Annotated in this window: 182 protein-coding genes, 4 tRNA genes and 3 pseudogenes (2 of these 189 only partly in view); 102 read left to right on the forward strand and 87 right to left on the reverse strand. The window is 41.2% G+C overall.

From position 1 onward, the window contains the following. Window positions 1-570: the 3' portion of a type II secretion system protein gene (locus C9J48_RS28330; protein WP_006229310.1), read on the forward strand. It extends 6 nt beyond the left edge of the window; 570 of the gene's 576 nt are visible here — the last part of the coding sequence; its start codon lies off the left edge, out of view; its stop codon occupies window positions 568-570. A gap of 92 nt (window positions 571-662) precedes the next feature. Here the strand turns inward: C9J48_RS28330 and C9J48_RS05150 are convergent, their stop codons facing one another. Together C9J48_RS05150 and C9J48_RS05155 are read right to left on the reverse strand one after the other, a co-directional pair. Further along, entirely contained in the window at window positions 663-2075 is a 1413-nt protein-coding gene (locus C9J48_RS05150; protein WP_242610797.1) for an LruC domain-containing protein, read from the reverse strand. Between the two features lie 71 nt (window positions 2076-2146). Then, window positions 2147-2524: a hypothetical protein gene (locus C9J48_RS05155; RefSeq protein ID WP_006229308.1), complete on the reverse strand. Its 378-nt coding sequence runs from the start codon at window positions 2522-2524 to the stop codon at window positions 2147-2149. Window positions 2525-2967: 443 nt separating this feature from the next. Between C9J48_RS05155 and C9J48_RS05160 the strand changes: the two genes are divergently transcribed. Continuing rightward, entirely contained in the window at window positions 2968-3207 is a 240-nt protein-coding gene (locus C9J48_RS05160) for a fimbrial protein (RefSeq protein WP_006229307.1), read from the forward strand. 146 nt (window positions 3208-3353) lie between these two features. Here the strand turns inward: C9J48_RS05160 and C9J48_RS05165 are convergent, their stop codons facing one another. The 9 genes from C9J48_RS05165 to C9J48_RS27825 form a co-directional block, all read right to left on the reverse strand. Beyond that, window positions 3354-4379 carry a fimbrial protein gene (locus C9J48_RS05165; RefSeq protein ID WP_006229306.1) on the reverse strand — a complete coding sequence of 342 codons (1026 nt, stop codon included), beginning with the start codon at window positions 4377-4379 and terminating at the stop codon, window positions 3354-3356. 4 nt (window positions 4380-4383) lie between these two features. Continuing rightward, entirely contained in the window at window positions 4384-5070 is a 687-nt protein-coding gene (locus C9J48_RS05170) for a fimbrial biogenesis chaperone (RefSeq protein WP_081450077.1), read from the reverse strand. Window positions 5071-5074: 4 nt separating this feature from the next. Further along, a complete protein-coding gene (locus C9J48_RS05175) occupies window positions 5075-7477 on the reverse strand; it encodes a fimbria/pilus outer membrane usher protein (RefSeq protein ID WP_006229304.1) in 2403 nt (800 codons plus the stop codon). An 11-nt stretch (window positions 7478-7488) separates the two neighbouring features. Next, window positions 7489-8058 (reverse strand): fimbrial protein, encoded by a 570-nt coding sequence (locus tag C9J48_RS05180; RefSeq protein ID WP_006229303.1) that lies wholly within the window; start codon window positions 8056-8058, stop codon window positions 7489-7491. A 47-nt stretch (window positions 8059-8105) separates the two neighbouring features. Continuing rightward, window positions 8106-8663, reverse strand: coding sequence for a fimbrial protein (locus C9J48_RS05185; RefSeq protein WP_006229302.1), 558 nt, complete (start codon window positions 8661-8663; stop codon window positions 8106-8108). A 479-nt stretch (window positions 8664-9142) separates the two neighbouring features. Next, window positions 9143-9649 carry a hypothetical protein gene (locus C9J48_RS05190; RefSeq protein WP_006229301.1) on the reverse strand — a complete coding sequence of 169 codons (507 nt, stop codon included), beginning with the start codon at window positions 9647-9649 and terminating at the stop codon, window positions 9143-9145. Beyond that, a complete protein-coding gene (locus C9J48_RS05195) occupies window positions 9643-10500 on the reverse strand; it encodes a winged helix-turn-helix domain-containing protein (protein ID WP_006229300.1) in 858 nt (285 codons plus the stop codon). The genes C9J48_RS05190 and C9J48_RS05195 overlap by 7 nt, the downstream gene beginning before the upstream one ends. 219 nt (window positions 10501-10719) lie before the next feature. Continuing rightward, the gene (astB, locus tag C9J48_RS05200) at window positions 10720-12054 is read right to left on the reverse strand and encodes an N-succinylarginine dihydrolase (RefSeq protein WP_006229299.1); all 1335 of its coding nucleotides are present in this window, start codon (window positions 12052-12054) and stop codon (window positions 10720-10722) included. Window positions 12055-12436: 382 nt separating this feature from the next. Then, window positions 12437-41974, reverse strand: a complete 29538-nt coding sequence (locus C9J48_RS27825) for a T1SS-143 repeat domain-containing protein (RefSeq protein WP_006229289.1) — start codon at window positions 41972-41974, stop codon at window positions 12437-12439. A gap of 566 nt (window positions 41975-42540) precedes the next feature. On the opposite strand from C9J48_RS27825, the gene C9J48_RS05295 reads away from it, so the two are divergent. From C9J48_RS05295 to C9J48_RS05320, 6 genes are read left to right on the forward strand one after another with little or no spacing between them, the layout of a single operon-like run. Further along, on the forward strand, window positions 42541-43935 hold the full coding sequence (locus C9J48_RS05295) for an HlyD family type I secretion periplasmic adaptor subunit (RefSeq protein WP_006229288.1): 1395 nt from the start codon (window positions 42541-42543) through the stop codon (window positions 43933-43935). Between the two features lie 5 nt (window positions 43936-43940). Then, window positions 43941-45254, forward strand: a complete 1314-nt coding sequence (locus C9J48_RS05300) for a TolC family outer membrane protein (RefSeq protein ID WP_006229287.1) — start codon at window positions 43941-43943, stop codon at window positions 45252-45254. Between the two features lie 17 nt (window positions 45255-45271). Next, complete coding sequence (locus C9J48_RS05305; protein WP_006229286.1) at window positions 45272-45862, forward strand: OmpA family protein; 591 nt, start codon at window positions 45272-45274, stop codon at window positions 45860-45862. Window positions 45863-45890: 28 nt separating this feature from the next. Continuing rightward, window positions 45891-46556, forward strand: coding sequence for a transglutaminase-like cysteine peptidase (locus C9J48_RS05310; RefSeq protein WP_036802615.1), 666 nt, complete (start codon window positions 45891-45893; stop codon window positions 46554-46556). A 5-nt stretch (window positions 46557-46561) separates the two neighbouring features. Continuing rightward, a complete protein-coding gene (locus tag C9J48_RS05315; RefSeq protein ID WP_036802613.1) occupies window positions 46562-48505 on the forward strand; it encodes a bifunctional diguanylate cyclase/phosphodiesterase in 1944 nt (647 codons plus the stop codon). Continuing rightward, complete coding sequence (locus tag C9J48_RS05320) at window positions 48502-50628, forward strand: type I secretion system permease/ATPase (protein WP_006229283.1); 2127 nt, start codon at window positions 48502-48504, stop codon at window positions 50626-50628. The genes C9J48_RS05315 and C9J48_RS05320 overlap by 4 nt, the downstream gene beginning before the upstream one ends. Before the next feature lie 176 nt (window positions 50629-50804). Here the strand turns inward: C9J48_RS05320 and C9J48_RS05325 are convergent, their stop codons facing one another. The 3 genes from C9J48_RS05325 to C9J48_RS05335 form a co-directional block, all read right to left on the reverse strand. Beyond that, window positions 50805-52748 (reverse strand): monovalent cation:proton antiporter-2 (CPA2) family protein, encoded by a 1944-nt coding sequence (locus C9J48_RS05325; RefSeq protein WP_006229282.1) that lies wholly within the window; start codon window positions 52746-52748, stop codon window positions 50805-50807. After that, entirely contained in the window at window positions 52745-53368 is a 624-nt protein-coding gene (locus tag C9J48_RS05330; RefSeq protein WP_006229281.1) for an NAD(P)H-dependent oxidoreductase, read from the reverse strand. Before C9J48_RS05330 ends, C9J48_RS05325 begins: the two co-directional genes overlap by 4 nt. 168 nt (window positions 53369-53536) lie before the next feature. After that, a complete protein-coding gene (locus C9J48_RS05335) occupies window positions 53537-53932 on the reverse strand; it encodes a hypothetical protein (RefSeq protein ID WP_006229280.1) in 396 nt (131 codons plus the stop codon). Between the two features lie 307 nt (window positions 53933-54239). Between C9J48_RS05335 and C9J48_RS05340 the strand changes: the two genes are divergently transcribed. Further along, window positions 54240-54875 carry a DUF1007 family protein gene (locus C9J48_RS05340; protein ID WP_036802940.1) on the forward strand — a complete coding sequence of 212 codons (636 nt, stop codon included), beginning with the start codon at window positions 54240-54242 and terminating at the stop codon, window positions 54873-54875. Window positions 54876-54879: 4 nt separating this feature from the next. Then, window positions 54880-56007 carry a nickel/cobalt transporter gene (locus C9J48_RS05345; protein WP_006229278.1) on the forward strand — a complete coding sequence of 376 codons (1128 nt, stop codon included), beginning with the start codon at window positions 54880-54882 and terminating at the stop codon, window positions 56005-56007. Between the two features lie 145 nt (window positions 56008-56152). Here the strand turns inward: C9J48_RS05345 and C9J48_RS05350 are convergent, their stop codons facing one another. The 4 genes from C9J48_RS05350 to C9J48_RS05365 form a co-directional block, all read right to left on the reverse strand. Continuing rightward, window positions 56153-57145, reverse strand: a complete 993-nt coding sequence (locus C9J48_RS05350) for a metal ABC transporter substrate-binding protein (RefSeq protein WP_006229277.1) — start codon at window positions 57143-57145, stop codon at window positions 56153-56155. Between the two features lie 16 nt (window positions 57146-57161). After that, window positions 57162-58028, reverse strand: coding sequence for a metal ABC transporter permease (locus C9J48_RS05355; protein WP_006229276.1), 867 nt, complete (start codon window positions 58026-58028; stop codon window positions 57162-57164). After that, window positions 58025-58861, reverse strand: a complete 837-nt coding sequence (locus tag C9J48_RS05360; protein WP_006229275.1) for a metal ABC transporter ATP-binding protein — start codon at window positions 58859-58861, stop codon at window positions 58025-58027. Before C9J48_RS05360 ends, C9J48_RS05355 begins: the two co-directional genes overlap by 4 nt. 391 nt (window positions 58862-59252) lie before the next feature. Next, window positions 59253-61604 carry a glycosyl hydrolase family 18 protein gene (locus C9J48_RS05365; protein WP_006229274.1) on the reverse strand — a complete coding sequence of 784 codons (2352 nt, stop codon included), beginning with the start codon at window positions 61602-61604 and terminating at the stop codon, window positions 59253-59255. Between the two features lie 591 nt (window positions 61605-62195). On the opposite strand from C9J48_RS05365, the gene C9J48_RS05370 reads away from it, so the two are divergent. Next, a complete protein-coding gene (locus C9J48_RS05370; RefSeq protein ID WP_006229273.1) occupies window positions 62196-63677 on the forward strand; it encodes an FMN-binding glutamate synthase family protein in 1482 nt (493 codons plus the stop codon). Window positions 63678-63779: 102 nt separating this feature from the next. On the opposite strand, the gene C9J48_RS05375 is transcribed toward C9J48_RS05370, so the two are convergent. Continuing rightward, window positions 63780-64031: a GlsB/YeaQ/YmgE family stress response membrane protein gene (locus C9J48_RS05375; protein WP_006229272.1), complete on the reverse strand. Its 252-nt coding sequence runs from the start codon at window positions 64029-64031 to the stop codon at window positions 63780-63782. A 194-nt stretch (window positions 64032-64225) separates the two neighbouring features. Here C9J48_RS05375 and C9J48_RS05380 point away from each other — a divergent pair, with 194 nt between their 5' ends. Beyond that, window positions 64226-64531 carry a hypothetical protein gene (locus C9J48_RS05380; RefSeq protein ID WP_006229271.1) on the forward strand — a complete coding sequence of 102 codons (306 nt, stop codon included), beginning with the start codon at window positions 64226-64228 and terminating at the stop codon, window positions 64529-64531. 66 nt (window positions 64532-64597) lie between these two features. Here C9J48_RS05380 and C9J48_RS05385 read toward each other — a convergent pair whose 3' ends face one another. After that, window positions 64598-67150 carry a response regulator gene (locus C9J48_RS05385; protein WP_006229270.1) on the reverse strand — a complete coding sequence of 851 codons (2553 nt, stop codon included), beginning with the start codon at window positions 67148-67150 and terminating at the stop codon, window positions 64598-64600. A 79-nt stretch (window positions 67151-67229) separates the two neighbouring features. Here C9J48_RS05385 and C9J48_RS05390 point away from each other — a divergent pair, with 79 nt between their 5' ends. The 4 genes from C9J48_RS05390 (at window position 67230) to C9J48_RS05410 (ending at window position 71229) form a co-directional block, all read left to right on the forward strand. Beyond that, complete coding sequence (locus C9J48_RS05390; RefSeq protein WP_006229269.1) at window positions 67230-67988, forward strand: substrate-binding periplasmic protein; 759 nt, start codon at window positions 67230-67232, stop codon at window positions 67986-67988. Window positions 67989-68392: 404 nt separating this feature from the next. Then, complete coding sequence (locus tag C9J48_RS05400) at window positions 68393-68971, forward strand: hypothetical protein (RefSeq protein ID WP_006229268.1); 579 nt, start codon at window positions 68393-68395, stop codon at window positions 68969-68971. A 973-nt stretch (window positions 68972-69944) separates the two neighbouring features. After that, window positions 69945-70388 (forward strand): SRPBCC family protein, encoded by a 444-nt coding sequence (locus C9J48_RS05405; protein ID WP_006229267.1) that lies wholly within the window; start codon window positions 69945-69947, stop codon window positions 70386-70388. 301 nt (window positions 70389-70689) lie between these two features. Continuing rightward, the gene (locus C9J48_RS05410; protein WP_006229266.1) at window positions 70690-71229 is read left to right on the forward strand and encodes a GNAT family N-acetyltransferase; all 540 of its coding nucleotides are present in this window, start codon (window positions 70690-70692) and stop codon (window positions 71227-71229) included. 65 nt (window positions 71230-71294) lie between these two features. Here the strand turns inward: C9J48_RS05410 and C9J48_RS05415 are convergent, their stop codons facing one another. Further along, on the reverse strand, window positions 71295-71786 hold the full coding sequence (locus C9J48_RS05415) for a GNAT family N-acetyltransferase (RefSeq protein ID WP_006229265.1): 492 nt from the start codon (window positions 71784-71786) through the stop codon (window positions 71295-71297). A gap of 232 nt (window positions 71787-72018) precedes the next feature. Here C9J48_RS05415 and lhgD point away from each other — a divergent pair, with 232 nt between their 5' ends. Both lhgD and C9J48_RS05425 read left to right on the forward strand, forming a co-directional pair. After that, the gene (gene lhgD / locus C9J48_RS05420) at window positions 72019-73212 is read left to right on the forward strand and encodes an L-2-hydroxyglutarate dehydrogenase (RefSeq protein ID WP_006229264.1); all 1194 of its coding nucleotides are present in this window, start codon (window positions 72019-72021) and stop codon (window positions 73210-73212) included. Window positions 73213-73697: 485 nt separating this feature from the next. Next, window positions 73698-74006 (forward strand): hypothetical protein, encoded by a 309-nt coding sequence (locus C9J48_RS05425; RefSeq protein WP_006229263.1) that lies wholly within the window; start codon window positions 73698-73700, stop codon window positions 74004-74006. A 120-nt stretch (window positions 74007-74126) separates the two neighbouring features. Here the strand turns inward: C9J48_RS05425 and C9J48_RS05430 are convergent, their stop codons facing one another. Beyond that, window positions 74127-74690 (reverse strand): hypothetical protein, encoded by a 564-nt coding sequence (locus C9J48_RS05430; RefSeq protein ID WP_036802610.1) that lies wholly within the window; start codon window positions 74688-74690, stop codon window positions 74127-74129. Between the two features lie 265 nt (window positions 74691-74955). Between C9J48_RS05430 and ovoA the strand changes: the two genes are divergently transcribed. The 6 genes from ovoA (at window position 74956) to C9J48_RS05460 (ending at window position 80660) form a co-directional block, all read left to right on the forward strand. Continuing rightward, window positions 74956-77070, forward strand: coding sequence for a 5-histidylcysteine sulfoxide synthase (gene ovoA, locus C9J48_RS05435; RefSeq protein WP_036802607.1), 2115 nt, complete (start codon window positions 74956-74958; stop codon window positions 77068-77070). 139 nt (window positions 77071-77209) lie between these two features. Beyond that, the gene (locus tag C9J48_RS05440; protein WP_006229260.1) at window positions 77210-77518 is read left to right on the forward strand and encodes a cysteine-rich CWC family protein; all 309 of its coding nucleotides are present in this window, start codon (window positions 77210-77212) and stop codon (window positions 77516-77518) included. Between the two features lie 236 nt (window positions 77519-77754). After that, entirely contained in the window at window positions 77755-77994 is a 240-nt protein-coding gene (locus tag C9J48_RS05445; RefSeq protein WP_006229259.1) for a hypothetical protein, read from the forward strand. 68 nt (window positions 77995-78062) lie between these two features. Continuing rightward, window positions 78063-78506: an META domain-containing protein gene (locus C9J48_RS05450; RefSeq protein WP_006229258.1), complete on the forward strand. Its 444-nt coding sequence runs from the start codon at window positions 78063-78065 to the stop codon at window positions 78504-78506. 211 nt (window positions 78507-78717) lie between these two features. Next, window positions 78718-79536 carry a mechanosensitive ion channel family protein gene (locus tag C9J48_RS05455; RefSeq protein WP_006229257.1) on the forward strand — a complete coding sequence of 273 codons (819 nt, stop codon included), beginning with the start codon at window positions 78718-78720 and terminating at the stop codon, window positions 79534-79536. 56 nt (window positions 79537-79592) lie between these two features. After that, the gene (locus C9J48_RS05460; RefSeq protein ID WP_006229256.1) at window positions 79593-80660 is read left to right on the forward strand and encodes a hypothetical protein; all 1068 of its coding nucleotides are present in this window, start codon (window positions 79593-79595) and stop codon (window positions 80658-80660) included. 123 nt (window positions 80661-80783) lie between these two features. Here C9J48_RS05460 and C9J48_RS05465 read toward each other — a convergent pair whose 3' ends face one another. Together C9J48_RS05465 and C9J48_RS05470 are read right to left on the reverse strand one after the other, a co-directional pair. Beyond that, window positions 80784-81113, reverse strand: coding sequence for a hypothetical protein (locus tag C9J48_RS05465; protein ID WP_006229255.1), 330 nt, complete (start codon window positions 81111-81113; stop codon window positions 80784-80786). Between the two features lie 393 nt (window positions 81114-81506). Further along, window positions 81507-82433, reverse strand: a complete 927-nt coding sequence (locus C9J48_RS05470; RefSeq protein WP_242610795.1) for a DMT family transporter — start codon at window positions 82431-82433, stop codon at window positions 81507-81509. A gap of 191 nt (window positions 82434-82624) precedes the next feature. On the opposite strand from C9J48_RS05470, the gene C9J48_RS05475 reads away from it, so the two are divergent. Next, window positions 82625-83524: an AraC family transcriptional regulator gene (locus tag C9J48_RS05475; RefSeq protein WP_006229253.1), complete on the forward strand. Its 900-nt coding sequence runs from the start codon at window positions 82625-82627 to the stop codon at window positions 83522-83524. 359 nt (window positions 83525-83883) lie between these two features. After that, on the forward strand, window positions 83884-84351 hold the full coding sequence (locus tag C9J48_RS05480) for a CreA family protein (protein WP_006229252.1): 468 nt from the start codon (window positions 83884-83886) through the stop codon (window positions 84349-84351). A 116-nt stretch (window positions 84352-84467) separates the two neighbouring features. Here C9J48_RS05480 and C9J48_RS05485 read toward each other — a convergent pair whose 3' ends face one another. Beyond that, a complete protein-coding gene (locus tag C9J48_RS05485; RefSeq protein WP_006229251.1) occupies window positions 84468-84932 on the reverse strand; it encodes a DMT family transporter in 465 nt (154 codons plus the stop codon). Then, complete coding sequence (locus C9J48_RS05490; RefSeq protein WP_006229250.1) at window positions 84929-85411, reverse strand: DMT family transporter; 483 nt, start codon at window positions 85409-85411, stop codon at window positions 84929-84931. The genes C9J48_RS05485 and C9J48_RS05490 overlap by 4 nt, the downstream gene beginning before the upstream one ends. Before the next feature lie 102 nt (window positions 85412-85513). On the opposite strand from C9J48_RS05490, the gene C9J48_RS05495 reads away from it, so the two are divergent. After that, on the forward strand, window positions 85514-86431 hold the full coding sequence (locus C9J48_RS05495; RefSeq protein ID WP_006229249.1) for a LysR family transcriptional regulator: 918 nt from the start codon (window positions 85514-85516) through the stop codon (window positions 86429-86431). A 262-nt stretch (window positions 86432-86693) separates the two neighbouring features. On the opposite strand, the gene C9J48_RS05500 is transcribed toward C9J48_RS05495, so the two are convergent. The 6 genes from C9J48_RS05500 to C9J48_RS05525 form a co-directional block, all read right to left on the reverse strand. After that, window positions 86694-87866 carry an ABC transporter permease gene (locus tag C9J48_RS05500; RefSeq protein ID WP_006229248.1) on the reverse strand — a complete coding sequence of 391 codons (1173 nt, stop codon included), beginning with the start codon at window positions 87864-87866 and terminating at the stop codon, window positions 86694-86696. Beyond that, entirely contained in the window at window positions 87863-89071 is a 1209-nt protein-coding gene (locus tag C9J48_RS05505; protein ID WP_006229247.1) for an ABC transporter permease, read from the reverse strand. Before C9J48_RS05505 ends, C9J48_RS05500 begins: the two co-directional genes overlap by 4 nt. A gap of 4 nt (window positions 89072-89075) precedes the next feature. Further along, window positions 89076-90053: an HlyD family secretion protein gene (locus C9J48_RS05510; protein WP_006229246.1), complete on the reverse strand. Its 978-nt coding sequence runs from the start codon at window positions 90051-90053 to the stop codon at window positions 89076-89078. Then, window positions 90050-91468 carry a TolC family protein gene (locus C9J48_RS05515; protein WP_006229245.1) on the reverse strand — a complete coding sequence of 473 codons (1419 nt, stop codon included), beginning with the start codon at window positions 91466-91468 and terminating at the stop codon, window positions 90050-90052. Before C9J48_RS05515 ends, C9J48_RS05510 begins: the two co-directional genes overlap by 4 nt. 324 nt (window positions 91469-91792) lie before the next feature. Beyond that, window positions 91793-92254: a TetR family transcriptional regulator gene (locus C9J48_RS05520; RefSeq protein ID WP_006229244.1), complete on the reverse strand. Its 462-nt coding sequence runs from the start codon at window positions 92252-92254 to the stop codon at window positions 91793-91795. Window positions 92255-92534: 280 nt separating this feature from the next. After that, complete coding sequence (locus C9J48_RS05525; protein ID WP_242610794.1) at window positions 92535-93236, reverse strand: L,D-transpeptidase family protein; 702 nt, start codon at window positions 93234-93236, stop codon at window positions 92535-92537. A gap of 343 nt (window positions 93237-93579) precedes the next feature. Here C9J48_RS05525 and C9J48_RS05530 point away from each other — a divergent pair, with 343 nt between their 5' ends. After that, complete coding sequence (locus tag C9J48_RS05530) at window positions 93580-95274, forward strand: AMP-binding protein (RefSeq protein WP_006229242.1); 1695 nt, start codon at window positions 93580-93582, stop codon at window positions 95272-95274. A gap of 117 nt (window positions 95275-95391) precedes the next feature. On the opposite strand, the gene C9J48_RS05535 is transcribed toward C9J48_RS05530, so the two are convergent. Then, window positions 95392-97035, reverse strand: coding sequence for a methyl-accepting chemotaxis protein (locus tag C9J48_RS05535; RefSeq protein ID WP_006229241.1), 1644 nt, complete (start codon window positions 97033-97035; stop codon window positions 95392-95394). Window positions 97036-97345: 310 nt separating this feature from the next. Here C9J48_RS05535 and C9J48_RS05540 point away from each other — a divergent pair, with 310 nt between their 5' ends. From C9J48_RS05540 to C9J48_RS27830, 7 genes are all read left to right on the forward strand, one after another. Next, window positions 97346-98902, forward strand: a complete 1557-nt coding sequence (locus C9J48_RS05540) for a methyl-accepting chemotaxis protein (protein ID WP_006229240.1) — start codon at window positions 97346-97348, stop codon at window positions 98900-98902. 201 nt (window positions 98903-99103) lie between these two features. Further along, window positions 99104-101029: a RecQ family ATP-dependent DNA helicase gene (locus tag C9J48_RS05545; RefSeq protein WP_006229239.1), complete on the forward strand. Its 1926-nt coding sequence runs from the start codon at window positions 99104-99106 to the stop codon at window positions 101027-101029. Window positions 101030-101254: 225 nt separating this feature from the next. Continuing rightward, window positions 101255-101605 carry a DUF3316 domain-containing protein gene (locus C9J48_RS05550; protein ID WP_006229238.1) on the forward strand — a complete coding sequence of 117 codons (351 nt, stop codon included), beginning with the start codon at window positions 101255-101257 and terminating at the stop codon, window positions 101603-101605. A gap of 391 nt (window positions 101606-101996) precedes the next feature. Then, window positions 101997-102926, forward strand: a complete 930-nt coding sequence (locus C9J48_RS05555) for a TAXI family TRAP transporter solute-binding subunit (protein ID WP_006229237.1) — start codon at window positions 101997-101999, stop codon at window positions 102924-102926. Window positions 102927-103228: 302 nt separating this feature from the next. Then, entirely contained in the window at window positions 103229-105127 is a 1899-nt protein-coding gene (locus C9J48_RS05565) for a TRAP transporter permease (protein ID WP_006229235.1), read from the forward strand. Between the two features lie 456 nt (window positions 105128-105583). Beyond that, window positions 105584-105883, forward strand: a complete 300-nt coding sequence (locus tag C9J48_RS05570; RefSeq protein WP_006229234.1) for a YfcZ/YiiS family protein — start codon at window positions 105584-105586, stop codon at window positions 105881-105883. Window positions 105884-106169: 286 nt separating this feature from the next. Continuing rightward, complete coding sequence (locus C9J48_RS27830) at window positions 106170-106334, forward strand: hypothetical protein (protein ID WP_006229233.1); 165 nt, start codon at window positions 106170-106172, stop codon at window positions 106332-106334. A gap of 59 nt (window positions 106335-106393) precedes the next feature. On the opposite strand, the gene bluB is transcribed toward C9J48_RS27830, so the two are convergent. The 6 genes from bluB to C9J48_RS05600 all read right to left on the reverse strand — a co-directional run bounded on the left by bluB (window position 106394) and on the right by C9J48_RS05600 (window position 112351). Beyond that, entirely contained in the window at window positions 106394-107041 is a 648-nt protein-coding gene (gene bluB, locus C9J48_RS05575) for a 5,6-dimethylbenzimidazole synthase (RefSeq protein ID WP_006229232.1), read from the reverse strand. Window positions 107042-107223: 182 nt separating this feature from the next. Next, complete coding sequence (locus C9J48_RS05580; protein ID WP_006229231.1) at window positions 107224-107466, reverse strand: hypothetical protein; 243 nt, start codon at window positions 107464-107466, stop codon at window positions 107224-107226. Between the two features lie 195 nt (window positions 107467-107661). Further along, window positions 107662-108561, reverse strand: coding sequence for a protein translocase subunit SecF (secF, locus tag C9J48_RS05585; RefSeq protein WP_006229230.1), 900 nt, complete (start codon window positions 108559-108561; stop codon window positions 107662-107664). Between the two features lie 4 nt (window positions 108562-108565). Continuing rightward, a complete protein-coding gene (gene secD / locus C9J48_RS05590; RefSeq protein WP_207383085.1) occupies window positions 108566-110389 on the reverse strand; it encodes a protein translocase subunit SecD in 1824 nt (607 codons plus the stop codon). A gap of 272 nt (window positions 110390-110661) precedes the next feature. Continuing rightward, window positions 110662-111279 (reverse strand): hypothetical protein, encoded by a 618-nt coding sequence (locus C9J48_RS05595; RefSeq protein ID WP_006229228.1) that lies wholly within the window; start codon window positions 111277-111279, stop codon window positions 110662-110664. A 187-nt stretch (window positions 111280-111466) separates the two neighbouring features. Beyond that, entirely contained in the window at window positions 111467-112351 is an 885-nt protein-coding gene (locus C9J48_RS05600; RefSeq protein ID WP_006229227.1) for a LysR family transcriptional regulator, read from the reverse strand. A gap of 117 nt (window positions 112352-112468) precedes the next feature. On the opposite strand from C9J48_RS05600, the gene C9J48_RS05605 reads away from it, so the two are divergent. From C9J48_RS05605 to C9J48_RS05625, 5 genes are all read left to right on the forward strand, one after another. After that, complete coding sequence (locus C9J48_RS05605; RefSeq protein WP_006229226.1) at window positions 112469-113434, forward strand: DMT family transporter; 966 nt, start codon at window positions 112469-112471, stop codon at window positions 113432-113434. A 24-nt stretch (window positions 113435-113458) separates the two neighbouring features. Further along, window positions 113459-113821: a nuclear transport factor 2 family protein gene (locus C9J48_RS05610; protein WP_006229225.1), complete on the forward strand. Its 363-nt coding sequence runs from the start codon at window positions 113459-113461 to the stop codon at window positions 113819-113821. Window positions 113822-113973: 152 nt separating this feature from the next. Continuing rightward, the gene (locus C9J48_RS05615; protein WP_006229224.1) at window positions 113974-114675 is read left to right on the forward strand and encodes a helix-turn-helix transcriptional regulator; all 702 of its coding nucleotides are present in this window, start codon (window positions 113974-113976) and stop codon (window positions 114673-114675) included. A 66-nt stretch (window positions 114676-114741) separates the two neighbouring features. Further along, window positions 114742-115110: a VOC family protein gene (locus C9J48_RS05620; protein WP_006229223.1), complete on the forward strand. Its 369-nt coding sequence runs from the start codon at window positions 114742-114744 to the stop codon at window positions 115108-115110. Window positions 115111-115491: 381 nt separating this feature from the next. Beyond that, entirely contained in the window at window positions 115492-116364 is an 873-nt protein-coding gene (locus tag C9J48_RS05625; protein ID WP_006229222.1) for an NAD(P)-dependent oxidoreductase, read from the forward strand. A 57-nt stretch (window positions 116365-116421) separates the two neighbouring features. Here C9J48_RS05625 and C9J48_RS05630 read toward each other — a convergent pair whose 3' ends face one another. The 4 genes from C9J48_RS05630 to ribA all read right to left on the reverse strand — a co-directional run bounded on the left by C9J48_RS05630 (window position 116422) and on the right by ribA (window position 120558). Continuing rightward, entirely contained in the window at window positions 116422-116778 is a 357-nt protein-coding gene (locus C9J48_RS05630) for a hypothetical protein (RefSeq protein WP_006229221.1), read from the reverse strand. Between the two features lie 116 nt (window positions 116779-116894). Continuing rightward, window positions 116895-118103 (reverse strand): NupC/NupG family nucleoside CNT transporter, encoded by a 1209-nt coding sequence (locus C9J48_RS05635; protein ID WP_006229220.1) that lies wholly within the window; start codon window positions 118101-118103, stop codon window positions 116895-116897. Between the two features lie 537 nt (window positions 118104-118640). Beyond that, window positions 118641-119150: a porin family protein gene (locus tag C9J48_RS05640; protein ID WP_006229218.1), complete on the reverse strand. Its 510-nt coding sequence runs from the start codon at window positions 119148-119150 to the stop codon at window positions 118641-118643. A 355-nt stretch (window positions 119151-119505) separates the two neighbouring features. Continuing rightward, window positions 119506-120558 (reverse strand): GTP cyclohydrolase II, encoded by a 1053-nt coding sequence (ribA, locus tag C9J48_RS05645; RefSeq protein WP_006229217.1) that lies wholly within the window; start codon window positions 120556-120558, stop codon window positions 119506-119508. A 225-nt stretch (window positions 120559-120783) separates the two neighbouring features. Here ribA and yjjG point away from each other — a divergent pair, with 225 nt between their 5' ends. The 3 genes from yjjG (at window position 120784) to brnQ (C9J48_RS05660) (ending at window position 124981) form a co-directional block, all read left to right on the forward strand. Then, window positions 120784-121467: a pyrimidine 5'-nucleotidase gene (gene yjjG, locus C9J48_RS05650; RefSeq protein ID WP_006229216.1), complete on the forward strand. Its 684-nt coding sequence runs from the start codon at window positions 120784-120786 to the stop codon at window positions 121465-121467. 423 nt (window positions 121468-121890) lie between these two features. Continuing rightward, entirely contained in the window at window positions 121891-123186 is a 1296-nt protein-coding gene (brnQ, locus tag C9J48_RS05655) for a branched-chain amino acid transport system II carrier protein (protein WP_081450075.1), read from the forward strand. Between the two features lie 478 nt (window positions 123187-123664). Next, window positions 123665-124981 (forward strand): branched-chain amino acid transport system II carrier protein, encoded by a 1317-nt coding sequence (gene brnQ, locus C9J48_RS05660; protein WP_006229213.1) that lies wholly within the window; start codon window positions 123665-123667, stop codon window positions 124979-124981. A 613-nt stretch (window positions 124982-125594) separates the two neighbouring features. On the opposite strand, the gene C9J48_RS05665 is transcribed toward brnQ (C9J48_RS05660), so the two are convergent. Further along, on the reverse strand, window positions 125595-125774 hold the full coding sequence (locus tag C9J48_RS05665; protein WP_006229212.1) for a restriction endonuclease subunit S domain-containing protein: 180 nt from the start codon (window positions 125772-125774) through the stop codon (window positions 125595-125597). A gap of 165 nt (window positions 125775-125939) precedes the next feature. Beyond that, window positions 125940-126245 carry a DUF6916 family protein gene (locus tag C9J48_RS05670; protein WP_006229211.1) on the reverse strand — a complete coding sequence of 102 codons (306 nt, stop codon included), beginning with the start codon at window positions 126243-126245 and terminating at the stop codon, window positions 125940-125942. Between the two features lie 286 nt (window positions 126246-126531). Here C9J48_RS05670 and C9J48_RS05675 point away from each other — a divergent pair, with 286 nt between their 5' ends. Then, window positions 126532-127680: a hypothetical protein gene (locus tag C9J48_RS05675; RefSeq protein ID WP_006229210.1), complete on the forward strand. Its 1149-nt coding sequence runs from the start codon at window positions 126532-126534 to the stop codon at window positions 127678-127680. 85 nt (window positions 127681-127765) lie between these two features. Here the strand turns inward: C9J48_RS05675 and C9J48_RS27835 are convergent, their stop codons facing one another. Then, window positions 127766-127927, reverse strand: coding sequence for a hypothetical protein (locus C9J48_RS27835; RefSeq protein WP_006229209.1), 162 nt, complete (start codon window positions 127925-127927; stop codon window positions 127766-127768). 313 nt (window positions 127928-128240) lie between these two features. After that, window positions 128241-129101: an HTH-type transcriptional regulator HdfR gene (gene hdfR / locus C9J48_RS05680; protein WP_006229208.1), complete on the reverse strand. Its 861-nt coding sequence runs from the start codon at window positions 129099-129101 to the stop codon at window positions 128241-128243. Window positions 129102-129266: 165 nt separating this feature from the next. Here hdfR and C9J48_RS05685 point away from each other — a divergent pair, with 165 nt between their 5' ends. The 10 genes from C9J48_RS05685 to C9J48_RS05730 all read left to right on the forward strand — a co-directional run bounded on the left by C9J48_RS05685 (window position 129267) and on the right by C9J48_RS05730 (window position 140617). Then, entirely contained in the window at window positions 129267-129614 is a 348-nt protein-coding gene (locus C9J48_RS05685; protein ID WP_006229207.1) for a MaoP family protein, read from the forward strand. Window positions 129615-129738: 124 nt separating this feature from the next. Then, on the forward strand, window positions 129739-130767 hold the full coding sequence (gene gshB, locus C9J48_RS05690) for a glutathione synthase (RefSeq protein WP_006229206.1): 1029 nt from the start codon (window positions 129739-129741) through the stop codon (window positions 130765-130767). Continuing rightward, complete coding sequence (locus C9J48_RS05695; RefSeq protein ID WP_006229205.1) at window positions 130751-132733, forward strand: flavohemoglobin expression-modulating QEGLA motif protein; 1983 nt, start codon at window positions 130751-130753, stop codon at window positions 132731-132733. The genes gshB and C9J48_RS05695 overlap by 17 nt, the downstream gene beginning before the upstream one ends. A 427-nt stretch (window positions 132734-133160) precedes the next feature. Further along, the gene (ectA, locus tag C9J48_RS05700; protein WP_006229204.1) at window positions 133161-133703 is read left to right on the forward strand and encodes a diaminobutyrate acetyltransferase; all 543 of its coding nucleotides are present in this window, start codon (window positions 133161-133163) and stop codon (window positions 133701-133703) included. A 23-nt stretch (window positions 133704-133726) separates the two neighbouring features. Continuing rightward, window positions 133727-134992, forward strand: a complete 1266-nt coding sequence (ectB, locus tag C9J48_RS05705; RefSeq protein WP_006229203.1) for a diaminobutyrate--2-oxoglutarate transaminase — start codon at window positions 133727-133729, stop codon at window positions 134990-134992. An 11-nt stretch (window positions 134993-135003) separates the two neighbouring features. Further along, complete coding sequence (locus C9J48_RS05710) at window positions 135004-135390, forward strand: ectoine synthase (RefSeq protein WP_006229202.1); 387 nt, start codon at window positions 135004-135006, stop codon at window positions 135388-135390. Between the two features lie 68 nt (window positions 135391-135458). Then, window positions 135459-136877 (forward strand): aspartate kinase, encoded by a 1419-nt coding sequence (locus tag C9J48_RS05715; RefSeq protein ID WP_006229201.1) that lies wholly within the window; start codon window positions 135459-135461, stop codon window positions 136875-136877. 587 nt (window positions 136878-137464) lie between these two features. After that, on the forward strand, window positions 137465-137833 hold the full coding sequence (locus C9J48_RS05720; protein ID WP_036802933.1) for a hypothetical protein: 369 nt from the start codon (window positions 137465-137467) through the stop codon (window positions 137831-137833). Window positions 137834-137901: 68 nt separating this feature from the next. Next, the gene (locus tag C9J48_RS05725; RefSeq protein ID WP_006229199.1) at window positions 137902-140037 is read left to right on the forward strand and encodes a protein-disulfide reductase DsbD family protein; all 2136 of its coding nucleotides are present in this window, start codon (window positions 137902-137904) and stop codon (window positions 140035-140037) included. A gap of 10 nt (window positions 140038-140047) precedes the next feature. Further along, a complete protein-coding gene (locus tag C9J48_RS05730; RefSeq protein ID WP_006229198.1) occupies window positions 140048-140617 on the forward strand; it encodes a protein disulfide oxidoreductase in 570 nt (189 codons plus the stop codon). A 130-nt stretch (window positions 140618-140747) separates the two neighbouring features. Here C9J48_RS05730 and C9J48_RS05735 read toward each other — a convergent pair whose 3' ends face one another. Then, window positions 140748-141266: an aminoacyl-tRNA deacylase gene (locus C9J48_RS05735; protein WP_006229197.1), complete on the reverse strand. Its 519-nt coding sequence runs from the start codon at window positions 141264-141266 to the stop codon at window positions 140748-140750. 174 nt (window positions 141267-141440) lie between these two features. Then, window positions 141441-141914, reverse strand: a complete 474-nt coding sequence (locus C9J48_RS05740) for an NlpC/P60 family protein (protein ID WP_006229196.1) — start codon at window positions 141912-141914, stop codon at window positions 141441-141443. Window positions 141915-142086: 172 nt separating this feature from the next. Between C9J48_RS05740 and C9J48_RS05745 the strand changes: the two genes are divergently transcribed. Both C9J48_RS05745 and C9J48_RS05750 read left to right on the forward strand, forming a co-directional pair. Continuing rightward, window positions 142087-142566 (forward strand): GNAT family N-acetyltransferase, encoded by a 480-nt coding sequence (locus C9J48_RS05745; protein WP_006229195.1) that lies wholly within the window; start codon window positions 142087-142089, stop codon window positions 142564-142566. Window positions 142567-143087: 521 nt separating this feature from the next. Further along, entirely contained in the window at window positions 143088-143789 is a 702-nt protein-coding gene (locus tag C9J48_RS05750) for a 1-acylglycerol-3-phosphate O-acyltransferase (RefSeq protein ID WP_373456038.1), read from the forward strand. 82 nt (window positions 143790-143871) lie between these two features. Here C9J48_RS05750 and C9J48_RS05755 read toward each other — a convergent pair whose 3' ends face one another. The 5 genes from C9J48_RS05755 to C9J48_RS05775 form a co-directional block, all read right to left on the reverse strand. Continuing rightward, complete coding sequence (locus C9J48_RS05755; protein WP_006229193.1) at window positions 143872-144726, reverse strand: alpha/beta hydrolase; 855 nt, start codon at window positions 144724-144726, stop codon at window positions 143872-143874. Window positions 144727-144799: 73 nt separating this feature from the next. After that, the gene (locus C9J48_RS05760; RefSeq protein ID WP_006229192.1) at window positions 144800-145393 is read right to left on the reverse strand and encodes a TetR/AcrR family transcriptional regulator; all 594 of its coding nucleotides are present in this window, start codon (window positions 145391-145393) and stop codon (window positions 144800-144802) included. A gap of 238 nt (window positions 145394-145631) precedes the next feature. Beyond that, on the reverse strand, window positions 145632-145982 hold the full coding sequence (locus tag C9J48_RS05765) for a hypothetical protein (RefSeq protein ID WP_006229191.1): 351 nt from the start codon (window positions 145980-145982) through the stop codon (window positions 145632-145634). 192 nt (window positions 145983-146174) lie between these two features. After that, window positions 146175-146423 (reverse strand): hypothetical protein, encoded by a 249-nt coding sequence (locus C9J48_RS05770; protein WP_006229190.1) that lies wholly within the window; start codon window positions 146421-146423, stop codon window positions 146175-146177. A 235-nt stretch (window positions 146424-146658) separates the two neighbouring features. After that, window positions 146659-147012 carry a DUF2750 domain-containing protein gene (locus tag C9J48_RS05775; protein ID WP_006229189.1) on the reverse strand — a complete coding sequence of 118 codons (354 nt, stop codon included), beginning with the start codon at window positions 147010-147012 and terminating at the stop codon, window positions 146659-146661. 373 nt (window positions 147013-147385) lie between these two features. Between C9J48_RS05775 and C9J48_RS05780 the strand changes: the two genes are divergently transcribed. From C9J48_RS05780 to C9J48_RS05790, 3 genes are all read left to right on the forward strand, one after another. Continuing rightward, complete coding sequence (locus tag C9J48_RS05780; RefSeq protein WP_006229188.1) at window positions 147386-147988, forward strand: class I SAM-dependent methyltransferase; 603 nt, start codon at window positions 147386-147388, stop codon at window positions 147986-147988. A 152-nt stretch (window positions 147989-148140) separates the two neighbouring features. Further along, window positions 148141-149043, forward strand: a complete 903-nt coding sequence (rarD, locus tag C9J48_RS05785; protein ID WP_006229187.1) for an EamA family transporter RarD — start codon at window positions 148141-148143, stop codon at window positions 149041-149043. 47 nt (window positions 149044-149090) lie between these two features. Beyond that, on the forward strand, window positions 149091-149441 hold the full coding sequence (locus tag C9J48_RS05790) for a nucleotide pyrophosphohydrolase (protein WP_006229186.1): 351 nt from the start codon (window positions 149091-149093) through the stop codon (window positions 149439-149441). Between the two features lie 153 nt (window positions 149442-149594). On the opposite strand, the gene C9J48_RS05795 is transcribed toward C9J48_RS05790, so the two are convergent. The 5 genes from C9J48_RS05795 to C9J48_RS05815 all read right to left on the reverse strand — a co-directional run bounded on the left by C9J48_RS05795 (window position 149595) and on the right by C9J48_RS05815 (window position 155413). Next, window positions 149595-150599 (reverse strand): HAD family hydrolase, encoded by a 1005-nt coding sequence (locus C9J48_RS05795; protein ID WP_006229185.1) that lies wholly within the window; start codon window positions 150597-150599, stop codon window positions 149595-149597. A 258-nt stretch (window positions 150600-150857) separates the two neighbouring features. Next, window positions 150858-152126 carry an anaerobic sulfatase maturase gene (locus tag C9J48_RS05800; RefSeq protein WP_006229184.1) on the reverse strand — a complete coding sequence of 423 codons (1269 nt, stop codon included), beginning with the start codon at window positions 152124-152126 and terminating at the stop codon, window positions 150858-150860. Between the two features lie 269 nt (window positions 152127-152395). Further along, the gene (locus C9J48_RS05805; RefSeq protein WP_006229183.1) at window positions 152396-153328 is read right to left on the reverse strand and encodes a hypothetical protein; all 933 of its coding nucleotides are present in this window, start codon (window positions 153326-153328) and stop codon (window positions 152396-152398) included. Between the two features lie 296 nt (window positions 153329-153624). After that, entirely contained in the window at window positions 153625-154218 is a 594-nt protein-coding gene (locus C9J48_RS05810) for a response regulator (protein ID WP_006229182.1), read from the reverse strand. Continuing rightward, complete coding sequence (locus C9J48_RS05815; RefSeq protein ID WP_006229181.1) at window positions 154211-155413, reverse strand: GAF domain-containing sensor histidine kinase; 1203 nt, start codon at window positions 155411-155413, stop codon at window positions 154211-154213. Before C9J48_RS05815 ends, C9J48_RS05810 begins: the two co-directional genes overlap by 8 nt. Before the next feature lie 328 nt (window positions 155414-155741). Here C9J48_RS05815 and C9J48_RS05820 point away from each other — a divergent pair, with 328 nt between their 5' ends. The 10 genes from C9J48_RS05820 (at window position 155742) to C9J48_RS05865 (ending at window position 168339) form a co-directional block, all read left to right on the forward strand. Continuing rightward, window positions 155742-157316: an arylsulfatase gene (locus tag C9J48_RS05820; protein WP_181320800.1), complete on the forward strand. Its 1575-nt coding sequence runs from the start codon at window positions 155742-155744 to the stop codon at window positions 157314-157316. A 248-nt stretch (window positions 157317-157564) separates the two neighbouring features. Beyond that, window positions 157565-158293, forward strand: a complete 729-nt coding sequence (locus C9J48_RS05825) for a formylglycine-generating enzyme family protein (RefSeq protein WP_373456039.1) — start codon at window positions 157565-157567, stop codon at window positions 158291-158293. A 150-nt stretch (window positions 158294-158443) separates the two neighbouring features. Continuing rightward, a complete protein-coding gene (locus C9J48_RS05830) occupies window positions 158444-159430 on the forward strand; it encodes an AAA family ATPase (protein ID WP_006229178.1) in 987 nt (328 codons plus the stop codon). A 3-nt stretch (window positions 159431-159433) separates the two neighbouring features. Further along, window positions 159434-160459, forward strand: coding sequence for a DUF58 domain-containing protein (locus C9J48_RS05835; protein ID WP_006229177.1), 1026 nt, complete (start codon window positions 159434-159436; stop codon window positions 160457-160459). After that, on the forward strand, window positions 160456-161079 hold the full coding sequence (locus C9J48_RS05840; protein WP_006229175.1) for a DUF4381 domain-containing protein: 624 nt from the start codon (window positions 160456-160458) through the stop codon (window positions 161077-161079). The genes C9J48_RS05835 and C9J48_RS05840 overlap by 4 nt, the downstream gene beginning before the upstream one ends. After that, entirely contained in the window at window positions 161072-162184 is a 1113-nt protein-coding gene (locus tag C9J48_RS05845; RefSeq protein WP_006229174.1) for a vWA domain-containing protein, read from the forward strand. The genes C9J48_RS05840 and C9J48_RS05845 overlap by 8 nt, the downstream gene beginning before the upstream one ends. Further along, window positions 162177-163871, forward strand: coding sequence for a vWA domain-containing protein (locus tag C9J48_RS05850; RefSeq protein WP_006229173.1), 1695 nt, complete (start codon window positions 162177-162179; stop codon window positions 163869-163871). The genes C9J48_RS05845 and C9J48_RS05850 overlap by 8 nt, the downstream gene beginning before the upstream one ends. Further along, complete coding sequence (locus tag C9J48_RS05855) at window positions 163868-165430, forward strand: BatD family protein (RefSeq protein WP_006229172.1); 1563 nt, start codon at window positions 163868-163870, stop codon at window positions 165428-165430. The genes C9J48_RS05850 and C9J48_RS05855 overlap by 4 nt, the downstream gene beginning before the upstream one ends. Continuing rightward, complete coding sequence (locus tag C9J48_RS05860; RefSeq protein ID WP_006229171.1) at window positions 165414-167795, forward strand: multiheme c-type cytochrome; 2382 nt, start codon at window positions 165414-165416, stop codon at window positions 167793-167795. The genes C9J48_RS05855 and C9J48_RS05860 overlap by 17 nt, the downstream gene beginning before the upstream one ends. A gap of 250 nt (window positions 167796-168045) precedes the next feature. Further along, window positions 168046-168339 (forward strand): hypothetical protein, encoded by a 294-nt coding sequence (locus tag C9J48_RS05865; RefSeq protein WP_107281068.1) that lies wholly within the window; start codon window positions 168046-168048, stop codon window positions 168337-168339. An 80-nt stretch (window positions 168340-168419) separates the two neighbouring features. Here C9J48_RS05865 and soxR read toward each other — a convergent pair whose 3' ends face one another. Continuing rightward, window positions 168420-168854 carry a redox-sensitive transcriptional activator SoxR gene (soxR, locus tag C9J48_RS05870; protein ID WP_006229169.1) on the reverse strand — a complete coding sequence of 145 codons (435 nt, stop codon included), beginning with the start codon at window positions 168852-168854 and terminating at the stop codon, window positions 168420-168422. A gap of 87 nt (window positions 168855-168941) precedes the next feature. Between soxR and C9J48_RS05875 the strand changes: the two genes are divergently transcribed. Further along, a complete protein-coding gene (locus C9J48_RS05875; protein WP_006229168.1) occupies window positions 168942-170141 on the forward strand; it encodes an MFS transporter in 1200 nt (399 codons plus the stop codon). 77 nt (window positions 170142-170218) lie between these two features. Here C9J48_RS05875 and C9J48_RS05880 read toward each other — a convergent pair whose 3' ends face one another. The 3 genes from C9J48_RS05880 to C9J48_RS05890 all read right to left on the reverse strand — a co-directional run bounded on the left by C9J48_RS05880 (window position 170219) and on the right by C9J48_RS05890 (window position 172310). After that, window positions 170219-170542 carry a hypothetical protein gene (locus C9J48_RS05880; protein ID WP_006229167.1) on the reverse strand — a complete coding sequence of 108 codons (324 nt, stop codon included), beginning with the start codon at window positions 170540-170542 and terminating at the stop codon, window positions 170219-170221. 16 nt (window positions 170543-170558) lie between these two features. Beyond that, the gene (locus C9J48_RS05885; RefSeq protein ID WP_006229166.1) at window positions 170559-170879 is read right to left on the reverse strand and encodes a hypothetical protein; all 321 of its coding nucleotides are present in this window, start codon (window positions 170877-170879) and stop codon (window positions 170559-170561) included. Window positions 170880-171074: 195 nt separating this feature from the next. Next, window positions 171075-172310 carry an OmpP1/FadL family transporter gene (locus C9J48_RS05890; protein WP_242610793.1) on the reverse strand — a complete coding sequence of 412 codons (1236 nt, stop codon included), beginning with the start codon at window positions 172308-172310 and terminating at the stop codon, window positions 171075-171077. 400 nt (window positions 172311-172710) lie between these two features. Here C9J48_RS05890 and C9J48_RS05895 point away from each other — a divergent pair, with 400 nt between their 5' ends. The 5 genes from C9J48_RS05895 to C9J48_RS05915 all read left to right on the forward strand — a co-directional run bounded on the left by C9J48_RS05895 (window position 172711) and on the right by C9J48_RS05915 (window position 175475). Further along, on the forward strand, window positions 172711-173787 hold the full coding sequence (locus C9J48_RS05895) for a permease (RefSeq protein WP_006229164.1): 1077 nt from the start codon (window positions 172711-172713) through the stop codon (window positions 173785-173787). A gap of 447 nt (window positions 173788-174234) precedes the next feature. Continuing rightward, window positions 174235-175023, forward strand: a complete 789-nt coding sequence (locus tag C9J48_RS05900) for a RecX family transcriptional regulator (protein ID WP_006229163.1) — start codon at window positions 174235-174237, stop codon at window positions 175021-175023. Window positions 175024-175180: 157 nt separating this feature from the next. Continuing rightward, window positions 175181-175271 (forward strand) — tRNA-Ser (locus C9J48_RS05905). A gap of 45 nt (window positions 175272-175316) precedes the next feature. Continuing rightward, a tRNA-Thr gene (locus C9J48_RS05910) sits at window positions 175317-175392 on the forward strand. Between the two features lie 8 nt (window positions 175393-175400). Continuing rightward, window positions 175401-175475 (forward strand) — tRNA-Gly (locus C9J48_RS05915). A 62-nt stretch (window positions 175476-175537) separates the two neighbouring features. On the opposite strand, the gene C9J48_RS05920 is transcribed toward C9J48_RS05915, so the two are convergent. Next, the gene (locus tag C9J48_RS05920) at window positions 175538-176962 is read right to left on the reverse strand and encodes a phosphatidylinositol-specific phospholipase C domain-containing protein (protein WP_006229162.1); all 1425 of its coding nucleotides are present in this window, start codon (window positions 176960-176962) and stop codon (window positions 175538-175540) included. Window positions 176963-177202: 240 nt separating this feature from the next. On the opposite strand from C9J48_RS05920, the gene C9J48_RS05925 reads away from it, so the two are divergent. From C9J48_RS05925 to C9J48_RS06010, 18 genes and pseudogenes are all read left to right on the forward strand, one after another. Next, on the forward strand, window positions 177203-178423 hold the full coding sequence (locus C9J48_RS05925; RefSeq protein ID WP_006229161.1) for an extracellular solute-binding protein: 1221 nt from the start codon (window positions 177203-177205) through the stop codon (window positions 178421-178423). A 105-nt stretch (window positions 178424-178528) separates the two neighbouring features. Continuing rightward, window positions 178529-179395 (forward strand): carbohydrate ABC transporter permease, encoded by an 867-nt coding sequence (locus C9J48_RS05930; RefSeq protein ID WP_006229159.1) that lies wholly within the window; start codon window positions 178529-178531, stop codon window positions 179393-179395. Continuing rightward, complete coding sequence (locus C9J48_RS05935) at window positions 179395-180207, forward strand: carbohydrate ABC transporter permease (RefSeq protein WP_006229158.1); 813 nt, start codon at window positions 179395-179397, stop codon at window positions 180205-180207. The genes C9J48_RS05930 and C9J48_RS05935 overlap by 1 nt, the downstream gene beginning before the upstream one ends. After that, entirely contained in the window at window positions 180207-181271 is a 1065-nt protein-coding gene (locus C9J48_RS05940) for an ABC transporter ATP-binding protein (RefSeq protein ID WP_006229157.1), read from the forward strand. Before C9J48_RS05935 ends, C9J48_RS05940 begins: the two co-directional genes overlap by 1 nt. Then, window positions 181261-182052, forward strand: a complete 792-nt coding sequence (locus C9J48_RS05945; protein ID WP_006229156.1) for an MBL fold metallo-hydrolase — start codon at window positions 181261-181263, stop codon at window positions 182050-182052. The genes C9J48_RS05940 and C9J48_RS05945 overlap by 11 nt, the downstream gene beginning before the upstream one ends. After that, the gene (locus C9J48_RS05950; RefSeq protein ID WP_006229155.1) at window positions 182042-182788 is read left to right on the forward strand and encodes an inositol monophosphatase family protein; all 747 of its coding nucleotides are present in this window, start codon (window positions 182042-182044) and stop codon (window positions 182786-182788) included. The genes C9J48_RS05945 and C9J48_RS05950 overlap by 11 nt, the downstream gene beginning before the upstream one ends. Window position 182789: 1 nt before the next feature. Next, on the forward strand, window positions 182790-183794 hold the full coding sequence (locus C9J48_RS05955; protein ID WP_242610792.1) for a LacI family DNA-binding transcriptional regulator: 1005 nt from the start codon (window positions 182790-182792) through the stop codon (window positions 183792-183794). A 358-nt stretch (window positions 183795-184152) separates the two neighbouring features. Further along, window positions 184153-185748 carry a cytochrome ubiquinol oxidase subunit I gene (locus tag C9J48_RS05960; protein WP_006229153.1) on the forward strand — a complete coding sequence of 532 codons (1596 nt, stop codon included), beginning with the start codon at window positions 184153-184155 and terminating at the stop codon, window positions 185746-185748. Then, window positions 185745-186881 carry a cytochrome d ubiquinol oxidase subunit II gene (cydB, locus tag C9J48_RS05965; RefSeq protein WP_006229152.1) on the forward strand — a complete coding sequence of 379 codons (1137 nt, stop codon included), beginning with the start codon at window positions 185745-185747 and terminating at the stop codon, window positions 186879-186881. The genes C9J48_RS05960 and cydB overlap by 4 nt, the downstream gene beginning before the upstream one ends. 13 nt (window positions 186882-186894) lie before the next feature. Next, window positions 186895-187005 carry a cytochrome bd-I oxidase subunit CydX gene (gene cydX, locus C9J48_RS05970; RefSeq protein ID WP_006229151.1) on the forward strand — a complete coding sequence of 37 codons (111 nt, stop codon included), beginning with the start codon at window positions 186895-186897 and terminating at the stop codon, window positions 187003-187005. Continuing rightward, window positions 186998-187291 carry a cyd operon YbgE family protein gene (locus C9J48_RS05975; protein WP_050764822.1) on the forward strand — a complete coding sequence of 98 codons (294 nt, stop codon included), beginning with the start codon at window positions 186998-187000 and terminating at the stop codon, window positions 187289-187291. The genes cydX and C9J48_RS05975 overlap by 8 nt, the downstream gene beginning before the upstream one ends. A 285-nt stretch (window positions 187292-187576) precedes the next feature. Further along, complete coding sequence (locus C9J48_RS05980; RefSeq protein WP_006229149.1) at window positions 187577-188533, forward strand: MBL fold metallo-hydrolase; 957 nt, start codon at window positions 187577-187579, stop codon at window positions 188531-188533. Then, on the forward strand, window positions 188523-188831 hold the full coding sequence (locus C9J48_RS05985; RefSeq protein ID WP_006229148.1) for a hypothetical protein: 309 nt from the start codon (window positions 188523-188525) through the stop codon (window positions 188829-188831). Before C9J48_RS05980 ends, C9J48_RS05985 begins: the two co-directional genes overlap by 11 nt. After that, window positions 188819-189661: an MbnB/TglH/ChrH family RiPP precursor modification enzyme gene (locus C9J48_RS05990; protein WP_006229147.1), complete on the forward strand. Its 843-nt coding sequence runs from the start codon at window positions 188819-188821 to the stop codon at window positions 189659-189661. The genes C9J48_RS05985 and C9J48_RS05990 overlap by 13 nt, the downstream gene beginning before the upstream one ends. A 6-nt stretch (window positions 189662-189667) precedes the next feature. Next, on the forward strand, window positions 189668-190453 hold the full coding sequence (locus C9J48_RS05995) for an HvfC/BufC family peptide modification chaperone (protein WP_006229146.1): 786 nt from the start codon (window positions 189668-189670) through the stop codon (window positions 190451-190453). Further along, window positions 190450-191034 carry an HvfX family Cu-binding RiPP maturation protein gene (locus C9J48_RS06000; protein ID WP_006229145.1) on the forward strand — a complete coding sequence of 195 codons (585 nt, stop codon included), beginning with the start codon at window positions 190450-190452 and terminating at the stop codon, window positions 191032-191034. Before C9J48_RS05995 ends, C9J48_RS06000 begins: the two co-directional genes overlap by 4 nt. A 255-nt stretch (window positions 191035-191289) precedes the next feature. Continuing rightward, complete coding sequence (locus tag C9J48_RS06005; RefSeq protein ID WP_050764845.1) at window positions 191290-193200, forward strand: PhoX family protein; 1911 nt, start codon at window positions 191290-191292, stop codon at window positions 193198-193200. 373 nt (window positions 193201-193573) lie between these two features. Then, a pseudogene (locus C9J48_RS06010) lies at window positions 193574-193675 on the forward strand (IS6 family transposase); the annotation flags it as partial. Window positions 193676-193705: 30 nt separating this feature from the next. Here the strand turns inward: C9J48_RS06010 and purU are convergent. The 6 genes from purU to C9J48_RS06040 form a co-directional block, all read right to left on the reverse strand. Beyond that, complete coding sequence (gene purU / locus C9J48_RS06015) at window positions 193706-194578, reverse strand: formyltetrahydrofolate deformylase (protein ID WP_006229143.1); 873 nt, start codon at window positions 194576-194578, stop codon at window positions 193706-193708. Between the two features lie 48 nt (window positions 194579-194626). After that, window positions 194627-195319 carry a DUF3108 domain-containing protein gene (locus tag C9J48_RS06020; protein WP_006229142.1) on the reverse strand — a complete coding sequence of 231 codons (693 nt, stop codon included), beginning with the start codon at window positions 195317-195319 and terminating at the stop codon, window positions 194627-194629. Between the two features lie 395 nt (window positions 195320-195714). Then, on the reverse strand, window positions 195715-196677 hold the full coding sequence (locus C9J48_RS06025; protein WP_006229141.1) for a LysR family transcriptional regulator: 963 nt from the start codon (window positions 196675-196677) through the stop codon (window positions 195715-195717). Window positions 196678-196822: 145 nt separating this feature from the next. Next, the gene (gene add / locus C9J48_RS06030; protein WP_036802913.1) at window positions 196823-197818 is read right to left on the reverse strand and encodes an adenosine deaminase; all 996 of its coding nucleotides are present in this window, start codon (window positions 197816-197818) and stop codon (window positions 196823-196825) included. A gap of 20 nt (window positions 197819-197838) precedes the next feature. Beyond that, a complete protein-coding gene (locus C9J48_RS06035) occupies window positions 197839-199035 on the reverse strand; it encodes a multidrug effflux MFS transporter (protein ID WP_006229138.1) in 1197 nt (398 codons plus the stop codon). A gap of 1290 nt (window positions 199036-200325) precedes the next feature. Continuing rightward, on the reverse strand, window positions 200326-200805 hold the full coding sequence (locus tag C9J48_RS06040) for a DUF6988 family protein (RefSeq protein WP_006229137.1): 480 nt from the start codon (window positions 200803-200805) through the stop codon (window positions 200326-200328). Window positions 200806-201042: 237 nt separating this feature from the next. Here C9J48_RS06040 and C9J48_RS06045 point away from each other — a divergent pair, with 237 nt between their 5' ends. Continuing rightward, window positions 201043-201429, forward strand: a complete 387-nt coding sequence (locus C9J48_RS06045) for a hypothetical protein (protein ID WP_006229135.1) — start codon at window positions 201043-201045, stop codon at window positions 201427-201429. 195 nt (window positions 201430-201624) lie between these two features. Here the strand turns inward: C9J48_RS06045 and C9J48_RS06050 are convergent. The 9 genes and pseudogenes from C9J48_RS06050 to C9J48_RS06085 form a co-directional block, all read right to left on the reverse strand. After that, a pseudogene (locus C9J48_RS06050) lies at window positions 201625-201858 on the reverse strand (site-specific integrase); the annotation flags it as partial. Between the two features lie 244 nt (window positions 201859-202102). Continuing rightward, window positions 202103-202564: a fasciclin domain-containing protein gene (locus tag C9J48_RS28395; RefSeq protein WP_373456040.1), complete on the reverse strand. Its 462-nt coding sequence runs from the start codon at window positions 202562-202564 to the stop codon at window positions 202103-202105. Between the two features lie 54 nt (window positions 202565-202618). Further along, window positions 202619-203059 (reverse strand): annotated as a pseudogene (locus tag C9J48_RS28400) (fasciclin domain-containing protein); the annotation flags it as partial. Window positions 203060-203343: 284 nt separating this feature from the next. Next, window positions 203344-204825 carry a glutathione synthase gene (locus C9J48_RS06060; protein WP_006229132.1) on the reverse strand — a complete coding sequence of 494 codons (1482 nt, stop codon included), beginning with the start codon at window positions 204823-204825 and terminating at the stop codon, window positions 203344-203346. Window positions 204826-204853: 28 nt separating this feature from the next. Further along, complete coding sequence (locus tag C9J48_RS06065; protein WP_006229131.1) at window positions 204854-206773, reverse strand: ABC transporter ATP-binding protein; 1920 nt, start codon at window positions 206771-206773, stop codon at window positions 204854-204856. Continuing rightward, complete coding sequence (locus tag C9J48_RS06070) at window positions 206766-208562, reverse strand: ABC transporter ATP-binding protein (protein ID WP_036802595.1); 1797 nt, start codon at window positions 208560-208562, stop codon at window positions 206766-206768. The genes C9J48_RS06065 and C9J48_RS06070 overlap by 8 nt, the downstream gene beginning before the upstream one ends. A gap of 2 nt (window positions 208563-208564) precedes the next feature. Beyond that, window positions 208565-210235, reverse strand: coding sequence for a glutamate--cysteine ligase (gene gshA / locus C9J48_RS06075; RefSeq protein WP_006229129.1), 1671 nt, complete (start codon window positions 210233-210235; stop codon window positions 208565-208567). 198 nt (window positions 210236-210433) lie between these two features. Beyond that, window positions 210434-210988, reverse strand: a complete 555-nt coding sequence (gene sigZ / locus C9J48_RS06080) for an RNA polymerase sigma factor SigZ (protein ID WP_006229128.1) — start codon at window positions 210986-210988, stop codon at window positions 210434-210436. Between the two features lie 422 nt (window positions 210989-211410). After that, window positions 211411-212055, reverse strand: a complete 645-nt coding sequence (locus C9J48_RS06085) for a TetR/AcrR family transcriptional regulator (RefSeq protein WP_006229126.1) — start codon at window positions 212053-212055, stop codon at window positions 211411-211413. A 475-nt stretch (window positions 212056-212530) separates the two neighbouring features. Between C9J48_RS06085 and C9J48_RS06090 the strand changes: the two genes are divergently transcribed. The 5 genes from C9J48_RS06090 (at window position 212531) to C9J48_RS06110 (ending at window position 219789) form a co-directional block, all read left to right on the forward strand. After that, complete coding sequence (locus tag C9J48_RS06090) at window positions 212531-213925, forward strand: NCS2 family permease (protein ID WP_081450074.1); 1395 nt, start codon at window positions 212531-212533, stop codon at window positions 213923-213925. A 14-nt stretch (window positions 213926-213939) separates the two neighbouring features. After that, window positions 213940-215715, forward strand: coding sequence for an adenine deaminase (adeD, locus tag C9J48_RS06095; protein ID WP_006229124.1), 1776 nt, complete (start codon window positions 213940-213942; stop codon window positions 215713-215715). A gap of 266 nt (window positions 215716-215981) precedes the next feature. Then, complete coding sequence (locus C9J48_RS06100) at window positions 215982-217079, forward strand: protein kinase family protein (protein ID WP_006229123.1); 1098 nt, start codon at window positions 215982-215984, stop codon at window positions 217077-217079. Between the two features lie 265 nt (window positions 217080-217344). After that, complete coding sequence (locus tag C9J48_RS06105) at window positions 217345-218652, forward strand: YjiH family protein (RefSeq protein WP_006229122.1); 1308 nt, start codon at window positions 217345-217347, stop codon at window positions 218650-218652. A 249-nt stretch (window positions 218653-218901) separates the two neighbouring features. Further along, window positions 218902-219789, forward strand: coding sequence for a homocysteine S-methyltransferase family protein (locus C9J48_RS06110; protein ID WP_006229121.1), 888 nt, complete (start codon window positions 218902-218904; stop codon window positions 219787-219789). A 55-nt stretch (window positions 219790-219844) separates the two neighbouring features. Here C9J48_RS06110 and C9J48_RS06115 read toward each other — a convergent pair whose 3' ends face one another. Further along, window positions 219845-221050, reverse strand: coding sequence for a C45 family autoproteolytic acyltransferase/hydrolase (locus tag C9J48_RS06115; RefSeq protein WP_006229120.1), 1206 nt, complete (start codon window positions 221048-221050; stop codon window positions 219845-219847). Between the two features lie 134 nt (window positions 221051-221184). Between C9J48_RS06115 and C9J48_RS06120 the strand changes: the two genes are divergently transcribed. Continuing rightward, window positions 221185-221595 carry a transcriptional regulator gene (locus tag C9J48_RS06120; protein ID WP_006229119.1) on the forward strand — a complete coding sequence of 137 codons (411 nt, stop codon included), beginning with the start codon at window positions 221185-221187 and terminating at the stop codon, window positions 221593-221595. On the opposite strand, the gene C9J48_RS06125 is transcribed toward C9J48_RS06120, so the two are convergent. Then, a complete protein-coding gene (locus C9J48_RS06125; protein WP_006229118.1) occupies window positions 221592-222449 on the reverse strand; it encodes an SDR family oxidoreductase in 858 nt (285 codons plus the stop codon). The genes C9J48_RS06120 and C9J48_RS06125 overlap by 4 nt on opposite strands. A 21-nt stretch (window positions 222450-222470) precedes the next feature. Next, the gene (locus tag C9J48_RS06130) at window positions 222471-223064 is read right to left on the reverse strand and encodes a hypothetical protein (RefSeq protein WP_006229117.1); all 594 of its coding nucleotides are present in this window, start codon (window positions 223062-223064) and stop codon (window positions 222471-222473) included. 145 nt (window positions 223065-223209) lie between these two features. Here C9J48_RS06130 and C9J48_RS06135 point away from each other — a divergent pair, with 145 nt between their 5' ends. Next, complete coding sequence (locus tag C9J48_RS06135) at window positions 223210-223767, forward strand: TetR/AcrR family transcriptional regulator (RefSeq protein WP_006229116.1); 558 nt, start codon at window positions 223210-223212, stop codon at window positions 223765-223767. Window positions 223768-223847: 80 nt separating this feature from the next. On the opposite strand, the gene selB is transcribed toward C9J48_RS06135, so the two are convergent. The 3 genes from selB to C9J48_RS06150 form a co-directional block, all read right to left on the reverse strand. Further along, complete coding sequence (selB, locus tag C9J48_RS06140) at window positions 223848-225668, reverse strand: selenocysteine-specific translation elongation factor (RefSeq protein ID WP_006229115.1); 1821 nt, start codon at window positions 225666-225668, stop codon at window positions 223848-223850. Further along, window positions 225665-227092: an L-seryl-tRNA(Sec) selenium transferase gene (gene selA, locus C9J48_RS06145; protein WP_006229114.1), complete on the reverse strand. Its 1428-nt coding sequence runs from the start codon at window positions 227090-227092 to the stop codon at window positions 225665-225667. The genes selB and selA overlap by 4 nt, the downstream gene beginning before the upstream one ends. A 332-nt stretch (window positions 227093-227424) precedes the next feature. Beyond that, a tRNA-Sec gene (locus C9J48_RS06150) sits at window positions 227425-227516 on the reverse strand. Window positions 227517-227862: 346 nt separating this feature from the next. Between C9J48_RS06150 and C9J48_RS06155 the strand changes: the two genes are divergently transcribed. Further along, complete coding sequence (locus C9J48_RS06155) at window positions 227863-228285, forward strand: GrdX family protein (RefSeq protein ID WP_006229112.1); 423 nt, start codon at window positions 227863-227865, stop codon at window positions 228283-228285. A 130-nt stretch (window positions 228286-228415) separates the two neighbouring features. Here C9J48_RS06155 and C9J48_RS06160 read toward each other — a convergent pair whose 3' ends face one another. Together C9J48_RS06160 and C9J48_RS06165 are read right to left on the reverse strand one after the other, a co-directional pair. Next, entirely contained in the window at window positions 228416-229714 is a 1299-nt protein-coding gene (locus C9J48_RS06160) for a glycine/betaine/sarcosine/D-proline family reductase selenoprotein B (RefSeq protein WP_081450073.1), read from the reverse strand. A 13-nt stretch (window positions 229715-229727) separates the two neighbouring features. Continuing rightward, on the reverse strand, window positions 229728-230686 hold the 3' portion of the coding sequence (locus C9J48_RS06165; protein ID WP_036802590.1) for a glycine/sarcosine/betaine reductase component B subunit. It continues 334 nt past the right edge of the window; 959 of the gene's 1293 nt are visible here — the last part of the coding sequence; its start codon lies off the right edge, out of view; its stop codon occupies window positions 229728-229730.

A 230686-nucleotide genomic window follows, 5' to 3' on the forward strand; every position in this document is an offset into this window, starting at 1 on the left:
AGTGCACACACAAATTTACCAACGGCTCAATCAGGTTTTACTCTGATCGAACTTGTGATCGCTATTATTTTAGTAGGCATATTAGCTGTAACAGCCTTACCGCGTTTTTTAGGTGTTAAACATGATGCATCAGCCGCAGTAATGAAAGGGATTGCAGCAGGCTTTAATACTGTTGTCGAACAAGTTAATTACTTCGCTATAGTGCAAGGTGTCGAGCACCAAAGAAATGTAAAAGTAGATGCTGGTGGAACACTCATTAATACCTACTTTGGAACACCACAGGAAATATGGGACAAAAACCTCGCCTCACTAATGAACAGCGATATTCATTATCAAGGTAATGGCTATTACCAACCAGATTCACTCACCACGCCTTGTAATGAAGGGACATTCTGTGTGGTCGACCAAACTCCTGCCTCTAATGTGCTAACAGGAAAAACTGGCTGGGGCATGTTCTTCTTTCCGCGCGGTAGAACGGTTAAAGACAACTGCTTGGCGTATTATATTTTCAGTGAAAACGGTGAGGAAATAACCTTTCGTGAAGTTTCAACCTTAACAGATGGGTGTTAGCGAGGTTAACTTTTAACGCAAGCAAAGCTTAGCACTGAATAATGGTAAGCTTTGCTCAGTCGTTATTATCCCAGAAAGAGATATTTAATCGGTTACCACTTCCAATGCCCCCGTCCTATCCCTTTCACCTTGCTACCTTGTGGTGCCAAGTACCACGATGAAAACGTATTGTCAGAGCTGGCAACATGATTAAGAAAATCGGTATAAGCTTCTCCTAAATCGGTATTCTCTAATGGTGGTTCCCAATCATCAGGAATGATAATAACGAACGGATATCCACTACTATCTTTAAATCCCGCTCCAGTTTCACTGTTATTGACGGAGATACCTAAGCGAGCAGGTTTGTTCGGCAGATGTATTTCATACCCTGAATTTTTAACATATAAATAAGGATCATACGGTGCGGTATCAAGCTGAGATACATCAATCAAGGCATCATAGTCCATTGAAATACTGAACTTGTGTCCTTGTACTAAGGCTTTATCTGTCAAGGTGTTCACCATTTCAGATCCCACTTGTATCATTAGAGTTTTCGAACTAATTAAGATTTTCTGGTCAAAATCATTCAGTTGCGTAATGGCTATCGGGTAGCCTTCTTCTTGTTCGGTAGAGCCCGGTTTAAACAAATTAAGTGTACCGCTACCACTTGTGCCATCAGGGTACGCAAGGTGAAGATACCAATCATGGTTATAGCTAGAGCCTCGCGCAATAATATAGCCATATATCAACATAGAAGTAACTTGGCCATTATTCATACCAAAACCAACACGATAGCCTATGACTAAATCATTGAAATCATAATCCCCTTTTACTGGATACAGATCTTCATACGCAGCCAAAAAGTACTCTGTTGAAGATGGGTAATACACCCACGCATCAATGGGGTTCAATACTTGCCCTTGTGTTATCACCAATGGCGCTTCTGCCTGCCCCGCTCCGAGCCCAGTTAAAACGGCATTATCTTCATCACTGATTAATGCCACATCTTCAAAGCCCCCAGAAAAATCATAGAACGCTTCTGGATCCCCCAATGAAATATTGGTATCTAATAATGTGACATTTAACGTAACAGCCGTAGCCAAACTTAAATCTTGACCGACGGTTATAATTAACACTTCATCAAATGAAGAGCCATTAACATCACTGTTAGCATTCGGTGTCACTCTTGAAGAACCAGTTTCACCTATAATAGTGTAATACCCCGTTCGTTCGGTAGTTCCCGTTTTAGCTAACATAGACCGCGTCGGCGTTGAAAAATCAGAGAACGTAGTTGTAACTCCTCCACTGACTACCGTAATAGAAGCGCTTTCTACCGCGACCCCTTGGCTCGAGGCTTTTTCTGTTCCGTTTGCAGCTTCATTAACATCAACAGCAAACACTAGTTTCCCACCATTATTGACACGAAAAGCTTCTAATTCTACCGCCGTAGGGTTCTTATTTTGTGTTTGTGCTCGAAACACATCAATCGTTCCGCTACCTTGTTTAATCGTGTCTTTCAATTTCACCGAAACACTTTCAGCAAGTGTATGAGTGGGAACAGTTAGTAACAATATCAGAGTAGTTAACAGTATTAATCTCATAATACAAAATCTCCACTTATAGACAGATCATTAGCAGAATCAGTAAAAATGTCATAAGCAACGATAGAGTCACTATTTGGTAAGACTAATTCAATAGAGAAAAGGGCATCTTTATTTATTCTTCCCAAATAAAAGACGTTTCCATCCGTGTCGTAAACTTTCAGATATACATTATTTCCCTCGAAATTAAATGATTGAGGATCTACACTAAACGGCTTATTTTCGAAATTAGAAAATTGAGCATTATCTGGGGCAAATTGCTCACTCAGTAATGAACTAGTTAGTTCTTCAGCCATATTCGTATTATTGTTATCGTCACCTCCTCCACATCCGACTATAAAAGATGCAATAACTAAAATATAAAAGTAGCGCATTATCCTTTACTCTTTTTTTTGATATTTGGAAGGGGACTATCCACATAGCATGCCAAAAAAAAACACTTAAATTACATAGAATTAAAAAAACACACTAGCCTTAATTATTGTTAATTTCAAATTGCAAAGCATTCTTCAACATATCATTAATACATGCATAAACTAGAAAAAGCAGTGACTTAATAATAAGAAAAAGTAAATAGTCTTTATAATAATAAGCTTCACACTTACGTCAGTAATAATTTCCGCCCCTCATTTTCGGTCAGTACTTTGGCAGTTAGAGCGTTTTATGACCTTCGTTTTTACAGCTCTAAGCTCACAGAATATCTTTATGAAGAATGAATACAAAAAAGTATTTTATTGATCACATATTTTATAAAATCTGACACCAATAAATAGAGAACCCTGTAGTATCAAGGGATAGTCAACGGAGGAGAGCTATTATGAAAATGATTATTCAAGCTTGTGCATTCTTTCTCATCCCATTTGCATCAATGGTTGAAGCGTCTTCAGGAGAGATTCGTTTCAGAGGTATGATTACAGAGCCTACATGTCAGGTCGATGCTAAATCTCAATCTTGCATTCAGGTAACAAATACAAAAATGGAAGTTAAAAAAGATATCAGCGTGGAAGAAGTGGTTCTTCACAGTGGTTTTACTAATCTGGTTGTGACACATCTATAACTGATATTGAAAGTAACGCTGTTTCTCAACATATTATCATTACAGTGCAACTTAACAAAAAAGGGCAAAATTACTGATACAGTAATCGCCCTTTTTTTGATCCTATCTTTTATCACTTACATTTTACTGCATAGCACAACAAACCATCATAAAACGTCGACAAATACGTTCACAGACCCCGAATAATCTCCAGGCATAGGTGAGCCCGAAATTGTTTTTACGGGATACGCCTTCGCATCAAAGTGACCGACACGGTGAGAGTCTAGAGGCACTTGATTGCCACTCTGATTTGGCTTAATCAATTTTCCGCTACGTTCAATCGCAATACCCACTTCACTATTAGATGAAGCATAAAATTCTGTCAGTGTTGAAGCTTTACCCATTAATGTAAGGTCCAAACTGCCATCGAAATTACAATCAAAGGTTAGGTTAACATCCCTTTTAGTATAACCATTTGGTACTGCGCCTTTGTTCATCTCGGCACTCGCGACAGTACCAAGGTCAACACTGATGTTTGAACCTTCACGAATAGTACACAAGGCTGGAGTTTTAACAGTAATATCAAGGTACGTTTCTGCAATAGGCGTCGTTGAGCTCACATTCTTCTTCAATGATGCATATAAGCTACTTACCTTCCCATTAAAGTGGGTTGCACCAATTACCGTTTTCTTAAAACGCAGATCGATCTTACCTTTTGCACCCGTATTTGCACTCGGATTATTCATCCATCCTTCAACACAGCGCTCATCGTAAGTGTTTTTCTTATCGTTAAATGGAACCGTATAATACTTATTTATTGTACCAATAAAATAATACGAGGCTATTGATAGCGACTCATTCAAATCAAAATACTGTATGTTAGCGCTGGTATATTTTGAAAGCGGAGATGTCGCTGTAAAATACGTAGTGGTATACCACGTAATATCATCTCGTGCACTGCGATCGTCCGAAACACAGCGGCACTTTCTCGGCACACGATCTGCGTTAGAACCAAACGTGAAGAAATTTTTAACAATACCACCCGGTTGATTGACAGAATCATCGACACCATCTTCATATTTCAGGTTGTAGACTGTTGTACCATTGATTGGTCCACACTCATGCAACTTCAAAGCAAACACATTACAACTGCCAAATATGAATAAAACATATAAAAGTTTGATTATGTTCATCGCCTTACTTCACACTCAGTGTCTGTTGTTTATACGCGCCAAAGTCATCTACATACGTAACTTTTACAGTATCACCTCGGACAAATTCCATATTATTCGCAATTTGAAATGCTTTCTTAGGCTGTACAACAGATAAGGCTTTATCTTTAAATTCAGTTTTTCCTTTCATCAGTGAACTAATAGCAAAGAAATACGGTGTTGGGTTGTTGATCTTCAATGTATTACCCACAACCATAACCGTTAACTGCGATTCAGCACCTTCACGTGCTTCAACTAAGTTAGCTGGTCGTGCAATTAACTTGATTTTGGTACGCATCGCAAACTGTAATTGATTTGCTTCTTCCAATGCTGGTGGCAGCTCTTGCACGTATAACCAAAATAGCGCTTCTCTGTCTATCGGTAGATTTGCAGACGTCTGCATAATGCGCAAATTTTGCTTACTGCTGCTTGCTAGCGTAAATAGCGATGGGGAAATCACAAAGCTATTATCTGGAATTGCATCGGCTTCCGATTCTAGCCATACCTGTCCACCATATTTTTTTTCATTATTATTTTTAATGACAAGATTTGCGCCTTTAGTACCTTCGGTATACACCACACGGGTAGCATTTAGGGTAAAGGCCGCTTGCGCATTTGAGACCAACAGAACTGAGCTCATTAAGAAAACAGCCATTATTACTAATCTATTCATTGTATTATTCACACTTTGTTGTACCAGTATTCATAATTTGAGTACTGGGTTGATTAATCGTAATCACGCCTTGGCACGTCGGGGTGCTGTATGCGATATCGAGCGGGAACTTACTTTGTTCGGTGGCGCTGAGTTCAACCATTACACTGCCATCAACCCCAATCACCGATTGTTTATCTTTGGTTGACACAATAGTACCCAACGGCAAGTACGTTCCCTTGGCGTCCATCATTTGTGTTACTACGCGAATCACCCTGCTCGCGTTGAAATCGACATAACTGATTACGCCACGTTCTGGCATTGTCGCAATGATCGATTTCTCTGTTTGAATATCTGTTGGCATAGACGCCGCATTTAGACTCAGCTCATTGGTTTCATAAGGCTGAATATTGGACACCAGCGCATAGCCATTTTTATTGGTTTCTTGACCGTTAACTTTGATGCCTTCACGTTCGCCGACTTTGGCAATGATGTAGCTATCTGAACGTTTAGCACCCGCAATAACGCCACCGTCAAAACCTACTAAAGTACCGCTTGCACTGGCACTGATCGTGCTGCCATTGCCGCTTGCATTGACACTTACATTCGTCTTATCTAATGAACCCGATAGAGAGGCTCTCGCATAGGCATCGGTATCTGGGCTCCACGATGCACCTACTGAATAAGAATACTCATCCACCACGCCGGATTGCCCGACCTCATATGACGTACTGTCAGATGTTGATGTTACTGAGGTGTACACGTTAGAGGCGCTCTTACCGTAATCAATTGGTACACTCATGGTCAGCATCACGGTATGGTCATCATTTTCCGTTTGGTAATCGGTATACGCCCCTGAAAGAGTGTAATTCACACGACCAATCGAGCTGCTGTACCCCACCGAGTAAGATGTACTCGCATTGCTTTTATTCCAGTATGTTTCATGGGCTAAATTCACATACACACTAGAATCAGCCACATCAAAATTTAAATTAGCGTCAATACGACTTTTACTGCGGGAAAGATCGACATCAGTGTTATAACTTGGCTCGCCGGTTTCACGATCATAATCACTGCTTACCGCCTCAGAAAAGGTACGGAAATTCTCTGATGAGAAACGATAACCTGCCAACTGTAGATCCATCGAACTCGACAGCTCTTTTGCATACAACAAGCGGAGACTGTGCCCTGAATGGTAATCATCATCCATTAAAGTGTTGGAATAACTGTAGTCCATGCTGACAGCACCCAATTCACCCATGGTGACCCCCCCCCCCGTTGCCATACCGTAATACGGATCGGAGATAGTCACTGCACCCATCAAAGTAATTTGATCAAAACCGTAACCATATTCACCATATAAGAAGCTATTCAACATCTTATTTTTACTGTCGCGATACTTACCCACAGTTAGTTCATATCGGTAGGTATCTTCTGTTAACAGCATTGGCAATTGCGTAATCGTATAGTTATAACGCTTTGATTGACCGTCTTCGCCAATGATTTCAAGGTCAACTTGGTTGTTACTTAAATATGGAAGGTCAGTAATCGAAAAATTGCCCGCTGCAACTTCCTTGGTGTATAGCAGATACTCACCTTGGTAAATATTCACCGTTGAATTCGTTTCTGCCGCGCCACGAATAACAGGCGTATAGTCTTGCTTATAACGCGGTAACATTTCACGATCTGAACGTAACGAAACACCGGTAAAGGGAATTGAATCTACCAAATAACCTTGAGTGATGGATTCCCCCACAACTGCTTCGCTTAAAGCGCTTGGTAGCGGTTTTGCGACATACGCTTGTTGGCGAACAAAATCATCATCCGTCACATCAGAAGATGCTACATTCGCGCGAAAACGCACATCATGATAGTTAGCTCCAATTTCTGCCGTCAGTGGCATTGCAAACTCATCATCACTATTTCGATTGTTATAACGAGCAGAAACTGAGTAATTCACAAAACCTGCAGTAATACCTTTATCCAACTGGCGCTGGTTAAATTCCAAATCTTCACGATTCATTAAATTGGCGTCAGGCACAAAGATATGAAGTGTCAATTCGTTCGCGTTGTAGTCAACCTGTGCACCCAGATCAGATAAGGTGTTTTCGCATGTCACATTCAATAGCGACAACTTTGCTTCTTGGGTCAAGTTTATCCCCAAGTTTTGCAGGATATCTACGGATAAACACAAACTCGGTTGCCCATCACTGTTTGGGGCAACATTAAAATTCTGATAGCCAATATAGCGTTTATTAACGTACACCCTGTAACTCTGGTTGCCCAAAGGTAGTTCACCATACGCATTCAGCAGCTTTGATATCTCCGTCTGCGTTTTCGCATCACCTTGTAGGAAATCAGTATTAAATTCGCTCGCTTGAGCTGCAATCGGTGCGAGCAACAGCAAAGGTATAATTTTACGAACCATTGTACCTCTCATCATAAATACAGGATTTGATAAACAGCTGTTGCCTCAACCTTTCCAGCTGTCACTGTCGGTGTCGTCGCATAAAAATTGGCTTTCAACGTAATGGCTTTTGTTGTGGCGTCAAAATTCGTATCTGCCGCTACCCACGACTGATTCAGAACGCGAGTACCATCATTCATCAAGACTTCTACACCCACTTTTGTCTCGTCAGTCGCATCCGACTGAATCACATTAGGGAAGTGCTCAACATTTCGAGCCTTTAAACTAATTTGTGCAGTTGTTGCTGGGCAATCAGCTGCATTAATGGGGGCCAAACTGAATGCGGTGTAATCGACATTCGCAGGTCCCGGAACTATGCTGCCCGGCGTGCCATGAATATTTGATTCTTTTGTGAAATCATTAATTGAAATAACACCTAAATTGATAATCTCTTTTTCTTCACCATTTACAAATATAACGGTGTCACAGGTAATTGTTCCTAATGCTCCTTTTATATAAATTGGCTTTTCATCAATAGCAGCTTCCGTAAAGGCACTAAATAATAAGCTTGTTAGCAAGCTAGAAATAAATACTATTTTCATAAAAAAGGAGCCCAGAGAGAATACTCTGGGCATTTCCAATATAAAGGTTAAAGGTAAGCGATTTGGTAACTTGCAACAGATGTAACAAGACCGGCTTTTGCTTCTTCAGCCGTTTTAAAGTAATTCGCAGATAAATTTACTGCTTTAGTTACTTTATCGAAATTAGTACCAGCATCAACATACCCTTTATTTAATAATGGTGTTTTATCATTAAACAATACTTGCACACCTACATTCGTTGTTGCTATTTCATCAGACGTAAGTACATCACTGAATCCCGTTACGGTTTGACCCGTTAGGCTTAATGCCGCTGTCGTTGCAGGGCAATCATCAGGATTTAAAGGCGCAATACCAAATGCAACAGGCGTTTCAGTTGATTCAGAGGCACCAGTACCAAAGTCACTAGTTGTAATTACTGGAAGCTCAACAAAAGCCACATCATTACCATCAACAATAATACCGGTATCACATGTTTGCGCTGTAATTGCCCCCGTAAAGTTCACCGTACCGCGCTGACCGTTACCCGCGGTTACTGACTCTGCATGCGCTACATTTGTTACAGACATTACTAAAAGAGCAGCAGCTGACAATACTTTCTTATTCATTTTAAACCCTATTAATTGGCACTTCTAAAAGCTCTTCTTTTTTATAACCAACGTAAATCGCCGTATTACTGAAGAGCATGTCAAATATCTGACAGGAAAGTTACCAATTGAAGTAGCCATCATCAACTGAAAAGAAAACATAATTAAATTGCCAGAAAACCCTTTATTCACTAACAGCTCACCGCCACCTAACGACAGTATAACGAACATGAAAATTGATATAAAAAAGATAAAACAACATAAAAAGAAAAACAAAACAACATACCAATCAATAAGTTATATCACTCAAAAATCAAACCCAATCGAACAAAACCACAAGCAACCATTTAGAGGTAGGATAAATAAGCGTGTTATTTTATAGACAACATGATGCCACCTTTTACATAGGGAATAGTTTTAACAAACAAAAAATCAATATATCAGGGTAAATATCAATTATTAGGGTATTAAAAAAGCAGCCATATGGCTGCTTTTTTAATTTAATGTCTGTCTAATCGTTTGTATAACTGTGCTTTGTCAAAAACCATGGGGTTGGTCAATAATAAGTACTTGTTCGTTTCATCTAAGAACATTTCTTGACTATAGCTTGCATTATTAAAAAACTTCATTTCGCTACGCAAATGCCAATATCCATCATCTCTTTCTATCGAATAGTCCAAATTTGAAAAATAAATACGGTTTTCTTTTACCTGATAATCAAACTTACAATACAACTCGAAAGTTTTAGTGCTTCCATCAAACATTTTGTATGTTATATCTACATCGCAGGTACCTGTATTCTTCTTAAATTGGTACTTTCTATTCTCAATATTACTTACAAACTCATCACTCCAATCATCCCCATACGGTATACGCGCTTTACTCGTATACCAGGCTGTATTTTCAATCGGATTTTTATTGTGATTAACCATAGAGAATATAGCGAATAATATTGACAGAACAAAGCTGACGCCAATAAGTACTTTGTATTTATTATTAACTACCATAGTAATCCTCGCCCTCGCATACTTTCTATTTTACTCAATGCATCGGCAAGCGAGCCATCTTTATTAAATATTCGAACAATAATATAGGTATCATTAAGATCGTTAATTGAAGCAAAAAATGTTTTATGTATGTGAAACACATCAACATACACTGTTTTATAGGTAATACTTTCTGGTGGAAGTGTTTGAACAGCATGGTAATACTGAGAAAACTTATCGATCACGTCTTTATATTGTCGTTTTGTTAAACTACCTCCACGAGATGAAAAGATAACTTTTACAAACTCACCATCCGGATTATTTATGTAAATAATATCTTTTTGATTTATCTCATAAGCATCATAGTCATTATTTTTAGATAAATACTGATAATATCCACCAATTACTAAGAAAATAATGGTGAGTATGAATAGTACGCTCCATAGGTAGCGACTGAATAAATACTGATAAACTGGCTGAGGGGCTTCTGCTATTTCAGACTCAGATAAAACGGGATTTTCTTTCGCCAGCTCTATCCGTATATATTGTACATCTTCAGGGCTGACTTCAAAAACATAGCCTTTTTTACGAATTGTTTTAATCAACTCCCCTTCATCAAACTGTCTAAAAATAGAGCGGAGCTTAGACATTACATTCAAAATGGATTGTTCGTTAAGCTCTTGCTCTTCCCAAACATGTTCAACAAGTGCATCTTTCGTCACAAGTTTCGATGCGTTATCAATCAGGTAAGACAGTACATCTGCCTCTTTAGGGCTTAAACTGAATGTCTTAATCTCGCCACTTGATCCACCGTTATGGACAAGGGTATTTTTGGTGGCATTAAACTGCCAGCAGAAAAATTGTATTTGCATTTATATCCACTCAGTTTACAAAAGCATGTAGCCAAGTAAGCACATACCGAATAGAAACGGTGTTGCGTTTATACCCAAGTTTATGGGAAACATTTGAAATGAGGTAGTTATAAACACTGAATTTAGTCGCCTTTCATTTTATTTATTGCCATAGAGCATAAAAAAAGCAGAAAGGTGATTCTTTCTGCTTCTTAATAATTAATCAGTCAATCCAAATGATTATCGTTGGAACGCGTAAACAGAGCCTAAATCTAAGATTTGAGTTAGCTCATCAAGTGCAGCACGAGATTCAACCACTAGCTGTGGATCAGCAAGGTCAGCATCAGTCATCGTGTCACGATAATGGCTATCTACCCACGAATTTAAACGATTGAACAGTATATCGTTCATAAACGTAGACTGATTGACGGCTTGAAGTTCTTGTTCATTCAGAACAACACGTAAACGTAAGCATGCCGGACCACCGCCATTTGCCATACTTTGCTTTAGGTCAAATATTTGTACTTTATCAATGCCTTGCTTAGCATTAATAATCGTTTGTACGTGCGCCCAAACTCGCTCATTATTTCGGCATTCTTCAGGCAAGACTAATACTGTTTCACCATTTGGCATTTCAAGTAATTGAGAGTTAAACAAGTAGCTAGTCACAGCATCTTCAATGGTTACTGCACTAGTTGGAACCTCTATAACTTTAAAGTTTCCTCCAACTTTGGCGGTTAACTCGTTATACACATCTTGTTGATTCAAAAAAGCTTGTTCATGGCAGAATAGAACGTTCTTGTTGCCCACTGCAATAACGTCATTATGAAACACACCTTGATCAATAACGTCTGGGTTTTGCTGCGCTATCACAACTTTATCACCATTTAATTGATGAAGACGCGCCACTGCTTCACATGCCTCAAAAGTATGACGAGCTGGATATTTTTTCGGGGCTGGGTATCGGCTATCAAAAGCATGACGACCATAAACAAAAAACTCGACACCTTGCTCATCATATTGATGACAAAAACGGGTATGGTTTGCAGCGCCTTCATCACCAAAGTGCTCTACAGCAGGTAACGCAGGATGATGAGAAAAGTGTTTTTTATCAGCAAAGGTTGCCTGAAGGATTCGTCCTGTTGTCTCATGTTCAATCGAGCGATGAAATTTATTTGTTAGATTAGCGGGGGTGAAATGTACTTTACCATCAGCGGTATCAGCTGAAGGAGACACTGTTGCCGCATTCGCCGTCCACATACTTGAAGCCGAACAACATGCAGCCAACACTTTAGGCGCTTGCTTAGCAGCTTGTTCAATAACATTCGCATCACTACCCATAAAACCAAGTCGACGTAGTGTGTGAACATCTGGACGCTCTTGAGGCGCTAAAATGCCCTGCACTAAGCCCATATCAGCCAGTGCTTTCATTTTCGCTAACCCTTGCTTGGCAGCTTGCTTAGGGTTGGATTGATTCGCCTGATTCTTTTCAGATGCGACATTACCGAAAGATAAGCCACTGTAGTTATGTGTAGGACCTACCAACCCATCAAAATTCGCTTCACGTGCTTTCATATACATTCCATGTTCTGATTACCGCTAAAAACATAGCACACAACATAACAAAGTATTTACATTTATGACAAGTACCAAACAAATTACTAGTTGGATCTATAGTAGTAGGTGACCTACTAGCAATTAGCATGTTTATTCAGCAGGAAACAAGGAATGCTGCTTTGTTTTATTCCCGAATGACAATACGGGCTTATATCTGAGGTTAAGCTCCCTATTATTAAAAGATTTATCGACGCATGCGTACTGGTCACAAATCAATCAGGTGACATGACTTATCTGGTAAGCACTCGCGAAATCACATAATTACCCACATTTATCTGATAGTTAAACCTAAAAAAGCCAACCGTCAATTGGTTGGCTTTTTTTCATTATGCGTGTTGGATCAAAGGTTAGGATCGACCTTAAATGCATCGTGGCTAAATAATTGATTCAGAATATCTGCCTGACTAACATCACCAAGGCTAGCAGAGTCAATATTTTCAAGAACGATACTCTGTGTATTCCCAGAGTCACTATTGGTAACAGATAAGTTAACTTTACCGTCGTTATCAAAGCTCGCGGTCAAATCACCAGAGGTGACATGTCCAAGTAGATCATCCATATCAAATTTATCATCACCACCATCTGACAATATTTGAGATAAATCGAGTTGGTCTTGATCCAATTTGAAATCAGTAATCACATCTTCATTGGACAATGTATCATCCCATGTGAACAAGTTATTACCTTCACCACCAGTCAAGAAGTCATTTCCTGCACCACCCGTTAAGACATCGTTACCATCAAAACCATAGAGGTTCTCACCACTATTATCCGCAACAAGGATATTATCCCCAGCATCGCCGAAGTTGTTAGCCACATCAAGCTGTCCGCTGTTAAGTAACGTGCCTAACTTATCTTCATCAGACATACCAGCAGGGTCATTCCCTAGCAAGGCTGCTTCCGATACACCATTAAGCACTATATTCTGAACTAAGCCGCCTTGGTCATCGTAAATTTCAAGAGTCGAATCCGTCCCATTGCCCGTCAGTTTTATAAGACTGGTCAAATTACTGAGTGACATCGAATCATACGCGCTAAAGGCATCTGTAAGGTCGATTTTATCGATACCTACTTCAAAATCCATAATGGTATCTGTCGCGACATTAGCCGCAGTACCAAAGTCACCGGCTTGCCACTTGAAGATATCTTCAACACCATCGCCAGTTCCACCTTGCTCCCCCCCCCACATAATATCCTCGCCAGCCCCGCCGACTAAGATGTCAGAAGCCACGCCACCAATTAAGATATCGTTACCATCACCACCCAATAATGTTGCTTCGGCACTACTATCAATCACCAAGTTTGCGGCATCAGAGCTAGATGAACCTCCAATCTGATTACCAGTATTGGCAAGATTATCGACCACAACATTGATATCGACAGTTGCTGATTCAGCTTTGCTGCCATCAGTTTCTTCTGATACGGCCACAACTTCTAGGTTGTTCTCACCTTCACCCAAACCAATAACATGCAAGTCAGCGAGATCCGCCTTTAATACCACCCAGACACCGCCGCCCATGTTGGTTCCAACAGGTTGGCCATTGCTATCCACCAGCTGCCCCGTGCCTAAATTACGCACTTCAATCGTCAGAATTTCTGATGCATCAGTGACAGCCGCCATCAATCCCAATAATGGAATCATGGTGTTCATTGAACCACGGATTGCAGCCGTCTGGATAAAGCTATTATCTAGAGATAATGTCGGCGCATCGGCTTTCGGGGTTACCGTTACAGGAACTTTACTGATTGCCGTGTCGTCAGTACCTGAGCCGACATTACCGCCGTCGTGGGTCGTCATAGTCAGTTCATCAGCACCACTGTAGTTGTCGTCACCGTCATAGGTAACACCGTTGTTCAGCAGTGCGTTGATATCATCCATTGAGCCTGTGACCATCACAGTATCAGTTCCCTGACCTGTCACAACAACACTGCTTCCCACAGGAGTATCAACACTCAAAATACCGTGCGCCACATTTAACGTGACAGACATAGAGCCCGTCGTGCCAGCTTCACCAAAATCGACATCACTGATCTGCATGCCTGCAATCACTGTACTGCCGTCTTCTTCCGCAGTCACAGCATTAGGTACTGTATTCACAGGCGCATCATTAACAGGGTTAACTGTGATCGTAATGCTGTCGCTGTCTGTCAATCCTTCTGCAGGACCAGTACCTGAGTTCGCCTGATCATTTGTTGTCATGGTCAGGGTATCGTCACCATTGAAGTTAGTATCACCCGTATATTCCACACCGCTCGCTAATAGCGCATTGATGTCATCAAGACTACCGGAGATAATTAAGGTATCAGATTCTTCACCCGTTACTAGTAGTCCCAATGCCGCCCAATCGAAGCTATCAGGAACATTTAAGGTTCCATCGCCAACATGCAGGGTCACCGTCATTTCACCATTAGCAGTTTCGTTAGCATCAACATCCACCACTTTCAGACTGTTAATTAGTAGAGGCACATCTTCATCAGCAGTTAAACTACTTGGAAGCACGTTAACAGGTGCATCATTTTCAGCTTCAACATCAATGTGAATAGTCTTATCAACCGCAATACTATCTATTGCTACAATACCGTTATCCACAGCGCGGATATCAACATTGATATTACCGTCCCAATTTACACTATTCGCATCACCTGGATGGAAAATCAACTTATCAAGATCTGAAGACTCAACAGTCACAACCCATACACCGCCACCCATATTAGTTGCGGTGCCCACTACACCATCCGGCAAAGCAATAGAACTAGATTCGGGAACATTTGTTAATGTAACTTGTAAACCTTCCGGCCCTTTTTCTGTCACAGTTGATGCTGAACCGTCATAACTATTTTTATCGTCAAAAGCTTCAACATTTAGGATTAAATCAATCCCTGCGGTATCGTTCTCTGTGCCTGATGCTTCAGTTTCAACGTCTGTATCCACACGATCAGCCACTGGTTGAACATCAATAGTAATACTGGTTGAGTTTTCCGCCACTTCCGTTAACGAATCTTCTTTACTGTAAACCACTACATTCAATTCAACTTCACCGCTGAAATCTTCAGGTGGAATCACTTTAATATTATCTAAATTGAAGGTTGTCTGGCCTGGTGGTAACGAAATACTCCACTCACCATTACTGTTGTTTACCGCACCTTCAATAATGAAGCCTTCAGGCACCCCCGTCAGCTTTATGGACAGGATTTGTTCAGAACCATCAATATCAACAATCGTTCCGCCAATACCAGCCAGTGATACACCGCCAGCATCTTCTTGACCAACGACCTTATCTGGACCCGTCCAGCTTACCGCATCGTTAACTGCTACAACCTCAAAATTCACATCGGTAGTGTAGGAGCCGGTATCCGTTGCTGAACCACCAGTTTGATCGAAGTTCGCCGTATCCGTAATATCAACTTTTACCCCCACACTGACTGAACCGCTAAAATCTTCCACAGGACGGAATTGAATATTGCCCAATTCACTTGCAGGTAGAGTAATTTCAGAGACTAATGAACCGTCAGCTGCAACAAAGAAACCTTTCGCCGAATCAACCGTCAGTGTTACTGACGTCACCGTTTCTAGACCTTCATTTAAAGAGGTGCTGCTATCTGCAAGCACCACACTCAAATCAAGCGTAATATCACCGTCTTCATACGCGACACCAGTGTAATCATGATCTGCGCTACCATCGGTGATCGGTTGCTTGTTACCGTCTAGTCCGTCAGTCTTCACAACGCTGATTTCAACTTCCGGCGTATGATCGCCCGTTTGTGAATTACCGGGAATGTCAACAACAGGGTTCACCTGCACAGGAATGGTGTCAGAGACTTCTTTGACATCACCACTCACTGTATCTGTCGTCACGTATTTAACGTCAAGCTCAAAATCACCGGCAAAGTCTTCAGGTAATTTAATACCAATAGCAGACAAATCAACATGACCTTCTGAGTCAACAGGCACTTTAAGTACATACTCACCCGTTTCATAGTTATATTCCGCGCCAGTTATAGACACACTATTAGGTAGCGTTGAAGCATCAATGACTAAGGTAAATACATCATTCTCATGATTTGAACCGGACGTACTAACGGAAACAAACGCATCTAACTGGTTACCAAAATCCAAGTAATTATCTTCGGTACCTGTAATGACAATATCGGGTTGCACATCAATATTTCCAGCCTCTTGATCGCCACCCGTTGTGCCGTTGAAGTCGAGTTCGATGACAGTATCAATGTCTTTACGAACACCGTTGCTCGAATCGCCTTCGTTGTTATCACCTAGATCGCGAATCTCAGCAGAAATATGAACGAAAACTGTAGAGGTCTGGTCAACTGTTGCAATAATTTGCAGATTACCCAGTTCAGATTGAGGTACCGTCCAGCTCCCATCACCATTATTAATGCCACCCATCACCAAGAACTGATCTAAGATGCTTTGATCGGTAATCGTATTACCGCTGGCATCCACCAAAGTAATGACTACTTTTTCAATAACTTCAGTACTGCTTAAATCATCTTCGATGAAACTTAAGCCATTGGTAAACGTCTGATCACCCGTTGTATTAATATTGATGTCGATAACACCATTCGCATCACTAGTAATCTTATTCGTCACATCACCGTTATTGCCCACAATCGCTAATTTGCCATCGTCTTCCACAACAGCATTAATATTGACATTGAGTGTGCCTTCTATGTTTTTAACATCAGTTGCCGCTGAATCGACATCCACTTCGGTGACTGTCACTTCCGCCTTCAATGTTAAATCAACATCAGAATCTTCAGGACCTTTCACGCGCAATGATTGTCCGCCAGATGTAATCTGAGCCACCTGAGCTGGCGTCAAGGTAATCTCCCCACCACCAGAAGAAATCAATGTGTTGCCTATGTACAAATCATAATCAGCAGGAAGATCTTTAATCACCAAGCCAGTGATTACTTCCTTGCTATCAGTAAGGTCTGGCTGCCAATTCAAGTTAACGTAGCTATCTTCGTTTCCGTTTGAGTTTTTGCTGTAATCCGTCGCATCAACAACTGGCTCAACATGGATAACCAAGTTACCGTCAAACGATTTACTGTCACCGTCATTCTCTGTCACGACCAATCGCACACCGAGATCAATATCAGCCGTACTGTTTAATGGTGGAGTTATTGTGATGCCATGCAATGTATCAAGATTCACTTCATATTTAGGGTTACCATTCGCATCCGTACCAACATAGACTAGCGATTGTTCATTACCGTTTGCATCAAAAATCTTAACGCCTTCCGGAATGTTCGAAATAACCAAGCTAAGTGTTTCTGAGTTATCTGTTGGCGCTAACGCGTGTTCGCCCGACATGACAGAGAAGTCAAAAACTGCAGAACTATCTTCATCAATCGTAGTTTCAAGACCAGTACGGCCATCGGTTAATTCTGTCCATGATGAATTGTTGAAATCAAAGTCCGGCTTATCAGCAACACCCGTTAAGTCAACTTCAATTGTTTGCTCACCAGTTACAAACTCATTCACCACATCTGTGGTTGTTGTGCCATCAGGATTAGTGACTGTTGCGGTATCTTTTATGACACCTTCAACTTTTATCGTGAAATCAATATTACTCTCTGGCGTTGGTTGTAACTGCAGCTTATCAATTTCATCATAAGCCACTTCGTATTTTCCATCGGCATCAGGTACTAATGCTTGTCCATCAAGGAACAATATAGCGCCTGTTGGTAAACCGGAAATGCGAACAAAGAGTTTTTCTGAACCATCAGCGTTGTCGTCTTGAGGTGTCAGGAAGATGTGATCTTTTAAGTCAATCCTAACATCTTCATCTGATTCAATACGCTTCACTTTCATGGTCGCATCATCAGCATCAGGATTGACATTGATGATGATTTCTTTATGAACAGAGTCAGCCGTATTTTGGTTGTCACGCTCTTCACTCTGCGCGTATACATCCAACTTAATGTCGCCACTGAAGTTATCCGCAGGGTCTACTTGTACAGAACCAATATCAGCTGCAGCAACTTTATAGATGCCAGAACCCGTAGGCGTTTCTACTAGGTTGTCACCAACTAACGTGCCTTCACCTTCTTTAATCGTAATGAAGTAATACAGATCTTCCGAGCTAGTATTAGAGCCATCGTCATCTTGCAGTACAGCTGTCAGATTCAGAACAACGTTACCCGTATCTTCTGTAACTGTATAGTGGTAGGTAGTATTGGCATCTTCCCAGGTTGGAATATCTGCTACACCATCGACATGCACAGTAAAGCTACCGTTCATACCTGGGTGCTTGCTGCTATCGGTATTGACGACTTCAGCACTCACATTGAAGTTCAAGTCACCATTAATGGTTGAGAAGTCTTCATCCGGCATAAAAGTTACGCCATTGAGAGAGAAAGTACCGTCACCATTATCGGTGAAGGCTGCTGACGGAAAGGTAATTGAACCATCGGCATTAGCCGTAATCACTACACCATTCCACATAAAGTCACCGTGCATATCACCGACAGGTGTTATGGTAACCGTACCGACAGATTCACCACGATCTGAATCACCGACATCGATATCCATGTTGATGGCAATACCGTGATAATTAGGATCAATGGTGTCTGAAGCACTGCCACTATCTTCTTGGCCCGTGCTGTTATGTGTGGTTAATGTGGCGTCTTGATCACTGATTTCTAACGTAATGACACCTGTATCAGTATCACCATCACCGTCCGTTACCTCAAAGCCAATCTCTTTGATGATATTCTCAATGTCATGGTCTAAATCATCATTAGCTACAAAATATGTTTTACCTTCGACGGTAATCAGCAACGTTCCCAGGACCTCATTGCCTTCTTTAACTTCGTATAAGTAGTAATCACCCGAAGTAGGTAAAGAATCCAGAGGGATACGAACGTTATCTACGATTAAGGCCGTGACTGTCGCATCATCCGCACCTTCACCAATAATCGTTAATACATCGGCGCTAGTGGTCGACAGCCCTTCTACTGTATTTAACGTAACATCTGTCGCGGTTGGCTCATCATCTTTAATCGTAACAGGTACATTAACTGTATTACTCTTATCACCATCTTGGTCAATCGCTTGTATCGGAAGAGTTATTATCAGTTCATCATCTGTTAGGCCACCCTCTTCGTGGTCAACATTACCTTTAAGAATAAACTCATATTTACCGCTATTACTCAGTTTAATGACAAAGATAGTCGTATTGCCAACCTTACCGAAGTAATTACCATTGTTACTATTGTAAGACAGAGTGATTTGCTGCCCATCCGACATTAGTACACCAGCGTTTTGCTGATTAAAGGTAGCAACATCAATAACGAAATCAGTAACTTCATCACTACCGCTATCGACAGTGATTTGCCCTTTCGCTTTTTCGTCTTTGCTTGATGGATCAGAGCCTTGATGGTTTTTATTATTGCCATTCAGGGCACTTTCATCGACAGAAATCGACTCAAAACCAGTAATCACAGGATCGGCACCATCGTTGATAGTCACATCGACTGAAATACCAGCAGCAAGTTTGTCACCGTCAGTATCTGCGACTTGGACTGGCACATCGATGGTAATCTTGTCACCATCAGTTGATACCATGCCATTTGCATTGCCACCTTGGTGATCAAGCGGTTGGTTTTGTATGATGGTAATAGTGATGTCTACATCATGACCATTCGCCGCTTGCACTGCGTCTACAACCACTGTCATCACGACAACACCGGCAGCAACACCCGTTAATGTACCCGTATTTGCGTTGTAGGTGAACGTAATTGGCTGATCACCCGCTGTTAATTCATTTTGTAGTTCAGTAATTAATGCATCAAGTGTATCGCTATCAATCTCAGCAGAATTAGGATCTAGACGATCGACGCCTGCAGGGACATTGATCGTAGTACTACCTGTTACAGGGTAAGGAGACTCACTACCTTCAGGTGTCAAATCACCTTCAGTGATAGTAATAGTACCCGTTTGGCCACCCCCAGCATTGGTGCCGTCATTGACCACGACATTGATATGACCCGGCGCACTGGTATCACCATCTTTATCATCTGCTAATACATCAAGAACAATGTTTTCATTATCACCTACTTTATCATCAACCTGATCAATCGGTTGTTTCTGATCAACCGTATAGTTACCGTCGATATCAACCGTGGCTTCCATGACCACCACATTCGGATCACTCACTAAAGTGACAATAATCGTGCTGCCATCTGCACTAACAGTATAAGTGGTTGCTTCACCATTACTGGTTAGGCCATTTAGCGAAGATTGCGTATCGTCAAAGTACACTTTAACAACATCGTCACTGCCAGTATCGACATCAATTTGACCTGTGCCGGAAACAACACCGTCATCCCCTTCTTCTAAGTTAACAGTGCTGTCTGCACCAAATTTCGGATCATCCCCATCAGTAATGGTGACATTCACATTCACTGGCTTTTCAAGATCATCGCCGTCAGAATCCGTCATCTGAACTGGAATATCGACAGTGATCGCGTCGTCACCCACATTCACATAAGTGCCCGAGCCATTGGTGTGATCCAGTGGACCACTTTGCTCAATGGCCATCGCTACGCTGACATCACCATTCGCTAGCTGCGTTGGCGTCAGTGTTATCTCTAAAATTTCTGCACTGCCAGCCTGTGTTATGCCCGTAATGGTAATCACACCATTGGCATCAACCGTTAGCGTAAACGTCAATGGCGCACCATTTGATGTCAGGCCATTCAACTCAGCTAAGAGGCCAGTTTGCACACCGGCTTCAACACGCATCGTATTTGAAACCAGATTGTCGTTCACGGCTTCAACCGTAAAGCTACCAGACCCTGTTGATGGGTACGCTTTACCGATAGCCGGATTTTCAAGATCACCTTCTACAACCGTTAGGTTTGCAGTAACATTTTCACCTGTCGCATCTTGACCATCTTTGATCGTAATGATGACTTGACCGCTATTACTGACATCACCGTCTTTATCTGTCGCAACGACATCCAAGGTCAGACCGATGTCATCTCCTTGTATGTTATCTTGATCAAGCGGTTCATCTTGCTTAACTGTATACGTGCCATCTTTATTCATGGTGATGGTTAGAACGGGAGCACCGTTATTGATGCCGCCATCAATCGTTACCGTGATTACATTTCCATTGACGATGTACGTTGTGGATTGACCGTTAGTGGTTAAGCCAACAAGTGACGCTTGTACCGCATCAAATTCCACCTTATCAATTGCATCACTGCCTATATCAAGGTCAATCGCACCTGATACCGTTTGGCTATTTTCGGTTTCTGTAATGGTTGTGCCACCATCAAGACCGAAGACAGGATCGGCACCATCTTGAATCGTAATATCCACTTTCGCGGCAGTATCTAAATCATCGCCATCAGTGTCTTTCGCTTGTACAGGCACGCTGATCGTAATGTCATCGCCATTGGTTTTGACGAAGCCATCGACATCTGTTGGATTGTTATGATCGAGTGGCAGATGCTGTTTGAACTCAACATTCACATTGATATCGTCACCCACTTGAGTGCCTAATAGTGTGATTGTTACTGCAACATCACCACCAGGGCTTGTGCTACCAACTAAAGTTGAGCCATCCGCACTGAGCAAGAAGACTAACTTCTCACCACCAGAGGTTAATTCTGATTCCAACTCGGTAATCAGTGCTGCTACTTGTACTGGATCTACGTTCACTGTTGTTGGATCGAGGCGATCTTCACCCGCCGTTACCATAAAGGAATCTGACGTTGTTTTAGGATAGGTCGTTCCGCCCGTTGAGGTTTCAAGATCCCCTTCAACTGCTGTCATTGTGTGGCTTTCACCGCCTGTCGCATCGCTACCGTCAGCCACTTCAATATTAATGGTACCGCTGGCGGTGTCACCATCATCATCTGTTACAGTCACTTTGATCGGCAAGTTCAGCAGGTTATTAATATCCTGATCCAACTCTCCGGTGATTTTCGCCGTGTAAGAACCATCGTTATTAATGGTGACTTCAAGTACAGTCTTGCCATCACTGTCTTTCAGCAGTAATTCGTTACCATTTACTTCAACTGTCGTAGCGTGCCCATTACTGGTGACACCATTAAAGCCAGATTGCATATTTGCATCATCAAATACGATAGATGCAATTGCATCACTGCCCGTATCAACAACAATACTGCTCGAGATAACTTGGCCTTCTTGCGTTTCTTCATTCAGAGAAATGCCAGAATCAACACCGAATGACGGCAATTGACCATCTTTGATCGTCACAATTACATTGGCAGTATCACCAAGATCATCACCATCAGTATCTTTACCTTGAATCGGTAAATTGATGGCAATACTGTCACCATCCATGCTAACAAGCCCAGTGCTATTTCCTGATTTATTGTGATCGAGTGGTTTACTTTGTACTACTTCAATAGCCACATTAACATTTTGCCCATCTTGCACTGCTGTTAACGTTATCGTGATGACTTCAACACCATTAACAGTACCCACTAAAACGCCATTAACATCGTTACTAAATTCAACCTTTTCACCAGCTGATGTTAACTCTGCTTCCAATTCAGTAATCAATGCAGCTATTTTATCTGGGGCGAAACCTACGGTTGAAACATCAAGATGGTCTTCACCACCTGTAATTGTAATTTCTGTATTGCCGCTTACTGGATAACCATCAGGGCTTAAATCTGGTTCTGTGATGTCAATTTCACCTAGCTCACCACTTGAATCATTACCATCGGATATAGTGATATTCATGGAACCATTCGTGGTATCACCGTCTTTATCAGTAGCCGTTACATTCAGAGTGATTTTTACTAAGTCACTAACGTCTTTTTGATCAACAGCTCCCATTACTTTGACTACATACGATCCATCTGTACTTATAGTCACCGTCATTACGGGATCATTGCTACTGTCGAATACTGTAATAGTACGACCAGAATCTGATACCACAAAAGTAGTTGCAGCACCGTTGCTAGTAATCCCCGTTAAACTCGGCTGAGAAGGTTGGAACACAATCGTATCAATAACGTCAGAACCAACATTCAGCGGGATTTGCCCAGAAATTAAATCATTTTTGTCTGATGTTTCATTAATAGTGACACCTAAGTCAGCATCAAATGATGGATCCTGACCATCCGCAATGTTAATGACCAACTGCCCGGTATTGCTTGTATCACCGTCATAGTCTGTAGCTGTTACATCCAGTTCAAGCTTGATGCTATCCCCGTTATTATTATCTTGTTCTAATGCTTCATCTTGCTTAACAGTATACGTACCATCTTTATTCATGGTGATGGTTAGAACTGGATCACCGCTATTTGTACCGCCGTTAATCGTTACTGTAATTACGTTACCATTCACAACATACGTTGTGGATTGACCGTTAGTGGTTAAGCCAACAAGTGACGCTTGTACCGCATCAAATTCCACCTTATCAATTGCATCACTGCCTATATCAAGGTCAATCGCACCTGATACCGTTTGGCTATTTTCGGTTTCTGTAATGGTTGTGCCACCATCAAGACCGAAGACAGGATCGGCACCATCTTGAATCGTAATATCCACTTTCGCGGCAGTATCTAAATCATCGCCATCAGTGTCTTTCGCTTGTACAGGCACACTGATCGTAATGTCATCGCCATTGGTTTTGACGAAGCCATCGGCATCTGTTGGATTATTATGATCGAGTGGCAGATGCTGTTTGAACTCAACATTCACATTGATATCGTCACCCACTTGAGTGCCTAATAGTGTGATTGTTACTGCAACATCACCACCAGGGCTTGTGCTACCAACTAAAGTCGAGCCATCCGCACTGAGCAAGAAGACTAACTTCTCACCACCAGAGGTTAATTCCAGCTCCAATTCAGTGATCAACGCTGCTACTTGTGCCGGGTCTACGCTCACTGTTGTTGGATCGAGGCGATCTTCACCCGCCGTTACCATAAAGGAATCTGACGTTGTTTTAGGATAGGTCGCTTCGCCCGTTGAGGTTTCAAGATCCCCTTCAACTGCAGTCATTGCGTGATCTTCGCCGCCTGTTGCATCACTGCCGTCAGCCACTTCAATATTAATGGTACCACTGGCGGTGTCACCATCATCATCTGTTACGGTCACTTTGATCGGCAAGTTCAGCAGGTTATTAATATCCTGATCCAACTCTCCGGTGATTTTCGCTGTGTAAGAACCATCGTTATTAATGGTAACTTCAAGTACAGTCTTGCCATCACTGTCTTTCAGCAGTAATACATTACCACTCACTTCAACTGTCGTGGCGTGTCCATTACTGGTGACACCATTAAAGCCAGATTGCATATTTGCATCATCAAATTCGATAGATGCAATCGCATCACTACCCGTATCAACAGCAATACTGCCAGAGATAACTAGGCCTTCTTGCGTTTCTTCGTTCAGAAAAATTCCAGTATCAACACCGAATGACGGCAATTGACCATCTTTAATTGTTACTGTCACAACCGCTGGGGTATCTAAGCTATCACCATCGGTGTCTTTACCTTGCAGAGGAACATCGATTGCAATGCTGTCACCATTTTCGCTGACATATCCCGTACTATTACCCGACGCGTTATGATCCAGAGGCAGAAGTTGATCGACTTTAACTGTCACACTGACATCCTGACCAGCTTGTACCGCAGTCACTGTTACGCTAACCGCAATAACACCATTTGGAAGCTTACCCACTAACACACCATTTTCGAGTGTGAATGCCAGTGTTTCACCTCCAGAAGTCAGTTCCGCTTCCAGTTCAGAAATTAACGCTGCTTGCTGTGTTGCATCAATCCCCACCGTCGTGACATCAAGGCGATCTTCACCCGCATTCAGCGTGATATCAGTCTCAGCCGACACTGGGTAGCCATTTGGACTTAAATCCGGCTCTGTAATTTCCACGCTAACAGTTTCACCACCACTGGCATTCGCACCATCGGTAATGCTGATGTTCATTGAACCTGAAGCACTATCACCGTCTTTATCTGTCGCTATGACACCCAAGTTCAAATCAGTCGACAAACTTGCTTCTTGATCAATAGGACCTGTCACTGTCACGGTATACTTGCCGTCTGTATCAACAGTGATCACCATGATTGGCTGAGCATTGCTATCAAATAATGTGATGGTGTTATCAACCACATCATAGGTCGTAGGATTACCGTTACTGGTAAGACTTTCAAGATCTGTTTGGGTCTCCGCAAAGACTAACGTTGCAATGGCATCTGAGCCCACATCCAGATTCAGTTGACCTTCTACAGCGACACCTTTATTCGATGTTTCATTAACAGTGGTGCCAGAGTCAGTATCAAATGATGGATCATCACCATCTTTAATAATGATGCCTACATTGGCAGGGCTCGTCAGATCATCGCCATCAGTATCAGTCGCCTGAACCGGTACCTTGATGTGTATTTCATCGTTTTCAGAAGTAATGTAACCCGCAGTATCACCAGTGTTTTTGTGATCCAATGGAACATTTTGCGTGATATCTACAGTCACCGTCAGATCTTGACCGTTCTGTGCCGCAGACAATTCAACCGTCAACGCAACTTGTCCATTTAACCTACCAACAATGTCGCCGTCAGCATTTAACGAGAAGGTTAATGTTTGTCCACCTGACGTTAATTCAGACGCCAACTCCAGCATTAAGGCACTGACTTGCGCAGGGTCAACTTCAACAGAATCAGGAACCAAGCGATCTTCACCGGCAGTTAATTCAAAATTACCTGACTTCGTTGCAGGATAAGAAGTATCTGTACCACCGACACCATTGCCGTCAGTATCAAGATCACCTTCGATCAGCTCAATCGTATCGGAATTACCGCCTGCTGCATCATCACCATCAGTGATCGTGATGTCCATTGAGCCGTTTGTTGTATCACCGTCTTTATCGGTTGCTGTGACACCTAAATCGACATTGATGCTATCGCTCGCACCGCTTTGATCAACTGGTCCAGTTACCGTGACTTTGTATGAACCATCGGTATCAATAGTTACTGTCATTACTGGCTTATGCGCGCTGTCAAAAACAGTCAGCGTATTGCCTGTTACGGTATACGTGGTTGGTAGCCCATTACTGTTAATGTCGACTAATTCAGGTTGGTCAGCTTGGAACACAAGGGTATCAATCGCATCTGAACCGACATTCAGTGGGATCTGACCACTAATCACATCGCCTTTTTGTGTGGTTTCATCAACGGTGACACCAGAGTCTGCACCGAACGATGGATTAGCACCATCGGTAATCGTGATATCCACATTGGCAGGCGTATCTAAATCATCACCATCGGTGTCAGTCGCTTGCACGGGTACATTGATGTGAATTTCATCATTGGCAGAGGTAATGTAGCCCGTTTCATCTGAGCCATTATGATCAAGCGGAACGTTTTGCGTAATTTTAACGCTCACCGTCAAGTCTTGACCGTTTTGCGCCGCTGACAGTTCGACCGTCAACGCCACTGTGTTGCCCAACATACCAACAATGTCACCGTCAGTATTTAGAGAGAAGGTTAATGCTTGTCCCGCAGACGTCAGCTCGCTCGCCAACTCGGTCATCAAGGCATTCACTTGTGCAGGATCAATAACAATCGAATCTGGGACTAGACGATCTTCACCCGCTTTGATAACAAACGAACCTGATTGCGAGGCTGGGTATGTCGTATCAGTATCACCCGAATTAACACCGTCACCAACCGTATCTAAGTCGCCTTCATTCAGCGTTAGCGCACCTTGGTCGTCACCCGCAGCATTGATGCCGTCAGTGATGATGATGTCCATCGCACCGTCAGTGGTGTCGCCATCTTTATCGGTGGCAGTCACGTTCAAATCAATATTGGTGGATTCGCTGTCACCTTGATCGATAGGTCCGGTCACCGTCACTTCGTATGAACCATCAGTGGCGATAGTCACCGTCATCACAGTATCGCCTGCACTGTCGAGAACCGTCAGGATATTCCCCACAACCGTGAACGTCGTCGCTTCACCATTACTGGTGATCCCTGTTAATCCAGGTTGAGCCGCTTGGAACACTATGGTATCAATCGCATCTGAGCCCACATCCAGTGGAATCTGACCGGAAATCGCATTACCTTTCTGCGTAGTTTCATCAATCGTCACGCCAGAGTCAGCACCGAACGATGGATTAGCACCGTCGGTGATCGTGATATCCACATTGGCAGGGATATCTAAATCATCACCGTCAGTATCAGTGGCCTGCACGGGTACATTGATGTGGATCTCATCATTGGCAGATGTCACATAGCCCGTACCGTTTATGCCATTATGATCCAGTGGGACATTTTGCGTGATGGTCACCGTGACTTTCACATCTTGACCTTGCTGTTCGCCCGACAAAGAAACGGTTACAGCCACAGTACCGTTCGGCAATGTACCGACTAGATTACCGTTACTATCCACTTCAAACGTCAGCGCCTCACCGCCTGAAGTCAGTTCATTTTGCAGCTCAGCGATCAAATCACTTTGTAATACTGGATCAACCTTTACTGAACTTGGAACAAGGCTGTCTTCACCCGCTTTGATAACGAATGAGCCTGATTGTGATGCGGGGTATGTGGTGTCGGTATCGTTCGGATTAACGCCGTCACCCGCCGTATCTAAATCGCCTTCGTTCAGCGTGAGCGCACCTTGGTCTCCACCTGCGGCATTGGTACCGTCAGTGATGGTGATATCCATCGAACCATCAGTGGTGTCGCCATCTTTATCAGTGGCAGTCACGTTCAAATCGATATTAGTCGATTCACTGTCACCTTGGTCTATTGGACCTGTAACCGTGACTTCATATGAACCATCTATCGCGATAGTCACTGTCATGACAGGAATATTGGCACTATCAACAACGGTAATTGTGTTGCCTGAAACAGTGAATGTCGTCACCTCACCGTTACTGGTGATCCCTGCTAATTCAGGTTGGTCAGCTTGGAACACAAGGGTATCAATCGCATCAGAGCCCACATTCAGTGGGATCTGACCGGAAATCACGTCACCTTTTTGCGTAGTTTCATCAATCGTCACACCCGAATCAGTACCAAAGGATGGATTAGCGCCGTCGGTAATAGTGATATCCACATTGGCAGGCGTATCTAAATCATCGCCATCGGTGTCTGTCGCTTGCACGGGCACATTGATGTGAATGTCATCATTGGCAGAGGTAATGTAGCCCGTTCCATTTGAACCATTATGATCCAGTGGGACATTTTGCGTGATGGTCACTGTGACTTTCACATCTTGACCTTGCTGCTCGCCTTGCAGTGATACGGTCACCGCAACAACGCCGCTTGGCAATGTACCAACCAGATTACCGTTATTATCCACTTCAAAGGTCAGCGTCTCACCGCCTGAAGTCAGTTCATTTTGCAGCTCGGTGATCAAATCACTTTGTAACGCTGGGTCGATTTTTACTGAGTCCGGAACGAGGCTATCTTCACCGGCTGTAATCACAAACGAACCCGACTGTGAGGCTGGGTAAGAAGTATCAGTGTCACCAGAGTTAACACCGTCACCCGCTGTATCTAAATCACCTTCGTTCAGCGTGAGCGCACCTTGGTCACCACCCGCAGCATTGATGCCGTCAGTGATAGTGATATCCATCGAGCCGTCAGTGGTGTCACCGTCTTTATCAGTGGCAGTCACGTTCAGGTCAATATTGGTGGATTCACTGTCACCTTGGTCAACAGGACCAGTGACGATCACTTCATACGATCCGTCAGTGGCAATGGTCACCGTCATCACGGTATCGCCTGCACTGTCGAGAACCGTTAGGGTATTACCCACAACCGTGAACGTCGTCGCTTCACCATTACTGGTGATCCCTGTTAATCCAGGTTGAGCCGCTTGGAACACTATAGTATCAATCGCATCTGAGCCCACATCCAGTGGAATCTGACCGGAAATCGCATTACCTTTCTGCGTAGTTTCATCAATCGTCACGCCAGAGTCAGCACCGAACGATGGATTAGCACCGTCGGTGATCGTGATATCTACATTGGCAGGGATATCTAAATCATCACCGTCAGTATCAGTGGCCTGCACGGGTACATTGATGTGGATCTCATCATTGGCAGATGTCACATAGCCCGTACCGTTTGTGCCATTATGATCCAGTGGGACATTTTGCGTGATGGTCACCGTGACTTTCACATCTTGACCTTGCTGCTCGCCTTGCAGTGATACGGTCACCGCCACAACGCCGCTTGGCAATGTACCAACCAGATTACCGCTCGCATCAACCTCAAACGTCAGCGTCTCACCACCTGAAGTCAGTTCATTTTGCAGTTCAGCGATCAAATCACTTTGTAATGCTGGGTCAACTTTTACTGAATCTGGAACAAGGCTGTCTTCACCCGCTTTGATAACAAACGAACCTGATTGCGAGGCTGGGTATGTCGTATCGGTATCACCCGAATTAACACCGTCACCAACCGTATCTAAGTCGCCTTCATTCAGCGTGAGCGCACCTTGGTCGTCGCCCGCAGCATTGATGCCGTCAGTGATAGTGATATCCATCGCACCGTCAGTGGTATCGCCATCTTTATCAGTGGCAGTGACGTTCAAGTCAATATTGGTCGATTCACTGTCACCTTGGTCAACAGGACCTGTTACGATCACTTCATACGATCCGTCAGTGGCAATGGTCACCGTCATCACGGTATCGCCTGCACTGTCGAGAACCGTCAGGGTATTCCCCACAACCGTGAACGTCGTCGCTTCACCATTACTGGTGATCCCTGTTAATCCAGGTTGAGCCGCTTGGAACACTATGGTATCAATCGCATCTGAGCCCACATCCAATGGGATCTGACCACTAATCACATCACCTTTTTGTGCTGTTTCATCAATCGTCACACCAGAGTCAGCACTAAATGATGGATTCGCACCGTCGGTGATGGTGATATCCACATTGGCAGGGGTATCTAAATCATCACCATCGGTGTCAGCCGCTTGCACGGGTACATTGATGTGAATCTCATCATTGGCAGAGGTAATGTAGCCCGTTCCATTTGTGCTGTTATGATCAAGCGGAACGTTTTGCGTAATTTTAACGCTCACCGTCAAGTCTTGACCGTTTTGCGCCGCTGACAGTTCGACCGTCAACGCCACTGTGTTGCCCAACATACCAACAATGTCACCGTCAGTATTTAGAGAGAAGGTTAATGCTTGTCCCGCAGACGTCAGCTCGCTCGCCAACTCGGTCATCAAGGCATTCACTTGTGCAGGATCAATAACAATCGAATCTGGCACTAAGCGGTCTTCGCCCGCTTTGATAACGAATGAGCCTGATTGCGATGCGGGGTATGTGGTATCGGTATCACCCGGATTAACACCGTCACCCGCCGTGTCTAAATCGCCTTCATTCAGCGTTAGCGCACCTTGGTCACCACCCGCGGCATTGGTACCGTCAGTGATGGTGATATCCATTAAACCATCAGTGGTGTCGCCGTCTTTATCGATGGCAGTCACGTTCAAATCAATATTGGTGGATTCGCTGTCACCTTGGTCAATTGGACCTGTTACGGTCACTTCATACGACCCATCAGTGGCGATGGTCACCGTCATCACAGGGTTATTGACACTATCAACAACAGTAATCGTGTTACCTGAAACGGTGAACGTCGTCGCTTCACCGTTACTAGTAATGCCCGTTAAGCCAGGTTGAGCCACTTGGAACACAAGGGTATCAATCGCATCAGAGCCCACATCCAGTGGGATCTGACCTTCAATCGCATTACCTTTCTGCGTAGTTTCATCAATCGTCACACCCGAATCAGCACCGAACGATGGATTAGCACCGTCGGTAATGGTGATATCTACATTGGCAGGGGTATCTAAATCATCGCCGTCAGTATCTGTTGCCTGCACGGGTACATTGATGTGAATGTCATCATTGGCGGAAGTAATGTAGCCTCCGCTGTCGCCGGTATTAGTATGATCCAGTGGGACATTTTGCGTAATAGTCACCGTGACTTTCACGTCTTGACCTTGCTGTTCGCCAGACAAGGTAACGGTTACAGCCACATCACCGTTCGGCAGTTTACCAACTAGGTTACCGTTACTATCCACTTCAAACGTCAGCGCCTCACCACCCGAGGTCAGTTCATTTTGCAGTTCAGTGATCAAATCACTCTGTAATGCTGGGTCAATTTTTACTGAACCCGAAACAAGGCTGTCTTCACCCGCCTTGATAACAAACGAACCTGATTGCGAGGCTGGGTATGTGGTATCGGTATCACCCGGATTAACACCGTCACCCATCGTGTCTAAATCACCTTCGTTCAGTGTTAGCGCACCTTGGTCACCACCTGCTGCATTGGTGCCGTCAGTGATAGTGATATCCATCGAACCGTCAGTGGTGTCGCCGTCTTTATCAGTAGCAGTAACGTTCAAATCGATATTGGTTGATTCACTGTTACCTTGATCGATTGGTCCTGTCACTTTCACGTCGTAAGAACCATCGGTAGCGATGGTCACCGTCATCACGGTATCGCCAGTACTGTCGAGAACCGTCAAGGTATTACCGACAACCGTGAAAGTCGTCGCTGCACCGTTACTGGTGATCCCTGCTAATCCCGGCTGGTCAGCTTGGAAAACGATGGTTGCGATTGCATCAGAGCCCACATCCAGTGGGATCTGACCGGAAATTACGTTGCCTTGTTGTGATGATTCATTGATCGTCACGCCTATATCTGTGCCGAATGCAGGATTGTCACCGTCTTTAAGAATAATGCCCACGGTGGCCGGTGTCGTCAGATCATCGCCATCAGTATCTGTCGCTTGAACCGGCACATTAATATGAAGTTCGTCGTTTTCAGAGCGAATGTAACCCGCCGTATCACCCGTGCTGTTGTGATCCAACGGCACGTTTTGCGCAATATCAACGCTCACCGTTAAATCTTGACCGTCTTGTACCGCAGACAGCTTAACCGTCAGCGCCACCTCGGTACCCAACATACCGACAATGTCACCAGCAGCATTCAACGAGAAGGTTAAGGCTTGTCCGCCTGAGGTCAGTTCAGCCGCAAGCTCTGTCATCAAGTCTGCCACTTGGGCTGGGTCCACTTGAACAGAGTCAGGGACTAAACGGTCTTCACCGGCAATTAACGAAAAATTACCCGATTGGGTGGCTGGATAAGAGGTATCGACGCCACCCGCCCCATTGCCGTCAGTGTCTAAATCACCTTCAGTCAATGTAATGGTGCCGTTATAGCTACCCGACGCGTCATCACCATCGGTGATGTTGATATCCATTGCACCGTCAGTGGTATCGCCGTCTTTATCAGTGGCAGTCACCTTCAAATCGATATTAGTCGATTCACTGTCACCTTGGTCGATTGGACCAGTCACTTTGACGTCGTACGAACCGTCAGTCGCGATGGTTACTGTCATCACTGGCTTGTTAGCACTGTCCAGTACCGTCAATGTATTACCGACAACCGTGAATGTCGTTGCCTGACCATTGCTGGTAATACCCACTAATCCCGGTTGATCAGATTGGAAAACAATCGTATCAATCGCATCTGAGCCCACATCCAGTGGGATCTGACCCGAAATCACCTCGCCTTTCTGCGTGGTTTCATCAATCGTGATACCCGAATCAGTTCCGAACGATGGATCCGCACCGTCGGTAATGGTGATATCTACATTGGCTGGTGTATCTAGACCATCGCCATCTGTGTCAGTCGCTTGCACGGGTACATTGATGTGGATCTCATCATTGGCAGAAGTAATGTAGCCCGTTCCTTCTGAGCCATTATGATCCAACGGTACATTTTGCGTGATCGTCACCGTAACGTTCACGTCTTGACCTTGCTGCTCACCAGATAAAGAAACGGTTACAGCAATAGTACCGTTTGGCAATGTACCAACTAGGTTACCGTTACTATCCACTTCAAACGTCAGTGCCTGATCACCTGAGGTCAGTTCATTTTGCAGTTCAGTGATCAAGTCACTTTGTAATGCTGGGTCAATTTTTACTGAACCCGAAACAAGGCTGTCTTCACCCGCCTTGATAACAAACGAACCTGATTGCGATACTGGGTATGTGGTGTCGGTATCGCTCGGATTAACACCGTCACCCGCCGTATCTAAATCACCTTCGTTCAATGTTAGCGCACCTTGATCACCACCCGCGGCATTGGTACCGTCAGTGATAGTGATATCCATCGAACCGTCAGTGGTATCACCATCTTTGTCAGTGGCAGTCACGTTTAAGTCGATATTTGTGGATTCACTGTTACCTTGGTCGATCGGGCCTGTGACCGTCACTTCGTACGAACCGTCAGTGGCGATGGTCACCATCATGACAGGGTTATTGGCACTATCAATCACCGTAATTGTGTTACCAGAAACACTGAATGTCGTCACCTCACCGTTACTGGTGATCCCCGCTAATCCTGGCTGGCTAGCTTGGAATTCAATGGTATCAATCGCATCAGAGCCCACATCCAGCGGGATCTGACCGGAAATCACATCGCCTTTATCTGTTGACTCATTAATCGTCACGCCAGAATCAGCACCGAATGATGGATTAGCGCCGTCGGTAATAGTGATGTCCACATTGGCTGGGGTATCTAAATCATCGCCATCAGTATCTGTCGCCTGTACGGGTACATTGATGTGGATCTCATCATTGGCGGAGGTAATGTAACCCGTTCCGTCTGAGCCATTATGATCCAACGGGACATTTTGCGTAATAGTCACCGTGACTTTCACGTCTTGACCTTGTTGTTCGCCAGACAAGGAAACGGTTACAGCCACAACACCGTTTGGCAGTTTACCAACCAGATCACCGCTCGCATCAACCTCAAAGGTCAACGCCTCACCGCCTGAAGTCAGTTCATTTTGCAGTTCGGTGATCAAGTCACTTTGTAATGCTGGAGCAACCTTTACTGAACTTGGAACAAGGCTGTCTTCACCCGCCTTGATAACAAACGAACCTGATTGCGATACTGGGTATGTGGTGTCGGTATCGCTCGGATTAACACCGTCACCCGCCGTATCTAAATCACCTTCGTTCAGCGTTAGCGCACCTTGGTCATCACCCGCAGCATTGGTACCGTCAGTGATCGTGATATCCATCGAACCGTCAGTGGTATCACCATCTTTGTCAGTGGCAGTCACGTTCAAATCAATATTGGTGGATTCACTGTCACCTTGGTCGATTGGACCTGTAACTGTGACATCGTACGAACCGTCAGTCGCGATAGTCACTGTCATCACGGTGTCGCCAGCACTGTCGAGAACCGTCAGGGTATTCCCCACAACCGTAAACGTCGTCGCTTCACCATTACTGGTGATCCCTGTTAATCCAGGTTGAGCCACTTGGAACACAATGGTATCAATCTCATCAGAGCCCACATCCAGTGGGATCTGACCCGAAATCACGTCACCTTTTTGCGTAGTTTCATCAATCGTCACACCCGAATCAGCACTGAATGATGGATTAGCACCGTCGGTGATCGTGATATCCACATTGGCAGGGCTATCTAAATCATCGCCGTCAGTATCTGTTACCTGCACGGGTACATTGATGTGAATGTCATCATTGGCAGAAGTAATGTAGCCCGTTCCTTCTGAGCCATTATGATCCAACGGTACATTTTGCGTGATCGTCACCGTAACGTTCACGTCTTGACCTTGCTGCTCACCAGACAAAGAAACGGTTACAGCAATAGTACCGTTTGGCAATGTACCAACTAGGTTACCGTTACTATCCACTTCAAACGTCAGTGCCTGACCACCTGAGGTCAGTTCATTTTGCAGTTCAGTGATCAAGTCACTTTGTAATGCTGGGTCAATTTTTACTGAACCCGAAACAAGGCTGTCTTCACCCGCCTTGATAACAAACGAACCTGATTGCGATACTGGGTATGTGGTATCGGTATCACCCGGATTAACACCGTCACCCGCCGTATCTAAATCACCTTCGTTCAATGTTAGCGCACCTTGATCACCACCCGCGGCATTGGTACCGTCAGTGATAGTGATATCCATCGAACCGTCAGTGGTATCACCATCTTTGTCAGTAGCAGTCACGTTTAAGTCGATATTTGTGGATTCACTGTCACCTTGGTCAACAGGACCAGTAACGATCACTTCATACGATCCGTCAGTGGCAATGGTCACCGTCATCACGGTGTCGCCAGCACTATCAAGTACTGTCAGGGTATCGCCAGTAGCAGTAAAGGTCGTTGACAGACCATTACTCGTAATGTCAGTTAATCCCGGCTGGTCAGCTTGGAACACTATGGTATCAATCGCATCTGAGCCCACATCCAATGGGATCTGACCCGAAATCACGTCACCTTTTTGCGTAGTTTCATCAATCGTCACGCCAGAGTCAGCACCGAACGATGGATTAGCACCGTCGGTGATCGTGATATCCACATTGGCAGGGCTATCTAAATCATCGCCATCGGTGTCTGTCGCTTGCACGGGCACATTGATGTGAATGTCATCATTAGCAGAAGTAATATAGCCCGTACCGTTTGAGCCATTATGATCAAGCGGGACATTCTGTTCGATAGTCACCGTGACCTTCACGTCTTGACCTTGTTGCTCGCCCGACAGGGTAACCGTGACAGCCACATCACCGTTCGGCAGTTTGCCAACCAGATTACCGCTCGTATCAACCTCAAACGTCAGCGCCTCACCACCTGAGGTCAGTTCATTTTGCAGCTCAGTGATCAGATCACTTTGTAATGCTGGGTCGATTTTTACTGAACCCGGTACAAGGCTGTCTTCGCCCGCCTTGATAACAAACGAACCTGATTGCGATACTGGATAAGAAGAGTCTGTATCTCTCGGATTAACACCGTCACCCGCCGTGTCCAAATCGCCTTCATTCAGCGTGAGTGCACCTAAGTCACCACCCGCAGCATTGGTACCATCATTAATAGTGATATCCATCGAACCGTCAGTGGTATCACCATCTTTGTCAGTGGCTGTCACGTTTAAGTCGATATTTGTGGATTTGCTATCACCTTGATCGATCGGACCTGTTACAGTCACTTCATACGATCCGTCAGTCGCGATAGTCACTGTCATCACGGTGTCGCCAGCACTGTCGAGAACCGTCAGGGTATTCCCCACAACCGTAAACGTCGTCGCTTCACCATTACTGGTGATCCCTGTTAATCCAGGTTGAGCCACTTGGAAAACAATCGTATCAATCGCATCTGAACCCACATCCAATGGGATCTGACCTTCAATCGTATTGCCTTTATCTGTTGTCTCATTAATTGTCACGCCAGAATCAGCACCGAATGATGGGTTCGCACCATCGGTAATGGTGATGTCCACATTGGCAGGCGTATCTAAATCATCGCCGTCAGTGTCAGTCGCTTGCACGGGTACATTGATGTGAATGTCATCATTGGCAGAAGTAATGTAGCCCGTACCGTTTGAGCCATTATGATCAAGCGGGACATTCTGTTCGATAGTCACCGTGACCTTCACGTCTTGACCTTGTTGCTCGCCCGACAGGATAACCGTGACAGCCACATCACCATTCGGCAATGTACCAACTAGGTTACCGTTATTATCCACTTCAAAGGTCAGCGCCTCGCCACCTGAGGTCAGTTCATTTTGCAGTTCGGTGATCAAGTCACTTTGTAATGCTGGGTCGATTTTTACTGAACCCGGAACAAGGCTGTCTTCACCCGCCTTGATAACAAACGAACCTGATTGCGAGGCTGGGTATGTCGTATCGGAATCGTTCGGATTAACACCGTCACCCGCCGTGTCCAAATCGCCTTCGTTCAGTGTGAGCGCACCTTGGTCGCCGCCCGCGGCATTGATGCCGTCAGTGATGGTGATGTCCATCGCACCGTCAGTGGTGTCGCCATCTTTATCAGTGGCAGTGACGTTCAAGTCAATATTGGTCGATTCACTGTCACCTTGGTCAACAGGACCAGTGACGATCACTTCATACGAACCGTCAGTGGCAATGGTCACCGTCATCACGGTATCGCCTGCACTGTCGAGAACCGTTAGGGTATTCCCCACAACCGTGAACGTCGTCGCTTCACCATTACTGGTGATCCCTGTTAATCCAGGTTGAGCCGCTTGGAACACTATGGTATCAATCGCATCTGAGCCCACATCCAATGGGATCTGACCGGAAATCACATTACCTTTCTGCGTAGTTTCATGAATTGTGATACCCGAATCAGTACCGAACGATGGGTTCGCACCGTCGGTGATCGTGATATCCACATTGGCAGGGATATCTAAATCATCACCGTCAGTGTCAGTGGCCTGCACGGGTACGTTGATGTGAATCTCATCATTGGCAGAGGTAATGTAGCCCACTCCATCTGAACCATTATGATCCAGTGGAACATTCTGCGTGATGGTCACTGTGACTTTCACGTCTTGACCTTGCTGCTCGCCAGACAAGGTAACGGTTACAGCCACATCACCGTTCGGCAGTTTGCCAACCAGATTACCGCTCGTATCAACCTCAAATGTCAGCGCCTCACCACCTGAGGTCAGTTCATTTTGCAGTTCAGTGATCAGATCACTTTGTAATGCTGGGTCGATTTTTACTGAACCCGGAACAAGGCTGTCTTCGCCCGCCTTGATAACAAACGAACCTGATTGCGATACTGGATAAGAAGAGTCTGTATCTCTCGGATTAACACCGTCACCCGCCGTGTCCAAATCGCCTTCGTTCAGTGTGAGCGCACCTTGGTCACCGCCCGCGGCATTGATGCCGTCAGTGATGGTGATGTCCATCGCACCGTCAGTGGTATCGCCATCTTTATCAGTGGCAGTGACGTTCAAGTCAATATTGGTCGATTCACTGTCACCTTGGTCAACAGGACCAGTGACGATCACTTCATACGAACCGTCAGTGGCAATGGTCACCGTCATCACGGTATCGCCTGCACTGTCGAGAACCGTTAGGGTATTCCCCACAACCGTGAACGTCGTCGCTTCACCATTACTGGTGATCCCTGTTAATCCAGGTTGAGCCGCTTGGAACACTATGGTATCAATCGCATCTGAGCCCACATCCAGTGGGATCTGACCGAAAATCACATCGCCTTTCTGCGTGGTTTCATCAATTGTGATACCCGAATCAGTACCGAAAGATGGGTTCGCACCGTCGGTAATGGTGATGTCCACATTGGCAGGCGTATCTAAATCATCGCCGTCAGTATCAGTGGCTTGCACGGGCACATTGATGTGAATGTCATCATTGACGGAAGTAATGTAGCCTTCGCTGTCGCCGGTATTAGTATGATCCAGTGGGACATTCTGCGTGATGGTCACTGTGACTTTCACGTCTTGACCTTGTTGTTCGCCAAACAAGGAAACGGTCACAGCCACATCGCCATTCGGCAATGTACCAACTAGGTTACCGTTATTATCCACTTCAAAGGTCAGCGCCTCGCCGCCTGAAGCCAGTTCATTTTGCAGTTCAGTGATCAAATCACTTTGTAATGCTGGATCAACCTTTACTGAACTTGGAACAAGGCTGTCTTCACCCGCTTTGATAACGAATGAGCCTGATTGTGATGCGGGGTATGTGGTGTCGGTATCGCTCGGATTAACACCGTCACCCGCCGTATCTAAATCACCTTCGTTCAGTGTTAGCGCACCTTGGTCACCACCCGCTGCATTGGTACCGTCAGTGATAGTGATATCCATCGAACCGTCAGTGGTGTCACCATCTTTATCAGTGGCAGTGACGTTCAAGTCAATATTGGTCGATTCACTGTCACCTTGGTCAACAGGACCAGTGACGATCACTTCATACGAACCGTCAGTGGCAATGGTCACCGTCATCACGGTATCGCCTGCACTGTCGAGAACCGTCAGGGTATTCCCCACAACCGTGAATGTCGTCACCTCACCATTACTGGTGACCCCCGCTAATCCTGGCTGGCTAGCTTGGAATTCAATGGTATCAATCGCATCAGAGCCCACATCCAGTGGGATCTGACCGGAAATCACATCGCCTTTATCTGTTGACTCATTAATCGTCACGCCAGAATCAGCACCGAATGATGGATTAGCGCCGTCGGTAATAGTGATGTCCACATTGGCGGGGGTATCTAAATCATCACCGTCAGTATCTGTTGCCTGCACGGGTACATTGATGTGAATGTCATCATTGGCGGAAGTAATGTAACCCGTTCCGTCTGAGCCATTATGATCCAGTGGGACATTCTGCGTGATGGTCACTGTGACTTTCACGTCTTGACCTTGTTGCTCGCCCGACAGGGTAACCGTGACAGCCACATCACCATTCGGCAATGTACCAACTAGGTTACCGTTATTATCCACTTCAAAGGTCAGCGCCTCGCCGCCCGAAGTCAGTTCATTTTGCAGTTCGGTGATCAAGTCACTTTGTAATGCTGGGTCGATTTTTACTGAACCCGGAACAAGGCTGTCTTCACCCGCTTTGATAACGAATGAGCCTGATTGTGATGCGGGGTATGTGGTGTCGGTATCGCTCGGATTAACACCGTCACCACCCGTGTCTAAATCGCCTTCATTCAGTGTGAGCGCACCTTGGTCATCACCCGCAGCATTGATGCCATCATTGATAGTGATATCCATCGAACCGTCAGTGGTATCGCCATCTTTATCAGTGGCAGTCACGTTCAGGTCAATATTGGTGGATTCACTGTCACCTTGATCGATCGGACCTGTTACAGTCACTTCATACGATCCGTCAGTCGCGATGGTCACTGTCATCACGGTGTCGCCAGCACTGTCGAGAACCGTCAGGGTATTCCCCACAACCGTAAACGTCGTCGCTTCACCATTACTGGTGATCCCTGTTAATCCAGGTTGAGCCACTTGGAACACAATGGTATCAATCTCATCAGAGCCCACATCCAGTGGGATCTGACCGGAAATCACATCGCCTTTCTGCGTGGTTTCATCAATTGTGATACCCGAATCAGTACCGAACGATGGGTTCGCACCATCGGTAATGGTGATGTCCACATTGGCAGGCGTATCTAAATCATCGCCGTCAGTATCAGTGGCTTGCACGGGCACATTGATGTGAATGTCATTATTGGCAGAAGTAATGTAACCCGTTCCGTCTGAGCCATTATGATCCAGTGGGACATTCTGCGTGATGGTCACTGTGACTTTCACGTCTTGACCTTGTTGTTCGCCCGACAAGGTAACGGTTACAGCCACAACACCATTTGGCAGTTTACCGACCAGATTGCCGTTACTATCCACTTCAAAGGTCAGCGCCTCGCCGCCTGAAGTCAGTTCATTTTGCAGTTCAGTGATCAAATCACTTTGTAATGCTGGATCAACCTTTACTGAACTTGGAACAAGGCTGTCTTCACCCGCTTTGATAATGAATGAGCCTGATTGCGAGGCTGGGTATGTGGTATCGGAATCGTTCGGATTAACACCGTCACCCGCCGTGTCCAAATCGCCTTCATTCAGCGTGAGCGCACCTAGGTCACCACCCGCAGCATTAATGCCATCATTAATAGTGATATCCATCGAACCGTCAGTGGTATCACCATCTTTGTCAGTGGCAGTCACGTTCAAATCAATATTGGTGGATTCACTGTCACCTTGGTCGATTGGACCTGTAACTGTGACATCGTACGAACCGTCAGTGGCAATGGTCACCGTCATGACTGGGTTATTCGCACTATCTACAACAGTAATAGTGTTGTCAGAAACGGTATACGTCGTTGGCAGACCATTACTCGTAATGCCAGTTAATCCTGGTTGGTTAGCTTGGAAAACAATCGTATCAATCGCATCTGAACCCAAATCCAATGGGATTTGACCAGAAATTACTTCGTTTTTATCTGTAGACTCATTAATGATAACGCCAGTATCCGTACTAAAAGACGGATCAGCACCGTCAGCAATACCGATATCAATTTTAACCGGATTATCGAGAGCATTGTTGCTGGTATCTGTGCCCTGAATAGACACATTAATATTGATTTGATCATCAACGTTGGTCACTAAGCCGCTATTGTTCGCGCCATCCGTATGATCAACAGGTTTATGTAATGTCGTCGTGATATCGACAGTAACATCTCGACCATTGGTGCTTGTATCTAAGTCAATGGTTAGTACCAGTTCGCCATTTTGCGTACCAATAATAGAATTCGTAGCTGCATCAAAGATAAATTCAACAGGCTCACTACCTGATGTGATTTCACTATTTAGCTCACTAAGTAAACTATCAAGAATGAGAGAGTCAAACGTAAAAGAGTCAGGATCGAGTGGTTGTGTTCCAGCTTCAATAGTGACCGATTGAGTAGTTTCTACCGGATATGTTCCTGCACTTAGATCGCCTTCCACCAAAGAAATAGACGCAGTATCGCCTCCTTCAGCTGTCAGAACAGCCAAGCTTTCATCTTCATTATTAGTTGCTTGTTGTTCATTGGCAGTATCGAAGCCAGCTTGCGCCAACATTTCGTCATTATCATAATTGATAACAACAAAACGGCTATTCGACGAACCCTGTACTTCATTACCAGCAGCTGCTGCTTCTAGCGTTTCTGTTGGGTCTTCGCCGGATAAAATTGCATTTTGAATTGCAGCTACATCATTCGATGAAAAGCTAGAATTACTCGCACCTTCTGCGCTAAACGATACACTATCACTAAGCTCTGAGATTTTTAGACCGTCTACGGACATCATGATACAAGCTGGGCAAGATTCATTCACAATCGTAGGGATGCCATTTTGCATCACAACAAATTTAGCACCTGCATTTGCAACGACTACATCATCTGATTGCATCTGATAGTCAGCTTTTATAGGAACAACCTTGTTCCCTGCTTTAATGATAAAAGCGACATCCTTTGAAGCCTGCATATCAACCATATTCTTTGTATCGTTCGTATCCATAAAAAGACCACTCAGTTAGCACTTGGATATGTACATACGCACATAAGATTTTATCTTTATTATTATTTTGTTAGATCAAACACCTAACTTCATCAGCATGGATAAAACCATGTATGTTTTTCAATATTTGGAAGTAATGTCTAAAAAGCACACTTTCCAATAATGGTACGTTAATCGTTAAACTGTGCTTCTATCACTTTTTTGACGTCATTTTGTGATAAAGCATTCATACTTTTAGTAAAAATAACACTTTACGTCAATATATTGGCAGTTTATCATTTGAAATAATCTGTTACAAACATACTAACAGAAGACAAATTAAACCAATTGCACATAAAAGTGTATTTTATAAGTAGTGAATAGCATAATGAGTAGATTCCTCATCCATGTTTTGTATAGAAAAACGTACCTTAAGCACCTGTGGAGCAAGATGCATTTAATGACATAAGAAAAAATAGTAAGATATGAAACTTTTACTCTATGTTTTATAAAGAATATTTTTTTAGGGCTAGAATGTAACTAGGTGTTTGTTGTATTCATTTTTAGGCTACTGCATTGGTAATTTTATGGCGAAAAAAAAACGACCACTTTCAACTACTCAATTAGACTTCGTTGATGATAAATCTGCGGCTTTATTGCTAAATACACCACATAGTGCGCGAATAATGCTTTGGGTAATGGTGTTGTTTTTTATCGTTGCAATTGCATGGGCATCTGTCGCCAAACTGGATAAAGTAACAGTGGGTACGGGTAAGGTAATACCATCATCTCAGCTGCAAATTGTGCAAAATCTAGAAGGCGGCATCGTCAAAGAGGTATTGATAAAAGAAGGGCAACATGTTGAACAAAATCAAAAGCTGCTATTGATTGATGATACTCTATTCCGATCCGATTTTCGTGAGCGAACGCAAAACTTGGCAGGCTCTCAAGCTGACTCTATACGCCTAAATGCTTTATTAAATAGCGTCACTGTTAACAAGAAAAATGCAAATAGTAACTGGCGAAAAAGTGTTGATATAAAAGATAACATTCTTAAATTTGATGCCAATTTTGAAGATAAACATAAGAGACTGGTTCAACGTCAAAAAAATGAATACAACGATAAAATTTCAAATGTTCAAAACCAGTTATCAGGAATGGCACAACAAATTAGTCAAAAAGAGCGTGAATTAATCGAAACTAAATCACGTATGAATAACCTTCGACGCAGCTACAACATCGCCAGTAAAGAATATAACATCACAAAGCCTCTAGCTGATGAAGGCGTTGTACCCAAGATTGAATTACTTAAGCTGCAACGACAACTAAACGATACTAAGCGTGAATTGACATCTGCAGAGCTACAGATACCGGTAACACAGGCAACAATTCAAGAAGTCATCTTCAAATATATTAATATTGCATCTAATTTTCGCTCTGAAGCACAAGCTGAATTGAATGAAACCAGTGACCAACTCGATAGTTTATTAGAATCACAGGTGGGTCTTGAAGATCGCGTCAATCGAACTGTCGTTTTATCTCCTGTAACAGGCACAATCCAAAAGATTTATGTCAATACTGTAGGTGGTGTCATTCAACCAGGAATGGACTTAGTTGAGATTGTGCCATCAGAAGATAATTTACTGATTGAGGCTAAAATCGCGCCTCAAGATATTGGGTTTTTACGTCCAGATTTACCTGTAATGCTCAAATTTAGTGCTTATGATTTTACAGTCTACGGTGGTTTATCCGGTTACTTAGAAACAATCAGTGCAGACACAATTCAGGATGAAGAAGGAAATAGTTATTACCAAGTACGGATAAGGACTGAAGATAACACCCTTAAAGGGCCAGATGGTGAGCCCTTACCTATCATCCCAGGCATGACCGCATCGGCAGATATCATTACAGGAAAGCGTTCTGTTTTAGATTATTTGCTTAAACCAGTGCTCAAAGCGCGTCAAACAGCGTTAAGAGAGTAATTATAATGATAATAAAACAACGCATTAAAAAAATCGCTCTACTTATTAGCCTACAATCTATGGCTATGCCTGTGATGGCTCAATCATTAGAGCAAGCTATTGCCCAAACATTAAGCTCAAACCCTGAAATTCGAAGTGCTTATAATGAATTTATGAGTCGTAACGAACTCATTGATGCATCAACGGGTGACTACCTACCCTCTGTCGATCTAGAGGCTGGTATTGGTTATGAAGACTACGATAATAAATTAGGTACTAAAGGGGAATTTGACCCTCGAAATGCAAAAATATCAATCAGACAATTACTGTGGGATGGCTCAATAACGTATAACGATATTCAGCGTAATAAAGCAGAAACAGAAGCTCAACGTTACCAATTATTGTCTGACGCACAAGATATGGCATTAACAGCCACTGAAAGTTACCTCGATGTATTACGCGCTCAAGAAATATTAGCTCTGTCTGAAGCCAACTTTGCGGTTCACCAACGCATGTATTCAGATATTAAAAAACGTGCCGATTCAGGTATTGGTTCTACTGCTGATCTTGCTCAAGTAGCAGGTCGTCTAGCTCGCTCAAACACCAATTTATTATCAGCAAAAAGTAACCTAAACGACAAAAACACAGCTTTTATTCGTACAATTGGCGCATACCCAGAAGCGTTGGAAAAACCAGAAGTCGACATCAATTACGTGGCGATCTCGCTTGATGACGCCATGGAAAAAGCACGAAAAAACAACCCTGTTATTTATGTAGCGTCTAATGACATCGAAGCTGCTCAGCAACAATATGAACAGGCTAAAGGCACATTTTATCCATCATTCAGTATTGAAGCTTCTCAAGAATGGGGAGAAGAACTCGATGGTTCACGTGGTGATACCGATGAGTTCAAAGCAATGCTAAAAATGCGTTATAACCTCTATAACGGTGGCTCTGATGCTGCAAAAAGTCGTCGTGCGGCATACCAAATCAATAAATCTAAAGATGTTCGTGATCGCGCCCACCGCATGCTAGATGAAGGCACGCGTTTAGCCTGGAGTGCCATGGAACTAGCATCTGATCAAACTAAATTTTTGCAAGAACATGTTGATGCTTCTGCTCGAACAGTCATCGCGTATGAAAAACAATTTAGGATTGGTAAACGAACATTACTCGACGTTTTGAACACAGAAAATGAGCTATTTGAATCACGAAAAGCCTACTTGAATGCCCACTACAGCGGTATTTTAGCCAAGTATCGTGTGTTAAATGCGACAGGTTTACTACTCGATGAAATGCGTGTTGATGTACCAGAAAGCTGGGTTAAAACAGTCAAATAAATAAGGGAATAATAACAATGAAACGAACTGTAACCGGTTTATTAGCACTCACCTTATTTGGCTGTTCTGTCACAGTGGAAGATCCGCCTATTGCTGAACAATCACAAGACCAGCGAGACTTCGATAAAGATGGTGTGATTAACGCCCGTGATAAATGTGCAGACACTCCACACTCAGCTATCGTTGATAACGATGGCTGCCCAACCAGCATAAACCGTGAAGAAGAGAATGATGTGCGGGTTCTTTTTGCCAATGATTCAACGGCAATACCTGAAGCCTTTTTGTCCGAAATTCAACGCATGGCTGATTTTTTAGATGTCTACCCAGAAGCGTATATTGAATTAAAAGGTTATGCGAGCCCTGTTGGTAACTCAGAATACAATATTGGCCTATCAAAACGACGAGCAACAAAAGTACGAGAGCAGCTCATTGCCGAAGGTGTTGCTCCTCAACGAATAAAAACAATTGGCTTTGGCGACGCTGAACCAATTGCAGCAGAATCAAGTGAAGCTACAAACACACTTAGCCGCCGTGTTGTTGCGCGTGTTATCGGTTCAAAAGGTAGCCTTGTTGAAGAGTGGACTATTTTTACGTTAAGAGATAATTAATGCATTTACTGATAATTGATCAAATAGAATGAAGAGAGTGGCTTTCTGGGTTCTCGCTCTATTATTATCAGCAAGTGCTATTGCACTGACGGATAAAGAGTCGAAACAGATCAATACCATCATGCAATTTTATGGCGAACGCGCTGGAAAGCGAGTGACGGCATGGCGGAATATTGTCAATGATAATGCTTTACAAGATATTGATACCAAGCTACAAGAAGTGAATGATTTCTTTAACCAGTTGATTTTTATTGATGATATCAAGTTATGGGGAAAAGAAGACTTCTGGGCGACCCCTCTTGAGTTTCTAGGTGTGGGGGCTGGTGATTGTGAAGATTTCAGTATTGCAAAATACTTCTCGTTGCGTGAATTGGGCGTTGCCGATAACAAGTTACGATTAGTATATGTAAAAGCCCTAAAGCTCAATCAATTTCATATGGTGGTAGCCTATTACCCTACCCCGTCATCTGTACCATTGCTGCTTGATAACCTTGATGGTGACATTAAGCCAGCAACAAAACGACCAGATTTACTGCCTATATACAGCTTTAATGCTAGCAAACTCTGGTTAATGAAACAGAAAGGACAAGGACAGTTAGCAGGTAAAGCTTCCAGGTTAAGTTTGTGGAATGACCTACGCCAACGTTCAGATCGTATAAAACTGAATAGACCTAAAATTAACTTTGATGAGTGACCACAATGACACTTTATAGACAACTCTTGATATGGATGCTGGTTGTATTTTTTGCGCTTATCACCTCTGTGTTTGTGATTCAATTCAACACAACACGTGACTTTTTACGTGAGCAACAATCAACAGAAATAGATAACGCGATCAGTGCTGTTGGTATGGCGTTGGCCCCCTATCTAGAAGTCAATGACACAATATCTGCAGAATCTGTTATCAACGCCACCTTTGACAGCAGCTTTTACAGCAAAGTGCACTTAAGTATGCTGAATGACAACGGGGAGATTATACGCAGCTACCCGACTCAGGTAACAGGTGTGCCCGACTGGTTTCAAAGCATAATCATCATTGAACCGATCACGCGTTCCACTACACTCACTAGCGGTTGGATGCAATTGGCAAGCCTCACTGTAACCAGCAGCTCGATCTATGCTTACCAGCAACTTTGGCAAGCCAGCTTACAACTCCTGATCGGTTTTACATCCACGTTCTTATTAGGCTTAATATTCCTCGCATTTATTTTGTCAAAAGTGCTCAAGCCACTAAAGGCGATTCAACTTCGTGCTCGTCAAATGTCGAATAATCAATTTGATGATCCTTTATCTATTCCCAAAATTCGTGAATTAAGTGATGTTGTTGTTGCGTTTAACCATATGAGCGCACAGCTTAAAATCCATTTTGAGCAACAAGCACAAGAAGCCGATAACTTACGTATTAGGGCTTATCAGGATCCAGTTTCAGGGCTGGCAAACCGTAGCTACTTAATGACTCAGCTTAATTCTTGGTTAACATCACCATCAGAAGGCGGCATTGCATTATTGAAAGTTGATTTAATCACAGATGCCTATGCACTCGATGGGTATGAGGCCGGTGACCACCTCGTACAAACACTGTCTGTTCGAATGAAAGAACTCATCAATGATGATTACACTATCGCACGTCTTAACCAATGCGAATTTATGTTACTCGCGCCAAATATCACAGCTGCAGAGCTAAAGATAATTGGCAGCTCATTACTGCACATGACATCTGAACTGCAGAGCGATCCTCTTGATCTTGCTCCAGTTCAAGCGACTGTCGGTTTAGTCATGCGCAACCATGATGACAATATTACATCGCTACTTGCTCAAGCTGACAATGCTTTAATGCAAGCAAAGCAACAACCGCAAGAGCCCCTTGCATTATTTGATGTAAAAGAGCAAAGCGACACCAGTAAACAAACCACTATGGGTAAGCAACAATGGAAAGCATTAGTAGACGAAGCTATTGCTAATAAGTTGTTTAAATTCAACTTTCAAAAAGCAATTGATCATCACCAGAATACCCTCCATCAAGAAGCATTTGCCTACATAAAGAAAGGCAGCCAACATTATTCGGCAGCACAATTCTTAGGTGCAATAGAACAATTAAATGCGGGTACACATATGGATATGCACATCATCGATGAGCTATTCATTATGCTAAATAGCGATAAAAATGTCGGTAACATTGCCGTTAATATTACAAAAAGCAGTGTGAACGACACTGGCTTCATTCGCTGGTTAGCCAATAAAATGCAATCTAACCCACAATTGAAAGAACGCATTATATTTGAGCTTCCTGAAATTTGTTTTATCAAACATAGCGACAATGCAGGGTTATTGTGTGAAATCATCCATCAAAATAACTTCGCCTTTGGTATCGATAATTTTGGACATAATTTCAGTTCGATCGGTTACCTTAATAAGTTTCGTCCGGCTTATGTAAAACTGGATTTTGCATATACTCACCAAATTGAGCATCAAGTCAAAGCTGATGTACTCGCATCAATTACCCGCACAGCGAATAATCTATTAATTACCACCATCGCCACTCGTGTTGAAACAATCAGCCAACAAGAAAAGCTGACCGAACTCATGGTGCGAGGTTTCCAAGGCTATGTGGTAGATAAAATAAATAGCGAGAGAACCGTATGAAAGACCCTCTACTGCAGTCTTTAGTCTATGTTAGCCGCTATTATGGACAGGCTAACTCTCCTGAAGCCTTGGTTGCAGATCTCCCCCTAGCCGATGGTCTTCTTACTCCATTTCTTCTACCTCGTGCGGCCGAAAAAGCAGGTTTACAAGCCAAAGATAGCAAAATTGCACTCAAAGACATCTCACCGTTATTATTCCCTGTCGTCGCACTATTAAAAGGCGGCGATGCATGTGTTGTACTAAGTGTAGATAATGAAAAAGGCGAAGTAGAAGTTGTGCTGGCGCAATCAGATGATAGCCAGCAATGGATAAGCCTTGATGACTTAAACCAGCAATACACTGGTCATTTATTTTTGATGAAAAAACGCTTTCGTTATGATGAGCGTTCACCTGAAATATTAAAAACCCGTGATGGCCACTGGTTTTGGAGTACGCTGTGGGAATCTCGTAATATCTACCGAGATGTTTTCATCGCTTCCATTTTGATCAATATATTTGCTATTTCTGCCCCTCTTTTTACTCGTCTTGTTTACGATAAAATAGTACCTAATCTTGCGTTTGACTCTTTATGGGTACTGGCAATTGGTATCACCATTATTTTTGGCTTTGATTTAGTGCTAAAAGTCATGCGCAGTTACTTCATTGACTTAGCCGGAAAAAAATCAGACCTGTTAATTTCAGCTAAAATATTTAGCCGAGTAATGGGCATTCGAATGGAAGCCAAGCCACCTTCGGTGGGTGCGTTTGCTCGCCATATGCAAGAGTTTGAATCTATAAGAGAATTTTTTACCTCTGCGACCGTTTCATCAATGATTGATTTACCTTTTGCATTGATGTTTCTTCTTATTATTTGGTTTGTTGCAGGCCCTCTAGCACTTGTTCCTTTGGTTGCGGTAACTATTCTGGCTATTTATAGCTTACTCATTCAACGCCCTTTACGCCGTAGTATTGAAGAAGGTTCTCGTCTTTCATCGCAAAAAAATGCGAACTTAATTGAAAGCTTAAGTGGCTTGGAAACCGTGAAACTGTTTGGGGCACAAAATCAGTTTCAATATCGTTGGGAAGAAGCGGTTGCCCACATGGCCAACTGGGGGATCAAATCTCGTCGTCTTACCGACTCGGTTCAAAACACGGCTGGGTTCTTACAGCAGTTTGTGTCCGTTGCCATGATCGTATTTGGCGTATATCTCATTGCTGATGGTCAGTTAACCATGGGCGGACTCATTGCCGCCACTATGTTAAGCGGACGAGCTGTTGGCCCTATGGTACAACTTTCATTGCTATCAACTCGCTATAATCAAGCAAAATCAGCGATGACAATCATCGAGCAACTCATGCAAATGCCGACAGAACAAGAAGACGGTAAGCGCTACATTCACCGTCCTGTTATCAAAGGTAAAATTGAGTTTAATAAAGTGAGTTTCACTTACCCCAATGCAACCAACGCAGCACTTAAAGACGTGAGCTTCACGATTAATCCGGGTGAAAAGGTAGCCATCATTGGGCGTATTGGTTCAGGGAAAACCACGATTGAGCGCTTGATTATGGGCTTATACCAGCCCATAGAAGGATCGGTTCAAATTGATGATACCGATATCAATCAGCTTCATCATATTGATGTACGCCGTAATATTGGCTGTGTACCACAAGATATTACTTTGTTTTTCGGTTCTATTCGCGACAACATCATACTGGGTCGCCCGTTAACGACGGACCAAGAAATTCTGCTTGCAGCAGAACGCGCAGGGGTAACAAGCTTTACGCAGCAAGATGCAGCTGGCTTAGAGAAGCAAGTCGGTGAAGGGGGCGCATCTCTTTCTGGGGGCCAGCGTCAAGCCATTGCTATTGCACGCGCGATTGTTGGTAAACCTCCCGTGCTGTTAATGGATGAGCCAACAAGCAGCATGGACAACCGTTCAGAAATGTACATTAAGCATCAATTAAAAAGCTTATCTAAAGACGAAACGCTTATTCTTATCACCCATAAAACCAGTATGTTAGATATCGTTGATCGCTTAATCGTGATGGAACAAGGGCATATTATTGCTGATGGTCCTAAAAATCAGGTGCTTAAACAATTAAGTGAAGGCAACGTTAGTCGAGCAAGGGCAAGCAACGAATAAGCCACATAGCTCAAAGAAAAGAAGCTAGCCATAACTGCCAATGATAAAATAGAAAAATAAACAGTAAGAAGTACTTGAGCAATAAAATAAAAGTGGTGAGTTAAGCGCTATATCCACAGCCCTAATTCACCACTTTTGATTGTTAAGTGCAGTCACTAAACAGAAGATAATTGTTTCTAATCTTCACTGCCCTTTTCTTCTTGTAGTTTCTCGACAACATCCGAGTACCCTTTTGGTGGTGGTGTCCAGCCACGTTCACTCTTTGCATGTTTGTCACTGCGCTCACCTTTCATCGCTTCCCCTAGAGCTTCTTCTAGCTGCATAAAGAGTTCACGATAAGAGGCATTAAACTTGTTCTCTTCCGTGCTTTCTTTCCATGTTTGATAGAGCACTTCTTTGCTTTGCGCTTCTGTTTCGACAAATGCGGCTTTAAGCTGCTCTGCACGGAATGGATGAAAGCCAACGTCTTTCAATGCTTGAGTACCTAGTGCCAATGCAGAACGGTAGGTTTCGCTAATCATATAATCAGCCCCTGCACAACGTAGCGCATAATGATGTCCTCGGTCGTAGGCACGCGCCAATATGCGAATATGCGGATAGGTTTTTCTCACATATTTCACCAATTCAACCGCACGCTCTTTATCATCGATAGCCACAATCATAACTTTGGCTTCTTCTATTCCTGATGTGTGCAGCAAATCAGGACGCGTCGCATCACCAAAGAAGCTTTTAATGCCTATACTGCGCATGTTTTCAATCTGACCAACCTCGTGATCGAGTACGACGGTTTTAACCCCATTAGCCACCAGCAAGCGATTAACAATCTGACCAAAACGACCAATACCCGCGATAATTACCGTACCTTGCTCATCAATTACATCGGCCTCTCGTTCGTTTTCTGTTTTCTGGAAACGCGGTAAAATTACCTTGTCGAACAAGATAAATAAGCCCGGTGTTAAAAACATAGACAGAGCTACAACTAATGATAGCGTCTGTGCAATATCAGTTGGCAGCACATGGTTTTGCACGGTATAGCTCAATAGAACAAAACCAAACTCACCCGCTTGTGCCAAGCTAAGAGCAAAAAGCCAACGATCGCTACCTTGCACCTTAAAGATGAATGACAGTACAAGCAACACGGTAGCTTTAATAAGCATAACCGCCAGTGTTAGACCAATTACTGTACCGAACTCACCGAATAACACATTAAAATCAATGCCTGCACCGACTGTGATAAAAAATAACCCCAGTAATAGACCTTTAAACGGCTCAAGGTTAGATTCAAGCTCATGTCTGAATTCGCTGTTAGCCAGTACGACACCGGCTAAGAAAGTGCCCAGCGCTGGTGATAACCCAACCAGACTCATTAAAGCAGCAATACCAATCACCAGCATAAGTGCTGTGGCGGTAAATATCTCTCGTAAGCCTGAACTGGCAACAAAGCGAAATAGTGGACGACTTAAAAAGTGCCCACCAACAACAACGATAACAATCGCAGTAATAACAACAATGGCGTACGCCCACCCCGGAAGCCCTACAACAAGGCTAAGCTCTTCGCTATGTTCAGATGCTGTTTGCACTAGATTTTGCGCTTTTTCTACTAACTCTGGTAACGCCAACAATGGAATTAACGCCAGCATTGGGATAACCGCAATATCTTGGAACAGAAGAACTGAAAATGCAGTACGACCGCCTTCAGTCTTACCTAGCCCTTTCTCATTAAATGTCTGCAATACAATTGCAGTTGAAGACAATGAAAAAATCAAACCAATGGTTAAAGCAACCGTCCAACCAATTCCCATAGCCATGGCAATTGCCATAACTATAAAGGTACTAAGCCCAACCTGTAGCCCTCCTAAGCCAATAAGGCGATGGCGCATATCCCAAAGCATTCTTGGTTCTAACTCTAGCCCCACTAAAAACAACATCATCACAACGCCAAATTCAGCAAAGTGTTGAATGGTGGTTGTCTCGCTACCCACTAAACCAATAACAGGCCCGATTACCACACCTGCAATTAAGTACCCTAATACGGAACCTAACCCTAATCTTTTAGCGATTGGCACTGCAATAACAGCCGCAAATAAATAAATAAATGCCTGAAGAAAATACCCCGTCATGAATAATCCTTAATAAGTCGTGGAAGATCATGATTTAGTTTTGATAACTCACTTGCGAGTACCAAATCCATCTTATTATCTCGCAAAGCAACGAGCACTTCCTTCCAATCATCGACATGTGCATGAATACGCTTTTCTTCAACAGCAGTACGCGATCCAAACAAAGCAAATGGTGCTAGAAACTGCATACCCGTTAGATCAGCCGTTTGCTCTAAAGGTTGAAGTAATTCTCGAATAGTAAAATGATTATACCCATCTGAATGATAAGCTTTTTCAGAACCACCAGCGGTTAGTGAGCATAAGAAACTTTTACCATGTAGTGCCGTACCATTTGAACCATAAGCAAAACCATATTCCAATACCAAATCTTGCCACTCTTTTAAAATCGCTGGTGTTGAATACCAGTAGAGTGGAAACATAAAGACAATAACATCGTGATCACGCAAACGTTGCTGTTCGATATCGATGTTAATTCTAAATGTGGGGTACTCACTGTAGAGATCTACCGTTGTTACATTATCAATAGTTTTGGATGCTTCAAACAATGGTGAATTAACTTCTGAACGCGATTGCGACGGGTGCGCAAAAAGGATCAGTATTTTTTTTGGTATGTCAGACATGCTGTCCCTATGATTTTTGTTTTAATTATTTTTTCTGTTTATAGCTCGATGGTTTATACCTTGATACTTAATCGACATATAACATTATCCCTACAGATTAACTTAAGCCACTGATATAAAAATAGAACAGATGAAAGAATTTACGATTAAATTACAATGAGAATATCATTATGGCTCTTTTTTTTCGTTCGTTTTTTGCTCTAAGCTTGTTGCATCCCAATAAATGTAAACAGACTCATTTTTCAATTTAAAGATCACACCATCGACCCCCAGCCCTCTTTGCCTATAAACGGCATTCCCCTTTTGATCTTCATAGTTACCAGGGGTATCCCCTATAGGTATAAAGCTATAAGTGACCTCATCAGATCGCGTTATCGTTACATGTCCTCGCCGTTGAGAAAATGTACAAGGAAACGAAATAGCTGGCTGTTCACTGCCTTTTATATATATATCGCAACGAGCGGGTGTTTCATCAGCATAAGCCACCCCATTCAACAAAACGCTTAGCAAGCCCAGTACCTCCCACCGCACTTTGCCCTTAAATACGCTATTTACCGTCTTCATCGTTCAATTCCAAGCTCATTAGACTTTTAAAGTGTATACCCAAGTAACCCTCAAGGTGCAGGATTCAGAGCACCTTAAAGTAACTTGGGCATAGCCGGATAAATGAAATTTAAGGCTCCAAAAAACAAAGCTAGATACACAAGTTGAGATGTTATAACATAACTTAAATTATATTAAGTCAAGTCTATTAGACGCGTTTAAGGGCGTGTTAAAGACATATGATAATGACAATAAGAGCCTTAATTTGAATATTTTTATCAATCAATTAACCAGCCTTCTCAAACAACATCGTCACTCAAAAGGAATATTGTCTCGTCTTTTTACTCTGATCTTCTGTGTGCTATTTCCATTCACAGTTCAAGCTCATCCTCATTCTTGGATTGATTTAAAAACTGAAATAGAGGGCAGCCAAAATCAAATAACCGGACTTAAAATGTCTTGGACTTTTGATGCAATGACATCCGCTTACATGCTTGATGGTGAAGATTTATCGACTGAAAACAAAGCAAAAACGATGCAGAAAGTCGCAGCCTCTGTAATGCAAAATATGATTGCTGAGCATTACTTTACGTACTTTTATGATGGTGAAACGCCCATCAAGTATTCTTTAGCCAGACGGGGGGTACTCACCCAAAATAGAACAAAGCTCACGCTTGATTTTGTTCTCCCACTATCGAAACCCAAAATACTCGATGGAAATCCATTAAAGCTACTGATTTTTGAGCCAAGTTATTACGTTGATATGAGCTGGCAAAAAAAAGGAGATATTCAACTTTCTCCCGATCTTGCTAAACACTGTTCATTGGAGTTAATTGAACCGAAGCCAACCTCAGAGCAAATGTCTTATGCAATGTCACTACCTGCCGATGCCGATCCTGATAATGCTCTCGGGCAATTATTCACGCAAACGGTCTTGATTACATGCTCAGAGAATAAAGGATAAATTGATGATGAAAACACAAATAGCACAACCTTTCTTCTTTTCAAAATACGGAATACTCATTTTAACGGGTTTATTTCTTGGTACTGGATATGTCATCTGGCAAGCTTGGCCTTCACTACTGATTTCAAGCATGCAATGGCAAAAAGACATTAATAATCAACTCAGTGAACTCTTATACGATGCTCAAGCCGACAGCATAGCTGCGGGGTTATCTCTAGCTGGACTTAGCTTTATCTATGGCATGTTACATTCTTTAGGGCCTGGCCATGGGAAATTGATTGTGAGCACATACTTAGCCACCCACCCCACCAAAATTAAGCTCAGTTTAACCCTCACGGTATTATCAGCATTGTTACAGGCCGTTGTTGCTATTGCACTTGTCTCAACCTTGCTTGTTATCTTTAATTCATCGATGCGTGAAGTAAACAGTGAAGCTAACCGCTTCGTTACTCTGAGTTTTTATACTGTTGTTATATTAGGGCTTGTTATTGTGTGGCGTAATTTACGTACACTTTGGCAATCTTTTCGGTTAAACCAATCCCTCAAGAATGCACAACAGCCGCAAACACCTGCCTTCGTATTCAACACAAATAACATTACAGCCATAAAACACATACCAACAAATACGGCCAAGCCTAACGTGATATTACGCTCAGCTCAAAATTCGCATACTCTCCCCGACGATAATTTTCACAGTAGTGACTGTGGTTGTGGCCATCAACATTTCGCAGACGCAGAGGTCATCAATAGCGCTTCTTCAATCAAAGAGTATTTGGTGATTATTCTGAGTATAGGCATCCGACCTTGCACGGGTGCCATTATGGTGTTGCTGTTTGCAAATATGGTAGATATGTATTGGCTAGGTGTTGTAAGTGCATTCTTAATGGCCATTGGCACGGCGCTAACAACGTCTATTATCGCAATCATGACGATAACAGGAAGACAGTTAGTTAAGCGTTATCTTAATGGGAATAAACAACAAATAGACCGTAATTCCAAAGACAATAAGAATGCAGATACTTCACTTCACTTGGCAGGAACAACTGTTCAACTAGCAGGCGGGGTTGCATTAATTTTGATGGGCGCGGTACTGCTTAGCTCTCAGCCTGTAGGCATGTCGCCCGTATTCTAAATTATCACTTCCATATTATGTAACAGCTAAATAAAAGCCCAAAATCAATTGCTTATTATTAGCAAATAAATATTGGGCTTTTATAACACTCATTAGCAATTAAATACTCATCGAATTGAATGTCAATTAACGTTAAACATAAGCATCAGTGCGATAGTGCTTTCACAATTGTATCCACATTATATTGCATCATTTCAATATAGGTAGATGCTGGTCCTTCAGAGCTGGATAACGCGTCAGAAAATAGCTTACCACCAATTTTAGCTCCAGTTTCTCGGCTAATTTGCTCAATCATTCGGTTATCGGCAATATTTTCCATAAACACCGCAGTTACATTATCTTCGCGTATTTGCGTAATAATTGCAGCAACATCAGCTGCACTGGCTTCCGATTCAGTACTTGTACCTTGTGGAGCAATGAAAGTCACATCAAAGTCTCGAGAAAAGTAACCAAAAGCGTCGTGTGGCGTTATAACGTTACGCTGTGATTTAGGAATTTTAGTAATTTCAGCATGTAACTGAAGTTCAAGTTTATCAAGCTTTTGAATGTAATGGAGGGCATTCGCTTCATAATCATTGGTGTTTTTAGGATCGACCTTACTTAGCCCCTTTTCAATGTTTCTCACATATATTTTCACATTCGCAATGCTATTCCACGCATGGGGATCAAACTCACCATGATGATGGTGATCATGTTCAGCATGCTCTTCATGATGGCCATTATCGTGCTCAGCATGGTGTTCGTGTTCAACATGATCGCTATCATGAGTATCATGTTCGTCATTATTATGATCACCTTTCATTGCATCAATTCTATCAGACGCAACCACTTTTTCACCGATAAAATTGGAAGACTCAACCAATCGTGGCATCCAACCTTCAAATTCTAATCCATTCACCACTAACAACTTTGCATGAGTAACCGCTTTTGCGTCCATAGGGCTTGGGCTATATACATGTGCATCACCATTTGCTTTCACTAATGTTGTTAATGAAATATGCTCGCCACCCACTTGAGAAACCAAATCCCCCAAAATTGAAAAACTAGCAACAACAGGCACTTTTTCTTCAGCCATAGCCGTCGAGCTCATACCTAAACCCAAAGCTATAAATGAAAGCATGAGAGGAGATTTTGACATTTTGTATTCCTTTCCGTTAATACGCAGAACTGTTTTTAAAAAGTAAGCCACCGTGTCGACCAAAAAGTAACGACACAATGTAGATACACCCCATAACAAGTACGATTGCAGGACTTGTTGCGAGGCTGACGTGAAATGAAAGAAAAAGACCGAGATAGCCGCTTATAACGGAGGTAACAAAAGCAATTAGCAGCATTCCTCCTAGCTTTGCAGTCCAAAAACGGGCGACAGCGGCTGGAAGAATCATTAACCCCACAGCCATTAGCGTGCCTAGAGCATGAAAACCTGCGACTAAATTCAGTACAACTAGTAATAAAAAGCCATAGTGAGCGACAGCACTTAGCTTACTGACGGTCTTAAAAAAAGCAGGATCAACGCACTCCATTACCAACGGACGATACAATACCGCCAGCGTGAGCAAAGAAATGGTAGCAATAGACGTTAATAAAATAAGTGCGTCGTTATTCAACGCTAATGTCGAACCAAATAACACGTGAAGTAAATCAATATTACTGCCTTTTGCTGAAATAATGAGGACGCCAGACGCGAGCGACAATAAGTAAAAAGCCGCCAAACTAGAGTCTTCTTCCGCATTCGAGTGGCGTGCAACTACCCCAGCTAATATTGCGACAATGCAACCCGCGATAACGCCACCGATGGTCATGGCTGTAACAGAAACGCCAGAGATTAAAAAGCCAATCGCAGCACCAGGTAATATTGCATGTGACATCGCATCGCCCGTTAGGCTCATCTTTCTTAAGGTAAGAAAAACACCGACAGGCGTTGCACTAGCACTTAATACGATACATCCCCACAATGCGCGTTGCATAAACGAAAATTCAGCGAAGGGTTGAATAAACAATGTATATAAATCTGTAATCATGAGATATTTCGACCATAAAATGGCAGTTCTGTCTGTGATAGAGAATTGACCGAATACTCTGTGTTAAGTGGCGACATTTCAGATGACAAGTATTGATAACCAGCCTTCGCTAAATTTTCACCTGTCATTACTGTTTCTGTTGTTCCACTGGCAATCAATTGTGTTGCAATTAGCATTACGTTAGGAAAAAATCGTCTCACTAATGCTAAATCATGAATAACTGCGAGAATGGTTTTGCCTTTACGTTGACAGTCATGAATGACGGTCATTAAATCTTCCGTTGTTTGCGCATCAATCGCATTAAAAGGCTCATCCAATAACAAAACATCGGCATCCTGCATTAACATTCGCGCAAATAACATACGTTGAAACTGCCCGCCCGATAATGTACTTATTTGTCGGTCGTCAACACCAATAAGGTTTACTTTATGCAATGCTTCTTGGAGCAAACGTTGCTCAGTTCGACCAAAAGCCCGCCAAAAACTAATTCGTTGCCATGATCCTGCCGAAACAAATTCACGTACCGTTATTGGAAATTGACGGTCTATTTGATGACTTTGTGGTAAATAAGCAATATCCTTCAAGCATCGATGACCAAGATCGATACAGCCCGAACTTGGCTTTAGTTGCTGCATAATACTTTTGAGGAGTGTGGACTTGCCTGCTCCATTCGGACCAACGACAGCTATCAATTCCCCTTCTTCAATGAATGCAGAAACCTCATCTAAAGCGAGTGACTCTCGGTAGTGAACACTCAAATTAGTAATATTAATCATAAGATCACCACTACAATAATTGACTAAGAACAGACCAAAGACAGCAGATAATCGCAACAGCAACACCTAAGCGAAAATTCACACTTCTAAGCAATAATGACGCTGAAGGTTTACTCGAAAGAGCATTAAATATTTCTTTATTACCTTTATATGAATGTAATGTTATATCATTACACTCATGGCATTTAATTGAAGAAAATAAAGAGGATTGGAATTCATGTTTCATGAGTAGTTATAACTTAAGCCAAATGCATAATTACGATTTAGTTATGTTATAACATAACACTAGCCTTATGCAAAAGGATATTAGGAAAGATATTAATCACCCACTTTCAAAGTTGAAACAATGTAGGTGGTACAATGATCTACAAAAAAGCCCTACCAATATGATTAACACATTGATAAGGCTAGCTATAATTATAATTTACTCAAGTTAGCGGAAACTGTATTAAACTTGGTCCCAAGGGCCACCAGCGCTGCCAGGTTGATCACCTTTTGTCCACCACTTCGCTTTATAAGTCACACCATTGAAGCTTGCTTGATCTCCTGCCGTGTAGGCTTTATCTGCTTTCCACTCACCAGTCGTACCATCGTTAAATTCAACCCAAACAGAACTTGAACCTGGTTGCTCGCCTTTCGTCCACCACTGTGCGGTGTACTTCACACCACCGAACAGAACAGTATCACCTGTATTGTATATTGCGTCAGCATTCCACGTTGTATCCCCACCCGTGCCTGATTCAGCTTTTACATTTACAATAACAGTCGCCACATCAGATGCTTGACCATCATTAACGGTAACCAACACGTCAATTGTGGTATCAACTTGTGTTGTAGGCGCTGTAACAGTGATATCAGCACCTGTCGCGGTTACTGCAACCGTACCAACAGATGAAGAATAGACCAATGTATCACCGTCTGCATCTTGTGCTGAAACTGAAATCACAACAGTTTTACCACTGTCAACAGTTACAGAAGCAGGCGTAATGAGTACTGGCGGCGCATTTTCAACGACGCCTGAACCTTTAACATTAACCACAACATCTTTTATCACGCTCTTTCTACCATCACTGACCGATACTGTAACTATCACCTGAGTATCTGTGGCGGTATTAACGGCTTGATAAGTTACCGTCGCAGAACCATTACCATTATCGACAACGGTGGCATTCGTGGCGGTGAAAGACAATGCATCACCATCGGTATCTGTCGCAGAAACAGAGAAACTTACCGTTTGACCAGAATCAACGACCTGTGCTGTTGGCACGCTTAATACTGGTGCTGCGTTAGGAACAGTGCCAGCACTAAACACACGGTCAATGGCTTCAGCCAAAGGCGAGCTTAATTTAGTACATTCTTTCAGCTTTGTACCATGGCTAATAAATGTGCCTTCACATTTAATATCACCATGAACTTGCCACACTATTACGCCACCAAGATCATTATCAACAATGTATTGGGCTTTTTTCTCGATAGAAGGCACATCGTCATAACTTAAGAAATATTTACCTTTCACAGCATAAGGTACTTCTGCAGCTGCATCCCATTTATGCTCCCAACCACCGGTTTGTAGAATGAAATTATAATTTGGCTGGCCTTCGAATTCTTTCCAGTTATCTAAATCAGCGGAAGATAATGTTGGCCCATCAACACCAAAGTTAACGGTACGTTTTTCAGTAGGGGCCCCAACATACGCTGTGGCTTCAGATGTTTGAACGCCACGCCCATAAAAGGCAGCACCGAAGTTAATTTTGTTCGATGGGATACCTTTTTGTGCCATCCATGTTCGCAATGTATCAAGGTTTAGCCCTTGGTATTCCTCTTCAGGGTACGGATACAATGGAGCATTGTGGCCCGCAACGTTCGACCAACCACCATTTAAGTCGTAGGTCATCATGTTGAAAGAATCCATCGACGCAACAAGACGGTTCCAGTCGTACCCTTCTAACTTTGCTGTCGATGCAGAAAATGCCGCGGTTAACAGTTTATTGGGGCCAATCCGTTCACGAATATCTTCCATTAGCTGTTCAAAGTTAGCGTAATCTTCAGGGTTACCCGCAAAATTCATTCCGCCAAAACCCGGATATTCCCAGTCGATATCAATACCATCAAAACCCAATGACATCACTTTATCTATATCAGCAAGAAAACGTGCTTTCTTTACCGGATCGGCCGCCATTTCAGGAAAGTGTTTCGACATACTCCACCCCCCCAAAGATGCCATTACCTTCACACCTTTTTGATGGGCAAGATCGATCAAGCCAGGTGCCCCACCCGCTTTCTTTAATGGAATAGGGAATTGGCCTTGAACACCTGTCGGCTCATGTAACCAACCACTTCCACTTTTTACAAACCCTTGTTCTTGTACTTTACGTAGACTGTCAGCCTCCCATGCTTCATTACCAGGATACTGATGAACATACTCGAGCTCCCCCCAAAGAATGTCAAAATCCCAACTAGAATACACATCAGGGTGTAATAATGGTCCAGGTTCTTGTACGGCATTCGGCTGGTAAATACTTTTATTACGTAAATCACCACTGTGTAATGAGCCGTCTTTTGCAACACCAAAGAACGAAAAATTAAGAATAGAGTAGATATCCATATCTACATTTAAATGCGTTGCTTCACCTTTTACACTAAACCCAGCACTTGGCCCTTTCCATGCCTCCCACTGTGTAATATAGCCAATTACATTTTTATCGTGTGTTGGCGCTGCGTAAGCGGTAGAGGCCATTCCTGCCATCAACATACCTGTAATGGCACCAGCCATTTTGCTCAGGTTCAATCCCTTTTGCATTGTTATCTCTCCACGTTATGGTCAAAAAATAATATAAATTCGAGTTGCCTTCTTTTTCATGCATATATCTTCAGGTTTTTACGTAAAAAAGAGCGTTCTTACCTTCAAAACACAACTGCATTTCTAATTGTTTTGTTTAGGCACTTAAATACTCCCTTAATTGACAGTTAGTTAACAAAAACACCAGCTGTACAATTAACGTCCTTTAAGTGTTAGCTATGTTTTTTTCTATCGCGAATAAATGTTGTCATTTTTAGATACCACATGAGAAATAAATGTAACAAAGTCGCAACAACTTTCACTTAACTACGTATTCATTCCATTTATGATTGATTTTAAACCACCGAAAAACTATACCCGAAAAGAATATTTCATGTGAAAAATAAGTACCAACATACCTAATGAATACAAAAACAGATAGTTATCCCCTTTCAACCAACCACACATTTACGTTATTGGCTATTGTTAATAAAAATGAATATTTATACCTTCAAATATTTTCTGTCGGGCTTCTTCCTATCTACTAACGTTATTAGATAGCTACCCATGGGCATGGTTTTATACATGTGAAGGAATATTACGGAGTAATATATGAGCGATTTTATTCTATTTGGCATAAACCTTTTATCTGGTTTATTTGTACTAACTCTTGGAAGCGGTGCTTTAATAATTATTTACTTCTATTTTTCTGATATTAAACAAAACAAACATGCCATTCGCCATAACTACCCTGTGGTAGGTCGCTTTCGCTATATTTTAGAAAAACAAGGCGAATTCTTTCGTCAATATTTCTTTGCAATGGACAGAGAAGAAATGCCCTTTAACCGAGCAGAACGAAGCTGGGTTTATAAAGCAGCCAAAAACGTCGATAGAACAATTGCTTTTGGCTCAACACGTAATCTAGATATTGCAGGTACAATCATGTTCATGAATTGTGCATTTCCTACTTTAGAAGAAGATGCTGCCACCCCCTCGCCTATTACAATCGGGGAAAACTGCCAATTCCCTTATACAACGAGCTCCATCTTTAATATTTCTGGAATGAGTTTCGGTGCAATATCAAAACCTGCCGTACAAGCCTTATCACACGGGGCACATCTTGCTGGTTGTTGGATGAATACAGGTGAAGGCGGTTTAAGTCCTTACCATCTAGAAGGTAAAGCTGATATTGTCTTTCAAATAGGTACCGCGAAATATGGCGTACGGGATGAGAACGGAAATTTAAGCGAAGAAAAGTTAAAAAACATCGCAGCCCACCCTGAAGTAAAGATGTTTGAAATCAAAATGAGTCAAGGTGCGAAACCAGGAAAAGGCGGAATTTTACCAGGTAGAAAAGTGACAGCCGAAATAGCAAACATAAGAGGAATACCAGAAGGGCATGACTCGATAAGCCCTAATGGACATAAAGAAATTAGGAGTGCGGGTGATCTACTCGACATGATCGCATTCATTCGACAAACAACGGGAAAGCCTGTTGGCTTTAAAGCCGTTATCGGCTCGATTGCTTGGTTTGATGATCTATTAAATGAAATAGAACAACGCGGTAAAGATAGCGCGCCTGATTTTATTACAATAGACAGCGCCGATGGTGGCACAGGTGCAGCGCCACAACCTTTAATGGATTATGTTGGACTCCCCTTAAAAGAAAGCTTACCACTTATAATTGAGCGCTTAAAAAAACATAACTTAAAAGAACAAATCAAAGTAATTGCTTCAGGCAAATTGATCACCCCTTCAAAAGTGGCTTGGGCAATCGCATTGGGGGCTGACTTTGTTGTTTCAGCTCGTGGACATATGTTTGCGTTAGGCTGTATTCAAGCACTTCAATGCAATAAAGATACATGTCCAACGGGTATTACAACGCATAATAAACGCTTACAACAAGGTCTTAATGTTCAAGATAAAACCCAAAGAGTCGCAAACTATAATAAATATATTCATTACGGTATAGGGCTTTTAGCTCACTCTTGTGGTGTTACTAACGCGCGAGACATCAATAAAAACCATATTCGTATTGTTACTGAAAATGGCTTATCTGTTGCTCTAGATAAACTCTATGAAAACCATCATTAACCATTTACAAAATACCAAAATACAAACGGGCGCTTACTAAGTGCCCGTTAATATATTATATAATATAGTTAATTAACGTTGGTTATTTGAATTTCTAAGTGCTTACTTACGAATAAACTTGTTATAAACAAACAGTAAAACAAATGCCCCAAGCGTCGCCGTTATAATACTGCCGAAATTCACACCATCAGCAGAACCTAACCCAATAAATGAACCTAACCAGCCACCCACAAATGCCCCTGCAATACCCAGAGCAATGGTCATTATCCAACCACCATCGTCATCACCAGGCATCAACCATTTAGCCAAAGCTCCCGCTATTAGCCCCAAAATTATCCAAGAAATAAATCCCATATTATTATTCCACCTAAATAAATATGTTAATAAGCCCGTGAGGCTCAATTACTCATGATCAGTATAGGCAAACATCGCTATCTTATTTGAATTTGACTTAACGCTGACAAATTAAAACACCAGCATGCCAGACTTAAGTTGACTCAAATCGGAGTCGTTATAATTTATGACCACACACGTTCCAGAGACCCCAAATGATCAAGCGCGCAACTCTATTGCTTACACTTATAACCGCGTCGTTACCCACGTTAGCCTCGCCAGATTTGATACCTCAATCAGAAGCTCAATATGTGCAATTAGCGTTAATTGAAACCATCCAAATAACAGGTGATATTAACGATAGCCTAACCAGCTTAGTCGATAGATATCTTGCGCATAAAACCACCGATTACTATTCAATTAAAGATATATCTGAAGATACCCAAGCAAATACACTAACGATCATCGTAAATTTGTATAAGCATGAAAATACAATACAACCGAATCAAAGAGTCGTTTAATTTTCAGAAAAAAGACGAGGTAACATTAACCTCGTCTTTATGGCTATAACTACGATCTTTACTTAGCTAAATATTATTTTTGATTGTGATGTCCTTTTTCGCTAAAAGAGCGATAGCCAAATGCTTCTCCATCACCGCTGATAATACTTTTTTGCTTACCGGTTTAGACACAAAGTCATCCATTCCTGCTTCATAGCATTTATCCTTTTCTTCTTTAACAACATTTGCCGTTAAAGCAATAATAGGAATGTGCGATGTATTTTGTTCCAGATTTCGTATTGCTTTTGTCGCCTCAAAACCATCCAAAACTGGCATCTGACAATCCATAAATATGATATCAAAATCATGTTCTTGATACATATCGACACCAATTTGACCGTTACTTGCAATCATGACTTCAACACCCAATTTTTCAAGCATCATTTTTGCCACTTTTTGGTTCACAACAGTATCTTCAACCACCAAAACTTTCGCTCTTGGTGTTGAAGTTTCAGGTTCCAATTCACGGGTTAAAACAGTAGCTGAATCATTTGTTATTACACCAGACTCTTCAGGTAAGCTGGCTTTTTTGACCTCGGCATTCGACTTCGGTAAGAAATTGATCTCACTCGCTTGAGGCATGTTAGCATGATGTACTGATTGTAAAAAATTTTCAGGAGTTGTCATTTCAGGTGACATGACTGGTGATATTACATTGCTTAACGCCTGAGGTACCTCTGTACCGTTTAGACTCCGTTTACAATGTAGAGGATTCGCAATGACTTCACCTGAAGTCATTTTAATAACGCGCTTAACCGTCCACTTTAGATTACTTTCTTTATACGGTCTCGATAAGCACGCTAAAATACCGACTTGTTTCGCCTTCAGATCATCGCCCATCTGAGGGCCAGCAGAAATCATCATCAGGCGAGGACAATCCAGACCCAGTTCTTTAGTCAGTAATTGCGCCAGTTCAAAACCATCAAGGTGTGGCATGATTTTATCAATGATTACTAAATCAAACGGGCTTTTATTCACAATAGCTTGCTTAACAATATCGATTGCTTGTGTTGCATCGTCACAACATATCGTTTTAGCGCCGAAATTGTTTAACTGAGCAGAAGTGATCCGCATATTCAGCATACTATCATCGACCAGTAAAACGGATATCTCCGATAATGCTTTACTGTCTTCCAATGACGCCGACACTAATACATTTTTTTCAAACGTTATTGTAAAGTAAAAGGTACTACCCTTGCCTACTTCACTGTTTATCTTTATCTCTCCTCCCATCAAATGAACTATTTGACGACAAATCGATAAACCCAGCCCTGTACCACCGTATTTACGCGTAGTACTGCCATCAGCTTGTTGAAACTTATCAAATACAGCGTCATGCATATCAACTGAAACACCAATACCACTGTCTATTACTTCAAATCGTATTGTTGTTTCAGTATCAGTTTCAGTTTCTAATTGAGTATGAAGATGAACATAACCCGTATGAGTAAATTTAATGGCATTACTCACTAAATTATTCAGCACTTGTCGTAGTTGAGTCGCATCACCAAGCAACATTGGTGGTATGCGTTTATCAATAGAGCATTGGAAGGCGATACTCTTTTCTGACGCTTTTACCAAGAAAATAGATTCCACTTCTTTATTCAATTCAAACAAGTTCAGCGATGTATGTTCTAATTCTAAACGCCCAGCTTCAATTTTAGAGAAATCGAGAATATCATTGATCAAATCAAGTAATGAAAGAGACGATATATTCAACATGTTAATATATTCTTTTTGGTCTTTTGGCATATCCATCTCTTGCAATAAAGATGATAAGCCAATGATTCCATTCATTGGTGTTCTAATTTCGTGGCTCATGTTTGCCAAGAACTCACTTTTTTTACGGTTAGCTTCTTCAGCTTCCTCTCTTGCTAATTCAAGTTCTTCGTAATGATTTCTGATTCGGTTAACAGAACTATTATATGTTTCAGTTAGCGTCGATATTTCATCATCAAAACGCCTGCCTTCTAAATTAATACGCTGGGGCACTTTATCATTATCAAAATTACTGACAGCCAAAGACATCAACGTAAGTGGGCGTACAACGATACGATAAGCAAAATACAAGATGAAAATAGCGAACAAGAAGATTTTTATTGTTTGAGAAATCAATAGAAAAATAAACTTATCAAACAATCCTTGATAAACAGTATACAGATCAGATTGAACCGTAAGCGTAGCTAACGTGTACTGCCTTTTGCCAACAGTATGTTGCATCTCCCACATTTTTTCGTGTTTATATTTTTGTAATTCACTGCCTAACTGAATAACGGTACCGTCAGAATCTGTAATCGATAGATAATGAATGCTAGGCAAATGCATTATACCTTCAGCCTGGGTCAGTAATAATTCACGATCTTCCACCCACAAACTCGCGGTAAGGCTTGATAGAAAGCTACCTTCAATTTGTACCATTCGTTCATCGATACTCGCTAAGTCTTCCTTATAATCACGGTATAAATTCAGCCCTGTAATAATTAAGGTAAACACTGTACTCATAAGTAAGATAAAAAGAAGAAGCTGCTTTGCTAATCCGATTTTTTTCTTTTTGTGCGTATTGCGATACGTCTCATTCATCCTTAAACTCGCATCTTATTGTTATTCTACTACCATAATAATAGTCACTTCACAGGGATAGTTAAGATAAGGATGTAAAATGAAAGGATTTTTTTCTATATCAACCGCAATAATGTTAAGTTGTGCCAGTTTTCAAGCGTCATCTGAAACAATTAATTATTATGTTATCGCTAAACAAGCCACTCCGTTCCAAATTGAATCACCAGATAAAACACACAAAGGAATAGTGACAGATATTGTAAAAGCGGTATTTAACGGCAGTAAATACGATATCGATTACCATGTTTACCCTTTTAACCGAATGATATCTTTATTAGAACAAGGTGGCGAAGCGAATTGGATAACCTATGGCAGTCCTAATTGGGGAGGCGTTCAAGCCGAAAACCTATCGGAGATGCCTATTTATAATGTTAAGCATTCACTCGTTACAAGTATGAATAACACATTTGACTTCAACTCGATGAAAGATATGGATGAAAAAGTTATCGTTCTTCTCCATGGTTTTAATTACCCCCAACTTGTTCCTTACTTTGACAATGGCAACGTCGAGGAATTGAGAGTTAAAGACTACAAAGCAGCATTTCGTGTCATTAAAAAACTACCCGGAGAGACGGCTTTTGTTGAAATGCAATCACGTATTAAATACAACCTCAGCCAACAAAATCTGGACACCGACGCCTATCGAATTCAATCCTTCAGCAGTGTAATTCCAGACTATCCAATTTATCTTGCTTTTGATCCAAAAATGGATGCAGATACACAAGCCTTTATCAATGAACGCCTTAAAACATTAAAAAGCACAGGTAAACTCGACGATATAATTCATAACTATATCTAGCGACTAAGACAAAACCTCCCAAACCTCAGTAAAATAGCTGAGGTTTTTTAATTGACACTATACCCAAGCTACCTCAAGATGCAGGATTCAGAGTGATCTCAGCGTATTTAATTCAAGGAAAATGTGTGTAGGAATGGCATTCCCTTTCAAAAACATTTGACACAGAAGTAGATACGCTGAATCACTCCGAAGGGCGAGTTTTGTTGGGCTCAATGCGGTGTTACTTATTTTCAACGTAGAACGACTAGGTCTATAAATAAGTGCCTTGCCTAGAGCCCAACAAATTCTCGCTGAAACGAGCATCTTGAGGTAACTTGGGTATATTACTTAAGTAAGGCATGATGGTTCAGCATCTCGAATAAAGTAATGGTCAGAACGCTGTTTCGGAAGGGAACAAAGAAATAATGACGAATTTTTTTTCATATAATCCATTGAAAATAAAGTATAAAGCACTATTTTTATTACTATTCCTTCAAACAACACATGTCGCTTATGCTAATCAGTATATCTCAGAATTAAAGTTACTCAACTACACCGACTCTTATGGGAATGTATCTTTAAGAAATGCAAAAAACCTTACTCTGCCAGATCCAATGCTTGTAACTGGCAATCTTGATTTAGAAAATAGTCGTATTCAACGTTTGCCAAAAAAGTTGACGGTTACAGGTAGTCTAAATTTAGCTTATAGCGACGTTACCGAACTACCAAGGCTTTTGAATGTGGGTGGACATATAAATCTTGCTCATTCGAAAATTACTAACCTCACAAACGGGTTACAGGTAAAAAGTGATTTAAGCTTAATGGGAACCCAACTGACCACTCTCCCTCCCTATTTGTATGTTGGTGGCAATTTATACCTTGCAAATACAGCAATAAAAGAACTTTCCACTTTCCTCGTTGTAGAAGGTAATGTTTATTTAGGAGGGGCACCCGTGCAATCCATTCCAGAAAAAGCAACTATTCGCGGTAATATCTACCAATAATCATTTTCAGTCTTATAAATAATAAATCATCAAAAACAATAGCAAACGATTGCTTTTATTTAAAAGGGTAATATCACGACTAATTATATTTAAATAAGGCATTTAACTAGATTTAAAATAATAGATTGGAAGGTTTTAGTTAGCCAGAAACATGATTACTTAATCTTATTGCCTCTGGCTACTCGGGTACTGAAAGCTATCGGGGCACAACTTTCAGCTGATTGGCAGCAAGCCAAATCTAACGCTCAAGCGCTTGTTTTATTTATTTAATCTGTGTTTTAGTCGTTTGGTTTTTGTAGTAAAACCACTTACGACGATTTTGAGTTTTCATAATATACCTCTCATTATTAACAATGAGTAAGCTTGATATTACTTATTAATTTAATACCGTTCTCACTCTCTATTTGTTCTACTATACCCAGCGAATTATGACGAACACATTACATACCAGATAAAAGTAAAACGTTCTCTGAATTCCTATCTAATCGGCATAAATAAAACTAACAAAGTGTAGTTTATTTTTAATGTGCCTAGGAATATAAAGAACAATGAGATATTTTCGTGGGAGTTATGTTCAGAAGTTACCTTATTTGAATGGAGTAAGGTTAACCAAGTTTTCTATCTTTTTCACCATACGATTTATATCTTCAAAACCAATATAAGAGGATTTTTAGTTTTTTACAAGCATCTATTGAATATATTTTGAGATAAAGATCACAATTGAGTGTACTAACACCGTAACATTAAGTTTACTTTTGTGCATAAACCCTTACTTACCAATGAATATCTTGTTTGAGATTTTATAAAATATTTCATTCAAAGTGACATTCAGATCAAACAATTACACTATCTGCAAAACAAGTAAGCCAATGATTAATAATCAAAAATTAACCATATGAGAGAAAGCACTAAAACTTGACATGGTTTCACATTTTGTTAACATATTATTGTGTTTTGCTGAGAGGTCAGGAAAATGGGAATTCACACCATCACATTAGAGCAAACCGCTAATGTGCCGAAAAAAATTCTATTTCACCTACTCTCTGATCATGAAAAATTAGGTCGTTTTTTTTATGCTGATTTTTCTTTAGTTAGACAAGGAAAGCCAGATACCAACGGAATTGGTGCTGTCAGAGAAGTGACTACAGGCCCTTTTAGGTTCCAAGAACAGATAATCGATTACAAAGAAAATGAGCACCTCCATTGCAAAATCATAAACGGAGGTCCAATTAAAGAACACGGTAGTTGGATTCGTTTTCAAAGCATCAACGCAACTCAAAGTCTTATCCATTATCGTATAAAGTTCTCCCCTAAGATCAGCGGCACTGGCTGGCTTATTAAGTACCTGATTGAAAAAGATGTACGAAAAGCATTGTCGACAATTGCTCAACAGAGTGAATCCGAATGGAAGCGTTAACTAAGGTCAATTGCTCTTCAACATACCCTCGTAATCAGCAAGTTTGATCAACCTCTAACTTGCTTTTTCTTCCTGCTCTGTTCATTGAGTATTCATTACTTAACGTTAGACCCCTTCAAACTCTTATCAATACATCATATTGAAATATAAGCATGTCTATTATATTCCTATGTTATCTGATGCTGAAAAAGAGTTGTTAGTGAATAAATATCGAACAGAATATTGATCTACTCGATATCACTTCAGATATGAAGCAGGTCTAATAAATACAGCAGATTACAATTACTCAGGATAGTGATAAATGAGACAACAGCCTCTACTTACAACTGAAAGATTGGTTTTACGCCCTTTAGAGCTATCAGACGCACCAAAAATTCAACAATTAGCAGGCGACCCCAGTATAGCGAATGGTACGATCAACGTTCCACACCCCTATGATGATGGTGTTGCAGGACAATGGATTGGTAAAAATATTGCCGGGTGGCAAAGCAAAAAATCTGCAATTTTTGCGATCACGCTTAAATCTAACAACCAACTCGTTGGTTGCATAGGCCTACACAATATAGAAGGTGAAACTGCACAATTAGGTTTTTGGATTGGAGTACCCTATTGGGGCAAAGGGTATTGTACTGAAGCATCTGCACGTATTGCCGAGTTTGGCTTTAAACGGCTAAACCTTCAGCTGCTTTATGCGCGCCACCTCAGTCGTGATTCAGCCCCAGGTAAAGTCATGCAAAAAATAGGCATGCGCCATATAACGACCAAAAACGATGCTGCCCGAGTCAATATGATTACTGAAAATGTCGAATACTATGAGTTAGGCGTGCTCGTAGAAGCGTAATGTACGAACGAAACTGCATAAGGTTCTTCATTCTCAGTGGTTGACTACAGAGCAAGTCTCTACAGCTACTTTTTGACTCTTGCCATTTGATACACGTTAACATAGCACCCATTACGAAATGCATAATTAACTGATTCACCTTCTATCACGAAACCATGCTTTTCATATAAGGCGATAGCAGAGTGATTATCAGTATAAACTGTTAGTTCAATACGCTGTACATTAAGCCAGTTTTCAGCAAGATCGATAATCTCACTAAGCAATTGGCTACCTATTCCTTGTTTTTGGTAATCATCATGTACAGCCATACCAAATGAAGCAACATGCCTGCGTCTCGCATTCTGACAGACTTCAAAGCCTAGCTGCCCCACAATGACGCCTTCTTTCTCGGCAACCAATGAATGCACACCCGAAGGTAAATCACTTAGGCGCTTATTCCATGCATCAAGCGAAGGCAACGGTAATTGAAGTGTTCCACTATAAGCATTCTTTCCTGCGTACAGATTTTTAACTTGCTCAATATCTTTCGATTCAAGATGGCGCACTATCACTTCCATACGAACTCCCTGTTCATTTAGTTTCTTTTAAAATCGCATTAACATGGCATTTAAGCAATAAAAAACAATTATCTATATCAAAGGTACCTGACTTATTGCAACTTACAGCGACTAACTAAAGGAGCCTTGTTGGTGAACATTTATCTCTTATTTTTAGCTCAGCACACAGTTATACCCATCCGCTTCTTCTAACATGGTATAAACCCATTTCAATATGCTAAAAGGACTTTGCATGGTTCATTGTGATTATTTGATCATTGGTGCAGGAATTATCGGGCTAAGCACCGCGTGGGAGCTACAAAAACGCTACCCCGAGAGTCAAATCATTGTGGTCGAAAAAGAGATGACACCGGCTTATCACCAAACAGGTCACAATAGTGGAGTGATACATGCGGGCATTTACTACACACCCGGTACTTTAAAATCTCAATTTTGTTGCCGTGGTAATATTGAAATAAAACAATTTTGTGAAAAGTACCAAATTCCCTTTGATGAATGCGGAAAACTACTTGTTGCAACATCCGATGCTGAATTAGAGAGAATGGAAGCCCTTGGTGAACGCGCAAGATTAAATGGCATTCAATTTGAAGTTCTTGATAAGCAATCATTAAGAGAGCGTGAGCCAAATATCGAAGGACTAGCGGCCATTTATGTGCCAACCACTGGTATTGTGAATTATAAAGAAATTTGTGTAAAACTTGTCGAGCTTATTGAACAAGCAGGCGGACAAGTACTCTTCAATCATCAGGTTACCTACCTAGATGAGTCTGAGACTGGTGTAACAGTGATAACAAGTAACACAACCTTCCATGCGAACTCTCTGATCGCTTGTGGTGGATTAACAGCAGATAGGCTGGTTCGAATGCTGGGTGATGAGCCAAATTTCCAAATTGTGCCATTCAGAGGAGATTATTATCAATTACCTAAGCAGCATAATAACTTAATCCACCACCTAATCTATCCAATACCCGATCCTGAGTTACCCTTTCTTGGCGTACATTTAACTCGAATGATTGATGGTAGCGTAACTGTTGGCCCTAATGCTGTTATTAACTTCTCTCGTGAACACTACGACAAGCATCATATTCACCTAAAAGACTGTGCTGAAATGATTACCTATCCCGGGTTTCGTAAAGTCATTCGCCAACACTTTTACTCTGCGTTGATCGAATTGAAAAATAGTGTGTGGAAATCTGGATATCTACAACTTGTTCAAAAATATTGCCCGACACTTCGTCGCGATGATTTACTTCCCTACCCTTCAGGTATTCGTGCTCAGGCAGTTAACCAGGAAGGTGAGTTAATAGACGATTTTCTATTTCATCGTACTAAACATTGTTTAATTGTTTGTAATGCACCTTCACCTGCTGCAACATCCTGCTTCCCTATCGCGGATTATATTGTTGACCAATTGAATGTTAGCTAAGATTCATATTAACCACATAAACTTCGTCTTATAAAAAACCATCTTTATTTCTTTATTTTATAAGACGAACCTTCAACAAGGCTAATATTTAAAAACAATAACGCCAATACAGATAGAACATTTTGATATATTGAATCACATTTAAGAAATCAAGCATTAAATAAAATTCAATCATTAAAACTGATCCAACTTGAAAAACCCCCGTACAATTATTGCTAGGTACTATACTGATATCAGTAGTGAAGTAACAAACCAAAGACATATAAGCCTTGATACTTGGCTATATAAGGAAATAAACAGAAGGTTTACTTTCACTAACATGAGAACTCAGTTTTATCATTGCAATCTAACATACTGTAATAATAGAAATTTAGATTTATTATTATTATTTTGAAATATTTTTTATGAAGGACAGGTCTTATAAGGTGATGTGAATACAAACTCTTATAAAAATGGCAATATAGCCAAACGATGAGGTGAGGATTATGTCTAGCTTGAAAGTAATTACAGCAACAGCAGTGATTTTAATGTCTACTTCCGTATTAGCAGATATTCGAGTCGCAGATACACACAATGGTGCGTGGATCACCGTAACTGAAAATGGCGCTCCAGCTGCTAATGCTTCAGTATCTGTAGCCAACGTGCCTCAACAAAAACAAAGCTACCAAACAGATGAAAATGGTCGTGTATTTATTCCATTAACATTAGAAAATTCACGTTCAGTAAAATACAAAGCAACCACAGAAACTGGTAAAAAATCATCACGTTTCGCCTTCCACTCTACAAATAAGTAAGTGGTCATAAAATTTTTAAGTCCTGATTAATTCGGGACTTTTTCTTTTTATGTATATCCAAGTTGCCTCAATATGCTCGTTTCAGCGAGAATCCTACATATTGAGGTGACTTGGGTATATCTATTTATCGGTAAATTCATCATGGCTTTTTCTATCATAATCACGACGATTTAAATCTCTGGATAAAACGAGCCCAAGCCCAATCACCTGCAAAAACAACGCCAAACTTCTAAGCTGTGATATATATTCCATCTCACTTGTATAACTATCAATCAACTCCAAGTTATCTAGATACAGCTGATTTATTTTTTCTCTTTGCTCAAATTGAACATTATTTATCTTGCCCATCAAATTAGGCAGTTCAGTAATAGATAATGATACAACCTCTTCACCTAACCAATATTTTAAGTCTTTCATTATTTGATTTTTGATTTCAGGGATTAATGGTTTACTCATATATTCACTATTTGCAAGAAGCTCTAACACATGTTCTTTTTTACGCTCTACCGTTTCAACTTGTTGCCAAATTAATGTAATTAATTTGTTATTACTTGCTTGCTGTTGAATCTGACTATTTATTTGTCGTGTTGAATCATCTATGTAAAAGTTGGTCATCAGAGCTGAAACTACATTGAGTAATAAACCAATTCCAACCAATGTCCATGTTGGTATTCGCCATGCCATTTTCAAATTGCTCATCCTTTATCACTTGCTTCATTGGCTAAGTTGTACATTAAGTATGGCAAAAAAATACTCTTCTTTTTCATTTCCAGTTACGTAATTACCGTTCTAAAAACAAATCGTTCGCTGTGACTTCGATAGCACTGCAAATTTGGTTGTTTTTACTAGACTTAATAACAACCTGAAAGCCTTATCAGCATAAAAAAATACCATTTGCAGTTCACGTAACTTTAAAACAACGATTTCTTGTATGGAGCTTTGCAAAGGCATGCACAATAAAATAATAAAAAATATTCAAACCGTTCTGTTAACAGGCTTATCTGAACAACATAAACGACAGGAGTTAAAAGACTATTTCAATCAAACGTGGGCTCTTTACGAATCCCTCTTTGAAGTTATAAATAATGATGAAGCTTATTTCAAAAAAGCAGAACCATTACGCCATCCCCTCATTTTTTACTTTGGGCATACAGCTGCCTTTTATATCAATAAGTTGAAACTTGGAAAATACATTGATTCACGCATAAACACCCACTTTGAATCGATGTTCGCCATTGGTGTAGATGAAATGTCGTGGGATGATCTTGATGCAGCCCATTATGACTGGCCAAAGGTTGATACCGTTAAAGATTATCGCAAAAAAGTGTATTCGCTAGTCAACCAATTTATTGATGAGATGCCCCTTCCCTTACCTATCACTCAGACAGATCCTGCCTGGATCATCTTAATGGGCATTGAGCATGAACGCATTCACCTAGAAACCTCTTCCGTCATTATTCGCCAGCTACCTCTGGCTGATACAACACCTCATGGTAATTGGATGCCATGCCTTGACAGTGGTGAATCACCCAACAACAGTTTACTGAGTATTGCAGGGAAAAGCATGCGACTCGGTAGACAAGATAATGACCAAACATACGGTTGGGATAATGAGTTTGGTGAACAACCTTTTACTGTCGATAACTTTAAAGCCGCTAAATTCCTTGTTTCTAATCAGGAGTATCTTGAATTTGTGAAGGCTGATGGCTATCAACAACCACGATACTGGAATGAAGAGGGAAAAGGTTGGTTAGCTTACACCAAAGCAACAATGCCCCGTTTTTGGCGGTTAGAAGAAAACAAGCTGTTACAGCGTAACCTATCAAGTGAGATCCCCTTACCTTTAAACTGGCCAGTTGAAGTTAATCAACTAGAAGCAAAAGCGTTTTGCAATTGGAAAGCAGAACAAAGCAATACTAACATTCGCTTGCTGACTGAAGCCGAATGGTATCTATTACGCGATAACATCGATACCGATTCTCCGTATTGGTCTGAAGCTCCGGGGAATATCCATTTAGAATACTTTGCATCTTCTTGCCCTGTGAACCGCTTTGAACATAACGGCCTGTACGATGTGATCGGTAATGTATGGCAATGGACAGAAACTCCCATAGACGGCTTTAACGGCTTTCAGGTTCATCCTTTATATGATGACTTCTCTACCCCTACCTTTGATGGCCTACATAACTTAATTAAAGGGGGATCTTGGATCTCAACCGGCAACGAGTCTATTAAAGCGTCTCGTTATGCTTTCCGCCGACATTTTTATCAGCATGCAGGATTTCGCTACGTAGAATCAAACCAAAAACCTGAAGAGATGGCGCAAATCAACGTATATGAAACCGATGAACTTATTTCACAGTACCTTGAATTTCACTATGGTTCTGAATATTTTTCGGTTGAAAACTTCTGCGTTAATGGTGTGAAGCAATGCTTACAAGAACTGCAACTCACTCATAGAACCAAAGCCCTTGATATCGGTTGTTCTGTTGGACGTGCTACGTTTGAACTCGCCAAAACATTTGACCATGTTGATGGATTAGATTTTTCTGCTCGTTTTATTCAGCAAGCCTGCACGCTTATTGAACAAGGTGAAAAGCGATATACCATCCGAACAGAAGGTGATTTAGTTGAATTTAAAAGCATAACGTTGGCTGAACTTAACTATGTTGATATAGCCGATAAAGTCAGCTTTATGCAAGGAGACGCCTGCAACTTGAAATCTCAATATACTGGCTATGATCTTATTTATGCCTCTAATTTGATTGATCGCCTTGGTGATCCTAAGCAATTTTTATCTTCGATCTATGATCGTATTAATACAGGTGGTTATTTAGTGATTACCTCTCCATATACTTGGTTAGAAGATTACACAAATAAAGATAACTGGTTAGGAGGCACAAAAGTACATGGCGAGAACTTTACAACCTTAGATGGACTAACAGAAAACTTAATCAGCCGATTTGAGCTTATTGCAGTAAAAGAAATTCCTTTTGTGATTAGAGAAACAAAACGCAAATTTCAACACAGCTTGTCTGAAATGACAATTTGGCGAAAACGCTGATGCTCTCTTAATCCAGCATCTTGAGGTAACTTGGGTATATCGCATCTGGATTCAAGCAACAAGTGCAGCTTACAGGCTGTAGGTTGCGCTTTTATTCTGATACATTACGCGCTCTTAGTACTCAAGATTGGATTAAACAGTGAAAACACCTTGTGTTGGTAAATGTAAAAATAACGATGGTGTGTGCAGTGGCTGTTTACGCACAATGAGTGAAGTAGGAGAATGGCGTCAAATGTCTGATGATGAACATATCAAAACAATCGATGAGATCAAAGGATTACGCACCACACATGCCTGCAGCCTATGCGGAAAGCCTGCTTACTGTGAGATCAGCGCTGGAAAATCAACATGTTGGTGTTTTGAGCTAACCAAACGCGATACATCGAACCTAGAAGCTGGAAGTTGCGTTTGTCGAGCGTGTTTATCCTCCTTACCTCTTCAAGATTAATTTTCGCAAAGTCTCCCGTATTTAATTACTTAGAATGTGATCTTCTGCTGCAACCTCAACTATCTGGCATATAAGTGCTTGATATATATGGTTGTGTTTATATAATCCTTTTACCAAACAACTAGTTGCCACCATCTATGCTTAATGTTTTTATTTTTATCGCTACACTTTTTCTATCATGTTTCTCGTACGCTTCAAATAACATCACAACGGTCATGCAGAATGAACAGGCTTGTATGAAAAATCTTGAACTGCTCATTGTTAATCAGCAAATTATTTATAGTGATAATACCCTTGCGCTACAAGAACGGCAGATTGCAGAACGTACCATCGACATTACTCGTGATGCTTTTAAAAAAAACGAAAGTTACTGCGATGCACAGCAAGCAATGGAAGCCTACGCACGAGAAAAAGATAAAGGACTCCGTTTAAATAAAGGTCAAGATAACTACTTTGGTCGAAATCAGCACAAATAGTCATTGATAATGCTGCTAAAATGACACTATCTGAAAAATATAAGATCCATAAAACAAAGGGGCTCACAATGAGGAAGTGGTTACTAGCAGGTATCTTTACGCCATTATTACTTGCAGGTTGTGAGGATAATGAACAAATCGGCTTTTCCAGTAAAAACCTACAGCAAGACTGGGTTTTAACTAACATCGATGGAAAAGAAATCACCATAAAGGAGCCAAGAGTTATTCCCAATATGGCTATCGATTCTGACCTTAAGGTATCTGGATTTGGTGGTTGTAATCGTTTTACTGGGCAAGCGGAAATCAAAGACAATAAGTTTAAAATCAACACGCTGAGCTCGACAAAAATGGCCTGTATTCAAGATGATCAAGCAACCACTGAATCGATAATGACGGTATCTCTGCAGGAATGGAGCAGCATAGCATTAGAAAATGATGTGTTAACACTAACATCAGAACAGCATATTTTAACCTTTATGCCTGAAGATATTTTAGAAGATAACGACCAGTAATATTCACATTCAAAAAGTACACTTAGCCCTACATTTTTCACGTCAATAATGTGCTTAATCAACCGAATTAGACGGCATGATTTTCATATTTCATTTTTTGTTTATTTTTCATCACAAAAACACTTTACTGTTCGAAACCCAAGCGTATACTGCGCATCTTTTCTACACAACCATACTCTTTCTGAACATTAACAAGGCACTTAACACAGCAATGCTTGAACTCTTAACTTTCGCCATTGAGCACAAAATCATTACAACCCTAGTAATAATCACGACTTTATTATTACTACGAGTATTAGTGTTAAAAATCATCCGAGGCGATCACAATTTCATTAGTGAAAAACAACGCCAATGGATGTCTCGTACAAAAAATGGTTTTGCGATTCTCATTATTATCACTATTTTTGGTATTTGGAATTCAGAAATAAAAGAGTTCGCACTGTCTTTAACGGCTATTGCTATGGCCGTTGTTATTGCCTCTAAAGAAATGATTCTTTGCATAACAGGATCGATTCATCGCGCATCATCTAGCTCCTTTACAATTGGAGACTGGATCGAAGTCGGTGATCTTCGCGGCGAAGTGATTGAACATACAATGCTATCAACGAAGATTCAGGAAATTGATATCGCGCATAACCGTTACGATTACACGGGAAAGACACTAACACTGCCCAATAGCATGTTCTTTTCACACACCATCAAAAATATGAATTTTATGAAACGCTACGTTTATCATAACTTCACGATTGTTGGGCCAAAAGAGCGTAATTTGTTCTCGTACCATGATGAGCTAATCAGCAATATCAACGACTATAGCGAAGAATTTATTGACGTTGCACGACGCTACAACAGTGTTATTGAGCGACATGCTGGTGTTGATTTACCTGGGGCAGAACCACACATTCATATTGGTACAAATTGTACCGGTGAAAGCGTAATGCATATCACAATATTTTGCCCAACAGAGCAAGCAGCCGAATTAGAGCAACACATAACATCAGATTTTATGAGGCTGGTTTACGGGCCATAATTTACATTCAAGGTGGGTTTCGCTACATTACAACGGATTAATAACAGGCCGTGATAATGAAAGTAAGTAAAAAGAAAGCGCAAATACTAAACAATGCTATTGATTCTTGGGAAGAAAAACTCACGATCAATGCAGATCAAGCTAATACATTACGACAAAGCATGCAGATTGTCGGTTTTGATTGGAAGTTATTGGCTGTATATTCGTTTTGGATTGCGATTACATGCCTCATTATCTCGGTAGGAGTCTTACTTGCCGATGATTACCTATTAGACTTACTCGCCAAGATCTTTGACGCTCCTGCTGGTGTAATATCAATAGTAACCGCGATTATGGCTGTGGGATTATATGCAGTAGGTATTCGCCGCCGACGTAAATATCCAGAAAAAAATATCAGTAATGAAGCAACATTTTTCTTTGGTGTCTTAATGACAGCAGTCTCTGTCGGCTTTTTAGGTGCAACATCTTTATACGGTGATACCCATGATGCCCCACTACTTTTACTGCTAACATCCATTTATGCGGTTCTTGGTTTACGCTTATCATCAATCTTAATTTGGCTATTTGCATTGTTCACTTTTGGTGTCTGGGTGTTAACAGAAACAAGCTTTTTATCTGATTGGGATGCCTACTTTTTAGGTATGAACCACCCTCTGCGCTTTGTTTTTGTTGGTGCAGCAATTACTGCGTTAAGCCTATTGTTCCCTAAATACCCTAAACACGAGCGCTTACAAGAACCTACCCGATTTGTTGGGTTGCTTTACCTGTTTATGTCGCTGTGGCTACTTTCTATTTTTGGTAATTATGGTGATATCGCTGCTTGGTCTCAAATAAAACAAATTGAATTGCTCCATTGGTCTATCTTGGCTGTTATTGTTTGTTTAATTGCTATTTATGTCGGTATTAAATTCAATGACACATTAAGTCGTAGTTTTGGTATCACCTTTCTTCTTATTAACTTTTATACTCGCTACTTTGAATACTTTTGGGAATCGTCACATAAAGCAATATTTTTTGCCGTTTTAGCGCTTAGCTTCTGGGCTATAGGGTCTAAAGCTGAGAAATTATGGCAAATAGGCGAGCACTCTGCTGGCGACAAACTCCCCCCTATGAAGAATCAATAAATATAAGCATGAACGAAAAACCGCTGCGATAATGGCAGCGGTATTCAAATTGAACTATTCATTATATTTTGTCTGTTTAACTGCGGATCGTATTACTAACTTCGAATACATGACGCTGGTTGATTAGGCTTGTTGCTCAAGTCGGTACAACTGAATTTCGTGCAACACTCTTTCTGTCATTAATTCATTCATTGCATCTTTAATATTGGTCTCCATTTTGGTAATGGCTGGAAATACTGATTCACGCATTTCATCTACACATTCTTTCGACACCGACATGGTCATATCAAACTCAAATGAGGCTAATACTAAGAACTTTTCCATGCGCTCTACTATTACTCTCGCCATCATTGGGTCTGCACCAATATCAAGTAACTCCTGCTCAACAACGACTTCTAGTGGTGACAATTCTTTTGGCTGCTCTTTTACTGGAAAAGCTATGATATTCGACATCTTATCCTCCAGAATTATTAATGTGTAAAGATTCTCCCCCCTAAAAACACTCCTCTTATTAAATTTAAGTATTCTTTATCCTATGTGTATTTTTTGTTAAATAAAAGTTCAAATGACTATTTTCTTAAAAAAAACACCTTATTAGTGAAGAAAAGAATAGTCACACCTATAAAAAAACAGTAGTAATAACGTTTATTTTCAAAAGGTTGAATCAAAAAAATAAACATTGTTTAAAAGTTTAATCTTCCAAGCACTAGAGTGATCCTATTGGTAATTGAGCACGTAGTGTTCAATATTAAGCAAATTGCATGACGTAAGCATATGTAAATCTCGCTATCAATGTCATATGTACTCTTTACTCGTCTCTTGCCGACTTTCTCAAGTCGGCTTTTTTTAACTTGATGAATCCAGTAAACGTTGTCTGAAAAGGCGGTATCGATTCAACCATTGGCTATCTATGCCAAACACACGCAAATTACCCATAATCACCATAACAACACCCACTATTGCAGGCCACTGCCACTCGTACCCTTCAAACCACGTCGACAGCATTAGCGCGATGATAGGAAACAACACGGTGCAGTAGGCAGCTTTTTGCGGGCCAATACGCCCCACCAGTAATAAGTACGTATTAAAACCGATTACAGAACCAAAAATGGCAAGGTATAACAATGATAATAAGTAATCTTTATCCATTGGCAGTAAAATTTCATTGCCCATCGCAATGGTAAGTATTAATAAAAACCCACTGCCATATGCCATCCCCCAAGCTGTTGTCGGTAACAAAGGCATGTGCAGTGACTGTGCTTTAGATGAAATAAAATTCCCACATGAAAAACAATAAGTACCAGCAAGAGAAAGAACTAACCCAAAAATCGCCAGTTGATTGGTTTCTGTTGATAATATTTGTGGAAGAAATAATAGCAAGACGCCAATAACACCAACAATACCGCCCTGAATAACACGTTTATCGGGTGTATTGCGTAAAAAAAGCCAACCATTAAACGCATTCAACAATGGTGCTAGCGAGAAGATAACCGCATTAAGACCACTAGGAATGTAATAGGTCGCATAATAAAAACAGATGAAATTCGTCGAAAATAAAAAGCCACCTAGCGATAAGGCAAACAAATGATTTTTCTTCGAAATTTTAAGCGATACGCCTTTTAATACTAATAACAACACCAAGACTGCAGCAGCTACCCCAAACCGATAGCTAACAGACAAAGTAACAGGGGCATCCCCTATTTGAAAGGCAATAGCTAACCACGTTGTTCCCCAAATTAACACCGTTGAAAAATACAGTATCAAATTCATCATTCATTCCTTCTTACTAACATCGTGACAGCAACGACAGAATCAAGATACACAGCTAAGAAACAAATGAATTACAGGTTATTGCGGGGAATTATATGTTCTTGCGGTTAATTCATACTTAATATATAAAAGTTGTTAAAAGCTTGTATCATTACTCCTAGAAGTTACTGATTACCACGATATTAAGGTTTGCATTGATAGAAAAAAGTGTCTGTAAAGAAACAGAAAATAACGCTATTTTCAACACGTTACAAAACAATACCGCTACCCTACATAACCAATTATGGTTACCAAATGGTAGTGGAGCGGCTATATGGAGTAATGAAAACGGTCAGGCTAATTACTGTAAACCTGATCACCACACGTTAAGTTTTTATCTTGATGGCGGTGAAAAAACTCATCGATTATACAATCGCGCTAAACCTTTATATGGAGCCCCTAATAAACTTTGTTTAATGCCCGCAGAACATCAATCTCAGTGGCGGTTTAGTTCTCGCTTTAAGTTTTTACATCTCTACTTTGGGCATAACCACCTACAAAGTACATTCGAAAAAGCATTCGATAAAGAAGGTCGAAATATTGAATTAATGGATCAAACATTTGTTGATGACAGCTATTTGAGCAATATATTCCATCACACCTTATTGCCACTAAATTGGCATGACCGTTCAGATACTCTCGCTTTTACGCACATTCAGCAGATTGTTTACGTACACTTATTAAAAAATCACTGTAATGTTCAATTTAACATGCCCAATATTACAGGTGGCTTATCACCCATCGTAGCAAAGCGAATCAATGAATATATTCATGACCATTTAGCTTCAAAGATCACTATTGAGCAACTTGCAAATATAGCTGAATTAAGTGAATTTCACTTCTCTCGCATGTTTCATCAGTCATTCGGATCCCCTCCTCATCAATATGTACTCAAACTACGTACACAACTCGCTGCAATGTTATTAAAGACAACCCAGCACCCTCTGGCTGATATCGCCATACAATGTGGCTTTTCTTCACAGCCTCATTTTACACTGCACTTTAAAACGTTTTTTTCGATAACTCCGGCTAAGTATCGCCAGCTGCAACGTTAATATACCTAAGTTATACCAAATCCATTAATTATCTGATCAGTTCAGCGAGAGTTAAAATGCTTTTAGGCAAGGAGATAAATTGAGAATCTAGTGGCTCTAAATTGAAATTTATTAACGCAGTATAAAAGTATTTTAAACTCGCCCAAAGGGAACACCACTGGAAGCCAACTTCTGTGTCTAGCGATTTCAAAAGAGAACCACTCTTCTATCAAACACTATCCTTGAACTCGACTCCCAGTGGTATTCTGAATGGGCAGATAATTAATGGATTTGGTATTACCTCAAAATGCTCGTTTCATTCATAGAGTTAATACCCTACAATCGATCATATCGCTTTCTATTTAAAAAGGATTTGTTTTATGAAGAAGATCCTCTTCGCAATTGGTCTGGCTACCCTACTCGCTGGTTGTTCTGACAATGAGGTTGGTGATGTATCCTTGGGAATGTTCACCATGAAGGATATAAAAATTTCGAATTTAGATGATGATAAGATTCCAGGAATAACCTGTCACATCGCATCTGTTGAAGCCAATTTAAGTCTTTCAGATCCAAGTGATAGCTCAATTTCTTGTCGTCAAACCGGTGATATAACACCAGAAATGCTTGCTACTATCGATAAGAGTAAATCTGGGGAAGTCGTATTTAAGAAATCTAAAAGTATTTTCTTCAAAACGATGAAAGTTAGACGTATCTACGATGCTGATAATCAAACCCTGCTCTATTTGTCTTACACGACCAAAGAAACTGAGGGTAGCTTTAAGCACAGCCTATCAACAGTGCCTTTATGGGGAACTAAAGCATACCAAGCGCCTGTAGTACAACCATAAAATAACATTCACAATTGATATACCCACTCCAGAATTTGATTCTGTCTCTTTTTCAACTAAACATAAGTGTGTTTATTGACGTTGAAAAAGAGACAACTTCACACTAATTCGTACAATCAACTTCGATGCTGTGAGCGATAAATACCCATAATAATCAGTCCGACACCTAGCAACTGTGCTACCGCTGCCGTCATAGACTGTTCACTAATATCAAATATTACCCCCGTAATCATTTGACCACTTATTACAAATAAGGCCGTTTTTAACGCCCCAATACGGGTAAGAACATGACTGTTAATTGCCACATACAAAGCACCAATAACACCGCCTAAATAAGTAAAGAGTGGGGTTTCCTGCCAGCCTGATGATGAAACCTCTAACCAAACATTGGATAACGTAAGTGGAATAATTGAAGCAACGCTAAATATAATAACAATAAATGTAAGCAGTAAAGCCCCAATAGCATGATTGTAAAATGATGCGGTGAATGGTCCCTTATCTTGGCTTAAACGTCCATTAAGAGCCCGGCAAAAACCAATTAATAGACCATTGCATAACGCTAGCAATATCATCCAGATCATGCTGTTCCCCTAAAAACTATAATCAAAAAACTGCCAGCAAGAATCGGTAAAACAGTAAATAATTGATCGCGTTTTAACTCTTTTTTCATCACACCAAACAGGCCAAAATAATCACACGTCAGGCCAAAACAAACTTGGCCTAATAAGCCCAAAACTAAAGTACCCGCCAAGCCTAATTCACTATTTACGGTTACAGCTGCCAACATTACGACTAAAGCTCCAGGAATACCGCCAAAGTAGCTCCACATAGGGGCTGAAACATTAGTAGCACTTTGGTTTATATTTACGGCTTTAGGCTGAATTGTCTTACTGACTATTGCCATCAATAAAAGCGCAATGATGGTACCCACTAGGTGTGCAGCCCAAGAAGCAGCAACTGGCGATGTAAAAAAGGCTAAAGCGCTATTCAATTTAATCATAAGGGCTAATAAGGCACCGCCAATAAGTGCAAGAACAATATTAAAATTAGGTACAGCCATCAGTTATTCACCATATAAATTACAATAGCTGCATTTTATATTGTTATTATTTTATTGATAATATATCGTTTGGAAAATCATCGTTGAGTATATGTTGACAATATGGACGTTTTCTCTGCAATTCCCGTCTTTGTAGCAGTGGTAGAGTGTGGCAGTTTTTCTCTAGCGGGAGAAAAATTAGGAGTAACCAAGTCTGCGGTCAGTAAACGAATAAGCCAGCTCGAAGCCAAGCTTGGTATACAGCTATTACAACGCACGACAAGACGTTTAAGTTTAACCGAAGCTGGTGAGCAATATTTCGATTATGCTCGTAATGCCCTGACCATTGCAAATGAAGGCGAAGATGCGATATCAATGCTTCAAGAGCAACCGCAAGGTACATTAAGGCTCAATGTTCCTATGGTATTCGGACGCTTACATATTGCACCTATGATTCCAAAATTCTTGCAGGACAATCCGAAGATCAAAGTCGAGATGATGATGGATGACAAGGTCGTCGATTTAATATCTGGCAGTTTCGATATCGCAATACGTATTGGAAAATTACCTGATTCAAGTCTTATCGCTAAGCGTATCGCTCCCTGCCATAGCGTATTATGTGCATCCCCTGATTACCTTAAAAAACATGGCACACCAAGTACACCACTCGATCTTGCTCATCATAACTGTTTAAGCTATTCCTACTTTCAAGCAGGATCTGAATGGCGCTTTAATGGCCCAGAAGGACAAATCAGTGTCGTGCCAAAAGGTAACTATTGCGTTAATAATAGTGATGCTTTATTTGAAGGATTATTGACTGGATTAGGTGTTTGTCAGATGCCAACCTTCATCGTTGCTTCTGCGATCGAACAAGGTAACTTGATTTCGCTAATACCTGAATATGAACTGCCCAAACATGCCATCTATGCGATGCTACCAGAGAGAAAACATATTCCTGCAAAAATCAGTATCTTCTTAGCGTATCTAAAAAACTATATTGATGAAAAGTCGGCGTCTTGGGATTTAAATCAAAGCCTATAGCAACCATCAAAGAGGCTGAACATCTAAAAAAAGCCTGATGATTATCTCATCAGGCTTTCTATTTTAGCTCATTACATACAGTGTTATACCAATCTGGATAAGTAAATGGTCATAAATTTGCGCAGAAAAAATCGGTAAGAACAAGATGGAAACTGAAGTAACTAGTGGTTCTAATTATAAAATTTCTAACGCAGTTATTATCGATTTTAACCAGCAATAATGAACAGATACTTATTTAGGTTGGTATTATAACAACTTCTGTTTATTCCGCTGGCACTTGTTTCACGCAGCCTTGCTCTTGGTTACGCTTAACAAGAAATACCGCGATACAACCATATACGAGTGCTTGCAGCCATAACTGCCCCCACCAATTAATCACCTGTTCAAAGCTTGCTCCCATCTGGTTCAACCGCAAGAATCCATTTATTGCGGGGGTTGATGGCACTAACTGAGCGAGTGCATTAATAGGTGCTGGAATTGCCGACACAGGCCAAATAAATCCCGCAGCAAAAACTAAAGGCAATGAACTTAACAGAATAATTAATGTTGCTAACTCACGTCGCGGAATCAGCTGGCCAATGATTATTCCAACAAAGATAACCGCCAGCAAAAATGGAATGGTCATTGCGACTAAATCAGATATCGATGCTAAGCGGCTTATGTGATAACTAGAGAAGCTGTAACCAAAATAATAGGCAACAAGCGGGATATATATCAACATCAATAAGAAAGTACGAACCAACACGATTTTCCATGCACTGTAACGTAACCAATACCCTGTACCACCTTGCAGGCGATATTCATTCTGTCCACCGCCAAGCATTCCCGCAGCAATCATCAATGTTTGATGTAAGATCAATACGAATACCGCAGGTACAACATAATTTATGTACCCCATAGTCGGGTTAAATACTGGGCGCATATTCAGCTTCATTGCAGAATACTGTTCTGATGCTAACACGAGGTTATCACCAGACATCACCATACGAGAGACTTTAGCTTTAGCCCCCAATGTGCCACCAGCAGTTGCTAAACCTTCTACTATCGTACCGTACACTAAGAAATATGAAGCATCACCCGCGTACGCAACTGTTGGGCTTTTTCCCAAGAGTACATCACGATAGAAATTAGTGGGTATCACCATCAAACCATGTACATCACCTTTAATCAGTAATGACTTAGCTTCTTCAATACTATAAACATGCTTGGTAATATTTACTTGAGGCGTAGCATCAACCATCCGCTCTAGTTCTCTGCTCATTTGGCTATTATCCAAATTCACTACCGCGATAGTTTGCTCGCGTGGTAACTGCTGAGAATACGGCAATGGATAAAGAAACGAATAAATTAGCACACCACCAAATACAGTAAAAAGCAGTGATGGATTAGTAAAAATTGCCGTCAATTCAAACTTGAAAAGCGTACGCCAACTCATGCTTGCGTTCCTTTATTTTCAGAATGTTTCGACACAGCATTCTTAGTAACTACATTTACAGCGCTATTAGAGACTGTGGCAATTTTTTTCGCTTTCATCATCGCAACCAATAAAACAAACCCGAAACACGCTAGTGCAATCATATTGGGTATGGCGTCAGCTAATGAAGCACCATAATCAACCTGCTGGATTTGAATTTCTATATAATGACTAACAGGTAACATTGCTCGCCATAACTGTGCTAAGAACGGCATATCCGTCGCAGGAAAAGTAACCCCCATGAACGCAAAGGCAGGCGCAGTAAATCCAGCCACTAAGCTTATTGCGCGTGTTGAATCAAGAGTTAGCAGAAAGAAAGCAGCCCCCATACTTTGGCAAGCCACAACCATAAGCAATTGCGACAAACTCAAAATAAGCCAACTGCCGTGCATCGGCCATTCAAGCACACCGTACATAGCCCACAAGAATATGAAGCCTTGTAACCAAAACAATAGGGTATAGGGAAGTAGTTTTGCAATAACGTGATTAATCGGACTATTTGCTAACCATGCCGATATACCTTGTTGCCGAAATTCTGCCGATATAGCCAATACCGTAGTGGCGACTATCAATATCTGCCAGATAGCGGGAATTGCGGCAGAAACCAAGAATTGCCCGTAGTGACTATTACTATTAAATAATGGCGTAATCTGGCTTTGGATAGGAACAGCCTGTCCCAATGCTTGCAATGGAACTGGTGAACCATCCGCCATGTTTTTTAGCGTGTCGATTCCTGCGGTATAAGTCCCTTGGGCTTGCACCATCGCAGAATTGATCAGCTTACCAATTAAGATATATTGGCTATTATAAAAAGCCGTTATTTCAGGAGCATGCCCTAATAACGTATTTTGCTCTAATTGGGCTGGCAGTACAACCAACGCATATATATCTGCATTTTTAAGAGCATGACTCCCCTCAGTCGCAGATGTATAGACATGAGTGACAGCCAGTGTTGGGCTCGCGTCATAATAACGCACTAAACCACGAGACAAGCGGCTGTGGTCAAGGTCAACAACACCAATAGGCAAATCACGCGCTATACCCGCAGAGAAAATAAGCCACATACTAAAAAACAGTACAACAGGCAGCCAAAAAACCATGGCTTTCAGCCAACTGTCGGATGCAAGTATTCGCCACTCACGGTAACATTGTGTAGAAAAAGCCATAAAATTACTGCTCTAAAATGACACTCATACCAACACGTAAGCCTTCTATGGCTTCCATTGGGCGTGCTTCAATCTCAAATGTACGCATATCAAACCCTTGTGAAGCATCTGTTGCACGCCATGTGGCAAAATCACCCATCACGGCAACATGTGTCACCTTAAAGCTATATGCCTCATCTCCCAATGCTGGAATCGTAGCATCAACAATCGTACCTTGATTAAATTCACTTAAACGGTCTTCGCGTACATGAAATACAGCCCAGGCATCGTTCATGTCAATAACACTGACAACAGGGAAACCTTGTGGAGCAAGTTCACCACCGTGTAATAAAACCTGTGTTACTTCACCGTTATGCCAACTGGTAATTTTGGTATCAGCCGCATACGCTTCAACTTCTGCTACTGCACCCGCGGCCATTCTTTCTTTTTCCATCGCCGCACGCTTCGTTTCAACACGCGCACCTTCACTTGCCATACCAAACATTTGATAAGCAGCTTGTTCGGTATAACGCGAAGCTTGCCATTGGGTATACGCTTCATCACGTTTTTGCTCTGCAATCACACCATCTTTATAAAGATTGTCGATACGCTTATAGGTTTTTTTCATTAAAGAAGACGCAGCTTTGGCTTTTTGCCACTGATCCCGTGCGGCGGCTATTTCTTGTACTCGAGCCCCTTTTTCAGCTTGTTCTGCCATCGCGCCCGCAGCTTGTTGACCTGCTTTGGCTTGCATTAACTTCGCATCAATTTCAGGGCTAAGTAACGTAAAGATTAACTGTCCACGCTCAACCTGATCACCTTTTCGTACTAAGACTTCATCAACACGTCCCGGTACTTTCGAGGAAATATTATATTGCTGCGCTTCAATCTGGCCTTGCATGCGTTCGGCTTGAGGCTGATAAGCCTGCCAGAAGGTGTAACCTAACCAACCGACTAATGCTACAGCAGGTATCACTACTGCTAATGGCTTTAACTTACTCATTGTTTAACCTCAAGACCTTGATATTGTTGATACTGATTGAAACTGTTCATTTCACCGCTTACTGCCAATAAACGCGATAACGAAATAACATACTGGTACGCAGCAGCTAAACGTTGAGTTTTCACTCCCGCTAAATACATTTCGGCATCAACAACATCAAGCGACGTTGATAACCCCTGGCTGAATGCCTTATCGCGCAATCGTACATTTTCTTCAGCAAGTGCAAGGCTCGATTTCAGTCCGTTGTATTCTTCTAATGATTGATTAGCTTCTCGGTACGTTTTTTCAACCAGTACAGAGAGATCTTGCTCTGCTTGCGCACGAAGATAGTTCACTTGTGTTACTGCACTGTGTGCTGCTTTTACTTTTCCTGAACGACCCGATGTATCGACAATAGGAATATTCACCCCAACCCCAACCGCCCAATCCGGTGCAGTCTTGCTGGCTAATGTATCGTCTTCATACAAGCTGTAGTTACCGTATAGGTACACTTCGGGGTAATACTTCCCCTTCTCGACATTAATAACGCCACTCGCTTGTTTTTTCTTTGCGTCTAAAATGCTCAAGCCTGGGTAGTCAGCAAGGGTTTTATCAATAAATGCATCCATAGGCGGTAGCGATTCATTAGTAAAAAGAGTTGTCGATGGCATTGCTGGAGAATTTAATTTCAGAAGTTTGGTTAACGCCACCTGTGCGATTTCTAAATCACGCGCTGATTTTTGACGATCGACACGCGCCTTATCATAAGAGGCTTCAGCTTGAAGGCGTTCAACTTTGGCAATTTGTCCCTGTTGTTCCATTTTCTGTGCATGATCTAGGTGTTTTTTCAGGCCTTGCTCTACATCAATCCGAGTCTGCAGCACTTGCTCGGTTAACACGACACCAAAATAGAATTTTGTTAAATCTTCAAATTTTGCTTGCTGTTGCATAACAAGCATATATTTAGCTTCTTCGGTTTTACCCTTAGCGATTTCTTGTGCGGCATTAATACGCCCACCAGTAAAAATAGGCCAAATAGCACGAATTGAGCTGGTGAAAATATCACGGTCGGTCAATTGGGAGGTAAGTAGCTGATCTAAAGTCGCAGCATTAGTACCAAGAATAGCGGCTAAGCCGTTAGATAATGATTCACCAGCAGGCATACTGCTCAGCAAATCAGACGGTGAAATTTCGACAGGCTTATCAAGCCTCGTATAGTTAGCAGATACACTTATATCAGGTAGATACAGATCGCTCGTTGCATCTTGTAAGTGCCTAGCTTTATCTACATTTGCGCGCTCTGCTGCTAGTGCGTCACTGCTTGTTAAAACCGTTTGCCATGCCTCATTAAAGCTGACTGATGCAGCTTGAACACTTGGTGATAAGACCAAAATAGCAACGGCCAATTGCTTTAGTGCAAATGGCTTTATTTTCATTTTCAAACCCTTTTAAGCCTTTGTATTTGACTAATTCATGTCTATTTTAGAGTATTAGCTCTATAATACAACTTACTATTGATAGGGTTAATAGTCATTCTGTAAATAATTGATGCTTACCAAATGATTAGAACAGAGTACTTAGAATTAAATTGCGAAACCAATTATCTCTAGATCATTGATCGTAGCAGATTTTATCCGTATTTCAGAAACTGATAAGATAAAAAAATAAAAAAACGGCCTACTTATTTAGACCGTTTTTTATAATTCACTGTGTAGTTTTCTGAGGTTTGCTTTGCTTAACTCGCGTTCATAAAAACGAAATTAACGAGCAAGGCTAATTAGCGATTTACCCAATAACCATTCCAGCTCTTTAATGCTGCCATCTCCGTAACGTTCTTTACACATGGCATATAAGCGATCAATACCACGCAGAGCAAATTCACTCGAATTTTCAGCTGAAACGATATGATGAAATAGCAAACGTAAGATCGCACGAAACTTTTCATCTTCAAGCGCTTCAATCCAGCTAGCTACAAACGCATCAATACCATTTTCAAGATTCAATCTTTCAACAAATAGACGAAAGATCCGACCATCAAGTGCGTTAGCAAAATCTTGTTTTTTTGGAAAATGGTGACTGATGCCAGTACGAGAAATCCCTGTTTGATTACTCAATGTTGTATACGACATTTTGTCGTAACCTAATCGTAAAATTTGATCGACAACGGCATCCATAATTGTTTGGATCGTTATCTCTGTATCTTCTTTACTACGCTTTGGCATAATTAATTGGCTCTGTATCTAGATGTTTTAATCAACAGCTTCTATTGAGTGCACGCCCAAATAGCTAATGTGATGTTCTTTTTAGTTAGTATCTTTGGCTAGTATTACAAAATGATATTCCGTTAACTAGTATCATTATCATTTTTTATCGAAACCATAACTAAAAAGCCTTCATAAATGAAAATCTTCGTAAAGCATCACACTTTATGAACGAAAAATTGGGCACCTACGCTTAGCACTTAGCGCCAAATAACCAAACTTGTTGACCTTTCAACAGGCCTTAGCGTCCAAACTTTTCGGCTTCCTTTTCAATATCTCGGTAGAGTTGCGTAACCCAAAAAGGTTGTCCATATGCTGGAACAAGTGGCCCCTTACGAGGATCTGAAGGACTAATAACAACTTGCACATTCTGAATTTTAGCTCGCTCAACCAAAAGAAATAACTCTTCAATGGCAATATCCCCCATGGCTAAACAACCAACAGACTTCGCTTTACCATGAATGAAAATATTAGCACCTGGTCGATTACGTTTTTCTAACTGTGCATATTTTAAATCAAATTCATTGGGGTAATTTAATTGCATTGAAAGATGGTACTTACTATTAGGGTTAAGGCCGATTACTTGATATATACCTTCAGGAACTTGATGATCACCCTCCCGTAACTTAGGGCCAGATTTCCCGCTAATTTTCGCAATATCATACCGTTTAATATAAACCCAAGCCTCTCCATCTTTTGCCCATAACTCAACTTGCATTTCTTCTTTTAAAGCAAATAGTGCGACTTGTTCTGGTGGATATTGTACACCAACCTGTTCAAACATAAGTGAAATACGGGGCTCTAAAATAGGAGAATAACGCTTAATTACATCACCAATAGTTCGATAACCCTTTTTAGGGTAATCGGGATAATCCCAGTTTGCTTGTACTAGCGTACTTGCCATCATTAGAAGCGCGGTAAATATAGCTTTATGCTTTAACACATCAATCCCATCCATTCTTCTTATTATATACATTCACCAACTACAACTCAGTCCCTTGGTAAATACTTTTCAGACAATAATCAACCAGTTGCAATGAGCATTGCAAAACAATTAGCAATAAAATAACAAATTTAATTATTTCAAAAACTTACTAAACACAAAAAAATCATACAATCGTTTTAAATTTATTGTTACTTTTCTTAAGGATAGATAAAATAATACAAAATAAATCACTAATAATTATGCTAACCATCAGAAACACGACTAGAATTTAAACTTGACGGACCAGTTAAAAAAGCCTTAAGTTTAACACTATGATAACATACACAAGGACGCGATGAATATGACATTACCTCTGCAGACCGAACGTTTAAAGGAAACGCTTATGGCTCAGCCTTTACCTAATGAAATGATCTTAAAGTGGGCGAGTGAACGCCCCAATGAGGTATATCTTCGACAAATAATCAACAGACAATTCGTTGATTATACGTTTGCAGAAGTCGCCGATAAAGCGCTACGTTTAGTCAGTGCTTTACGCGATATGGGTATTCAACCCGGCGATAAAGTCGCGTTAATGTCTAAAAATTGTGCTGAATGGTTTATCACCGATTTAGCTTTAATGCTTGGCAGCTATATTAGCGTACCGGTATTTCCAACAGCAGGAGCTGATACGGTTGAGCACTGTGTAACACACAGCGAATCAAAAATCCTTATTGTGGGTAAATTGGATGATGCAAAAGCGGTTAATGCCGTGGTTGAAAAGTATCCTGACTTACCGACGATATCTTTTGCCTATCCAGGTACGCCTACTTGTACCCATGAGTTCAATACGGTAATAGCAAAAAGTTTACCAAGCGAAGAGCGTCCAAAGCATGCTCAAGACGCATTAATGTCAATTGTATATACATCTGGCACATCGGGTTTACCTAAGGGTGCGATGCTCACATACGGCTCATTTTCATGGTCAGCCCAACGCATTGTCGATCACATAGGGATGCGTGATGGCGAACGCTTATTCTCTTACTTACCGCTTGCGCATATTACAGAGCGCGTTTACATTTTCGGTGCTTCTATCCTAGCGGGCATGCAGGTTGCCTTTCCTGAATCACTCGACACCTTTATCGATGATGTAAAAATGCATCGTCCAACGTTATTCATTTCTGTTCCGCGCTTATGGACATTATTCCAGCAGCGAATTCTTGATAAATTGCCACAAGCGAAACTGAATATACTACTTAAAATTCCATTCATTTCAGGAGTTATCAAACGCAAGCTTGCCGATGGTTTAGGATTAGACAAAGCACGTATGCTTGGTTGTGGCTCAGCCCCCGTATCACCAGCCCTACTTCGCTGGTATGAAAGCATTGGGCTTAATATTACCGAAGCATGGGGTATGACAGAATCTTTTGCCTACAGTACGATTAATCATCCGTTCCGTAGCGATAAGATTGGTACTGTCGGTAATGCAGGGCCAGGTGTCGAAATAAAAATTTCAGATGATGAAGAGATACTTGTTCGTGGTATGGGGATCTTCTCTGGTTATTACAAGAACGAAAAAGCAACACAAGAAAGTTTTGATAAAGATGGTTGGTTATACACAGGTGATAAAGGTTTTCTTGATGAAGATGGCTATTTGAGCATTCAAGGACGCCTTAAAGACACCTTTAAAACAGCCAAAGGTAAATTTGTTTCACCAGTACCCATTGAGAAACGCTTATTCGAGCTGTGTAACATTGAAACCATGTGTGTTATTGGATCAGGAATGCCAGCACCTATCTTGTTAGCAATTCCTCATGAATTCCCTAACTTTGACCCTAAACGTTACGAACATAAAATTGAACGTACCATCGAAAAAATCAATAAAGAATTAGAATCACACGCTAAAATCAAAGGTGTACTCATGGTGAAAGAACCATGGACCATTGAAAACGGCATCCTGACACCAACACTAAAGATCAAACGACATATTCTAGAGAATAAATACCAAGGTCTTGGTGATGACTGGCCAAAAGACACGTTAATTCAGTGGGAGAAATAGTAGTAATATAGTCAGCTAGTTCTACATTAATGCTGCAAACTGCGTTCATCTAAATGACGAAAGCCGAAGCACACTAAAAAAGAGTGCTCCGGCTTTTTTATTTACCATGACATATAGCTATATATTGAATTGACCAATGAGTGTATCTAACCGTTTACAATCACCTGATAATGCTTCAAATGCTTTTTCTGATGATTGAACTTTGAACACAACCTCTTGACTCTTACCTGCAATTTTCTGAATATTTTGATTAATATCTTCACTGACTTGGCTTTGTTGATTTGCCGCTGTCGCAATCTGCATATTCATTTCATTAATCACTTCAATCGACAGGCTAATCGCATCTAACGACTCATTAGCACTATTTGCCTGAACAACAGTTGCAGTACCACTTTCCTGGCTTCTTGTCATCGCTTGAACAGCATCATGCGCACCAAATTGTAAACGCTCAATCATCACTTGTATTTCGCCAGTACTATCTTGGGTTTTACTGGCTAAAGAACGCACTTCATCAGCGACAACCGCAAAACCACGTCCTTGCTCACCCGCTCGAGCTGCTTCAATGGCCGCGTTTAATGCCAATAAATTGGTTTGATCTGCTATGCCACGAATAACACCTAAAATAGAGGCGATATTACTGACATCTCGCTCAAGATTAGTAATAACGCCACTCGATGTTTCAATTTCATCCACTAGTTGATGAATAGATGTGACCGTATTACCAAGAATTCTTTTCGCTGCATTTGATTCATCAGCTGCAGATTGGCTTGCGCTAGCGGCCTCATTTGCATGTGCACTCACGCTATCACTTGTTACACTCATCTCATGTACTGCGGTGGTAACGTGCGCACTTTCAGCTTGTTGTTCTGATGCATTTAACACGACACCTTGTGTTTCTTTTTGAATCTGTTGCGTTTCTTCACGCACAGATTTCATTGTCACCGACACTTCAGTGATCGTAGCGTGGATCTTTGATACAAATTCATTATACGCTGTGGCTAATTGCCCTATTTCATCACAACTCTCGACAGGCACTCGTTGCGTTAGGTCACCTTCACCCGAGGCAATATTCTCCATTGTTGTAGAAAGCCGCTTTAGAGGCGCAAGGATAAGGCGAGATACAAACCATGTGATCACAATAGATAGAATAATGGCCACCAGTGCACCCATTTCTAGCACTATAATGGTAAGGCTAATCTCACCATTCATCTGCTCTTTAAGTTCAAGCTGCGCTTGCTCTATTTGAATACGAATATCTTTATATGCCGCTCGCATCTGATTAAATTCATGCTGAATCTGTTGCTGATTTTTTTGATAATAATCAGCAGCACTATCAGGATTTTCGACAATATAAGCATAATGCATTAACCATTGGCTATAGATGCTAGGTAAGGTTTGTACCGATACGCGACCCGACGCATCAATAAAACCATTATCAAGTAATATTGCGGGGGATTGAAAGCGTGTTAATGTTTCATTACTTTCATTGTAAAATTCTTTTTGGTTATAGTTTATCTTCTCTTGATTTCCTGCAGCCAAGAGCACCCCTTGCCCCGCGGTTATAATTTGATAAACATCACGATAACCTTCTTCCATTTCATTTAATACGGGCTGAACTTCATCATTTTGCAATGCGTCCGTTCGTGCTAAATCATTAAACACCACTAAAACCATACCCAAAATAGCAATAAATACAGCCACAACAAGCCAGATAGGCAAAGCAAGCTTCCAGCGAAAGGTAAGGTTATAAAACCACGACATATTTTTCCTTTAATTATTGTTATATCACGGGTGCTTAATAACAGAAATACGCGAATATGAAACAGACAGCATTTCGCATTTTTGATACGCAACAACTTTATTTTCTTCGTGAAATATCCATTGTGATAATACCGACACATTTAATAGAGCCGTTGCTGATAATATGAACAAAATGAAATTGTCATTTTTTGACTTTGGCACCAACACAAACCACAACAAATAGAAACATTTCATTAATCTATTGATATTTAATGTAATAATGTGGTTTCATTGGCACATAATAACAACATATAAAAAATAAGGTCATTACGTGTCAGCCAGCCACATAAATAAAGAATCTACCTTTTCTGACGATGAACAATTAGTTTCTACAACTGATACAAAAGGTGTCATTACTTACTGTAATCCGTCTTTTTGTCGGGTGGCTGGTTATAGCCCCGAAGAGCTCATTGGTCAAAACCACAACATAATCCGCCATTCTGATATGCCAAAAGCTGCATTTGCTGATTTATGGCAATGCTTACGAGATGGAAAAGCATGGAGAGGCATTGTAAAAAATAAAACTAAAGAAGGTGGTTTCTATTGGGTAGATGCATACGTCACACCAATTTATGAGCATGGAAAAATCATCGGTTTCCAATCTGTTCGTGTTAAACCCAAAGCACAATGGGTTAACATTGCAGCATCAGCCTATAAGCAATTACTAAAAGCCGAGAAGAAAGGACGACAAATCGCTTTCTCTTTACCAGATAGCATTAAATTTACTGCATTAGCAGTAGCCTGCGCACTACCTGTTACAGCAAGCATAATGCACACAGGAATGAGCCTACAAAGCTTATTGAGCATTGCACCTGCTGCCGTTATTGGTTTGTTTTTCCGTCAAGAACTCATCAATACACCACGTCAGCTGAGACAACTTCAATCACGCTATGACAGTGTCAGTCGATTGATTTTTTCTGGCAGTGATCAATTTTCGATAGCCGACTTTCATATAAAAATGATGTCTGCACGTATTCGAACAGTGCTAGGTCGAATGACAGATTCCGCTGAACCTTTACATGATTTAGCAGATCAGCTCAGCGATACTGCCAGCCGAGTAACGCATGCTATTAGCTCACAAAATGACAATATTCATCACGTCGCAAATGCAGTAAATAATATGTCTGATTCAGCTCAAACAGTCTCAAATTATGCCAGCGAAACTCACTCACTGTTAGATGAAACCCGCTTTCATTGCGATCAAACCCGCGTGCAACTTGACTCAACGCAAGGGAGCTTACAACAACTTTCTGCACAAGCCGAACAAGCAACGTCAGCAACACACCAGCTCAGTAGCGAAGCTGGTAAAGTAAGTACTGTAATGTCTGAAATAAGCGGTATTGCAGCACAAACCAACTTGCTGGCTTTGAATGCAGCTATTGAAGCAGCACGCGCAGGCGAACACGGCCGAGGCTTTGCGGTTGTTGCCGATGAAGTCCGTGCTCTTTCTTCTCGAACACAAAATGCGACCGAACAAATCCAAACCAGCATTGAGCAAATGCTAACCACAATTGAAAACTGGCAAAATCTGATTGAAAGCAATCGTGATAAGACGAACGAATGTGTGAATATCGCAGAGAAAGGCGCAGAGTGTTTACAAAAAGTAGAAAACAATATGCTGACGATTAACCAATTAATATCTCAGGTTTCTTCTTCTGCTACCCAACAAGAAAGCTTGTCTAGTGAAATTGGTCAACATATTCATTCCATTGCCGATGCTTCTGAGCAGAATCTTCAAGATGTTGCCGACGTAGAAAAAACAGGCTCTACACTAAAAGATAAAGTGGATGATTTTCATCATTTAGCACAGCAATTCGAAGATAAGTAATACCGAGATAAATGCTAATACGGCCTGTTTTTTACTAAACCTTATTCAACTCAGGTTCGTATTGGCATTTATACCCAAGTTATCTTGCAAGAAAACTCGCCTTACTTCTAAAAGTTCTCCCTATTGGCTCACAACGCTTACTATCTTATTGTCAGTTAGGCTATTATTGCCGTTCATTTGTAAAGTGAGCGCGCACTCTGTATGTATCATCAAACACTTAAAGATTACTTTGGCTTCGATAGCTTACGTAAAGGACAAGAAGACGTAATTACTCGTGTTCTTAACGGGCAATCTGCTGCTGCAATTTTCCCAACTGGATCAGGTAAATCTTTATGTTATCAATTACCTGCAGTCCAGCTACCTCACTTAACGCTTGTGATCTCTCCTCTTTTAGCATTAATGAAAGATCAACTTGATTTCTTGCATTCCAAAAAGATCCCAGCGGCATCTATTGACTCAAGCCAAACATGGGACGAGAGTCAACAGGTGATGCAAGGCGTTAGAAACGGCGAAACCAAGGTATTAATGATTTCTGTAGAGCGCCTGAAAAACGAGCGCTTCCGCCAGTTTATCTCTCAGGTACAAGTTTCTCTATTAGTAGTTGATGAAGCGCACTGTATTTCAGAATGGGGGCATAACTTCCGCCCCGATTACCTTAAGTTGCCATATTACCGCCAGCTACTTAACATTCCTCAAGTATTGCTGCTAACAGCAACAGCAACACCGAATGTTATTCAAGATATGAGCACTAAATTTGGCATTGCTAAGCAAGATATCATTGTAACTGGCTTCTATCGCCCGAACTTAGACCTTACAATTTTGGCAGCCGAAGATGAAAATAAGCTACCAACGCTTTATAAAGTTCTGGGGCATCACAATGATCAACCCACCATTATCTATGTCACGCTTCAACAAACAGCAGAAGCCGTTGCCGCTGCACTTAATCAACAAGGCTATCAAGCACAGGCTTATCACGCAGGAATGGACAACGATCGCCGCCAAGCGATTCAGCATGAATTCATGAGCGGTAATATCAACTGTATTGTTGCAACCATCGCATTTGGTATGGGCATAGATAAGTCCAATATCCGTAAAGTGGTTCACTTTGATCTCCCTAAATCGATAGAAAATTACAGCCAAGAAATTGGACGTGCAGGACGAGACGGTGAAAATTCTGAATGTACCGTTATAGCCAATAAAGCAGGGCTGAATATTTTAGAAAACTTCGTTTATGGTGATACTCCCGATCTAGATGCCATTGCATATATATTAGATGAAATTAAAAATCAGCCAGCCGCATGGGAAGTCATGCTTACTCGTCTTTCTAAAGACAGTAACGTTCGCTTATTACCCCTTAAAACACTACTCGTTTACTTAGAAATTCATAAGATCGTCGAGCCAAAATTCACGTATTTTGCTGATTATCGATTCAAATGTAATCTAACACCTCAAGAAATCTTTGCGCATTTTCAAGGTGAGCGTCGCCAATTTGTCGAAAATATATTTGCTTGCTCACCTAAAGCTCGCACTTGGTACTCGGTTGATTTTGAAGCTCTTTGGAATAGCTGCCATGCAGATCGTAAACGCGTAATAACCGCTATCGATTATTTTAGTGAAAAAGGTTGGATTACATTAGAAAGTAAACAAATGACCGATGTTTATCGTGTGGTTAACAATCAATATGATGTGAATGAAGAAGCAAAGAAGCTGTTTGATTTATTTCGTCAAAAAGAAAGCAGTGAAATCAAACGTATTAATAAGATGATCAATTTCTTTGAAAATACGCACTGCTTAAGCCACGACCTTGCGAGTTACTTCGCTGATAATAATGCCCCCAAGCAATGTGGTCACTGCTCGGTCTGTCGCGGTGATATTGCTGTTCTTCCACCAGCACTTCCCCTACCAGAGACATCTGACAATGTACTTAAGGCTTGGTGTGACCCATTCTTAGCAGCATGTACAACTACGCCATCAGCCGCCGCTATTACTCGCTTTTTAAATGGCATGACATCACCATTAAATACCAAAGTAAAAGCAAGACAAATGAATGGATTTGGACAGCTAGAAGCTTATCCGTTTGGCGAGACTCGTGCGCTAGTCTGCAAGGTCTATTCACTTCAAGAATAAACATCCGTTATAACAACTCGTCCATATCTACAGACAACGCCAGCAAATATGCTGGCGTTTTTCTTTACGGTATTCAACGCCCACCTTTTACACAGAAATTGCTCAAAAGAAAAAGAGTATTTCATGAAATAAATACAGTGTAAGCAGGTCTTTTAGATTAGATACCCAATCATTTTATGGCTAAAAATAGCCAATAACTATGCTGTCTAATTTGAGGAATGAACGATGAAAAAGTTAACTTTGCTATTCATAGCGTTGATATTCAGTTCAAGTACTTTTGCCTTCTCTTGGGACTCTAAAGCAGAAACCCGAAACCTAACTGCGGGAATCAGTGATTCAAAAGAAGAGGCGTACAATTTAGGTCATAATTTTGCCTCAAACATTCAGAAAGAATCACCTAATAAATTAAAAAGAACATTAGGTATCTATGAATATGGGCTAGAAACTAATTCGATAAAAGTTGAAAATTCACATGTAGAAGTTGACGAGATTTCGACAGCAAAAGGACAAGTTAAATATCGTGCCATCGTCAATATAAATTATAGTTATGATGTAAGTGGTCCAAATAGCCATTAATATTTATTACGGTACTACACAACAAGAATACGACAACATAAACATCAAACAGGTAACCAAGGTTTAACACATCGACAAACAGGAAGCCCACGCATTGGCTTCCTGTTTTTTATGTAACCCCTTCCACTTCTTCAATAGACTGAATTACTGATATTTCAGCGTATTTTCAATATGCTGAGCTGGAAATAACTCACCTATTTAATAATCTATTTCGGTGATGTCTCATTTCTGTCGCTTCAATATTGACCATTTACCATAACAAGCCCATAACATTCAAAGTATAAAAACTCAGCACCTACATAGTCATACTCGCTACATAGCAGTTATGCGATATTAGGTTAGCTGTCTAACTAGATAAATACATTTCAATTTAAAAAGGAGTTTACACACAATGTATCAATCTCTCAAAACAGGGCTTATTGCATTAACATTGGCAGTTTCGCTACCTGCTGCTGCTGAAAATTACACAATTGGCACAGGAAGCCAAAGCGGTACTTATTACCCGTTAGGCGGCATTCTTGCAAAGGTATGGAGTGACAATATCGATGACTTCAACATGCGTGCTGAAGTAACCGCTGCATCGGTAGAAAATGTTATTAAAGTCTCAAGTAATAAGCAGTTAGCGGGTATTGCTATGGGTAATGTTGTTTTACAAGCCTATGAAGGAACAAAACCTTTCCCTCGAAAAATGGATGTGTCAGTACTCTTTGCCCTTTACCCTAATGTGGTTCAATTTTTGGTACCTGCCGACTCTGACATTACATCAATTGAGCAGTTAAAAGGCAAACGCGTATCATTGGGTGCGCCGGGGTCTGGTACACGAGTGAGTGCCATTAATATTTTAAAAACATTAGGTATTGAAGAAAGTGATGTAAATGGCCAAGCCCTGAATTACACCGCAACAACCAATGCATTAGCGAATGGCCAGATTGATGCTGGTGTTATTGTCGGTAGCCTCGGTGTTGGTGCTATTACAGAATTAGCCTTAACTCGTAATATCCGTATTCTGTCGTTCACAGATGCTGAACTGGCGAAGATCGTTGAAGCGAATCCTTCCTACCAAGGCCTTGATGTGCCGGCTGATACGTATAAAAACGTACCTGACTTTAAAGCGCCAGCTGTATGGAACGTACTTGTTGCAAACAACAAGATGGACGAAGAGCTAGCTTACGATATGACAAAGGCCGCTTTCGATAATATCGATAAAATTCGACAAGTGATTGGTGTAACTAAATTCACAACGATTGAAAATATGGGGCAACTAAAAGGGATTCCTCTTCACCCAGGAGCTCAAAAATATTTAAATGAACAAACCAAATAAATCCTTTCTTTTTGGTTAGTTAAAACTAACTAAACAGAGATAATTCGTTCGATGATAATAAGAGCACTTGTTAATGATCCAAGTGCTCTATATCCAAGTTACCTCAAGGTGCTCGTTTCAGCGAGAATTTATTGGGCTCTAGGCAAGGCGCTAATTTATAGACCTAGGGTTTACGTTGAAAATAGTAAAGACACAAACGAATCCTATGTGAATAACACAGAGCAAATACTTATTATTGTTGATATAAAAATGACTATTCGTTCTACATTTCGGTTCACTCGTTTAATTGCACGGAGTAAGCGATGACGACAACCTCTTCATTCCGCCAAGTATTGGCAGACAAAATCATGTTCGTTGCAACAATCGCAGCGATTATTCTATCTGCATTTCAAATATGGCAAGGTATTACAGCAGAGCTTTCTGCCCCTATTTTCCGACCAATTCACCTTAGTTGGGTACTAGTTTTAGTCTTTCTTGTAAAGCCTCTTGTGCATATAAACAAACACCCTCACCTCTATTTACCCGCTCGTTTAATTGATATTACTTTTGCTGGCCTCACGATTTGGGCTGTACTTCGAGTTATCCAATTTGATTACGATGATATTGGCTTTTTGCTTGATGGGCTAAGCAGTGCCGATCAACTGGCTGGGGTGATTATTATTGCTTTGCTACTGGAAGCAACCCGTCGAACCGTTGGGCTTGTGATGGTCGCTATCGCGGTATTCTTTCTTGGGTATGCTTTATTTGGCAACGCGTTACCTGACGTGGTCGCAAGTAAAAGGTTCTCGGTAGAAGAAATCATTCGTTTTCATATTTTTTCAACCAATGGCGTTTTCGGCGCCCCTCTTGCTATTGCAGCCGGCGTTGTTTTTATTTTTGTATTATTTGGCGCTTTTTTACAAGTCAGTGGTGCGGGTCAGTTCTTCATTGATGGTGCATTTTCGGTCGCAGGAAAATATCGCGGAGGTCCTGCAAAAGCCAGTGTTATTGCATCTGCTGCATTGGGCTCAATATCTGGTTCAGCCATTGCGAACACCGTCACCACAGGTGCACTAACGATTCCTATGATGAAGAAGCTTGGGTATAAGCCTGAACAAGCAGCAGGTATTGAGGCAGCAGCATCTACTGGAGGTCAAATTATGCCCCCCGTAATGGGAGCTGGTGCTTTTGTCATGGCACAATTTACAGGCATTCCTTACAGTGAAATCTTACTCGTTTCGATTGCACCCGCCATTTTATATTTCGGCTGCACACTACTTTATGTACATTTAATGGCGTGTAAACTCGGTTTGCAAGGCATGGATACCGTTGAAAAATTAAGTGTGGTACTTAAACAAGGTTGGCATTTTTTAGTGCCGCTAATATTTATAACGACTTTACTGTTAATGAGCTACTCCCCTGTTTTAGTTGGTGTCGCTGGGTGTGCAGCTATTCTTACCGCAGCGATGTGCCGAAAACACAGTCGACTGACTTTTCGTGTTTTCTTACAAGGCATGAAAGAAGGCGCTCTTTTAGCACTACCTATTTCGGTAGCATGTGCAACAGCTGGTATTGTTGTTGGTGTGGTTGGCCAAACGGGTATTGGTTTGCAGTTCACCCAATTTTTGATTGCTCTTTCTGGCGGTCATTTATGGTCTGTTTTAGGCTTGATAGCCATCGCTGCCGTTATTCTTGGTATGGGGTTACCTGTAACAGCCGCGTACATCGTTTTATCCATAATGGCCGTACCCGCCTTAACTGATCTTGGCTTGGGTTTACTTACCGCTCATATGATTGTTTTTTGGTTATCACAAACATCAAATGTTACTCCCCCTATCGCTCTCGCAGCGTTTGCGGGTGCCGGTATCGCCAATGCTTCACCCATGAAATCAGCGATTCAAGCCTTTAAGCTCGCACAAGGTTTCTTCCTCATTCCAACCATGATGGCTTTTTCGGGGCTCATTTACAGCGGTGATAACATGTCTGGATTTGTTTTTGCCATTATAACTACTATAGGTTTAATTTTAGCCTTTGCTGGCAGTATTGAAGGACGTCTCATCAATCCGCTATCATTGATTGAACGGGGAACTTTATTCGTGTTAGCCGGTGGAATCATTTTTACAGATAGTTGGATACGTATAGTCGGTGTTGTCATTATCGCCGCTATCGTGTTGTTTAATACACGATCTAAAAGTAGCAAGCTTGCTATCTCAAATGATTAAATAAATAACCAGAAAAACACTACTACACCCAATCTACCTCAAGATGCAGGATTCAGAGTGGTCTCAGCGTATTTAATTCAAGGAAAATGTGTGTAGGAATGGCATTCCCTTTCAAACACATTTGACACAGAAGTAGATACGCTGAATCACTCCCGAAGGGCGAGTTTTGTTGGGCTCTATGTAGTGTTACTTATTTTCAACGTAGAACGCTAGGTCTATAAATATGTGCCTTGCCTAGAGCCCAACAAATTCTCGCTGAAACGAGCATCTTGAGGCAACTTGGGTATAAGTACCTGAGGCAATGCTTTAGGTGCTTTTTTTATGAATCAACCCATCCCCCAGAAACAATGCATCCTATGATTCAAAACAGTAAAACTTACTTTTCACAATTTATGAATAGCGATCTAGGTCACGACGTTTTAGAATAAGCCCATAAAACCAATAGGGATTAAAGTCATGACAAACGAAGAACAAGAATTCCAAGCCTGCGACGCTTGCGGCGTTTCTGCAGAAATGGGCTTTATTATCAAAGAAGGTGACGATGTAGCTGAAGTATCAATCTTCGCTCAGAGCAAAGTTGCTTTAGAAAATGAATTCAACAACTACCTTGCACTAGCCAAGGAAGTGAATGCTAACTTCGAGTATCAAGTATCAGAGCTAACAGAAGAAAGCACAGAATTAACAGCACGCATCAAATTTGAATGCAGTGCTGAAAAGCTGATTTTTGAATTAAAGAGCCGTTCTTTAGCTAAATAATCAACGCTATGTTTTGAATGAAAAGCCGACTTCTATCTGAAGTCGGCTTTTTTTATTGATAATCTAAACTATATTTAACACGACATGCTTTATAACCATGCACTGTGATCTTGTAATTTTGAGTTGTTATGCAAAATTGTGCTAGGTATTACAATAAGCATTCAAATACTTTATACGAATTTTCTCTGGTAATGCACTTAGTTTTGTATGAGAATAATCGCATATCAAAATTTTGTAAAAAATCATTTAATACGCATCGTCGCAAAAATTGAAAAGGAGATATTCAATGAAAAGCAATAAAGCGAAAATCATTTCTAGCTGGAAACCGACTAACCCACGAGAGTCAGCTGCAATGAAAGAGCTGTTAATGGCAGAAATGGGAGTAACAACAGAGCATCACCAAGGTGGTACAGGTAAAGTTGCACCTAACTCTGGACGCGTTATTCGATAAGTATCTCTCCCCTCTATGAGAGATATAAAACGCAGTGGTTTACACTGCGTTCTTGTTTTCTATTTTGATGACCATTTTTCATAATGCACCACAGAATCCAAGCTTTGTCTTGGCAGCCACCCAATTTTCTCTAATTCAGGCTTTTCATTAAAGTGTGAAACATAGCCGACACACAGATAAGCAATAATATCGATACTTTCGGGAATACCCAACGTCTCTCGGAACACAGAATCATGCACAATGCTAACCCAGCCGACGCCTAAATTTTCAGCTCTAGCTGCCAACCACAAATTCTGTATCGCGCACACTACACTGTATAAATCCATTTCAGGTTTGATTGTTCGACCAAGTACAACAGGGCCATTTCGACTACGGTCACAGGTCACACAAATTCCAAGTGGTGATTCAGTAATACCTTCTAATTTTAAACGTTTATATTGTTGTTTTTTACTTTCATCAAACATCTCTGCTGATTCGGCGTGTGCTTTTTCAAACCCTTTTTTTATCGCAGATTTAATACCGTCGCTTTGAACTAAGATAAAGTCCCATGGCTGCATAAACCCCACGCTCGGTGCATGGTGGGCTGCAGTTAAAATCCGTTCAAGAACATCTTGCGGTATTGGATCGGGCTTAAATTCACTTCGAACATCCCTTCTCGAAAATATTGTCTTGTAGACGGCATCACGTTCGTTGTCGGTAATATTCATACAGCAGCACTATTGATAGAATTATCTTCAGATTATCTTACAGAATGCTACTCAGTGCTATATCAGCATTACCAGTGAACACCTTTCATTCGCGATAAATGCTATTAGGCTTAATTTGAAGAGACAAAAAATCCGAGTATATAAATACACTCGGATTCAACATTCTCTATAAACTTTCGGGATTACTGCATCGCGGGTCTTTTGGTTACATCTTCAAATTCACCATCAATAGTCGATCCTGATTGCTGCTGGGTTTGATACCCTTGCTGCTTTAAAGCTTCTTCATAAGCAGCTGTCATTCGCTTTTTTATAAACGGTTTAGCAACCAGTGCTGCAATACCAATGAATAGTCCCATTACCGCAGCGAAGGTAATGGTAAAAAATCCGATCATAAGAGCAACAACGCTAGCTATAAAATTTTTCATGACTTAGCCCTTTCTTTATTTCTCTTCAATAGAATGCAGTCTATAACACCTTAAATGAATCAACCCTGAACAAAAAAGACAGGAAAAGAAAAGGTACATAACAAAAAATGCCAGTCAGATTAACTGACTGGCATTAGCTTAAGACTATTCATACATTAAATTAGTACTGATTAGCAATCAGCCTAATTCATCTTACTAGGGCTCTTCTGTAACCACTTTTGGTAAGTAATGCTCTGGTTTCAAACCAAACACTTCAGGTAGCGTTGTACCCACAGAAATAGATGACCATGTTCCTGTAATAATACCGATAAACATGGCAATCGCGAATCCTTCTAGCGGGCCCCCACCTAGTAGCCATAGAGCGCCTACCGTCATTAATGTTGTACCTGAAGTCACCATGGTACGAGAGAACGTTGCAGCAATCGCTTCATTATTTATTTTTTGAATCGACCATTTAGGTTTCGCAATCAACAACTCACGAATACGGTCGGCGATAATAATCGAGTCATTCAATGAATAACCTAAAATCGCCAACACAGCAGCTAATACTGTTAAGTTAAATTCCATTTGAGTTAGCGCAAAGAAACCCAACACAAAAACCACATCATGCAGCAACGCAAACAAAGAACCTGATGCGAGGCGCCACTCAAAGCGGTAGCTTAAATAACCAAGAATACACAGCATACACACGAGTAATGCTAATCCACCTTGATCTGCCAATTCTTGCCCTACCTGAGGCCCAACAATACTGGTGTTCAACACAGTAATATCGCTTGAAATAGGCGCCAGCATTTCTGTTATTGATGGTAATTCTTGACCCGTTTCTGGTATTGCATAGCGTAATACCCAGCGTCCAGGCTCACCCGATGCGATAACAGCGACATCTTGATGAAGACCAGCCTTCAATAATGGTTCGATTTCGCTGCTGGTAATCTTACTGCTTAATTGTACTTCACTGACAACACCACCAGTAAAGTCTAACCCCCAATTTAGCCCTTTAGTCGCCACTAAAAGAATAGAGACAAGCATCAATGTTATAGACACGGCACTCGTAAAGTAACGCCATTTTGTTGCATTTTTCATATTAATAATCATGGCACTACACTCTTATATTACGACGAGAATCACGACCCCACACCAAATTAATGATGGCGCGAGAAGCAAAAATACCAGTGAACATACTGGTTAAAAGACCTAAACCTAGTGTTAATGCAAAGCCCTGAATAGGACCATTACCAATGGCATACAACACAACAGCGGTGATCATAGTGGTGAAGTTGGCATCAAAGATAGTACCGATAGCGCTACTAAAGCCGCGGTCAATCGCTTGAGCCATGCTGCGCCCTTCTTTTAGCTTATCTTTAATTCGTTCAAATATAAGCACATTCGTATCAACGGCCATGCCAACAGTAAGTACTAACCCAGCAATACCCGGCAAGGTTAATACAGCACCAGGAATTAATGCTAATAAGCCAAATAACATGATCATATTGGCAATCAAAGCTACGTTCGCAACCCAGCCTAAACGGCGATACCACACAGCCATAAATAGCAATGTAACGCCCAAGCCTAAACCAAGCGCAGCAAAACCATTTTCAATATTTTCAGCCCCTAATGTAGGACCAATAGTACGTTCTTCAACAATGGTTACAGGAGCAGTTAATGAACCCGCACGCAATAACAACGCCAGTTGTTGTGCTTCGTCCATCGAACCCGTACCTGTTATACGAAAACGCATACCAAGCTGAGATTGAATGGTTGCAACACTGATAATTTCATTGGTTTGGGTAGTTTTGCCTTCGCTATCACGTCCATACTCGCTGTATGAGGTAGCCATCGGCTTACCAACGTTATCACGAGAGAAATCAGACATGATTTTACCACCCGATGAGTCGAGGGTAATATTCACTTCAGCCATGCCCATTTCGCCAAAGCTCGCACGGGCATCAACAATGTGGTCACCACCTAAAATAGGGTTTCGCCCTACTCGTACAGGCTGACCTTGTTTATTTTTCAGCTCCATCGTGCTGCCAGTGCCCTGCTCTTTTACTGCGTAAAAAGCCAAGCTCGCTGTTGCGCCAATAACATTCTTTGCCGCAGCAGGATCTTGCACACCAGGTAGCTCGATACGAATACGGTTTTCACCTTGGCGTTGCACCAATGCTTCAGTAATACCTAACTCTTCAATACGACTACGCATTGTTTGTAAGTTTTGTTGAACGGTTAAGTTACGTAATTCTGTTTTTTCTGCTTCTTTCATCGCTAAGCGAACGCTGTTACCGTCGCCGTTGGTTGCTTGCCATTGTGGGTATTGTTTTTTAACAAACTTACGAACGGCACTGTTTGCGTCAGAGTTATTCACTTTTACTGTTAGATGGTCAGCATCAGATTGCTCAACACGGGCCCCTCGAATACCTTCTTTACGGAGTAATTGGCGAAGTTCATCCGCTAAACTTGCACCTTGTGCCTTATAGACTTGGTCGATATCTACATCAAGTAAAAACTGCACACCACCGCGAAGATCAAGACCAAGCTTAATTGGTTCAAAACCCATATTCTGTAGCCATAACGGTGCAGCAGGTTCAAGCGCTAACGTTAATGTTGATTTGTCTTTCACAACATTTGCTAACACTGTTTTAGCTTGTGTTTGTTGGTTGTCATTTTCTAGCACAATGACTGTTTTATCGGCTTGCTGATCAATGCGTTTTACTGTTATACCACTCGACTCTAACTGACGTTGAATAGCCAAAGCAGAAGGGGCTGGTACTTTTTTAGCGCTAATCTGAACAGCTGCATCTTCACCATACCAAGTCGGAATCGCACTCAGTAGCATCACAAGTACCGTCACCACCAGCACGATATACTTCCATGCCGAATAATGATTAAAAATTTGTTTTGGTTTAATTTGTTTTTTCATTCTCAAGTCGCCATACAATTCACTCTGATGCGATTATTGTTCAACAATCAACATCAGGTGATTTGAGGTTTTAATAGTGACGTCATGAATAAGAATATAAAAACCAATAGCGTTCTAATTCGCTAGATATTGGTTAACTCTGAAATACTAACCCTTTAAAGGATCATTCCATTGATTTACATTCATGCGTCATTACGTACAACATCGATAAAGATTAAGTTATTTTTCGATCGATATTGGATTGCAATTGGATCATGCTCTTAATAAGCAATCACAAATTAGGCGTGAGAAAGTTGTTGCTGATATCGCGTATGGGTGAGATTACTCTCTTTCCAACCGGATATACGAGAAGAGGGAGGATTAGTGTTTAACATCCAGTTTAATACATCACTAAATTGTATTGTGTAGCCAATAACCAAGCTAGGAGCAGGCGGTACTGGTAGTTCTATTGCTAATTCATAATATGGCTGAACTTCTTCGGGATCATGACGGATAACATTCGCCTGACGTGAAGAATTAGCTAAACCAAGATGATAGGTACGACCTTCAGATGAATGTTTACGCTGCGTTTTTTCAATCGGTTGTTGAGAGAAATTCCAAACTAATGACGTGTCATGCGTTTTCTGTACATTCTCATTTTCTGTCGTGCCATGTGCATTGATAAACACAGGCTCAATGTTTGATGATTCATCAATCTTTTCAGTCACAATATGAAAAGTGTTTACAACGGATAAATCATTACTGTTAACTTTCTGATTGAAAGCACTACTTTCAGTTTGACTTGAAACAATCACAGCATTTATTTCATCATTTGATAGGCGAGCGTCAGCATGAGCGACAAAAGAAGCTCCTAAACAGATCACCATCATTAATACACGAAATAAATTTATAAACATATTTTATAATTCAAGACAAGGCTAGTCATTAAAAACTGAGACAAACGCATAATAATGTTCAATTACAACTGATACAAGTAATTATTAGAATTACCTGACTTTAACTGCGTTGAATCAATCATAATTGCCCGTTACATGGTTGAGAGGCGACCCAAATAGCCAGAAGCATACACGAGGAGTCTTGACACTATACCATCAAGGCTTCATACAAATAATCGATAAATATTCTGACTTTTACTGGCATATAAGTACGCTCTGGAAAAACGGCCCAAATATTTTTTTCTGGCATTTTATATTCTGACAGCAACTGAATGAGCTCGCCATTATCGATATAAGGCTTAGCGATGAAATCTGGTAGTCGTCCTACACCAATTCCCTGTAAGCACCCTTCTAACACTGCTTCACTGTTATTCACTCGATAATTTCCACGTACGGCAACGGTTTCAATGTGATCTTGGTATTCGAACACCCATTCTGTCGTTTGTGCCGAGTAGCTATAAATCAACGCATTGTGTTCGGTTAGATCGATGGGCGTTGTAGGGAGTGTTTTCCCATCTAGATATGCGCTGGACGCACAAATTAGGCTGCGGCTAGGCATGAGTTTTCTTGCAATTAAGGAAGAGTCAGCAAGTTCTCCGCCACGAATAGCCACATCAAACCCAGCATCAACGATGTCCGAGTAGCGATCATCCATAACCATGTCGATTTCGACCTGCGGATATTTCTTCAGAAAGCCGGGGATCAAAGGGGCTATCTTCAGTCGTCCAAAAGACATTGGAACACAGACCTTAAGCTTGCCTATTGGCGACCGTTGTCTGCTAGTTGCGGCGTCTTCAGCTTGTTGTATCCAGTAATACGCGTTTTGTGCATTAATCAAATAATGTTTGCCTGCTTCGGTGAGGCTAACCTTTCGTGTCGTTCGATGCAGAAGACGAACGCCTAAGCTCGTTTCCAATTGATTAACTCGTTTGCTTACTGCTGAGCGAGAAACGTCAAGATGACGGGCGGCTTCCGCAAAGCTTTCATGTTTAGCTACGGCAAGAAAATAAGGAATAGCGTCCAAGTGTTCCATAGAGTTTGTAGCTAGATTGGAAACAATCTAGTGAGTATATGGCATATTATCATTCTAGTCGAACCAATCTATGCTCTCTTTACTGAACTCAGTTCTAAACAACTTTAAGGAGACACCATGTCCAACAATTCTTTGCTATCTAGAAATGCAAGTGAAGAAACTGAAACCGAGTTTGAATCATTATCTCTGAAAAGTACGCGTATTTTGTACATTCTTGGCGTTGGTATTTCTGTAGCTGTGAATTTTGCATTAGCAAAATACAGTGTCATGAACGGGTTTTCTCCCCTAGAGGTGTTAGTACTACCGTTGCTGGGTTCAGCCATCATTTTATTGGCGTTGCTGGCATTGAAAGGTGAATTAAAAGCGCTCAAGGTGCAACACTTACGTTACTACATTTTTGCCGGCCTACTTGGTGTTAGCCTTCCGAATTTGGCATCAAATTTTGCACTTCAGGAAGTGGCAGCCAGTACTTTCAGTGTATTGATCACGTTGTCACCATTGTTCACTTTACTACTTTCTATACCATTTCAGAAAGCAGGGTTGACTTTCAAAAGAGTCATGGGAATAGGTATGGGATTTGTGGCGGTTTTGTTAGTTACCATATCGCCCGACTTCAAGTTAAAAGATGATGGCGGTATGTTATTACTCGCTACTTCAGTGCCCTTATTCCTCGCTATGGGCAATATATATCGTAGTAAATCTTACCCCGTTGGCGCCAATCCCATAGCTTTAGCGACAGGGGGATTGTGTATCCAAGTTTTGATTTGGTTGCCTATCAGCCTGATGGTAGGGGGCAGCTCGATCTATGACGCGCCGCAATCTAGTCGTCTGATTTTGATGTTGATGGCGATAATCTCTGCATTTAGTTATCTGCTTACCTTTCGTTTACAACAATTGACCGATGGATTGGGCTTTAGTCAAGTGGGTAATGTGGTTACAGTAACTGGCGTAGGGATTGGGATTTTCTTTTTTGCTGAGGCGTTCCATTATCGCTTGATTGTCGCTTTAGCATTGTTATTCATTGGACTCGCGATGACGAATCAACAGTCAAAACAAGTATCGAAATCCAACATAACGTTATGACATAAACGACTAAAGGAAACTAAGATGAATAATCCAATCACATTTACCAAAACACTTTACAAAATCGTGGACAGCCGAGACGTGACCGCGCTGTCTGAGATGCTTCATCAAGACGTTGTATTTAGGTTTTCCAATGCTGAACCGGTAGAAGGAAAATCGGCTGTTGTGGATGTGAATCGTCAGTTTTTTGATTCTATCACTGGCATGTCCCACACCTTTGAGGGGTTCTGGAACCAAGATGACGTAATTATCTGCAATGGCCAGGTCAACTATGTAAGGAAAGATGGCAGTCAACACTCGGCGAAATTTGCGACATTTTTAATCATAAAAGATGGTCTGGTTGTTGACTACAAAATTTATGCTGATGTATCTCAACTATACAACTAAAGCATCACATTAATCAGTGTCCAACCGTAAAGGTTGAGCATTGATTTTTTTGCGTACGCCCTGTTGTGTTGTTGCTTTTACTCATCCCAGTTAAAGATAGCGTTGGATGTATTGATGCAGTAACCTTCTATTTACTTAAATTATGATCTCTTATGTCTAGAAGCCAACGACTCTTTGACTTACTCCAATTGCTACGCTGTCATAAATATCCTGTCTCAGCTAAACATTTAGCTCAGGAGCTAAGTGTTAGTGTTCGTACTATCTACCGTGATATTGCGACATTGCAAATACAAGGTGCGGAGATTGAAAACGAAGCAGGGCTTGGCTACGTATTAAAGCCAACATTTACTTTACCTCCGCTTATGTTTTCAATGGAAGAATTAGAGGTTCTTCTGTTGGGGGCTGATTGGGTTGCCAAACAAGCGAATGGCGAGTTCAATGAAGCCGCAAAAAACGCTATCGCTAAAATTTCAGCCATATTGCCAGCTGATCATGGAGCGAAACACAACGAAGATATCATACGTGTAGCTTCTATTATTGAAGTGCCAGAATTAACGACAGAACTATCTGATATTCGGCATGCCATCAAACAACAGTTTAAAGCTGAGATTGACTATTTAGACGCACAAGGAAATTCCAGCTCACGGGTGATATGGCCTATTCTCATCGGTTTATTCCAGCAACACTATGTGCTGGTAGCTTGGTGTGAGGCAAGAGAAGCGTTTCGTAATTTCAGGCTTGATAGGATAGAACAGTGGCAGACGCTTGAACAAAAGTACCGACATCATCGTCGTGATTTACTGAAAGAGTGGCAGCAAAAAGAAGAGATCGGTGAAAAAGATGTACGCTACTGACAAAAACTGTCACTCGCATCCGTTACATTATCAATCTAATCATGCTGTACTGCTTTAGGAGCTTATATGTTTAAGATTGATTCGTTTGTTTTATATGTTGAAGACATTGAAATCAGTAATAAATTCTACACCGAGACCTTTGAGTGTGAGGGACTAGTTTTATCGCCAACGTTTGTCTCTTTCCCATTAGGTACAAGTGTTACCATTGAGTTAAAACAACTCGCCCAAGTTTCACCTTCAGCTAATACAACTGGTGGTGGTACAGAGCTATCCTTGATGGTCGAAGGTTCAAAAACGTTACGCAATCTTTACGAACAATGGGAAAAGAAAGGGGTTAAATTCCTTCAAATTCCGACAGAGTTGGTTTTCGGTCTGACATTTGTTGCAATTGATCCAGATGGACATCGCATTCGAGTATTTACTCAAAACAAATAACGAGTAATTAATACCTGGTTTATCGTTAATAATGTTCAGCCGATAAACCAGATATCACCAAACATCGTTACTTCCTCTCAATTTCACCTATTTAACGCAAAGTTACCCCCTAATTTTAATTACACAATAATTGCACCTTAGTGCGAAAAGTCTAACGCGGTTTTATCCCGTTACGTATTAATAGCCTGCCTACCACCATCTTCCTATATACGTGATGGATATGGTAAAGTTTAGTCAAGCAATGAATTAGCCACGACTTGATGGCCTCTTCCACTCAGTGTTGATAGCAAAAATACTGAAACATTTAAAAACGTAGCTTTTCCAAATCACATAAAATAAATATCTTATGTATCAGTTACATGTAACGAGGTGACAATAACAATGACAGCACACAATATCGCATTCATCGGACTAGGCACTATGGGCTTTCCGATGGCGGGTCACTTAGCTAATGCCGGTCACAGCGTAACCGTTTATAACCGCACAGCAGCCACTGCTGAAAAATGGGTTAATAGCTACAAAGGTCAACTGGCTTTAACACCCGCAGAAGCGGCAAAAAATGCCGACATCATTTTTACTTGTGTCGGTAATGATGATGACGTTCGCCATGTTTACACTGGTGAAAATGGCATTCTTTCTTCAGTAAAATCGGGCGCTATTTTAGTCGATAACACCACAGCTTCTGCTGAAGTGGCACGTGAAATCGCAGCGGCTGCACATGCCGTACACGCCGAGTTCTTAGACGCCCCCGTTTCTGGTGGCGAAGCAGGTGCAGTAAATGGTTGCCTAACTGTTATGGTTGGTGGTGACCCAGCAGTCTTTGAGAAAGCAAAACCGATTATTGATTGCTTTGCTAAAGCCGCCACATTGATGGGTGATGTGGGTTACGGTCAGGTAACAAAAATGGCCAATCAAATCTGTATTGCAGGTATTTTACAAGGCTTATCTGAAGCCATTACTTTAGCTAAGTCATCGGGCTTAGATATTGAAAAAATGACAGATGTGCTAAAGCACGGTGCTGCTGGCTCTTGGCAGTTAGAAAACCGAGCAGCAACAATGGCTGAAGATAAATTTGATTTTGGTTTTGCTATCGATTGGATGCGCAAAGATTTAGGTATTTGTTTTGATGCAGCAGACAAGCTAGGTGTAGAGCTACCCTTAGCTAAGCAAGTTGATGAGAAATATGCTGATTTACAACAGCGCGGGCACAACCGTTCAGATACTTCAGTCTTGATTAAACAATTCGATAAATAGCCATAACCGCGATTAAACAGGAAGGCATGAATTATATCATGCCTTTTTTAGCTTGAATTATTGGTTATTAGTTAACATAAAATCAAGTGCCATCAATGCGACAGGTATAGCACACCCCTCTCCTTCACACTCAACACTGTCATAAAAGTTGTTTTCAGTATTACGCGTATATATAGATGGTATGCTCTGTAATGAACCTGTGGTCAGCGAATTATTGAAGTCAAAACCACCAGCCCTACCATCGATCGATATCGTCTCTGTAGAGAACACTGCAGATTCAGGTAAAAGTTGCATTGGTTCATTCAATGTATGCAAAAACAGAACATCTGCCGACACTTCCTCTGCAGTAGCCCTGCTTGTCACTACGCTGAAAAATACCATCATAATAAACGTTGCAATATCTCTTGAGTACATACTATCTCAATTCAAATTTAAAACACCGTTCAATTTTTATCATAAAAAAAGCCACACCGAAAGTACTGTGTGGCATTTTTATGCTTCTATCGCTTAACGCGAATCAAGCATCATTTTTAAAGCGAGATGAAGATACCTGCTAAAGCGGCACTCATTAAGTTCGCAAGTGTTGCAGCAAGTACCGCTTTAAAGCCTAACTTAGCCACATCACCACGACGCTCTGGCGCCATGATACCGATTGAACCGATCTGAATTGCAATAGAACCAATATTTGCAAAACCACACAGTGCAAAAGTAATGATAATCTGACTCTGAGATGACAAGGTTTCTTTAATGCTGACAAAATCAAGGAAAGCCACAAACTCATTTAGAATCATCTTCTGACCAATAAATGATCCCGCTTGCAGCATCTCATTTGCCGGTACACCAATGATGAATGCTAATGGTGAGAAAATGTAGCCCAAAATACCTTGCATTGTTAAACCAGCAAAGCCGAACCACTCACCTACCATGCCTAGCCCTGCATTTGCCATTGCAATAACACTGACAAAAGCAATAAGCATGGTACCGATAGCAACAGCCACTTTCATACCGTTCATCGCACCAGCTGCTAATGCATCAATCGCATTACTGTGTTCACTGGTCGCCATTTCAATATCTGTTTGCTCTACAGGTGTGCTTTGTTCTGGTACTAAAATTTTAGCCATTAACAAGCTACCAGGAGCAGCCATGAAACTTGCGGCAATTAAGTATTTTAATTCAACGCCTAAACCCGCATAGCCGCCTAATACACTACCCGCAACCGACGCCATACCACCGGTCATTACGGCAAATAGTTCAGAACGCGTCATCTTAGGAAGGAAAGGTCTAACAAGAAGTGGAGATTCACCTTGAGAAAGAAAAATATTACCTGTCGCCACTAATGATTCAGCACGACTTGTACCTAGGAATTTCTGGATGCCACCACCGATCACTTTAATGACCCACTGCATCACACCAAGATAATAAAGAAGAGAGATAAGAGAACTAATGAAGATAACGAGAGGAAGAACGCGAACTGCGAAGATAAAACCAGTTGTTGCTAAATCACCAAATAAAAATTTTATCCCTTCATCAGCAAAACTTAATATACTTGCAACGCCACTACTCATTGCCCCCAACATCATCTGCCCCACGGGTATGTATAATACCAATGCGGCGAAACTTGCTTGTAAAAACAATGCCCCACCGACTGTACGCCAGTTGATTGCTTTACGATTTTCAGAAATTGCGCATGCGCACAAAACCAGTACCAAAATACCGGCTAAACTAATTAACAACTGCATTATTTCGTCCTGCTGCTTTTTTTAAAATAGATGTCGAAAAATGAAGGTGTTACTGAATGCTGCCATTGGGGATCATTAGCCTTCAGGAAGAAAGCAAAATAGGTAGGAACTAAGCTAAAGAACTTAGAAAATAAAAGATTATCCGTCAATAAAAACAACATACAAGTCACCTTGATAACAAGCTAAAATCATGCCGGTCCAACTCCGTGGGTCGTTCACATTTCCGTGGTGACAGCTTGTAACTAAGGTGGCTGGAACTCAATGGTTCTGACCGGATGCGGAGTATATAGAGATATAGATCACATTAACAACCCTATTACCGCTTATTTTTGTGATCTTGGTTTGTTTGAGTGAAATATAGGCAAATGTGATGGTAAATGGTGATTTTCTACAGGTGGGGAGTATTGGCAAGGGTGTGGAAAGCAATGTAGGCGAAAGATTATTGCTCTAATGAAAAAAGTAAGAAGGGAAAAGCCCATTTTCCCTTCTTATTACAACTTCAACGTTTTAGTTAATCAGACACAGTTAGTCGTTGGTTTAGAATTTGTAGTCAACAGACCATACAACCTGCTGAGAATAATCAAGCTTTGTTGCTTGCTCGCTGTAGTCTTGATCAAGGTAGCGGTAAGTCAAATCAGTAGACCAGCTATCATTGATTTCGTACATAGCACCTACTTGACCACCCCATACAAAATCGGTAGAACTTTCATTATTAATCTTGTTATCAGCTAAACCTGCAGATACACCTGCAAATAAATTCACTTTTTGCGCGACAGGGATCAGATAATCATAAGAAGCTAAAAACATATTTTGAGATGATTTATCCATGTAGCTATATGTACCCATTACACGGTGATGGTCATTAATGATTGCACCACCACGTAATTGGGTAGTTACATCTTCACCGTTTGATGCGTTATCACCTTTAATGGTGTCTTGCTGGTAACCAACACCGCCACCAACAAACCAATCAGTATCAGCAGCGAATGCTGGAAGAGTCACAGAAGAAGCTAAAATCAGAGTTGAAAGTACTGTAAATTTATTCAAGGGAAACTCCTAAGTATTATTATTGTAAGTTAAAGCAATATGTAAATTGCTGTGCTCCGTTTCAATAACAACTACTTTACACCTTAAAACTGAACCAAACCTTAACATAAAAAACAATGTTTTATAACTGAATTGACGCTGAACACCATGCTGATACATAGAGGATAATTAACGAATTAATTAATCAATTCCCATTAAAACGATTAAAAAAACACTCCCCTCTAAATTAGAAAATTATTATCAACTCGTAATTTTACTTAAAAGGTATGTCACTCAAAAACAACACGTATAAAAAAGAGCCTTCATATCGATAAAAGGCTCTTCTTTTCATGTCTCTGAATAAAATATTGTTTCGTTACTTGATGAACTCCGCATCAAACATATGACCCAGTTTGGCTGATTTTGTTTTAAGGTAACCTTCATTAAAAGGGTTATTACCCTCTTGTAAGGTGACACGTTCGACAACATTAATACCGTTATCAGTCAATGCATTAATCTTACGTGGGTTATTTGTCATTAAACTAACAGATTCAATATTAAGAAAACTTAGCATTCCTCTACAGAAGGCATAATCACGCATATCAGCAGCAAAACCTAACCTTTCGTTAGCTTCTACTGTATCTGCTCCTTCGTCTTGCAGATGATAAGCACGAATCTTATTAATTAAGCCGATACCTCGCCCTTCTTGCTTCAAATATAATAAGACGCCAGACCCTTTCTTGACGATATTTTCCATTGCTCGAGCAAGTTGAAAACCACAATCACAACGTTGACTGAATAATGCATCACCCGTTAAACATTCAGAATGTAAGCGAATAAGAGTAGGTTCACTGGAGGTTAGTTGACCATAAACAAGGGCAAGATGTTCTTTCCCCGTCTTCACCTCAATAAAGCCATACATTTGAAATGTACCCCATTGAGTGGGCAATTTTGCACTATCAACAAAATGAACAAGATTAAAAGGTTCTTTTTTAGCAAAATACTCTCGAACATCCATGAGAATTTTACCTAGCTCATTTCTGCCACTTCCGTCTCCACCGTCACCCCAGTAATCATCTTTATGCGAGTGCTCTTTAATAAAATGATCACCAGTGCTGACTAATAGGTGCGTAAAATATGTATTCTGACGAAATTTTTCAAATACAATAAATCGCATTACAGCACCACGAACTTCCATCCAATCATCTTTCACCTGTTCAGCAAAATCACGACTAATTTTAAAAGCGTCATCCGGTGTTTCTGCATTTAATATTTTATTTTGAATACTTAGATCTGTAAATTTTTGAGCTTGATAATAATGTTCACTACTCGGCCACACCACATCACTCAGTGTTATAGGACTTAAAGCAAAATTGGATAAAAAACCGTGATTATCTTCTGGCTCATAAAATTTTATTTCTTCAACCATTTATTATACTCCATGATGCTAAACGGGCCGATGCACTTCCGTGCACACACTGCCTTTCATTTCCTACAGTGAAGTATAGTTACATTAACAAAAAGTAAACATTTGGCGGTAAATATTTACCATTTAGTCATAAATAAGTAGATGCTAATGCCATGACCTATTCACATTTGGGGTTAAGCACCATCTAGATTACTATACGTAAATAATTGCCTGACGGAGAAAAAAATGAAGTACAAATGGATCCTGTTCGATGCGGATGAAACATTATTCCACTTTGATGCATACAAAGGCTTACAGCTGATGTTTTCACGCTTTGGTGTCGATTTCACTTCACATGATTACAGCATTTACCAAACGACAAATAAACCACTTTGGGTTGACTATCAAGATGGCATAATTTCAGCAGAACAACTTCAGAATACCCGTTTTGAAGGTTGGGCTAAAAAGCTTGAGGTGACAACTCAAACATTAAACAGTGCTTTTTTAATGGCCATGGCAGATATTTGTTCCCCACTACCTGGTGCTAAAGAACTACTTGCATCACTACACGGTAAAGTGGGTATGGGCATAATCACTAATGGTTTTACTGAACTACAAGAAATACGCCTTGAGCGCACTGGGTTCAAAACGTACTTCTCGCCACTTATTATCTCAGAACAAGTCGGCATAGCTAAACCACACGTAGGAATTTTTGAACATGCGTTAGAACACATGGGGCAACCTGAAAAACATCATGTGCTTATGGTGGGTGATAACCCGCATTCTGATATTTTAGGCGGATTAAATGCAGGCTTTGATACTTGCTGGCTGAATGTTGATGGCCACGATACACCAGAGAACATTACACCTCATTATCAGGTTAGTTCTTTAGGTGAATTACAAGCACTGCTTCACAAACAAGCAGCCTAAGTTTGATACTCTCCTTCAAGGTAAGTCAATGCTCTGTGACTTATCTATAGAGAGATAATCAGGCAGAAATATTGACTGCCTGATTCATTGTATCCATATAAAAAACCACATGAAGTGGCCATTCATAATTAAAAGCCCCAAATTAAGACTTTACAATGGCGGAATATCCCATTAGTTTAAAGTCTATCAACTTTCACACAGAAATGAATAATGCCGTATTCTCTTAAACATACAATTTGTACGCGCAACATGGAAAGATACTTACCTTCAGTATCTCATTCCACTATTTCTGTCGTCTCTGTCGTCGTAGTCACACACTTACGCTGACAGATAATGTATTTCGTCAGCTTAGCTGGCGGATACCGATTACCTCTTTTCCATATCCTCTAGCTCAGCTGACAACAACCATAAAGGTTTAGTCAATTGAATAGAAAAGATCTTATCGCCATCGGGTTTATGACCTTTGCACTTTTTCTTGGTGCTGGAAATCTCATTTTTCCGCCACTAATGGCACAACAAGCCGGTGAATATTGGTTACTTGCCATAGCTGGCTTCCTGTTAACCGCTGTTGGGTTACCAGCTCTTACAATTATTGTACTTGGCCGTTTATCATCAGCAGATAAACTTACCTCTAGCTTACCCAAATGGATGGATCGTTCATTTTGGATTTTAGTTCTGACAACATTAGGGCCTGCTTTCGTATTACCTAGGGCTGTTACTGTCGCCTATGAGATGGGAATAAAACCTTTTGTAAATGATAACTATCTCTTTATTTTCTCTATTAGCTTCTGCGCACTTACATTGCTATTGGCATTAAAACCGGGCCGTTTAGTCGATTACATTGGAAAAGTGATGACACCAGCACTCATTAGCATGCTGGCATTACTCATTATTGCTGCCATTATTAACCCCCTTGGCTCAACAAGCCCTGCAACAGATATATATAAACAAGCCCCAACCGTTAATGGACTAATTCAAGGTTACATGACATTAGATGCTATCGCTGCGGTTGCATTTGGCTGGGTGATCATTCAGGCCATTAAAAGTAAAGGGGTTACATCGACTAAGGCCATTGCAAAATACAGCAGATGGATTGCGGGGATCTATGCAATACTGATGTCTAGTTGTTACCTTGCTATGGGCTATTTAGGGGCTACATCTTCAAATATTGCACCCAATGCATTAAACGGTGGTGAAATATTAACCCGTTACGCAGCAGGTGAATTTGGACAAGCGGGACAAGTATTACTTGCCGCCATAACGTTAATGGCATGTTTAACAACCACGATTGGTTTAACCAATGCAAATGCCCAGTATTATAAAAACACTTACCGTACACCTTTTAAAATCAGTGCGACACTTATTTTAGGGTTAACTGCGATTGTTTCTAACTTCGGCTTAGAAACAATTATCGAGGTAAGTTTGCCTGCTATTTTGATCTTATGTCCTATTGCTATCGCTTTAATATTAGCAACGGTTTCTTTGCCGCTCCCCAATAAACCATCAACGACTCACACTGTGATTGTGCTGATAGCAACCCTTTTTGGTACAATTGATGCCCTGAGTATTTTAGACAAATTGCCACTTACTGTTATTGAGCCGCTCACTAAATGGTTACCATTTTACTCTGCACACATGAGCTGGTTAGTACCAGTATTCATTACAATCGTTATTTCTAAGTTGCTATCATTTCGCTCTGAAAAAATGATTCCCGCATAAAGCTCATCTAGACACTTCGCATAACAAGATGGCAGCCAGCTTACTCATAAGCTGGCTGCCATCGTCTTCAACTTAATTTACGTTCTGCGCATCATCAAACACATTGGTACTTAGTATTAAAGCTACATTAACGGCCTGTATGAGCAGTACTTAATACCAACAATCACTCTGAAATAGAATTAATACGTTGAAAAGCATTTACATTGCAGCTTAAAACTTATAAGTTAAATGCGTTGCCAATATAAACGACTAGGTTTAATTATGCTTTCTCATACAGCCCAACAATTTATGACTTCAATGAAAGTACTAAATCGTGCTGTATTGCGTGCAACGAACATTATCATCGCCATTATTCTGGTTATTATTAACTAGGCTGGCGGTTACTTCCGTCAGCCTGGCTGACGGAGGATACAGTTTTCCCTTCATCTTTTTTCAGCCTATCTGACGGTCCTAATAGAAACAATACAGGACATGTCCATTGAAAACACACGACTTACTTGCCATTGGTTTAATGACGTTCGCTCTTTTTCTTGGCGCTGGAAATCTAATTTTTCCACCTTCTTTAGGTCTAGAAGCTGGTACAAACCTTCTTCCTGCGATGGTTGGATTTCTTATTACAGCTGTTGGTTTACCCGCTCTAACACTGATTGTTTTAGGGCGACTCAGTAGCACTCAGAACTTAACCAATCCACTGCCTAAATGGTTAGCCCGTGCATTTTGGATATTGCTGTTTACGGCAATAGGTCCGGCTTTTGGTATGCCTCGTGCCATTACTGTTGCATATGAAATCGGAATAAAGCCTTTTGTTAATAGTAACCATCTATTACTTTTCTCAATCATCTTTTCTGCTGTAACGTTACTGCTTGCTTTTAAACCCGGCCATTTAGTTGATTACATTGGAAAGATAATGACACCGTTGCTCATTCTTATGTTGGTCGCACTTGCATGTGCCGCTATATTCTCCCCTTTAGCTGTACCACAAGCTCCTTCTTTCGATTACCAACAAGATGCCATTACTCATGGATTGATCCAAGGTTACATGACCATGGATGCTATTGCTGCGGTCGGATTTGGTTGGGTAATTATTCAAGCAATAAATGCAAAAGGGATTACCGAGCCTAGAGCTGTCGCTAATACTGCATGTAAAGTCGCCATTATTTATGCAGTGCTAATGACAGGATGTTATGTCGCAATGGGTTATGTTGGCGCAACCTCTGCATCTGTTGCAGCAAATGCAACAAATGGAGGCGAAATCTTAGCTAAATATGTTGCGGGGCAATTTGGCATTTATGGTCAATGGCTACTGGCTACAATCATTGTAATGGCTTGCTTAACAACAACCGTAGGATTAACCAATTCTTGTGCTGAATATTACAAACAAACCTTCAAAACACGCTTTCCAGTAACCGCAATAATCGTCGTAACGCTTACTGGTATCATTGCAAATTTAGGTTTAGAACAAATATTAGCCGTTAGTCTTCCTGCTATTTTAGTTCTGTGTCCTATTGCCATTGCGCTTGTTCTATCTTCTTTTGTATTACCGCCTCTCTCATTATCAAATAAAAAAGAAAGGTCATTTACTCATGTTATGGTTTTATTTACCGCTTTATTCTTTGGTGGAATTGATGCTCTCAATATTTTGGAAAAGACGCCTGATAACATTCACTCGCTACTCCTACAAGTGTTGCCATTGTATAACGCACACGCAAGCTGGTTGTTACCTTGCTTACTTATATTAGGGGTAAGCTATCTAAAAGCGATTAAAAAACCTCTTCCTGTTGATATGATTAATTAATATTGACTATTACAGACTCAATTTAAAAATAGTGTTTATGATTTTCATTTAGGACGAGACAATGTAAATATTCTTGCTGGTTGTTATCTCTAGAGTTGCGTTCTATAGAAAAATACCTTTAGAGGTAACAACATAGCGGTTAGTTGCCATTACATAAACCGAAAAAACATGGAGCCTATATTCGTTCTATCTTTCATAGGGGATATAAGAAACAGCTTCTGAACGTGACTGATAGCCGATACCATTAGTTACCCACAGAAAGTAGAACTTTCGAATATATAAATAATAACACTCACTTTGTTTTACAACTTTAAATTTCTTATTAAAGCTTGTCATCGCTATTTTAGGTCTCATAGTAAGATCGTAATAAATAATTGAATACGTTTAGGATGCATCTTTTAAATTATATTTTTAACGTCAAAAAAATAATCATGCGATCGAGTTAACGATTTAACATTCATTCTTGCATGGGGGTAGCTTAACTTTTTGAAGTATTGGTAATTAGACCTTTTCAATATTGTGACTACTTGTATTAACACAGTAATTGCAGAAGAAAGCGAAATGACTAAACAGACCTTCAATAAGGTCTGTTTAATTCACGCTGAGAAATGGCTTACTCTGGCTTGCGCTTACCTGTCATGAACTCTTCAAGAATCTCTGGCGTTAGTTCACCAGTTTCTTCTAAACGCTTTAGCTCTGCCACAATTAGCTTTTGCTCATCAAGAGAAGGAATCGGTAACTCAGGCTCTTGCGTAAGGTTTTCAGGTACACTCAGGTTCAGATCATCTTGCATGTTTAATCTCTTCATTAGATTCAATCACTGTAATTAGTATACAACAAACCCTACGTGGAAAACTTGATCATAACCGCCGTTGTTTTTTTACTTTATCAACTGATTAAAAATCAGACGTTTCCCTATAAAAGCTCATGCTTTTATTTCTTTTTACTCAATAAAAACTCACCACGCATTTTGGCTATCAATCATCACTTCATAGTCATGTTCTTCTTTATGAATAAGATACAGTTCAATTTCGCCTAACTTAGGATGCTTAAAATGATAGTGTCCATCAGGAAAGTGAGTACTACCATCACCTTGAAAATCGATCGTGAAATGTTCTATCGAACGCCCTAAATCATCCATGCCATGACGCTCCAACTGCGTAACCGATTTCACGCTAAACGTGCCTAATACATCAGATTTATCAAACAAAAATACATGTTCACCAATCAGCTTTTCAATATTTTTCATTGATAATGGATTCATAGCTACCTCACTGTATATGTTTAAAAGTCTTACCATCAAGATACGTTTAGTTCATTACCTACCAATAATTATAGCTCGACCTAATATCATCAATAATATGTATTGATTGGTTGTTTAATTTCATTAAACGAATAGAAGTAAGTACTGCTAAATCATAGTAAATTATCAAATTTAGGTGATTTTAGTTTTATGGATATTAATAATATCTTTTCAATAGACATCATTAGATTATCTTCTTAAAATCCTTCGAAATAAAACCTATAACCATTAGTAGATAACTGTCATCATGACTCTCTTTCGTTCTTTATTCTTTATCGCCGTTGCTTTTCTTGTTTCGTCTTGCTCTCTGCTTGAAATTAAACTCGACTCACAAACAACCCCGCTTACGACCCAAGAGCTCAACATTAGATTGTTGTCTCGTGATTACAGCATCACTTTTTTTAAGACCGTTGAAGAAGCGGCTGATGAAATTGCTCAAGCTAATCTCGACGATAACATGCAATATTCTTATACGTTACTTTGGAAGATTCACAGTGAAGAAGGGCTTCAACAATCGGTCTATCAAGCATCTCCACTGGCGAGCTTAATTGACAGCTGGGTATTCACTTACCAGATGAATGATTATTTCACCACTGGTGCGGGTGAAAATATATTCGGAGAACACCAATATATAGCAACAACAGCTAGCCAAAAATTGGTTAAAAGCGCAGATGCACTCGCGTTTAACTTATTAAAAAGAGCCGACTATGTAACAGCTCAAAAGTTTGTCGCACAATTTAGTCAACAACACCCTTTTGAAAACTTGGCTTTTAATAGAACACCCGCATTTCAAGATTGGCTAACCTTCAACGGTATTGATGAATCAGAAGCAGTAGCAACATTAGGTACAATGCCTGAAGCGTTAAGCGATCTATCAGATAGGCTAAGCTTAATGTCAAATCAGACACCTAAGCTGTTGTCGTGGAAAGCAGAGTTAGTTGCACGTAACAGTAGAGTGAATGGTGAACAGTTAAGCCAAACACTGTCAAACATCAATAATACATCACTAAAATTCCAAGAGTTTATCGATAACAATCCAGAATATATGCGCCTGTTAGCATCTGAAATGGGGAAAGAGCTACAACCATTACTGAATGATTTCGATAAAAAAGCAGGTGAAAAGTTAGGTATTATTACGCAAGAGCGTATCGCGTTAGAAATAATGGTTGAGCGTGAACGTATTGCTATTGGTCAAATGATCACGAAAGAGCGTGCTAATGTAACCACAGATTTAGATACTATCGCACAAAATGTCGTCCAAAAAGCCATAGAACAATTAACGATTATGCTGTCAGATATTCTGATTTACCTGATTTTGTTTGTATTAGTTATTTTCTTTGCACCCTTTGGATTAGGTTTTGTTGTTGGGCGTAAAACCCATAAAACAAAAGCATAATACTATTATTGATACGCAGATAGGTTGATCTTACCTAACAACTAAAAAGGCGTACTCGCTATTAACGATGTACGCCTTTTCTTTATCAATAATCGAACTCACTATGCTCAGAGCTGTCGTAACGTTGCTTAACTATACGACGCTTTTTTTTGCGATCATCTTGAATATAATCTTGAGAGTCGTCACCAAAATCTAATTTTGATTTAGCTTTCGCGCTTTTATGAAACTTTTGATCTAACTTAGCCATGTTATTTCCTGAAATACATCCAGTGTGAGTGATTAGTAATAGAACACTGGCAATATTAATGCTCTATTATGACAAAATTACGAATATTCCGTTTCGAATTTAAGACAGATGATGAGACTGTTAAATCCATCATTATGACAATGTAAATATTCGTTCCCTAAGACTAATCGAATCACAGAAGCTGTGTACAACAAGATTTTTTCACCGTCACCATTAGTATCTTTTATTAAAAATAATAAAATTAAAAACACCTCAAAATGTTGTGAACCAGTTAGCAATTTAGAATATTATTAAATTTAGCTAACTTTAAGTGTTAGACCGACTCAATCACATTATTAAAAGGTACCGCTAACATCGCTTCAATCATTTCTGCTTTTTCATTATCTTCACGAGAAATCAAATACAGTGACTGCTCCATTACAGGTGCGCCTTCCACGACATGTAATAGGCCGTCATCAACACTTTGTGCAACTACTGGCGACGGTAAATACCCAACGCCACCACTACCCAAAATATAATCTAAGGCCATACGGCTTGAATGAGTATGTAAAATTGGCGTACGTTGTAGCTCATGGATCCTGCTATGCTCAACAGAGAAACGAGTTCCCCAATCAAGATATACCAATGGGATATCTCGTACATTTTCCATCGTACAGTTTGGTTTATGCACAACCAATTGTAATTGATAATCACGTACTTTTGTTACTTGTAGATTTTCAATTCTTGGCGCTTCACTGGTAATCGCTACATCAATCGTCTTATCAAGTAATCGCTTCGACATGCTCTGACGAGGCACTGACTCTAAGCGTAATGCTAAGCCGGGTATCGAACCATATATACGGTTTATCCAATCTGAAATACCATCAAATTCCCAAAAAAGTGCAGATGCACCTATCGCTATCTGAGTGTTTAACGTTTCAGATAATGCAACATCTTGCTTCGCTCGCCCCCACGTTTGCAATATGGCTTCAGCATACGGCTGTAAACGTTCCCCCGCAGCCGTTAAATGCACATTACCGCGCTGCCTTGAAAATAAAGGGTTGCCTAGCTGCGATTCTAGCTGTCGTATTCGAAAGCTAACCGCTGATTGCGTTAGAAATAAATTATCTGCCGCACGGCCGAAATGACGTGTTTTGGTCACCTCTAAAAACGTTTTAAGTAATTCTGTATCCACAAGGCTTGCTCTCATAAAGAACGACATTAATTAGTTTGGATATTACACCGAATCACTCAAAAAGGATCGATAAATAATTTTAATCGTTATGGCGAAAATTACTTGTTTTACAAGTTTGACTCTCTGAATGATTATCTGCGAAAACCTCAGCAGGAATATAAATTAATGAGAATTTTAGGCAAATTTTACGACGATAAAAATTTCCCTCGAGGCTTTAATCGTTCAGGTGTATTCACCATCAATGAAGCCAGCATGTTAGAAAATTATGGTCGCACTATGCGCGGCTTACAAGATGGTTCAGTTGCTCCCATTGATGAATCTGAAGGTCAATTTCTAGCTGAGGTTAATGGACAGCAAGATGTCATATCTGAATTTGGACGTTGTTGGACTAAGTATTTAAATCGAACAACAACAAAAGAACGCCGCTACACATTGTGTGATTCACCACGTAAGCCTAAAGGTTTATATGACTACGATGATAGCAGCTCAGATGACAATAACCTTGATTATTAGACAGCTTTAACTCCACTAAAGTCACCCTTAATTTAATGATAACGACAAGCCATCGTCTAAAGAACGATGGCTTATTTCTTTTTGCGCTTAGAAAAAAGCTAAGCGATGTAACTTGGTAATATGTATGAAAATCTGTTTTGTTATGTACCCGTGGGATAAAGTAGAACCAGAATCTGACTCTACCTTACGTATGATTCACGAAGTCGCTAGTAGAGGGCACACGGTAGCCATTACAACGCCAAATAATTTGACAATGCGTGATAGCATGGCAATCGCATTCTGTAGCGTTTTAAAAAAGTCAGATATTTCTAACAATATACCAAGCTTTTACCGTAAAGCTGAATTTCGTAAAGCGCAGTTACCTTTAGCGGGCTTTGACGCAATCATTATGCGAGCCAACCCACCGCTAGACACAATGGCATTGAATTTCCTTGATTCAGTTCGTGATGACACCTTCATCATGAATGATATTAACGGACTGCGCGTCGCAAATAACAAGCTGTATACCGCGTCTTTACCTGATCCAAATAACGAGTTTATTCCTGTTACTCACGTTTCTAAAAATCGTGAATACCTAGAGCGTGTACTGGAGGAAAGTCCTAACGAACGCATGATAATGAAACCGCTAGATGGTTACGGTGGTAGCGGCGTTATTTTGGTCGAGAAGAGTGCAAAGTCGAGCGTTAAATCCTTGCTTGATTTCTATATCGGTGCCGACCAAAACTACGTGATCTTACAAGATTATATTGAAGGCGCTGAAAAAGGCGACGTACGTATCATGATGCTCAACGGCGAGCCTATTGGGGCTATGCGCCGTGTACCAGCAGAAGGCGATGTTCGCTCGAATATTCACGCCGGTGGAAAAGAAGTAAAACACACATTAACAAAGCAAGAGCTGCGTTTATGTAAGCACATTGGTCCGAAATTAGTCCGTGATGGTTTGTTCTTTGTCGGGCTTGATGTAATCAGCGGCAAGTTAGTTGAAGTTAACGTACTCAGTCCTGGCGGCATCACACGTATTAACCGTTTAAATCGCACTAAACTTCAGTCTGAAGTGATTGATTTCGTTGAAACGGTAGTAAAAGCAAAACACTCTAGCATCGCGCGTAAAAATGCGTTCAGTAAAGTAATTGAAGATGCTACAGCTAACTGAGCAGGAGGTGCTGGATAAGATCCAGCATCTCGTCCCTTTTGAAGGACAACTAAACGACGGTAGTTTAACTATTCGTATCAGTGAGTATCAACCGTACATTGCAACAGCGATACATAACGGCAGCCGCCTACGTGGCGAGTTAATAACAAAATGCGAATTAACAGAAGAAGAACGATACTTCGAAGAAGATCCATTTACTGGTGATTTCATTTCATCTTTACCTATCGTGTTACAAGGTGATGACTCACGCTATGAATATGACTTAAACCGTGCACCTGAACACTGTATTTATAAGGATGCATGGGGGAAAAATGTTTGGTCTACACCGTTAACAGATGCTGAAAAAGCAACATCTCATGACAAACATGCATGTTATTACCGTATTCTTAAATGCTTAATCGCAACATTAGAAAACAAGTTTGGCTTATGTTTACTGTACGACATTCATTCATACAACTATCAGCGCGTTGAGAATGAAACACCTACATTCAATGTAGGCACAAAACAAGTTAATTCACGTCGTTGGCGTAAAGAAATTAATGAACTGTTAAATGGTTTAAGCAACATTGAACTACCAAATATTGCTGTAACAGCTAAAGAAAATGATATTTTCAAAGGCATGGGATATCAAGCAACGTTTATTAATCAGCATTTCAACAATACATTGATTTTACCGATTGAAATCAAGAAAGTGTACATGAGTGAATTGGGCGGTGAAAGCTTCCCTCTTGTGATTGAAAAAATGAATGAATCGATGAAAACGGTTATCACAGAGCACGCAGCTTCTACCATTTTACGTCGAACAAAAGTAAAGCGTTTAACAGGTAGCCATATATTGGCCTCTAAACTACCGCGAGAAGTGATCAAGCTTGATCGCCAACTTTATGCGATATCTCGCGGTATCAATACCTTAAGCTATATAAACCCAACGAACTTAAAACAAGAAAAGCGCCGTTTCTTGCATAACCCGTATTCATACCAGCCGCAATTTACATATCGCCAACTGGATTTGGATCCGTACAAGTTTCGTGAGCAATTATACCGCTTACCTGTTGAAGATATTCGCGATGCTGATATTCAAAAAATGTATCGTAAAGTGATTGACCAGTTAGCGATTCGTATCGACTTGCTAACCAGTATTGGTACCGATGAGTTTTTGTATAACTCTTTACGCTACTATGGTCAGCCAGACGAACGAGATATTGCGAATGCAAATTTCATTCTTCATGCTTGCGAATACCAAGAGCCACCAGAAGCAACGATTAGTGCAGCAGAAGCCATTCAAGCATTTAAAGATGCCGCAGATGATTACGGCTTAACCTGTAAAGTGGTTGGTTCAAAGCAGCTAATTGCAAGAGCAATGGTGAGTGGACGCAGTATAAAGGTAAACACAGGCTGTATGTTCTCACAAAGAGACTTAGACGCATTAATTCACCACGAATTAGGCGTTCACTTAGTCACTTCAGTGAATTCAGATGCACAGCCACTTAAAGTATTGAAACTGGGTCTACCTGGCAATACACACACACAAGAAGGCTTAGCGATCTTATGTGAGTTTTTATCTGGTAGTTTCCCGTTACACCGTCTTAAAACACTCGCATTACGTGTCATAGCTGTTGATATGATGGTAAATGGTGAAAGTTTTAGTGCGACATTCAATACCTTAAAACATGTTCATAAGCTATCGGATGATGATGCCTTCACCATTACAACACGTGCGTATCGTGGTGGCGGTTTCACTAAAGATTTCTTATATTTGCGCGGCTTAAAAGATGCTATTCATGCCTATAAGCAAGGGGATTTAACCTCGCTATTTGTCGGTAAAACAGGCTTCGAATCGAAGGCTTTACTAGATGAGCTGATTGCACGAGAAATCTTGAAAAAGCCGACATATATCCCGAAAGCGCTTAGCATCAAGAAAGAACCAGATCCGGTAATGGATTTCTTAATAAATTCCATCAAGTAATACCAATTTAAAGCGACTTCGGTCGCTTTTTTATCTGTCATAAAAATCAAACGATACCCCATCCATAATTCTCGATACAAGCGATCTTGTGAAAAATTTGATTGCATTTCACCTGACGACGACGCTGTATTCAGTAAGATTCCCCCCCTCATTCAAGCTTGCACCATTGCAATAAGCAAGGTTAATCACGAAGGCTTTTGTCAATAAAGATCAACAGGCAATTGTTCAACATCTTAAATCACCAACCCGTAAAATAATTAGAACACAAAACATTAAGCCGCATACTATAAAATATATTTTCATCATAAAAATCAATAAAATAAGATAGATAGATAGAGTATTATTCATGTATACACTTGATATATTCAGTGCGGAGTGTAATGATTACGCCATGATTGTTTAGACCACTAAGGATTATAAGTACAAAATGATTACGACAGCACCTTGGATTGTATGCCCGTCAATATTAGCCAAGGATGAAAACAAATGGGTATTTAGAACACCAAGTATTGGCGATGGTGATCAAGCGCATAAGCTTATCGCGTCATGCCCTCCTCTAGATGTGAACTCGTCTTACTGTAACTTTCTGCAATCTACTCACTTCAAACAAACCTGCATCATCGCAGAATGCAATGATGAAATAGCAGGTTTTATATCTAGCTACCTCAAGCCAGAAAATGATAATGAATTGTTCATTTGGCAAGTTGCCGTAGCCCCCAAGCACAGAGGGAAAGGGCTTGCATTTCATATGCTAAAAGAGCTTTTAATGCGCGACAACCTGGAGCACATTAAGGCGATTGAAACAACAATTACCAAAGACAATCAAGGCTCTTGGAACCTATTCAAGAAACTGGACGAGGAAAATAATAGCCATGGTTCAGTGACAACTTTTCTAGACGAGCACAAACACTTTAAAGGTAAACACGATACCGAATACTTGTATCACATCCCTCTTACCAAAAATCATTAATTCATTGAAAAAACGGTCCCAATATGGATATCTTCAAAAAACAAGAATCAAATGTGCAATCATATGCAAATAACTTCCCTGTTATTTTTTCATCTGCAAAAGGGTGTTGGCTACACACCAATAATGGTAAACGTTACCTCGACTTCCTTGCTGGCGCTGGTTCGTTGAACTACGGCCATAACAATGACGTACTAAAACAAGCACTACTTGATTACATCGATTGTGATGGTATTACCCACGGCCTAGATATGCACTCAAAAGCCAAAGCGGAATTTTTAACCGCACTTCGTAATCACATATTCTCCCCCCGAAATCTTGATTACAAAGTGCAGTTCACTGGTCCTACTGGCACAAATGCCGTAGAAGCAGCAATGAAGCTCGCACGAAAAGTAACTGGCCGCATTAATATCGTCACTTTCACCAACGGCTTTCACGGTTGTACCATCGGTGCACTGTCTGCAACAGGGAACCAGCACCACCGCGGCGGTGCTGGTATGCCTCTGATAGGCACTTCACGTCTTCCGTACGAAGGCTACGCTGGCGTTGATGGTCTGGCTTTATTCGAAACAATGCTGAACGATAACTCAAGTGGTTTAGACAAACCCGCAGCAGTATTACTTGAAACGGTACAAGGTGAAGGTGGGCTGAATGTTGCTTCCACTGAATGGCTGAAACGACTGAGCACCATTTGTAAGCAGCACAAAATCCTACTGATTGTCGACGATATTCAAGCTGGCTGTGGCCGCACGGGCACCTTTTTTAGTTTTGAACCTTCAGGTATCAAGCCAGACATCGTTACTTTGTCCAAATCAATCAGTGGCTATGGATTACCAATGGCGCTAGTTCTACTTAAGCCTGAGCTCGACATATGGCAACCAGGTGAACATAACGGTACTTTCCGTGGTAATAACCATGCCTTTGTTACCGCAACGAAAGCCATTACAACTTACTGGGCAAACGGTGAATTTGAACAGCATATCAACCAGCGTGCAAACCAAGTCAACACCGCAATTCAACGCACCCTACGCCGTTATCCGTCACTATTTATCCGCGGTAAAGGTCGAGGTCTGATGCAAGGTATCGAATGCAAGAACGGCTCCATTTCATCAGCTATCGCCAGAACATGTTTCGACAAAGGTATGGTAATTGAAACTGCAGGCCCAAATGACGAAATCGTTAAATTCTTCTGCCCACTCACTATTAGTGAGTCCGAGCTTGAGCAAGGATTGCATATTTTCGAACAGGCAGTAGATGTCATTGCCACAAAACTGATCAAGAAAGCTTCTTAAGGGCCTTAAACATGATTGTAAGAACTCTGGAAGAGTGTAAAAACAGCGAACGCCGTATAGTATCGGACAACTGGGAAAGTATCCGTATGCTATTAAAAGACGACAAGATGGGGTTTTCATTTCATATCACCACCATCTATGACAACACCGAAACACATATTCATTACCAGAACCACTTAGAGTCAGTTTACTGTATTTCCGGCGAAGGTGAGATCGAAGTGATCGGCGATAAAACCTACCCAATTAATCCAGGGACATTATATATCTTAGATAAGAATGATGAACATTACTTACGAGCCTATAAAGACAAAGAGATGGTAATGGCTTGTGTGTTTAACCCACCGATTACTGGTGCTGAGGTCCATAACGAACATGGCGTATATCCGTTAGTGGAATAACCCTCTTCCCAAGGGGCAATCAATGCCCCCTTTTCCCAGATGTAATAAAATGAGTAAAGGATTCCCTCATGAGTTATACCGTAGAGAAAATCGGCGGTACATCAATGTCAGCATTCGATGCTATCTTAGATAACATAATGCTACGCCCTAAATCTCCCTATAATCGCGTTTTTGTGGTATCTGCTTACGGCGGTATCACCGATGCGCTGCTAGAGTGCAAACGTTCTGGAAAACCCGGCATTTACCAGTATATTGCCAAGCGTGATGAAACATGGCTAAAAGCTGTTGCCGATTTAGAAATGCGTATGCTACTCGTCAACGAAAATATGTTTGCCGATCCCCTTAATCGTAGACGTGCCGATAAATTTATCAAATTAAGGATCACTGATGCAGTAAGCTGTATCACTAACATTATAGAAACTTGTCAGTACGGCCAATTCTCTTTACGTCATTATTTGCCTCAAATCAGAGAGTTCCTATCGTCGCTCGGTGAGGCACACAGTGCCTATAACACTGCCCTAAAATTAAAAACCCTTGGCATTAACGCCACGTTTGTTGATTTGTCCGGTTGGGATAACAAAAGCTATGGCAGCCTAGATGACGTCATCAAACGTGCTTTTGCCAATATTGATGTCACTAAAGAGCTGCCTATAGTCACAGGTTATGCCTACTGTGATGAAGGACTGATGAAAACCTATGATCGCGGCTACAGCGAAATTACCTTTAGTCGTATTGCTTGTTTAACGCACGCTACTCAGGCCATCATCCATAAGGAATATCACCTAAGCAGTGCCGACCCTCGCGTCGTCGGTCCAGAAAACGTATTTCCTATGGGACATACCAACTTTGATGTTGCCGATCAACTGGCCAATTTAGGAATGGAGGCGATCCACCCCAATGCAGCGTCTGGGCTACGCCAAAATAACATTGAATTACGTATCAAAAATACCTTTGAACCCGAACATCAGGGCACACTGATTTCACAAAATTACCTACCTGACGCTGAGAGAGTTGAGATCATTGCAGGTAAAAGTAAAGTCTTTGCCCTACACATTTTTGATCAAGCCATGGTTGGTAAGGTTGATAATGTAAGCTACGAAATGATGGAAATAATATCAGACGCCAGAGTGAAATTAATTGGTAAAGAGATGAACGCCAACTCTATTACCTACTACTTAAGTGGCGGTAAAGAAATCTTAAACAAACTGCTTTATAAAGCAGAAAAACGCTACCCAAATTCGACGATTACAGGCTGTATGGTCGCGCTAATTTCAATTATTGGAGCCTCTATCAATACCAATACTGCTTTAAGCAAAGGCATACTCGCCTTAACAGACAAGCAGATTTCACCAATAGCTGCCCACTCATCCATGCGTAATGTTAACGTACAGTTTGTTGTGGAAGACAAATATTACAAAGCGGCGATCTGTGCTCTTCACTCCGAGTTTATTAACCAACCTGAAAATACAACGCGCAAAATTGCTTAGCTTTTTTTAAGGCCCCCCTAACCGGCAATGCTACCCACAAAAGAAGTGCTGCTCACTACGGTAAAAAGGCGATCTGAAGTTTAGGATTATAAAGGCGAGAGTTTACCTCTCGCCTTTACCGACTTAAAGCAACTGAAATTCCAATATATTCTGTAATACAACTTTGAATCGCTTCCCAAACCAAAATGGCATCGTTGCAATACGTGAAAATGAATTCTTACACAAATAGCTTGAGATTCACGTATAAAATGCTGACAATGCGCAGCGTATATATTTCAACGCAGAACCACTACTTCTATAAATTAGTGCCTTGCTTAGAGCCCAATAAATTCTCGCTGAAACGAGTACCTTGAGGTAACTTGGGTATAAAATAGGGGCTTTATTAATTATTTCAAAATAATTGAAACAAATGCTGCTGTTTTATGGTCAGATGAACATTATGAAATATAATACGGCTTTTACAGTTATGCACTTCGAGATTGAATCTGCTCCTGTAATTTGCGTTATCGTTGATCAAAGATAAAAGGTTTGCTATCAGTATGTCTTTTGGGGTGAGGAATCACCGCATTGCAAAATGGTCACTGGTTATGGTTTGGCTAGTTATCGTTGTCTGTTTAGGACAACGGGCTGGTTTTATATCGTCGTGCCCAATGAGTGCTGATAACCGTTCATCTGAAACATCTATTATCAATGAAAAGACTGCCAGCTCAAAGTGGGGAGCAACAGCGAATACAAGTGATAGCAACATTGATGGAGCAACTGACAAGCAATGTGACATGACAGATCACCTGCTTCAAGTTCATCAACACTCCTTTGAACATGCCCTCATTTTTATATCACTATTGATCGTTGTACTCGCTTGGCTGAGTACGATGCAATACCGCATTCCCGTTTTAACTGAACCCATCCCCCCTACCCGACGGCTTCATTTAACCTTGTGTGTTTTCCGAGAATAAACCCTCAGGCATTTCTACATCTGGCAAAAGCCAACATGATTTGTTTTAGCGTTTATTGGAGATCCACCTTGAAAAAAATATTTAACTCTTACGTTTCACTGTTCATATTGATCAGCGCGTCGTTTCTCGCACTTTTCTCACTTACAGCCAATGCATCAGATGAAAGCACTGGTTGGTTAGTAAACCCGATGCACCCCCCGCTTGAAGTTCGCTTAATGCTTACTGGGCAAAAAGATCTTGAAGCCAAAACAGTAGAAGGCTTTTTAGAAGTCAAACTAGATACCGACTGGAAAACCTATTGGCGTTCTCCTGGTGAAGGAGGCATAGCACCAAAGGTTGATTGGGAACTATCCAATAACCTCGATACTGTAGATTGGCAATGGCCAATGCCAAAACGCTATGAATTTTTGGGTGTTGAAACGCTTGGTTATAAAGAACACGTTATCTTTCCGATGACTTTTCATATTGATGATATGAACAAGCCTGTTTTCCTTTCGGGTAAATTGACTATGTCATCATGTACAAGCATTTGTGTTCTGACAGATTACGAGTTGGTATTGGATTTCACGCCAGCTAATTTACCGTTATCAACCAACGCAATGCATGTCTTTAATCAAGGTATGAGCCAAGTTCCAAAGACATCACAAGCCGTGTCTCTAGACATGATTTCATGGAACCAAGCAAAGAAAGAACTTACTGTTGTAGCAACGAATACAGCAGGCTGGAACAAGCCAGATGTATTTATTGATGGCCAATCTCAGAATGTAAAAGACACATCGTTTTTAGCCCCAAAGATCGCCATAAACGATAATCAAATGATCGCAACAATGAGTGCATCAAGCTGGTTTGGTGATCCAGAGTTACTCAATGAAGAGATGGCTGTCACAATCAGTGATGAGAATATGGCCGTTGAAATTTCAGCAACAGCAACCAATCAAATTGTACCGATGGCTGCCAATACCAGCCTACTCAAAATTATTGGCATCGCCTTATTAGGTGGACTGATTCTTAACATCATGCCATGTGTATTGCCCGTTTTAGGCATGAAGCTGAGTAGTGTAATATCAGCTGAAGGGCTACAAAAACGCCAAATTCGTACACAATTTTTAGCATCAGCAGCAGGTATTTTAACGTCTTTTTGGTTAATTGCAGGCTTTCTTGTAATACTAAAAGTCTCAGGTCAAGCTTTAGGCTGGGGTATCCAATTTCAAAATCCGTACTTTATTGGTGCCATGATCCTCATTACGGGTTTGTTCGCTGCAAACATGTTGGGCCTATTTGAAATTCGCTTATCAAGTAATGCGAATACATGGTTAGCAACCCGCGGTGATAACTCACATACCGGACATTTCGTTCAAGGTATGTTTGCAACCTTACTCGCCACCCCATGTAGTGCGCCTTTCTTGGGCACTGCCGTTGCGTTTGCCCTAGGCGCTAATTACATCACCCTATTTGCTATCTTTACCGCTCTGGCAGTTGGCATGGCAGCCCCTTGGTTGCTGATTGCTTTGTTCCCACGGTTGGCTCAAATAATGCCAAAACCAGGTAAATGGATGGACAAAGTAAAAACCTTGTTTGGTTTGATGATGCTTGCCACCAGCATTTGGTTACTCTCGTTAATGACCAGTTTCTTAAGTACAGGCTTAGTTTGGTTAATCGGTCTTAGTTTAATCACACTGTTGTTATGGCGCTTAGGTAACGTAAAAGGGCGCAAGCCTGTTATCTTCACGCTCGCCTTCTTAATCTTTGGTTCTGCTGGCGGTATGATTCTAGGCAGTGTAACCGCAGATCATTGGGCAACGCCACTGCCTGCAGATCATGCTTGGGTACCGTTGCAAACAGATGAAATAGCACGTGCTGTTAGCCAAGGTAAAACCGTTTTTGTCGATGTAACTGCCGACTGGTGTATAACCTGCAAAGCCAACAAGATTGGTGTATTACTTCAAGAGCCAGTTTATTCAACGCTTGGCGAAGAGAACATGCTGTTAATGCGTGGTGATTGGACGAAGCCATCAGATTATGTAACAGGCTTCTTGCAGTCTTACGGTCGCTTTGGTGTGCCATTTAATATTGTTTATGGCCCAGGTGCACCACTAGGGATCCAATTACCTGTGATTTTAAATTCAGATGATGTATTAAATGCCATTCGTGTCGCGAGTGGTTCATCTAATACTGTGATTTCAGCTCAGGCGAATAATAGCTAAAGGTGAATACATGTCAGAATTGAACGGAAAAACATCACCTAAAATATCTCAGAAAAAAACTGAGAATAAAGACAAGAAAAAGAAAGCGAAAGGAATACGCCACTGGCTAAAAGAAGCTGTTATGTTTATTGCTATATTGACTATTTTCAGTACAGGACTAGACATTTGGCGCAGTGGAGACATGCCATCAAATGAAGTACCAGAACTGATAACTCAAACCATTAACGATGAAACTATCGATTTAAAAGCGATGAGTTACGAGAAGCCAGTATTGCTGTATTTCTGGGCTACGTGGTGCCCGGCATGTAAATTTGTTTCCCCCACCGTAAACTGGATGAGTGATCATTTTAATGTAGTATCCGTCGCCATAACATCGGGTGATAATCGGCGAATAAATGCATTTATGGATAACAGTGACTATACCTTTCCTGTTATCAACGATGATAAAGGAAACATAAGCCGATCTTGGGGAGTATCAGCAACGCCAAGTATCGTTATCATTAAAGACGGTGAAATATCATTCATCACAACAGGGGTGTCGACACCACCAGGATTGTGGTTACGGATGTTGTTTGCTTAGGTTTTATTGACGAAGAGCGATAGTTCTTAATATGGAAACACCCGGTAAACGTATAGTTGATCGGGTGTTTTTTATAGCGAATCAGATAACTAGTCATGAATAAGTATTAGGTAACTATATCCTCGACTATTCACTCCCAATCCCAGTGACGACCTTCATGCTCTTGAGACGGTATCATACGATAACCGCTAATATTTTGGTGCTGAACATTTTGCATCGCTTTATGAAACTGCTTACGATCTAAATGAATCAAATTTTCATGGTCACCTGATTCTAAATAAATCTCATCTTGCTCTAACAACATATCATCAATCAGCATACCCACTTGGTATGCTTGACCCAATGTAGGGACAGCACCTGGTTCGCAATCTTGGAAAACATTCGATAGCTCATGCTCACTAACAAGTAAATACTGCTTACCAGTCATGCGGTTAATCTTGTCGATCATTACTCGACGATTTGAAGGAACAACTGCCATCAAATATTCGTTATTCTGATCAATTAGCATAACCGCCTTTGCGACTTGTGTTGTAGGCACATGCGCTGAAACAGCAGAGCTAAAAGACGTATCAGTATGACGATGATGTGTAAGGCTAAAATCAATATTACGACTATTGAGAAATTGCCCGATAGAGATTGCCATGGCCATGATTACCTCCTCAGAATATATACTGGCGCTATTTACCTTGCTTAATTGATGCCAAGATAATTAGTGATGCTCAGTGTTCTGGTCACAGGAAAAGTATGGAGGCTGAGCCGCTTTTTCGCGAGTTAATTATCCAATATTAAGATTTGGTTTTATCAGAATCACGTTCTATATAAGTTAGTTAATACGCCGTATTTGCCAAAACTTACGGCTCCAGTACGGATTATCTAATCGAGAGATCATAACCCCTCGCGATGTAGATGCATGTAAAAACTCAGAGTCCCCCAAATAGATACCTACATGCCGTGTTGTATATCCGGTCTTAAAAAAGACTAGGTCACCTTCTTTTGCATTCGCGACAGCAACATAGTGACCCAGTTTTACCTGCTCTGAGGTTGTACGAGGTAACATCTTTTCATACACAGAAGAATACCCGACCTGTACAAATGCAGAACAATCAATCCCACGTTTACTATTGCCACCTAGCCTATATGGTGTGCCTTTCCAAACATCATAAACATTCGTAAAATCAATGTCATTGGCATCAACTTTAGCCGTGTGTTTTGCCATAACAGAATCGAGTTCAGATGTTGATATATCAGCTTTTGTTGTTTCAGACGAAGAACACCCCACGATCATGTTCAGCATCATGCCTATAAATATTGTGTAATAGCGACTCTTCACGATTTATCCCAAACCTTTAAAGTAAAATCTCGTCGTGCATAATTATTATTTTAAGCATCTCTTTTATGAGTGGTATTATGGAGTAAATTGACCATTAGTACTATCAATAACACTCTATTCATCAAGATGGTAGGCATGTATGACGACTGTCACTTTACGCCCATATAACCTCACGGATACAGAAAGATTAGCCCATATATATACACAAGCAGCATTGATTTTGGGTAAAACACAGTACACCAAACATCAAGTACAGATGTGGGCAGATTACCCTATTCAGTATTTTGATGAATTTAAAGCCATGCTCGCAAATGGACATACCTATGTAGCAATATCTAGTTGCGGTGAGATCCTCGGATTCGGTCAGCTTTGCCCAACAGACTACGTCACTTTACTGTATGTGTTACCGGAATATTCACGTGCAGGAGTTGGAACAACGATCTATAAACAACTAGAAGATATCGCACAAGATAATCAACAAAAATGTTTAAGCGTCACTGCGAGTAAAATATCTAAAGGGTTATTCGAGAAACTGGGGTTTGAAGTCATAGATACTGAAATATCACTAAGAAATGGCATTGAATTTGAACGCTACAACATGGTTAAAATATTCATATAGGTTCTACTGAAATTCAGCACGAAAAAACCTATCAGCTTTACTTTTGCAGACAGCCTCGGCGATACTCTAGCCATCGCTAAAGTTGCGATGATTAATTAAGCCATTCATCTGGTCATTAAGGTCATTTTTAGGGTGAGTTAACCTGTACCCTAGAGTAGAAACACTAACTCGCTCATATACCACTCAAAAAAAACTGATTTATTATGCGAGCCACCTCATCGCTAGCTATCTAATCGAATACCATTCATAATGTCGTATGTTTTTGAAACGATAGTTTGCTATTAATCAATATCTGAAATAAATAATTAATAACTGCCGTTTTTCTACACCAATTTTGAATTTAGTTTTGATTTGTTGTATTTTTGTGAAATTGAGTCAATCGCTTTTTAGACCTATTCTGTAAAGTAGAACGTTTGAGTGACATTTATCATTCACGACATATCGAAGCAACTGTTTGATACAAAGGAGTTTTTGTGCTTTCTTTCATCCGCCTATTTACTGCGGCAATCTTTATTATTTTCATGACACTTTTTGCTTTGGTTTATTGCATATTTAGCCCACGCAATCCAAAGCATGTGTATTTCTTTTGCCGTTGGTTTAATCTATTACAGAAAATTGTTGGAGTACGTGTTGAAACACGTGGCTTAAAAAACGCTGAGAATGTAGGCAACAGTGTTTACATTTCTAACCACCAAAGTATATTCGATTTTGTGACTGATCCTGGCATGTTAAGACCACGAACAGTATCAATTGGGAAAAAAAGCCTATTGTGGGTTCCTTTCTTTGGTCAGCTATATTGGATCACAGGTAATATTCTGCTCGATCGTGAAAACAAATCGAAAGCACGAAATACTATACAACAAGTCGCTGAAGCTATTCGTAACCGTAACCTATCGGTGTGGATGTACCCTGAAGGCACACGTAGCAAAGGTAGAGGCTTACTGCCTTTTAAAACAGGGGCATTTCGCATGGCGATTGAAGCTGGCGTGCCAATTGTGCCAATGTGTACCAGTACAACACATAACAAAATAGACTTAAATCGTCGTGACAACGGCATTGCAATTACAGAAATGTTAGCGCCTATTGATGTCACACAGTTTAAAAATGCACGAGAGTTAGCAGACCACTGTCACGCACTTATGGCTGAGAAAATTGCAGAATTAGATGTTGAAGTCGAACGATTTGCAATGAGTAAAGTAGAAGTACCTGCAAAAACAAATTAATTTAACGCTTCATACACATATATAAAAAAGAGCACCTTCGAGGTGCTCTTTTTGTTTCTAGCACTGTCCCGTCCTGAGATAACTAAGCACTTTGAGTTATTTTATCAAACGCCGCGAGCAAAGGAGAGCTTTTCAAAATACGACCATGCCCTAGCCCTTCTGTCGAAAACAACTGTACATGCTGCATTTCACTGGCTTTTTGTGACTGTGCAAAAGAAGCAAACTTATCTGCTTTGTCATGCACAATAATTGCTGATGATTGGCGACTTTCCAGACGAACAAAAGGGTTAATAGAATCAAATGGGCATTGATATTCAACAGCAATATCATCAATCAGCTCATTGAATAACTTACTTGAATACCCAGAACGCTCAACCATAGTGACTAAATTTTCCGCGTAATTCAGCACTGGCGCTACAAGTAAAACAGGTTTACCTTCTAAGGCGCTATGTCGGCTTTCTAAAATCATCGCGCCCCCCATGCTGTGTGCAACCACACCCGCAATAGGTTCTTCTAACGCATCCAGTACGCCATCAAATGCTTTTATAAAGCCCGGTAAATGGCCATAGATACCTTCACTTTGACCATGAGCAGGATTATCGAAAGCAATGGCCGTATAGCCAGATGCTGCAATGTGTTCCATTAAAGGAAAGAACTGACTCGCCGAACCAGACCAGCCATGTCCAAGCACCCATATAGGGCCAGAACCTAGCTGATAAGTCATCATTTTACCTTCAGATGTTTCTACCAGTTTCTTAAGTAGCTTCTCAGGTAAAGAGCTTGGTTGACGGCTACGAACTGGCGTCAGCAAAATCTTTCTAGCTGTTTTTTTAGCGTGTTTTGGGGCAAGCACATGATGCAAACGCGTTGTCATGTTTACCATGTTTTTACGTACATTAAAGCGCTTACTTTGACTAAAATAAATTTTGCTGCTCATCATTTTCTCCACAATAGAACGAACGTGCTTTTTTATTATAAATAATGAAATAAAGACGACAGAAATACCGAGTTTACTTAGCTCGCCATTCTGCTAATAAGTCTTCAATTCCTAACCAAAATCTGTCTCGCTCAGGGGTTTCTAACGCTAACGATAGAAACAGATGGCTGCTTAAGTAAATACCGTATAGACGGTATACCGATTGCCACGCATCCAGATCAGCTTTTAGCTCACCACTTTGCTTCCCTTTTTCTATTTGATGGCAAAGATAATCTAACCAACGTCGCGTAATCTTGTCTAAGGTCGTTTGAATAATCTCATTGCCTTGTCTACCCTCTTTACGCGCATCGAGAAACATGCAACTACCTTGAAATGATTGATTCCAACTTAGCCAATTTGTTAGCAGTAATCGTAGTTTCTTTTCAACATTATCTGGTTCAGCCAACCTTGCAGGTTGAATAACATGCAACGAGAAATAATCACCCGCATATTCCAGTACGGCAACCTGCAAATTTTCTTTTGAATTGAAATGTGCGAATAACCCACTTTTTGACATACCAGACGCTTTCGCCAATAGCCCTATCGTCAAACTGTCTAAGCCATCCTTACTTGCTAATTCAAAAGCTGTACTCAGTATATGTTCGCGTGTAATTCGACCTTTACTCATCAATTCTCAATTTTATCGTCACATGTTAACCTTATGTGAATTTAGCACGAACGTTCTTTTTTGCAACCCTTAATTTATAAGCATGAGTCATTGCCAATCGCATTCTGATATAAAATAAATAATAACAGCAAAATTCGTTACTATCTTCTTCAGACCTATATCTTGAGGTTACTTGAGTATATAAGCAAAATGCCAGTCATAAACTGGCATTTTTATATGTTCTAGTTCGTCGTAACGATTAGCCACGCTTTTGTTGTAGGTAAGTACGACCTACAACTTGGTATGTATCTTTATGCTTAATTTCAAACATAATATAGAAGAACCATGCAACAAATTTTAGCATTTCATCGCCATCATTCATTACCCATTCAACATACTCTTCTTCTTCACCTTCATCATTTTCTTGGGTGAAAACGTGATAAATACGCTTTTCATTATCAATTTCAGCTAACTGGAATTGACCCGTCAATGATACAGCGGCATCAACGACTTCCTGCTCTTCACTGGCTTTAAGTGTTTCAAGTACTTCAGGTAGCGTTTCTTTTTGGCATAGATCTTTTACTAGTGTTTCAAATTCTTCTTGTTGCATGATTCTTCAACTCGATAGTCTAATGCCAATATTGTATCAGTAAGTCTTCTAAAATTTCACCCTGATTATAGGGTGTTTCACCCTGATTATAGGGTGTTTCACCCTGATTATAGGGTGTTTCACCCACAGTTTACCTTCCCCGAAAAGAATAAGGTAAAATGCATGCTTATTAAGCTAGATGATTCGTTATGGCTAACGATCAGTAAAACGAAATAAGTTATCGATTGATATTGGGCAATTCGCTATTTGGTGAACCTTATCTTCAGCTTGTTCTAATGAATCGTAACTACATGAGATACCATAGATATCAGTAAGAGGATTATCATTACCTAATTTATCTACAAAATTTATGCTCCATCCTGCGCTCAAAAAATCATGTATAACATGTGCTTCAACTAAGGTTTCATCGGCAAACAAACGCTTACATTCTGAAAGAACCATAATCCATTCCTCACTTGCTGATTCACTATAAATATAGTCAATATTCACCAATTGATAAAACTATCAGCATAGTTGTAGGATAATGTATTAGGGTAACGTTACGTAAACAATATAAGTGAACAGGATATAGCGATGAATAGGAGGTGTTAGAAAGGAAGAAGGATAGAAAAAGTAGAATAACGCATTAAAAAAGAAGCGCAAAGTCGCACCAACCGGCACGACTTTGAAGTATCAATTAAAGATACAGTTTTGCAACGTTTGTTGCTTCTGTCTCTGTGCCTTCTAGGCTAGAGTTCCAGTTCAAGCCAACAAGTACTTCATCTTCAGATAAAGTGATCATCCAATCTTCTAGGAAAACATCAAGTGGAATTTGAGTTGGAGTGAATTCAGCCCACTCTTCTTCACACTGTACTTTAGCATCAGCTTCAGTAGACCAGAATGGCATAACTTCTGACTCTTCAAATTCTGAAGACTCAACAGATAACCAATCACCATCTACGTTACAAAGACCCCAAACAATACGGGTTTCTTGCGTTTCAGTAACAAATAGATCTCTGTTCGCTTGAATATCTGCAGTTAACTTTGTCATTCTTTTCTCTCTTTAAAAGTGCCTTTTCGGCTTGATGTGGCTATAAATCATTATTGCAGCCACATAGTGCGATTATTTTATCAAAAAAAATACCATTCGCACGATTAAATCTTCATGAATAATGTAGATAAGCCACATATAAGTAAACCAGCACCTTTTTAATCATTATTCTAGCACTAACCTAGGCACGATAAGCCTTATCGAATATTTATCACTCGAATTCCAAGCTTTGAACAAAAGTATCAAACAGTTTTTTTTATACTTATACCCAAGCGACATCAAGATGCAGGATCCAGAGTAACTTCAGCGAGCATCTTGATGTTAGCTGGAAATATCCGTTCTCGTTCACTATTGATAATAAGGACATCTTGGAATGGCCATTTCAGATTGGCGACGCTATATCAGTACACAAGTACTGCTACCACCCCGGCCACACCTCGTCGATGCACACCTATTTCTAGGTGATAACGGTCGTAACAAGGTCGCTGTTGATATTGCTTGTGGTACAGGACGAGACACACTATACCTGCTTGAGAAGGGGTATCAGGTGTATGCCTTTGATAAAGATATCGACAGTTTAGAACACCTTTCTACTCACCCTTTGGCATGCTCTAACTCAAGTTTAGATTTGCAGTTAAGTTTGTTTGAGGAATACGCCTTCCCCAGAGCAAATATGATTAATGCCAGTGCCTGTCTATTTTTCTGCAAACCCAATGAGTTTTCAATACTCTGGCGCAACATTGATGCTGCATTAGACGTTAATGGTATTTTTTGTGGCCACTTCCTTGGAACAAATAACGATGATGTTAATACTCACACTGATCAGCCAATATTAACTCACAGCCATGAAGATATCGAAACGCTACTTAAGAAATATTACATTATCTCTTGGAAAGTAAAAAAAGAGTATTCAGCACAACTCACTGGTAAAAAACAACGCTGGCTGGTCAATACCCTCATCGCAATGAAGAAATAAAACATTGATTTTTAATCAAAATACCACCCCCTCATTAATACGCATACAAACTCACATAAAAAGCTTTTCGCTTTCATCATAAAGTGACAGAATAGCGGAAAATTCAGGATATCCCCTATCCCTTACTACTTCTTTTATCGTTAGGTTTCGCTATGCAATCACATCGTGCTGGAAATGTCTTAGCCGCTTTTTCATTTGTGCTCTGGGGCATTTTGCCTCTTTATTATCATTTCTTACCACAAGCTAACACCAATGAACTTTTAGCGTTGAGAATCATATTTTCGGTACCTGTTATGCTTCTTATCATCATGATTTTACGACAACCATTGCCGTCGTATAGTGCAATTATCAATGATAAACGCTCTTTGGTGTTCACCGTTCTAGCCAGTTTAATCATGTGCATATCATGGTATGCCTTTACGTGGGCGTTAACTCACGGGCAAGTGCTTGCCGCTAGTCTTGGCTTTTTTATAAATCCGTTATTTGCTATTGCATTTGGTGTGTTTTTTTTAAAAGAACGTTTATCGAGTGCTCAGATTGCAGCCGTTGTTTTGGGTATTGCAGGAATCAGCTATCAAGTATGGAGCTACGGTGAGCTACCCTGGATTGCATTGATCATGGGCAGCTTTTTTGCTCTATATGGGTTAAGTAAAAAATTCATTAAATATAACGCATTAACTTCTGTCACCATTGAATCAGTGATTCTGGCACCTTTTGCTATCGCCTTTATGTTATGGCAATACTTGCAAGGAACCAGTGTTGCATTATCATCAGATATACAAACACTACTGCTATATATTGGCTCTGCACCTGTGACATTAGCGCCACTGATTTTTTTTGCACTTGCTATCAACCGTACCAGTTTAACCATGGTCGGTTTAATGCAATATATTGAGCCTAGCCTGCAGTTTTTACTCGCAGTCTTCCTATTCGGTGAAATATTTGATGAAGTGAAACTGATAAGTTTTGGCTTTATCTGGCTCGGACTATTGTTATGTACACTTGAAGCGCTAACCCGTGGGTTTAAAAATAAGCATCGATTACGTGCGCAGTGATTATCCCTTGAGGTGACTTGGGGATATGTATATTGGGAAGATAAATAATGTCGACTGAAATAAAGCAATTACAACGTACCCTGACTGAATTTGCGCAAGAGCGTGATTGGGATCAATTTCATACACCCAAAAACCTTGTGATGGCACTCAATGGTGAGGTTGGCGAGTTAACTGAAATATTTCAATGGTTAACACCAGAGCAAAGTCTATCATTACCAGAAGACAAACAAGAACACTTAGAAGAAGAGTTAGCCGATGTAATGCTGTACTTATTAAGGCTTGCCGATAAATGTGAGGTAAATATTATTGAAGCATGCCATAAAAAACTAATCAAAAACAAAGCAAAATACCCTGCTGATAAATGCTTTGGTTCTGCTAAAAAATACAACGAGCTCTAGCTGAGTAATAAACGGCTTGCAGCCTTTTATGTTAGCAAAATAAGTGCTGGTGCAGTTATAAATAGCCTCGTCGCTGTTATGTTAACTGCACCATTCTATTGACGACAACACCGTATGAGGTCTTATAAATCAAGTTTGTAGTAAGGCATAACTCTACTTGGCTTCACCATACACAGTGCACCAGTCATTTTTCATATCAATCAGATACCAATTGTCTTTTTGTTTCGCTTCGTCTAGCGCTTTATCTAATCGGCCAACGGATGAATCACGATCGTACTGCCATTCACGATCTGCGTCTGTATGATGAACAATCATAGCCATACTCGGTGTATTTTGGGTGGTACTCCATTGCATCATTGCCAGATCACCGTCCGAATTTCCTACGGCAAGAATTGGCTTCTTACCAATCACGCGCTGAATACTTTCTACTTTCACTTCTTTATCATTAAGAGAGGTTATCGTGTCATTTTTAGTCACTGTCGCTTTACCATCGATCATTGTGAAGTCATAACCGAAGCTACTGCCAATCACATTTTCTGGTGGTATGTTGTAGGCATCTTCTGTCCATGCACGCATAAAGTCGACACCACCACCTGAAACAATATAGGTTTTAAAGTTATTATCCTTTAGGTATGTTAACATCTCTTTCATAGGCTGATAGGTGAGTTGTTCGTAGCTACGATTAAAGCGCGGGTCTTTCTGCTGTGATACCCATTCTTTCACTTGCTTCTGAAAAGCCTCAACGGTCATTCCTGAATGTGTCACCTTTACCAATTCCAGTAATGCCTGGTGATCTGCCGCCATTAATGACGCCATATCATCTTCTAATATCCACTTAAACGGCGTTTGAGTTTTCCACTCTGGGTGATTTTTCACTTGTTTTTTTATTTGTTCAATCGTAAAAACAAGCTGAAAGTAAGCAGGTTTTTCAGACCATAGCGTTCCATCATTATCAAAAACGGCAATACGATCATCCGGTGCTACATAATTCTTACTATTGGGGGTAGTAACGTCTTTAACAAAGGCTTCTATTGCTGTTCGGCTTTTACTTTCCCCCCAAGAAAGCAGCGTACTATCACTTGAATTACAAGTCGCAGCGAAGGCCGAAGTGGATGAAATAGCAAAAATAACAGCAAGTGAAAGAGTACGAATGTGCATTAAAATAGTCCTTTGCAAATTAAAGAATATTAGTAAAACAAAAAACATCCAGCCGAAACAATATGTAAAATTACTAGTTAGAATGGAAATAGATTCTATGTCACCCTCGTTTTTTCAGTTTTAACATAATAATTCATCGATAAACGCTCGGCATTATTACTAAGTAGACACTTTGAATTTTCTAAGTATAGAAAATTCAAAAATAACCATATTCAAAGTGTTATTACCCGATTACATCTCACTTATGATCGTCTTTATTTACCGATAGAACCCATGCTTAATAGAGAAACTCATCTGCTTTAAAATCTGAGCCATATACGGGTCAATATGCTTAAAGAAACGATGCCAACCGGCACATAAATAATTATGACCCTCTTCACCAGTAGACGATCGTGTGAAACGATTTTTAGGGCACTCACCAAAACAAGCAAATAGGTAATCGCAATTTTTACACTGCTCTGTTAACGATAAAGCTTTATCTCGCCCAAATGCTTCTTGCTGCGCAGAGTAAGCTAACTCACCTAAATCATTTTCTTTAATATTACCAATGTTATATTCAGGATAAACATAATGATCACAAGAATAGACATCGCCGGTAGGCTCCATGGCTAAACCCTTTCCACACACAGAACCAAGCGTACAAAGTGGGTTTGTTCTTCCCATCCATGTTTCAACGCTGGCTTCAAAATATTGTACGAATACACGCCCTACATCTTTTTGAACCCACTCATCAAATACCGTACAGAGAAAGTTGCCCCATGATTCTGCAGCAACAGACCACGGCTCCATAACACTATCTTCAATGTTAGGGATAAGATCGACACTGCCTAGTAACGGTATATCGCCTTTATTCCAATGCTGAGGTGCTGTTGTACGAAATGTTTTTTGTTCAACAATAGGAATGAATTGAATTTGAGGAGAGCGGACGACATCGCGCAAAAAGCGATAAACCTCGAGTGGCTGACAACTTGTTACATTGTTAATACAGGTTAAAGTTGCAAACTGTACTTTGTATTTATGCAGCAAATCAACAGCAGCCATCACTTTATGAAAGGTGCCACGCCCTGCACGGTTTTTACGATAGATATTATGAAGGTGCTCTGGGCCATCCAAGCTTAGACCAACCAAGAAATTATTAGCTTTTAAAAAACGGCACCATTCATCATTTAATAGTGTGCCATTGGTTTGCAAGTCATTCGAAATCGTGACACCTGCAGGTTTGTATTTTTTTTGAAGTTTAACAATTTTTTTAAAATACGGGATACCTAGCATAGTAGGCTCACCACCTTGCCACGAAAAAACAATTTCTGGTGTATTCTGATTTTCGATATATTGACGGATATAGAGTTCTAATGTCTCATCGTCCATTTTAGGGCTGCACCCTTTTTTATAATTCAACAGCTCTTTTTTACTTAAGTAATAACAATATTGACAGTCAATATTACACGCCGCACCAATCGGTTTAGCCATTACATGCAAGCGTTTACTTGCTTTTCCTTTAAACAACGTTGAATTTTGATCAGTCATCTTAATTCCTATATAAAAAGATAGGCTGTCGTACCATTCTCAACGTTCAAAACGCATTGAATAACCTTCCTTAGATAGAGACAACCGGCAATAAAAATAAACCATGTAATGCTTTATCGAGCATAAAAACAAAAAAGCACGTCAAGCAAAAGGCTAGGGCAGCCTGACGCGCATATAAATTTAATAATGAAGCGTAGATAATCTCATTATTAATATAAAACCTTACATTCGCTGTAAGTAGCCTTGTAATAGAAGAGATTAATTAACATTTAACGCATTGGGTTTGAAATAACAGGAATTGCGAAGAAACGTAAATTCCACGTTGGACCAAACTCATCAGCCTGCTGAACATAATAATGTAATTCTGCACCAAGTCGCACCGGCATAGAGCCAATCTTAATCATGGTATCGCCACCAAAACCAACAGGAATGGTGTACTTATCGCTACCGCTTTCATTCCAGTCAATTTGAATATTTGGACCAAAACCAATTTGCGTTGTTGGTGTTACGCGGTAACGTAGTACGTACTGGATATCGGTTAGGTTCAGATCTTCTTCTTCTTTGGTCTCGAGATTCATTTTCTTTGAATCCCCCATCCCCCACCAATGCTGAACCACACCACCATATACCCATTCATCACCTAAGTGAAATGCAGTAACAGCAGGACCAACAGCCCATTGGTCTGCACCTTGAGTGCTTAGAAAGTCTTTCGACGCTGTTGGTATTAACGAGGTAAAACCAACACCCCAAATATTATTATCTACAGGGGTTGCAGGCCCTACTACAGCGAATACGGCAGTATCACCCATGCCTGTTTCACGTTTTTTACCTGGCGCTTCCATACTTAAATGTTGGACAACTGGCCGTACTATTAAGTTATAATCTTCGCTTAACCCAAAAGACATAACAGGTTGAAATTTAAAACTATTAATTGTGTAGTCATTACCCGCTTTATCTTCATATTGATAAGTATCATTTTGGGTAAATAACATCCAAAGGTCAGAAATAGGATTATTTAACTTAGCAGCTAATTCACCAAGATCTTCAGGTTCACCCTGTACAAATTCAGGTACAACTTGTTGTGAAGCATCCGATTCATTATTCACTAATTTTTCTGTATTAGTACCATCAGCCCAAACGGGAGATACTGATACTAGTGTTGCGATAACGCCAGCTAAAATAGTCTTACTTGTCATTTTCATTTCTCGCGATAATCCTTCTTGCCACTGCTTATGGTTTATTTAGAAGGTATTAATGATGGTAACAGTCGTTGTGTTACCAATATTTATCGCCATGTTCTTTTGCAAAAACATTAATTTTTAATTAATTATTAATGACTTATATTTAGCCGAATTTCAAAGACAGACATAAGATACTATTTTTACGATTATTGAGAAAGAATATTTATAACGCAGAGATAGAAACAGGAAATATTACCAGTAAGGAAAATAAGAAGGTAAAGAAGGTATATATACATACCTCCTTACGGATCATAAATTTAGCTAATTAATCCATGATTAATCGCATATTGAATCAGCTCTGCACTTGTTTTAACATTAAGTAGACGCATCATGGCATATTTGTGAAATTCAACAGTACGTGAAGAAATAAACAATTCTTCTGCCACCTGTTTTGCCGATCTCCCTTTCACTAATAACTGTAAAACACTCAGTTGACGTGCTGTTAACGTGGGTTTCTCACTCGTCATATCAATCGAGTTTGAAATATAGCGACCACCATTCATTACAGTATCAACCGCTTTAACTAACTCTTCACCGGCTTGGTGTTTTAATACATAACCATTCGCACCCGCAGCAATTGCACCTTCCGCATATTCAGGTTCATCGTGCATGGTTAAGCAAATCATTTTTACTGATTTAAAATCACGCCTAAGGCGCGCAACAGCAGCAATACCAGTCATACCCGGCATACTAATATCAGTAATAACGAGGTCCGGTTTATGTTTTTTAACCAACGCTATTAACTCTTCACCGTCTTTCGCAATGGCTAATACGGTATGCTCTGGTTCAAGTAAACTCGCAACACCTTGTGCCACAATGAGGTGGTCATCAGCCAACACTAAATTACTCATAAAAATCGACCTCTAGAGGTATAGTTATTGAAACCATAAACCCACCTTCAGCAGGCGAATCAAAAGATGCCCTGCCATTAAACTGTTGCGTTCGCTCAGTTATACTCACCAAGCCCAAATTACCCTTTTTATCTTTAATATCAGTAGCTAGCCCAACACCATCATCATTTATTTGAAAAGAAAGCTGGTTATTACGCACTTCCAGTATTACAAAAACATTGGTGGCTTGAGCATGTTTTACAACATTGCCTAGCGATTCTTGTAGTATTCGATAAAGGTTTAATGCAAGTGCTGATGCTAGTTGTGGTAAAGGGTCTATCAAACAATGAATCTCTAACAATGTAAGCTTACCCACGCGTCTACACTCCGCTTTCAGCGCCGCGGCAAGCCCTAAATCTTCGATAATGGCAGGGTGAAGAGAACGAGATAGTGCTTGCATATCACCCGCTAACTGCTGGATAGTTAAATACAATTTTTTGGCATCATCAACTTCCACTTCATCTTTTTCAATCGCATTGACTATATTGCCAGCTTTAATACTTAACAATGCCATGCGCTGTGAAAAGTTATCATGTAGCTCTCTTGATAATGCGCGCCTTTCTACTTCTTGATTTTCCATTAAGTGCCGAGATAGCAACACTAATTGTTTTTGCTGCTCACGAGTCTTCAACCATAACGTATAACGCTCAAAAATAGCCGCAAGGTACTGAGCAAAAGTAGTAATCCTTGTAATGAAAACATCTTGCCAATGATCATGTTCATGAAAGCGACTCATTGTTATCGCTCCCCAAATTTTACCTCTTACTTCAACTGGGCATATTAAGTGAGCAATAACACCTTCCATTCGCGCATATTCAAATTCAACAGCTGTCATCACATTTAATGACATGTCATCAACAGCAATAACATTACCCGCAGAGATATTTTTCAGATATATACCTTCAGGATTAGCCAAATGAATACGTGGTTTTTCTATCCCGTCTTTCGCAACAGAACAGGCACCTTCAAGTAATCCCTCTTCCGTTAGTCTAATCATCGACATACGACCAACATCAAACAATATCATGAGCTGTTCGAGCGTTTGTTCCATTTTCGTTGGTATATCCGCCATATCCACCTCGATAAATTCACGAGATACAGTCGAAAAAAAAGCTTCAGCTTCAGATAGTTGAGAGGAGATCCAAGTCTCAGACATTCGGGTTTCCACCTATTCAAATGATAAGGTTATCCAATTTGTAACAACAGCCGTAATACGAATATAAAACGGTGTCGCACTAGCAATTAGATTCAGACGCACTAGAAATAACGCGAATTCGTGACTGCGCCAACAAAAACTATACAAAAAGCAAGATAACACGAAAAACTACGAGTGTTTTTACAAGCATTCTATCGCTTTAATACCTGCCATAAACATCGCCGTGTTTATACCGAGTTTCGAAGACTTCTTACATTGATGCTAACCGCACCACACAATTAGTATCAACTACCATCACCCACGCTATACACAATTTATGGGTAACGAAATGGCTACTACTTTCAATAAAAGCGCATTAAGTAAAATTGCACTTGGTATCGGTTTACTGACAACTGCACATTCTGCATTTGCAGCACAAGATACTTCTCGTCCTAATATTCTAGCAATTTGGGGCGATGATATTGGTTACTACAACATCAGTGCTTATAACCAAGGCATGATGGGATACCAAACACCAAACCTTGATCGTATTGCTAACGAAGGTGCATTGTTCACTGATATGTATGCGCAACAAAGTTGTACAGCGGGTCGTGCATCATTCATTACAGGTCAACATCCTTTTAGAACAGGCCTTCTAACTATCGGTATGCCTGGTTCAGAGCACGGTATTCCTGATTGGGCACCCACCATTGCGGATGTAATGAAAGACAAGGGCTACGCGACAGCACAGTTTGGTAAAAATCACTTAGGTGATCAAGATAAGCACTTACCCACTAACCACGGCTTTGACGAATTCTTTGGTAATTTATATCACCTAAATGCTGAAGAAGAACCAGAAACATACTACTACCCTAAAGACGCTGAATTTAAGAAGAAATTTGGCCCTCGTGGTGTTATCCACTCTTATGCTGATGGTCGTGTAGAAGACACAGGTCCATTAACGCGTAAACGCATGGAAACTGTCGATGAAGAATTCATTGGCGCATCGCTTGATTTCATGGAAAAAGCCGTAAAACAAGACAAGCCTTTCTTTATGTGGGTTAACGCATCACGCATGCACATTCATACTCGTCTGCAAGATAAATACAAAGGCATTACCGGCGTTGGTATTTACCCTGATGGTATGACAGAGCATGATGATCATGTTGGCTTGTTGCTGGAAAAACTGGATGATCTGAACGTTGCGGATAACACAATTGTTATTTATTCAACGGATAACGGCGCTGAAAAATTCACTTGGCCTGATGGTGGTACATCACCGTTTCATGGCGAAAAAGGCACAACCTTTGAAGGCGGTATGCGTGTACCTCAGCTTGTGCGTTGGCCTGGTGTAATTGAACCCGGCTCTAAATTCAACTCTATGATGTCTCAAGAAGACTGGTTGCCAACACTTGCCGCTGCTGCTGGCGATAGCAACCTAGTTGAAGAACTAAAGGAAGGTAAAAACTTCAACAATAAAGATTGGCGTGTACATTTAGACGGCAACAACTTCATGCCATATTTTAAAGGTGATGAAGAGAAAGGACCACGTACATCTAAACTGTACTTCTCTGCTAACGGTGAGCTAAACGCCGTACGCTGGAATGATTGGAAAGCAACGTTCGCAATGATGGACGGCGACATGCAATCTGCAATTCGTCAAACTCCTGCTTGGGCTGAAATTACCAACCTACGTGCAGACCCATTTGAAACTGCACCGCGTGAATCTGGTATGTATGTACGTTGGATGATCGACAACATGTGGTTATTCGTGCCTATGTCGCAAGAAGTGGGTAAGTTCATGGCTACACTTGATCAATATCCGTTCCAAGCAGGTACTAACTTCAGTGCTGCAGGAATCAACTACAACACACTAAAACTGCAAAAAATGATGCAATTAGCCGCTGAACAACAAGCTAAATAAAACATCATTTAAACCATTATGCCTCTGTCCAAATGAAGCGAAACCTCATTTATCAGAGGCATTTTCATTTAACAGAGGCATGCATTTAAACGCTATAGTTAGGTACTCCTATGAAACATTCGTTCTTTTCAATCAGTATTATTTGCTTATCACTATTCACCTTAATTGGCTGCAATGAACCGAGTACAAATACACAAAACAACAAGGAACAAGCCACTGAAAACCAAAACCCATTATTAACTAGCATTATGAAAAACATGGTGCATGTAGAAGGTGGGCATTTCAAGATGGGTTCAAATAATGAATCAGCGTCTCTTGCAGAACAACCGCGTCATTCTGTTACCGTAAATAGCTTCTACATCGATAAATATGAAGTCACACAAAAATTGTTTGAAACCGTTATGGGGTCGTCCAATAGCTACTTTCCTGGTGATGATTTTCCTGTTAATAATCTAAGCTGGCAGCAAGCTAATTATTTTATTGAGCAACTCAACAAACAAACAGGTAAAAACTTCCGTTTACCCACTGAGGCCGAATGGGAATACGCAGCACAAGGCGGAAATAAAACAAAAAATCATATATATAGCGGTTCAGATAATATTGCTGATGTTGCTTGGTATGCTGATAACGCCAACAATAAAGCACACCCTGTTGGCATGAAACACCCCAACGAACTTGGATTATATGACATGACAGGCAATGTGGGAGAATTCGTAATCGATACCTACGAAGAAAACTTCTACTCGCGTCTTACTGATAATCGCAATTCAAGCCAAACACCGTCAGAAAATAATCATTCGACGAACAACCCAGCGAACATTATTGATTCAAAGCATCCGCTAGCCTACAAAAGTGTACGAGGGGGAAGTTATTCATACGCTGCCAATGAATCTGAAAATTACCGTCGAGATTCAGCAAGTCAAACCGCCATTATGGCTGATATGGGGCTTCGCTTAGTACTCGATATAACGCCATAACATCTCTAGATTCTGACGTTTTTTCCGATTCACCATAAGTAAAATAAAACAAACCCGTACTATTACGAGTTATCGCAATCCATCATCTCTTTAAAATACTCATATAACTATTTCAACTTTCATCGTCCCATCTTTAAACAAGGCAATTCTATGGATAAAGCACAACACGCCGTGAATCAAATTTACCAAACGGTCAGTCAATCTGTGATTGGGCAACAACACGTGGTGAAAGCCTTGGTGATTGGTTTATTGACCAATGGCCACGTTTTACTCGAAGGGTTACCCGGTACGGCAAAGACCCGTTCCATTAAAGCCCTTGCGAATGCAATGAATGCTTCATTTGGCCGTATTCAGTTCACCCCTGATTTATTACCATCGGATGTCACGGGCACCGAGGTCTACCAAGAAGTGAACGGTAAACCCAGCCTAACCTTTCAGCCTGGTCCTGTTTTCAATTCTATTGTGCTGGCAGATGAAATAAACCGTGCTCCCGCCAAAGTGCAAGCAGCACTACTTGAAGCCATGGCCGAAGGCACATTGACAGTAGGTGATGTGACGCACCAACTACCAGAATTATTCATGGTACTGGCCACGCAAAACCCGATTGAACAAGAAGGCACATACCCACTACCTGAGGCACAAATGGATCGCTTTCTCATGAAGGTGACTGTTGATTATCCTGACGATGAAGCGGAATTAGCGATCATTCGTCTTGTGCGCAGTGAAGAAGCGCCCGCCACTGACGAACAAGCAACACAAGAAGATACAGTTACTGTCGATCCAACTTATATTTTAGAAGGTCGCGCTGCACTGCAACAGATCCATGTATCGGAGGTGATTGAACGTTATATTGTCGGGCTTGTGATGGCAACCCGCGATCCTGAACGTTACCCCAACAGTGCACTCTCAACATGGTTAACCGCAGGTGCCAGCCCACGAGCATCAATTGCTCTCGACCGCTGTGCCCGCGCTCATGCCTGGTTAGAAAGTCGTGATTTTGTCGATCCAGATGATGTGCGCGCAATAGCTCATGAAGTACTTGGTCATCGACTCATTTTAAGCTACGACGCCATTGCCGAAGGTATTACCGCCCGTGATGTGGTGAATGAATTATTAAATACCGTTGTGATTGGATAAGCTATGAGCAAAGATCAGTCGCCCCCTCCCCCCCAAGCACAAGCACGCTCAAGCGCACATGAAGGCACTGCGCCGTTGGATCCTCGTTTGTATTGTGACTACAAAACCTTGCTGCACTTGAAAGGCCAAGCTCAGGGTTTCAGCCTTCTGCCGCATCAACGCGCAGGCAGTGTGCTGGCTGGTCGTCATCAATCCCGCTTTCGTGGTCGTGGCTTAAATTTCGAAGAGCTACGTCATTATCACAAAGGCGATGATATTCGCACCTTAGATTGGCGTGTCACCTTACGTACAGGTAAGCCCCATGTACGCGCCTATAGTGAAGAAAAAGATCATAAGATCGTATTATGTGTCGATCAATCGCAAAGTCTATTCTTTGCCTCATTGGATACGATGAAGTCTGTCGCGGCGGCACACATCGCAGCCTTAAGTGCATGGCGAGTGATCGCCGATAATGATCGCGTTGGCGCCTTGATCTTTAACAACCACCAGCATCAATGGTTTGAACCGCAACGAAGCCAACACCATGTGCTTCGTCTGTTACAAACCATCACCCAATATAACCAACAGCTATCGGCACAAACGTCGCACATTTTAGAAACTAGTTCTTTAGCGTCTACTCATGCCGAGCAGACCACTACGTTACTAACCGCAATCACCCGCTTGAACCGAACCCAACCTAAAGACTGTGTTTTTGTGTTTATCAGCGATTTTCAACATACCGACGATGCATGTATTGAACAATTAAAGCAGCTGCAACGACACAATGACGTTTTGTGTGTGTGGGTTGCCGATCCTATGGAAAAAAAATTACCAGAATCAGATCGGTTTATTGCCAGTGACGGACAATTGCAATTAGAAGTCGATGCCACCGATCAGCGCTTGTTTTCTAGTTTTTCACAATCATTTTCTGATAAACATACCAGCCTCAGTGATTTACTCGCCCGGAAAAAACTACCATTAATCGAAGTTGATACTTCGGGTAATCATTTGCACCAATTCCGTACCGCATTAGGAGATCGTGCCTCATGACGATCCTTATATCTACACTCTCGACGGCTGGAAATTCGGCAACCGTCAATGCCAGTAGCTATGTCTTACGCGAATTAGTTGAAATTCCTCTACCCGCTTCTATCAGTTGGTGGCCACAAACTATCGGCTGGAAAATACTCGGTATCTGCTTCGTTATTAGTGTGCTATACGGCAGTTATCGTACAACGGTGCATTGGTGGCACAACCGCTATCGTCGTGAAGCCTTAGATGCACTTACGCATGTCAATCTCATTCAGCCTTATGCCGCTTTGGTAGAGCTATTACGTATAACTAAAATTACACTCAATTATGCCTTCCCAACACAAACAGCTTCACTAATAGGTACGCCTTTATTGACCTTCTTAGACGCCACCGCGCCAACACAACTCAATACGTCATTAGGTATACGCTGGCAACACGCCTTGTTGCACGCGCCCGATGACACTGTGTTGAGTCACGAGGAAATCCAGCAACTTCAGCAGCAGTTAATACTCTGGGTTAAGCATCATCGCCGTCAGTCAACAGCACCCATCAGTTGCTCTGACCTTAAAAGTACCTCTAGCCTCAAGAGCAACCCTAACAGCGAATCGATGACCAACAAGGAACTGCCCCATGATTGAGTTGGCCCATCCTTGGTGGTTGCTCACGTTTCCACTACCGTATTTGGTATATAAGTTCATGCCCGCCTACCGCACCCGTCGTGCGGCTGTAAAAGTCCCCTTTTTTGACGTTCTAAATACGTTAATTCCTGATGCACCGTCTGAAGGTGCGGTGAAGCTACGTCCTTCTTGGTGGCAACGCATCGCATTGTTAACGACATGGTTAATGTTGGTCTTTGCCATGACGCAACCCATGTGGCTTGGAAAATCCCAAACACGTACGCTCATAGGCCGTGATGTGATGGTTGTGGTCGATTTATCAGGTTCTATGGCAGAAAAAGATTTCCTCACTCCCTACGGGGAAAAACACACACGCCTCGATGCTGTTAAACAGGTCTTGGCACAATTCAGTCAACATCGTGATGGCGATCGTCTTGGCCTAATTTTGTTTGGTGATGCTGCGTATTTACAAGCGCCATTTACCGCCGACCATGAAACATGGCTAGCCTTGTTAGACGAAACACAAGTCGGCATGGCTGGGCAAAGTACCCATTTAGGTGATGCTATTGGCTTAGCCATCAAAGTCTTTAATGATCAAGCCGACGCTGCAAAACAAGCAGCAACCCAACAAGGTTCAGCTGTTGTCACTCGCCCAGTAAAAGAAAAGGTCGTTATCGTTCTGACTGACGGTAACGATACCGACAGCCTCGTGCCACCAATTGATGCCGCTAAAGTAGCAGCCAGTCGTGACATTCGCATTCACATGATCGCGATGGGCGATCCTCGTACTGTGGGTGAACAAGCTCTCGACATGGAAGTCATTGAACAAGTGGCGTCTCTAACTGGAGGGCAATCATTCCAAGCCTTATCACCCGCCGAACTGACTCGTGTGTACAAAAAAATCGGTGAACTGGAACCTCAACAATATGACAGCACCACGTACCGCCCAAAAACCAGCATGCACTTTATGCCAATCATGCTGGCCTTAGTGATTTACCTATTCGCCTTCTCGCTTACAACTTGGCACGCAAAGCGTAAACAGTCTCACAAAGGATCAAAAAAATCGGCTATAAGCGATATCGACACACAAAATACACAAACAGATAACGGAGGCTCACATGTTTGATTCTCTAATTTGGCATCAATTTCATTTCATGCGCCCATGGTGGTTACTCACCTTTATCCCTTTTACATGGCTTATTTTTCAACGTTGGCAGCACGACGCACAAAACGAACAGTGGCAAAAACTGCTTCCCGCCCATTTATTGGCCGCCCTTACTGTGGGTGACAATGGCTGGAAAAAACAACTACCACTTAAAATACTAACGATTGTGATCGCGGTTTCAATCATCATTTGTGCAGGTCCAACTTGGCAACGCCAGTCCTCTCCATTTGGTGAAGATAAATCGCCCGTAATGATCGTGATGGATGTGTCGCAATCAATGCTACAAACCGATACCGCACCCAGTCGCCTTAGCCGTACCAAACAGAAAGTAGAAGATTTATTAACAATGCGTGATGGAGGTCGTACAGGGTTAATTGTCTATGCTGGCAGTGCGCACCTCGCCTTGCCATTAACGCAAGACATTGATATCTATAAACCATTACTGAATGCCGTCACACCCAAAATCATGCCGCGCGATGGCAAGTTTGCAGAGTACGCTTTACCATTGGTTGAACAGCAATTTGCTTCTAATCAGCGTGATAATGCACAACCGACTGATGCATCTAATACCGATACGTCTAAAACGAATACCTCTGAACAAGTGACACAAGACCCACCAGCGTCAATTGCAGGCACTGTCGTCTTATTTACCGATGGAATGGGTGCCAATACGGTAGAAGCCTTCCAACAGTATTTTAAAGACTCACCCCATCAACTCTTGGTTGTTGCAGTCGGCAACCTCGATAAACCAAGTGATATCCCTCTCGACAATAATGGCTTACAAACGTTAACCAAGGCTTCTAATGGAAAACTTAAGATGCTTACGGTCGACAATCAAGATATGGAATGGGTTAACAGCCAAATCAACCGTCACATGCAACTAAGCCTCGACAGTGCCTTACCGTGGCAAGACATGGGGTATTACTTAGTTTTTGTAGTCGCCTTGTTATTTTTACTGTGGTTTCGCAGTGGTTGGTTGGTGCAATGGTGTATGGCAGGCATGTTAGTTCTTGGTGCCTTCTCCCCCAATACTGCTGAAGCCAGCGACTGGCATTTTGCTGATATTTGGATGACAGCCGATCAACAAGGGCAATGGTACTTCAATCAGGAAGACTACATGACTGCAGCTGAACGCTTTGCAGACCCGATGTGGAAAGGGATTGCCTTGTATTCAGCTGATGATTACAAAGCCGCCCACGCCTATTTCATGCGGGTCGACTCTGACCAAGCACTGTTTAATGCCGCCAGTGCCTTAGCCCATTCCCGTGAATACGTGGCTGCACGAAACTTATATGACGCGTTATTGGCACATAATGATGCCTTTCCTAATGCCCAACACAATCGCGATGTACTACAAGGCATTATCGACAACATCAATATGCAAAGTGAAAGTCAGGCTAACACCGAGAATGAAACTTCACGAGAACTCGGAGATGCCCCGAAAACCGCAGACGGTGCCGATGAGCAAGTCGCGAAAGAGCTGGTATTAGAAGAGGCGTTAACCGCAGAGCAATTACTACAAGATGAAGCACTGAACGCCCGCTGGATGCAGCGAGTACAAGCCGACCCTGCTCGTTTTTTATCGACCAAGTTCAATTTACAACTTAATCAAACTAACCAACTGAATCAAGCCAAGGAGGCAGAATGAACCATTGTCATTCGTTTAATTCATGGCTTGTACGTGTCCGTATTATAACTTTATTTCTCGGCGGACTGATTGCCTTCGTTTTACCTGTGCACGCTGAAACGCTGCAAGACTTAGAGTGCCAACACCGCGTAACCATCAACAGTTGGCTTAGCACCGATCATTCCGCTACCAGCACGAATATCAATACCGGCCAAGCTAATTCAGGTTTCGCATCTACCATTTCAGAAACAACATCTTCCACGCTAAAAAACGCAGCCAAACCTGTCGCCATTGGTGAACAAGTGATCCTCTACATTGAGATCGCTACCGATCGCTGGCTAACAGCAGGTACACAGATTGGTTTATTCGAGGTAGATAATGCCATTGTTTTACGGCGAAAAAATCTCGCGACGAATTTTACCCGCCGAAAAAATGGAGAAACTTGGACCCACCAACGCTGGGAAATCACCTTATATCCGCAAAAAAGTGGGCTATTTGTAATACCTCCCATTGCAGTCACCCTGCAAGTATCAGCGTCTACTAATAATAATGTGCGCGGCACCTTATTAACCCAGCCACACCGTTTTAGTGCGGCGTTACCATCACCGTATCTCACCGAAGACACGCCTTGGGTCGCGGGGGAAGATGTTACGTTGACTCAATCTTGGAGCCAAAAAGAAGAAGCACCACTGGTAGTCGGTGATGCCATTGAACGCACGATCACCTTAACAGGCAAGAATACGTCAGCCATGTTATTCCCAATATTAACGCCAGCCAACACCCCACAGGCTCAATTATATACAGCACCAGAAACATTATCCGACAGCCAAAACCGCGGGGAATATACAGCTAAACGTATCGACAGCTATACCTATATTGTTCAGCATAATGGCACAATCACTTTGCCACCTGTTCGCCTACAATGGTGGGATACACAAACACAACAATTAGTCACATTAAAAGCACCTGGTGCAGAATGGCATATTCGTCACACACCCACATCATTTTTAAAAACCTATTGGCTACATTTATTGATTTCGCTATTCAGTATCGTCTTAATGATATGGATAGTGATAAGAACAGTAAATAAATATCGAAACCAGCCACTTCCGTCACACTTTGCCTTTCTGTTAGCAATAAAACGCCAGCAATGGCCATTCGCTAATCTATTGTTATATAGAAAGCTCCATAAACACCAGCACCGGTATTTACTGTCTAGGGCTGAACAAAATGAACAGGTAATGCCTGCAACGAAAGAGAACTTAAATTTACAAGAAACACAAGCAAGTAATCAGTGGCATAAAACTGTAATGCAATGGCAAACCGCGTTATACAGTACTGTACCTACACCCCCCTCTTCGCAGCAAGGTTGGCGTTTATGGCATGGCATTAAGCAACCTGTTCGACGTTTATGGTCATGGCGAATACCTGCAGCCTTACCACAGTTAAAGAAACGGTTTCCACACACAACGCCCATGGCAAAGTCTGCGTTATCTTCAACATCGGAATTCGCAACCAAAACAATAAAAAACGCGCCACGTAATACGGAGCATAACAATAACAATGATGTCAGCAATTAATCGCATCTATTCCCTACAGCAGTCAAAGCACAGCTGGGCTGTATTATCACGATTGAATCAGAGTAAATCTCAATCCAGCACGCGACAGACGCTAAGCCCTTTGCTTCTGGGCTTGGTTATTCTATTTAGCACGTTCACGATACACGCTGAAGATCAGCCTCAATCTCAACCAACAGTTAATACTCAGGCAAGCTCGTCACTGACCTATGTAGGTACTGACGTCTGTATTGATTGCCACGAGAACGAATACAAAGAATGGCAAGGTTCTGATCATGATATGGCGATGCGCCATGCTGACACAGAATCTGTATTGGGAAACTTTAACAACGCAGAGCTAGTCAGTAATGGTAAAACCAATCGTTTCTTTAAGAAAGGGACTGACTATTGGGCCAATATCGCCGATGCCGGAGGCAAGTTTAACGATTATAAAATCAGCTATACCTTTGGCTTTAAGCCATTACAGCAATACATGGTCGAGTTTGAAGATGGCCGAATTCAACTGATCCCTTTTGCATGGGATTCCCGCCCGAAAGCCGATGGTGGCCAACGTTGGTTTAATCTTTATCCCGACATGAAAAAAACAGATGAATTTTTCTGGACCAATACGGGGCAAAATTGGAATTTCATGTGCGCCGACTGCCACTCTACAAACCTGAAAAAGAACTACGATAAAGCCACCGATACTTACAACACCAGCTGGTTTGAAATTAATGTCGGCTGTGAAGCTTGTCATGGTGCAGCCAGTGAACATATGGCCTGGACCGAAAAGCAAAATACTACCACTCTACATACTGGCTTCGATCGTGATTTAGGGTTGGCAGTAAAAGAATGGGTTTACCAAGAAGGTAAGACAACCTTACAACCGAAATCCATTACACCAACAGATCAAATCAAAGTTTGTGCACAGTGTCATAGCCGTCGTATGCAGTTGAATGAAGACGCTAATCATGTAAAAGACAAATTTCTCGATCGCTACATGTTAAGCATGATAACGCCAGAATTGTATGAAGATAATGGGCAGATTTTCGACGAAGATTACGTATTAGGTTCATTCTTACAATCGAAAATGCACGATAAAGGTGTGGTATGTTCTAACTGTCATAACCCTCATACCACTGAATTAAAAATCCCTAAAGAAGCCGTGTGTAACCAATGCCATATCGCATCTGAATACACGGCAGAAAAACACACCTTTCATGAAGCGGGAACTGATGGCGCGCAATGTACCAGTTGCCACATGCCACAAACAATGTACATGCAAGTCGATCCTCGTCGCGATCATAGCTGGCAAGTACCACGTCCAGATCTCAGCAAAAATATCGGAACACCAAATGTGTGTACCAGCTGCCATGAAGACAAAGACACCGGCTGGGCCGATAAGCAAGTGGGGAAATGGTTCCCTAATTCGCCTTATCGCAATAAAGCACATTTCGCGAACGCGTTTTATGCCGCTGATCTTGGTTATCAAAATGCAGGTGATTCATTATCTTATATTGCCCAAGATATAAAACAGAGTGACATCATTCGCGCCTCTGCCCTTCAACGCCTCGAGCGTTATCCTAGCCGTAACAGTGTGGTTGCTTTGGCACGCGCCGTTAAAAATGACAATGAGATGATTCGCCTAGGGGCTGTTCAGGGGTCGGCTCCTTATCCATTTTCGCAACGCTGGCAGATTATAGAAAAACTGTTAACGGATTCTGTACTGGCAGTTCGTGCTGAAGCCGCTGGAGCTCTCGCGAGTAGCTGGCAAGAAATGACACCCGTGCAACGTGAAAAGCTTACTGCTCCGTTACAAGATTATATCGACATCCAAAACTTCAATGCTGATCGCGGATTTGGACGCACTAACCTCGGTAATATTTATTTAGCGCAGGGGTTATATGAACAAGCAGAAAAAGAGTATTTAGGTGCTATTAGCGTCGAGCCCAACTTTGCCAATAGCTATGCCAATCTTGCTGACCTTTATCGAGGACAAGGGCGAGATAAAGATACGATCACCACATTGCAACAAGGTATGAAAGCACAACCTAATTCAGCACTATTACCCTATAGCGCTGGCCTTGCCATGTTCAGACAGAAAAATCAAAGCGAAACAATTCGTTACCTACAATTAGCAACAGAAATCGATGCGAATAACCCGCAGTATTGGTATGTTTACGGTTTAGCCGTAGAAAGTAACAATGTGTCTGAAGCGGGTAAATCACTCGAAAAAGCCTATAACTTGAGTGGTAACCCTCAACACTTATTTGCATTATGTGATCTACAAGTTCGCTATAAGAGTCCTTCCGCTTCAGTCTGTATTAGCCAGCTCGAAAAAATAGCACCACCAGAAGCTGTCAAACAATTGAAAGCTAAAATGAAATAGCTAACAATCAAACTTTTCTCCAAATACACCTAATTCAAAGGCCGCTTCGGCGGCCTTTGTTCGTTCTGTGTTTTCATCATGGTCCACTATTACGATATAGCAACAGTGTTTTACTTTTTAACCGTATTGTTAGCTTATCGGTAATTGTTAAACTACTTCCATCGCAAATAACCAAACAAAAGATACAGTCTTGGTTAAGTAAATTGCCTTTAAAAGGCATCCTAAAATTTTACACGGTGGCATGGCAAGAATGAAAAAATTAGCAACGACAGTAAGTGCTTTAATAGTTACATTTGCAGTGATATTAACCTTTTGGCCACAAACCAATACGATAGCCAAAAGTTTAAACAATGAAAAAGTATCTAGCTATACCGATTTTCAGCAGAAAATGACGGATGAAGGATGCACGGTGTTAATCGAACATAAAATCAATGCACAGGGCTACCCTATGTTCGCAGAATATCGATGCGGAGATACAATGTTCAAAAGTTGGAATCCTAAAAGAGAATCAGGAGATCACTCAGTCGATCTCTCTCTAAATTGAGCGACTAGTAAGATGGCATTACAAATATCTAACTCAACGACAATATAAACCAACATTCAGTCCTATAAGATCAAGCCCTTCTAGACTTCTGGCTGACTTAATTTAGCACCAGATTCTTTAATTCCTCGTGAATCTCCAGGGTTGTATAACGCACATTTTTCCAACGATAAACAACCGCATTGAATACAGCTTCCAAGCTGATATTGTAAGCTTTTTAGGCTTTGAATTTTCTCTTCGAGCTTATGATTCCAATCTTGTGCTAGTTTCTCCCACTCGCCTTTATTCGGTGCTTTATGCTTGGGGAGATGTTCAAGTGCTACAGATATTTCTTGCAACGTTAATCCCACATTCTGTGCTGCTTTGATTACTGCAATTCTTCTCAAGATTTGGCGCTCATATCTCCGCTGATTTGCTTGATTTCTAGCGCTAAAGATCAAACCTTTCTCTTCATAAAAATGAAGGGTTGCTACGGTAACGCCTGCACGTTTAGCAACTTGCCCCACGCTCATATCCATATGAAAACTCCTGAAAAAAGTCATTGACCTCAAGTTAACCTGAGGAATTAGAGTAGCAGTGAATAACATAAATCACACGGAAGAACGATGAGAAATAAAACGTTTCCCTATTTATCAGGACGATTTTTCGATGGCATCAGCTCGGGTCTGTTCATGATGTCACTACCTTGGATCATGCTGAAAGAGCCAAATATGGGTACATTAGTGGCATTGACAGCCCTTGTTTGTACAACACTATCCTTTTTATGTACGCCCTTTTTCTCTGTTATGACAGATAGGCATTCGAGAAAAGCTATTTTAATTTTGGTGCAAATCATTCAATCAATTACCGCGATGCTGGTCTGTATCGCTTATTGGTTTGATTGTGGTTCGCTATGGCTATTAGCGTTTTCACAGTTAATCTTTTGGGTATCAAGTAACATCGCTTGGAATGCGAACAATGCCTTCACGCAAGAAAATTACGACCAACATGAATATGCAAAAATTTCTGGTTATCAGGAAGTTGTAATGCAAAGCACAACATTAGGAGCAGGAGCCTTAGGTATTGTTTTACTTGAAATATGGGGAATCGTTGAATTTGCGGCATTTGCAGCGGTAGCTTCAGGGATTGCAGCTTTCAGTTATGTAATTACACCTTATAATCGCCAAGTTAGATCATCAGTTAAAACATCGTTCGTTAACCAACTTCAAGAAAGCAAAGGCATTTTCACCCAACATCCAACATTTTATGGGTTCTTATTAATCTCTTGTTTATCGTATCCTATCCTTACTTTTTTAGGAAAATTAGTGCCGATTTGGTTTGCTGAATTACAAATATCTGGCAATTGGGTCGCTTGGTATAACATTGCATTTGGTCTTGGTTCTTTAATGACTGGCTTATTGGTTTCACGAATACTCGCATTGGCATCTCATCGATATATAATGCAGTATTCAATGGTCATTCTCGCATTAATATTATTGGCTATGAGTGGAATGATGCAACCGTTGTATATTATTGCTTTTACACTTTGTTTTGGCTTCTTTAATGCCCTAAATAGAATTGCAAGAACCAACTGGATGCACCATACAATTCCAATGTCACAACGTGGTCGCGTAGACGGCGGGTTAGCTATGTTTTCAACGTTAGTCCAAAGCCTAAGTTATGTGTTAATAGCACTCCTCGCACATATTAATGCTATCGGGTATGGCTTTATCATCGTTAGTTTAATCGTCTTACTATCTAGCTTTGGGATGATTATTTTAGGCCGTAAGATCGAAGAGAAACCTAACCTTGCCATTGAGCATTGACATATTCAGCCCCAGTTCGCTATTACTGCTTGCCACGAAGATCAATGATAGAATAAATATATCTTATTCATAAATAGTTAAAACAAGCTATATTGGGGGTCTGGAACAATATCATTCGTTGATTCAACATTATTATGGTGATAAATCCATGCCATATTACTCCGAGGGAATTCGACTTTAAGTGCCTTTTTAATCACTTTCCCAACCTCGGCAACATCACCTATAATAACTTTCTCTATATAGCCAAACTGCATTATTTCGAATTTATCATTCGTACTTTTAGCGACTCGAAATCCACGATCCTTTTTAAACGTCAACACTTCGAAAACATCACCCAGTTGCATTGTTTTCATAAAACGTTCGCATGACGATTTAACTTGACCAATATGTAATTTTGACATGCCTACCTCATTCTTTTTAATCAAGAAGAGCCGTTTTGGCTAATAACTTACAGAACTGTGCTTTAAATAATATATCGCTAATAAAGATCACCGTAATGGTATGCTTAACAACAGTAAAAGCCACTCGGCATGCCATACCTCCATCAATAACTACCTTATATTCCAACACTCGCAACTGGTGATGTTTTGCATGATTTATGGGCTTAATTTTACCGTTATGCAACGTTAACAAATTGGGTAAACGTTCACGAATATCGCAAAGAATCTCAGTTTGATAATCAGCATACTGATAAAAAAACTTACGCAAGTGACGATTATCATCAATACAAATATTCATCGACTACCTAGTTTGAAAACACCTTAATACTATATTTATCACATACTACACCGATTAAAATAAATATGAGATACAAATAAATTTAACCATTATTTCAATTTCATTTAATTATAGCGACACTCAAACAGCAGCTATTTATTAATTAGCTGAAATTCGATGATAATCAGGTTTCCATTTAGGGCTTCCTTGTCTTTATTAAAATGTTTTATTAAACAACACACCAAAATAATGAATACCAATATCATAATCGCCACGTAACGTTCCGCCAGGCCCCACATCCGTTGTGTACTCAATAGATGGCGTACCTGCATCTAAGTATTCATAGTACATCTGCATTCGCCACTCTGCATTTAGTTCATATGTTGCACCTAGGGCATATTTCCAAATTTCACCTGTTGGCACATCAGGATATTGCTTAGTAGGATCATCTTGTGGTGAGGTTTCATAATAAACACCCCCTTCTAAACGCCAGTCAGGGGTTAATTGGTAGTGGGCACCTAAGCTAAACAACCATGTATCTTCCCATTCACGATCGATAGAAGCTGTTGTGTTAGTAAGTGTTATATCAGTTGTTTGTACTTTACTGAAATCAGTCCAACCTGCGCTCCATAACATCGTCCATTTTGGGGCAACCTGATGATAGCCACTCATTATGGCGATTGAAGGCATTACAATATTAAACGATGCGTCAGGGCTAAAATTCTTAGTAGAAATATCACCACTTAAATCATGATTATTTTCAGAACGATACGTAAAGCCAACACGGTTGTCGTTATTAATTTCATATAACGCACTTAACGTATAGCCAAATTCTAGACTATCGCCTTTACCAACCATCTGCCCTATACCCCGAAGGTTAGAACCTCCAAAGGTCTGCTCTAATTTTCCATATTCCGCAACTAAACCAACACCAACCGATAGCTCATTAGTGACTTTATAAGCAACACTAGGGCTAACTTGAACCGTTATCATGCTCACATCTTGTAATAACAGGCTGCCTTTAAAATCTGAACCATAATCAATAACCGACCCACCCGCCGAAGCAATCGCGATACCAAAAGCCAACTTATCGTTATAAGGGTGAACATAATATAAAGCACCGGCAGGTAAAGATGCGCCTGCTTGTGTACTCTCACTGCCACGACTGAACACACCATCCGACCCATTATCGTAATACATGGCATCAGAAATTGTACCTTCAATATTGAATGCCAACATCGGTCGTTCTAAGCGAGTCATACCTGCAGGATTTGCATAAGCAGTTTCTGCTCCCTCTGCTATAGCTTGGGCACCAGCACCTGCAGTACTAATGCTCATCATCCCTAGCTCTGAAAACACATAAGCGCCCGCAAAAGCATTCATCGATAAGGTACTACCAATAAGAACTGCTGCCGCCTTTGTCATAAAAGGAAGGGAGAGGAAATTAGTCATGATTATTATATTCGCCTTCATCGCAAGAGAGATAAACAATAATATTTAACTCTAAATTTCAAATGGTTAACACCCTAAATGAACACATTAGATCGTATGAAAAAGGGGTGATTAAAAGTGTTTAACGTCGTGATTTTATAGAAGTCCCTCCCCCGAAATAACCCGTAAAATTACCAGTCGTTTAATCATTGATGTCATGCTTCAAAAATATTCGTTCATCAATGTACTCACCACACAATGCCACTAGCACAGCACAAAATAAAAAACCAAAAAAATCACTGCCTTACAACTAGATAAAAATTCATTTCTATTTTTATCGAAATATATAATTGACAGCAAACTGAACAAGATTTATTATTTCGACACTTCCAGAAACAATGAATCAATTTAAGGCAATATTATGAGTCCTGAAATTATCGGTATGGCAAAAGAAGCTGCTAACATGTTTGCGTTTCTTGCCACTGAATTAGTTATTTTATTCTTGGTTGTTAGTTATCTTGTTGGTATTTTGCAAGAGTTTCTAACGCCCGCAAAAATTCAATCCATTTTAAGCTCTCGTAACGGTAAAGGTTACTTCATTGCTGCATTACTCGGCGCAATTACACCGTTCTGTTCATGCTCCACCATTCCTTTTTTAAAAGGTTTATTACGAGCACGTGCAGGGTTTGGCCCGATGATGGTGTTCTTATTTTCGAGCCCACTTTTAAACCCTATTATTATTGGCTTATTCGTGGTCACGTTTGGGGTTAAAGTTGCAATATTTTACTTCCTAACAGCGATGATCGTGTCGGTAACATCGGGAATTGTGCTTGAAAAGCTTGGTTTCGAGCGATATGTTAAGCCTGAAGCATACGAAGCGGCTGATTCAGCCTCTTCATGTGGCACAACGTGCGGTGATTCAAAGCCAAAAGTTGCAAAGGCATCTTGCTGTGGCACTCAAAAAGAGACAGTTACGGAAATGGCGGCATGTGGTGTGGGTGAACCCGCACTGGCGACAGCAACCTGTGGATCAACCGCTGAATCTGCAACGTCATCATGTGGTTCAGCAAAAGAAACTAAAGTAGAAAACCGTTGGATCCGAATCTGGAATGCGACATGGAAAGACTTTAAACAAGTATTACCGTACTTATTACTTGGTATCTTGTTAGGTTCATTCATTTACGGTTTTATTCCAACGGACTTAATCGCGCACTATGCGGGTGAAGGCAATTGGTATGCTATTCCTGTTGCTGCTGTTATTGGTATCCCACTGTATATTCGAGCAGAAGCTGTTATTCCACTTAGTTCTGCTTTAGTGGCAAAAGGGATGGCGATGGGATCAGTAATGGCATTGATAATTGGTAGTGCTGGTGCGAGTTTAACTGAAGTTATTTTACTTAAATCTATCTTCAAAAATCAAATGATTGCAGCGTTCTTAACCGTAATCATAACGATGGCAATTGGCGCAGGTTACCTATATACCTACATCTTTGCTTAATCGCGATTTATAACAGAGAACCAAATTAATTATGTCACTACAGTGCACTTAACCGCTGCTTGCACTGTTTAATATTAGAATAAAAATTGGGTCACTCTTTAGTGACCCTTTTTTTGTTACACCAATCTGGATAAGTAAGTGGTCATAAATTTGTGCGGTAAAAATAGGTCAGAACAAGACAGAAATTGGAATAACTAGTGGTTATAATTAAAAATTTCTAACGCTGTTATTATCGATTTTAACCAGCAAGAATGATCAAGTACTTATTTAGGTTGGTATTATATGCTGTCACACATTAATTCCCTCATAAAAGCGATTAACATTCACTCTTGCAAAATCACAACCAACCAGACATTGTGACACCCAGTAAAAGTGTTGATGAAACAACACGAACTCAACGTTATCAACGCAGCCGCAAAAAATAACGACTAACGGTTTGGGATAAATATGTCTTCAGAATATAAATCTACGAAAAAAGCAGGACCAAAGCCCGCTCAAAAAGTTGAACAAGTATATGAATATGCGGTTTGGTGGTTAAACCAGCGTGGTTATTCGGTATCAAAACTAAAAGAAAAGCTCACCCGAAAGACAGATAACCCTGAATGGATCGCTAGTGTTATAGAAAAATTATTAGACCAAGGTTATTTATCAGACCAACGATTTGCAGAGACATTTGTACAGTCACGCTGTCGAAGTTATGGCCCTAAAGTCTTAACTCAAAAACTGAAATTACAGGGTGTGAGTACAACTGACATAGAGCACGCACTCTGTACTATTGATGACTCAGATACTGACGAATTAATTTATCGGGTGATGACTAAGTACACGGGTAAAAAAAGTATTCGCGATATTACTATGCGACTCAAAAGCGAAGGAATCGACGATACCCGCATTCAATCTGTATTGAATACCAACATCGACACAGAGCATGAATCTCAGCTAGCAACACGTATCATTAATAAACACGCAAAAAAAATAGGCCGCAGCGGATTATTGCAAAAACTTCGAAGTGAAGGGATAAGCCAAGACACCATTGACGAACTCTTCAGCGAAGAATCAGAAGATGATGTAGTGGAAGATGACCAACACAAGGCATTAGAGCAGTTAAATAAGAAATATAAAACGCGTTTGACTGATTTTGCAGACAAAAAGAAGGCAACGGCCTTTCTTGTCCGCAAAGGTTTTAGCTTTTCTGAAGCCAACTATGCCATTGAACACCACCTAGAAGACATTTAAACACGAAAACAAAACACAATTAATGTACACTTTTCACCCGCATCGCTATAAAAATACCGATTAATATCTATATTAGATTCAATCGTTTATATATTCACCAGTTAGAAAAATAGCGCTTTACATCGTGTTCGGTATTCATTATTATTCTTCGCACTCAGGAGAGATGGCTGAGTGGTCGAAAGCACCGGTCTTGAAAACCGGCAAGGGTTTATAGCCCTTCTAGGGTTCAAATCCCTATCTCTCCGCCATATTGGTATTTAGGCGCAAGCGTGAATACAAACAGAATAAATTGTGCCGACTTAGCTCAGTAGGTAGAGCAACTGACTTGTAATCAGTAGGTCACCAGTTCGACTCCGGTAGTCGGCACCACTTATTTTGCGTGCATCGTATAATGGCTATTACCTCAGCCTTCCAAGCTGATGATGCGGGTTCGATTCCCGCTGCACGCTCCAAACAACAACGAAGCCGCTCAATGAGCGGCTTTTTTGTGTCTATAAAAACAAAATCATACGTGCTAATAACTGCGCCAATCAATAAAATCTGATTCAACAGGAATAAGACGCCAATTTTGGTCGACCCCACCTAAACGCTGATATGTAAGTACTTCAGCCCCTGCAGCTGTAGAGCCTGCGGCGACAGCCATCGTATAATTTTGATTCGAGTTTTGTAACAACAGTCCACCATTATCACCACTCAATGTCCACTTTTGTGTTTTTTGCGTACCACAATTCCAAAGTAGCACTCGGCTATTTCCAACTGATTTACCTTCAGGATCTAAACAGTATGATGGGTGGTGCAATGCTCGTAATTGAAACTCATCACTATATAAAAATATTTGATGCTGATATCCGCCACATGGCCATTGCACAATAGACGTGCCGTTGCTTATTCCTTGTCCTGAGACATCGACACAGAAGTTACTCTTTATATTTTGTATCATAAAGTGAGTTGGCATCGAGTTTCGTTTGCCATTCAATGGGATTTTATTTCCATATGCATTCGATGTTTCACGGCTGATCATTGTTGCCCCCCAACCAACGGCTTGCATCATTTTATCATAAGGGTCAAATGCATTTTCATTACTCGACCAAATCGCCATTAACTGATTATTATTACTGGCTTGTGCTGCCAATGTTGCCCAATATTTCCCATCTCCTGTGTTTCCACACACTACCCATTTATTATTCACACTTAGATTACTGGCATTAAATCCATTAGCAGGCTTATTATAAACAAAATGTGAAGGATCAGTTGCTTCCGGGCAAATGAATAACGGCATGTTGTCACCACCAATAACATCGATCATTCTTGATTGTGTTTGGTTTTTATTCCCAATCGGCCCCGCCAATCCAAAGACGATAACCTTTCCTTTAAGGCTGCCAAGTTCTGGCCAACCTTGGGTAGCAACACCTCGTCGAATATCGCTATCCCCCACATAAGCCTTTAGATCTTTCGGGCGATATATTTTGCTGCCCAGTACATTGTCTAGCATGCTTTTCAATGTCTTAAACCCATTATTGCTGTCCCAAGTGGGTGATATAACAAAATCTTTCATATCAAGTTGTAATGAAATAACATCATGGTCGGGGTTAGCATTACTCCAATTTTTTATATCTTTTAAACAATCCATGAAGTACTTATCCCCTCCACAATGATTGTTTCGATTACTAATAAAATCATGGGAAACAAAGATATTGGTATATGAAGAGTTAGGGAAAATATCGAGCTCAATTGCGCGATACCCCTGATTCAATGCGTCCCCCAAAGACGAGAACTTACTATTTTCGAACGTATTATGTGGCCGAGACCAATAGGCCTCATTATACTTCACGGTATCGTTTAGCCCTTCTGCGTGCCAGTTCCATGCAGCCAGTGCAAATGGTGATATCATCACACCTAGTACCATAGCTGTAACGGTCGACCAAAATTGCGTTTTCATGCTTCCTCCTGAATTAACATTGAACGCGGGTGCAATATTAAGGAGCACATGATTGCATTTAAGTGATCGTAAAATGACAGTTACACATTAAAATCATGCCCTGCTTCTTTGCTCACCTTCTTACAGCCTCTTATTTATTAGTTTCATCTCGCTGTCACGTAAATAACATCTTTAAGATTTAGATTAAATAACATCAAACTGAACACGCGTGCAAAAAACTAACATACAAGGATTTTCGTCATGTTTAAACAAACACTCGTTGCGACAGCACTAATCAGTGCTTCATTTTCATCGCTAGCATCTGAACTGGTTATCGCTGGACGTGATAGCAGCTACGGACAAGCGCTTCAACATATCATTACTGAATATAAGAAAGTGAACACTGACGCTAACATTACGTTGGTTCAGCGCCCGAGCAGCGGTCTGTATGAAAGTATCGTTCTTTCTATGCGCGAGAAAACAGGCAATTATGATGTGGTTTTAATAGATGATACTTGGGCGACTGAATTCCTAACCAACAAGTGGCTTGCCCCTCTATCAAAAAACATTGAAGACCCTGACTTTGTAAAAGCCCCATTCGACCTTGGTCGCTACCCTAGTGCAACGGGTGATGCCTATGCCATTCCAATGGTGGGTAATGTCGCGATGTTTGCTTGGAACAAGACCGTATTTGATAAACATAATTTATCTAAACCACAAACGTGGACGGATGTACTCACCGCAGCGGAAAAAATTGACGCGGATAAAGACAAGAGTGGGCTGGTTTTTCGCGGGGTTAAAGGCAACCCTATCGTAACGGGCTTCCTGCCGATTTTATGGGGTTACGGGGCTGATGTTGTTGATAGCAAGGGCAAGGCGGCACTCAATACGCCAGAAGCTAAACAAGCACTAGAAACCTTTTTGGCTATGAAGCAATATGCGCCGCGTGGCGTCGATGTTTACAACGCCGATGAAGTGCGTGATTCCCTGCAAAAAGGAACGGCGGCAATGGCAATCGAAGTATGGCCGGCATGGGTGCCCAATCTTGATAACCCTGAATTATCTATGGTTGTTGATGATATGGAAATTATGGCTCCACCTGCTGAAGTTGGCTCACCTTCACCAATGCTCGGTATTTGGCAACTCTCGGTACCTGCTGATTCTAACAATAAGCAAGCGGCTGAAGACTTCATAAAATTTGCCACCAGCCCTGCCATCCAAAAAACATTAGCACTGGATTATGGCATACCACCAACGCGTGAAAGTGTGTATCTCGACAGTGCGGTAACCGCTAAATACCGCTGGTATCCGCAGCAAGTTGAAGCATTGAAAACGGGTAAAGCTCGCCCACGTATTCAAAACTGGGCTGAGGTGGAAAGCATTTTAGGTGATTTCCTGCAAATGGCGATGATGGGGCAAATGACAGCGGAACAAGCACTGAATCAAGCTCAACGTCGCATTAGCCGTACTATCAAAGTGTAAGTGATATTAATCAGTTATTGAACTCTTAACTGGTTAATCGCTAACTGTTAAAACAGGCTCTGGTTACAATTTCGTATAGTACCAGAGCCTCTATCAGGTTCTATCATGTTATTTGAAAATCGCAAACAACTCACTTTGCTGCTCTCACCAGCGTTGATTATTTTAGGGTTATTGACAGTCTACCCCATTACGACTGTAGTAATTAATGCATTTGGCGACGTTAATTATATGAACAAACAATATCAATTTGTTGGCTTTGCTAATTTTATTGAATTATTCAATGACTTCTTTTTTATCAGCGCTATAAAAAACACCTTCGTTTTTACAGTCGTCGCCTCAACCGCTCAAGTGTTATTAGGCTTATGCCTGGCGCTGCTCTTTAATCGACAATTTCCCGGTCGCCGCTTCGCTTTACCCGTAATTATCTACCCAATGATGCTATCTACATTGGTTTGCTCTTCTATCTGGCGTTCTTGGTATCACTATGACTTTGGCTTACTCAATAGTGTATTAGTTAAATTAGGCTTACCAGCCATGGAATGGTTGTTCGATCCCAATCTTGCCTTGTATGCCATTGCACTTGTGGATACATGGCAATGGACACCCATGGCTTTTCTGATCATTTTGGCAGGTTTGCAATCGATTCCTAAAGATATTCACGAAGCCGCGATGGTCGATGGGGCGAAAGGGCTGCGTTCTTTTGCTTACGTCACTTTTCCTCTAATCCAAAAACAACTGATGTTAGCCATGCTGCTACGTTCGATTGATACCTTCAAACTATTCGACAAAGTCTATGTCATGACTGGCGGCGGTCCGGGAAACGCAACAGAAACACTGTCTATGTTTGTTTATAAATATGGTTTCCGTTTTTTCGATTTGGGGATGGCAAGTGCAGCCGCCTTAGTCATGCTCATGATCTCTATGGCTATGACTTTGTTTTATGCCAAAAAAGTTGTTGGGAGTAAAAAATAATGTCTCGTTATCTGCATCTGTTCTTAGTCTACTCAGCTGTAGCTCTGTTCATGCTACCCATTCTTTGGATGTTTGGTACAGCGTTTAAGCCGCAGAACGAAATTCTCATGGCCAGTACCCAGTTACTCCCTAATGAAATAAGCTTTAAATCATTTGCGAATTTATGGGGTGGCAATGTCTCTATCTTTGTTATCAATACCGTTGTCATCGCATTATGCGCAACGGCAGTGTCTTTAACAATCGCCTTTTTCTCCGCCTATGCCTTGGTGCGTTATTCATTTCCGGCAAAACTCGACAGCGTCTTTTTATTACTGGTATTGGTGATCAAAATGATGCCGCCTATTGTTGTCGCCATTCCATTGTATTCACTCATGAATCAGATGGGTTTGCTGAACAGTAAACTAGGGCTAATTCTGTCGTATCAAATCTATACCTTGCCATTTTGTATCTGGATGCTGCTTGGCTTTATCCGCGATATTCCACTCGAGATTGAAGAAGCGGGTTCAATGGATGGCGCCCACCTTTTTAAACGATTAGCGTATATCGTCTTTCCATTATGTGCGCCAGGCTTGGTAGCAACGGCAATCTTTTCGATCATCTTGGGCTGGAATGAATTTCTATTCTCACTGCTGTTTATCCATACACCTGATAAATTCACTATTCCATTATTCATCTCAAACTTTATGACAGAAGATGGTACGGCATGGGGCGAGCTAATGTCTGTCGGTATTATCTCATCACTGCCCATGCTCGCTCTTGCCGGTTACATGCAAAAATTTCTCTTACGTGGTTTCTCTATGGGGCTTAAATAATGACTAAATTAATAATAAAAGACCTTTCGAAAGCTTATGGCGGCCATGTTGTCATGCCAAATATTAACCTGACCATCAATAACGGTGAATTTGTTGTCTTTGTCGGTCCTTCTGGCTGTGGAAAATCAACACTGTTAAGAATGATCGCGGGCCTTGAGTCTATTACGAAAGGGGATATTTCGCTAAACGGAAAGCAACTCAATAATGTCCATCCATCCGCACGAAAAGTCGCAATGGTCTTTCAGTCTTATGCCCTTTATCCACACATGACCGTAGAAAAAAACATGGCCTTTCCATTAAAAATGGCGGGTGTGAATAAAAGAATCATTGATGAAAAAGTCGCAGATACGGCGAAAAACCTCCAATTAGCCCCTTATCTAGATCGCTTGCCAGGGGCGCTATCGGGTGGTCAACGGCAACGGGTTGCTATCGGCCGGGCAATTGTTCGCGAACCAGAGCTTTTTTTATTTGATGAGCCCCTGTCTAACCTTGATGCCAAGCTACGTGGTGAGATGCGTATCTATCTAAAACAACTCCATCAAAAACTTGATGCCACAATGATTTATGTCACCCACGACCAAGTTGAGGCAATGACGCTAGCCGATCGCATTGTGGTATTGAACCAAGGTCAAATTGAACAAATTGGTACGCCTGAAGAACTATACCTGCAACCAAAAAATCGCTTTGTTGCCTCATTTATCGGTACGCCAGAGATGAATTTCTTGGAAGGAAACAATCAAAACCAATTATTCAAAATCGGGTTATTTAACAGTTTGAACACGATTGCATGTAATGGACCAATAACACTGGGAATCAGAGCCAATCAAGTCACTGTCGACCACGATACTTTTGATGCAAAAATGAAAGTTGATGTGATTGAACCGCTTGGCCACGCACGTTTGTATTATGGCAAGATAGGTGGACAAAAATTCACCATTGAATCACAAGAAAGCTTCAATATCGGCGAAGAGATCCCCGTTAATTTATCACAGTCAATCCAACATTGGTTTGATGCCGATGATCTTCGTATAATCAATACCAATGAGGCGCGAAATGCAGCTTAACATGCTCGGGTGCGGGGATGCGTATGACACGAATCATACCAATGCCTCTATGTTAGTTACGCAGGGTAACTTCACCTTACTGATTGATTGTGGTCCAACTGTGCCACAAGCTTTTTTTGCAAAAGTCAAAGCAACTAAGGTTGATCATAGCGGAATAGATGAAAATACGATTGACGCCATTTACCTCACTCATGCACATCCAGACCATTGTCTTGGGCTAACCACCCTCGTCAATTGGATGAAGGCTCAAGGAAGAACAAAGCCACTCATGATTGTGGGACAAAGAAAACAATGGTCTATCTTTAATGCATTATTACAGTTTGCTAGCTGGCCACACACTAGCCTTAACTTTGAATGTGAGTGGATTGATTCACTCACTATTACCCACGTTGGTCCATGGTCAGCACAAACCAGCCCAACCATCCACGCTGTTGATAATTTAAGCCTTTATCTCAGTAACGGTCAATATTCTTTATTTTTTTCAGGTGATGGACGATTAACACCAGAGGGAGAAGCACTCGCTATAAAAGCGGATGCTGCTTTTATTGAATGTGAGTACCTACTTTCTCACGCCAGTCACGGTGCTTGGCAAGATATAAGTCTACTACCGTTTACCACAAAAACACATTGCTTCCTCTACCATATCGATCCGCGATGCCGCTCCGAACTTACTCAACGCTGTCAATTACAGCCAAACATGTCTGTCGCCTATGACGGTCTTAATCTGCTATTAGGATCGAATTCACGACACAACCTAAAGGTAACCCCCAATGTTGCATGATATTTTAAAAACATCACTGGCAATCAGTGAACAAGCAGCCAATATTGCCTTAAAAGCGTTTGAACTGCGGGATGAATACATTCGGGAATCTAAAGGCTTACAAGATTGGGTTACTGAAGCCGACAGAAATGTAGAGGCTTTTATCAAACAATCATTAGCAACCGCTTTTCCTTCTCATCATTTTTTAGGAGAAGAAACAGGTGGTGATCTGATCCCTCCGGGTTGGGTTATTGATCCAATAGATGGCACAACCAATTTTTTATATGGTATTGCCGATTTTGTTATCAGCATGGCATTCGTTGATGAGAATGGCCCTGCCATTGGCATTATCTGTGCCCCCGCCCATAATCGAACAATTTACGCCGTACGTGGTGAAGGTTGTTTTGAAAACGGAAAACGCCTTAAAGTGAAAGATAATGGTGATGCTGAATTAGTGGTCGGGCTTAATTTAAATTACCAACCCGGTATACCTGAAGACTTCGTACTAAAAACACAACGTATGATCAGCCATGGACATCAAATTCGAATGTCAGGCTCTGCGGCTTGGTCACTTACACAAGTCGCTTGTGGTGAACTTGATGGTTGTTATGTCGGTGAAGTGAATGTGTGGGATGCAATGGCTGCCCAGATTATTTGTAGCGAAACAGGCCTTGATACTGCACCTTATTTCAAACACACTGGGCCGATCTATGCGTTTCCACCCTCTTCTTCATTAAAAAAGTTACTGATTGATTAGCATGAAAAAAATTACTGCGTCAGATGTTGCTAGCCACCTAGGGCTCTCGCGTTCTTCCGTATCAAGAGCCTTTACTGAGGGGGCAAGCATAGCCCCTAAGCAAAAAGCCCGCATACTCGATGCGGCAAAAGAGCTGGGTTACCAGCCCAACTTGTTTGCCCGCACATTAAGTACGCCATCACAAAAAGCTAAATCACACCTTGTGGCAATATTGGTTAGCGACTTTTCAAACCCTTATCAATCTTACCTGTTCGAAGTGCTGTCAGCCGCACTGCAAAACAACGGTAAAATGCCAATGCTAGTCAATATCAACCGTGATACAGATCTTGATACAGCTATTCTACGGTTATCAGGTTACCAGGTAGATGGCGTTATTGCGGTAGCGGGATCACTGCCAGTTCAAAGCTTTGAGCAATGCCTCAAATTAAAATTGCCGCTAGTCACACTGGGCCGCTCCGATCCAAACCACATGATCCCATCCATTCAAACCGATAACCATCTAGCTGGTAAACTAGCCGCAAGGCACCTGCTATCCAAAGGATTAACGCAACTCGGGTATATTATGGGAAGGGAAGACGGCGAAGCCTCAATTGCTCGTCATGCGGGCTTCCGTTCTGAGTTAAATGCAACAGGTATTAACATCCATACAACTTTTTTTGCAGGACGCTATGGCTACAGCGCTGGGTTTGAGGTTGGGGTACGCCATAGCGAAGATATACGACGGCTACAGGGCATTTTCTGTGCCTCTGATACATTAGCATTTGGATTGATCGACAGCTGTAATCAAGTTAATGGTATCTCTATACCCGGACAACTGCATATTATCGGTTGTGATGATGTTCCGATGGCATCTTGGCAAGGGTATCAACTAACAACTATCGCTCAACCCGTTCACGCCATCGCAGAAATGGCTCTTCATTACCTAGAAACATTATGGGCTGATAAGACCCTAGCTCCATCAGCCCCCATACGTTTACCGCCGGAATTAATGGTAAGGCGCACCTAACCTATTAACTCTTGCAGCCAGTACCAAGCCCTCTAAATGGTACTGGTTACTCGGATTCAACACCAGAATTCACCGACTCATCACTTCGTCAGCCTCTATCAAGCCCTTTACTCTTCCACGCTATCAACTGCTATAACAAACAAAGTTTTCTTACTGATTGTTAGCTTTATACATTTTCATTTTAAAAACGCCTCATACTAAGGTTAAATTTAGTTTAAACAGTAATTTCATTTGTTTGAATATTCTTAACCCCTACGCAACGTTAACATCTCCCCGCTCAATTTAACTCTCAGCTCATAGAGTTAAACCCACAATAATAATGCAATATTCCGTCAATCAGCCTGACGGGGAGGAAATCATGCTTACTGAAGTAGCTGAACTATCACGATTACAGTTTGCGACAACCGCACTGTTTCACTTTTTATTCGTACCTTTAACCATAGGGTTAGTATGCCTGCTGGCAGTGATGGAATCACTGTATGTAATAACCAATCAGCAAATCTATAAAGACATGACCAAGTTTTGGGGGAAATTGTTTGGCATTAACTTTGCCATCGGTGTTGCAACCGGTTTAACAATGGAGTTTCAGTTTGGTACTAACTGGGCTTATTATTCCCACTACGTGGGTGATATTTTTGGCGCCCCTCTTGCCATTGAAGCACTCATGGCTTTCTTCTTAGAATCAACCTTAGTGGGTTTATTTTTCTTTGGCTGGGATCGCTTATCTAAACGCCAACATTTAGCGGTCACTTGGTTAACAGCCTTAGGCTCAAACTTCTCAGGGTTGTGGATTTTAATGGCTAATGGCTGGATGCAAAATCCTGTCGGCGCTGAATTCAACTTTGAAACCATGCGTATGGAAATGGTGGATTTCGCAGAAGTTGTTTTCAACCCTGTCACTCAAGTGAAGTTCTTACATACTATTTCTGCCGGGTATACCACTGGTGCTATCTTTATTATGGGGATCAGTGCTTACTACCTTTTAAAAGGACGAGATGTTACTTTCGCTCGTCGATCATTCGCCGTAGCATCTGCATTTGGATTAATCGCAATTCTAGCCACTCTAATGCTGGGTGACGAATCAGGTTATGAACTTGGGGATGTACAACAAACCAAGCTAGCTGCAATTGAAGCAGAATGGCATACCGAAGAAGCACCCGCTTCATTCACCTTATTTGGCTTTCCTAATCAAGACACCATGGAAACAGATTTCGCCATTAAAATCCCTTATGTGATGGGTATCATCGCAACCCGCTCACTAGATGAAGAAGTTAGCGGGATTGATGATCTAATGGATAAGAGTGAAGTGCGAATTCGTAACGGAATGGTAGCCTATGGGCTGCTTAAGAAATTACGAGATGGTGAAAAAACGCCTGAAAACTTGGCGGCATTTGACGCTGTGAAAAAAGACTTAGGCTACGGGCTACTATTGAAAACGTACACCGACAATGTCGTTGATGCCACAGAAGCACAAATCCAGCAAGCCACCAAAGACACCATTCCCGAAGTAGCGCCTATCTTTTGGAGCTTCCGTATTATGGTTGCCTGTGGTGTGATTATGATGTTCCTCTTCATCATGGCACTTTGGTATAGCTGCCGTCGCACACTCACCCAGAAACGATGGTTGTTACGTTTATCACTTTATTCAATGCCCCTACCATGGATTGCCTGTGAGGCAGGTTGGGTTGTTGCTGAATTTGGTCGCCAACCTTGGGCTGTTGGTGAGATTCTACCCGTTAACATGGCTGCATCACAGCTTGAACCAAGTCAGATTATATTCTCAATGGGTATGGTTTACGCCTTGTATACCCTCTTCTTTATTCTCGAGTCATTCTTAATGTTACGCTTCGCGCGTAAAGGACCAAGTGCAATAAAAACAGGTCGTTACCATTTTGAAAAACCAGCTAACGCACCACAACAAGTATGCTCAAACAATAAGGAACAGCCATTATGATCGACTATGAAACACTTCGATTGATAGCGTGGGCTGTGATCGGGCTACTGCTAATTGGGTTTGCCATTACAGATGGCTTTGATATGGGGGTTACGGCTCTTCTTCCTATCTTAGGAAAAACAGAGAATGACCGTCGTATAATGATTAATTCAGTGGCTCCCCACTGGGACGGTAACCAAGTTTGGTTAGTCACAGCAGGTGGCGCACTGTTTGCTGTTTGGCCATTAGCATACGCCGTGTCTTTTTCAGGCTTTTACGCAGCAATGTTACTGGCTCTTGCTTCATTGTGGTTGCGCCCATTAGGGTTTGACTACCGCTCAAAAATAGATCAACCACAATGGCGTAATACTTGTGATATCGCCTTGTGCCTAGGCGGGGTGTTACCCACTGTTATTTTTGGTGTTGCTTTTGGTAACTTGCTACAAGGAATTCCTTTCGAATTGGATGAATTTCTCATCACATCATACAAAGGTAGCTTCTTTGGGCTACTCAATCCCTTTGCACTGTTATGCGGCTTGATTAGCCTCAGTATGATACTGACCCAAGGTACCACATGGTTGCAAATGAAAACGACCGAAGCTCTACACCAGCGTGTATGTACCTTCAGTCAAGTTTCAGCACTGGTAACAAGTGTCTTATTTGTGCTGGCTGGTATATGGGCATACAACTTAAACGGTTATGTCATCAACAGCGCGATCGTAACCGATGCTGCCTCGAACCCTCTTAATAAGAGTGTCAGCATTGTCGCGCATGGCTTGTTCAGAAATTTCCAGCAATACCATGTGTTATGGACTATTCCCGCAATTGCCGCTATAGCCCCACTATTAACAACCCTATCAGCAAGAGCTAAGCGAGATGGCTTCGCTTTCTTGATGTCTAGCTTAACGGTTACCTGCATTATTTTAACGGCAGGGATTACGTTATTTCCATTTATCATTCCATCAAGTCTAAATCCGTCACAGAGCCTGACGATTTGGGATTCAAGCTCTAGTGAAAAAACGCTTGGTATTGTCATCGCCATTTCACTGGTCATGGTACCTATTATTCTCGGGTATACCTTGTGGTGTTACCGCAAAATGTTCGGTCGTTTGGATACTCAATACATCGAAAACAACAAAACAAGTCTGTACTAAGGAGATATTAACGATGTGGTATTTAGTTTGGATACTGGGTGTTTGCGTTGCTTGCTCATTTGGCATCATCAATGCCGTTCGATTAGCCCATAAAGAGCAATCTTGGCTCGATACTAATGAGTGAATGGTCGCAATTTAATCGCGTCCTGCAACAACGATGGTGTCGCATGTTATCACTTTGCCTAGCATCCATCTGCATTGGCAATGTTATGTGGAATCCAACTTACTTGGTTTCACATATTGATGGCTTCAGCAACCTAACAGTCATAACACTGCTGTGGGCAAGTTGTGGCGGCGTTGTTCATGGTGTCGGATATCGCCCACGTTCAGTACTAGGACAAGTATTTGTTTTTGTACCCGTAATATGGTTCTTTTTTGCGAATATACTCATTCGTTTTAACTGGGGCTAATACGCAATAAGTTAATGTGAACATTAATGATACGTTAATAAAACTCGCCTCTACAGGGCGAGTTTTTTATTTTTAACACCTTATTCACACCAACAAAGCCATGTCCCATCATGCTTTACGAGCAATATTAAGCAACTCTTAACATCATGTTAATAACAATCAAATATATTTAACCAGCCTTATCTTTTAATGTGACTGCATGTTTTGACCCACATCAATAAAACTGCATTTATTGTTTCGTGATTCAGTCAAAACCTCACTCTTGTTATAGAAAGGTAATGTGCTATGAAATACCGACTAAAAACATTATTACTTGCGACTGGTCTATCAGTCGCTTCAAGTATGTCTTACGCCATTCCATTGAAACCTGTTGATACTGATTTCACATTACAGCTGCTCGGCTCGGGCGGTCCTATTTCCGATGATGCACGTGCATCGTCTGGCGAAGTCATTTGGTGGAAAGGAAAATCAAAAATATTAATCGATGCAGGTGCTGGCGTATTTCTACGTTTTGGTCAGTCAGGCTCTCGCATGGAGGAACTCGATTTTCTAGGCGTAACCCATTTTCATACCGACCATGTCACTGACCTGCCGGCTTTATTAAAAGGAGGCTACTTCTTTAACCGTACATCAACATTGGCAATTGCAGGACCAACAGGGCATCAACCTTTCCCTAGTCTAACTGCTTATATGGATGCTTTATTCAATCATGACAAGGGCGCATATGCCTACCTTAACGGTATTTACGATGGTAGCGACGGACTGTTCCCTGTCTCGCTACAAGATGTTGATTATCAAAAAGTAACATCTACCAAAGTATACGAAGATGACGGCCTAACCATTTACGCCAAAGACATTCCACATGGTGACGTGCCAACTGTCGCCTACCGCGTTGAGTCTGACAAAGGGGTTATGGTGATTTCTGCAGATCAAAACGGTCGTGATAAAAGCTTCATCGATTTTGCCAAAGGGGCCGATATTTTAGTGATGCCAATGGCTATCGATGAAAATGCCGATGAGATTTCTAGCTTCATGCACGCTACTCCGTCAGCAGTAGGAAAAATAGCCCAAGCAGTCAATCCCAAAATGTTGGTATTGAGTCACTGGATGGGTAAAGGGCTTGTCATGAAAGATGAATCAATCGATATCATCAAAAAATACTACAGCGGCCCAGTCTACGCAGGTCGCGATCTTTCAAGCTATCCAATGAGTGCCATTAAGGAGCAAAGCAATGAACAATAAAATAGTACTTTCAATCGCAATGACATCAGTATTGGCACTAGGCAGCGGCATCGTACAGGCTGCGACACAAGATACGCCGCCAGTGGCAAAAGAAGCCAGTAGCAACAATGGCGGAAAATGTGCCAGTGGCAAGTGCGGTACTGAAAAAATCTTTGCAAAAATTGAGTTGAATACAGATCCACAAGACAAGCTTGTACGTGCACGAGACGGTAAGTGTGGTCAATCAGGTCAAGGAATTAACGCACCAGCAACAGTCGCGCAACCAGGAAAATGTGCAGGTGGGCTATGCGGACAATAAGCCCATCAAGCAAAGGGATTGGCTTACGCAGCGAGCACATTGATGTGCTATGTCAACAGCCAGCACTCGAGGATATTAACTTTCTCGAGTTAGCACCAGAAAACTGGATGAACATGGGGGGAACCAAACGGGAAGCATTAGAGTGTGTTGCTGATAAATACCCTTTAGTGGCACACGGGCTGAGTTTATCCATTGGTGATGTACAACCACTAAATATCGAATTCGTTAAGCAAGTTGGTAAGTTTTTAGACCGCTACAACATCGATATCTATAGCGAGCACCTAAGCTTTTCTCGTGACCAGCAAGGCTATCTTTACGAATTATTACCGATACCAAGGCACAAAGAGAATATTGCGTTTTTATCGGATCGGATCAATGCCGTACAAGATATATTGCAACGCCCATTAGTACTTGAAAATATTTCGTATTATCACGAGTACCAAGGTGATATTCCTGAATCTGAGTTCTTTTCACTCTTGGTAGAAAAAACACAGTGTGAGTTATTACTCGATATTAATAACGCTTATGTCAACGCCACCAATCATGGCTATGACGCTTTGGCAATGATTAAGAGCTTACCATCTGATGCTATTCGCTATTTCCATATCGCAGGGCATTTAAAAGAAGATGATAACTTTTTACTCGATACCCATGGTAAAGACGTTTCTCACGATGTGATTCAATTTGCCAAAGACGTATTTGATTATCACGGTGCACGACCTTTGTTATTAGAGCGCGATCACTTCGTGCCTTCTCTCGAATGTATGACCGAAGAATTACATCATATTCACGATTGTGTGATGGCATCAACCCCCATCGTACATAGGTAGGCTTATATGCAACGTCCACCCAAAAATATGCAGGATCTAACCCAAGCCTTTGCTGATGGTGTGCGTCATACCAGCATAGAGCAAGCGCGCAGTATCACGCGATATCATGAATTTGTAAGAGATAATGTACGCAGTGTGATTACACATACGTTTCCGATGTTCAGTCAGCAACTGCCAAAGCAAACCATTGATCATTGGGTTAATGAGTTTCTATTACAAAGTCAGGCTATAGAGCCCGAGTTCCATCATATCGCCACCGAGTTTGTTCGATTTATACAAACACACAGTAACCTATTGCCAGCAAAGGTTGTCAGTGTTTTGGAATATGAATGGGTACTTTTCAACGCAGAAATCAATCCAGAGATCGTCACATTGCCGGTAAAACACCAGCCGGAGACTGTCACTTTTGAATCGTTATCTCGTTGTACTTTGCAGTTAAATCCAACGCTGCAACTGATCGAAGTACCTTTTCATGTTGAAAACAATGCAATTCAATTTATTGATGAAAATGAACCGTCGCAAGCTTATGCCGTTTACCGTAACACCACGCATCAAGTGTTATCACAACCGCTGGGTATGCGCGACCGGATAGTGCTTAACCCTTTGTGCCAGCACGGTGCTATCACCTTTGAAGCCTTAGCTGACACCGTTAGTGCATATATGCCTGCTCGCGACGTAAGTACTTGGGTTCTGCATTTTAATCATACAAACCTTATATGGATCGACAAAGTCTCAAACGTAGATTCAGACTTTGCAACTTCCAACCACTATTTATCAGGAGATCTCTCATGATCCAAACAATTGTCTCTTTTTTCGACAACATCTTCGAAAAATGTAAACGTCTTGATTTTCTAGCCCTACTGGCAGTTCGCCTATTCTTGCTACCTGTTATCTATGAAGGTGCTCACTCAAAAGTGATGGGGTTCAGTGGCACAGTCGCATTCTTTGCTTCACCACAAGCAGAGGGAGGGTTAAACCTACCCTTTCCTGAACTATTTGCATTCCTTGCGACGGCAACAGAAGTGCTAGGGCTTATCTGTATTGCATTGGGGCTGTTTACTCGTTTAATTTCGATCCCAATGATGGTAGTGATGAGTGTCGCAAGTGCCATGGTGCACTGGAGTCACGGTTGGTTATCCATCGCGTCAAATGACATGGAATCTGCAATACGTTTTAAAGGTTTCATTACATGGTTAGCTGAAAACTTTCCAGGACGATATAACTACATTACAGAACTGGGTGACCCTGTAATACTGAATAATGGTATGGAATTCTCTATCACCTACTTTGTGATGCTATTGGTCTTGTTCTTCTTCGGTGGTGGTCGCTATGTAAGTGCTGACTATTGGTTACGAAAAATCATTAAGAAATAACAAAGATTAACCGTCTAACTTACCTTAAATAAGTGAACGGTATTAGAAAGCCAGCTAGTTTTTATCTCTTTCTCGTAAAAGAATATAAAAACGAGCTGGCTTTTTCATTACAGATAAATGTTAGAAATAAAGAGATACACATAGTTACATTTCACAACACCGTAACAAAACAGTAAAATAGCCGTCATAAAACAAGTGTCAAATGTGCGCATAACAATATTTATACGACACAGGAAGAAGTCAATGACAACCCGAATGAGCCCATTTGAACGACGTGAAAATGATATTGAACCACGTAATGAAGCATCACAATTAACGACAATGATTGATGCTAGCATGTCACGCCGTCGTTTTATGGGTGCAGCATCTGTTATGACTGCGGGTGCGTTTATGGCAGGAATGCCCGTTTCAGCATTAGCAAGTAATGTGCAAGCAAACAGTAAATTAATGGGCTTTAGTGCTGTACCAGTAAGCACTGATGATACCGTTGTTGTGCCTGACGACTACAATGCCAAAGTACTTATTCGCTGGGGAGACGGACTGTTCCCTACTGCACCTACATTCGATCCAACAGGTAATGCACCGTCATCGCACCAAGAAGTGCAATTTGGTGATAACACCGATGGTATGACTTTCTTCCCTCTTTCAGATGATCATGGTGTATTTGCTGTAAACAACGAGTACTGCAACAACGAGTACTTATTCTCGCACCAAGGCGAAAAGATGACTGCTGATGATGTAAAAAAATCACAAGCAGCTCATGGTATTTCGATTTTCGAAGTCAAACGTACTGACAATAACAACTGGGAGCTGGTTATAGATTCAAAATATAACCGTCGTATTACCGCCAATACTGAAATGGAAATCACCGGTCTTGTTGCTGGTCACCCAGACGTCAAAACAGCAGCGGACAAAGCAGGTAAAAAAGCATTAGGTACGTTCGGTAACTGTGCAAATGGCTTTACCCCTTGGGGCACTTACCTAACATGTGAAGAAAACTTCAATGGTTACTTTGGCTCAAAAAGTACTGTTAAGGTAAACAAAGAACAAAAACGTTACGGCGTAAATGAAGCAGATTCAGGCTACCACTGGTTCCAACACGATGATCGTTTTGATATCGCGAAAAATCCGAATGAAGCGAACCGTCATGGCTGGGTTGTAGAAATCGACCCGATGGATCCTACCTCAACACCAATGAAGCGCACAGCGATGGGTCGCTTTAAGCACGAAAATGTCGCCATTGTTGTCAACAAAGATGGTCATGTCGTTGCTTATATGGGTGATGATGAGCGTGGTGAGCATTTATACCGTTTTGTTTCTAAAAACAAATATGTTGAAGGTAACGATACAGAAAACCGTAAACTGCTTGAAGAAGGTACTATTTACGTCGCAAAATTCAGTACAGAGGAAGGTAAAATTGGAGGCACAGGCCAATGGATCGATCTTACTCATGGTAAGAATGGTTTAACAAAAGAAAATGGCTTTCCAAACCAAGAATACATCCACTTATATACACGTCTAGCAGCAACGCAAGTCGGTGCAACAACAATGGACCGTCCAGAATGGATTGCCGTTCATCCCAATCAAGAATATGTATTCTGCACACTGACGAATAACAAAAACCGTGGTGTTAAAGAAGGACAGCCTGTTGGCGGGCCTAACCCTCGCGCAGCTAATCACTACGGTCAAATTTTACGCTGGCGTCAAGTAAATGATGATCATGCCCACCCTACCTTCGCATGGGATCTGTATGTAATAGCAGGAAACCCTGAAGTACATAAAGGCACCTTGTATGCAGGAAGCGAGAACATTAATAACGAAAACATGTTCAACAGCCCTGATGGTTTAGGTTTTGATGCGGCTGGTCGTTTATGGATTCAAACTGACGGTAAATATTCAAACAAGGGTGATTATGCCGGTATGGGGAATAACTCCATGTTTTGTGGTGACCCTAAAACCGGTGAAATTCGCCGCTTTATGACAGGCCCCATCGCTTGTGAAGTAACAGGGCTTACGTTCAGCCCAGATTACAAAACGATGTTTATCGGTATCCAGCATCCAGGTGAAGAACTAGAACCGTCACATTGGCCAGATGGTGGTAACAGCACACCACGTTCATCTATCGTGATGATCACCAAGAAAGACGGAAGCGTAATTGGCAGCTAACGCGACCAGTAACTCATAATAGCTTGATCGTCTGTACAAATCAGACACAGGCTACTAGGTATAGAAAGGCCGAAGCAGTTAGTAACTACTTCGGCCTTTTGCATTTCTACGGAATTAGCTACTAGAAGAATTCTAGTACAATAACTTCCCCTATATCACTAGACTAATTGCAGTATAAAAAAGCAGGCAAGGTAACGTTATGTTTGTTGCTTTCATTATCGATGGCTATAAATGTTGTCATACAAAGTAGTAATGAGGAGATAGTGAGATATAAATAACTATCAGATAAAGGAACTAGAAAGTAATGAACCGGCAATATTAAACAGGAAGGAGTCTGGCCTCTGCGTAAACCTAAACATAATTTGGAGTGTAAAACACAGACAAGCATTCCTCATACGCCAATGCGATTGCACGCTTGAAGAAGAAGGGACGACTGCGAACGGGTGTCGAGCAACAGCCCCTCGTAACCCTCTCTGCAAACTACTGGTGAAAACTAACCTTCAGCTCACGAGCGTTCGAACACTACGGTTTTGTCGTTGAATAGAAATATGCGTTTCTCGATGTGATATTGAATGGCTCGAGTCAATGTCAGGGATTCGACATCCATCCCTTTTCTAGCCAAATCAGCGGGATAATAGGTATGGTTTACGGTTTCCATTCCCTGGGTAATAATTGGTCCTTCATCCAGAAAGTCGCTGACATAATGGGCTGTAGCCCCCACCAACTTGACCCCCTTGTTATAGGCCTGATGATAAGGCTTAGCCCCTTTGAAGCCAGGCAACAGCGAGTGGTGGATGTTGATGGCCTTCCTCGCCCAGCGAACGCACATTTCATGGGAGAGCACCTGCATATAGCGGGCAAGCACCAGCAGTTCGCAACCGGTTTCAGCTAAAACGGCTTGTACCTGAGCCTCCTGCTGCGGCTTAGTATCCGCGGTGATCGGAAAGTGATAATAAGGAATATCGTGCCACTCGGCCAGTGACTGCAGATCAGGGTGATTGGAAATCACAGCTCGAATATCGACTGGAAGATTACCGGTTCGGAAGCGGTATAACAGATCGTTCAGGCAGTGCTCGTATTTAGACACCATGATCACCACTTTAGGTCGATAATCTGACGGCGTCAGCTCCCACTCCATATCAAACTCCTCGGCCCGCTCGGCAAAGGTGGCGCAAAACACAGGTTGATCAAGCGAGGCATTATCTTCCATGCGAAATACCGTGCGAATAAAAAAACGCTGATTTAGTGCATCGTCAAAGGAATTCAGCTCAGAAATGTAACAGCCAAATTCCCGCAGGAAGCGGGTTACAACATCCACCGTACCCGAGCGTCCGGGGCAGCTCGCAGTCAATATATAAGTCAAACTTTGTTGATTCATACCCTTACCCTATTCAGTACAAGTCCGGCAGCATGGTTCAAGTGCCATTTATAGAAATTTGACTCTGGCTAATCTTAAATCTGCTTCCTCATTACCATTTTCTTTTTGCTGTAGGCGCACCAAGATATAATTCAGCTCTTTGGCTAACCAAATATAGGTTTCGCGTTTGCTGTTTTTTCTGACTTTTTTCAGCTTAATGGTATTTACTTTGCCATAAGGCAGCTTCAAGAACTCCTCTCCCACCACTTCAAAATCAAGCTGACGCAAGTTACCCTTAATCACAGCTGGATAAGTAAAGCTTGATTTATCCCGCATTACATCGAGCCTTAATTGTACCTGGTAAGAAAGAGGATCAAATAAAACCTCTTTGACTTGAATCACTTTCTTCTTATTGTCATAGTTCACCCAAGCTTGCCTGGCGGAAAAATAAACCAGCATTTGATGGTCGCGGCCTGTTCCTTTCCGAGTAAAATAATAAGAGACTGGCTGCAACTTCCCGTCATGATATGTAAACTCTGTCGCCTCGTGACGTGTATCAGATATGAGGAGAAACCTGATTTTGCTTTCGCTACTCATCCGGTACTTACCATTTGGCAAACGCTCTAACTTTCTGACGCCATTTCCCAAGTGAGCGCCTTGATAGTAAGCTTCATAGTTGGCATGAAAAAGCTGCAATTCCTCACTGGCCTGAGCCAGACATGCAAAAAAAACCACAACAGTAGCAATCAGAATTTTGTTCATATATAGCTCCTTTGATACATACCTTCGTGATATATATCAGCCACTTTCCGCGGCTATATGGAGAGATAGATGCCTTCAAGCGTATTAGATCAGTATAATGGTAAACGTGCACTTCAGGAGAAGAAATGCTGCTAAAAACGTGAATATCGGGTTGGTGCAGATTTGTTGAAGCCCTCAGATAATACTCAATTATTCCATTAACACTTAGTTAAGCGAATCACAAATCTATGGCTAGAGAAAATCTGTAACTAAAAATTCCAACACCAGTCACCCAAAGTAGCTTTTGGACAAAAGTGAGTTAGATTAATCACACTAACACGTGTTGTTCAGATTAAAAAAGTATCATTGAGCCTTAAACTAATGTTAGTTGCAGTACCGCTTCTAGGGACGTCGGCCTATCTAACATTATTGCTTTGCAGCTCTTGGCAGCAGCCACTAATTATTCCTCTCAACCACAGATGAGCAGCATCATGCTCAAGTGTCTCCGGCCATAGCATCCTATAACTAACTGGTTTTAAGTTAAAAGGTAAGGGTAATTGTTGCAACGAATAGCTTTTTGCCAATTTCCTTGCAAAAATTGAGGTGCAGACCAGCATCATATCTGTATGCTGCACGAGTAAGGCTGCACTGTTAAAATCTGGTACTATAGTTTTACTATCCAAGCAGTGACCAGATTCAGCAACAACTTGATCTAGCAGCCAAAATTTATTTTCTTCGACTAGAACTCGAATTTGTGGGACTTGCAAAAATGCTGCATTCCCCCATTTTTTCTCGAGGATCGGGTGCTCCGATCGAAGTAGGCAAACATGGTGGTCTTGGTAGAGTTCATGGTTTGATTGACGCTTTAGTTCTGTTACTTGCGATGATATTTGGGCTCGTTGATCAGTGTCCTTGGCTATGACCAGTAAATCCAATTGACCTTCTCTTAATCTCTGAAGGCTATCAGCTGATTTCGACACAATGTTGATTTTCATTCCAGGAGCTAGCCTATGTAATTTGGGCAATAACAGGGGAACAACCACCGAAAATGATGTTTCACAAATACTTATCTGAAATTCTCTCTTATCTTCAGCAGGAATAAATGTATCGGGTACAAACATTTTCTGGGAGGACTGCAGCCAGTGACGAAGAGGTTGTTCAAGTTTGACTGCTTGCGCTGTTGGCTCTAAACCTCTCCCTGTCCTCACGAACAGGGGATCATTAAGCTCTCCCCCCAGTTGCTCTCTCAAACGAGTGAGTTGCTTGCTAACTGCTGATTGGGTCAAATTTAATCTAGTAGCGACACTGCTAACACTGCCTTCTTCGAGTAAGAGCAACATCAATCGTAGTAGGTTAAGATCGATGTGGTTAATATTCATTTTTTTAAAACCTTATGACGATATTCAATTAATACCCCCCGAACTCAACTATTAATAGCGCCTCACAAGGGCAAGAATATAAAAAGCATGTCAGGGGTTTAATTAAAAATTATCAGATAAACAAAAAATTTGCCGAATTGTTGGCTTAATCGATTAAAGACAATAGATGTTTCTTTATTTCATCCGTTGTGAATGCATTTTCTACTGAGTTTCGATAAATATTTTTGTAATCTTCCAGCGATAAATCAAATTGTTCAAAAGTTTTTTGCAGCTCTTTTGTCATAGTCGTATCTGACACCGTACGATTATCTGTATTGATAGTCACAACGATGCCATCCTGATAAAAGTCGTTAACTGAATGATCTGCTAAAGATTGAACCGCTTTAGTTTGCACGTTACTTGTTGGGCAAGTTTCTAAAGCAATTCGATTACTATAAACTAAGTTGTATGATGCTTTGTGATCGCGGATTGCGATACCGTGGCCAATACGTTCAGCATGTAATAGTTTTATTGCATCATGCACATTCTGACCATACCCTTGCTCACCTGCGTGAATGGTAATGCGATAACCCTTCTCGATTGCGTATTCGGTATGCTCAATATAATCATGGCAAAAATCTTGGTCTTCACTAGCCGCTAAATCAAATGCTACGATACCATTACCGATATACTTAGCCCCAGAATCAATCATTTCATAGATATCATTTTTAGGTAAAACCTTTACAACACTAATTATGAGATTGCCTTTAATGTCATACATTTCTTCAGCTTTACGCATACCACGTACAGTACTAGCAATGATCTGATCGAATGTTAGGCCATTTTGACGATGTAATTGCGGTCCATATCGAGTTTCTAAGTATTTAACATTTTCTTTTGCTGCATCTTCATAGAGTTCAAATGTTATGCGTTCGAGCGCTTCTTCTGTTTGCATCACTGATACTGGGTAATGAAACCTAGATAAGTACTCCATCAAGTTAGGACAATTCTCCGGAGCAACCATTAGTGATTTCATTACTTCAATGTTTGTGCTTGGAATTTCCACACCGAGCTGCTTAGCAAGGTCAATAATAGTTTCTGGTCGAACACTTCCGTCTAGATGGCAGTGAAGATCAATCTTAGGTAATTTAAAATAATTCATAGTTTTTTTGATTTCGTTCATTATTGTTTAACCGTTTCATTTAGCTTCTTACCAACTTGAGTCACTATCAAACAGAAAGAAGGAATAAGAAGAAACATCTGTACAGCCATCATATCTGGAGCTTCTAATTTTATTTTTTGCAGAAGACTAACGAGTATACTTGCACCACTCATCTGAAATAATCCAAGCAATGCTGCGGCTGTTCCTGCACAGTGACCAAATGGCGCCAGCGCTTTACCAGCAGCAGAACCAAGGATGAATGCAGCTCCAACAGTAGCAATACAGATTGGAACCATGAAGCCCCATGCCTCTCCGTTGTTACCAATTAATGTCATTAATAAACCAGCAAATATAATAGTAGACAAACCTGTGACTAATGTTTTATATGAACCGAAAGTATCAGTAAATTTTGGTGCCAACATACAACCCGCAATGTTTATTATTGCGTTAAAACCGAACCACATTGTGAATTGATTAATATCAAGGCCGATCCCAACCATCAACCAACCAGGCGCAGCTGACACATAAGACAAGATTACAGCCATAGCTAATAGGCACATGGTTACATGAAAAATGAAAGTAGGGTTTGTAGCGATTGGCATATAATTTTTGAAGCTAACCTTAGCATTTTCTATATCTGTATTTTCTGGTTTTGTTTCTTTGAAAAAAAGCAAAACAAACAAGCCAGCAACGATGGAATAGACAACCATAAAACTGAAATTATGTTTCCAGCCATAATTAATTGTAATCCAACCGCCTAGAATCGGCGCAAGGGCTGGCACAAAACTGATGAAACCATTTAGATAGCTAATCATTTGTCCACTACGTTTAGAGCCGAAGAAATCCCTAGCCGCTGTAAACGCGATGACAGTCGTTGCGCATGCACCAAAACCTTGTAATAAACGGGCAACAAGCATTAATTCAAAAGAATATGCTTCATAAGCCAGCCATGAGCTAGCGCAGTAAATTGCAATACCTACTAGAGCGACTGGACGACGGCCATACCTATCAGCCATTGGCCCTGCAACTAATTGTCCAAAGCCTAAGCTGAAGATAAACCAAGTAATAGTATCTTGAACATTAACTATGTTGACACCAAAGTAATCAGCCATTTGTGGCATTGCTGGCAAGTAAATATCAATAGCTATCGGACTAAACAGGATTAGCAGTATCATCATGATAACTACAGGTTTTTCTGAGTTTTGTTGTCTTTTCATAAATCACCTTTGTAATATTAGGCTAAGGTTATACAAATAGTGATATGGTGTATATTGACAAAATTTTAATTGCAACATTCCAAAAAGGAATACCAGAAGAAGTCTTCCAATAATAATAGTTTGCTTATAAATTTAGCTACCTTAATCACAACAAAATAAGTCCTTCACTGGCATGTCTGTTTTTTCAAGTTATTTCTTGATTGCCACTGAAACTCAACCTAATAATTATTAGGCTATCAACCTTAATAGATTGATATTAAAGTTTATTTATAAACATTACCGAGGAGCATTAAGACGTAAACGGTACTAAATAAGCTGATAATACACGGCAGGTCTAGCGTCCATGAACGGACTTGCAGCGTGTCAGTGTTCTGCCACCGTTTACGCCATGCCTCGGCCTTTGCTGATTAGGCTGAGACATGGTAGTAATCAGGAGTTATTTTCAACAACGCCTATTACTTCATATATTTAAATAAAAAACCAAATAACCTCAACACTAAAATGACATGATGTCGTCTCTTAGTAAAAAACTCCATATTGAATAAATAAGACGTAAAATATGATAATCATAACAGTCTAAGTGTTAATGATATATTGTGTTTTAATTTTAAGGTTATATGGATATTACTTTAGGTCTATTGGTGATTTTCACCTAATATTATAAAACAAACCAGACCTATTTGTGAATTGAGTATGAGAGGTTAAATAGAAGTGGGCGTTTTTAACGATAATGTGATCATAGCAGAGAGTAATTTAAATTCAGACTTAACACTAATGAAAAATAATAATTAACGGTGTATCAACCTCAACTATAGAGTGACTAACAGTCGTTGGTTTTATGAAACAAAAAACTCTCGAAATTATTATTAATAATGAAATTTAAATAAAATTAGAATCTTTACGAAATTTCGCTAATGATAAATCACAGGGTAGAATAATACATTCTCTCAATTAGCTCATTTAACTTCATAACAACAATCAACATTAAATTCTTATATAGAAGGCATTGTTTATACAAGAAGTTAACAGAAGCCCGGCACTAATCGTTACGTTAAATTTTATTTACCATAAAAATACGTTCTATAGCACCTATGAATGAAAGTCTGCCACTGGCAGACTTGCGTGCTGTTATACTCTGCAATCACATTAGAAAAAAAATAAGGTAAATCTACATTTATCACTGCCGATGATTTATGGACTAACTCATTTCGGGGCACAAGCGCGTTAGAGGTATCATTCTAACGCAAGTGCTTCTGATGAGGGAAAGTATCTTGAAGCCTTAACCGATTGTTAAATATCAGATTTCGACCAGAGCTGAGTTAGGTTTTTGACAGCATCTTCGTTGTTAGCTACGAACGCGATAGTTATATTGGCTAAATATGACAAATAACAAACCTCTTTTATAATCTCAGACATTTGAATTTTAGACAATTTTAGGGACATAGTTTTACCGCTAAACCTTCTCTCAGTTTGTTGGCTTAAGCCATGAGTAAAACTGCTCAGTAAGCCATAATTTCTACCCAAATATCGTTGAGAAAAATGAGAGTCACTTTCAAGTTTGATATCTAGGTTCTTAACCATTGACTCTAAACTGCCCCATGCTCCATCTTTCTTAGCGTACTTTTCAGCGGTCTCTTGGTCTTCGATGCAATGATAAACCCATAAACCTCGAATTACAGATTCAATACAAGGACGAATTCGAGCCAATGCTGAACCATGCAATTTGAGATTAATTAAATGTGCAATTGCTGTTGCATGCTCGTTAGCCAAATCTAAATGAGAAATAACTTACGCCCCGCGTGAGTCTGTTTTGATCCCAGTAATGGCGCCTAACTTCGAAGCTGAGTTTATGAAATTTACATGGTTTTGCTGCATAATCGAACTAAAGATGCCAAGCGTTGAGAATCCCTCTTAAACGCTTTGAATGCACAAGAAATAGGATATAAAGGCACATGACAATAATGTTCAGTTATATGCTGTATACCTTGATTACTAAGAGCAATCCAAATGTCTAATGTAGTTCAGTTCTCTATGTTCAGTGGTAGTAAGAAGACTAACACTACCCCACCAATCAAATCACCAAGCCCTAAAGCTTTAAGGGAAAAGGCAGTATTGAAGCAAGAGAATCGCTGCTACTTTTGTGGCAAACGTAAAGAACCAAAAGAGCTGAACTGGCTTAATAAGATTGGTTTTAAACAAAAGGCTTATGTTGTCTGCGGTACTTGTAGCTCTGAAGCTAAGTCACGTTCAATGGATGAACTACGGATAATCCTGGCGCTGAAGGCTATGGATTTCAGAACAGTTAAGATTCAGCAGTACCTTGAGTTGAGAGAAAAAGGTATTCAGATAGACGGTGTACGTGAATACAAGTTCCACTTTGAAACTATTGAGTGATTATGACCATGAGCTAAAGGTGAGTCGATAGGTGAAAACCAATAACTATCGACTTCTAAACACTAAGTCGGTAGTAGGAAAATACCAAATGACGCTTAGTTTATTAGCTGAATACTTTTCTTCGTAAAAACTTGGGGGCAACAGCTTGTCAAAATGGTGGCTAATGGAAACCCTAATGAATAGGGTTCCTTTCAACTAACAATCAGTACCTTCTGAAAACAACAATGCATTTTCTAATTCAACACCAAGGTAACGGATCGTGTTATCTACCTTTGTATGTCCGAGTAAAAGCTGGACAGCTCGAATATTTTTCGTTTTTACATAGACTAATGTCGCTTTGGTTCATCTCATCGAATGAGTGCCATACAGATTAGAGTCCAGCCCAAGATTTGACGCCCATTTACTGACTAGGTATCTATAGTACGAATGCCCAGTATCTAAAAGGATTAGCGCAACGCTCGCATCTAGGAGAAAATAACAATGAATTAGTACATTAATCCGAATCTGGCATTGATTTTTACTGTAGCTTCAATTTGACCAAATAGCCTAATTCAGGTTCTATCGCCAACGACTTTGTTGTAGAGCCGACGGCCTATCTATGCACTAGCTGTAATGATGCCAATAAGGTAAAAAGCTTCGCCATAGCAAAGCTTTTTTGTTTCCGGTTGATGATTTACTCGGGGATTAAGACTGTATCAATAACATGGATAACCCCATTACTGGCATTGAGATCACCGGCAATGAGTTTAGCGTCGTTGATTGTCACACCATCCTCGCCGTCTTCGATTTGTACTGTCTCTCCCTCGACGGTTTCAGGCAGTTTCAGCTTGCTGACTTCTTCTGAGGTGAAAGCCCCGATCAGGAGATGGTATTTGAGCACGGCCTGCAGTTGTTCTTTGTTTTCTGGCTTGAGCAGGTCAGCCAGAGTGCCGGCCGGGAGCTTTGCGAAAGCGTCATCGGTGGGTGCCAGGAGAGTAAAGGGCCCCTTGCCTTCGAGAGTGCCGGACAGGCCAGATGCCCGGATCGCCATGACCAGGGTCTGGAAGTCATCGTTGGTGGCTGCTACCTCGACCAGGTTTATCTTCTCGCCCTTCTTATAACCTGCTACCGTCAAACTGGACAAGGTACCGGGGATTAAGACTGTGTCAATAACATGGATAACCCCGTTGCTGGCATTGAGTTCACCGGCAATGACTTTAGCACCGTTGATTGTCACGCCATCCTCGCCGCTTTCGATTTGTACTGTTTCTCCCTGGACGGTTTCAGGCAGTTTCAGCTTGCTGACTTCTTCTGAGGTGATAGCCCCGATCAGGAGATGGTATTTGAGCACGGCCTGCAGTTGTTCTTTGTTTTCTGGCTTGAGCAGGTCAGCCAGAGTGCCAGCCGGAAGCTTTGCGAAAGCGTCATCGGTGGGTGCCAGGAGAGTAAAGGGCCCCTTGCCTTCGAGAGTGCCGGACAGGCCGGATGCCCGGATCGCCATGACCAAAGTTTGGAAGTCATCGTTGGTGGCCGCGACCTCGACTAAGTTTATCTCCTCGCCTTTCTTATAAGCTGCTACCGCCAAACTGGACAAGGTAAAAAGGAATAAGGCACTTAGTGAATAAGCAAAAAAGCGTTGGAGTATTTTCATTAGTGAATCCTCTGCGTCTGTTTTGGTGCCATAGAAATTCTAATATATGAGAAAAAATAGTAGTTGTGCAGAGGAAAAAGGTTGTCTCATAAATGAAAATATATGTTTAATCAGCTGCTGAGTAAATACGTTAACGCAGAATGGGGCAAAGGCGAGTCAGCATAAGTCTCGCTGACTCGATGGTGAATATTTCCGTGTTTCAACTTTTTCACGAAACACTACTGTCTAGTACTAATCTACAACAGCCAAGACCATCAGGGTTAGGACAATAGCCTCATAACCAATCACGCATTAAGAAGTACTAGTGAATCCAAGATCCCTTGACCGCTATGAATGCCGCCTTCATTTTCACTGGCAGGTTTACTGCGGATTAAGTAACCAGCATAGCCGTCTAGATCCGTTACAGGCTCACCTTGATAATGGGCGGTAAACAAGCCGATTTCGCTCACGAGATCGTTCACCAACGCCTGCTTTCCATCACGAACCGCAATGGTTGGCGTATCTCGTTCATGCGGATACAAACGCTGCATCAATGCCCATGCGTCATACTCTTCTGGCTTCAATTTGGCTAATGTCTCACTGATCTGATCTCCAAATACACAGTGACCACCACCTTCGCCTTGGTTTTTGAGTACCCACTCTTGCTTATCGGCAGAGGTATTAAACCATTCGATTGCCTCCTTCGAAATGGGCTTCATATCCGCCAAGACACTCTTGACTAATCGAGCTTCTTCTAGGGTTAACCCCCAACGGGCATACTCCTGTACAGGCATCATGGTCAGTAGCATCTGCATTGATTTACTCGTTGCAAGCTGCTGGCTGATGGTCGCGTTCATTGCCACGTAATGCATTTCAATAAACAGACGCGTTTGGCTTAATGTGTGACAGCAAATATCTTCATTCAACTCTGGTGCCCAGTAGTCTGAATATTGATAGCCCGCACGTAAGTAAACCGTGTCAATTGCGCCAACATTTTCAAGAATTAGGCGCTGATTTTGACCACTAGAAAGCTGAGTGCTCAATTGCTCAAAGGTGCGTCTTACTGTGCGAACCCCAATCTTTTGCAATGCAACTTCCAATAGGTGCTGATCGTAAACGTTGTCTTCATCTTTCTGCACAATCATCAGGAAAGTTGGCTTTTGTTCGTTCGCACTACCGCCCAGTTCAGCAAAGTGCGCCTTTACCTTTCTTGCAGAGGCAGCAATACCTATAGCGAGTTGCTCCATGCCGTGATTGTCTGCTGGCATTGCCGTATCGTCTTCTAACCAATTACGGTAAACATCGTTCCATTGGTCTTGCACAAAGCAATGCAGCTCTGTAGCGCGCTGACCAAATGGCCCCATACCTGCAGCAATACCATTGAATTCGATCACTTTAGCTCCATGCTGGCGATCATCCATAAAATCGGTACGCATCAAAAGTAGTGGCTGGCGAGCAGCTTGCTGACGCTTAGTTACATCACCGTGTGCCTGCTGATGTAGCTCCATCAAACGACCAAAAAACGGGTCAGCCTTTGCCATGGCACTAAGCGACTCTTGCAAGAAATCATGATCTTCTGACACGTTGCTCACCAACTTAGCGATCAATGGTGTAACAGAAAGCAGGTGTTGGTACACAGAGCGTTCCATCGTCATCGGTGCGATGCTGAATGGTACGTGCCTTGCCGTATTATCGGCCTGACGAAACGCGACGCCGTGCATGATTTCCCACTCAAGGATATCGTTAATGACTTCTTGAGGCATAAATTGCTTGTTGTCGTTATTCATAATGTAATGACTCTTTCTATTTTATCACTTATGCCGCGCTCACAGCCGTTAGGCCTAGCGTGCTGTTTTGATGTTCGTTTTCTTCTTGCGCTTTCTGTGCAAGGTATAAATCTCGGTAATCGCCATCTTGTTCGATTAGCGCCTGGTGTGTACCACTCTGTACCACCTTACCGCTGTTCATCACTAAGATTTGATCGGCGTTTTTAATCGTCGATAAGCGGTGCGCAACGGTGATAACGGTTCTGCCGTCTTGGATATTTTCAAGAGCCTGCTTTACCGTTTCTTCCGATTCACTGTCGATATTCGCCGTCGCTTCATCAAGCAGGAATATTTTAGGATCGTGAGAAATCGCACGAGCTAATGCCAATAACTGTCTTTCACCCACAGAAAGCGTAGCGCCGCCATTGCTTGGTTGATGATCAAAACCATCAGGTAAACGATGAATGAAGCGATCCGCTTTCACCATTTCGGCTGCTTGTATCGCTTTATCACGGCTAGCTTTTAGTGCTTTATTGTCATTGTCATTAAGCGTACTGTCATCACTCGTATAGCTATGACTAAAAGCGGCATCATGAGATAAATCGATATTATCAACGATTGAACCGCTAAAGATGGTTGGATCTTGCGATACCAAACCAAACAATTTACGTAACTGTGATTCCGGTAGTTTATGAAGCGGTTGCCCGCCAATAAGGATGTCGCCTTGCTGCTGTTGATAAAAACGCATCAACAGATTGATCACCGAACTTTTCCCGCTGCCGGTATGCCCAACAATCGCTGTAAACTCGCCGCCTTTTGCCGTAAAGCTGACATCTTTGAGTACTGGCTTATCGACTTCGTATCCCATGGTGACATTACGAAACTCAATATCGTTGTTATCATTTATCTTCACTTCCGGCATCGATTGATTATGAATTTCAGAATCATCGTCTAGCAGCTCAAAGATACGTTTAGAAGACACGGTTGCAACCTGCAATTTGTGCAGTTCCATCGATAACTGTCGGAACGGGTCAAAGAAGCGCTCAAGGTAATTCAAAAACGCATATAAAGTACCAATCTCAACAACGGCCGACATCGATGCTCCTGCAAACCACGCAACAATGCCTGCTGCTGTCAACGTCGAAATCAAGCGCGTCAGTGGCAACAACATCAAGCTATCAATTGCGACTGACTTAGCACGGAAGTTAAACCAACTTTGGTTATCTTTCTCAAACTTAGTTTGGAACGCCTTTTCTTGACGAAACGCTTGAATCAACGCCATGCCTTGCAACGATTCGTTTATTTGCCCGTTAATGTTGCTGACTTGAACTCGAATTCCGTCAAACACTGACATTGAAATCTTGCGATACAAATGCATTGTTATAAGCAAAACAGGGATCAATACCAAACTGAGTAACATCAAACGCCAATCCAATAATGCAATTGCGATGAAAATAGCCGTGATGCGCAATGCACCTTGAATCACGGTTGGAATAGTCGACACATACATATTGCGTAGCGATTCAGTATCATTGGTAATGTAAGAGACCAGTTTACCCGTAGATAACTTGTCAAATGTAGCTATAGGAAAGTTCAAAACATGGCGGAATAGTTGTTCACGTACGTCTTTAACCACCAACAATGCACTGTGTTTAAAGGTGACCGCTTGTAAATACCCAAACACCGCGGCAAATACATAGAACAGCATCACAAGCCCGATCAATGTGATAAGTTGTTGCCATTCAAATTGCTGAGGTACAATGACCTCATCCAAAACAATTTTAGCCAACCATGGAATCGCCATCTCGGCACTGACCGCAAGCGCCAACATCAAAAAGGCAAAGCCAAAACGCGCTTTGTGTGGCAATGAGAAGGTCAATAAACGGCGATAAAGTGCATTGTTTTTCATCGATTCAGGCTTCTCTGCACTATTATTTGTTCGAGCATTACTTGCTTGAGACTTACTCATCGTTTGTCTCCTCAAGATTCGACTCGTTGTCAGTATTTACATTACTGCTAATAGTTTTCCCCAACTGGCTTTGGCGTTGATAAACCATTGAATACCAGCCTTGATTCGCCACCAACTCATGATGAGAACCACGTTCTTCTACCTGCCCATCATTCAATACTAAGATATGGTCAGCTTCGATAAGATTCGTTAATCGCTGCGTTACAAGCAACATCGTTTTATGCGAATAATGCGCCTTTAAGTTTTGACGAACTTGTACCTCAGTTTTCATATCTAACGCACTAAATGGATCATCCAACAAAAGGATATCAGCACCCGACAATAGGGCTCTAGCAAGAGTCAAACGCTGTTTTTGACCACCAGATAGATTCGTACCGCCCTCTCTAAGTGAAGTATCAAAGCCTTCAGGCATCGCTTCAATTTCTGCTCGAATACCCGCCATTTCAGCCACATACTCGATTTCTGCTTGCGACGCATCAGGTTTCGCCAACGCGATATTCTCTGTGATAGAGCCTGAAAACAAGTGCGGTTTTTGAGGAACCCAAGCCAGCTTACTGCGTAAGGAACCAAACGTTAGACTGTCGCTTGGCATACCTGAAATGTGAATTATTGATGGTATCTCAAGTTGAAATTGGCGCAGTGCCAAGTGCAATAGCGTGCTTTTACCGCTGCCCGTTGGCCCAGTAATGCCGACCAATCCGCCTGATGGTAAATCAAATTTCACACTATCAAGTGCTTTACGATTCGCTTTTTGGTAAGTGAATGATTTGATATCAAAAGACATACTTGCATCCGCATCTTTTGGCAGCTTTTTGTCACCTTCTACGACTTCAATATTTTCAGCAAATAACTGCTCCAGACGACGCCATGACGTCTTACCTCGTTGAAATACATTGAACTGCCAACCAAACTGCATAAATGGCCCAAGTAGCTGCCCAAGGTAAAGCGTAAAGGTCGTGAACAATCCCACCGTAATGCTACCTTGTTCAATTAACCATGCTCCGTAGCCCAATGAAATAACGAACGACAGCCCATAGACTAATTGAATAGTGGGACCAAATGCCGCATCCACTTTTGCAACTAAAAGGTTTGCATCTACCGTTTCATCTAAAGTTTTTCCAAAACGTTGTTCTTGACGTTCAGCAATACCGTGTGAGCGAACCGCACGAATACCCGATACCGTTTCACGAGTCTCTTCGGTTAGATCAGAAAACGCAGACTGTGCCTTACCGAACGCCTTATGTAGCTTGACACCATAGCGGCGAGTAATGAGTACTAATAATGGAAAAGGAAGCAGTGCGACAGCGGTAAGTTCACCACTAACAACAAAGATCATTCCCAAAATGACCGTAATACCTGCGATCAAAGAGTCCACCAATGTCATGACCCCCATTCCCATGGTTTCTTCCACCGCATTAAGGTCGTTGGTCGCATGTGCCATCAGATCCCCTGTACTTCTGCGAGCATAAAATGCAGGTGACAATTGAGAGAACTTTTGAAACAACTCACTTCGAATAACACGCGTTATCGCAATAGAAGCACCATATAGTTTGCTTTGCCATACAAAACGCAAACCGTACATTGCCGCGCCCGAGACTATAATCCCAACGACGTGAATAATCATCGTTTGAGTGTCTAATGTGTCCGTGCTAATGCCGTCGACAATTCGACCAATCAACCATGAAGGAATCAAATTGACCAACGCAACCACCTGCAATGCCGCAAAGGCAATCAGATAGTGTCGGCCAAACATTTTAAGGTAGCTCTTTAATTTCCAAAGAATATTCATAATTACACAATTGTCTCTTGAGCTTGGTTTGCCTGAGATTGGGGCGAATGGCACCGAATTGGCTGCAGACTCGTTGCTTGCGAAGGATCATCACAATCAATTAGGCTCTTTTGTGCAACATATTCCCCAAAACTCACTTCTTGAACGGCTTCTAGCTGTTTTTGCTTAAACAAAGACGCCTTCGCAAGCGATTCTAGTTTGGTCATTTCATCCAAAGAAATAGTCTTATCTAAGTACCCCTGCATATGTTGCTGAGAGCATGCGTGAATAAATGTGGTATGGCTCTGGTTCTCTTGTTTCATACGGGTTAAAACCTGTGCCGATGGCGTTAATGCGCTGTCTTCAAACTTTGCTTTTTCACGCATCACAGCGCTCTCATAATCGTCCCTTTGCTGAGGGCTACTCATACCTTTCGCCATTTCAGCTAGCGTGTTCATTAATGGTGCAGCCAAATCAACAAGCGAAATGTCTCCGTCCATAGTTGGCAGCATCAAACCGGGTTTTCTACCTTGTGTTGCAACCAACTCTTGTCGTTTCATAATGAGTGTACTTTCCTGCTCACTCATTTTTGGGCTTGGTGCTAATGCGCTATAAATCAGAAACAGATCAAGAAACTGGCTCTGCAACTCATCAATACCCAAAGGTAGCAAGGGATTATTATCCAAACTGCGTAATTCAATGTACTGCACACCGTAGTGGCACATCGCAACTAAGGGGCGCATTTCTGCATTGACTATTTTAGGACGAACAGAACCATACAGTTCATTTTCTAATTGGAGAACAGCTCCGTTCAATTGTTGGTCTCTTGCCAAATGTGTATATCGCTTACTTGGCTTAGTTAACGCATTACATAACCCAGTAAGATATTCTTCTTTATTGTTAAAGCTCATAGGGAAGTGAGATTGCTCACTACTACCATACCCAAGATTACTCAAGCGCAGCGATGTGGCCCAGGGGAAATAATCGGTAGTCTCGTCCCACTGTTCTAATGCTCGGGGCTTACCTTGTAGATAGCTCTTATCGACGGCAGGTGAAGCCCCAAACAGGTATGGAATAATCCAGCCATGGCGTAATACATTACGAATCAAATGAAAATAACGGTCAGAAACAAACGTTTCTAACGGCAACTTACTTTCAGTATGTACATGAAGCGCCTTCCAGAAACTGTCTGGTAATGAAAAATTGTAGTGAATGCCTGAAATAAGCTGCATCCGCTTTCCATAGCGATTAGCTAGCCCTTCACGGTAGCGAGCCTTCAGCATTCCAGCATTCGAAGTACCGTAACGAGCAATAGGAATGTCGTGCTCATCAGGTAATGCAGGCGGCATACTTGCAGCCCACATCAACTCACCCTCATTCAACTTAGCCGCAACAAAGTGGTGTAAAGAAGCCAATGTTTCAAATGTATTACTTCTCTCATTAACCGCAGGCGTCACTAACTCTAGCTGCACTTCCGAAAAATCGGTGGTTACGTACGGGTGAGTAAGTGCAGAGCCCAAAGATAAAGGGTGTGGTCGTTGAGAAAGCGCCCCATTGGGTGTAATTCGAACCATTTCACGTTCAATTCCACGGCGAACATCACGCAGGGTTCCTTTCGCTTGATCGCTTGCTAAAAATGCCAGCATTTCTATAACTGGTGTCTTAACTTCAGAGGGGATGGCTTCATTTCTCATTTGTCTTATTCAATAAAAATGTTAATCATTCTATTAAGACGTAGGAAAATGAAAAAAGACGCAATTTTTAAAAATATTTTTCCAGAAAATTAAAATATAGATGGGGGCAAGACGAAGAAGCTCTTCTAAAAGAAGAAAGCGACCCAGAAAGTGAGTCGATTTATAGAAAAAATACCAATGAAATATTAAAGATCAGGCTTAACCCACACAGTTACTTTTAGCGAATTCAGCACACTCTGCTTTGGGATAGAAATCAATGATACCTTCGCGTCCCGTTTCCACATTACAGCAATTCATTAGAATTTCTTTAAGCTTAACTCGACCACGTTGAACCCGACTTTTCGTTCCGGATAATGACAACCCTAATTGTTCAGCGACTGCCTGTTGAGGTAATCCATCTAATTCTGAAAGAATCATTGCTTGGCGATATTTCTCTGGCAAACAATCAAACATCGGGCGTAAGCACTGCCCCATTGTTTGTAAATTGACAACTTCAGCAGGCACCTCTTCTTCTATTTGGTTATCCATCAGCTCTTCATAGCTTTGATGCGATCGGTAGAAATCCATAATCGTATTATGAGTAATGCGATACAGCCAATTTTTAAGTTTATCTTTAGCTTCTAGCTGGTGAATTTTCTGGCTTGCTTTAATGTATACCTCTTGCAAGATATCGTCAGCTAAGTCTAGATCACCCGTTTGTTTCACTATGTAACTTCTTAATTGGTCTTTGTGTGTTAACCACTCCGCTAGCATAGCCTTTCCTCAATTTACGATGCTTACTTACTATATTTCGATAATAATAGAATTATCAGTGAATTTAAAGTGGCAAATACCAAGTAAGTCGATTAGTTCTTATTTTTCGACGTTCCCTGCCACATTCAAGGTATCCCATGTTCGCGAAAAGGGTGGAGCATAAGCAAAATCTAAATAACCAAGTTGTTGAGTCGTTAGTTTAGCGGTAATGGCAACTGCTAAGGCATTAATAGGAGGTAAGGTAACCGAACTATTTACTGCTAAAGAGTATCACCACTCTGTTGCGCAAACTCGGAAAGGGGCACTCGTCAGTGAAACTACGTCTAAACCTCTTAAGTTTTTCACACCAGAACAAGCGACTCAGCATCGGATACTGAGTATAAGAAAAGTCACATATTCGTTATAATAAAAACACTCGGTACTTAATTTATGGCGCACCCGTGCAGGAACAACCGGATATTTTGCCTGTACAGTTTCTCACAATACTGAATGGTTTCTTCCTCTGAGCTACCTTCCTTTTTTAACGGGTAGAAGAAAAAAGGCATCATCACTAAAGCATTAAAACTATCTTTTAGCAAAATGACATCCAGCTCTGGTTCTATAAAGCCTTTTTGTTGCAAGGCAGAGAAGATCTTAATATGGAAGTCATCGGTATAAGACAAAATTGATTTATCAATATAGCTTCTTCTCGGGCCATCATTAAGTACCAACGTTTTATAAATAATACCTAATAGCTCAGGATATTCGACATCCAAATTAAAAATTGTCATGAAAAGATCTTCAATCGTATTTCTATTTGATGAGGCTTTCTCAAGTTGGTTCAGCTTTTGAAAAAAAGGTTTATAAATATCATCAAACACCGCTTTATAAAGCAGGCCTTTATTCCCAAAATAATAGCCAATTAACGCGACATCAACGCCAGCTTCCTGTGCGATCTTCCGCGTTGTTACCTTACTGTATGAATGCTTCATAAACAGGCTTCGGGCAACATCAAGAATAGCTTGGTGGCTGCAAAACTGCTCTGCTTCTTGTTTAGGTCGCCCACGAGGCTTTGCTGAATCGATCATAAACGTCTAATAATCTTCCGTAATCCAGACACTTCTCTGATTAAACATTAACCAATAATCATAAACCTCTGCCTAGTTCAACTTTCTCATATTCTGTTATCTCTTCCTAAACCGCTCTTGATTTAAATCAATTTGGTCATTGATGAATTCATCAAATAAGCCTTTATGCGGAATAATAAAGTCCGCAAAGTGAGAGCAGCGTCATGCCTATTTCATCGATAAGTTTCTTAGAATGTATTCGAGTATTTAACGACCCATAGAAATTATAAATCGTCAGCACCTGAAAATAGTTATGAATAGCGCGAAAATTTATCATTAATAAATCTTCGTGAAAAAATTCAACTCAATTTATTTCACGATTGATTGGATTGTCTTCAGTTAAGACAAAGCATCGAGTAATGATGTAATACATTCAGAAATAAACAGCTTAATCAGTGTGCCTACCTGTTAGATGAAAGACGACAAGGAATTATTTATGACCATACCAAGCAATGACAATAGTACCCCCGTCAATGAGAGCTCTACAGATTCGTTGACCAACTCTCAAACTGAAACTGAGCCCAAACAAGGTTTTATTGAAAACCATTTTAAGCTCTCAGCCCATAACACCACCCTATCCACCGAAATAATTGCAGGTATCACCACCTTCATGACTATGGTGTACATTGTGTTTGTTAACCCGCAAATACTTTCTGCCGCAGGGATGGATCCAAGTGGCGTTTTTGTTGTCACTTGTTTAATCAGTGCCATGGGCTGTATTGGCATGGGGCTTATTGCCAACCTTCCGATTGCGTTAGCACCAGCAATGGGGCTGAATGCCTTTTTTGCCTTCTCTGTTGTGGTAGGTATGGGGATAAGCTGGCAGGTCGGTATGGGAACAATTTTCTGGGGAGCAATATGCTTTGCCCTGATGTCCGCTTTTGGTATTCGGTCATGGATATTAACCAATATTCCAAGCTGCTTACGTATCAGTATTCCAAGTGGTATCGGCCTGCTTATTGCGCTGGTCGGCTTGAGCAACGCCGGGATTGTCGTCGCAAGTCCGGCAACAATGATCACCATTGGTGATTTGAGCTCGCTACAGTGTGTTTTAGGTGCACTTGGCTTCTTTATTATCGTTATTTTGGCTTCCCGTGGTATTCATGCCGCAGTGCTTATCTCTATTGTTGTCGTCACTTCAATTGCGGCCCTCATGGGCGATGTAGAATACACAGGCATTATGGCAATGCCGCCAAGTATTGAGAGTACCTTTGGCCAGGCCGATCTTGCCGGTTCGTTAGATTTTGCCCTTGCTGGCGTTATTTTCTCCTTTGCTTTAGTCAGTTTGTTTGACAGCTCTGGCACCATGATCGGTGTCACCGAGAAATGCGGAATCACGGATAATAAAGGTCGTTTTCCCCGAATGAAACAAGCCTTGATGGCAGATTCACTAACCTCTGTTGCTGGTGCTTACATGGGAACATCAACAGTAACAGCCTATATTGAAAGTTCCGCTGGTGTTGCCGTTGGTGGCCGAACTGGTTTAACTGCCATTGTCGCAGGCCTGTTATTTATCATCGTTATTTTCTTCTCTCCATTGGCTGCTATGGTACCAGGCTACGCGGTTGCTGGTGCCCTGATTTACGTCGGTATATTGATGTCTTCAGGGTTAGCAAAAATTGACTGGAACGATATGACAGAAGCCGCTCCCGCCTTTATTACTACCGTCATGATGCCGTTTAGTTTTTCAATCACTGAAGGTATTGCAACAGGCTTTATTACTTATTGCGTAATGAAAGCAGGTACAAACCGCTGGCGTGAAATTCACCCTGGCGTCGCGATTGTTGCTCTGTTGTTTATTATCAAATTTATTTTTATTGATGGTCATTAATCAGGAGCTCGTTTATGTCAAATATAATGCATAAGCATACCCAGCAACTGAGTCGGGAACAGCTCACGCGTATACTGGCTATCCTTCGCAAAGAACAAACTGCTTCACTAAAATTAACCAACCTGTCGATACTGGATTTGATTAATGGCGAGATCAACTCGGGGCCCATTGTGATTGATGAGGGCTACATCGTTGCTCTCGGTGCAGAAGCCGAGCACTTACAGGCCGAACGCATAGTCGATTGCAAGGGACAAATCGCCGTACCGGGATTTATCGACGGGCATATGCATGTTGAAACATCAACCATGACCCCTTTCGAATTCGAGCGCACAACTTTGCCTCTCGGCACCACCAGCATCGTTTGTGATCCGCATGAATTAGTCAATGTAGTTGGAAAAGAAGGATTTGAATGGTTCTTACGCTGCAGTGAAATGACACACCAGAACATGTTTGTGCAGGTGAGCTCTTGTGTTCCTGCGGTACCAGGACTTGATATCAATGGCTGTGATTTTACCCTTGATGAAATGAAAGCCTACCTCGACCATCCGCATGTGCTGGGTTTAGCCGAGGTGATGGATTATCCCTCAGTGCTTAATGGCCACCCAGCGATGTTAAACAAGCTAGCAGCATTCAGTGAACTCAATCTGGATGGGCACTGCCCGTTATTGAGTGGTCTTGAGCTGTCTGGTTATGTCGCCAGCGGTATTCAAAATTGCCATGAAACGGTGAGTTACCGTGAAGGCAAAGAAAAACTCACCAAAGGAATGGCGGTGATCATACGTGAGGGATCTGTCGCCAAAAACCTAGATGCCCTGGCCCCTTTAATCACCGAATATAGCTCACCGTTATGTTTGCTATGTACCGATGATCGCAACCCTCATGAAATTGCGAAAGAGGGGCATATCAATTATTTAGTCAAAAGGCTGATTCAACACCATAAAATAAAACCCCACCTTGCCTACCGTGTAGCTTCCTGGTCTGCGGCAAAGCACTTTGGTTTGCGTCGGTTAGGGCTCATTGCTCCTGGATATAAAGCCGATCTCAACCTGATGACTGATTTACATCAGGTCGATATTCAACAGGTATTAATTGGCGGTAAATTTGTTGATCAGTTAAAGCTCGCAGCGTCGGTTTCAGACAAACTAGCCATCTCTGCCCCTCCCTTGCAGCCAAGTATGCGACATAAGACAGTAACGGCGGATGAACTTAAAATCGACCTTAAAACAGGTAATTATAATGTGATTAGCATAGTGAAAAATGAGCTGATCACCGATCACCTGATTTGTCTCTTCGATGGTTGTCAGTTTACCGAAACAAACATTAACAAGCTCGCCATCGTTGAACGCTATGGCCACCAGCTTCCACCTGCGATGGGATTAGTGAAGGGGTTTGAACTCAACCAAGGTGCCATTGCATCCAGCGTTGGTCACGACTCTCATAATATTGTTGCTATAGGCGTTGATGAAGAAAGTATGGCCCAGGCCATCAACCACCTGTTAAGGATAGGCGGTGGATATTGTGTTGTGCAAAACGGCAAGATAACCGCAGATCTCATGTTACCGCTGGGCGGGATCATGAGTTTGGAAAGCTCAGAAATGATCGCCAGACAAATCGAGATATTAAAGGATGCTGCCAAACGAATTGGGATAACCGTTGCAGAACCATTTGTACAAATGAGTTTCTTAGCGCTTCCGGTTATTCCATCATTGAAAATGACGGTAAAAGGTCTTTTCGATGTAAACCAGTTTAAACTTATCGATCTTCGGCTTGAACCGTCACTAACCATTTAAATCAACCTTAAAAAAATCATAATCTTGTATAAGGTCATTGATGATTGGCCTTATACATAAACTTTACTTATATTCAGAAAAAGTGCGGTATCGAGAAATAAGATGGTTAACAGTTCGGTTGGGCATTTTATTTTATGCCTCCAACACTTAGAGAAGCTTGGATATTAACGCATAAAATGTGAAATTTAATACACTTATCACAGTATGTAAGGTATGCCCCCTTATATATTCACCAGCCGTATTATTTCAATGAAAGGAAGCCAGATATGAATCTGGAACAGCAACGCCAACAGGCACAGCAAGCGTTTGTAGACAGCGGAGAGAATATCGTAGTCGGTACTTTAGAGGGCATATCGATAACGTTGGAACAACTAAAAAATACAACAGCTGACTCAAGTTATGTTGTCGAAACCTTCAATTCTGGCCTCACTGCCGTTGTTTTCCACCTGCACATTGATGGTAAAAGCTGGACGTTGAAACAAAAAAGAGCAGTGAGCTTAGTCAATAATATTGACGGTCAAACATCGTTTTTAAATGAAGTGCAGCGCAGACGTGATCTAACAAATCTGAAGCAACGCGAGCCTGAAAGTTTTAAGCACATCGTCAATACTCAATTTGCGTCATTCAACGACGGTATTATTTTGTCTCCATGGATTGAAGGTGAGCCCCTTTCCACTTTGAATCATGACGTATTCCAACAGATTTTTACCGCCATCGTAAACCTTGAGCTACACGGTTTATTCGAATGGGATTTCTGCCCAGGTAATATCTTATTAAATAACCAAGGCGAGGTAACACTGTTCGACTTTGGTTATATGTATCAATTTAATTCTAACATTCACTTTAATAACAATGGGCTCGATACACCGCTATTTCATGGTGTCGAACGTTTTGAAACGCGTTTCTTTTTTGATTTTTCACTAAAAAACCCGAACAATTTGAGTACAGAAGCACTGTTTGATTTATACAAACTTGAAAAGCAGTGTGCCCTAGAAACCTACCAGCATAAGTTACAACAACTTATTGTACGGAATGCAGACACAAACGTAATCGCATGGCAGCAAGCAATTAATCATCGCTGGCAAAATGCACTAACAAATGACGAAGAGTTACAAACCTTATATCTGGTTGAGCGTTACCGTTCGAATGTACTCGATCTACTTGATGATTTACACGGTCAATCTTGTAGCCCTAACACCCTAAAAAAAGCCGATTTAGTATTAAGCTTAATTGACCTGCACTTTGAGATCCTGCAATCACAGAACGGTTTTTTCTTTGGTGATGAAACGTTAAGCAAAAGCGATCTAATTTCAAAGTACAAGAAATTACGAGTAGATGCCCAACGCTTTCAGCTGAATAAATAACACAAACATAAGCCGTACAACGAATAGATTTTTCAAAGTACGGCGTTAACCTCTCCTTTTTGTCTTACCTATCAATAAGCCATTTGCCTTCTATTCATTTGATACATTTATTGTATATATAATTGAATAAATACCTCTTTCACAATGAAGATACAAGTCACAAAGCATTAACAACAAAGCCAAATTGATCACATTTTATTCAGCTGCAGCTTTCCAAACCGTGTCATTTGTATATACATTAACAATTACACAACATGGAGGTGACATGAATCAACTTACAGAATCTAACCAACCACTATTTAATGTTTGGTGCCGACTGATTGGTTTGAGCAGTATTGGTATTTTTATCTTTTTCATTCCGATAACTATTAATGATAAGCAAAGTATTCCACTCGATCACATCGTAAGTTGGATTAGAAGTGGGTTAGGTGATGGCGCTTCATGGTATGCACTATTCATGATTATTGCTGGTGCTATGTACCCTATCATTACGGGTAATTGGCGAAATAACCTGACAGAGAAAGTGTTTTTGTTCCTTAAATGGCTCGGTGTGATTGCTGCCATTCTTGCTATAACTAAAACAGGTCCCGCACAGTTACAAACACCAGATATGCTTCCTTTTCTGTTTGAAAAGCTTGTGATATCTGTTGGCTTAATTGTACCCGTTGGCTCCGTTTTTCTCGCCTTCCTAGTAAGCTACGGGTTATTAGAAACGATTGGTATTTTGCTGCAAAGGCTGATGCAACCTATTTGGCGAACACCTGGCCGTTCAGCAATAGATGCCGTCGCTTCATTTGTGGGTAGCTATTCTATTGGCTTGCTGATTACAAACCGTGTGTACCTCGCAGGGCATTATTCACCGCGTGAAGCTGCCATCATTGCTACCGGTTTCTCGACTGTTTCGGCAACCTTCATGATCATTGTCGCAAAAACACTCAATCTGATGGAATATTGGAATCTATACTTTTGGCTCACACTACTTATTACTTTCGTTGTAACAGCAATTACTGTTCGTTTACCTCCTCTTTCCAAAATCAGTAATGAAGCACAATATAGAGAGCCAGAATGCGAAACAGGCCATAGAATCAAAACAGCAATACAAAATGGGCTTGAAGTTGCAGATAAAGCCCCTTCAGTTGGGAAGAACGTACTCGAAAATTTAAAAGATGGCTTCATCATGACAATCAGCATCTTACCATCAATAATGTCAGTCGGTGTTATTGGGTTACTTGCTGCGAAGTACACTCCGGTTTTTGATTGGGTTGGTTATTTATTCTATCCAGTAACTTGGATATGGGGTTTAGAAAATGGAATGGAATTAGCTAAAGCCAGTGCAGCTAGCTTAGCAGAAATGTTTTTACCTGCCTTATTAATGAAAGACGCTGATATTATTTCAAGGTTTTCTGCTGGTGTTGTTTGCGTATCATCGATTCTCTTTTTCTCTGCCTCAATACCCTGCATTCTATCAACACGAATTCCTTTAAATATTGGTCAACTTGTTATTGTTTGGTTTATCCGTACCTTCCTAAGCTTAATGCTCGCTATCCCTACAGCATTATTACTCTTTAGCTAAAAAAATGGGCTCACTCTAGGTAGTGAGCCCTCGTTATATACCTCGTTTTCTACTTTAAATTCTATGCCTATAAATTAGCACCTCACTTAGAAAGCAATAAATTCAACGTGTTATCTGTTCCGTATGAACTAACGATAGAAATGGCGATGAACGATGTAATAATTAATAGAATAAGGCTAAATAGTCTTAGGGGGGCCTGTCTGATACTCTAGTATCAACCTGAAAATTTAGTTCTCTAGAAACGGTAATATGAAAAGACTAACCATACTCGATGGTGGAATGGGCCGCGAACTCCAAGATATTGGTGCGCCATTCTCACAACCACTTTGGAGTGCACAGGCACTGATTGAATCGCCCGAATATGTCCGTAAAGCCCACCAAAATTTTATTGACGCTGGTTCCGAAATTATCATCGTCAACAGCTATGCCTGTGTACCGTTTCATCTTGGTGAAGAACGTTATAAAACCGATGGTGCAAAATTAGCTCGTCAGGCTGCGATTATTGCTGAATCTGTAGCCTTAAATAATAATTCGGTACGTGTCGCAGGGGCAATTCCCCCACCATTTGGTAGTTATCGACCCGATCTATTTTATGCAGATGAAGCTAAAAAGATCATTACAACCCTTATTAAGGCTCAAGAACCGCATGTTGACCTCTGGATAGCAGAAACCATTTCCAGCCTGCAGGAACTTGAAGTTATTCATTCTGTGTTGAAAAACTCCACCAAAGACAGCTATTACTCATTTAGTTTAAACGACAGTGGCAGAAATGAAGCGAAACTAAGATCTGGACAACCTGTTAAAATGGCCACTGCAATCGTCTGCCTTGCTGGTGCTAAAGGTATATTCTTCAACTGTTCTGTTCCTGAAGTGATGGAACAAGCGATCAAAGATGCTAAAGAGGTTATTGAACAGTATGGTACTGATGTAGAAATTGGGGTTTATGCCAATAACTTTATGCCGATAAAAACAGATCATGAAGCTAATGATACGTTGCAATCGATGCGAAAACTCTCTCCCGAAGATTATTTAGTATACGCCAAGCGTTGGTATGAACTTGGAGCGTCTACAATTGGCGGTTGTTGTGGTATTAGCCCTTCTCATATTAAGGCTTTGGCTGAATGGAAAAAGCACTAAATAACAGATAAAAAACGGGTTACCGAAGTAACCCGTTATTATTTAAATCACACTACTATTGAGCATTAAAACAGACCTTTTTGAAATCGTTCCACTCACCCACACCTGGCGCCACTTCTATACAACCTGCTTTTGTATCCATTACCGCAGTTAACGTCGTAATAAAATCCGAACCGTACGCCGCATGCTGAGCAATTGGCTTAGTATTCAGCACATATTTAGCAGCATCAATATTACCTTCAGGGGTATTATCAATAAATTGTTGAGCAAAATCTGCACGCCACTCTGTATAGGCAGTCGCAATAGTACGTTCTTTATTTCTCTTTGGCATACCTATAGATTCTGCAAAAGCCTGCATAACGCCCGGACGCTCTGAATGGTTAGCATGACCAATTCCAGCATCACGCTTAATTACGTAATTACTCCCACTTAGCATTTCAACACCGACTGTATTGCCTTGGCGATCAGCAAAATTAAAGTGTGATGCCACCACCGTACGGTGTTTATCTAGAATTTTTATGGCTTCATCAACAGATTTGGCATATCGAACAATGTAATTTTGCAACGCACCTAACTCAATAGCCATTGATGAATCAAGACCAACCCCTTTAGAATCAGTCCCTTGAAAGTTGATCACCACACCTAGGTCTTTACCCATTGTTTGACCTGAGCCATAAAAGCCGGATGCCATAACTTGAATAAAATCATCGGCTTGCAGCACCCAATAATTCCCCCCAGATAAGGATGGGGTATCGTTCACCTGTCCAACCACACCGGTACCGTCAAAACTAACAGTAGTACAACCTCTTAGTGAAGTGTCCGCAGCAGAAGCTAGTGCCGCATCCAACTGACTAAGGGTGAACATCTTTTCAACCGTGATACCACCAACTTTTGCCAATGCTTCAACAATATCAAAGTACTCTGGATTTAATTTTCGAGAGTTCTCTAATACCTTTGTTGATCGTTTTTCAAACGAAGTTAACTCAATACCTGCTAGCTGATAAACATATTCAGCCTCCTTAATACCACGGCGAACTTGCTCACCAATTTGTGCTTCAAATATCTTTGCGTAATCAGCTGGCTGTACACCCTGAATATTAACTACTGGCATGTCTGTTTGCTGAACAAAATTCTCAGGCGCATAGTATGGTTGCTGTACATTCAAACCTTCCACTGGTTCTAATGAAATTGCACTCGCATTGCCAGATAACGTTGACAGTGCTGCCATCGCAGCAATAATCGTACGCTTAAAGGTAATCATAATTTAGTCCTCATCGATTGATAAATAACTTTAGCTATCCCGCTTTGTGTTGAGGACATAATAGCGATATACTTTTCCATTATTCGGACACAATACACCCGTTGATTCCAGAATATCGGAAAGCACAGGAAATTATGGCAGAGATAAAAACAGAAGGCTTTGAGTTCTTCGGCGTGGAAGAACGAGAATTTCGTATGATGGTAATTGAGCGTATTGAAACCATGATGGTTCATTCAAAGCTGTCTAAAAATACACTTGCGCAAAAAGCGAACTTGGGCCGCTCATCATTCTATGAGAAAATGGATCGTGAAGGACGAAGTTATTTTACCCTGCTCGATATGTTTCGTATTGCCAAAGCTCTTGATATCAGCATTCTGCAACTATTTCCAATGACAGAACTTGAACGACAGCATGGCGGGCAATTACCACTCTCGGCAAGTACGTTGAATTTTCTCGATCAAATGCTCGCAGCACCAAAAGAAGACATCGAGTTTCTGAGCAATTTCTATAAAGAGTTGCAAAAACGTGAACGGAGCAGTAATTAGCTAACCGCCTTTGTAAAGTAGTCCCCAAGCCTATTTGTGCCATGCCTTGGAGCAATAGCATCCTGCCCCATTACCGTTAAAAAAAACTCCGCAGGACCACCCCATTTTTCAGGAAGTCTTTTTACAACACTCAGTATCAAACCTCGCAGCCAATCAGGTAAACAGGTGATTTTCTCTGGTTTGTTTTGCGCAAGAAAGGCGAGCTTAGCAATGTCCTTGCCTGATAGAACCTCCGGCCCACCGACATCAAGTTCCCTTTCATCCCTATCTATCGCCTCAAGGCAGAAATTGGCAAGATCTTCCCCGTGAATCGGGTTCATTTTGACGTCGCCAGCACCAAACAAATAGACTCGTCCAGCCTTTGCCATCTGATAAACCTCTTCTAAATCTGAGAAAAATCCATTTGGTCTTATCACACAAGGTGTAAGATTTTCTGAACCCAGTAAACGCAGAGCGAAACGCTCTTTCACTTTTAACAGCCTAACAGAAGGGTACTTCTCAGCATTAAACGCAGAGACATAAATAAATTTACTAACACCTGCTCGTTCTGCCTCTTGCAGTAAATTAAGGTTGGCTTGGTAATCAACGTCCATGTAACCCAATCCGTCACGCTGTCTGGTGATACCCAAGCATGAGATAACGACATCAACCTCATCGCAGGTGCCGTGTAACTCCTCAGGTTCAGTCACCTGCGCTTCGATAACCTGATCGTCACGAGCACCAAGAGACAGCAACCTAGGTTTGTTTCTTGCTATTCCCTTAAACTCAACGTTCTCAGTTATCAACTGTTTAACAATGTGCGAGCCAAGATAGCCCGTTGAACCAGCAATTAAGATACGAGGGCGTGTTTTCATTTGATGTACCTCTCTCATGGTCTATTCGTACTCTGGTCGATATGGCTCTTCACGTAAGACATGACTAATCAATAGCTTTAGATAGAATAACGGCAAAAACCAATCCAATCCTTGTGGAGCTTCAAAAGAATATATGGCAAGAACAATGCTCAGTGCATAGAACGTTATGGCAACTGGCCGCTGTAAATAGAGTGGCGTTTGAAGGATAGTTACACAAGCAACCACCATGTAGCCGCCAACTAATGCAATCCACATCATGTCGAAATCAAGAAACGCCCAGCTAAACAGCGATAACTGAACAAAGTGCGTGCCAATAAAGCCCATGTGTTGCTTAAATCCTTGCCCTTCACGGTGGAACCACCTTTTGGCACTGGACGTCGAGTTAGTGATAATGCCACCAACGATATCCACCGTTAGCAATCCCGCAATAAGGTATTGCGACCATCCCCAGCCAAGCTGCCAATAGTACGCATAAGCAACCATGATAAAGCCAGCAATAAACGGTATATAGAGCTGTAAGTTTTTCTCTGCTTTGGTTGCCCCCGGACCAATTAGCTTATCAATCCCATAAAAGAATCCCTTTCTTGCAGGTGGTATATTCCAATCAATTTTCATAGCTAAAATCTCTTTTTCGACCAGTTGGTCTTTTAAGGTAGCGCGCTTTTATTTAGAGGTAAAGGTTTTTTAGTCCACTTGGTCAGCATAGGGGGTTTTGTGATACAATTCAGTTCACACTATTGGGTACAGCAGAGAAAGTGACATGCCAAAGATCGTTGATCACGATAAAAGACGTGAAGAGATTGCCCTGAAGGCAACAGAGGTTTTTCTTGAATATGGCTATAAGAATGTCGGTATGAGGCAGCTCTGTGAACAACTCGGAATGAGTAAAAGCGCGGTTTATTACTACTACAAAAGTAAAGATGAACTATTTCGTGCTGCGACTGAGGCTATTGTTAACTTCGATGCAGGCGCTCTAGCACACCAACCCTTAGTCGCTGAAGCTTCATTCGAGCAACGAGTCGAGAACTTTGTTTTGATCTATCAACAAGTAGCGCCACGATATTTTCAAGAAATGCAGCTAGTCTCAGACTATATCCAAGTCATTGGCTTAGAGAATGTCGCCGATGATCCTTGTATGGTTCTCGCCAATCAAAAATATACGGTGATGCTAGCTAGCTATGTCTCTGCCAACCATAGCCGTGAACTATATACACTAATGCTTGGGTTACTAAACCATCAGCTTATGATGGGAAAAGAACTAGGCAAGGAATATGTATCAGCACAGGTTAAGAGATATCTGGGTGAACCACATCGATAAAATCGGCTAAGAAAAAGGCTCACTATGCCTAGCAAGCCCTGTTTATACTATTTTAGGTTGGTATTGTCACTGCAGCAGAACTATTGCAACCGAAGTACTTGGCGCACGTTGTTGTCACGCTTAATCCAGCCATCAGATTCCATTCGATTCAGTACTGGAATCATATATTTTCTGGATAAACCCGCACATTCTCTTGCTTCTGCAATATCGAAGCGATCATCAATTTGGCGACCTTGAATAATGCCCGTTACTAAACTGTCGTATAAGTTTTTCTCAAAATAGATTTTACCCTCTAATGGCACAGCAAAACCTAATCGAACCAGATTGCGCAGTTCTTTTTGAGCCCCTGGTAATTTCTCTTTTTCTGCTTCAAAGCCTTGCTTTTGGGCTTCAACCATCTTATTTAAGATCTGTTTAGCAATAGAAGAAAGTTCTGCTTCATTACGCCCGTTGCCTAGTGAGTACAGATCGTCATTTTGTCTTAACTTACCATCAGCAACTAATTGCTTTAACAAGTCACTAAGAACTGGCACTGACATCTGCACTTTACCACTGAGTTCATTAACCGATAAATCGATTTTCTCGTGCTCAAGAGTCGCAACAATATGCTCGAAACTACTCTGATAGCACTCAGGGGTGAATAGCCATTCGCCACATTCTTGATATTGCTCTTTATCTGCTAGACCGCCCTTTTTCGCATACCCGTAAAGTGCCATGTTGAGTGTGACATAATCACGCCATTCTGGTTTTTCAGGTAAGTTCATCAGTAAGTCATAGAGCTTATTACGTAGTGGTTTAGGGACTGCTCCCGTCCATAAAATTCCACCACTATTTACAATATTGCTGCCGCCATGTTGGATCAGCAATAAACGTTGATTCCAAAAGCAGCAAGCAGGGTCTTTTAGGCGTAACCGCGCAAGGTTTGTTCCTTTAAACATGAAGATGGTGGCTAACGTATTAAACGTACCAAATGCGACCTCTACTTCGCTGTTGTTTCGACATTTTCCACGTTCAGGTAGTGCGTCTAACCGAACAATGAGCTCATCGGCAACAAAGGCACCTTCTTTCGATTCCAATAAACAGAAACCGCGTTGTACATCCTTTTTCTTGATCCCTTTCAAACCAATCGCGACACGTGAAACAGGGAATGCCGTTTGGATATTCTGATGGTATGACTGCAAACTCTTCACTTGTACTTCAGTGCCAGACGGTTGCATAACCAGTTTTTGACCCACATGAAATTCACCACCACACAAGCTACCCGTTACCGTTGTACCGACACCATTCACGGTAAATACACGGTCAATGTAGAGGCGTCCTGCTTGTTGCTGGCTTACTTTCTGCTTGCTATCTTGAAGTGCTGTAGCTGATGAATCTAAAGCTGGGCGAGAAAACGTGTCTAATTTTTGGCAAATATGGTGTTTAAGTGCATCGATGCCCAAAGATTGATGGGCCGAAACACTGAGAGAATCGGGAATAAAACCACCGATTTCTAAAAACTGCTCTAACGCTTCTTCTTCCACCAGTGCGAGCATATCTTTATCGACTAAATCAGACTTGGTTATCACAAGGGTGACATTTTCTATCCCCATTGCGGTGATAACTTTAAGGTGATCAGTCGACATTGGCATCCAACCTTCATCGGCAGCCACAACAAATAGCACCATGTCTAGGCTCCACACCCCAGCTACCATGTTGCGGATAAAACGTTCATGACCCGGAACATCAATAACCCCAACCGCTTCACCATTGTTATGCTTAAAAAAAGCAAAGCCGAGATCGATAGTCATACCGCGTTTCTTTTCTTGCGGTAAATGGGCCGTTTCAATACCAGTAAGAGCTTTGATCAGTGCTGATTTACCATGATCGACATGGCCAGCAGTACCTACGACATAACTCATATTGCAACCTCCACTTTCTTCACATCTGTTACGTTAGAACAAGATCCTGTGAGATCCATCTCGAGCGGAAGATCGAACAGTGCCGCCAATTGCTGTCGAAGGTATGTGATTTCATCATCACTAATTGTGGCAAGATTTAGTTGTACCCTATCGTGCTTAATAACCCCGATGGCAGGCAGTGGCCAATTACGCATAACCTCTAACACTTTATCAGCAGATAAGCTGATGGCATTCACTTCTACCGACAACGATGGGCTTTGTTGATCAGGTAACGATCCCCCGCCAACCGTCATTTCAGATCGCACTATACGTAATCGTTCACCAAAACCTTCCACCAACTGTTGGGCTCTATTTTCGAGTGTAACTTCAGCTTGAGTGATAGAGCGTTCAGCAATACCTTGACCCGTTTTAAGCTGATTTAATTTGCGCACCGCCAGTTCTTCTAATAAGGAATAGACGATACGGCTTGGTCTGAAGGCACGCATCATCGGGTTTTTCTCTAAACGTTGAATTAACGACTGCTTGCCCGTCACCATGCCAGCTTGTGGACCACCAATGATTTTATCACCTGAAAAACAAACCAAGTCAGCACCCGCTTTTATGTAGCTCATTACGCTGGGTTCATCGGGTAAATTTTCTGTTGTTGTACCCGAGCCCTGATCAACGGCCAATACCACGTGATCAGGTAGCAGATCGGCAAGATCTTTAATATCTGGCGATTGTGTAAAGCCGCGGATCTTAAAATTGGAAGTATGAACAATGAGTACCATCGCGGTATTGTCAGTCACTGCATCAAGGTAATCATCAACAGTGGTGATATTGGTTGTACCCACTTCCACCAGCTTGGCACCCGATAGCGCTAAAATATCAGGAATACGAAAACCGCCACCAATTTGAATTTGCTCACCACGCGACACAATAACTTCTTTGCCTTTCGCGATTTCATGCAACATTAAATAAATGGAAGACGCATTATTATTAACGACTAACGTATCTTCACCTTTGACTAAATAGTGCATTAATTGCTGCAAAAGCCCTTTACGTTTACCGCGCTTACCCGTGGTTAAATCTATTTCTAAATTACTATAATGCGTATTCACTTCGGTTACCGCTTGCCATACATCAGCATCTAACGGCGAACGCCCTAAATTTGTGTGAACAATCACGCCCGTGCCATTAATAACACGCTGTAAACGTTGTTGATTGACTTGCCAGCATGCACATTCGATTCGGCTATATAGTATTTCAAGTGAAAAAGGGACGTGCTCAGGATTACGTAAATGATCTTTTTTATATCCATTCACTTGCTCTCTGACAAGGTCAGCCACAACAGGTTGACTCAAGCGCTCGATATATGGCGATAGAAAGGGTTGCTCTAACATTTTACCAATTTGAGGTATCGCAGATAAGGCGTTTACAGTCATAATTAAAACCTGTTTTCATCAATCACATTAAATAACTATTCATAGTTATTTAATAAGACTCACTGAACAAATATTAACCTAACCGTTAAGTATTTATGGACGATTTAGTATGAGCTTATTTATAATTGGTGCGAGGACAGAAGCGAAGAAAACAGTATTTTTAATAGACAATGAAACACTGAATCGAAGACTGTGAACGGTGTCATTTAAGACCACACCATGCCACCTTTCCTCTTTAAGAAGAATAAAATATGCATATTTTTCACTCTATGCGTATTTTAATAATTGATTGGTTTTTTATTTTAATAGTAAATTTTAATACTATTAAAATTTGGCGGAAGGAGCAGGAATCGAACCTGCCAAAGCCTATTCAGCTCACGTCGGTTTTGAAGACCGGGAGGGCCACCAGACCCCATCCACTTCCGTATTTCGATGGGTTAAATATACATATTAAGATGATGATTTAGAAGTGATAAAACACAAAACCGTGACGTCATAGCCAAAGATAGTAAATGCCTGATTTTATTTCTAATTTAGCCTACTGAGTAACATTTTTAATGTGCGACTTAATGTACTCATCATTGCATATAAACACCGATTTAAACTGTCAAAAACAAGTCATTAACACATAGCAATCATTATAGTTACCGCATTAAAAAAACAGCGTATAAATACGCCACTTTTATATAAAACAAGACATGGCAACACAACATATCTCATCGTATATTTTATAATTACAGACAAGTTATTTATATATTAGGAATATAATCTTGCGATTAGATAAGTTTGAAATCATTACGAACAACCCTTTAGTTTGTAAAACGATTAGTCGTATCAATCATACACAGGAGAACACCTTGTATGATGTATTAACTGTTGCTAGAGATCGTATTCATCTTGGTGCAAAAATAATTTCTCATCCTCTCGCGGGCAGTGTTAAACCGCATGAAACACCTTATAGAAGTATTATATTAAGCCATTCCAATGACGAGCTTGATTTCCAGTCACTGAATACGCTAGAACAAGCAATTGAGCGCTATCAAGTGCTATGTAAAAACAACCCCGGTCATTTAACACTGACATCAGCAAACATTGTTGAACGTTACGAGGAAAAGAAACGCAATGATTTCCAGCTTATTGATTGCCAGCTGATCAAATCAAGCTTGAGTTCATTTGGCTTACATCTGGACTAATACCAATCTAAATAAGAATCTGATCATCCTTGCTGCTTTACAAGTAGTGCGTATTTTTTTCTTAATCTACACCTACAAAAAGACCTGCATCTGCAGGTCTTTTTTTATCTACTGTATGATTTACATTTGCTTAGAATACAGTTTGCTCTGAAATATCAGTTTGAAGTGCCACTAATGATTTCTCAACAATTTGACGGCGATTATACAACTCTTCTTCAGGTTGCATCGCTGGATTACCCAATGGATATGGGATCGCAATTGCTGGAACAATACGGTTAGCACCAACTGTTTTAGAGATAGGAACTACTGTTGCTATGTGAACTACAGGCATTACTTTTTCGATTTCTTTAACCATCGTTGCGCCGCAACGTGTGCAAGTGCCTCAAGTGGAGGTGAATATAGCGGCAGTCACCCCTGCTTGTTGTAGTTTCATCGCAATTTCTGCACCATATTCTTTTGACTTAGCAACCGCAGTACCGTTACCGACTGTGCTGTAGAACATGTTGTGCAGGCTACCAATGACACCTTCGCGTTCCATATCGCGTAATACGTCAACAGGTAAAACACGGTTCGGGTTATCGTTACATGCAACAGGGTCGTAACCACCATGTGCTGTTTCATGTGTTGCACACGTTATTGTGTCTAACCCTTCAATGCTGTACTCACCGTACTTTGATGCACTTGATGATTCGATATGGTCAGGGTTACCTTTTGGTACCACACCACCCGATGTAACCAAGGCAATTTTAGCTTGGCTTAATAGCCCAATCGCTGGTTGAGGGTCTACACGGTCAAATACCGGCATTGGGTATTCAGTCGTAAATTCAGGACCCGCAAGTTTAGCAATCAACAAATCAACCGCACGCGTTGCACCACGCTTTTCAGCAAAGTAGTTCACACGAATACCGCGAGGCATGTAGCCTTCTTCCGCAGGGTCGCCTAGCTCACCGTCGGTTTCAATAAAGCGATTGATCAACTTCACCATTGCAGGAATAGCTTGGCGCATACTTGCCGCGCTGTTGCCAGTTTCTGCCATGTAAGCGTATTGACCAAATAGCTCGTAGCCTGGGTTTTCGACGTACATGCCTGAAATAGTTTTAATACCCATTTCATGAGCAACTTTCGCTACCGTACCACAAGCCATACCATAACGACCGGCGTTAAAGGCAGGGCCAGCAACAACAAGATCTGGCTTTAGTTGAGCCAAGATTTCTTGCAAGCTATGGCAGCAAAGGCTTTCATTTTCGTTTAGGTATGAATCACCACAGATAATGGTATGCGTTACTTCTGCCTTGTCTTTCAACATAGTATTGATTTGAGAACCAACACCCACAGAACCTTCAACCACTTCCATTGGAATGTGGGCCATTTCTTCGCCACCCTTTTGGGCAAAAAACTGGTTCAAATAATAAACAACTCTAAGTGTCATCTGACTATCCTCTTTAACAGGCTTTGGTTGTTAGGAAATGGAAACCTAACTCGCTTGTCGCGCCGATAATGGCTTGAAGTTCAACCGTAATCGAACCATCTTCATGTAAGCTTCCGTTAAAGCCACCCGCAACGATATCTGCATAGCGATCATGACCGATAACACGGTTCATCGCTGGCAACGTAATTAGCTGGTTAGCATTACCGTTTGTTACAACAGCATCTGCACTCTTATGTGAATCAGCAAGTGATTGGCTTTCACCGTTTTGTCCTGCGTATTCATCGGTTAACAGTACAGTTTGGATACCTGCTGCTTCGAGTTTTGAACAGTTCATCATTAGATCAGCATCTGGGTTACCAAAGCCTTCTTCACTGACGATTGCTGCATCCCAACCCATTTGTTTAGCAAGCTTAACCACAAAGTTTGAGGAGCGTTCTTTGTCACGTAATGTGACATTTTCGTTAGTCACAATCACACCCATGAAGTTGTAATCAACACCATGGTGGCGATATAAATCATAAATCACAGGGCTGTTCTGGTGTACATAGCTGGTGTTTTTATCACAAGCCGATACACAGTTACCGCTAATGATTGCCCCGTCCATAACTTCAGTTGGGTACATCAATGTTGGTAAAATACCTTTCACATCTACGCCGTAGTAGTAGGTATCATGCAGTAAGCCTTGGCTTTGTAGCATGTATACATAACCGACTTTAGGCAGTGTAGGATGTTGTGCCGCTTGCTCTAGCAATGGCTTGGTTTCGTATGTTTCGATTTCGTCAGGTGTAATATGCTCACCTAACTTACCAATCCAACGTCCTGCTTCTAACCCAACAAGGCGTACAACGGCTTCATGATCATACTGATTACAGCTTTCTTCCACTTCACATTGAATAACTAGGTTCAATGTTCTTGAGAATGGGGTGAACTCTGCACCCGGACCGCTCATGTCGATGATGCCTTCTTGGAAAC

It is taken from the genome of Photobacterium profundum (genome assembly GCF_003026285.1).
In the GTDB taxonomy this organism is placed as follows: domain Bacteria; phylum Pseudomonadota; class Gammaproteobacteria; order Enterobacterales; family Vibrionaceae; genus Photobacterium; species Photobacterium profundum.

Bases quoted from the DNA above. Each gene is read 5' to 3' on its own strand.
- C9J48_RS05155 (WP_006229308.1), bottom strand. From the start codon at position 2,524: ATGCGCTACTTTTATATTTTAGTTATTGCATCTTTTATAGTCGGATGT.
- C9J48_RS05160 (WP_006229307.1), top strand. From the start codon at position 2,968: ATGAAAATGATTATTCAAGCTTGTGCATTCTTTCTCATCCCATTTGCA.
- C9J48_RS05165 (WP_006229306.1), bottom strand. From the start codon at position 4,379: ATGAACATAATCAAACTTTTATATGTTTTATTCATATTTGGCAGTTGT.
- C9J48_RS05170 (WP_081450077.1), bottom strand. From the start codon at position 5,070: ATGAATAGATTAGTAATAATGGCTGTTTTCTTAATGAGCTCAGTTCTG.
- C9J48_RS05175 (WP_006229304.1), bottom strand. From the start codon at position 7,477: ATGGTTCGTAAAATTATACCTTTGCTGTTGCTCGCACCGATTGCAGCT.
- C9J48_RS05180 (WP_006229303.1), bottom strand. From the start codon at position 8,058: ATGAAAATAGTATTTATTTCTAGCTTGCTAACAAGCTTATTATTTAGT.
- C9J48_RS05185 (WP_006229302.1), bottom strand. From the start codon at position 8,663: ATGAATAAGAAAGTATTGTCAGCTGCTGCTCTTTTAGTAATGTCTGTA.
- C9J48_RS05190 (WP_006229301.1), bottom strand. From the start codon at position 9,649: ATGGTAGTTAATAATAAATACAAAGTACTTATTGGCGTCAGCTTTGTT.
- C9J48_RS05195 (WP_006229300.1), bottom strand. From the start codon at position 10,500: ATGCAAATACAATTTTTCTGCTGGCAGTTTAATGCCACCAAAAATACC.
- astB (WP_006229299.1), bottom strand. From the start codon at position 12,054: ATGAAAGCACGTGAAGCGAATTTTGATGGGTTGGTAGGTCCTACACAT.
- C9J48_RS27825 (WP_006229289.1), bottom strand. From the start codon at position 41,974: ATGGATACGAACGATACAAAGAATATGGTTGATATGCAGGCTTCAAAG.
- C9J48_RS05295 (WP_006229288.1), top strand. From the start codon at position 42,541: ATGGCGAAAAAAAAACGACCACTTTCAACTACTCAATTAGACTTCGTT.
- C9J48_RS05300 (WP_006229287.1), top strand. From the start codon at position 43,941: ATGATAATAAAACAACGCATTAAAAAAATCGCTCTACTTATTAGCCTA.
- C9J48_RS05305 (WP_006229286.1), top strand. From the start codon at position 45,272: ATGAAACGAACTGTAACCGGTTTATTAGCACTCACCTTATTTGGCTGT.
- C9J48_RS05310 (WP_036802615.1), top strand. From the start codon at position 45,891: ATGAAGAGAGTGGCTTTCTGGGTTCTCGCTCTATTATTATCAGCAAGT.
- C9J48_RS05315 (WP_036802613.1), top strand. From the start codon at position 46,562: ATGACACTTTATAGACAACTCTTGATATGGATGCTGGTTGTATTTTTT.
- C9J48_RS05320 (WP_006229283.1), top strand. From the start codon at position 48,502: ATGAAAGACCCTCTACTGCAGTCTTTAGTCTATGTTAGCCGCTATTAT.
- C9J48_RS05325 (WP_006229282.1), bottom strand. From the start codon at position 52,748: ATGACGGGGTATTTTCTTCAGGCATTTATTTATTTATTTGCGGCTGTT.
- C9J48_RS05330 (WP_006229281.1), bottom strand. From the start codon at position 53,368: ATGTCTGACATACCAAAAAAAATACTGATCCTTTTTGCGCACCCGTCG.
- C9J48_RS05335 (WP_006229280.1), bottom strand. From the start codon at position 53,932: ATGAAGACGGTAAATAGCGTATTTAAGGGCAAAGTGCGGTGGGAGGTA.
- C9J48_RS05345 (WP_006229278.1), top strand. From the start codon at position 54,880: ATGATGAAAACACAAATAGCACAACCTTTCTTCTTTTCAAAATACGGA.
- C9J48_RS05350 (WP_006229277.1), bottom strand. From the start codon at position 57,145: ATGTCAAAATCTCCTCTCATGCTTTCATTTATAGCTTTGGGTTTAGGT.
- C9J48_RS05355 (WP_006229276.1), bottom strand. From the start codon at position 58,028: ATGATTACAGATTTATATACATTGTTTATTCAACCCTTCGCTGAATTT.
- C9J48_RS05365 (WP_006229274.1), bottom strand. From the start codon at position 61,604: ATGCAAAAGGGATTGAACCTGAGCAAAATGGCTGGTGCCATTACAGGT.
- C9J48_RS05370 (WP_006229273.1), top strand. From the start codon at position 62,196: ATGAGCGATTTTATTCTATTTGGCATAAACCTTTTATCTGGTTTATTT.
- C9J48_RS05375 (WP_006229272.1), bottom strand. From the start codon at position 64,031: ATGGGATTTATTTCTTGGATAATTTTGGGGCTAATAGCGGGAGCTTTG.
- C9J48_RS05380 (WP_006229271.1), top strand. From the start codon at position 64,226: ATGATCAAGCGCGCAACTCTATTGCTTACACTTATAACCGCGTCGTTA.
- C9J48_RS05385 (WP_006229270.1), bottom strand. From the start codon at position 67,150: ATGAATGAGACGTATCGCAATACGCACAAAAAGAAAAAAATCGGATTA.
- C9J48_RS05390 (WP_006229269.1), top strand. From the start codon at position 67,230: ATGAAAGGATTTTTTTCTATATCAACCGCAATAATGTTAAGTTGTGCC.
- C9J48_RS05400 (WP_006229268.1), top strand. From the start codon at position 68,393: ATGACGAATTTTTTTTCATATAATCCATTGAAAATAAAGTATAAAGCA.
- C9J48_RS05405 (WP_006229267.1), top strand. From the start codon at position 69,945: ATGGGAATTCACACCATCACATTAGAGCAAACCGCTAATGTGCCGAAA.
- C9J48_RS05410 (WP_006229266.1), top strand. From the start codon at position 70,690: ATGAGACAACAGCCTCTACTTACAACTGAAAGATTGGTTTTACGCCCT.
- C9J48_RS05415 (WP_006229265.1), bottom strand. From the start codon at position 71,786: ATGGAAGTGATAGTGCGCCATCTTGAATCGAAAGATATTGAGCAAGTT.
- lhgD (WP_006229264.1), top strand. From the start codon at position 72,019: ATGGTTCATTGTGATTATTTGATCATTGGTGCAGGAATTATCGGGCTA.
- C9J48_RS05425 (WP_006229263.1), top strand. From the start codon at position 73,698: ATGTCTAGCTTGAAAGTAATTACAGCAACAGCAGTGATTTTAATGTCT.
- C9J48_RS05430 (WP_036802610.1), bottom strand. From the start codon at position 74,690: ATGGCATGGCGAATACCAACATGGACATTGGTTGGAATTGGTTTATTA.
- ovoA (WP_036802607.1), top strand. From the start codon at position 74,956: ATGCACAATAAAATAATAAAAAATATTCAAACCGTTCTGTTAACAGGC.
- C9J48_RS05445 (WP_006229259.1), top strand. From the start codon at position 77,755: ATGAAAAATCTTGAACTGCTCATTGTTAATCAGCAAATTATTTATAGT.
- C9J48_RS05450 (WP_006229258.1), top strand. From the start codon at position 78,063: ATGAGGAAGTGGTTACTAGCAGGTATCTTTACGCCATTATTACTTGCA.
- C9J48_RS05455 (WP_006229257.1), top strand. From the start codon at position 78,718: ATGCTTGAACTCTTAACTTTCGCCATTGAGCACAAAATCATTACAACC.
- C9J48_RS05460 (WP_006229256.1), top strand. From the start codon at position 79,593: ATGAAAGTAAGTAAAAAGAAAGCGCAAATACTAAACAATGCTATTGAT.
- C9J48_RS05465 (WP_006229255.1), bottom strand. From the start codon at position 81,113: ATGTCGAATATCATAGCTTTTCCAGTAAAAGAGCAGCCAAAAGAATTG.
- C9J48_RS05470 (WP_242610795.1), bottom strand. From the start codon at position 82,433: ATGATGAATTTGATACTGTATTTTTCAACGGTGTTAATTTGGGGAACA.
- C9J48_RS05480 (WP_006229252.1), top strand. From the start codon at position 83,884: ATGAAGAAGATCCTCTTCGCAATTGGTCTGGCTACCCTACTCGCTGGT.
- C9J48_RS05485 (WP_006229251.1), bottom strand. From the start codon at position 84,932: ATGATCTGGATGATATTGCTAGCGTTATGCAATGGTCTATTAATTGGT.
- C9J48_RS05490 (WP_006229250.1), bottom strand. From the start codon at position 85,411: ATGGCTGTACCTAATTTTAATATTGTTCTTGCACTTATTGGCGGTGCC.
- C9J48_RS05495 (WP_006229249.1), top strand. From the start codon at position 85,514: ATGGACGTTTTCTCTGCAATTCCCGTCTTTGTAGCAGTGGTAGAGTGT.
- C9J48_RS05500 (WP_006229248.1), bottom strand. From the start codon at position 87,866: ATGAGTTGGCGTACGCTTTTCAAGTTTGAATTGACGGCAATTTTTACT.
- C9J48_RS05505 (WP_006229247.1), bottom strand. From the start codon at position 89,071: ATGGCTTTTTCTACACAATGTTACCGTGAGTGGCGAATACTTGCATCC.
- C9J48_RS05510 (WP_006229246.1), bottom strand. From the start codon at position 90,053: ATGAGTAAGTTAAAGCCATTAGCAGTAGTGATACCTGCTGTAGCATTA.
- C9J48_RS05515 (WP_006229245.1), bottom strand. From the start codon at position 91,468: ATGAAAATAAAGCCATTTGCACTAAAGCAATTGGCCGTTGCTATTTTG.
- C9J48_RS05520 (WP_006229244.1), bottom strand. From the start codon at position 92,254: ATGCCAAAGCGTAGTAAAGAAGATACAGAGATAACGATCCAAACAATT.
- C9J48_RS05530 (WP_006229242.1), top strand. From the start codon at position 93,580: ATGACATTACCTCTGCAGACCGAACGTTTAAAGGAAACGCTTATGGCT.
- C9J48_RS05535 (WP_006229241.1), bottom strand. From the start codon at position 97,035: ATGTCGTGGTTTTATAACCTTACCTTTCGCTGGAAGCTTGCTTTGCCT.
- C9J48_RS05545 (WP_006229239.1), top strand. From the start codon at position 99,104: ATGTATCATCAAACACTTAAAGATTACTTTGGCTTCGATAGCTTACGT.
- C9J48_RS05550 (WP_006229238.1), top strand. From the start codon at position 101,255: ATGAAAAAGTTAACTTTGCTATTCATAGCGTTGATATTCAGTTCAAGT.
- C9J48_RS05555 (WP_006229237.1), top strand. From the start codon at position 101,997: ATGTATCAATCTCTCAAAACAGGGCTTATTGCATTAACATTGGCAGTT.
- C9J48_RS05565 (WP_006229235.1), top strand. From the start codon at position 103,229: ATGACGACAACCTCTTCATTCCGCCAAGTATTGGCAGACAAAATCATG.
- C9J48_RS05570 (WP_006229234.1), top strand. From the start codon at position 105,584: ATGACAAACGAAGAACAAGAATTCCAAGCCTGCGACGCTTGCGGCGTT.
- C9J48_RS27830 (WP_006229233.1), top strand. From the start codon at position 106,170: ATGAAAAGCAATAAAGCGAAAATCATTTCTAGCTGGAAACCGACTAAC.
- bluB (WP_006229232.1), bottom strand. From the start codon at position 107,041: ATGAATATTACCGACAACGAACGTGATGCCGTCTACAAGACAATATTT.
- C9J48_RS05580 (WP_006229231.1), bottom strand. From the start codon at position 107,466: ATGAAAAATTTTATAGCTAGCGTTGTTGCTCTTATGATCGGATTTTTT.
- secF (WP_006229230.1), bottom strand. From the start codon at position 108,561: ATGATTATTAATATGAAAAATGCAACAAAATGGCGTTACTTTACGAGT.
- C9J48_RS05595 (WP_006229228.1), bottom strand. From the start codon at position 111,279: ATGTTTATAAATTTATTTCGTGTATTAATGATGGTGATCTGTTTAGGA.
- C9J48_RS05600 (WP_006229227.1), bottom strand. From the start codon at position 112,351: ATGGAACACTTGGACGCTATTCCTTATTTTCTTGCCGTAGCTAAACAT.
- C9J48_RS05605 (WP_006229226.1), top strand. From the start codon at position 112,469: ATGTCCAACAATTCTTTGCTATCTAGAAATGCAAGTGAAGAAACTGAA.
- C9J48_RS05610 (WP_006229225.1), top strand. From the start codon at position 113,459: ATGAATAATCCAATCACATTTACCAAAACACTTTACAAAATCGTGGAC.
- C9J48_RS05615 (WP_006229224.1), top strand. From the start codon at position 113,974: ATGTCTAGAAGCCAACGACTCTTTGACTTACTCCAATTGCTACGCTGT.
- C9J48_RS05620 (WP_006229223.1), top strand. From the start codon at position 114,742: ATGTTTAAGATTGATTCGTTTGTTTTATATGTTGAAGACATTGAAATC.
- C9J48_RS05625 (WP_006229222.1), top strand. From the start codon at position 115,492: ATGACAGCACACAATATCGCATTCATCGGACTAGGCACTATGGGCTTT.
- C9J48_RS05630 (WP_006229221.1), bottom strand. From the start codon at position 116,778: ATGTACTCAAGAGATATTGCAACGTTTATTATGATGGTATTTTTCAGC.
- C9J48_RS05635 (WP_006229220.1), bottom strand. From the start codon at position 118,103: ATGCAGTTGTTAATTAGTTTAGCCGGTATTTTGGTACTGGTTTTGTGC.
- ribA (WP_006229217.1), bottom strand. From the start codon at position 120,558: ATGGTTGAAGAAATAAAATTTTATGAGCCAGAAGATAATCACGGTTTT.
- yjjG (WP_006229216.1), top strand. From the start codon at position 120,784: ATGAAGTACAAATGGATCCTGTTCGATGCGGATGAAACATTATTCCAC.
- C9J48_RS05665 (WP_006229212.1), bottom strand. From the start codon at position 125,774: ATGCAAGATGATCTGAACCTGAGTGTACCTGAAAACCTTACGCAAGAG.
- C9J48_RS05670 (WP_006229211.1), bottom strand. From the start codon at position 126,245: ATGAATCCATTATCAATGAAAAATATTGAAAAGCTGATTGGTGAACAT.
- C9J48_RS05675 (WP_006229210.1), top strand. From the start codon at position 126,532: ATGACTCTCTTTCGTTCTTTATTCTTTATCGCCGTTGCTTTTCTTGTT.
- C9J48_RS27835 (WP_006229209.1), bottom strand. From the start codon at position 127,927: ATGGCTAAGTTAGATCAAAAGTTTCATAAAAGCGCGAAAGCTAAATCA.
- C9J48_RS05685 (WP_006229207.1), top strand. From the start codon at position 129,267: ATGAGAATTTTAGGCAAATTTTACGACGATAAAAATTTCCCTCGAGGC.
- gshB (WP_006229206.1), top strand. From the start codon at position 129,739: ATGAAAATCTGTTTTGTTATGTACCCGTGGGATAAAGTAGAACCAGAA.
- C9J48_RS05695 (WP_006229205.1), top strand. From the start codon at position 130,751: ATGCTACAGCTAACTGAGCAGGAGGTGCTGGATAAGATCCAGCATCTC.
- ectA (WP_006229204.1), top strand. From the start codon at position 133,161: ATGATTACGACAGCACCTTGGATTGTATGCCCGTCAATATTAGCCAAG.
- ectB (WP_006229203.1), top strand. From the start codon at position 133,727: ATGGATATCTTCAAAAAACAAGAATCAAATGTGCAATCATATGCAAAT.
- C9J48_RS05710 (WP_006229202.1), top strand. From the start codon at position 135,004: ATGATTGTAAGAACTCTGGAAGAGTGTAAAAACAGCGAACGCCGTATA.
- C9J48_RS05715 (WP_006229201.1), top strand. From the start codon at position 135,459: ATGAGTTATACCGTAGAGAAAATCGGCGGTACATCAATGTCAGCATTC.
- C9J48_RS05720 (WP_036802933.1), top strand. From the start codon at position 137,465: ATGGTTTGGCTAGTTATCGTTGTCTGTTTAGGACAACGGGCTGGTTTT.
- C9J48_RS05730 (WP_006229198.1), top strand. From the start codon at position 140,048: ATGTCAGAATTGAACGGAAAAACATCACCTAAAATATCTCAGAAAAAA.
- C9J48_RS05735 (WP_006229197.1), bottom strand. From the start codon at position 141,266: ATGGCCATGGCAATCTCTATCGGGCAATTTCTCAATAGTCGTAATATT.
- C9J48_RS05740 (WP_006229196.1), bottom strand. From the start codon at position 141,914: ATGATGCTGAACATGATCGTGGGGTGTTCTTCGTCTGAAACAACAAAA.
- C9J48_RS05745 (WP_006229195.1), top strand. From the start codon at position 142,087: ATGACGACTGTCACTTTACGCCCATATAACCTCACGGATACAGAAAGA.
- C9J48_RS05750 (WP_373456038.1), top strand. From the start codon at position 143,088: ATGACACTTTTTGCTTTGGTTTATTGCATATTTAGCCCACGCAATCCA.
- C9J48_RS05755 (WP_006229193.1), bottom strand. From the start codon at position 144,726: ATGAGCAGCAAAATTTATTTTAGTCAAAGTAAGCGCTTTAATGTACGT.
- C9J48_RS05760 (WP_006229192.1), bottom strand. From the start codon at position 145,393: ATGAGTAAAGGTCGAATTACACGCGAACATATACTGAGTACAGCTTTT.
- C9J48_RS05765 (WP_006229191.1), bottom strand. From the start codon at position 145,982: ATGCAACAAGAAGAATTTGAAACACTAGTAAAAGATCTATGCCAAAAA.
- C9J48_RS05770 (WP_006229190.1), bottom strand. From the start codon at position 146,423: ATGGTTCTTTCAGAATGTAAGCGTTTGTTTGCCGATGAAACCTTAGTT.
- C9J48_RS05775 (WP_006229189.1), bottom strand. From the start codon at position 147,012: ATGACAAAGTTAACTGCAGATATTCAAGCGAACAGAGATCTATTTGTT.
- C9J48_RS05780 (WP_006229188.1), top strand. From the start codon at position 147,386: ATGGCCATTTCAGATTGGCGACGCTATATCAGTACACAAGTACTGCTA.
- rarD (WP_006229187.1), top strand. From the start codon at position 148,141: ATGCAATCACATCGTGCTGGAAATGTCTTAGCCGCTTTTTCATTTGTG.
- C9J48_RS05790 (WP_006229186.1), top strand. From the start codon at position 149,091: ATGTCGACTGAAATAAAGCAATTACAACGTACCCTGACTGAATTTGCG.
- C9J48_RS05795 (WP_006229185.1), bottom strand. From the start codon at position 150,599: ATGCACATTCGTACTCTTTCACTTGCTGTTATTTTTGCTATTTCATCC.
- C9J48_RS05800 (WP_006229184.1), bottom strand. From the start codon at position 152,126: ATGACTGATCAAAATTCAACGTTGTTTAAAGGAAAAGCAAGTAAACGC.
- C9J48_RS05805 (WP_006229183.1), bottom strand. From the start codon at position 153,328: ATGAAAATGACAAGTAAGACTATTTTAGCTGGCGTTATCGCAACACTA.
- C9J48_RS05810 (WP_006229182.1), bottom strand. From the start codon at position 154,218: ATGAGTAATTTAGTGTTGGCTGATGACCACCTCATTGTGGCACAAGGT.
- C9J48_RS05815 (WP_006229181.1), bottom strand. From the start codon at position 155,413: ATGTCTGAGACTTGGATCTCCTCTCAACTATCTGAAGCTGAAGCTTTT.
- C9J48_RS05820 (WP_181320800.1), top strand. From the start codon at position 155,742: ATGGCTACTACTTTCAATAAAAGCGCATTAAGTAAAATTGCACTTGGT.
- C9J48_RS05825 (WP_373456039.1), top strand. From the start codon at position 157,565: ATGAAAAACATGGTGCATGTAGAAGGTGGGCATTTCAAGATGGGTTCA.
- C9J48_RS05830 (WP_006229178.1), top strand. From the start codon at position 158,444: ATGGATAAAGCACAACACGCCGTGAATCAAATTTACCAAACGGTCAGT.
- C9J48_RS05835 (WP_006229177.1), top strand. From the start codon at position 159,434: ATGAGCAAAGATCAGTCGCCCCCTCCCCCCCAAGCACAAGCACGCTCA.
- C9J48_RS05840 (WP_006229175.1), top strand. From the start codon at position 160,456: ATGACGATCCTTATATCTACACTCTCGACGGCTGGAAATTCGGCAACC.
- C9J48_RS05845 (WP_006229174.1), top strand. From the start codon at position 161,072: ATGATTGAGTTGGCCCATCCTTGGTGGTTGCTCACGTTTCCACTACCG.
- C9J48_RS05850 (WP_006229173.1), top strand. From the start codon at position 162,177: ATGTTTGATTCTCTAATTTGGCATCAATTTCATTTCATGCGCCCATGG.
- C9J48_RS05855 (WP_006229172.1), top strand. From the start codon at position 163,868: ATGAACCATTGTCATTCGTTTAATTCATGGCTTGTACGTGTCCGTATT.
- C9J48_RS05860 (WP_006229171.1), top strand. From the start codon at position 165,414: ATGATGTCAGCAATTAATCGCATCTATTCCCTACAGCAGTCAAAGCAC.
- C9J48_RS05865 (WP_107281068.1), top strand. From the start codon at position 168,046: ATGAAAAAATTAGCAACGACAGTAAGTGCTTTAATAGTTACATTTGCA.
- soxR (WP_006229169.1), bottom strand. From the start codon at position 168,854: ATGGATATGAGCGTGGGGCAAGTTGCTAAACGTGCAGGCGTTACCGTA.
- C9J48_RS05875 (WP_006229168.1), top strand. From the start codon at position 168,942: ATGAGAAATAAAACGTTTCCCTATTTATCAGGACGATTTTTCGATGGC.
- C9J48_RS05880 (WP_006229167.1), bottom strand. From the start codon at position 170,542: ATGTCAAAATTACATATTGGTCAAGTTAAATCGTCATGCGAACGTTTT.
- C9J48_RS05885 (WP_006229166.1), bottom strand. From the start codon at position 170,879: ATGAATATTTGTATTGATGATAATCGTCACTTGCGTAAGTTTTTTTAT.
- C9J48_RS05890 (WP_242610793.1), bottom strand. From the start codon at position 172,310: ATGACTAATTTCCTCTCCCTTCCTTTTATGACAAAGGCGGCAGCAGTT.
- C9J48_RS05895 (WP_006229164.1), top strand. From the start codon at position 172,711: ATGAGTCCTGAAATTATCGGTATGGCAAAAGAAGCTGCTAACATGTTT.
- C9J48_RS05900 (WP_006229163.1), top strand. From the start codon at position 174,235: ATGTCTTCAGAATATAAATCTACGAAAAAAGCAGGACCAAAGCCCGCT.
- C9J48_RS05920 (WP_006229162.1), bottom strand. From the start codon at position 176,962: ATGAAAACGCAATTTTGGTCGACCGTTACAGCTATGGTACTAGGTGTG.
- C9J48_RS05925 (WP_006229161.1), top strand. From the start codon at position 177,203: ATGTTTAAACAAACACTCGTTGCGACAGCACTAATCAGTGCTTCATTT.
- C9J48_RS05930 (WP_006229159.1), top strand. From the start codon at position 178,529: ATGTTATTTGAAAATCGCAAACAACTCACTTTGCTGCTCTCACCAGCG.
- C9J48_RS05935 (WP_006229158.1), top strand. From the start codon at position 179,395: ATGTCTCGTTATCTGCATCTGTTCTTAGTCTACTCAGCTGTAGCTCTG.
- C9J48_RS05940 (WP_006229157.1), top strand. From the start codon at position 180,207: ATGACTAAATTAATAATAAAAGACCTTTCGAAAGCTTATGGCGGCCAT.
- C9J48_RS05945 (WP_006229156.1), top strand. From the start codon at position 181,261: ATGCAGCTTAACATGCTCGGGTGCGGGGATGCGTATGACACGAATCAT.
- C9J48_RS05950 (WP_006229155.1), top strand. From the start codon at position 182,042: ATGTTGCATGATATTTTAAAAACATCACTGGCAATCAGTGAACAAGCA.
- C9J48_RS05955 (WP_242610792.1), top strand. From the start codon at position 182,790: ATGAAAAAAATTACTGCGTCAGATGTTGCTAGCCACCTAGGGCTCTCG.
- C9J48_RS05960 (WP_006229153.1), top strand. From the start codon at position 184,153: ATGCTTACTGAAGTAGCTGAACTATCACGATTACAGTTTGCGACAACC.
- cydB (WP_006229152.1), top strand. From the start codon at position 185,745: ATGATCGACTATGAAACACTTCGATTGATAGCGTGGGCTGTGATCGGG.
- cydX (WP_006229151.1), top strand. From the start codon at position 186,895: ATGTGGTATTTAGTTTGGATACTGGGTGTTTGCGTTGCTTGCTCATTT.
- C9J48_RS05975 (WP_050764822.1), top strand. From the start codon at position 186,998: ATGAGTGAATGGTCGCAATTTAATCGCGTCCTGCAACAACGATGGTGT.
- C9J48_RS05980 (WP_006229149.1), top strand. From the start codon at position 187,577: ATGAAATACCGACTAAAAACATTATTACTTGCGACTGGTCTATCAGTC.
- C9J48_RS05985 (WP_006229148.1), top strand. From the start codon at position 188,523: ATGAACAATAAAATAGTACTTTCAATCGCAATGACATCAGTATTGGCA.
- C9J48_RS05990 (WP_006229147.1), top strand. From the start codon at position 188,819: ATGCGGACAATAAGCCCATCAAGCAAAGGGATTGGCTTACGCAGCGAG.
- C9J48_RS05995 (WP_006229146.1), top strand. From the start codon at position 189,668: ATGCAACGTCCACCCAAAAATATGCAGGATCTAACCCAAGCCTTTGCT.
- C9J48_RS06000 (WP_006229145.1), top strand. From the start codon at position 190,450: ATGATCCAAACAATTGTCTCTTTTTTCGACAACATCTTCGAAAAATGT.
- C9J48_RS06005 (WP_050764845.1), top strand. From the start codon at position 191,290: ATGAGCCCATTTGAACGACGTGAAAATGATATTGAACCACGTAATGAA.
- purU (WP_006229143.1), bottom strand. From the start codon at position 194,578: ATGAATCAACAAAGTTTGACTTATATATTGACTGCGAGCTGCCCCGGA.
- C9J48_RS06020 (WP_006229142.1), bottom strand. From the start codon at position 195,319: ATGAACAAAATTCTGATTGCTACTGTTGTGGTTTTTTTTGCATGTCTG.
- C9J48_RS06025 (WP_006229141.1), bottom strand. From the start codon at position 196,677: ATGAATATTAACCACATCGATCTTAACCTACTACGATTGATGTTGCTC.
- add (WP_036802913.1), bottom strand. From the start codon at position 197,818: ATGAATTATTTTAAATTACCTAAGATTGATCTTCACTGCCATCTAGAC.
- C9J48_RS06035 (WP_006229138.1), bottom strand. From the start codon at position 199,035: ATGAAAAGACAACAAAACTCAGAAAAACCTGTAGTTATCATGATGATA.
- C9J48_RS06045 (WP_006229135.1), top strand. From the start codon at position 201,043: ATGTCTAATGTAGTTCAGTTCTCTATGTTCAGTGGTAGTAAGAAGACT.
- C9J48_RS06060 (WP_006229132.1), bottom strand. From the start codon at position 204,825: ATGAATAACGACAACAAGCAATTTATGCCTCAAGAAGTCATTAACGAT.
- C9J48_RS06065 (WP_006229131.1), bottom strand. From the start codon at position 206,773: ATGAGTAAGTCTCAAGCAAGTAATGCTCGAACAAATAATAGTGCAGAG.
- C9J48_RS06070 (WP_036802595.1), bottom strand. From the start codon at position 208,562: ATGAATATTCTTTGGAAATTAAAGAGCTACCTTAAAATGTTTGGCCGA.
- gshA (WP_006229129.1), bottom strand. From the start codon at position 210,235: ATGAGAAATGAAGCCATCCCCTCTGAAGTTAAGACACCAGTTATAGAA.
- sigZ (WP_006229128.1), bottom strand. From the start codon at position 210,988: ATGCTAGCGGAGTGGTTAACACACAAAGACCAATTAAGAAGTTACATA.
- C9J48_RS06085 (WP_006229126.1), bottom strand. From the start codon at position 212,055: ATGATCGATTCAGCAAAGCCTCGTGGGCGACCTAAACAAGAAGCAGAG.
- C9J48_RS06090 (WP_081450074.1), top strand. From the start codon at position 212,531: ATGACCATACCAAGCAATGACAATAGTACCCCCGTCAATGAGAGCTCT.
- adeD (WP_006229124.1), top strand. From the start codon at position 213,940: ATGTCAAATATAATGCATAAGCATACCCAGCAACTGAGTCGGGAACAG.
- C9J48_RS06100 (WP_006229123.1), top strand. From the start codon at position 215,982: ATGAATCTGGAACAGCAACGCCAACAGGCACAGCAAGCGTTTGTAGAC.
- C9J48_RS06105 (WP_006229122.1), top strand. From the start codon at position 217,345: ATGAATCAACTTACAGAATCTAACCAACCACTATTTAATGTTTGGTGC.
- C9J48_RS06110 (WP_006229121.1), top strand. From the start codon at position 218,902: ATGAAAAGACTAACCATACTCGATGGTGGAATGGGCCGCGAACTCCAA.
- C9J48_RS06115 (WP_006229120.1), bottom strand. From the start codon at position 221,050: ATGATTACCTTTAAGCGTACGATTATTGCTGCGATGGCAGCACTGTCA.
- C9J48_RS06120 (WP_006229119.1), top strand. From the start codon at position 221,185: ATGGCAGAGATAAAAACAGAAGGCTTTGAGTTCTTCGGCGTGGAAGAA.
- C9J48_RS06125 (WP_006229118.1), bottom strand. From the start codon at position 222,449: ATGAAAACACGCCCTCGTATCTTAATTGCTGGTTCAACGGGCTATCTT.
- C9J48_RS06130 (WP_006229117.1), bottom strand. From the start codon at position 223,064: ATGAAAATTGATTGGAATATACCACCTGCAAGAAAGGGATTCTTTTAT.
- C9J48_RS06135 (WP_006229116.1), top strand. From the start codon at position 223,210: ATGCCAAAGATCGTTGATCACGATAAAAGACGTGAAGAGATTGCCCTG.
- selB (WP_006229115.1), bottom strand. From the start codon at position 225,668: ATGAGTTATGTCGTAGGTACTGCTGGCCATGTCGATCATGGTAAATCA.
- selA (WP_006229114.1), bottom strand. From the start codon at position 227,092: ATGACTGTAAACGCCTTATCTGCGATACCTCAAATTGGTAAAATGTTA.